This is a genomic window from Kitasatospora sp. NPDC048194 (assembly GCF_043202455.1).
Classification (GTDB): Bacteria; Actinomycetota; Actinomycetes; order Streptomycetales; family Streptomycetaceae; genus Kitasatospora.
The window spans coordinates 1-223,782 of record NZ_JBIDAK010000011.1 but is presented as its reverse complement, the minus strand read 5'-3'; the positions used below and the strand labels follow the sequence as shown (position 1 = coordinate 223,782).

The window sequence follows — 223,782 nt, the reverse complement described above, 5'->3', positions numbered from 1 at the left end:
GACGGTGACTTCTGGGTGCTGAACGGTGTGAAGCGGTGGATCACCAACGCGGGGGTGTCGGAGTTCTACACGGTGATGGCGGTGACGGATCCTTCGATGCGGTCGAAGGGGATCTCGGCGTTCGTGGTGGAGAAGGGCGACGAGGGGGTGTCGTTCGGTGCGCCGGAGAAGAAGCTGGGGATCAAGGGGTCGCCGACGCGTGAGGTGTACTTCGACAACGTGCGGATTCCGGCGGACCGGATGATCGGTGCGGAGGGGACGGGGTTCCAGACGGCGATGCGGACGTTGGACCACACGCGGGTGACGATCGCGGCGCAGGCGGTGGGGATCGCGCAGGGGGCGTTGGACTACGCGAAGGGTTATGTGCGCGAGCGCCGGCAGTTCGGGAAGGCGATCGCGGAGTTCCAGGGTGTGCAGTTCATGCTGGCGGACATGGCGATGAAGCTGGAGGCCGCGCGGCAGATGACGTACGTGGCGGCGGCGAAGTCGCAGCGCGGGGATGCGGATCTGACGTTCTTCGGTGCGGCGGCGAAGTGTTTCGCGTCGGACGTGGCGATGGAGGTGACCACGGACGCGGTGCAGTTGCTGGGTGGGTACGGCTACACGCGGGACTACCCGGTGGAGCGGATGATGCGGGACGCGAAGATCACCCAGATCTACGAGGGCACCAACCAGGTCCAGCGCATCGTGATGGCCCGCAACCTCCCGTAACGGCGCCACCGGCTCCGACGGCCGAGTCGCCCGGATCCAGCCCGGATCCCGGCCGGCATCCGGCCGTCGGGGCCGCCCCGCCGCCCCGATGCTAAGTTCCGGAGAATGAGTGAGAAGGAAGAGCAGGACGTGCCCCTGAACGACGGGCCCTCGAAGCCGGCGATGCGCGAGGCGCTGGTGGCCGCGGCCTTCGAGCTCTTCCTGGAACGCGGCTTCGAGCAGACGACGGTCGACGACATCGTCGCCCTCGCGGGTGTCGGCCGACGCTCCTTCTTCCGCTACTTCCCGGCCAAGGAGGACGTGGTCTTCCCCGACCACGAGCGCAGCCTCGCCGAGATGACCGAGTTCCTGGACTCCGGCACCGGCGAGGAGGACCCGGTCAAGCACGCCTGCGACGCCGCCCGCCTGGTCCTGCGGATGTACGCCGAGCAGCCCTCCTTCTCCGTCCAGCGCTACCGCCTCACCCGCAAGGTGCCCGGTCTGCGGGCGTACGAGCTCTCGGTGGTCTGGCGCTACGAGCACACCCTCGCCGCCTACCTGCGGAGCCGCTTCGCCGACCGCCCGGACGGCCCGCTGCGCGCCGACGTGATCGCCGCAGCGGTGGTCGCCGCGCACAACCACGCCCTGCGCACCTGGCTGCGCTCGGGCGGCGAGAGCGACTGGGTCGCCGAGGTGGACGCGGCGATGGCCTTCGTCACCAGCACCTGGAGCGACCGCCCCGCGGAGACCGCCCCGGACGGCGAGGGCCCGGCCGACGACGTGGTGGTCCTGGTGGCCAGCCGCCGTGCCCCGCTGTGGCGGATGGTCCAGGGCATCGAGAGCGCCCTGGGCGAGGACACCCGCCGGGGCTGACGCTCCCCGCCGACGGGCCGGTCCGTGGCGGTGGAGCGGAGCGCCCCACAACAGTTCCCATGCGACCGATCCTTGTATCGGCCCGTTCGAATGACGTCGGCGGGCGTCACGACGGCGTCGGGCCGGACGGCTCCGAGCGACCGGCGCGGACCGGTCCGGGCACCCGGGTGTCCCGGGCGTGCTCCGGCCGACTGATCCTGGCGACGATCATCCGATCCGCGTTTCTGCTGGTGGTCGCGGCGATTCTGACGGAACGTGAGGCCGCTCCGGGCGTGCCGCCGGTTGCGAGGCGTTGCGGAGCGTGGCTGTCTGAATCGCGGCGGGGCCGACCGGCGCCGCCACCTCGACACCGAACTCCGTGGAGGAGAATCTCATGCGTGCTCTCAAGCGTGTCCTGGCCGTCAGTGCCCTCACCGCCCCGCTCGTGATCGGCTGTGCCGGCCTGGCCTCGGCCCAGGAAGGCTTGGACGCGGACTGGGGCAAGGGCCAGTTCGTCGCGAACCAGAACGGCGCCGGCGTCGCGGGCGCCGAGTCCCACGTCGGCTCGGACGGCATCTCGCACGCCGACTTCTGGCTCTGGGCGGACGACAACGGCGTCTCCGGCTCCTTCGCGGGTTCGGGCGCCTCCTGGAACAACGGCTGACCTTGCCCGTACTGCCGAGGGCGTGACACCGCCCCGGAGGTGGCTCCCCGAGCCCACCGTTACCGAGAAGGAGGGCCCCGCCGCCCGGCGGCTACCCCCTCCTGATGAAACGCGAAGGGCCCCTGATGATCAGGGGCCCTTCTGCTGGTGTCCGAGGGGGGACTTGAACCCCCACGCCCGATAAAGGGCACTAGCACCTCAAGCTAGCGCGTCTGCCATTCCGCCACCCGGACCGGGTGTCGTCCTCGCGGCTTCCGATCTCTCGTCCGTCGCGCTGACAGGTGTAACTGTAGCAAAGATCGGCTTGAGCTCCCAAAACGGCTCCGGCCCCGGGAGCGCGGTGGGCGGCGGGGGCAAGGGGCGGTCTGTGGCGGCGGCGTGACCAGGGGGTTTCGGGGCCGTGCGGGGGGTGGATCGCGATGGGGGGCTGGGAGAGGATGGGCGGACGTGCTCGTACGGCCCGGGTGCAGGTCCTGGGGGTGGCGCGCTGGTGCGTCGGTGCGGGCCCAAGACGAGGAGTGACCGTGAGCGAGCGGAGCGAGTCGACGGCGCCGAAGGTGACGGCTGAGTCGGAGGTCGCCGGGATCTGTCGCGATCTGATCCGGATCGACACCAGCAACTACGGGGACGGTTCGGGCCCGGGGGAGCGCAAGGCGGCCGAGTACGTGGCCGAGCAGCTCGCGGAGTTCGGGGTCGAGCCGCAGATCTTCGAGTCGGCCAAGGGCCGGGCCTCCACCGTCGTCCGCATCGAGGGCGAGGACCGGTCCCGCCCGGGCCTGCTGATCCACGGCCACACCGACGTGGTGCCCGCGAACGCGGCGGACTGGACGTACGACCCCTTCGGCGGCGAGATCGCGGACGGCTGCGTCTGGGGCCGCGGTGCGGTCGACATGAAGGACATGGACGCGATGACCCTCGCGGTCATCCGCGACCGGCTGCGCACCGGCCGCAAGCCCCCGCGCGACATCGTGCTGGCCTTCCTGGCCGACGAGGAGGCGGGCGGCACCTACGGAGCCCGCTTCCTGGTGGACCGGCACCCGGAGCTGTTCGAGGGCGTGACCGAGGGCATCGGCGAGGTCGGCGGCTTCTCCTTCACGGTCAACGACCAGGTGCGGCTCTACCTGGTGGAGACGGCCGAGAAGGGCATGCACTGGATGCGCCTGACGGTCGAGGGCCGGGCCGGCCACGGCTCGATGGAGAACGACGACAACGCGATCACCGAGCTGTGCGAGGCGGTCGCCCGGCTCGGCCGGCACACCTTCCCGCTGCGGATCACCAAGACCGTCCGGGCCTTCCTGGACGAGCTGTCCGACGCGCTCGGGGTCGAGCTCGACCCGGAGAACATGGACGAGACGCTGCGCGTCCTCGGCGGCATCGCCAAGATGATCGGCACCACGCTGCGCAACACCGCCCAGCCGACCATGCTCGGCGCGGGCTACAAGGTGAACGTGATCCCCGGTCAGGCCACCGCACACGTGGACGGGCGCTTCCTGCCCGGCTACGAGGAGGAGTTCCTGGCCGAGCTGGACAGCGTGCTCGGTCCGCGGGTGAAGCGGGAGAGCCTGCACTCGGACCGGGCGATCGAGACCGGCTTCGACGGCGCGCTGGTCGAGGCGATGCAGACGGCGCTGCGCGCCGAGGACCCGATCGCCCGGGCGGTGCCGTACTGCCTGTCGGGCGGTACGGACGCCAAGTCCTTCCAGGACCTCGGCATCCGCTGCTTCGGCTTCGCACCGCTGCAGCTGCCGCCCGAGCTGGACTTCGCCGGGATGTTCCACGGCGTGGACGAGCGGGTGCCGGTGGACGGGCTGAAGTTCGGCGTCCGCGTGCTGGACCGCTTCATCGACGCCTGCTGACCGCGCGCCTGCCGGCCGCGAGCCCGGTCGTGCGCAGCTGATCACGCGACTCGGTCGGCCCGCTCCCGAAGCCTCGGGGGCGGGCCGACCGCATTGTCCGAGCGCATGATTGTGGGATGGGTTTCTGGAGATCAACAGAAACGATTCAGCTATGCGGTTGCGTGCCGATTGTCTGTGCGAACCCTCACCGTTGAGAGTGAATGGGAAATCTGTTCCGTACCCCGTTTGCCGCAGCGTCGTTCATCCCTGTGCAGCCCGCCGAACGGGTTGCGTTGTCCGTACAGGAGGAATGATGAAGGTCAAGAAGATCGCCGCCGTCGCCGCCGCCACCGGTGGCCTGGTGCTCGCCGCCGCCGGTGTCGCGTCCGCTCACGGCGGCGCCGCTGCCGACGGTGTGGCCGCGGGCTCCCCGGGCGTCGTCTCTGGCAACCAGGTCCAGGTTCCGGTCCACATCCCGGTGAACGTGTGCGGCAACACCGTCAGCGTGATCGGCGTGCTGAACCCGGCGTTCGGCAACCACTGCGCCAACTTCTGAGTCGACCTCCGGGCTGCTGAGGCCCGTTGAGCCGATTCCCACCACGGCCCCCGGGCGGCGGACGCGCCGCACCGGGGGCCGTCGCGTGTCAGGGGTTTCTGTCGGGGGCTTCGCCTACCGGATCCGGGGGCTCCGCCGCCGGTGGATCGGCAACGCTCGAGGGCCATCATCGCTCGATCGGGTGAAGCGGGTTCGTTTGGCTCAACCTCGCCGTTGGCTTCTCGTTAACTCCTGTGCAGTCGAAGACCTTGGGTGATTTCCGGCTATACAGAAATTCCGACTTTCATAAGGTTCACGTCAAGGTCGCCATGTCGTCTCGAAAACGTCAGGGGAAAACATGAGGAATGTAGCCAAGAAGGGGATCCTCACTGCCGTGGCCACCGGCAGTGTGCTGGCCTCGACCGCCGGCTACGCCTATGCGGGCGCCGAGGCGCAGGGAGGTGCGGCGGGCTCGCCGGGCGTCGCCTCGGGCAACTCGGTCCAGGTGCCCGTCGAGGTACCGATCAATGCCTGCGGCAACACGGTCGATGTGATCGGCGTACTGAACCCCGCCTTCGGCAACCGCTGTGCCAATGCCAGTACCAGTCGCCACGCGGCCCCGCCGCCCGTGCACGTCTCCCAGCCCGGTGGCGCGGGCACTGGTGGCGCCGGTGCCGGCGGCTCCCACTCCGGTGGCTCCCACATCGACGGGCCGTCCACCGACGCGCACCGGGGGCCCACCGCCTCGGGTGCTTCCGCCAGCGGTGGCGCGGTGGGCTCGCCCGGCGTGATCTCCGGCAACAGCGTCCAGGCCCCGGTGCACGTCCCGGTCAACGCCTGCGGCAACTCGGTGAACGTGGTGGGTGCCGCGAACCCGGCCTTCGGCAACTCCTGCGGCAACGGGGCCCAGCCCGCGCCGAAGCCGACCGACGACTGCCCCGAGGACCACACCCCCGCCACCCCGCCGGCCGGCAGCGGTGAGTCCGGCCAGGGTGGCGGGCGCAACGGCGGTTCGTCCACCGGCAGCACCCCCGTCACCGCCCCGGCGACGGGCGGCGTCACCCAGGCCGCCGCACGGACCAGCACTCCGGTCACCCCCGTCGCGCAGGCCGCCGCGAGCAACCAGCTGGCCTCCACCGGCGCCGGCGGCGCCGAGGTGTACGGCGCCGCCGGGCTCGCGCTGCTGATCGGCGGCGGCGTGCTCTACCGCCGCGCCCGCGCCGGCGCCCGCTGAGCGGCAGAGCGCTCAGCGCCGCCGCCGACCGGGCGGCGTGCCCGTGGCAGTCCCTCCCGCGGGGCGCTCACGGGCACGCCGCCCGGTCGCGCACGTTCCCCCGGCCCGCGCGGCCGGGGGCCTTCCGTCACCAGCTCCGGACCTGCCGGATGATCCGCCGCTTCAGCCGGACCGTCCGGCTGCCGTCGGGGAACAACCTCAGCCGGTCGAGCTCCCAGTGCCCGTACTCGGCGTGCTCGGTGAGTAGTTGGCGTGCCGCGTTGCGCGTGGTGCCGCGCGGCATGCGAAGCGACTGGTACTCGTACTCCGGCTGCCGGACCGGCTTCGGTGGGGTCAAAACGCTCCTCCTGGGAATCATCTGCGGGCAAGCCTACGGCGTGCCCCGGACACTCGGCCCGGGTATTTCCGGCCGACCTCCCGTGCGGAAGCGGCGGTTCGGCGGCTCGCTACCGGGGTGCTCACCTGACAGTCCATCAGTTCTGTTGTCCGTGGGGAGGGGATACCCGGATACCGGCGCGAGAAGCCGCACCCGGACGGCCCCGTCGGGCCGCTCGCGCGCCCTCCGCGCCCCTTCCGCGCCGGTCCCGTGAGGGGACAGAACGGGCGAGATCGGACATCGAGGCGGAAGTTGCGGTGAAATCGCGGGTGTAGACGACAACCGCTGTGCGTACCGGCACCGCGGGGAGATAGCGTCTGCACCATGTCTGATGCCGCGCAGCCCACCATTGCCGAGGTACGCGCCGCCGCTGAGGCGGTCAAGGCCGCCATCGACCGTCATCTGGAAGCGGTGTCAAGCCCGAACGCAGCGGATGATCCCGCCGTCTCCGCCGCCTACGAGCAGCTCGCGACGGCGGCCATCGCCTACGACCAGCTCCTGTACGAGGTCTACGACGAGGTCACCCCCTTCGAGATCCCCGGGGACGAGGGCCCGGGCGGCTACCACGGCCCGGAACAGCCCGAGGCGATCAGCGTGCTGATCCGCCGCGACTACCACGTGGCCGACCCCAAGCGACTGCGTGCCCAGGCCGAGCGGCTCGACGATTCGCTCACTCCCGGCGGGGTGGGCGGGGTGAACGCCGCGATCGGCGTGCTGTTCGGCGAGTACGAGCCGGACGAGATCGCCGCCCGCAGCGAGGAGTTCGGCCTGGAGGAGGCGGACTCCACGCTCTGGGTCGCGGCCGCCGAACCGACCGAGCCGGGCGAGTGGCTGCCGGAGCCCTTCGAACACGCCGATCCTCGGCTGCTGATCTGCCGGTTCGACGTGAGCGAGGTCTACGACGACGAGGACCTCGACGACTGACGCGCCCCGCAGGCGACGGAAGGGCGGGCCCGGTCGTTCCGGGCCCGCCCTTCCGTCGCCCGGGGAACCCGCCCGGTCAGTACGCCGAGGCCGCGTTCTCCGCGAGGAGCGCCCGCAGCCGGGTGGTGCGCGGCTGCGCCGGGCGCTCGGCGACGGCCTGGACGAGCGCCGGGCCCGCCGCGTGCACCACCGACAGGTGCCGCTCGCCGCGCCCGAAGGCGGTGTAGACCCACTGCCGGGTGAGCGTCGGCCCGGCGTCCTCGGGGAGCACCACCACGACCCCGGGCCAGCGGCGGCCGAGTGCCTGGTGGACCGTCAGCGCCCAGCCGTGCCGCAGCCGCCCGGCCTCCGCGGGCGGGACGGTCCGGCGGGAGCCGTCCGGATACTCCAGGTGGAGACCGGTGGCGTCGCCGTCCAGCACCCGGGCCGGGCGGGTGATCCCGGGCGCCGGGGACTCCACCACCCGGTCACCCGGGTCGAAACCGCCGAACCGCCCGGGGCCGGGGTTCAGCCGGGCCTTGGCGGCGGCGTTCAGCGCCCGCGTACCGGCCGGACCGCCGTGGCCCGGGGTCAGCAGCACGACCTGCTCGGCGGGGATGCCGAGCGCCCGCGGGATCGAGTCGGTGAGCAGTTGGACGGCGCGGTGGACGGCCTCGCCGCCGTCCTTGGCGGTCAGGATGACCACCTCCTTGTCCGGCGCCTCGACCGGCTGCAACTCGCCGATGCCGACGCCGGAGACCAACTCGCCGATCGGGCCGAAGTCCGGGGTGCGGGAGGCGACCGCCGGGCAGACCTTGGCGGCCAGCAGGTCGGCGAAGAACCGGCCGGGGCCGGCCGACCAGAGCTGGCCCGGGTCGCCGCTGAGCACCAGCCGGGTGCCGTCCGCGAGCGACTCCACCAGGGTGGCGGCCAGTTCGACGTCCAGCAGCGGGGCGTCCAGCACGACCAGGAGGTCCAGGGCGAGCGAGCCGTCGGGGGAGCGGCCGGGGCCGGCCGTCCCGGCCAGCAGCTCGGCGAGGGTGGCGACCTGGGGCCGGGCCTGAGCCCCGGCGAGCGCGGCGAAGGACTCCCGGCCCTGGTCGGTCCAGGTGGCGGCCCAGGCCCGCAGCCCGAGGCTCCGGGCGGCGGCGAGCAGCGCGGCGGGTTCGGCGCGGGCGGCCTCGCCGCCGGTGTGCAGCACCAGGGCCGCGTCGGCGACGGCCTGGATCAGCGCGGTCGCGGAGGCGGACGGCGCGGCCTCGGCGGCGGCCGCCCAGGCGGCGGGGCCGGGGTCGGCGGGCACGTGGTCGGCGTGGTCGGGCGCCTCCTCCGCAGCCGGCTCGGCGGCCTCGGCGGCATCCCCGCCCGCCTCCGCCGGCTCGGCGGCCTCGGCGGCCTCGGCGGCCTCGCCGTGTCCGGTGTCCGCACCCTCGACGTCCTCGGCGGCCTCGCCGTCCTGGTCGTCCGCCACGTCGTGGGTGTCTTCGGCGTCCTCGCCCGGCACGAAGGTGGCCATGAGCTGCAGCAGCCCCTCGGCGAGGCTGTCCTCCGCCATCGCCAGCCGCTCCAGCGCGAGCAGCGTCCGGGTCGGCGGCTCGTCGTCCTCGCCGCCCGCGGCCTGCGCCTCCGGCCCGCTCAGCTCCTCCTGGAAGGGCAGCACCCGCCCGTCCTCGACGGCGGCCTGGATCGCGGCGGCCGCCTCCGGCATCCGCAGCCGCTCCAGCCCGGCCGTCACCTCGGCCAGCTCGAGCGCCGAGTGCCCGCGCAGGGCTGCCTGCTCCAGCAGCCACAGCACCAGCGCCTGGGCGCGGCGCGGGTCGTCGGGCCGGGCCCCGGGGCCGAGCAGCTCACGGGCGAAGCCGTCCGCGTGCTCGGGGCGGACGCCGGGCAGGCCCAGCACCGCCCACGGGTCGGCGCGCAGCCGTTCGGCCGCGTCCTCGCCGAACTCGGCCACGGCGGCGGGCGCCAGGTCGGCCGGGGCGCCGCCGGCGGTCAGCACCCGGGCGGCTTCCTGGAGCGCGTCGCCGCGCGGGCCGTCGGGCTCCCCGGCAGCCGCAGTGGCGGCGGCCGTGGCCGGCGCGCCCTCGCCGGGCACCCCCGACCCGCCCGGCGCTCCCGACCCGCCCGGTCCGCCCGCTACCTGCGCGCCGGGAGCCTCCGGGGCCCCGGCCGAGCCCGACACCGGCGAGCCCCCCGGGCCACCGGGCCCGGAGGCGCCGGGCCCCGACCCTGCCGGCCCACCGCCCTGCGGCCCGATGCTGCGGATCCGCTCCGCCAGCTCCGCGATCGCCGCGGCCTTGTCGGCCGGTGAGGCCGCCGTCTCCTCCGGAGCGCCGTTCCCCGTGTCACTCATCGTCGTCCGCTCCAAAGGTCACTCCACTGCACGTTCTGCCGACAACCCGGACCACGGCCCGGACCGGCCGTCAGAGCTCGGTCCACCCCTGGTCGGGGTAGCGGTGCACCGGCGACGAGATGTCGTCCAGCGCGCCGCGGATCTCATCCGGAAGCGTAAGCGCCTCCACCGACAGCGCCGCCTGCAGCTGTGCCACCGTCCGTGCCCCGACCAGCGCGCTCGCCACCCCGGGCCGGTCCCTGACCCAGGCCAGCGCGACCGCGAGCGGGCTGCTGGCCAGCCCGTCGGCGGCGGTGGCGACGGCGTCCACGATCCGCCGCGAGCGCTCCCCGAGGTAGGGCTGGACGAACCCGGACAGGTACGTCGAGGCGCCGCGCGAGTCCTGGGGGACGCCGTGGCGGTACTTGCCGGTGAGCACCCCGCGGCCGAGCGGGGACCCGGCGAGGATCCCGATCCCGGCGTCCAGCGCCGCGGGCAGCGCCTCCCGCTCGATGCCGCGCTGCAGCAGCGAGTACTCCAGCTGCGCCCCGGCCAGCGGCATCCGGTCGTGGGCGCGCTGCCAGGTGGCGGCCTTGGCGAGCTGCCAGCCGCTGAAGTCGCAGACCCCGGCGTACCGGGCGCGGCCGGAGGAGACGGCGATGTCGAGGGCGCTGAGCGTCTCCTCGACCGGGGTCATCGGGTCGAAGGCGTGCACCTGCCACAGGTCGACGTGGTCGGTGCCGAGCCGCTGCAACGAGGCGTCGAGGGCGGCGAGCAGGTGGCCGCGCGAGCCGTCGAAGCGCCGGGCGGCCTCGGGGACGCTGCCCGCCTTGGTGGCGATGACGAGTTCGGAGCGGGGGACGAGGCCCTCGGTGAGGCGGGAGATCAGGTACTCGGCGCCGCCGTCCGCGTACACGTCGGCGGTGTCGATCAGGTTGCCGCCGGCGTCGACGAACTCCTTGAGCTGCTCGGCGGCCTCGTGCTCGTCGGTGTCCCGGCCCCACGTCATGGTGCCGAGACCGAGGCGGGAGACCTGCAGGCCGGTACGGCCGAGGCGACGCATTTCCATCGGACGGGCCCTCCACTGGCCAATGGCCCCGGGAGCCCCCGAAGCCCTTCAAACGCGCAGGTGGGGTGCGGACTACCCACGTCGGCTGAGCGTAGCGGCCGGGTCGCGGGCAGGGGCGCAGACCCGCAGAACGATCAACGCCGACGGTGTGACCCAGCCCACCCCTACCCGTCGGTAGCCCGTCCCGCGCGTACGCGGCTACGCTCGCCACCAAGGCCCCCGACTGGAAGGTTCGGCACATGCGACTCGGCATCAACCTCGGCTACTGGGGACTCGGCATGGACGCCGACAACATCGCGGTGGCCCAGGAGGCGGACCGGCTCGGCTACTCGGTCTGCTGGGCCGCGGAGGCGTACGGCTCGGACGCCGCGACGGTGCTGAGCTTCGTCGCCGCGAGGACCGAGCGGATCGACGTCGGCTCCGCCATCTTCCAGATCCCGGCCCGCACCCCCGCCATGACCGCGATGACCGCCGCGACCCTGGACACCCTCTCCGGCGGCCGGTTCCGCCTCGGCCTCGGCGTCTCCGGCCCGCAGGTCTCCGAGGGCTGGTACGGCGTGAAGTTCGACAAGCCGCTGGCCCGCACCCGCGAGTACGTGGAGATCATCCGCAAGGCGATGTCCCGCGAGCGCCTGGTGCACGAGGGCGCGCACTGGACCCTGCCGCTGCCGGGCGGCCCGGGCAAGCCGATCAAGCTCACCGTGCACCCGGTGCGCGAGCACATCCCGCTGTACATCGCCGCGATCGGCCCGAAGAACCTGGAGCAGACCGGCGAGATCGCCGACGGCTGGCTCGGCATCTTCTTCGCCCCCGAGCACGCCGCGCTCTCCCTGGACCCGCTGCGGGCCGGGCGCGCCAAGGCCGGCCGGACGCTCGAGGGCTTCGACCTCTGCCCCACCGTCACCATCGCCGTCGGCGAGGACATCAAGGCCGGCGTCGACTCCCAGCGCTCCTACGCCGCGCTCTACATCGGCGGCATGGGCAGCAAGGAGAAGAACTTCTACAACCAGCTCGCCCGGCGGATGGGCTACGAGCGCGAGGCCGACGAGATCCAGGAGAGGTACCTGGCCAAGGACTACGCGGGCGCCGCGGCCGCCGTCCCGCACGACCTGATCGACGCCACCTCGCTGGTCGGCGACACCGCCCGGATCGCCGACCGGATGCAGGCCTACGCGGACGCGGGCGTCACCACGCTCACCCTGGCCCCGTCCGGTCTGACCCTGGACGAGCGGGTCCGGGCGCTGCGCACCGGCGTCGAGGCGCTGGAGCGGGCCGGCCTGGCCTGACCGGGTCCGGGCGTTCGAGCGGCACACCGGGCGGCGCGGGAGGGAACCCGCCGGTACGAGGCGGCACCGGCGGTTCCGGGGCGCACGCCCGGCCTCACAGCCAGTCGTGCCGCTTGAACACCCGGTGCAGCACCACGCAGACCACGGCCATCAGCGCCAGCACCGCCGGGTAGCCCCACCGCTGGTGCAGCTCGGGCATGTGGTCGAAGTTCATCCCGTAGATGCCCGCGATCATGGTCGGTACGGCGGCCAGCGCCGCCCAGGCCGAGATCTTGCGCATGTCGTTGTTCTGCTGCACGCTCACCTGCGCCAGGTTGGCGTTGAGGATGTCGGTCAGCAGCCGGTCCATGCCCTCCACCTGGTCGTTCACCCGGGCCAGGTGGTCGGCGACGTCCCGCAGGTAGGGCGCCGTCTCCGGCTGGACGAACGGGGCGCCGCGCTCCAGGCGCAGCATCGGCTCCATCAGCGGGGCGGCGGCGCGGCGCACGGCCATCACCTGGCGCTTGCAGCCGTAGATCCGCCCGGCGACGTCCCGGCCGACCCGGCCGGCGGCGAAGACGTCCGCCTCCAGTTCGTCCAGGTCGGCCTGCAGGGCGGTGGCCACCTCGACGTAGCCGTCCACCACGGCGTCGCACACCGAGTGCAGCACTGAGCTGGGCCCGTACCGCAGCAGCTCGGGCTGCTGCTCCAGCCGGGCCCGCAGCCCGCTGAGCGGGGTGTCCTCGCCGTGCCGCACGGTCATCACGAAGTCCGGGCCGAGGAAGACCATCACCTCGCCGCTGGTGACGGCGTGCGCGCCGGGGTGGTAGCCGAGGGTCTTCAGGGCGACGAACAGCGAGCCCTGGTAGGCCTCCACCTTGGGGCGCTGGTGGGCGCTGACGGCGTCCTCGACGGCCAGCGGGTGCAGCGCGAACTCCCTGCCGACCCGGTCGAGTTCCTCGACGGTCGGCTCGAAGAGGCCTATCCAGACGAAGGCGCCCGGGCCGGCCGCGCGGGCGGCGGTGAGCGCGTCGTTCGGGTCCTCGGAGACCCCGATCCGGTGGCCGTCCTGATATGCGGCGCAGTGGACGATCATGCGTGCCATTGTTCCCCGAAGTGCCCGGTCGACACAGCGCCGCGACGCCCGGCCCGCCCGGGGCGGCGCACCCCGTCCGTACGGCGCCGCGCACCCCGTCCGTACGGCGCCGCGCACCCCGTCCGTACGGCGCCGCGGCGCCCGGTCGGCACCGGGCCGGGGCGGCCCGCCGCCGGGGCCGAGGCGCGGACCCCGCCCCACGACGGCGCCCGGAGGCCGTAGGCTGAGCCCCATGCCCACCCTGCTGCTCGTCCGCCACGGCCGCTCGACCGCGAACACCGCCGGGATCCTGGCCGGTTGGACCCCCGGCGTGGACCTGGACGACACCGGCCGCGCCCAGGCCGCCGCGCTGGCCGGGCGGCTGGCCGCGATCCCGCTGGCGCAGGCCGTCAGCAGCCCGTTGGAGCGCTGCCGGCAGACCCTGGAACCGCTGGTCGCCGTCCGGCCCGAGCTGGCTCCGCCGGCCGAGGACGAGCGGCTCGGGGAGTGCCACTACGGCGAGTGGACCGGCCGCCCGCTGGCCGAGCTCGCCAAGGAGCCGCTCTGGCGCACCGTGCAGGACCACGCCGCCGCGGCGGCCTTCCCCGGCGGCGAGTCGCTGCGCGAGCTGAGCCACCGGACGGTCAGCGCGGTCCGCGAGTGGAACGCCAAGATCGCCGCCGAGCACGGCGAGGACGCGGTCTGGGTCGCCTGCTCGCACGGGGACGTGATCAAGGCGGTGGTGGCCGACGCGCTCGGCCTGCACCTGGACCACTTCCAGCGGATCAGCGTCGAGCCCTGCTCGGTCACCGCGATCCGGTACACCCCCAAGCGCCCCTTCGTGCTGAGAATGGGTGACACCGGCGACCTCTCCTCGCTGGCCCCCAAGCCCCACGCCGATCCGGCCGGCCCGGCCACCCCGGCCGGGGACGCGGTGGTCGGCGGCACCGCCTGAGCGGCTCTCCCCGCGGCGGCCGCGCGGCGCCCCACCAGCGGCGGCACCACCCGGAACCGCCGGTGCCACCCCGTCCCCGGTCGCCGGCCGGCCTCCCGCTCGGCTCCCCGGTCGGTGCCCGGAGGTCGTAGGGTGACTGGAGAGTGATCCATCCGTCCGACAACCCGCGATCCCCCACGGCGGATCCGCACCGAACCGACACGATCCGGAGCGAGAGCGTGCCCCGTCAGGTCTTCTTCTACGACCAGCCCGAACGGTTCGTGGCCGGCACCGTCGGCCAGCCCGGCGCCCGGGCGTTCTACCTGCAGGCCAGTGCCCGGGGCCGGGTCACCAGCGTGCTGCTGGAGAAGACCCAGGTCGCCGCGCTCGCCGAGCGGATCGAGGAGGTCCTCGACGAGGCGCTGCGGCGCAGCGGCGGCGACGCCTCCATCCCGGCCACCGCGCCCAAGGACCTGCTCGACACCGCCCCGCTGGACCTGCCGCTGGAGCAGGAGTTCCGGGTCGGCACCATGGCCCTGGCCTGGGACAGCGTGGACGGCTGCCTGGTGGTCGAGGCGCAGGCCCTGGTCGAGGACGAGGAGGACGAGGGCGAGGAGGCGGTCTTCCGGGACGACGAGAACGGCCCGGACATGCTGCGGGTGCGGCTGACCGGCGCGATGGCCAGGGTGTTCGCCAAGCGCGCGCTGGACCTGGTCGCGGCCGGCCGCAAGCCCTGCCCGTTCTGCAACCTGCCGCTGGATCCGGAGGGCCACCTGTGCCCGCGCGCGAACGGCTACCGGCGCTGAACACCGAGACCCCGCCGCAGGCCGACCCGGCGGTCGCCGCCGCCCTCGCCGCGGACGTGCCCACCGCCCTGGCCCTGCTGCGCCAGGGCGAACTGACCGTGCACGGCCGCCTGACCGAGGCCTCCAACGCCGCGCTGTACTGCACGGTCGCGCACGGCTCGTTGAGCGCGCAGGCCGTCTACAAGCCGGTGGCCGGCGAGCGCCCGCTCTGGGACTTCCCGGACGGCACGCTGGCCGGCCGGGAGGTCGCCGCGTACGAGCTGTCCGCCGCGACAGGCTGGGCGCTGATCCCGCCCACGGTGCTGCGGGAGGGGCCGCACGGGCCGGGCATGGTGCAGCTGTGGGTCGAGCCGGATCCGCAGGCCGAGCCGCTGCTGGCGCTCCAGGACCCGGACGGTCCGGAGGAGGGCTGGCTGCCAGTCGTGCACGCCGAGGTGGAGGGCGGCCGACCGGCGCTGCTGGTGCACCACGACGACCGGCGGCTGCGCCGGCTGGCCGTGCTGGACGCGGTGCTCAACAACGCCGACCGCAAGGGCGGCCATCTGATCCCCGCCGCCGACGGCCGGCTCTACGGCATCGACCACGGCGTCACGTTCAACACCGAGGACAAGCTGCGCACCCTGCTCTGGGGCTGGGCGGGCGATCCGCTGCCCGGCGAGGCGCTGGAGGTGCTGGCCCGGCTGGCCGAGCAGCTGGACGGCGAGCTGGCCGAGCGCCTGGCCCCGCACCTGACCGCCGCCGAGCTGGACGCCACCCGGGCCCGGGTCGCCGCGCTGCGCGGCTCCGGCACCCATCCGCTGCCCTCCCGGGACTGGCCCGCGATCCCCTGGCCGCCGGTGTAGCGGCGGCGCGCCGGGCCGTACGGCGGGGGAGAGCGGCGGGCGCCGACGGATGGTCTGGACCTGTTACCGGAACAGGTCGCACACTGCTCCGATGGACGTGCGACGGACACCCACCACCCGAACCGCACCGGACCTGCCGTTGCACCGACTGCAGGTCCCGCTGCCCCACCTGCTCCCCTTCGCCATCGGCGGCTTCGACGCGATCGGCCCGCTCTCCCGTGCCAACTTCCCCCACCGCCACTCCTTCTACGAGATCGTCCAGGTCACCGGCGGGCGCGGCGCCCACGTCCTGGACCTGGACCACCGGCCGCTGGCGCCGCCCCAGTTGTGCGTGATCACGCCGGGCCAGGTGCACCACTGGGCGGACGCCGAGGAACTCACCGGCCGGGTCGTCCTGTTCAACGAGGACTTCCTGCTCGGCCACCCGCAGGACCTGGCCGCACTGCGCGCCCTGGCCGCCCGTCCGGCCCTCGGCCTCGGTGAACAGGCCGGTGCGATCGGCGCGTTGCTCGCCGACATGGAGCAGGAGTACCTGACCAGGGCGCCCGGCTACCAGGGCGTGCTGCGGGCGAGCCTGCACATCCTGCTGGTCCGGGCGCTGCGCGCCTCGGCGCCGGCCGGCCGCCCCGCCCCGCCCGGCCGTCCGGCCGAACTGGCGGCGGCCTTCGCGAGGCTGATCGCCCGGCCGGGCGGGGTGCGGCACTCGGTGGCCTCCATCGCCCAGGAACTCGGCGTCTCCCCGGGGCACTTGCAGACCCTGGTCAAGCAGGCCACCGGCCGGACCCCGGGCGGGCTGATCCGGCACCAGCAGACCCTGGAGGCCAAGCGGCTGCTGGCCTGCACGGACCTGACCATCCGGCAGGTCGCCCAGGACGCGGGTTTCGCGGATCCGGCGTACTTCTGCCGCTTCTTCCGCCGGGAGACCGGCATGACGCCGGGGGAGTTCCGGGCCCGCGTCGACGGAAATCACCACGATCCCCGGATCATGTCCATCGCGGTCGCGCCGGACGGTCCGTAGCGTTGCTGGTGGCCACCGGCGGCCGGTCCGGCGCGCGCGGGCGGGCGGCCGGTCAGGCCCTTGTCATGCCCCCACCATGGCAAGGGCCGCCCCCGCTTCCGCCACCCCGCTCCCGCAGACCCCCACGCTCCCGCCACCCACCGCACGCCCGACTCCACGGGAAGGAGACGGCTCATGCCCATGCCCGACGGCATGATCAGCCGCAAGACCGTCCTGAAGGCCGCCGCCGCGCTCGGGGCCGCGCCCCTGCTGATCGGCAGCGGCGCCGCGCTGGCCCGCGAGCAGGCCGGCAACGGCCGGGCCCCCGGCCTCACCCCCGAGTGCCACGACGGCGACGACCCCACCGTCGAGCAGATCGAGGGGCCGTACTTCAAACCCGACTCCCCGCTGCGCACCTCGATGGTCGGCGACGGCCCCGGCACCCGGCTGACCGTCAGCGGATACGTCTTCGGGCGCGCCTGCCGGCCCGTCCCCGGCGTGCTGCTGGACTTCTGGCAGGCCGACGACAGCGGCGCCTACGACAACGCCGGCTACACCTTCCGCGGCCACCAGTTCACCGACGCCGGCGGCGCGTACCGGCTGGACACCGTCGTCCCGGGCCTCTACCCGGGCCGCACCCGGCACCTGCACGTCAAGCTCCAGGCGCCGGGCCGCCCCGTCCTGACCACCCAGCTCTACTTCCCGGGCGAGCCGCGCAACGGCACCGACGGCATCTTCGACGCCCGGCTGCTGATGACCGTCCGACAGAACGGTCCGGTCCGCGAGGCGAGTTACGACTTCGTGCTGGACGTGCCGCAGAGCCCGGGCACGCCCACGCCCACGCCGACCCCGACCACCACTCCGACCGGTGGCCCCACCACGCCGCCGGGCGGCGGCTGGACCCCGGGCGCGGCGTACCGCGCGGGCGACCGCGTCACCTACTCCGGCGCCTCCTACGTCTGCCTCCAGGCGCACACCGCCATGGTGGGCTGGGAGCCGCCGAACGTGCCGGCCCTCTGGCAGCGGTCGTAGCGGCTCCGCCCGCGCCCCCGAGGAGCCGGGCGCCCGGTCGGCGGCAGGGCCGACCGGGCGCTCATCCGCGCCCGGATCCGGGCAGGCGGAACGTGCCGTACCAGTCAGGAAGCGCTCAGGCAACGACAGGAAGCGAATCCAGTCGATCTTTGTTACTGGTTAGGCTTTCAAATGTTCTCAAGGTTAAAGTCGATCCCATGCATGCCTGGCCCGCCTCCGAGGTTCCCGCCCTGCCTGGTCAGGGGCTCCCTCTCCGTATCTTCGACACCGCAGCGGGCAAGGTCCGGGAGGTCGTGCCGCAGGACGGCACCGCCCGGATCTACGTCTGCGGCATCACCCCCTACGACGCGACCCACATGGGACACGCCGCCACCTACAACGCGTTCGACCTGGTGCAGCGCGTCTGGAAGGACGCCGGCCACGACGTCCTGTACATCCAGAACGTGACCGACGTGGACGACCCGCTGCTCCAGCGCGCGGTCGAGACCGGCCAGGACTGGGTGGCCCTGGCCGAGCGCGAGACGGCCCTGTTCCGCGAGGACATGACCGCCCTGCGACTCCTCCCGCCGGCCCACTACGTCGGTGCCGTCGAGTCGATCCCGTGGATCGTCCCGTTCGTCCAGAAGCTGCTGGCCTCCGGCGCCGCCTACAAGGTGGACGAGGACATCTACTTCTCCGTCGACGCCGACCCGCACTTCGGCGAGGTCTCCGGTCTCACCCGGGACGCCATGCGCCCGGTCTTCGCCGAGCGCGGCGGCGACCCGGACCGCCCCGGCAAGCGCAACCCGCTGGACGCCCTGCTCTGGCTGGCCGCCCGCCCGGGCGAGCCGGCCTGGGACACCGAGCTCGGCCGCGGCCGCCCCGGCTGGCACATCGAGTGCGTGGCGATCGCGCTGCAGTACCTGGGCATGACCTTCGACATCCAGGGCGGCGGCAGCGACCTCTCCTTCCCGCACCACGAGATGGGCGCCTCGCACGCCCAGGTCGCCACCGGCGCCCACCCGTACGCCAAGGCGTACGTGCACGCCGGCATGGTCGCCCTGGACGGCAAGAAGATGTCCAAGTCCCGCGGCAACCTGGTCTTCGTCTCCGCCCTGCGGCGCGAGGGCGTCGACCCGGCGGCGATCCGCCTGGCGCTGCTCTCGCACCACTACCGCGAGGACTGGGAGTGGACCAAGGGCACCCTGGACGAGGCCGTGGAGCGCCTCGCCCGCTGGCGCGCCGCGGTCTCGCGGCCGGACGGCCCGTCGGCCGAGCAGCTGCTCGCCGAGGTCCGCGCGGCGCTCGCCGACGACCTGGACGCCCCCGCCGCCCTGGCCGCGGTGGACCGCTGGGCCGCCCGGCAGGAGGGCGAGGGCGGCACCGACACCGGCGCGCCCGGCCTGGTGACCCGCACCGTGGACGCCCTGCTCGGCGTCGCGCTCTGAAAGACGCGAAGGGGCGTCAGGACCAAGCGTCCTGACGCCCCTTCCGCGTTCCTCCGCCGCCGCGGACTACTCCTCCTCGGGCCCGTCCTGGCTCTCGCGGGCCGGCCCCGGCGCGTCCGGCTCGGCCGGCCGCTCGGCCGTCGCGTGCCCGGAGACCGGCTTCTCGCCCGTCGGCCCGACGTTCTCCCGGCGACGCAGGTAGCGCTCGAACTCGCGCGCGATGGCGTCCCCGGAGGCCTCCGGCAGCTCGGCGGTGTCCTGCGCCTCCTCCAGCTGCTGGACGTACTCCGCGACCTCGCTGTCCTCCGAGGCCAGCTGGTCCACGCCCAGCTGCCAGGCCCGGGCGTCCTCGCCGAGCTCGCCCGGCGGGATGCGCAGGTCCAGCAGGTCCTCCAGCTTGTTGATCAGCGCCAGGGTGGCCTTGGGGTTGGGCGGCTGCGCGACGTAGTGCGGCACCGCCGCCCAGAGCGTCACGGCCGGCACCCCGGCGTGGGTGCAGGCCTCCTGGAGCACCCCGACGATCCCGGTCGGGCCCTCGTACCGGCTCTCCTCCAGGTCCAGCCGGCGGGCCAGCTCCGGGTCGGAGGTCACTCCGCTGACCGGGACCGGACGGCTGTGCGGGGTGTCGCCGAGCAGCGCGCCCAGGATCACCACCAGCTCGACGCCCAGCTCGTGCGCGAAGCCGAGCACCTCGTTGCAGAACGAGCGCCAGCGCATGCTCGGCTCGATGCCGCGGACCAGCACGACGTCCCGGGTCACCGGCTCGGTCACCCGGATCACCGAGAGCCGGGTGGTCGGCCAGGTGATCCGGCGGATGCCGCCGTCCATCCAGACCGTGGGCCGGTTGACCTGGAAGTCGTAGTAGTCCTCCGCGTCCAGGGCGGCGAACACCTTGCCGCCCCAGGTCTCGTCCAGATGCGCCAGAGCCGCGGAGGCGGCGTCGCCCGCGTCGTTCCACCCCTCGAAGGCGCAGACCATCACCGGGTCGATCAGTTCGGGAACATCTTCCAGCTCGATCACCCAGCGTCTCCCTCCGGTCGGCGCTCGGACCGGCGCCGCTCCGGCTGGCCTGCCGGAGCGCCGACGGGCCGGCTGCCGCCTGTCGAACCTCTCGTCTCCCATGGAACGTCTCGCTCCATGGTCCCTACCTGCCCAGCCTACGGGCTTTGAAGCGCACGGCGGCCGGGCACCGGGACAGTCTGGGGGACGGGACGGCCGCGATCCAGCGGATATCCGGACGGCTCGAGCTGACGTCACGTCAGGCGGGGGCGTGCGGGCGGATCGTGTCCGAACGGCGACTGCGGGTGACATTCTTGCGACGCAATGTGACGCAGTGCGACGGAGTGCCCGGCGCACGCGGCGGCGGGATGATGAGGAGAGGGCAGTCGGACGGAAGGGGCCGGACCGATGAACCGAGGGCTGTGGGTCGGCGCGGCCGCCATGGCGCTGGCCGGCGCGGCGCTGCTGGCGGCGGACCGGGCCGGGCGCCGGCTACCGGTGGAACACGTCACCGAGGGCGGCCTGGAGCTCGCCCAGGCGCCCGGCGCGGTCTGGGACGTGCTGACCGACATCGACCTCTACCCCGCCTGGCGCCCGGGCCTCACCCACGTCGAACGGCTGCCCGCCGGGGCCGGCGGCCGGCCGCGCTGGCGCGAGTACGACCGGCACGGCCACACCACCTACGAGGTGGTGGCCAGCGAGGCCCCGCACCGCCTGGTGACCGGCATCGCGGATCCGGACCTGCCCTACGGCGGCACCTGGACGTACGTGCTGACCCCGGCCGGGCCGGGCTGCTCGCTGACCGTCACCGAGCGCGGCGAGGTCCGCAAGCCGCTGTACCGGGCCGTCGCGCACTACGTGACCGGCGAGGACGCCACCCTCCACCGCTACCTCGGAGCCCTGGCCCACCGCATGGCGGCCTGAGCGGGGCTACGACCCGACGTCCACCCAGCCGCTCCGGTACGCCGCCCAGTTCTCGGGCGTCGCGGCGAAGTCCACGTACAGCGCGACCCCGAAGGCCGCCCGGCCCGGATCCTGGCGGCCCAGGCCGAGCCGGACGCCCCGGATCGCCGCCGGGACGGTCTCGGCGCGGCCCCAGTGGCCCCACTTGTCGTCCCAGAAGAACGGCAGGCCCATCAGCAGGTCGACGTCCGGCGGGGTGGCCTCCAGGGCCAGCTCGGTCTGGAGCGCGGCGTAGCCGCCGAACAGCGGCTCGGTGGGCATCGAGGTGTCGTAGGTCATCACCGCGATCTGGTCGACCCGGCGGGCGGTCTCCCGGAAGTACGCCTCGTCCCACCACTTGCCGTGGTCGGTGAGCAGGATGCCCGCGGTGTGCAGCCCGGGGACGGGGTCGATCTGCGGGGCCGCCACCGAGAGCGCGGCGCCGCGCGCCGCGGTGACCGGGCGGACCTGGTCCAGCAGCGCCAGCCAGCCGGGCGTTCCCGGGCGGATCGGCTCCATGTCGAAGTGCACCCCGTCGAAGCCCTGGTCCAGCACCTGGGCGGCTGAGGCGGTGATCCGGTCCCGGGTGGGGGCGTCGTCCAGGTCCAGCCCGTCCCGCTCCGGCTCGACCTCGTCGCCCAGCCAGCCCTGCAGGCGGATGCCCGGCAGCATCCGGTGGGCGGTGTCGGTGAACCAGCGGGCCCGCGGGTGGACGGACGCCGGCAGCGAGCCGTCGTGCTCCAGCGGCCCGGTGTGCACGTACAGGTCGCGGACGCCGGTGCCGGCCAGCAGGTGGGCCAGCGCCTCGACATCGGCGTCGGTCCTGCGGCCGTCCACCCAGGAGTGGCCGAGCCAGAGCGCGTCCCGCCCGCGGGTGCGGGCTTCGGCGGACGGTTCACCCGAGTAGTGCAGCCGGATCGCGACGAACGCGGACCCCAGCGCGGCGACCGGTACCGCCACCGCCAGTCCCAGCACCAGCAGCGCCCGGCGCCGGCGCGACCAGCGCCTCCACCGCTCGCGCAGTGCCCGGAACGGGGCCGCCAGGGCCCGGCCCGATCGTGCCACCGCGGTTCGGAACCTGGTCACGCGCTTGATCCCCCCTCGAGCCGAGCGCTCAGGATACGGAATGGGCCCGCAGCGCAAGCCGCCGGGCGGATACGCTGGCCACGTGCGGGTCCGACCAAGCGGACGCGCAAAGCCGACAGCCGTCGCACCAGGGAGAAGCCCCATGGCCACTGCAGCCGAACCGTCCATCACCCAGCAGAGCCGCGCGAACGCGCTGCGTGAAGCGCTGGCCACCCGGGTGGTGGTCGCCGACGGTGCGATGGGCACCATGCTCCAGGCACAGGACCCGTCCCTGGAGGACTTCCAGAACCTCGAAGGCTGCAACGAGGTCCTCAACATCACCCGCCCCGACATCGTCCGCTCCGTCCACGAGGCCTACTTCGCCGTGGGCGTGGACTGCGTCGAGACCAACACCTTCGGCGCCAACTTCGCCGCACTGGGCGAGTACGACATCTCCGACCGCATCTTCGAGCTGTCCGAGGCCGGTGCCCGGATCGCCCGCGAGGTGGCCGACGCCCACGCCGCCGACGGCCGCACCCGCTGGGTGCTCGGCTCGATCGGCCCCGGCACCAAGCTGCCGACCCTCGGCCACGCCCCCTACGAGACGCTGCGCGACGGCTTCCAGCAGAACGCGGCCGGCCTGATCGCCGGCGGCGTCGACGCCCTCCTGGTCGAGACCAGCCAGGACCTGCTGCAGACCAAGGCCGCGGTCCTCGGCTCCAAGCGCGCCCTCGCCGAAGCCGGGATCGACCTGCCGGTGCTGGTCCAGGTGACCGTGGAGACCACCGGCACGATGCTGCTGGGCTCCGAGATCGGCGCCGCGCTCACCGCGCTGGAGCCGCTCGGCGTCGACTACATCGGCCTGAACTGCGCCACCGGCCCGGCCGAGATGAGCGAGCACCTGCGCTACCTGGCGAAGAACGCCCGGATCGGCCTGTCCTGCATGCCGAACGCGGGCCTGCCGGTACTCGGCAAGGACGGCGCCCACTACCCGCTGACCCCGGCCGAGCTGGCCGAGGCGCACGACCTGTTCACCCGCGAGTACGGCCTCTCGCTGGTCGGCGGCTGCTGCGGCACCACCCCCGAGCACCTGCGCCAGGTGGTCGAGCGGGTCCAGGGCCGTCCGATCGCCCCGCGCGACCCGCGGCCGGAGCCCTCGGCGGCCTCGCTCTACCAGGCGGTGCCGTTCCGCCAGGACACGTCCTACCTGGCGATCGGCGAGCGCACCAACGCCAACGGCTCGAAGAAGTTCCGCGAGTCGATGCTGGCCGGCGACTGGCAGGCCTGCGTGGAGATCGCCCGCGACCAGATCCGGGACGGCTCCCACCTGCTGGACCTGTGCGTGGACTACGTCGGCCGCGACGGCGTCGCCGACATGAAGGAGATCGCCGGCCGGCTGGCCACCGCCTCGACCCTGCCGATCGTGCTGGACTCCACCGAGCCGCCCGTGCTGCGGGCCGGCCTGGAGGCGCTCGGCGGCCGGGCGGTGCTCAACTCGGTCAACTACGAGGACGGCAACGCCCCGGACTCGCGCTTCGGCAGGATCGCCTCGCTGGCCCGCGAGCACGGTGCCGGTCTGATCGCGCTGACCATCGACGAGCAGGGCCAGGCCCGGACCGCCGAGAAGAAGGTGGAGATCGCCGAGCGGCTGATCGCCGAGCTGACCACCGACTACGGCATCGACGAGGGCTCGATCCTGGTCGACTGCCTCACCTTCACCCTGGCCACCGGCCAGGAGGAGTCCCGCCGGGACGGCATCGAGACCATCGAGGCGATCCGCGAGCTCAAGCGCCGCCACCCGAACGTGCAGACCACCCTCGGCCTGTCGAACATCTCCTTCGGCCTCAACCCGGCCGCCCGCGTGGTGCTCAACTCGGTCTTCCTGCACGAGTGCGTGGAGGCGGGCCTGGACTCGGCGATCGTCCACGCCTCCAAGATCCTGCCGATCTCCCGGATCCCCGAGGACCAGCGCGAGGCCGCCCTCGACCTGGTCTACGACCGCCGCCGGGACGGCTACGACCCGTTGCAGCGCCTGCTGGAGCTGTTCGAGAACGTCTCCGCCGCCTCGGTCAAGGCCTCCAAGGCCGAGGAGCTGGCCGCCCTCCCGCTGGAGGAGCGGCTGCAGCGCCGGATCATCGACGGCGAGCGGGGCGGCCTGGAGGCCGACCTCGACGAGGCGCTGACCGCGCGCCCGGCGCTGGAGATCATCAACGACACCCTGCTGGCGGGCATGAAGGTGGTCGGCGAGCTCTTCGGCTCCGGCCAGATGCAGCTGCCGTTCGTGCTCCAGTCCGCCGAGGTGATGAAGACCGCGGTGGCGCACCTGGAGCCGCACATGGAGAAGTCCGACAGCGAGGGCAAGGGCACCATCGTGCTGGCCACCGTGAAGGGCGACGTCCACGACATCGGCAAGAACCTGGTCGACATCATCCTGTCCAACAACGGCTACAACGTGGTCAACCTGGGCATCAAGCAGCCGGTCTCGGCGATCCTGGACGCCGCGCAGGAGCACAACGCGGACGTCATCGGCATGTCCGGCCTGCTGGTGAAGTCCACGGTGATCATGAAGGAGAACCTGGAGGAGCTGAACCAGCGCAAGCTGGCCGCGTCCTACCCGGTGATCCTCGGCGGCGCCGCCCTGACCCGCGCCTACGTCGAGCAGGACCTGCACGAGATCTACGAGGGCGAGGTCCGCTACGCCCGGGACGCCTTCGAGGGCCTGCGGCTGATGGACGCGCTGATCGCGGTCAAGCGCGGCGTGCCCGGTGCGAAGCTGCCGGAGCTCAAGCAGCGCCGGCACGCCCGGGTCGAGGTGGCGGAGCCGGAGCCCGAGGTGAACCTCGGCCAGATCCGCTCGGACGTCGCCGTCGACAACACCGTGCCAACCCCGCCGTTCTGGGGCGACCGGATCGTCAAGGGCATCCCGTTCGCCGACTACGCGTCCTGGCTGGACGAGGACGCGCTGTTCAAGGGCCAGTGGGGGCTGAAGGCGGCGCGCACCGGCGATGGGCCGTCCTACGAGGAGCTGGTGGAGACCGAGGGCCGCCCGCGGCTGCGGGCCTGGCTGGACCGCCTGCAGACCGAGGGCTGGCTGGAGGCGGCCGTGGTCTACGGCTACTACCCGGCCAACTCCAAGGGCGACGACCTGATCGTCTACCACGAGGACGGCACCGAGCGGACCCGCTTCACCTTCCCCCGCCAGCGCCGCGGGCGCCGGCTCTGCCTCGCGGACTTCTTCCGCCCGGAGGAGTCCGGCGAGCGCGACGTGGTCGGCCTCCAGGTGGTCACCATGGGCAACCGGATCTCGGAGGCGGCCAACGAGCTGTTCGCCGGGAACTCCTACCGCGACTACCTGGAGCTGCACGGCCTCTCGGTGCAGCTGGCCGAGGCGCTCGCCGAGTTCTGGCACGCCCGGGTCCGCTACGAGCTGGGCTTCGGCGGGGAGGACCCGCAGGACGTCAAGGACATGTTCGCGCTCAAGTACCGGGGCGCCCGTTTCTCCCTCGGCTACGGGGCCTGCCCCGAGCTGGAGGACCGCGCCAAGATCGCCGAGCTGCTGAAGCCCGAGCGGATCGGCGTGGTGCTCTCCGAGGAGTTCCAGCTGCACCCCGAGCAGTCCACCGACGCGATCGTGATCCACCACCCGGAGGCGAAGTACTTCAACGCGCGGTAACCACCACGTCCTTCTCCGTTCGCTCTTTTCCGGCGAACCGGGCGTATCCTTGATGATCCTGAACGGGCCGGTCCGCTCACCAGCGGGCCGGCCTGTGCCATCCCCGGGGAACGTCCGAGGGCGTGCCGCGGGTACCGACGGAAGGGCCCACCATGACCACCAGCTCCACCGCCGCCCTGGCGCTCGACCACGGAGACGACCGCGGCCTGCAGGCGGTGCTGCTGGACATGGACGGCACCCTGGTGGACACCGAGGACTTCTGGTGGCAGGCCGAGGTCACGCTCTTCGCCGAGCTGGGCCACCAGCTGGACGAGGCGGACCGGGCCCACGTGGTGGGCGGTCCGATGACCAGGGTGATGGACTACCTGGTCGCCCGGACCGGCGTGGACATCGCCCCGGCCGACCTGGGCGTGCTGGTCAACCAGCGCTTCGTGGACCTGCTGGCGGGCGGCGTGCCGCTGATGCCCGGCGCCGAGCGGCTGCTCAACACCCTGGCCGCGCACGGCGTCCCGGCCGCGCTGGTGTCCGCCTCGCACCGGCACGTGATCGACATCGTGCTGCGCTCGCTGGGCGCCGAGCGCTTCGCCTTCACCATCGGCGGGGACGAGGTGGCGCGCACCAAGCCCTTCCCGGACCCGTACCTGGAGGCGGCCCGCCGACTGGGCGCGGAGCCGGCCCGCTGCGTGGTGGTCGAGGACACCCCGACCGGGGTGCGCGCGGGCGAGGCGGCCGGCTGCCCGGTGGTCGCGGTGCCCTCGGTGGCGCCGATCGAGCCGGCTCCGGGGCGGCTGGTGGTGCCGTCGCTGGAGCAGGTGGACCTCGAGCTGCTGCGCTCGCTGGTCGTCTCCCGGGTGTGACGGCCGTGACGGCACGACGGCCGTGAGGGGCTGACGGCCGTGACGGGCGCGAGGCCAGCCGACCTGAGCATCACTTGAGTGTGATTGTCGTCTCATTGCACCCCGGTGCTACTCGCAGGTAGGCCACCCCGCGGTGCCGCCGCCGTTCCCGCTCCGGGGAGAAAACGGGCATTGGCTGACAACTCGTCTGGCGCGCCGTGATGCCCCCAACGACCGTTTCCCAAACGTCATCTGCGCGGGTATCGGTCGTGCGTGTTCGATATGGCACGCTACTCGGGTTCGTGCCACCCAGAAGGACGCACTCTTGAAGACTTCAGCTGAACGCCTGGCAGCACTCGGCTGCGCCGGTCTGGTCGCCGTCTCGGTGGCCGGCTGCGGATCGGTCACCGACGCCGTCAAGGGGGACAGCGGCGCCAAGTCCATCACCATGGGCACCGCCCAGCTGACCGGCGTCCTGGACCCGGCCGCCGCCTACGACTCCGGTGCCTGGCTGCTGCTGCGCAACACCTTCCAGTCGCTGCTGACCTTCCAGGCGGCCTCCAGTGCGCCCTCCCCGGACGCCGCGCAGTCCTGCGAGTTCACCGCCGGCGAGGCCACCGAGTACCACTGCACCCTGCGGCCCGGCCTGAAGTTCTCCAACGGTCACCCGATGACCGCCGAGGACGTGAAGTTCTCGATCGACCGCAGCAAGAAGATCAACGACAAGAACGGTCCGTCCGCGCTGCTGTCCTCGATCAAGAGCGTGGACGTCAAGGGCGACACCGAGGTGGTCTTCCACCTGACCGCGCCCGACGCGACCCTGCCGGCCAAGCTGGCCAGCCCGGCCGGCGCCATCGTCGACCACCAGGTCTACCCGGCCGACCAGCTGCTGCCCAACGACAAGCAGGTCGGCTCCGGCCCGTACCGCATCGACTCGGTCGAGACCATGAGCGGCGAGGGCGCGGGCAAGCAGCTCGCCAAGGCCGTGCTGGTGCCGAACGACAAGTACACCGGTGACGCCAAGCCGCGCAACGACAAGTTCACCGTGCGGTACTTCGACAAGGCCACCGACCTCAAGGCCGCGCTGGACAAGGGCGACGTCGACCTCACCGACAACAGCCTGGAGCCGAACACCGCCGCCCAGGTCCTCGCCGACCAGCAGAGCGGCAAGACCGACCTCCAGGTGGTCCAGGGCGACAGCAACGACACCCGCTCGCTGGTCTTCAACACCAAGGACCCGGTCATGAGCAACGTCGGCGTCCGCCAGGCCGCCGCCGCGCTGCTCGACCGCAAGGCGCTCGCCCGCGACGTCTTCGCCCGGACCGTCCAGCCGCTGTACGCCATGGTCCCGGCCGGCGTCACCGGCCACACCACCGCCTTCTTCGACCGCTGGGGCGACCAGGACGTCGCCAAGGCCAAGAAGGCCCTCGCCGACAACAAGGTCCAGACCCCGGTCAAACTGACCCTCACCTGGTCCCGCTCGCGAGCCGGCAGCGCCGAGGCCGACACCCTCAAGAGGCAACTGGAGACCGGCGGCCTCTTCCAGGTGACGGTCCAGCAGGAGCCGGACTGGGACGCCTTCAAGAAGGGCTGGGCCGAGGGCAAGTACCAGGCGTACACCATCGGCTGGTTCGCCGACTACCCGGACCCGGACGACTACATCGCCCCGCTGCTGGTGGACGGCGGTGTCTACCACCACGGCTGGGACGACCCGCGGATCAGCCAGAAGCTGGTGCCGGAGGGCCTCAAGCAGGCCGACCGAAGCGCCGCCGCGGCCGGCTACGCGCAGATCCAGCAGATCGTCGCCGAGAACGTGCCGCTCATCCCGCTGTACCAGAACAAGGCCTTCTACGCGGCCCGTTCGTACGTCACCGGCGTCGAGTCCACCGTCGACACCACCGGCTACTTCCGGTTCTGGGAGATCGGCCGCAACAGCAAGTAGCGGCGCCCGCACGAACGGCGGCCCGCTCGCCTCCCGCACCGGGGGAGCGAGCGGGCCGCCGCCGTGTTCCGCGGGCCGCCGCCGGCCGCTACAGGGTGCCGGGCCGCACCAGCCCGCTCTCGTAGGCGTACACCGCCGCCTGCACCCGGTCGCGCAGCTGGAGCTTGGTCAGCACGTGGCCGACGTGGGTCTTCACGGTGGTCTCGCTGACGAACAGCTCGGCCGCGATCTCCGCGTTCGACAGTCCGCGCGCCACCAGCTTCAGCACCTCCAGCTCCCGCTCGGTCAGCGCGTTCAGCGCCTGCGGCGGCGCCTCGTCGCCCGAGGGCAGCTTGGTGGCGTACATGTCCAGCAGCCGGCGGGTGATGCTCGGAGCCAGCATCGCCGCGCCGTCCGCGACCACCCGGATCGCCTGCACCAGCTCCTCCGCCGGCACGTCCTTCAGCAGGAAGCCGCTGGCGCCCGCCCGCAGCGCCTCCACCACGTACTCGTCCAGGTCGAAGGTGGTCAGCACCAGCACCTTGGCCGGGCCGTCCCGCCCGGGGCCGGCGATCCGGCGGGTCGCCTCGACGCCGTCCATCCGCGGCATCCGGATGTCCATCAGCACCACGTCGGGCTGCAGCGCCCGCACCTGGTCCAGCGCCTGCTGACCGTCGCCGGCCTCCCCGACCACCACCAGGTCGGACTCGGCCTCCAGGATCATCCGGAAACCGGTGCGCAGCAGCGGCTGGTCGTCGACCAGCAGCACTCGGATCGTCACTAGGACTCCTTGCTCATCGGATCCCCCGTGGGATCGCTCTCATCCGATGTACGGGCCAGCGGCAACGGGTACGGCGGCGGGGTGCCGCCGAACTCCGGGCAGCTGGCCCGGTGGTCGCACCAGTCGCAGAGGCGGTTGCGGGTGGCCGGGAAGTCCCCGGTGGCCACCGCGTGGCTGATCCGCTCCCACAGCGCCTGCAGCTTGCGCTCCACCGCGAGCAGGTCGGCCTCGTCCGGGTCGTAGCTGACCACGTCCCCGCCGCCGCCCAGGTAGACCAGCTGGAGGCGCTTGGGGATCACACCCTTCCACCGCCACACCACCAGCGCGTAGAACTTCATCTGGAACATCGCCTTGCCCTCGAAGTCCCGCGAGGGCGCCCGGCCGGTCTTGTAGTCCACCAGCCGGACCTCACCGGTCGGGGCGACGTCCACGCGGTCGATGTAGCCGCGCAGCAGCAGCCCCGACTCCAGCGCCGTCTCCACGTAGAGCTCGCGCTCCACCGGGTGCAGCCGGGTCGGGTCCTCCAGCCGGAACCACTGGCCGACCAGCTTCTCGGCGTCCGCCAGCCAGCGGGTGAGCGCCGCGCCGTCCGGATCGTCCGGGAACAGCCCGCCCAGCTCCGGGCGCTCGCCCAGCAGCCGCTCCCACTGCGGGCGCAGCAGGCCGAGCGCCCGCTCCGGCGTCCGCTCGGCCGCCGGGCTGTCGAACAGCCGCTCCAGCACCGCGTGCACCAGCGTGCCCCTGGTCGCCGCCGGGCTCGGCGGCTCGGGCAGCCGGTCGATCACCCGCAGCCGGTACAGCAGGGGACAGGTGAGGAAGTCCCCCGCGCGGGACGGGGACAGCCCGGTCGGGGGCGCCGCCGGGCGCGCCGGGGCGTCGACGGCGCTGCTGGTGTCGGTCTGCTGCATGCCCAAGACCCTATTGCCCTTCGCTGTCATCCCGCTGCCACCGTGCTGGCACACCCGTCGGTCCCGGCCCGGTCCGGGCGCCGTCCAGTGGGTATGAGGGGTGACAGAGGGGCGCGCGGCGCCGCAGGGCCGCGATCACGTAGCGTGGGCGCACCGGGGGCACGACGGTGGCACGACCGAAGGGATCACGGTGAGCGACACCAGGGGGCAGCAGACCTCCGACCAGCCGCCGAAGGACGGTGGGCGCCCGGGCGGGCGGCCGCCGGAGCGCGGCGGCGGCCTCCTGATGGGGCGTCCCTTCGGGGTGCCGGTCTACGTCACCCCGTCCTGGTTCGTCATCGCCGCCCTGATCACCTGGGTGTTCGGCGGGCAGCTCGGCGACGTCCTGCCCGAGCTGGGCGGCACCCGCTACCTGGTCGCGTTCTTCTTCGCCGTCGCCTTCTACGCCTCCGTCCTGGTGCACGAGCTGGCCCACACCCTGGTCGCGCTGCGTTACAAGCTCGGGGTGCGGCGGATCCAGCTGCAGTTCTTCGGCGGCGTCTCCGAGATCGAGAACGAGGCCGAGACCCCGTGGCGCGAGTTCTGGCTGGCCTTCGTCGGCCCGCTGCTCTCCCTCGTCCTCGGCGGGATCTGCTACCTGGCGCTGCGCGCCGTGGAGCTGTCCACCGTGCCCGGGGTGCTGCTCACCGGTCTGATGGTCTCCAACCTGGTCGTCGCCGCCTTCAACCTGCTGCCGGGCCTGCCGCTGGACGGCGGCCGGATGCTGCGCGCCCTGGTCTGGGCGGTCAGCGGGCGGGCGATGACCGGCACGGTCGCCGCCGCCTGGGTCGGCCGGGCGCTGGCGGTCGTGGTGCTGTTCGGCCTGCCGCTGGTCAGCGCCTCCCGCGGGGTCGAGCGCGGCACCACCGACACCCTGGTGGACGCGGTGCTCGCCGCCGTCCTCGCCGCGGTCATCTGGAACGGCGCCACCGGCAGCCTGCGCAACGCCCGGCTCAAGGAGGTGCTGCCCGGGCTGCGGCTGCGCGACTTCGCCCGCCGGGCCGTCGAGGTCACCGCCGACACCCCGCTCGGCGAGGCGATGCGCCGGGCCCGCGAGGCCCAGGCCGGCGCGGTCGTCGTGGTGGACGGCCGGGGCGAGCCGATCGCCATCGTGCGCGAGTCCGCCGTCCGGGCCGTGCCCGAGCACCGCCGCCCCTGGGTGGCCGTCGGCCCGCTCGCCCGGGACCTCGAACCCGGCCTGCGGCTGGACGCGGAGCTGAGCGGCGAGGCGCTGCTGCGGGCCATCCAGACCACCCCGGCGGGGGAGTACCTGGTGGTCGAGGCGGACGGCCGGATGTACGGCGTGGCCGCGCTCACCGACATCGAGCAGCGGTTGACCGCGGCGGTCGCCGGCCGGTGACCCGGGGGCGGCCGCGGCGGCGCCGCTCCGGGCGTGGTCGGGCGGCGGGCCGCGGTCCCTTAGGATTGGCCGCATGTCCGAACCGACCGGTGCCGCCCGCCGACGCGGGCCCTTCCAGGTCGGGGACCAGGTCCAGCTGACCGACCCCAAGGGTCGCCACTACACGTTCACGCTCCAGGCCGGGAACCAGTTCCACACCCACAAGGGTGCGTTCCCCCACGACGAGCTGATCGGCGCCCCCGAGGGCACGGTCGTGCGCACCACGGGGAACGTCCCGTACCTCGCGCTGCGTCCCCTGCTCCCCGACTACGTCCTGTCCATGCCGCGCGGCGCCGCCGTGATCTACCCCAAGGACGCGGGGCAGATCCTCGCGATGGCCGACATCTTCGCGGGCGCCCGCGTCGTCGAGGCCGGCGTCGGCTCCGGCGCGCTCAGCACGTACCTGCTGCGTGCCGTCGGCGAGCAGGGCATGCTGGCCTCCTACGAGCGCCGCCAGGACTTCGCGGACATCGCCCGGGGCAACGTCGAGCGCTACTTCGGCGGCCCGCACCCGGCGTGGAAGCTCACCGTCGGCGACCTCCAGGACAACCTGGTCGAGACCGACGTCGACCGGATCATCCTGGACATGCTGGCCCCCTGGGAGTGCCTGGACGTCGCCTCCAAGGCGCTCGTCCCCGGCGGCCTCATCTGCTGCTACGTGGCCACCACCACGCAGATGTCGCGGACCGTCGAGGCGCTGCGCGAGCACGGCACCTTCACCGAGCCGCAGGCCTGGGAGACCATGGTCCGCACCTGGCACCTCGAGGGCCTGGCCGTCCGCCCGGACCACCGGATGATCGGCCACACCGGCTTCCTGCTCACCGCCCGCCGCCTGGCGGACGGCGTCGAGCCGCCGCTGCGCCGCCGCCGCCCGGCCAAGGGCGCGTACGGCGAGGACTACGACAGCGGGGCGCCCGAGCCCACCCTCCAGGAGCGCGCCGCGGCCCGCAAGGCCGCCCGCGCCGACGAGGGCCGGCAGCCCGACCTGGGCTGAGCCCACACCCTCGGAGAAGGGGTGGTGCGAGCGTGGAGCTCGCGCCACCCCTTCCTTCTTGCCGCCCGCGCGCCCGGCTCCCCGGCGGACGGCCCCCGGGCACGGTGTGGGACGATGCTCGCGCACGCAGACCAGCTCCTGGAGCTCTGGAGGGGACGCCTGGTGGAGACCGCGGTCGGAACGACGGCGACGGCTGGACAGCAGACATCCCGGGGCCGCACCCGGCCCGGGCACGCGCGAACCGCTCCCTGGCACTGGGCCGTCGCCCTGGCCGGCTGCGGCGCGGTGGTGGCCGCCGCCCTCGCCGCCTCCCCGGCGACCGGCAGCCCCGTGCCGGCCCGCGGCAAAGCCCCTGAGACCCTCGCCGCGACCGCCGCCCCCGATCCGGCCAAGGCCCAACTGCCGCTGGACTGCGGCCCGTTCCCGGTCAAGGTCCTCAGCGTGTCCGCCCGGCTCGCTGACGGACAGCCGGGCACGGTCGTCGTCGCGCACTGCGCCACCGACACCGGCACCCCGCCGGACTCCGTCTACCTGCTCGGCTTCGGCACCGACCAGCGGCCCGCGGTGGTCGCCACCCTGCTGACCGAGCGCGAGAACCTCACCCTGAGCCGGCTCGCGGTGCGCTCCGACGGTGCCATCACCGGGCGCGCGCAGGGGTATTCGAGCGAGGACGTGCCGCGCTTCCGCCCCGACGTCTCACTGGACCTCACCTGGACACGCAAGGGCGGCGGCTGGGAACGCTCCCAGACCGCCGCCCCGGCCGGCCAGGCCTGAGGCCCGGCCGCTCAACTCACCGCGCTCACTCGGCGTCCGGACCGTACACCTCGACCCGGTCGACGACCCGGCGCACGTGGATGCAGTCGCCGGGGCACTCCTTCGCCGAGTCCACGACGTCCTGAAGGAGCGTCAGCGGCACCGGGGCGGTCTGCCCGGGCTGCTGGCGCAACTCGTCGTCCGGGCCCTTCACGTACGCCAGTCCGTCGATGTCCAGCTCGAAGACCTCGGGGGCGTACTGCGCGCAGATGCCGTCGCCGGTGCACAGATCCTGGTCGATCCACACCTCCAGCTCCTCGGTCGCCGCCGCGGTCTGCTCGGTCACCGACATGGTCCCCTGCCGTTTCTGTCCCGGGTCGCCCGCTTTCCTGGGGCAATCCCGCCATTCGTACAACGATCGCACCCCGCACGGGGGTCGCGATCGGATATCACTTCGCCCGACGATACATCCGGTCCGCTTTGGGAGGTGTGCGGTGGGTATCCCCTTAGCAGAGGGGAAGCACGCTGGGGCGAAGATCGGACACGCCCGTTCCATCTTTCTTGATCTAGGGGTTTACGGACCCCTGGTCCCAGGTAGGGTCTGGAAGCGTCCAGCTCCCCGGAGGAGGTGAGGACCGTGGCAGCCCACGATGACGACTACAACCGCAGCACCGGCAGGCCCGCTCGTGGTTCCGACGAGGCCGCTCAGGTCTCGTACCTTGAGCAGGAGATCGCCGTGCTGCGCCGCAAGCTCGCCGACTCGCCGCGCAATTCGAGAGTCCTCGAAGAGCGCATCGTCGAGCTCCAGACCAACCTGGCCGGCGTGACCGCCCAGAACGAACGGCTCGCCTCCACCCTGCGCGAGGCCCGCGACCAGATCGTGGCTCTCAAGGAGGAAGTGGACCGGCTGGCACAGCCCCCGGCCGGCTTCGGCACCTTCCTCGAAGCGAACGAGGACGGCACCGCCGACATCTTCACCGGCGGGCGCAAGCTCCGTGTCAACGTCAGCCCGAACGTCGCCCTGGACGAGCTGCGGCGCGGCCAGGAAGTGATGCTCAACGAGGCCCTCAACATCGTGGACGCGATGGCCTTCGAGAACATCGGCGAGATCGTCACCCTCAAGGAGATCCTGGAGGACGGCGAGCGGGCCCTGGTCCTCGGCCACACCGACGAGGAGCGGGTGGTGCGCCTCGCCGAACCGCTGCGCGGGGCCACCGTCCGGGCGGGGGACGCCCTGCTGCTGGAGCCCCGCTCCGGCTACGTGTACGAGGTCGTGCCGAAGGCCGAGGTCGAGGAGCTGGTCCTCGAGGAGGTCCCGGACATCGACTACCGCCAGATCGGCGGACTGAGCAACCAGATCGAGCTGATCCGCGACGCGGTCGAGCTGCCCTACCTGCACGCCGACCTCTTCAAGGAGTACGAGCTGCGCCCGCCGAAGGGCGTCCTGCTCTACGGCCCGCCCGGCTGCGGCAAGACGCTGATCGCCAAGGCCGTCGCCAACTCGCTGGCCAAGAAGGTCGCCGAGGTCACCGGCCGCCCCCAGGGGAAGAGCTACTTCCTCAACATCAAGGGCCCCGAGCTGCTCAACAAGTACGTGGGCGAGACCGAGCGGCAGATCCGCCTGGTCTTCCAGCGGGCCCGGGAGAAGGCGAGCGAGGGCACGCCCGTCATCGTCTTCTTCGACGAGATGGAGTCGCTGTTCCGCACCCGCGGTTCCGGCGTCAGCTCGGACGTGGAGAACACCATCGTCCCGCAGCTGCTCGCCGAGATCGACGGCGTGGAGGGCCTGGAGAACGTCATCGTCATCGGCGCCTCGAACCGCGAGGACATGATCGACCCGGCGATCCTGCGGCCCGGCCGCCTGGACGTCAAGATCAAGATCGAGCGCCCGGACGCCGAGGCGGCCAAGGACATCTTCTCCAAGTACCTCAAGGACTCGCTGCCGTTCCACCCGGACGACCTCAAGGAGCACGACGGCTCCGTCGAGGCCACGGTGGCCGCGATGATCCAGTCGGTGGTGGAGCGGATGTACTCCGAGACGGAGGAGAACCGCTTCCTGGAGGTCACCTACGCCAACGGTGACAAGGAGGTCCTGTACTTCAAGGACTTCAACTCCGGGGCGATGATCCAGAACATCGTCGACCGCGCGAAGAAGATGGCCATCAAGGACTACCTGGACCACGGCCAGCGCGGCCTGCGCGTCTCCCACCTGCTCGCCGCCTGCGTGGACGAGTTCAAGGAGAACGAGGACCTGCCCAACACCACCAACCCGGACGACTGGGCCCGCATCTCCGGCAAGAAGGGCGAGCGGATCGTCTTCATCCGCACCCTGGTCACCGGCAAGCAGGGCGCCGAGTCCGGCCGCTCCATCGACACTGTCGCCAACACGGGGCAGTACCTGTAAGCACGCGGTTACCCGGGCCGGCAGCGGTCCCCGGAGCTGTACGCACACCGTCCGGCTGTGGCGCCTCGCGGCCCCGCAGCCGGACGGCGCGTCTCGGGGCCGGCCGGTCGGCGCCGGGTTCTAGGCTCGATCCACCGCCGCGGGCAGATCGCCGGCGTCGGTGTTGTTCAGCGGTACGTCAGTGTGTTCCGCCCGCCGGGGGCGGCGCACCGGGCAAGGAGGGCCGCATGACCGTACGGCGCGTGATGGGCATCGAGACCGAGTACGGGATCTCCGTGCCCGGCCACCCCAACGCCAACGCCATGCTCACCTCGTCCCAGATCGTCAACGCCTACGCGGCGGCGATGCACCGGGCGCGGCGGGCCCGCTGGGACTTCGAGGAGGAGAACCCGCTGCGTGACGCGCGGGGCTTCGACCTCGCGCGCGAGGTGGCCGACGCGAGCCAGCTGACCGACGAGGACATCGGCCTGGCCAACGTGATCCTCACCAACGGGGCCCGGTTCTACGTGGACCACGCCCACCCCGAGTACAGCTCGCCCGAGGTGACCAACCCGCGCGACGCCGTGCTGTGGGACAAGGCGGGCGAGCGGATCATGGCGGCCGCCGCGCAACGCGCGCTGGAACTGCCCAACGGGCAGACCATCCACCTCTACAAGAACAACACCGACAACAAGGGCGCCTCCTACGGCACCCACGAGAACTACCTGATGAAGCGGGCGACGCCGTTCGCCGACATCGTCCGCCACCTCACCCCCTTCTTCGTCTCCCGCCAGGTGGTCACCGGCGCCGGCCGGGTCGGCATCGGCCAGGACGGCTCGGCGCACGGCTTCCAGATCAGCCAGCGGGCGGACTACTTCGAGGTCGAGGTCGGCCTGGAGACCACCCTCAAGCGGCCGATCATCAACACCCGCGACGAGCCGCACGCCGACGCCGAGAAGTACCGCCGGCTGCACGTGATCATCGGGGACGCCAACCTCTCCGAGATCTCCACCTACCTCAAGCTGGGCACCACCTCACTGGTCCTGTCGATGATCGAGGACGCCTTCATCGCCTCCGACCTGGCCGTCGACCAGCCGGTGCGCACCCTGCACCGGGTCTCCCACGACCCCTCCCTCAAGCACCTGATCACCCTGCGCAACGGCCGCAAGCTCACCGCCGTCCAGCTCCAGCTGGAGTACTTCGAGCTGGCCCGCAAGTACGTGGAGGACCGCTTCGGCACCGACGCCGACGAGCAGACCGTGGACGTGCTGGCGCGCTGGGAGGACGTGCTCGGGAAGCTGGAGCGCGATCCGATGTCGCTCTCCCGGCAGCTCGACTGGATCGCCAAGCGGGAGATCCTGGAGGGCTACCGCAGCCGGGACGCCCTGGAGTGGGACAACCCCCGGCTGCACCTGGTCGACCTCCAGTACAGCGACGTCCGACCCGAGAAGGGCCTCTACAACCGCCTGGTGGCCCGCGGCCGGTTCGAGCGGCTGCTGACCGAGGAGGAGGTCGAACGGGCCGTCTCCAAGCCGCCGGAGGACACCAGGGCGTACTTCCGGGGGCGCTGCCTGGAGCAGTACGCCGACCACGTCGCGGCGGCCTCCTGGGATTCGGTGATCTTCGACCTGCCGGGCCGTGACTCGCTGCAGCGGGTACCGACGCTGGAGCCGCTGCGCGGCACCCGCAACCACGTCAAGGAACTGCTGGACCGCTGCCGGACGGCCGAGGACCTGCTTCGTGTACTGTCCGGCGGGTAACTTTTCGATCACCACGGGTGAACGTCCGCCGAATGGGAATCATCCGGGGTGGCAGCGGGTGTTGGACAGGAGGCGCCACCGGCAAACCGGGAGCGGCAGTCGCACCTTGTGTATAGGGTCGGTGCCAACGGGCAACGACCGACCGACCAAACCGTGCCAGACGAATCGAGCGGGGTGAGGGAAATGGCGAGCAAGGACACCGGTGGCGGCCAGCAGCGGGCAAACCGCTCCTCCGAGGAGGTCTCGGAGGAGGTCGCGGAAACTCAGGATTCCGACGACCTCAAGGAGCGCCAGGAAAAGCTGAGCGACGACGTCGACGCGGTACTGGACGAAATCGACGAGGTCCTCGAATCCAACGCCGAGGATTTCGTGCGGGGATTCGTCCAGAAGGGCGGGCAATAGCCCTTCCCCGGTAATCGGCAATTTCACGGTCGCGACCGTCCCGGGCGGTCGGGCGGCGTCGGCCGCCCGGCCCCCCGGCACCGGCCCCTCCACGCGTGGACAGTGATCGTCGGCGGGTAGGGTGCGGGCATTGCGCGCTTCAAGCTACCTGGAAGGAATCGTGTGGAAGCCAACACTCGTGGCACCGGGCGTCTACCGGCTGCCTTCCTGACCCCGGGGTCCTCGTCGTTCCTCGACTTCCTCGCCGAGCACAAGCCGGAGCTGGTCCCCAGCCACCGGGGGCTGCCCGAGGGAGCCGCGGTCGAGGCCCCGCACGGGACCACGATCGTGGCCGCGGTCTTCGACGGCGGCGTGGTGATCGCGGGTGACCGCCGGGCGACCATGGGCAACGTCATCGCCCAGCGCGACATAGAGAAGGTCTTCCCGGCCGACGAGTACAGCGCGGTCGGCATCGCCGGCACCGCGGGCCTCGCGGTCGAGATGGTCCGGTTGTTCCAGCTGGAGCTGGAGCACTACGAGAAGATCGAGGGCACCACGCTTTCCCTGGAGGGCAAGGCCAACCGGCTGACCACCATGATCCGGGGCAACCTGGGCATGGCGATGCAGGGCCTGGCGGTCGTGCCGATCTTCGCCGGTTACGACCTGGAGCTCGGCCGTGGCCGGATCTTCAACTACGACGTCACCGGCGGCCGCTCCGAGGAACGCGGATTCGCCGCCACCGGCTCGGGCTCGGTGTTCGCCCGCGGCTCGATGAAGAAGCTCTACCGCGACGACCTCACCGCCGACCAGGCCGTCACCCTGGTCGTCCAGGCGCTCTACGACGCCGCGGACGACGACTCCGCGACCGGCGGCCCGGACCTCGCCCGGAAGATCTTCCCGATCGTCTCGCTGATCACCGAGGACGGCTTCCGCCGCCTCACCGAGGCGGAGGTCACCCAGGTCGCCGTCGCCATCACCGACGAGCGCCTGACCCGCCCGAACGGTCCGCAGGCCCCGCTGATCTAGCCATCACCTCACAGGAAAGGGACGACCGCCGGTGTCGACACCGTTCTACGTCTCGCCCCAGCAGGCCATGGCGGACCGCGCGGAGTACGCCCGCAAGGGCATCGCGCGCGGCCGCAGCGTGGTCGTGCTCACCTACGCCGACGGCATCGTCTTCGTCGCGGAGAACACCTCCCGAGCGCTCCACAAGGTCTCCGAGATCTACGACAAGATCGCCTTCGCGGCGGTCGGCCGCTACAACGAGTTCGAGAACCTGCGCATCGGCGGCGTCCGCTACGCCGACCTGCGCGGCTACTCCTACGACCGGGCCGACGTCACCGCCCGGGGGCTGGCCAACGTGTACGCCCAGACCCTGGGCACCATCTTCTCCTCGGTCGGGGAGAAGCCGTACGAGGTCGAGCTGATCGTGGCCGAGGTGGGCCGCACCGCCGACCACGACCAGATCTACCGGCTCACCCCGGACGGCTCGGTCGTCGACGAGAAGAACTACGTGGTGGTCGGCGGCAACGCCGACTCGATCGGCAACTACCTGGGCCAGCGCCACCGCGCCGGCCTGAGCCTGACCGAGGCCGTCAAGGTGGCCGTGGACTCGCTCGCCCGCGACCCCAACGGCGGCAGCCCGCGCACCCTCACCCCGGAACAACTGGAGGTCGCGGTCCTCGACCGCCAGCGGTTCCAGCAGCGCAAGTTCAAGCGGATCCTCGGCAACCAGCTCAGCCGGCTGCTCGACGGCGACCAGTCCGCCGAGGCGGACGACGAGGAGAACCCGGCGGACACCACGCCGGAGTAGCAGTGCCTGCGGAGTCCCGTACGGCGGCCGGACCGCCGTCGTACGGGACTCCGGTGCCCCTGCGGCGGCCCAGTCGTCGTGGAGGCGGTTTCGGACAGCTCCGACCAGAATGGAGTGCTCATGGACCGCCGGATTTTCGGGCTGGAGAACGAGTACGGCGTGACCTGCACGTTCCGCGGGCAGCGGCGGCTGTCGCCGGACGAGGTGGCGCGGTACCTGTTCCGCCGGGTCGTCTCCTGGGGCCGCAGCAGCAACGTCTTCCTGCGCAACGGCGCCCGCCTCTACCTCGACGTCGGCTCCCACCCCGAGTACGCCACCCCCGAGTGCGACGACGTGGTCGAGCTGGTGACGCACGACAAGGCCGGCGAGCGCATCCTCGAAGGGCTCCTGGTGGACGCCGAGCGGCGGCTCCACGAGGAGGGCATCGCGGGGGACGTCTACCTCTTCAAGAACAACACCGACTCGGCCGGCAACTCCTACGGCTGCCACGAGAACTACCTGGTGGCACGGCACGGCGAGTTCTCCCGGCTGGCCGACGTGCTCATCCCGTTCCTGGTGACCCGGCAGCTCATCTGCGGCGCCGGCAAGGTGCTGCAGACCCCGCGCGGGGCGGTGTACTGCGTCAGCCAGCGGGCCGAGCACATCTGGGAGGGCGTCAGCTCGGCGACCACCCGCTCCCGTCCGATCATCAACACCCGGGACGAGCCGCACGCGGACGCCGAACGCTACCGCCGGCTGCACGTGATCGTCGGCGACTCCAACATGTCCGAGACCACCACGCTGCTCAAGGTCGGCGCCACGGACCTGGTGCTGCGGCTGATCGAGGCGGGCGTGGTGATGCGCGACCTCACCCTGGAGAACCCGATCCGGGCGATCCGCGAGGTCAGCCACGACCTCACCGGCACCCACCAGGTGCGCCTGGCCAACGGCCGGGAGGCCAGCGCGCTGGACATCCAGGAGGAGTACTACTCCAAGGCCCTGGAGTTCGCCGACCGCAAGGGCATCAACACCGGCACCGTCGCCCGGGTGCTCGACCTGTGGGGCCGCACCCTGGAGGCCGTGCGCACCGAGCAGCTGGACGGCGTGGCCACCGAGATCGACTGGATCATGAAGTACAAGCTCATCGAGCGCTACCGCGAGAAGCACCAGATGAGCATGTCCAACCCGCGGGTCGCCCAGATCGACCTCGCCTACCACGACATCCACCGCCGCCGCGGCCTGTTCTACCTGCTCCAGGGCAAGGGCCAGGCGCAGCGGGTGACGACCGACCTCAAGACCTTCGAGGCCAAGTCGATCCCGCCGCAGACCACCCGGGCCCGGCTGCGCGGGGACTTCATCCGGCGGGCGCAGGAGCAGCGCCGGGACTTCACGGTGGACTGGGTGCACCTGAAGCTGAACGACCAGGCGCAGCGCACGGTGCTGTGCAAGGACCCGTTCCGCTCGGTCGACGAGCGGGTGGAGAAGCTCATCGCGGGGATGTAGGGCCCGTGATCGGGGCGCCGTGATCACGCGCCGTCCGGCCCCGGTGGTGTCTACCGGGGCCGGACGCATGCTCGGCATACGCTGTCCGTCGAGTCAGGAGAGCCGACTTCGATCGACAGTTAGGACCACCGTGCGCCGCACCGCCGGTTTGCTTCTCGCCCTGCCGCTGCTGTTCGCGGTCGCCTGCAGCAGTTCGTCCAAGCCGGCCGGCCAGGCGACGCCGTCCGCCGCGACCGCCGCTCCGACGGTGCCCTCGCCCGTCAGCGAGGCCTCGCCGATGCCCACGGTGTCGGGTGGCGGTTTCGGCAGCAAACCCACCATCAACCTGCCCGAGGGGCAGCCGAGCGGCCAGTTCGTGGTGAACACGGTGGTCGACGGCGAGCGGTCGACGGTCAACAAGGGCGACTGGGTGACCGTCAACTACACGGCGAAGGACTGGAGCACCGGCAAGGACCTGGCCAGCTCGTACGACCAGAACGGCAAGCCGCAGCTCTACCAGGCCGGCAGCGGGCAGTTGGTGCCGGCGCTGGACCAGAGCGTGATCGGCAAGAAGGTGGGCAGCCGGCTGCTGGTGGTGGCCCCGCCGGCGGCGGCCTTCGCGGACAAGGGCTCCGGCCAGCTCGGCGTGGGCCCGGGGGACACCGTGGTGTTCGTGCTGGACATCATGGAGAGCCTGCCGCCGGACTCCACCCTGACCGGCACCATGACCGAGCCCCCCGCGACGCTGCCGCAGGTCAAGGACAACGGCAAGGCGCCGGTGACGATCACCATCCCGGAGGGGCAGGCCGCGCCCGCCGAGCTCCAGCAGGCGGTGCTGATCAAGGGCGAGGGCAAGCAGGTCAAGAGCGGGCAGACCCTGATCGTCCAGTACACCGGCGTGCTGTGGAGCAACGGGCAGCAGTTCGACGCCTCCTGGTCGCACGGAGGCGCGCAGGCGGTGCAGATCGGCACCGGGAGCGTGATCGAGGGCTGGGACAAGGGCCTGGTCGGGCAGAACGTGGGCAGCAGGGTGCTGCTGGTGGTCCCGCCGGCGCTCGGCTACAAGGACCAGCCGCAGGGGGCGGTGCCGGCGAACTCCACGCTGGTGTTCGTGATCGACATCCTGGAGGCGGTCTAGCCGTTCGGCGGTCCAGCGGTCCAGCGGTCCAGCGGTCCAGCGGTCCAGCGGGCGCTCCGGGGTCCGTCCGACGGTACGCGCCGGACGCCCGGCGGGAATTGTCGGGCACGCGCTAGGAAGTGACCCGGAGGATTCCGTACGCTTGGGCGGACGCTCGTACAACGAAGCGTCCGCCCTCATCCTGAGCTGTCATACTGCCCCTCGCACTGTGGCAGGCGCCGCCCGGCGCCGAGGTCCGGGCGGGCGGTGCGGCGGCAGGCCGGCGGTCACCACGCCGGGCGCAGACCTGGAAGACCTCGTGGCGAGATGGATGGGGAGTCATGACTGAGAAGACGCCGAGCCCGGGCGGGGCCGGCACCGCGGCGAACGACAGCTCTGCGGGTGACCCGGCCGCCTCTCGTCCCGGCGGGCCGGTCGCGGGGGATCGCGAATCGATCGTCGTCCCCCCGTCGATCCTGGCGCACCAGGCGGGCTGGGTGCAGCCCGGCGAGAAGCCGCGCGTCGCGGGCGGCAGCTCGTCGGACGACGCCCCGCAGATCTTCGCCAGCAGCGTGCGCAAGGCCGAGACCTCCGAGGCCGGGTACGACGAGAACCCGCCGGGCGTGGGCAAGCTCGGCGTGATCCTCGGCACGGTGCTCGCCGTCCTGCTGGTCGGCAGCGGCGTCACGCTGTACATGGTGAACAAGGACGACTCCAAGGACAGCACCTCGGCCGCCAAGCCGGACGCGGCCACGACCGCGCCGCCCACGCCGAGCGCCGAACCGGTGCCGCCGATCAAGGACAGCGCCAAGGTGCTGCCGACCGTCGCCGGTGACTTCGGCAAGAAGGCCGACATCCAGGTGCCGGGCGACAAGTCCGACGGCTCCTTCGTGGTGAAGGTGCTGTCCGAGGGCAGCGGCGCCAAGGTCGAGAAGAACTCCTGGACCTCGGTGGACTACACCGCCAAGGACTGGAACACCGGCAAGGACATCCCGAGCTCGTACGACGACAAGGGCAAGCCGCAGATCTTCCAGGCCGGCACCGACTCGCTGATCCCGGCGCTGGACCAGGCCGTGGTGGGGAAGAAGGCCGGCAGCCGGCTGCTGGTGGTGGCCCCGCCGGCCGCCGCCTTCGGCGCGCAGGGCAAGCCGGACATGTCGATCGGCGCCAAGGACGACCTGATCTTCGTGATCGACATCCGCAACACCAACGCGCCCGACGCCGTGGTGAGCGGTACCGTCACCCCGCCGCCGGCGGACTTCCCGCAGGTCAAGGACAACGGCAAGAAGCCGGCCGACATCACGCCGGTGGCCGGGGCCAAGGACCCGACCGAGCTGAAGACCCACGTCCTGATCAAGGGCAGCGGGCCGGCGGTGGAGAAGGGCGAGAAGGTCGTCGTCCAGTACACCGGTGCGCTGTTCAAGGACGGCAAGGTCTTCGACTCCTCGCTCAGCAAGGGCCAGGCGTTCTCCTTCCCGGTCGGTGGCGGCCAGGTCATCCAGGGCTGGGACCAGGGCCTGGTGGGCCAGACCGTCGGCAGCCGGGTCGAGCTGGTGATCCCGGCCTCGCTGGGCTACGGGGACAAGGGCCAGGGCGACATCCCGCCCGGCGCGACCCTGGTGTTCGTGGTCGACATCCTCGACGCCGGTCAGGGCTGATCCACTTTCGGGTGACAATGGTCGACGTGTGACCTCGGGGTGCGGCCGCGTGGCCGGTGCCCCACGGGCGGCGGGCGCCCGTACCGTGGTCCGGAACGGACCGCGATGCGGGCGCCCGCCGCTTGGTCGTGTAGGGAAATTGCGAACGTGAGAAGAGGAACTGTGAGCGTCAACCTCAACGAGAAGCCCGAGATCGACTTCCCGGTCGGCGACGCCCCGACGGAGCTGCAGATCCGCGACCTCGTGGTGGGCGACGGCGCCGAGGCCAAGCCGGGCCAGGTCGTCACCGTGCGCTACGTCGGCGTGACCTTCGAGACGGGCGAGGAGTTCGACGCCAGCTGGAACCGGAGCCCCAACGAGTTCCGCTTCCCGCTGGGCGCCGGCCGCGTCATCAAGGGCTGGGACCAGGGTGTCGTCGGCATGAAGGTCGGCGGCCGCCGCGAGCTGACCATCCCCTCGCACCTCGCCTACGGTGCCCAGTCGCCGACCCAGGCCATCCCGCCGCACTCGACCCTGATCTTCGTGGTCGACCTGCTGGGCGTCTGAGCCTGCTCCACCCTCGGGCCGGACCCCTCCGGGGCCCGGCCCGAGGCCGTCTCCGGGCCCGGTGGGCGCGCGGGGACGACCAGGCGTGGGACGCGGCTTTTGCAGTGCGTACCGCTACCGGTACGGTCGGTCCCGCCGGGCGGGGATCGCCCGGTTGGCGCACCCCGCGCGCGGCGCGGCACACCGGAAGGGTCAGCGATGGCGATCGCCAAGGCAGAGCGGCTGATGAATCTCGCCCTGTGCCTGATGAACACCAGACGGCCGCTCTCCAAGAAGGAGCTGCGGGAATCCATCGAGGCGTACCGCGAGGCCTGGCAGAACAGCAGCGAGGACGCCTTCAACCGGATGTTCGAGCGGGACAAGGACGACCTGCGCGAGCTCGGCCTGGTGATCGACGTCGACGAGAGCGCCCTGGACGGGGAGCTCGGCTACCTGGCCCGCGCCGACCGCAACCGGCTGCCGGAGATCGCGCTGGACGCCGAGGAGGCCGCCGCGCTGACCCTGGCCGCCCGGGTCTGGCAGCAGGCCAAGATGTCCGGCGCGGCCAGCGGCGCGCTGCAGAAGCTGCGCGCCGCGGGGGTGCCGTTCGGCGAGGCCGAGGGCCGCACCGCCCTGGAGCCGCGCATCCCGGCCCGGGAGGCCGCGTTCGAGCCGCTGCTCACCGCCGCCCGGGACCGCCGCCCGGTCACCTTCGAGTACCGCAAGGCCGGGGCCGCCGCCGTCGAGCAGCGCAGCGTCGAGCCGTGGGCACTGGAGTGCTGGCGCGGCCACTGGTACCTGGCCGGGTACGACCGGGACCGCGGCGACGCCCGCGTGTTCCGGCTCAGCCGGATCACCGGCAAGGTGAAGGCCAAGGCCGGGGCCTTCCTCGGGACGGTGCCCGAGCACGTGGACGTCCGGGCCACCGTGGCCAAGTTCGCCGGCGAGGGCGCCACCGCCACCGCCACCGTCCGGGTCCGCCGCGGCGCGGGCTTCCCGCTGCGCACCAAGGCGCTGAGCTGCACGCGGGTGGACGAGGGCTGGGACGAGCTGGAGATCCCGTACGGCAACGGGCTGGGCGCCGACCTCGCGGAGTTCGGGCCGGACGTGCTGGTGCTCGGGCCGGAGGAGCTGCGGGCGGATGTGGTCGACCGGCTGCGGGCGGTCGCTGGGCTGGACTCGGAGGACGTACGGGCATGAGCAATGCGATCGACCAGACGCGACGGATGCTGTCGCTGGTCACCTACCTGCGCGAGCGGCCGGGGGCCGAGGTCGCCGAGGTGGCCCGGGCCTTCGGGATCAGCGAGCGCGAGCTGATCGGGGACCTCAACGTGCTGCCGATGTGCGGCACCAGCTTCCGCGGCGGCGACCTGCTCGACATCGACACCGACGGCGAGCGGATCTGGTGGCACAACGTGGACGACGTGGCCCAGCCGCTGCGGCTGGCCGCCGACGAGGCCACCGCGCTGCTGGTGGCCGCCCGCGCGGTGGCCGGACTGCCGGGCCTGCGGGCCGGGGACCGGGAGGCGCTCACCCGGGCGGTCGCCAAGATCGAGAACGCCGCGGGGGAGAGCGCCGAGGGCAGCGCCCGGGTCGGGGTGACCTTCGAGGCGGAGAGCCACGTCTTCGCCGACATCGACCGCGCGCTCAGCGAGGGCCGCCGGCTCTGGCTGCGCTACTACTCGCACGGGCGCGGCGGGATGACCGAGCGCGAGGTCGATCCGATCCGGCTGCTCACCGAGGGCCACACCTACCTCGAGGCGTGGTGCCGCACCTCCGAGGACCACCGGATGTTCCGGCTGGACCGGGTCGCCGAGATCCGCGTCCTGGACGTCCCGGCCGACCCGCCCCGGCGCGAGCCGCGCGACCTGAGCGGCGGGCTGGTCAACCCGGCGGCGGACGACCCCGAGGTGGTGGTGCAGGTCTCCTCCGGCGGGCGCTGGGTGGCCGAGTACTACACCCACGACCGTGCCGAGGAACTGCCCGACGGCGGGCTGCGGATCACCCTGCGCAGTGCCGACCCCTCCCAGCTGCGCCCGCTGGCGCTGCGGCTGGGCCGGGACGGCCGGATCGTCTCGCCGCCCGAGCTGACCGAGCAGGCGCGCTCGGCCGCGCGGGCGGCGCTGGCCGCCTACGGGGAGGGGCAGGTCTGAGCGGTGGAGCCCGGGACCAGATTCAAGGTGTACTGCTCGCAGTGCCGGGAGAAGGTGGAACTCCCGGCGGAGGAGTTCCGGCTCACCCTCGGACGGACGCCGGCCCAGGCGCACTACAGCTTCGGCTGCCCGCTCTGCGGGGCGGCGGTGCGCAAGCCGGCCGGCGAGAAGATCGTCGAGGCGCTCACCGGGGCGGGGGTCCGCACCATGCGGCTCGTCCCCGCGGAGGGGTGACCGCCAGCCGGCGGTAGGGTGGGCCGCATGTCCTGGATGCTCGTCGCCGCCGTCCTGCTCGCCACCGCGGGCCTACTGGTCCTCGGGATCCTCGCGATCCGGCTCTGGGCGGACGTGCGGGCGCTGGCCAAGGGGGTCGACGCGGCCTCGCGGGCGCTGGCCGAGGCGGCGGGGGACCTGGCCTCGGCGGTGCCCGGCCGGTAGCCCGGGCGGAGCCCGCCCGGGGCCGTCGGCGGTACGGGGGCTGCTGCGCGGAGGTGAGGGCGGGTTACGCTCTCAGGTGGCTCCTGAACTGCGAACCGGGGGCCGCTGTCCTGTTCGGGCGGCCGTCGTCGGGGCGTCATCCGCAGCGGTTACCATCCGTGGCGGGCGGCCCGTCGGCCCGCCGTGAGTGAAGGTGGTCGCGCGTGCGCATCTCGATGACCGGGATCGTGGTGATCGTGGTTCTCGCCATCGTGCTGTTCGGTGCCAAGAGGCTCCCCGAGCTGGCGCGTTCGCTGGGGCAGTCGATGCGGATCCTGAAGAGCGAGGCGAAGGCGATGCGCTCGGACGGAGAGTCGGGCGCGAAGGTGCCGGCGGCGGCGCCGCCGGTCGACGGTCCGGCGCGGTCGTCGGCCAGGACCATCCAGGCGGCCCCCGGGGCGTCGGCCACGGCCCGTCCGGTGGCCGGGCCCGACGGCGACCGGCCGCACTGAGCGCGGCGCACGGAATGCCTGTGACCCACGCGACGCACGCGACGCGCGCGGCCCGCGGGAGGGACGCGGGGCGGGCGGCGCAGCTGAGCCGCGCGCTGCACGCGACCAGGGAGGCCCGTCGACCGGCGGGCCTCGACGCACGAGTTGAGGACCGGGGTTGAGCAAGCTCTCCAAGGTGTCGCAGAAGGCGCCCAAGGATCCTGAGGGGCGGATGGCCCTAGCCGACCACCTGCGGGAACTGCGCAACCGCGTGGTCAAGTCGGTCCTGGCGATCGTGCTGTTCGCCGCCGTCGCGGCGGTCTACCACAAGCAGATCGAGCACTTCCTGCTCCAGCCGCTGCCCCAGTGCGACCGGGCGAACTCGGGGGACTACCACGGGCGCTGCGCCCAGGTGTCCAACATCGGCCTCACCGCCGGCTTCAACTGGATGCTGAAGGTCGCGCTGACCGCGGGCGTGGTGGCGGCCGTCCCGGTCTGGCTGTACCAGGTGTGGGCCTTCGTGGCTCCGGGCCTGCACAAGCACGAGAAGAAGTACGCGATCGTCTTCATGGCCTGCGGTGCCCCGCTGTTCCTGGCGGGTGTGGCCTGCGCCATCATGGTGATGCCGACCATGGTCGAGATGCTGATCTCGTTCACCCCGAGCGAGACGGTGCCGATCCTGCCGCCCGAGGACTACTTCGACATCGCCACCCGGATGGTGCTGGTCTTCGGCTTCGCCTTCGAGTTCCCGCTGCTGCTGGTGATGCTCAACATGGTCGGCATCGTGACCGGCAGGCGGCTGCTCAGCTGGTGGCGCGGGATGGTCATGGCGATCACGGTGTTCGCCGCGTTCGCCACCCCGGGCGCCGACCCGGTCAGCATGCTGCTGCTGTCGGCCCCGATCTGGGCGCTGTACTTCCTGGCGGTGGCCGTCGCGCTGCTCAACGACCGGCGCAAGCGGCGCAACAACCCGGACGCCGACCTGGACGACGAGGAGGCCTCGCACCTGGACCTCTCGGTGCAGGAGGTCGAGGGCGCCGAGTCGGTGACCGCCTCGGCGGCGCCGACGGCCGGTGCGGCTCCGGTCCCGGCCGCGCGGCACGAGCAGATGGACGACATCACCTGAGCCGACGGGCCTCTGAGCCCCGGTCCGCCGCTTCCGTGGTGGGCCGGGGCTTTCCGCGTACGGGGGCTTCGCCCGCCGGGCGGCTGCTGAGGGCTTCGCCCGCCGGGGGCTTCCGCGACCTTTACGTAGCGAGGGCTTTGCGTGCTCTTGGCAGAGTGGATGGCATGTGACATATTACTGGCGTGCTGAACACCCGGAGACCTCCCCTGGACGCCGTCGTGGTCGGCGCCGGAGTCGTCGGCGCCGCCTGCGCCTACTACGCCGCCCTCGCCGGGCTCGCCGTCGCCGTCGTCGACCGCGGGCCGGTGGCCGGCGGCACCACCGGGGCGGGCGAGGGCAACGTGCTCGTCTCCGACAAGGAGCCCGGCCCCGAGCTCGACCTCGCGCTGCTCAGCAGCCGGCTGTGGCGCCGGCTCGCCGAGGACCTCGGCCCGGCCGTCGAGTACGAGCCCAAGGGCGGAGTGGTGGTCGCCTCGACGGCGGCCGGGCAGCAGGCGCTGCGCGCCTTCGCCGCCGGGCAGGCCGCGGCCGGGGTGGCCGCCGAGGAGGTGCCGGCCGAGCGGCTGCGCGAACTGGAGCCCCACCTCGCCCCCGGGCTCGCCGGGGGCTTCCACTACCCGCAGGACGCCCAGGTCCAGCCCGCCCTGGCCGCCGCCCACCTGCTGCGCGAGGCGCGCCGGATGGGCGCCGAGCTGATCACCGGGGAGAACGTGACGGCGCTGGACCGCGGCCCGGACGGCGCGGTGCGCGGCGTGCGGACCGACCGGCGCCGGCTGCTCGCCCCGGCGGTGGTCAACGCGGCCGGCACCTGGGGCGGCGAACTGGCCGCGCTGGCCGGAGTGCACCTGCCGGTGCTGCCCCGGCGCGGCTTCGTGCTGGTCACCGAGCCGCTGCCGCGGATCGTGCGGCACAAGGTGTACGCCGCCGACTACGTCGCCGACGTCGCCAGCGGCTCGGCCGAACTGCAGACCTCCGCCGTGGTCGAGGGCACGCCCGGCGGGCCGGTGCTGATCGGCGCCAGCCGGGAGCGCGTCGGCTTCGACCGCACCCTCTCCCAGGAGGTGCTGCGCCGCCTCGCCGGGCAGGCCGCCGCGCTGTTCCCGGTGCTCGCGGACGTCGCCGTGATGCGCGTCTACCGGGGCTTCCGCCCGTACCTGCCGGACCACCTGCCCGCCGTCGGGGCGGATCCCCGGGTGCCGGGGCTCTACCACGCCTGCGGGCACGAGGGGGCCGGGATCGGGCTGGCCCCGGCCACCGGGCTGCTGATCAGCGAGCAGCTGACCGGGAAACGGCCGGAGCTGGACCTCGCGCCGTTCCGTGCGGACCGGTTCCCGGGCGCACCAGATTCCTCGGAGGAGCCGTGATGCGTCGTCGCACCCCCGCCGCCCTGGTCGAGGCCCGGCCGGGGCCCGTCCATCACATCGAGTTCGACGGGCGGCCCGTCCCCGCCCTGCCCGGGCAGTCGATCGCCGCCGCGCTCTGGGCCGACGGCGTGCTGGCCTGGCGCACCACGCGGGTCGGCGGGCGGCCGCGCGGGGCGTTCTGCGGGATCGGCGCCTGCTTCGACTGCCTGGCCACCGTCGACGGCCGGCCCAACCAGCGCACCTGCCTGGTGCCCGCCGAGCCGGGCACCGTCGTCACCACCCAGGAGGGCCACGGCCGTGCCGACCTCGCAGTCTGACCCGCTGTACGACCTCGCGGTGGTCGGGGCCGGCCCGGCCGGGCTGGCCGCCGCCGTCACCGGCGCCGACCTCGGGCTGCGCGGCGTCCTGCTGGACGGCGGACCGGCCACCGGCGGGCAGTACTACCGGCACCCGGCGCCAGGCCTGGGCGCCGCCCGTCCGGACCGGCTGCACCACCGGTGGTCGGCCTACACCGCGCTCGCCGGGCGGCTCGAGGCCGCCGCCGAGCGGGCCGAGTTCCGGGGCGGCCACCAGGTCTGGGCGCTGGAGCGCACCGGCGAGGGCTTCGCGGTGCACGTCAGCCGCGGGCCGGGGGCCGCCGACCGGGCCACCCTCCGGGCCCGGTCGGTGCTGCTCGCCACCGGGGCGTACGAGCGGCAGCTGCCCTTCCCGGGCTGGACCCTGCCCGGGGTGGTCACCGCCGGCGGAGCCCAGGCGATGCTCAAGGCCGGGCTGGTGCTGCCCGGGCGGCGGATCGTGGTGGCCGGCAGCGGCCCGCTGCTGCTCGCCGCGGCCTCCTCGCTGGTCAGCGCCGGGGCGCAGGTCCCGGCCGTGGTCGAGGCGGGCGACTACCTCGGGTACGCCCGCCGCCCGGGCGTGCTGGCGGCCGTCCCCGGCAAGCTGGTCGAGGGCGCCGGGCACGGCACGGCGCTGCTGCGCCACCGGGTCCGGCTGCGCCGGCGCAGCGCCGTCGTGGAGGTGCACGGGACGGAACGGGTCACCGGGGTCACGGTGGCCCGGCTGGACGCCGACTGGCGGCCGCGGCCCGGCACCGAGCGGCGGATCGACTGCGACGCCCTGGCCGTCGGGCACGGGCTGCTGCCGCAGATCGACCTGGCCACCGAGCTGGGCGCCGACACCCTGACCGGGCCGGACGGGGCGGTCGCCCTGCGGGTGGACGACGGGCTGCGCACCTCCGTGCCGGGCCTGTGGTCCGCGGGGGAGACCAACGGGGTCGGCGGCGCGGACCTCGCGCTGGTCGAGGGGGAGCTGGCCGCGTACGCGGTCGCCGGGGCGGCGCCGAAGCCCGGGCTGCTGCGCCGCCGGGCGCGGCTGCGGGCCTTCGCGGAGCTGATGGCGGGTGCCCACCGGCCGGGGGCCGGCTGGACGGGGTGGCTGCGGCCGGACACCGACGTGTGCCGGTGCGAGGAGGTGCCGGCGGCGCGGATCCGGGAGGCCGTGGAGGAACTGGGCGCGGGCGACCCCCGGACCGTCAAGCTGCTCACCCGGGCGGGGATGGGCTGGTGCCAGGGGCGGATGTGCGGCCCGGCGGTGGCCCGGCTGTCCGGCGGCGCGGGGTCGGGGCCCGACCGGCGGCCGCTGGCCTGCCCGGTGCCGCTGTCCCAGCTGGCGGCGGGGGCCGGTCCGGAGCCGGCTGACGGGCCGGTGCGGGCCTCGGGCGGATAGCCGGCCGGTCGGCCGCCCCGGCGGCAGGGGTGCCGGCCGGGGCCGGTCGACCGTGGAACACGCGGGTGGAGGGCTCTTGTCCCGAACCCGTCCCCGCTTATAAAATGTCACACCTCACCAAGGAGTCCAACGTGTCCATCACCCCCCGTGACACCACCCGCCCCTGGCGCGGCATCATGGTCGCCACCACGATCCCGCTGCGCCCGGACCTCTCCGTCGACTACGACGCCTACGCCGAGCACGTCCGCTGGCTGATCGACTCCGGCTGCGACGGCGTCGTCCCCAACGGCTCGCTGGGCGAGTACCAGACGCTCACCGCCGAGGAGCGCGTCCGCGTCGTCGAGGTCGCGGTCGAGGCGGCCGGCGACGGCTCCCGGGTGATGCCCGGGGTCGCCGCGTACGGCAGCGCCGAGTCCCGCCGCTGGGCCGAGCAGGCCGCCGAGGCCGGAGCGGGCTCCGTCCTGCTGTTGCCCCCGAACGCCTACCGGGCCGACGACGACTCGGTGAGCGCGCACTACGCGGAGGTCGCCAAGGCCGGGCTGCCGATCGTTGCCTACAACAACCCGATCGACACCAAGGTCGACCTGGTGCCCGCGCTGCTGGCCCGGCTGCACGCCGAGGGGTCGATCGTGGCGGTCAAGGAGTTCAGCGGGGACGTCCGCCGGGCGTACGAGCTGGCCGAGCTGGCCCCCGGGCTGGACCTGCTGATCGGCGCCGACGACGTGCTGCTGGAGCTGGCGCTGGCCGGCGCGGTCGGCTGGATCGCCGGCTACCCCAACGCCCTGCCGGAGGCCTCGGTCGCGCTCTACGACGCGGCCGTCCAGCACGACCTCGGCACGGCGCTCCCGCTCTACAAGTCGCTGCACCCGCTGCTGCGGTGGGACTCCAAGACCGAGTTCGTCCAGGCCATCAAGCTGTCCATGGACCTCGCCGGCCGCCCCGGCGGCCCCGTCCGGGCGCCGCGCCGGCCGCTGCCGCCGGAGACCGAGGCCGCCGTGCGCGCGGCCACCGAGAAGGCGCTCGCCGAGGGACTCGCCTGACCTTCGAGCGCCCGGCCGTCCGGCCGGCTGCGGCGGCAGCCGGCCCCCAACCCTCACTCCACGGGAGTTGTCTGCCATGCGCAGCCGTCACGTGTTCCACGCCGTCGACTCGCACACCGAGGGCATGCCGACCCGGGTGATCACCGGCGGTTTCGGTGTCATCCCCGGGGCCACCATGGCCGAGCGCCGGGTGCACTTCCAGCAGCACCTGGACCACTTCCGGACGCTGCTGATGTACGAACCGCGCGGGCACGCCGCGATGAGCGGCGCCGTCCTCCAGCCGCCGACCAGGCCGGACGCCGACTTCGGGGTGCTCTACATCGAGGTCTCGGGACTGCTGCCGATGTGCGGGCACGGCACCATCGGGGTGGCCACCGTCCTGGTCGAGACCGGGATGGTGCCGGTGGTCGAGCCGGTCACCACCGTGCGGCTGGACACGCCCGCGGGGCTGGTCGTCGCCGAGGTGCGGGTCGAGAACGGCGCCGCCAAGGCGGTGACCATCCGCAACGTGGCCTCCTACGCGGTGGCGCTGGACCGCAAGATCGAGGTGCCCGGGTACGGCACGATCGGCTACGACCTCGCGTACGGCGGCAACTTCTACGCCATCCTGCCGCTCGCCGAGTTCGGACTGCCCTTCGAACGCGGGCGCAAGCAGGACATCCTCGAGGCCGGCCTCGCGCTGATGGCCGCCGTCAACGCCGGCCCCGACCGGCCGGTGCACCCGGAGGACCCGTCCATCCACGGCTGCCACCACGTCCAGCTGCTCGCCCCCGGCTCCACCGCCGAGCACTCCCGGCACGCGATGGCCATCCACCCCGGCTGGTTCGACCGCTCGCCCTGCGGCACCGGCACCTCGGCGCGGATGGCACAGCTGCACGCGCGCGGCGAACTGCCGCTGGGGCGCGACTTCCGCAACGACTCCTTCATCGGGACGACCTTCACCGGGCGGCTGGTCGAGGAGACCGAGGTGGCCGGGCGGCCCGCCGTGGTGCCCACCGTCACCGGGCGGGCCTGGATCACCGGCACCGCCCAGTACTTCCTCGACCCGGAGGACCCGTTCCCGGCGGGCTTCCTGCTCTGACCCACCTCGCACGTGAACTCGCACTGAAGGGCTGGTAGTCGTGACCGTCTCCTCGTACAACCCCGCCGATCCGGACGACCTGGTGGTGGCCGTCGAGGCCCCCGGTGCCGAGGCCGTGCGGGCCGCCGTCGGGCGCGCCCGGGCCGCACAGCCCGGCTGGCTCGGCGCCGGGGCGGGCGCCCGGTCGGCCGCGCTGGGGCGGATCGCCGAGGCGGTCGAGGCGAACGCGGAGGAACTGGCCGCGCTGATCGTGCGCGAGGTGGGCAAGCCGCTCGCCGAGGCGCGCGGCGAGGTCGCCCGCACGGCCGCGATCTGGCGGTACTACGCGCAGGCGCCGTACGACCCATCCGGGGCGGTGCACGAGACCGCCGCCGGGCCCGGGCTGCTGCTCACCCGGCGCCGCCCGTACGGGGTGGCCGGGCTGATCGCGCCGTGGAACTTCCCGCTGGCGATCCCCAGTTGGAAGGCCGCGCCGGCCCTGGCGGTCGGCAACACCGCCGTCCTGAAGCCTGCGCCGGAAGCGACGGCCTGCGCGCTGCGGCTGGCGGAGCTGGCCGGGCTGCCCGCCGACGTGTTCACCGTGCTGCCCGGCGGCGCGGAGGAGGGCGCGGCCCTGGTCGACGCGGCGGACGTGGTGTCCTTCACCGGATCGACCGGCGTCGGCCGGGCGGTGGTGCGCGCGGCCACCGGGCGCGGCGTGCCGGTGCAGGCCGAACTCGGCGGCCTGAACGCCGCGTTGGTGCTGCCGGACGCGGACATCGAGTCGGCCGCCGCCCACATCGCGGCCGCCGTCGCCGGCTACGCCGGGCAGAAGTGCACCGCCACCAGCCGGGTGATCGCGGTGGGCGCGGCGCACGAGCCGTTGCGCGAGGCGCTGGTCAAGGCGCTGGCGGCGGTGGACGACGCGGTCTGCGGGCCGGTGATCAGCGCCGCCGCGCGGGACCGGGTGACCGAGGCGGTCTCCTCCGCCGTGGCGGCGGGGGCGAGCGTGCTCACCGGTGGGCGGGTGCCCGAGCGGACCGGCTGGTACCTCGAGCCGACCCTGCTCGCCGACGTGCCCGCCGAACACCCGCTGGCGCGCGAGGAGTTCTTCGGGCCGGTCGCGGTGCTGCACGCGGCGGCCGACCTGGACGAGGCGATCGCGCTCGCGAACGACACCCCGCACAGCCTCGCCACCTCGGTGCACACCCGCAGCCTCGACGTGGCGCTGGCCGCCGCCGACCGGCTGGACGCGGGCATGATCCGGGTCAACGCGCCGTCCAGCGGCGTCGACTTCCACCTGCCCTTCGGCGGGACGAAGGGCGCGAGCCACGGGGACCGCGAACAGGGCCGGGCCGCACTGGACTTCTACACGGTGAGCCGGACGGTCAGCGTGCTGCCCGGCGGCGGCGCCTGATGGACGTCCGCACCGTCGACTACCACGCGGCCGGCGAGCCGTTCCGGATCGTGCTGGACGGCGCGCCGCCCGTGCCCGGCGACAGCGTCGCCGAGCGCCGGGCCGTCGCGCTCGGCGCGGGCGGCGGCGCCACCGCGCCCCGGCCCAGTGCGCTGGACGCCGTCCGGCAGCTGCTCGTCCGGGAGCCGCGCGGGCACGCCGGGATGTACGGCGGGTTCCTGGTGCCGCCGGACGACGACGGGGCGCACCTGGGCGTGCTGTTCTGGCACAAGGACGGCTACTCGACGGCCTGCGGACACGGCACCATCGCGCTCGGCGCCTGGGCGGTGGACACCGGGCTGGTCCCGGCTCCCGACGACGGTGTGGCGCAGGTGCGGATCGACGTGCCCTCCGGGCGGGTCACCGCCCTGGTGCACCGGACCGGCGGCCGGACCACCGGGGTGACCTTCCGCAACGTGCCCAGCCGGGTCAGCGCCCTGAAGCTGCCGGTGGCCACCTCGCGCGGGGTGGTGGAGGTCGCGGTGGCACACGCCGGGGCCTGCTACGCCTCGGTGCCGGCGGCGGCCCTCGGGCTCTCGGTGGAGCCCGGCCTGCTGCCCGAACTCGTCGCCGCGGGGCGGGAGATCAGGGCTCTGCTGGCCGGGCTGGACGCGGTGGCGCACCCCACGGACCGGCGGTTGTCCGGCGTCTACGGGGTGGTGCTGTACGACGAACTGCCGTCGGAGGGCGGGGGACCGGCCCAGCGCAACGTCACCGTCTTCGCGGACGGGCAGGTCGACCGCTCGCCCTGCGGCTCCGGCACCTCCGCCCGGCTCGCCGTCCTCGCGGCCGAAGGGCGGATCGCGCCGGGGCAGGAGCTGCGGCACGAGTCGGTCGTCGGCACGGTCTTCACCGGGCGGGTGCTCGCCGGGGGCGACCCGCTGGGGGCGGGCGTCGTCACCGAGGTCGGCGGGACGGCCTACCGGACCGGTGAGCACCGGTTCGTGCTGGAGCCCGGGGACGAGCTGGGGACGGGGTTCCTGCTGTGACCGCCGGCGACGTGACCGGTGGGGAGTCCGCCCGGCCCGAGCTGCCCGGCGCGGTGACTGAGCCGCTCCAGTACACCGTGCGGGGCACCGGCGGGGTCGGGCCCGCCGGGGCGGTGGGGGCGATCGAGCGGGTGCTGCTCGAGGGGTACGACCCCGAGGCGGCACCCGCCCGGTCGGCCGTCCCGGTGCCGGCCGGGGAACTGCTGCTGATGCCGGCCGCCGCCGGGCCGTACGCCGGCGTGAAGATCGCCGGGGTGGCGCCGGGCAACCCGGCCCGCGGCCTCCCCCGGATCACCGGCAGCTACCTGCTGCTGGACGGGCCGACCCTGCAGCCGCTGGCGGTGCTCGACGGCGCCGCCCTCACGGCTCTGCGCACGCCCGCCGTGACGGCGGCGGCGCTGGCGCGGCTCGCGGTGCCGGAGGCCGGACACCTGGTCGTGTTCGGCTCCGGCCCGCAGGCGTACGGGCACCTGGACGCCCTGCTGGCCGTCCGGCCGCTGCGGCGGGTGACGGTGGTGGCGCGCGATCCCGGGCGGGCCGAGGCGCTGGCGGCGTACGGGCGCGGGCTCGGGCTGTCGGCCGCCGTCGGCGGGCCCGAGGAGGTCGGGCGGGCGGACCTCGTGGTCTGCTGCACCACCGCGCGCACGCCGCTGTTCGACGGCGCGCTGGTGCCCGAGCACGCCGTCGTGGCGGCGGTCGGCTCGCACGAGCCGGACGCCAGGGAGGTGGACGACGTGCTCGTCCGGCGGGCCGAACTGTACGTGGAGGCCCGCGCCGTCGCGGGGCGCGAGGCCGGGGACCTGGTGATGGCCGGGGTGGTCGGCCGCCAGCTGTGGAACCTGGCCGAGCTGGTGCGCGGCGACGCCCTGGTGCCGAGCGGGCGGCCGCGCTTCTTCAAGAGCGTCGGGATGGCCTGGGAGGACCTGGCCGTGGCGGCGGAGGTGTACCGGGCGGCGGGCCGCCGGTCAGCCTAGCGGGCCGGCCGACCGCCGGGTCGGGGCGTCGGAGCCGGAGCCGGCGCGGTGGGAAGGGATCCCCCACCGCGCCGGCTCCTTCTGCTACGCGCTCGGGCGGTAGGTGGCGAGCAGTCGGGCCAGGTGGCGGCCGGCGGTGTGCAGCGGGTCCTCGCTGCGGGCGACCTGGGCGGAGAGTTCGGCGCCCTCCAGGGTGTTGATGACGGTGCCGGCCAGTTCGCGGGCGTCCTCGCCGCCGATGCCGGCGGCGCGCAGGCGTTCCTCCACGATGGCCCGCCAGTGGGCGAAGGCCTCGGCCACCGCCTGCTCGATCACCGGGGCGCGGCCGACCGTCTCCAGGGCGGTGGTGGTGATGGGGCAGCCGTCCTGCCAGTCGGAGGCGCGCAGTTCGCGGGCGAGCAGCGTGGTGCAGGTGGTGACGGCCTCGGCCAGGTCCTCGGAGGAGCCGAGCCCGGCGCGCAGGATCACGGCGAACTCCTGGTCGCCGTGCCGGATCGCCTCGGCCGCCAACTCCTGCTTCCCGCCCGGGAAGAAGTGGTAGACGGAGCCGAGGGTGGCCTCGGCCTCGCGGGAGATCTGTTTGATCCCGGTGCCCTCGTAGCCCTGGCGCTGCAGCAGCCGTGAGGTGGCCCGGACGATGCGCTCGCGGGTGCCGACGCTGCTGGACTTCTCGGCGGTGCTCTGGGCGGTCTTCACGGGGCCAGCCTAGCCGATGCGCTGAATAGAGCGTTCGTTCCAGAGCTGTGCTAGCGTCGTCGCCCGGCGCTGGATAGAGCGTTCGTTCTAGAGGAGGGGTATCCGTATGTCCGTCGAGCTTTCCGCGGTGCAGCAGGGCAAGGCGTCCGTGACGGTGATCGGGCTCGGCCCGATGGGGCAGGCCATGGCCGGGGCGTTCCTGGACGCCGGCCACGCCGTCACGGTGTGGAACCGGACGGCCGCGCGGGCGGACGAACTCGTCGCCCGGGGAGCCGAGTCGGCGCCCAGCGCGGAGGCCGCGGTGGCGGCCAACGAGCTGGTGGTGCTCAGCCTCACCGACTACGATGCGGTGTTCGCCGTGCTGGAGTCGGTGGAGCGGGTGGTGGCCGGGAAGGTGATCGTCAACCTCAGCTCGGACACCCCCGAGCGGGCCCGCGAGGCGGCGCGCTGGCTCGCCGAGCGCGGGGCCGGGCACCTGACCGGCGGGGTGCAGACGCCGCCGTCCGGCATCGGCAGCCCGGAGTCGTCTACCTTCTACAGCGGGCCGGTCGAGCTGTTCCAGCGGCACCGGGCCGCGCTGGAGGTGCTGACCGGAGCCGACTACCGGGGCGACGACCCGGGGCTGGCGCAGCTCTACTACCAGATCCAGATGGACCTGTTCTGGACCTCCATGGTCGGCTACCTGCACGCCACCGCGATCGCCGAGGCCAACGGCATCCCGGCCGAGGCGTTCCTGCCCTACCTGTCCTCGACGGCCGCCTCGATGCCGGGTTTCCAGGCGTTCTACGCGCCGCGGATCGCGGCCGGGAACCACGCCGGAGACGTCGACCGGCTGACGATGGCCCTCGCCAGCATCGAGCACGTCCGGCACACCGCCGAGGCCTCCGGGGTGGACGGCGCGCTCCCCGCCGTCCTCGCGGAGGCGTTCCGGCGCGGCGTCGAGGCCGGTGACGGCGCGGCGAGCCTGACCGCACTGGTGGGGCGGTTCCGCCGGGCGTAGGGCGGGACAGCTCGTGGATCGGACGCCGCCGGCCGTTGTCACGGCCGGCGGCCGCTGCCACCATGACTCGGAGGGGCCCGGCGGGACGTTCGGTTGCCGGACTGTTGCACACTCAACGTAACGTGACATTGTACGCTGGTGTTCTGCACCCACCCGGAGGAACACCATGGCCGACCTGAAATCCCGCACCCTGATCTCCGTGCAGGAGCGGCTCCGCGACCAGGTCGCCCACGCGCTCCGGGCCGCCCTGATCTCCGGTGAACTGCGCCCCGGCGTCGTCTACTCCGCTCCCGCCCTCGCCGCCGACTTCGGCGTCTCCGCCACCCCGGTCCGCGAGGCCATGCTCGACCTCGCCCGGGAGGGGCTGGTCGAGGCCGTCCGCAACAAGGGCTTCCGGGTCACCGAACTCACCGAGCGTGACCTCGACGACTACACCGAGATCCGCGCCCTGATCGAGGTCCCCACCGTCGGCCGGGTCACCCGCACCGCGGGCAAGGACCAGCTGGAGCGACTGCGCCCGCAGGCCGAGGCGATCGTCGCGGCCGCCCGCAAGCACGACCTGATCGGCTACCTGGAGGCGGACCGGCAGTTCCACCTCGACCTGCTGGGGCTGGCGGGCAACGCCCGGCTGGTCGACGTCGTCGGCGACCTGCGCAAGCGCTCGCGGCTCTACGGGCTGACCAGGCTGGACGAGAAGGGCGAGCTGGTCTCCTCGGCCCAGGAGCACCTGGAGCTGCTGGACCTGATGATCTCCGGTGACGCGGAGGCCGCCGAGGCCTGCATGACCCGGCACCTCAGCCATGTCCGCTCGCTGTGGGCGGGCCAGGACGAGGCGACGGAGCCCGAGCGGCCGGCGCTGCAGCTGCGGGCCCGGTAGGCGCGGAACCACTGGTTCGGGTGAGGACGGACGATCGGGCCCCGGGGGACGCCCGAGTCCTACGATGATGCTCTCGACATCGGCAGCCAGGAGGAAACCCATGTCCGCCGCAGCAGTGGAAGAGCCCATGGAGCAGCCCACGCTGCTCGAGGCCGCCGAACTGATCTCACACCAGTTCGCCGGGCACCGGGTCGAGATCGTCGGGAGCCAGATCACCGTGACACCGCCGCCGAACGCCTCGCACGGCAAGTCCCTGAGCCGCCTCATGCGCGCGCTCTTCGCGGCGGGCCTTGACGGCGATGAGGTGGACGTCGTCCAGAACATCGGCATCTGGCTGCCGGACGGTCCCTCGGATTACGCGGTCCCCGACCTTTCGATCGTCGACGCCGACGTCGACGACCATCTGATCGAGTACAACTGCTACGACCCGGCGGCGTTCCGCCTCGTACTGGAGGTGACCTCCTCCAACCTCAGCGACGACTTGAAGAAGAAGCCGTTCGCCTACGCCGGCGCAGGGCTGCCCGTCTACGTCATCGTCGATCGGACGAACCAGCGGGTGATGGTGCTGACCGACCCGCAGGACGGCGAGTACCGGGTGCACGCCGTCCACCACCCGGGGCAGTCCTTCACCCTGCCGGAGTCGATCGGGGCGTCGGTGACGCTGTCGGTGGACGACGTGCTCGCCGTCAAGAAGTAGCGCGGGCCGCCGTCGGCGCCACCAGTCGCCCGTCGCGGACCTCGGCGACCTGGTCGACGGCCGTCAGGTGGGTGCGGTCGTGGGTGACCAGCACGGTGGCCGTCGCGCGGCGGTGGGTGAGCTCGGTGATCAGGTCGAGCACGGCCGCGCCCCGTTCGTGGTCGAGGGCGCTGGTGGGTTCGTCCACCAGCAGCACCGTGGGGTCGTTCATCAGGGCGCGGGCGATGTTGATCCGTTGGCGCTGTCCGCCGGACAGCTGGTGCGGACGGCGCTGCGCGTGATCGCGGAGCCCCACGGCGTCCAGCAGCTCCAGGGCGCGGGGGAGGGCGGAACGCGGGGAACGGCCGTCGAGGTGGGCCATCACCTGGAGCTGTTCCACGGCGGTGAGCGAGGCCAGCAGGTTGGCCTGCTGGAAGACGATGCCGATCCTGGTGCGGCGCAGTGCGGTGAGTTCGGCGCGGCCGAGGCCCGTGGTGTCCGTGCCGTCCACGACGACCCGGCCGGAGTCCGGGGTGATCAGGGTGGCCGCCACGGCCAGCAGGCTGGACTTGCCGGAGCCGGAGGGGCCGACCACGGCGGTGACCGAGCCCTCGGGGACGGTCAGCGAGACGTCGTCCAGGGCGGTCAGCCGACCGTCGCCGTCCGGGTAGGTGAGGGTGATGCGGTCGAGTTCCAGGCTCATCGGGCGCTCCCCAGGGCGGTCAGCGGGTCGACGGAGGTGATCCGGCGGATGGACAGGGCCGCGCCGACCGCGCCGAGGGCGATCATCACGGCGGCGGGCAGCAGCAGGGTCGGCGCGTCCAGGACGAAGGGGACGGCGGAGCCGATCAGTGAACCGGCGCCGAGGGCGAGCGCGGTGCCGGTCGCCGTGCCGAGCACCAGCAGCAGCACGGCCTGGCCGAGGGCGTCGCGCAGCAGGTAGCGGGTGGAGGCGCCGAGCGCCTTGAGGACGGCGACGTCGCCGCTGCGCTGGATCGTCCAGACGGTGAAGAAGGCGCCGATCACCAGCGCCGAGATGGCGAACAGGAAGCCCCGCATCAGCTGGAGGGAGCCGTTCTCCGAGGTGTACGAGCCGATCGCGGCCAGGGCGCCGTCCCGGCTGCGGGTCTCGGTGCCGTGCCGGCCGTCGGCGGCGGCGAGGTCGGCGCCCCCGGTGGTGCCGAGGGCGATGACGGTGGCGTGGCCGGCGCCGCTGGGGGCGTACTGCTGCCAGTCGGTGAGGCTGGTCCAGATCACCGGGGTGTGGCTGTACGCGGCGTCGCCGTCGACGGCGGCGACCTGCAGCCGGTGGCCGGCGAGGGTGAGCTCGGCGCCGGGGCCGAGGCCGCCCAGGTTCTCGGCGGCGGTCCGGGAGAGTACGGCGTGGCCGGGGGCGATCCGGTCGCCCTGCGGGGCCAGGCCGGAGCCGTCCGGGACGCCGAAGGCGGAGAGCGCGGCGGTGCGCTGCCCGGCGGTGGCCTTGGTGGTGGTGATGCCGAGCGGCTGGGCGGAGGCGACACCGGGCTCGTGGGCCCACCCCTGCCATTGCTCGGGGCCGACCTGGGAGTCGGTGAAGGAGAGCTTCTGCCCGTCGGCGGGCTTCCCGAAGGCCAGGTGGTCGGCGGGCAGGCCGGTGATCGCGGAGGTGTTCTGCCGGCCGAGCCCGGCGGTGAGTCCGGACAGCAGGCCGACCAGCACGGTGATCAGCACGATGACGGTTCCCATCAGGGCGAACCGCCCCTTGGCGAACCTCAGGTCCCTCCAGGCGACGAACACGGCGGGCCTTTCCTCGAACGGCGGGTTTCTTCCCTCGTCACGATCGGCCGTGAGGGCCCCTCGCGGCATCGCGCCGGGGTTTGCTTCCTGAGCATCGAAAGGCAGAAACGGAGTTCAACCTTTTGATTGATGCCGGGCTCCGGGTGTCGAACTTAGGCTGGGAGGATGGCGACCGAACGATCCAGACCCACTCCCGTCGCCCGCGTCCTGCGGACCTGCCTGCACCTGCTCGTGGCGGGCCTGCTGGTGCTCGTCGTCGCCCGCTCCGCGTTCGCCGACCGGGGCGGTGATCCGGCCGCCGTCGCCGCCGCGGCCTCCGCGATGGCCGCCGGCTACGCCGGCGGGCCGCGGCTCGCCGCCGTCCGCACCTCCCGGCGGGCCGCCGCGCTCTGGCTGGCGCTGCTCGCGGCGACCTGGACAGGGCTGCTGGTCGCCACCCAGGACGGGGTGTGGCTGGCGTTCCCGCTGTACTTCCTGGAACTGCACCTGCTCGGGCGGCGCGGCGGGCCGGTGGCCGTCGGGCTGACCGCCGTCGCGGCGATCGCCGCCTGGTCCTGGCACCAGCAGAGCTTCAGCCTCGCCGCCTCGATCGGCCCCCTGCTCGGCGCGGCCGTCGCCACCGCCACCGTGCTGGGCTACCAGGCGCTGTACCGGGAGAGCGAGGAGCGGCGCCGGCTGATCGACGAGCTCACCGCCGCCCGCGCCGACCTCGCCGCCGCCCACCACACCGCGGGGGTGCTGGCCGAGCGCGAGCGGCTGGCCCGGGAGATCCACGACACGCTGGCACAGAGCCTCAGCTCCATCCAACTGCTGCTGCGGGCCGCCCAGCGGGCGCTGCCCGAGCGCACCGAGGCCGCCGCCGGGTACGTCGAGCAGGCGCGGCAGGCGGCGCAGGACAACCTGGACGAGGCCCGGCGCTTCGTCCGGGCACTCACCCCGCCGGCGCTCGACGGCGACCAGCTGCCGGTCGCACTGGAGCGCCTGTGCGCGACCACCACGGCGCACAGCGGGCTGCCCGTCCACCTGCACCTCTCGGGGAGCCCGGTCCGGCTGCCGGCCGCGCAGGAGGTGGCGCTGCTGCGGATCGCGCAGTCGGCGCTCGGCAACACCGTGCGGCACGCGAAGGCCTCGCGGGCCGAGGTGACACTCAGCTACATGGAGGGCGAGGTGGCGTTGGACGTGTACGACGACGGGGCCGGCTTCGATCCGGCGGCGGTCGCCGGCCGCAGCGGCGGGGACGCCGGGGGCGGCGGATTCGGCCTGCCCACGATGCGGGCACGGGCCCGGGCGCTCGGCGGCAGCTTCACGGTGGAGTCGGCGCCGGGGGAGGGCACGGCGCTCGCGGTGCAGCTGCCGGTGACCGCGGAGGCCGGCGCGTGATCCGGCTGCTGATCGCCGACGACCATCCGGTGGTGCGGGCCGGGCTGCGGGCGGTGCTGGAGAGCGAACCCGACTTCGCCATCGTGGCGGAGGCCGCCACCGCGGAGCGGGCCGTCGAGCTGGCGGCCGAGCCGGGCGTGGACGTGGTGCTGATGGACCTGCAGTTCGGACCGGGCTCGGCGATGAACGGCGCCCGGGCCACCGCCGAGATCACCGCCCGGCCGGGCGCGCCGCGCGTGCTGGTGGTCACCACCTACGACAGCGACGCGGACACCCTGCCCGCGCTGGAGGCCGGAGCGACCGGATACCTGCTGAAGGACGCGCCCCCCGAGGAGCTCGCCCAGGCGGTCCGGGCCGCCGCGGCCGGACGCAGCGCGCTGGCGCCGAGCGTGGCGGACCGGCTGCTGGAGCGGATGCGCTCGCCCGCTGCGGCGCTCAGCGCGCGGGAGACCGAGGTGCTCGGGCTGGTCGCGGACGGGCTGACCAACCAGCGGATCAGCCAGCGGCTGCACCTGAGCCAGGCCACCGTGAAGTCCCACCTGGTGCACATCTACACCAAGTTGGGGGTCGACTCGCGTACGGCGGCGGTGCGCGAGGCGCGCGGTCGGGGGCTGATCCGCTGAAGGCGGGTGGGGCCGATCCGCCGGGCGTAGCGTGGGAGCGGTCCGTGCCCGTGGCAAGAGGAGTGCGTGATGCCCTTCCGACTCGATGAGCTCGCCGTCCCGGTGATCGGCGCCCCGATGGCGGGCGGCCCCTCGACGCCCGCACTGGCGGCGGCGGTGAACCGGGCCGGAGGACTGGGGTTCCTGGCGGCGGGCTACCGGAGCGCCGACGCGATGGCCGACCAGATCGCCGAGCTGAGGAAGTCGACCGACCGGCCGTACGGGGTCAACCTCTTCGTACCGGGCCCGCCCGGGGACCGGGCGGCCGTCGCGGGCTACCGGGAGCGGCTGCGGCCGGAGGCCGAGCGGTGGGGCGTGGCCCTGCCCGAGGAGATCGGGCCGGACCGGGACGACTGGGAGGCCAAGCTCGCCGCGCTGCTCGCGGATCCGGTGCCGGTGGTCTCCTACACCTTCGGGCTGCCGACGGCGGCGGAGGCGGCCGCGCTGCGGGCGGCGGGGACGCTGCAGGTCGGCACCGTGACCACGCCCGAGGAGGCGCTGGCGGCGGAGGCCGCCGGGATGGACGCCCTGTGCGTGCAGGGTCCGGAGGCCGGCGGGCACCGCGGCACCCACCGCATCTCGGACACCCCCGGCGAGCTGCCACTGCTGCACCTGCTCCCCGCCGTCCGGGCGGTGACGGCACTGCCGCTGATCGCCGCGGGCGGGCTGGGCGACGGCCCGGCCATCGCGGCGGCGCTGCGGGCCGGGGCCGCGGCCGTGCAGCTGGGCACGGCCCTGCTGCGCGCCGACGAGTCCGGCACCTCGGCGGCCCACCGGGCCGCGCTCACCGAACGGCCGGAGACGGTCGTCACCCGCGCCTTCACCGGCCGCCCGGCCCGCGGCCTGCGCAACGCCTTCATCGACCGCCACGGCCCGTACGCCCCGCCCGCCTACCCCGAGGTCCACCACCTCACCGCTCCTTTGCGCGCCGCCGCCGCCCGCCGGGGCGACACCGACGCCATGCACCTCTGGGCCGGCACCGCCCACCGCTTGGCCCGCCCGGGCGCGGCGGAGCGCATCATCGCGGAGCTGTGGGGGAGCGCGCGGGGGTAGTGCGCCCAGCGCGCGCTGGGCGCGGCGTGTTGTCGCTCGCAAGGGTGGATTGGGCGGCAGACTGCGGGGTAGCCTATAAGTCACAACTTACTGTGGCGGTATGTGGGAGATCACACTTCTGGCGCCGGTTGAGGAGTGGTACTTGCAGGTCTGCGAGGACGATCCGAAAACGGCGGAGTGCATTCTTGAGGCGCTGGACCTGCTGGCGGACGAGGGCCCTACCCTGGGGCGGCCGGTGGTGGACCGGATCCATCGCAGTCGTCTGCACAACCTCAAGGAGCTCCGGCCGGGATCATCCGGCGCCAGCGAGGTGCGGATGTTGTTCGTCTTCGACCAGGAACGCGAAGCCGTCATCCTCGTGGCGGGTGACAAGTCCGGTCGTTGGTCGGAGTGGTACGACGAGTCGATTCCTCTTGCGGAGAAGCGCTACGCGATCTACGTCGAGGAGCAACGGAACGGAGCGCGCCGGTGAAGGGGCGTAGTTGGACCGAGGTTCGAGCCGAGGTCATGGAGCGGTTTCCGGAGTTGGCGACGCCGGAGGCGGAAGCGAGGCGGGCGCGGATCCGTCAGGAGACCCTGGCTCGGATCCGGGGGCACGAGCTGGCCGAGCTGCGGCGCAAGGCTGGGCTCACTCAGAAGCACGTGGCTGAGCTGCTCGGTGTGACTCAGGCGCGGGTGTCGCAGATCGAGCACGGGCAGGTGGACAGCCTGGACAACCTGCGGGCGTACGCCGCCGCGATCGGTGGCGAGGTCGAGGTGACCGTCCGGCAGGGGGAGCGGACGGTCAAGGTGGCCTGACCGTCCGCCGCCGCAGGTTCGTTCAGCTCAGCAGGTCCGCCATCCAGGACTCGACGGCTTCGGCCGTCCTCGGCAGGGCGCCGGAGAGCAGGTGGGCGCCCTCCGAGGTGATCACGAGGTCGTCCTCGATGCGGATGCCGATGCCGCGGAGTTCGAGGGGGAGGGTCTCGTCGTCGGGCTGGAGGTAGAGGCCGGGTTCGACGGTGAGGACCATGCCCTCCTCGAGGGTGGCGTCGAGGTAGCGGTCGGCGCGGGCCTGGGCGCAGTCGTGGTAGTCGAGGCCGAGCATGTGGCCGCTGCCGCAGAGGGTGTAGCGGCGGTGGAGGCCGCTGTCCTCGGCGAGGGCCTGCTCGGCGGGGATGCGCAGGACGCCCCAGTCGGCGAGGCCTTCGGCGATGACGCGCATCGCGGCGTGGTGGAAGTCGCGGAAGCGGGCGCCGGGGCGCAGGGCGGCGATGCCGGCCGTCTGGGCGGCGAGGACGAGGTCGTAGGCCTGGCGCTGGACGCGGCTGAAGGTGCCGCTGAGCGGCAGGGTGCGGGTGATGTCGGCGGCGTAGAGGGTGTCGGTCTCGACGCCGGCGTCCAGCAGGAGGAGTGAACCCGGGTCGAGGGCGCCGTCGTTGCGGATCCAGTGCAGCACGCAGGCGTGGGCGCCGGAGGCGGCGATGGTGGTGTAGCTGGTGCCGTTGCCCTCGGCGCGGGCGCGCAGGTCGAAGACGCCCTCGATCCAGCGTTCGCCGCGGGGGTGGCGCAGTGCGGTGGGCAGGGCGCGGACGACGTCCTGGAACCCGGTGACGGTGTGGTTCACGGCGAGCTGCAGCTGTCCGATCTCCCACTCGTCCTTGATCAGCCGCAACTCGGCGAGGACGGCGGCGAGTTCGCCGTCGCGCCGGTCGGCGCGGGGCCGCCCGGTGGCCGCGTCGACCAGGGCGTCGGTGCCGGCCAGGACCCGGGTGGGCGGCTGCGGTCCGGTGAGCACCTTGCCGAGGTCGTCGAGGTGTTCGGTGCGCAGTCCGGTGAGGGCCGCGGCCTCGGCGAGGTCGGGGCGGCGGCCGACCCAGAACTCGCCGTAGCGGCGGTCGCGGTAGAACTCGCCGCCGCTGCGCGGTGAGCGCGGGCGCAGGTAGAGCACCGGCTCGTGGCCTTCGGGCCCGGTGGGTTCGAGGACGAGGACGTGGTCGGCCTGGTCCTCGCCGGTGAGCCCGGTGAGCCAGGCGTAGGCGCTGTGCGGACGGAAGCGGTGGTCCAGGTCGTTGCAGCGGACCTTGAGCCGTCCGGCCGGGACGATCAGCCGGTCGCCGGGGAAGGCGGCGGAGAGCCGGGCCCGTCGTCCGGGGAAGCGGTCGTAGCCGGGGACGCGCTGGTCGGCGGGGAGCGGGGTGGCGGCCCAGTGGGTGCCCATGAAGGCGTCCAGGGCGGGGGAGACCGGGAGGTCGTGGCTCCCGGTGTTGAGGCCGGTCCGGGCGTGGGTCACCGGTAACTCCTAGGCGCGGCTGGGGAGGCGGGGGTGCACGGACACAGCTGGGTAACGGAGGGCGTCACCTCTTGTGCAGTGCAATTTCACATTACTATGTTACGGGTCACACAGCGGCGCGGCCAGAGCACGGCCCCCCACAGCGGAGTTGCACATGACCAGGCGCACCCATGCCCTCCTCGCGGCGGCCCTCGCGGCGACCCTCACCCTCGGCCTCGGGGCCTGCAAGAACGACAAGAGCGACAGCGGCGACGGCGCCACGGCCGGCAGCACCAAGGCGCCCGGCGCCGCGTCCGGCACGATCGTCGGGGGCACCCCGGTCAAGGGCGGCACCCTGACGGTGCTGTCCAACCAGGACTTCGCCCACCTCGACCCGGCCCGCAACTGGACCATGCCGAACATGGACTTCGGCATCCGGCTGCTCTACCGCACCCTGGTCACCTTCAAGGCCGAGCCCGGCGCCGCCGGCAGCGAGATCGTCCCCGACCTCGCCACCGACCTCGGCCGGCCCACGGACGGCGGCAGGACCTGGACGTTCACCCTCAAGGAGGGCCTCAAGTACGAGGACGGCACGCCGATCAGGTCCGCCGACGTCAAGTACAACGTCGAGCGCTCCTTCGCGCCGGACCTCACCGGCGGCCCCGACTACGCCCAGCAGTACCTGGCCGGCGGCGAGAACTACCGGGGCCCGCTGAACGGCGAGCACCTGCCGAGCATCGAGACCCCCGACGACCGGACGATCGTCTTCCACCTCAAGCGCCCCGTCGCCGAGTTCTCGTACACCGCGACCCTGCCGACCTTCGCCCCGGTGCCGCAGTCCCAGGACAAGGGCACCCAGTACGACCTGCGGCCGTTCTCCTCCGGCCCGTACAAGATCGAGACCTACGACCGCGGCAAGCAGCTCGTCCTGGTCCGCAACGGCAACTGGGACCCGTCCACCGACCCGGTCCGCAAGGCCTACCCGGACCGGATCGTGGTCACCGAGGGCCTGAAGGGCGGTCAGGTCGACGACCGGATCATCGCGAGCGAGGGCGCGGACGCGTCCGCGATCGAGTGGATGAACCTGCGGCCCGAGTCCGTCGCCAAGGTGCTGCCCAAGCCGGACGTGAAGTCCCGGCTGATCGCCGAGCAGCAGGGTTGCACCGACATGCTCTACCCCAACACCTCCAAGGCGCCGTTCGACGACCCCAAGGTCCGCGAGGCCCTGATGTACGCGGTGGACCGGGACGCCCAGGTCACCGCGAACGGCGGGCCGGCCATGGCGGACGTCGCCACCTCCTACCTGCCGCCCGCGCTGTCCGGCGGGACGAAGCAGGACCCGCTGAAGATCCCGGCCACCGGCGACCCGGAGAAGGCCAAGCAGCTGCTCAAGGAGGCCGGCAAGTCCGACCTCAAGGTGTCGCTGACCGTCTCCTCCGGGGACAAGACCCGGGCGGAGGCGTTGCAGCAGTCGCTCGCCAAGGTGGGCATCCAGGTCACCATCACCACCGCCGACCCGTCCGTCTACTACGACACCATCGGTGACACCAAGAACGCGCCCGACCTGGCCATCCTCGGCTGGTGTCCCGACTACCCCTCCGGTGCCACCTTCCTGCCCCTGGTCTTCGACGGCCGCACCATCAAGGAGAAGGGCAACCAGGGCAACGTCGAGCAGTTCCGCGACCAGGCCACCTCGGACCGGATCGACCAGATCAACGCGATGACCGACGTCACCGAGGCCGACAAGGCGTGGCTGCAGCTCAACGAGGACCTGATGAAGAAGGCGCCCACGGTGCCGATGCTGTGGCAGCGCCGCCCGCTGCTGGCGGGGACGAACGTGGCCGGGGCCTTCGGCCACCCGGTGTGGACCGGTCAGTGGGACTTCGCCACGATCGGCCTCAAGGACCCCGCCAAGGGCCAGGGCTGAGGGCCGGTCCGATGAGTACCACCACGGAGCCCGTCCCGGCCGGGGCGGGCGGAGCAGGCGGGCCGGGCGGAACGAGCGGCCCGGGCGGAACGGGCAAGGCGGACGGCGCAATGAGAGCGGGCCTGGAGAAACGTTCCGGCAACGGCCCCTGGCAGCTGGTCCGGGCGCAGCTGTGGGCCAGGGCCTCGGCCCGGTTCGGCCTGGTCACCGTCGCCGTGCTGGTCCTGCTCGCCGCACTCGCCGGGCCGCTGAGCGCGCTCGGCGGCTGGACCCCGGAGGAGTTCGACAAGCGCGCCGTCGACCCCTACCTGGGCGGACAGCCGATCGGCGCCTTCGGCGGGATCGGCACCCGGCACTGGCTGGGCGTCGAACCCGCCACCGGGCGCGACCTCTTCGCCCGGGTGCTGCACGGCGGGCAGGTCTCGCTGCTGATCGCCTTCACCGCCACCGCGCTGGTCGTGGTGACCGGCACCCTGGTCGGCATCGCGGCCGGCTACTTCGGCGGGCGGACGGACGCCGTGCTGTCCCGGCTGATGGACCTCACCATGTCCTTCCCCTCGCTGATCTTCATGATCTCGATGATGTCGGTGGCCAAGGACGTCAACCGGGTCCTGCTGATCACCCTGGTGATCGGGCTGTTCACCTGGCCCGGCATCGCCCGGGTCGTCCGCGGCCAGACCCTCTCGCTCAAGCACAGCGAGTACGTCGAGGCCGCCAAGGTCGGCGGCGCCCGCTCCTGGCGCATCCTCACCCGCGAGATCCTGCCCAACGTCTCCGGCCCGATCATCGCCTACACCACCCTGCTGGTCCCCGGCATGATCGCCACCGAGGCCGCGCTCAGCTACCTCGGCGTGGGGGTGCGCCCGCCGACGCCCTCCTGGGGCCAGATGATCGCCGAGAGCATCAGCTTCTACGAGACCGACCCGACGTACTTCCTCATCCCCACGGCCTTCCTGTTCCTGGCCGTGCTCGCCTTCACGCTGCTCGGCGACGCCCTGCGCGACATCCTCGACCCGCGGGGAGGCCGGTCGTGATCCTCTACCTCGGCCGCCGGGTGCTCGGCGCCCTCGGCATCCTGCTGGCGATCTGCGCGATCACCTTCACCATCTTCTACCTGCTGCCCTCCGACCCGGCGGTGGCCGCCTGCGGCAAGACCTGCAGCCCGGAGCGGATCGCCGAGGTCAAGACGGCGATGGGCCTCGACAAACCGGTCTGGGAGCAGTTCGCCACCTACGTGACCGGCATCTTCGCCGGTCGCGACTACGGCAGCGGGCCCAGCGCCACCCACTGCGGCTTCCCCTGCCTCGGCTACTCCTACGAGTACTCGCTGCCGGTCTGGAACCTGCTCACCGACCGGCTGCCGGTCTCCGTCTCGCTGGCCGTCGGCTCCGCCCTGCTCTGGCTGGTCCTCGGCCTGGGCGCGGGCGTCACCTCGGCGCTGCGCAAGGGGCGGCCCGTCGACAGGGCGCTGATGGTGCTCTCGGTCGGGGCCGCGTCGCTGCCCGTCTACTTCACCTCGATCATGCTGATCTGGGGCGTCGTCAGGTCGGCCGGGCTGCTGCCCTACCCGTCCTACCACGCGTTCACCGAGAACCCCGTCGCCTGGGCCTCCAACCTGCTGCTGCCGTGGACCGCCCTGGCCCTGCTCTACGCGGCCATGTACGCCCGGCAGAGCCGCACCTCGATGATCGAGGCGATGGCCGAGCCGTACATCCGCACCGCCCGGGCCAAGGGCCTGCCGGCCAGGACCGTCGCGGTCAAGCACGGGCTGCGCTCCGGGATGACGCCGATCCTGACCATCTTCGGGATGGACCTCGGCGGGCTGCTGGCCGGGGCCGTCATCACCGAGTCGATCTTCGGACTGCCCGGGGTCGGGCGGCTCTTCTACGACGCGCTGGTCCGCTCCGACCAGCCCGTCATCCTCGGTGTCACCCTGCTCGCGGCCGCCTTCATCGTCGCCGCGAACCTGCTGGTCGACCTGCTCTACGCGTACGTCGACCCGAGAGTGAGGTACTGATGTCCCCTGGTCTGCTGGAGGTCGAGGACCTCGGGGTGTCCTTCGCCACCCCGCGCGGCACCGTGCGGGCCGTCGACGGCATCTCCTTCACCGTCGCTGCCGGGCGCACCCTCGGCCTGGTCGGCGAGTCCGGCAGCGGCAAGTCCGTCACCTCGCTCGCCGTCATGGGCCTGCACCGCGGCGCCGCCGTCACCGGCTCGATCCGGCTCGACGGGCGGGAGTTGAACGGCCTGGGGGAGCGGGAGTGGGGGACCGTCCGGGGCCGGCGGATCGCGATGGTCTTCCAGGACCCGCTGTCCAGCCTGCACCCCTTCTACACCGTCGGCGAGCAGATCGCCGAGCACTACCGGCTGCACTTCAAGGCCGGCCGCAAGGCGGGGCGGGCCCGGGCCGTCGAGATGCTGGCGGAGGTCGGCATCCCGGAGCCGGCCCGCCGGGTCGACGAGTACCCGCACCAGTTCTCCGGCGGCATGCGGCAGCGCGTCATGATCGCCATGGCGCTCGCCTGCGAGCCCGAGCTGCTGATCGCCGACGAGCCGACCACGGCCCTCGACGTCACCGTCCAGGCCCAGATCCTCGACCTGATCGCCCGGATCCAGCAGGACCGCGGGCTCGGCGTGGTGATGATCACCCACGACCTCGGCGTGGTCGCCCGGGTCGCCCACGAGGTGCTCGTCATGTACGGCGGCCGGGCGGCCGAACAGGCGCCCGTGGAAACGCTGTTCGCGCGCCCCGCGCACCCCTACACCCGAGGGCTGCTGGACTCGCTGCCACGCCTGGACGACACCGACGACGCCCCGCTGCGGGCCATCCCCGGCAGCCCGCCGTCGCTGATCTCCCCCGCCCCCGGCTGCTCCTTCGCCCCGCGCTGCGCCCGCACCACCGCCGCGCCCGCCGAGGAGCACGCCCGCTGCCTGTCCGAGCGCCCGACGCTCGGCCCGCTCGCCCCCGGCCACCAGGCCGCCTGCCACCTGCCGCTGGTGCCGGAGGGAGTGCTGTGACCGCACAACCACTGCTGTCGGTACGGGACTTGGTCAAGACCTTCCCGGGGCGGCGGAGCCGCACCGGGCGGGCCGGAGCACCGGTCCGGGCCGTCGACGGGGTCAGCTTCGACCTCGCCGCGGGCGAGACCCTCGGTCTGGTCGGCGAGTCCGGCTGCGGCAAGTCCACCACCGGGCGGATGATCGTCCGGCTGCTCGACCCGACCTCGGGCACCGTCACCCTCGACGGCGTCCCGATCGGCGAGCTCTCCCAGGCCCGACTGCGGCCGCACCGGCGGCACGTGCAGATGGTCTTCCAGGACCCGTACTCCTCGCTCAACCCCCGCCAGACGGTGGCCCGGATCATCTCCGAACCGCTGCTGGTCCAGGGCACGGGCGCCGTCGAGGCCCGCAGGCGGGCCGCCGAGCTGATGGAACTGGTCGGGCTGATCCCCGAACACCTGGACCGCTACCCGCACGAGTTCTCCGGCGGACAGGCCCAGCGGATCGGCATCGCCCGCTCGCTGGCCACCTCGCCGAAACTGGTGATCGCCGACGAACCGGTGTCCGCGCTGGACGTCTCCATCCAGGCCCAGGTGGTCAACCTGATGGAGCGGTTGCAGCGCGAACTCGGCCTGGCGTACGTGTTCATCGCGCACGACCTCTCGGTGGTCAAGCGGGTCTGCGACCGGGTCGCGGTGATGTACCTGGGCCGGATCGTCGAGATCGGCGACAAGGCCGAGGTGTACGGCAACCCGGCGCACCCGTACACCAGGGCGCTGCTGTCCGCCGTACCGCTGCCCGACCCGGCGGCGGAGCGGGCCAGGGAACGGATCGTGCTGCTCGGCGACCCCCCGAGCCCGGCCGACCCGCCGGCCGGCTGCGGCTTCCACCCGCGCTGCCCGAAGGCGCAGGAGCTGTGCCGGACGGAACGGCCGCTGCTGAAGGCGGTCGGAACCGGCGGGCGCGAGGCGGCCTGCCACTTCCCGGAGGCCTGAGGGGCCACAGACCCCCGGTCGGACGCGGCGGGGAACCTCACGAGGGCCGCGTCCGACCGGGTTCCACTCCGGGAGAGCCGTCCGGCGTCCCGCGCACCCCGTCCGGGGGTGCGCCGGGCGCCGGCGCCCGGTGGTCGTCGTTCGGCAGCAGCAGGCGCGGGCCCGGGCCCTCGGTGGCCAGCTCGTCGCCCGGGTTGAGCACCCGGCAGCGGCGCAGTGACACGCAGCCGCAGCCGATGCAGCCGGTCAGCTCCTCCTCCAGCCGCTCCAGCTCCGTGCGGCGGGCCCGCAGCTGCTCGGCCCAGCGCCGGGAGATCCGCTCCCAGTCGCGCTTGCCGGGCATCCGGTCCTCGGGCAGCCCGGTGAAGACCTCGGCGACCTCGGCGAGCGGGATGCCGAGCCGCTTGGCGACCAGGATGAGCGAGATCCGGCGCAGCACGTGCCGCCGGTAGCGGCGCTGGTTGCCCGGTGAGCGCTCGGAGGAGATCAGCCCCTGGTCCTCGTAGAAGCGCACCGCCGAGGTGGCGATCCCGGCCCGCCGGGCCACCTCGCCGACGCTCAGCAGGTCGACCGGTGCCGTACCCATGCGACCACCGCCTCGTCCGTCGCGCCCATCGGCTGCTTTTTCGACTTCAAGTCCTGTTGAAGTCGGGGTCGAGCTTCCAGCTTAGGGCCGTCCGGACCGGCGCCGCGGCGGGCGTCGGCGCGTGCCGTACTCCACGGCCACGCTCACCGGCACCAGCACCGCGTACACCACGGCCAGGGCGGTCCACCCGGTCGCGTGCAGGGCGAGTGCCCCGGTGAGCAGGACCAGCGGCTTGAGCGCGATCTCCGCGGCGAGCGGGAGACGGAACCTCGGCCCGCCCGCGGCCAGGAACAGGCCCCAGACGGTGGCCGCCAGGGCCGGCGCGCCGATGCCCAGCAGCAGCCGGGCGGCCAGGTCGGGGCCGGTCTCGAACCCCCAGGCGCAGAGCGCTGCCAGCAGGGCGAGTTCGAGCCCGAAGGCGAGGCCGGCGTTGGCGGCCGTCAGTGGCGTCCACCGGCGCCCGCCGGCCGGGCCGGGTCCCTCGGTCCTCATCCGCGCTCTCCCCGTCCTCCGGTGCCGCCGTCCGGGTGGGGCGGCGGTCGTCCGGAGTGTCCCAGCCCGGCCGGGCGGACTCAATGGATCAGCCCAAAGACGCCCGGAGGAAGGCCAGTTCGGCCAGCGCGAGCTGCTCGTTCAGCCCGCCCGGGGTCATGTGGGTGACGCCCGGCAGCGGCAGCACGCTGTGCGGGCGCCCCGCCCTGGTGAGCGCCTGGGAGAGCAGCAGGGTGTGCGCGGGGTGGACGTTGTCGTCGGCGAGCCCGTGGATCAGCAGCAGCGGCCTGGTCAGGCCGGGGGCGTCGGTGATCAGGCAGTCGGCGGCGTAGCCCTCCGGGTCGTCCTGCGGCAGGCCCAGGTAGCGCTCGGTGTACGCGGTGTCGTAGAGCCGGAAGTCGGTGGGCGGGGCGCCGGCGCAGGCGGCGTGGAAGACGTCGGGGCGCCGGAGCACCGCGAGCGCGGCGAGGTAGCCGCCGTACGACCAGCCGCGCACCCCGACCCGTCCGAGGTCGAGGTCCGGGTGGTGCGAGGCGAGCGCCCGCAAGGCGTCCACCTGGTCGTCCAGGGCCACGCCGGAGAAGCGGCGGAAGATCGCCCGGGTGAAGTCGGGGGACACGAAGGGCGTGCCGCGGTTGTCGGTGGTGACCACGGCGAAGCCCTGGTCGGCCCACCACTGGCGGAGCTGCCAGCGGCGCGGCTCGGCGGCCACGGCCTGGTACCCGGGGCCGCCGTAGACGTCCAGCAGGACGGGCAGCCGACGGCCGGGGACGTGGTCGCGCGGGTAGACCACGGCGGTGGGCAGGGCGCGGTCGGTGACCCGGGCGAGCCGGGGGCGGACGGCGTACGGCAGGGCGGCGCTCAGGTCGGTGAGCGGCAGTTCGCGGCCGCCGCGGCGGACCACCCGGCGGATGCCGCCGGCGTCGGCGGAGGTCAGCAGCAGGGTGTCGGCGGCGGCGAGCGCGGAGTGCACGCCGCCGCCGGTGCTGAGGAGTTCGGGCGCGCCGCCGTCCGGGTCGACCAGGTGGACGTACTGGTCGGCCGGGTCGCCCTGGCCGGTCTCGCAGAGCAGCCGTCCGTCGTACCGCCCGACCACCCGGCGGATCTGCAGCCCGGAGGTGTCCAGCGGCTTGCCGTCCAGGGCGAGGCCGCGGGCCCCCGGGGTGTCGTGGGCGGTGAGCAGGCGGCCGTCGGGCAGCCGGGCGGGGGTGCCGGGCAGCTCGTCCACCCAGAACGCGTCGGTGGTGCGGGAGAGTTCGCGGGTCTCGCCGGTGGCCGGGTCGGCGGAGAGCAGCAGGACGTTCTGCTGGAGCCGGTCGGCGACGGTGAGCAGCACTTCGTCGTCGGAGGCCCAGGAGGCGGCGCACAGGTACGGGAACTCCGCCGCGTCCCAGCGCAGTTCGACCCGGCCGCCGTCGAGGCCGAGCACCCAGAGCCGGACGTCCGCGTTGGGCCCGCCGGCCTGCGGGTAGGCGAAGTCCTCGGCGGGCTCGGCGGGGCGGGCCGGGTCGGCGAAGTGGCGTCGGGGGAGGGCGGATTCGTCCACCCGGGTGGCCAGCAGCGCGCCGCCGTCCGGGCGCCACCAGTGGCCCCGGGTGCGGCCGAGCTCCTCGGCGGCGGCGAACTCGGCCACGCCCCAGCGGGCGCCGTCGCGGGGGGAGAGCGGCGTCGACCCGGGTGCGACGTAGAGGGCGTCGTCGGCGACGTAGGCGACGCGCCGGCCCTCGGCGTCCGGCCTGGGGTCGAACGCGGGCCCGGCGGTGGGCAGTTCGACGCTCGTGCCGGTGGCGGTGTCGGTGCGGAACAGCCGGCCGTCCAGGGTGAGGACGGCGGTGGCGAGGTCGGGGGTGGCCGCGTAGCTGCCGATCCCGGCGGCGACCAGTCGGGTGCGCTCGCGCAACCTCCGCTCGGCGGTGGGCAGTTCGTCGCGGTCGCCGCTGCGGCCCGGGACCAGCGCCGCCGGGTCGGCGACCAGGCGTTCGACGCCGGTGGTGACGTCGAGCAGGTGGAGGCGCTCGACCGGATCCTCCGGACCGGTCGAGCGGAGCAGCAGCAGCCGGGTGCCGTCCTCGGCGAGGGTGTACGCGCGCGGGGCGCCGTGGCCGAACCGGCCGGTGCGGGCGCTGAGGGCGAGGAAGGGGTCGGTGAGGGTCACGGCCCGATGGTGGTCGTGCGGGCGCGCCCCGACCAGTAGTCTGTCATGTGAAATGTCACACATCACGCCTGGGAGATCCCCGTGGTCGATGACCTCAGCACCCTCGAACCCCCGGCCCCGCTGCCCGTCGCCGACGGCCTGTTCAGCCTGGCACCGGAGGCCGCGCACCTGAACCACGGCTCGTACGGCGCCGTGCCCGTCCCGGTGCAGCGGGTGCAGGAACGGCTGCGCGTCGAACACGAGCTGGACCCGGACGGCTTCTTCGCCGACCTGCCCGACCGGATCGCCGGGGCCCGGACCCGGATCGCCGCCGAACTGGGCACCGACCCGGGCCGCCTGGCCCTGGTCGCCAACGTCACCGAGGCGGTCGCGATCGCCCTGGACACCGTCCCGCTCGCCCCCGGCGACCGGATCCTGGTCACCGACCACGGCTACGGCGCGGTCAACCAGGCCGCCGCCCGCAAGGCCGCCGAGACCGGCGCCGAGCTGGTGGTGGCCCCGGTGCCGCTGGACGCCCCCGACGAGGAATCGGTGCGCGAGGCGGTGCTCGCCGCCGTCGACGGGCGCACCGCGGTGGCGGTCCTGGACCGGATCAGCTCGCTCACCGCCCGTACGGTGGCCGCCCCGCGGCTCGTCGCCGAGCTGCGCGAACGCGGCGTGACCACGGTGGTGGACGGCGCCCACGCGCCCGGCATGCTGCCCGCCCCGGTCGACCCGAGCGCCGACTTCTGGTTCGGCAACCTGCACAAGTGGGCGTTCGCCCCGCGCGCCACCGGCGTGCTCGCCGTCAGCCCCGAGTGGACCGCGCGGGTCCGCCCGCTCGCGCTGTCCTGGGAGCACCACCGGGGCTTCCCCGCCTGCGTCGAGTGGCGCGGCACCTGCGACTACACGCCGTGGCTGGCCGCCCCGGCCGGCTTCGAGCTGCTGCGCGGGCTCGGGCAGGAGGCGGTGGCCGGGCACAACGCCGCCCTCGCCGGGTACGGCCAGCGGGTGCTCGTCGAACGGGCGGGGCTGCGGCCGCTGCCCGCCTCGCCCGGGGTGTGGATGCGCACCGTGCGGCTGCCGGCCGGCCGGTCCGACACGGAGGCGCAGACCCGGGCACTGCTGGCCGAGCTCTGGCGGCGGTACGCCATCCGCGCCACCGGCCGGCCGGGACCGGACGGCGGCGGGCTGCTGCGGGTGAGCGCCCAGCTGTACAACCGGGCCGCGGAGTACGAGCGGCTCGCGGACGCGCTGGTGGAGCTGTTCAAGGAGTAGCCGGGCGCGGTGGCGGGGGCCCTTCGCCGTGAACCGTCCGCCGTCACCCGGTGTCCGAGCCGCCGACCGCGTCCGGCAGCGGCTGTTCGCTGCCCGCCGCCCGTAGCTCCGCCAGCAGCAGGTTCCGGTCGGCGAGCAGCCCGGTGAGGATCCGCCGGGCCGCCCGCAACAGGTCGGTGACGTCGCCCCCGGCCAGCGCGTAGACCACGGTGCTGCCCTCCCGGGTGGCGGTGACGATGCCCGAGCGGCGCAGCACCGCGAGCTGCTGCGACAGGCTGGAGGGCTCGACCCCCAGCTCGGCGAGCAGGCCGCGGACCGGCGTCGGCCCGTCCTGGAGCAGTTCCAGGACCCGGATCCGGACGGGATGGCCGAGCATCCGGAAGAACTCGGCCTTGACCTGGTAGAGCTCCCCCAGCCTCCGGCCGGGAGGTGCCTCCATCGTCACGTGGCCCCCCTTCCCTGGTGTCGACGGGCTCAGATCTCCAGCGCGACTTCGATCCGCTTGAGCTGGTGGCGGGCCATCGCGAGGTTGGCGCGGCTGCGGTTGAGCGCCAGGAAGAGGAACAGGCCGCGGCCGCCGGGCGTCGTGATCGGCCGGACCATGTGGTACTGGTGGGTCAGCGAGATCAGGATGTCCTCGATCTCGTTGTCGTGCAGGTTGAGCATCTCCATCGCGCGCATCTTGGCGCGGACCACGTCGGTGTTGCCGGCCGCGGCGACGTTGAGGTCCAGCTCGCCGCCGTCGCCGAGGCTGCCGAGGGCCATGCCGCTGCCGTAGTCGACCAGCGCGACGCCGATCGCGCCGTCGATGGCCATGGCCTCTTTGAGGGACGTCTCCAGGTTCGCCATCGTGGCTGTCCTCCCGTGCGTTGGTGGCTGTGGCTCACGAAGGTAGGCAGTGACCGGCGGACTCCACCGCGAATGACCGGAGACGTTCGAACCTGGCTCTCTCCGGATCACTTGAAGACATTTGCAACTATGGATCTGAGAGGGAAGTGATCCCGGAGGTCAGGTACGTGCCCGGAAAACGGTGCTATCGATGTCGGTCCACCCGGGTAACCTCTCGCTGAGATGCGAGATCACACCAATCACACCCGGACGGCGATGAACACCCCCGATCCCGAGCCCCAGGACGACCGGGAGCTCAGCCCCGCCGAGGCGTACGCGGCCAGCCGTCGCCGGGCCAAGGAGCAGGCCAGCGCGCTCCACGGCTTCCAGCAGCTGTACGACTTCCCGCTGGACGACTTCCAGCTGGAGGCCTGCGAGACGCTGGAGGCCGGATCGGGCGTCCTGGTCGCCGCCCCGACCGGCTCCGGGAAGACCATCGTCGGCGAGTTCGCCGTGCACCTCGCCCTCCAGGCGGGCCGCAAGTGCTTCTACACCACGCCGATCAAGGCGCTGTCCAACCAGAAGTACGGCGACCTGGTCAAGCGCTACGGCGCCGCCAAGGTCGGCCTGCTCACCGGGGACAACACCGTCAACGGCGACGCCCCCGTGGTGGTGATGACCACCGAGGTGCTGCGCAACATGCTCTACGCGGGCTCCAGCACCCTCGACGGCCTCGGCTACGTCGTCATGGACGAGGTGCACTACCTCGCCGACCGCTTCCGCGGCGCCGTCTGGGAGGAGGTCATCATCCACCTCCCCGAGTCGGTCACCCTCGTCTCGCTCTCCGCGACCGTCTCGAACGCCGAGGAGTTCGGCGACTGGCTGGACACCGTCCGCGGCGGCACCAAGGTGATCGTCTCCGAGACCCGCCCGGTGCCGCTGTGGCAGCACGTGATGGCCGGCAACCGGATGTACGACCTGTTCGCCGACCCGGACCGCGACGGCCGCCCCAAGCACCACCTGAAGAACCCCGGCAAGGCCGTCAACCCCGAGCTGGTCCGGCTCGCCCGCTCCGAGCTCGACCGCAACCCGCGTGACCGCTTCGGCCGCGGCCGGGGCCGCTCCATGCCCAACGGCCGCCCGGGCCGGGTCTGGACCCCGGGCCGGGTCGACGTCATCGACCGGCTCGACGCCGAGGGCCTGCTGCCCGCGATCACCTTCATCTTCAGCCGGGCCGGCTGCGAGGCCGCCGTCCAGCAGTGCCTCAGCTCCGGCCTGCGGCTCAACAAGGACGCCGAGCGCGCCCAGGTCCGGGCGATCGTCGAGGAGCGCTGCGCCGACATCCCCGACGAGGACCTGCACGTCCTCGGCTACTTCGAGTGGCTGGACGGGCTGGAGCGCGGCATCGCCGCCCACCACGCCGGGATGCTGCCGCGGTTCAAGGAGGTCGTCGAGGAGCTCTTCGTGAAGGGCCTGGTCAAGGCCGTCTTCGCGACCGAGACCCTGGCGCTCGGCATCAACATGCCCGCCCGCTCGGTGGTCATGGAGAAGCTGGTCAAGTGGAACGGCGAGACCCACGCCGACATCACCCCCGGCGAGTACACCCAGCTCACCGGCCGGGCCGGGCGGCGCGGCATCGACATCGAGGGCCACGCCGTGGTGCTCTGGCAGCGCGGCCTCGACCCCGAGGCGCTGGCCGGCCTGGCGGGCACCCGCACCTACCCGCTCAAGTCCTCGTTCCGGCCCTCCTACAACATGGCGGTCAACCTCGTCGCCCAGTTCGGCCGGCACCGCTCCCGGGAACTGCTGGAGACCTCCTTCGCCCAGTTCCAGGCCGACCGCTCGGTGGTCGGCCTCGCCCGTCAGGTCCAGCGCAACGAGGAGGGCCTGGAGGGCTACCGCGAGTCGATGACCTGCCACCTCGGCGACTTCGACGAGTACATGGAACTGCGCCGCCGGCTCAAGGACCGCGAGAACGAACTCGCCCGCGAGGGCACCAGCCAGCGCCGCGCGGCCGCCATCGAGTCGATCGAGCAGCTCAAGCCGGGCGACGTCATCCACGTCCCCACCGGCAAGTTCGCCGGCCTCGCCCTGGTCCTCGACCCGGGGCTGCCGCCGGTCAGCCGCTCCGGCCGGGGCGGCCCCCGCCACCCCGACTTCCAGGATGGTCCGCGCCCGGTGGTGCTCACCGCCGAGCGGCAGGTCAAGCGGCTCGCGATGATCGACTTCCCCCACCCGGTCGCCGCGATCGAACGGGTGCGCATCCCCAAGTCCTTCAACCCGCGCAGCCCGCAGTCCCGGCGCGACCTGGCCTCCGCACTGCGCACCAAGGCCGGCCACCTGGAGCCCGAGCGGTTCCGGCGCGGCCGCGCCGCCGCCGCCGACGATCCGGAGATCACCCGGCTGCGCACCGAACTGCGCCAGCACCCCTGCCACGGCTGCTCCGACCGCGAGGACCACGCCCGCTGGGCCGAGCGCTACCACCGGCTCCACCGCGACACCGAGCTGCTGGAACGCCGGATGCGTTCGCGCACCCACACCATCGCCCGCACCTTCGACCGGGTCTGCGCCCTCCTCACCGACCTCGGCTACCTGCGCGGCGACACCGTCACCGACGACGGCAAGCGGCTCGGCCGCCTCTACGGCGAACTCGACCTGCTCGCCTCCGAGTGCATCCGCGAGGGCGTCTGGAAGGGCCTGGCCGCCGCCGAACTCGCCGCCTGCGCCTCGGCGCTGGTGTACGAGGCGCGCCAGTCCGACGACGCCGGCGCCCCCCGGGTGCCGGAGGGCGCGGCCAAGGAGGCGCTCGGCAAGATGGTCCGGATCTGGGGCCACCTCGACGCCCTGGAGGAGCAGCACCGGATCAACACCGCCGAGGGCGTCGGCCAGCGCGAGCCCGACCTCGGCTTCGCCTGGGTCGCCTACCGCTGGGCACTCGGCCACAACCTCGACCAGGTCCTGCGCGACGCCGACATGCCGGCCGGCGACTTCGTCCGCTGGACCAAGCAACTGATCGACGTCCTCGGCCAGATCCAGGACGCCGCCGGCGAGGACGCCGAGCTCCGGAAGACGGCCCGCAAGGCCGTCGACGGCCTCCGCCGCGGCATCATCGCCTACTCCTCGGTGGGCTAGCCGGACCGAGCCGAAGGGGCCCCGCACGAGACGACTCGTGCGGGGCCCCTTCCGCATCGCGCAGCGGAGTCGCCGTCGTGGTCGCGGAGCACCTCCGTCCGCGTTGCTCAGCGGGCGGCGAGGGCTTCGAGGACGCGCTCCAGCGAGGTGCCGAGGCCCCAGCGGGTGGAGAGGTGCTCCAGCGTCATCGGGTCGAGGGGCTCGTGGGGGAGGGCCGGGTCGAAGTCGGGGAGCGGGGCGTCGGTGGCGACGCGGACGACGGTGGGGGCGACGTCGAGGTAGCCGGCGCCCTCGAGGATGTTCTTGCGGCGGGCGGGCGTCAGCTTGGAGAAGGGATCGGCGGCGGCGGCCCGGATGGCGGCGAGGTCGCCGTACTCGTTGATCAGTTGGGCGGCGGTCTTCTCGCCGACGCCCTTGACCCCGGGCAGGCCGTCGGACGGGTCCCCGCGCAGGGCGGCCAGGTCGGCGTACCGGGCGCCGCGCACGCCGTACTTCTCCAGCAGCACCGCGTCGTCGGTGACCTGGAGGTTGCCCATGCCCTTGACCGGGTAGAGCACGGTGATCTGCCGGGCGTCGTCCACGAGTTGGAAGAGGTCGCGGTCGCCGGTGACGATCTGCACCGGGCCGTCGGCGCGGGCGGTGAGGGTGCCGATGACGTCGTCCGCCTCGTAGCCGGGGGAGCCGACCCGGGCGATGCCGAGGGCGTCGAGCACCTGCTCGATCACCGGGACCTGCGGGGCCAGCGTGTCCGGCACCTCCTCCTCGCCGTCCTCGGCGTCCTCGGCGAGCCGGTGGGTCTTGTACGAGGGGACGAGGTCCACCCGCCACTGCGGGCGCCAGTCGGCGTCCATGCAGGCCACCAGCCGGTCGGGGCGGTGGTCCTGGACCAGCCGGGCGATGAAGTCCAGCAGGCCCCGGACGGCGTTCACCGGCTCGCCCTGCGGTGAGCGCAGGGTGTCCGGGACACCGAAGTAGGCGCGGAAGTACAGGCTGGCGGAGTCGAGCAGCATCAGTCGCGGTGCGGTCACGCCTCAGATCATGCCGCACCGCGCTGACGAAGACCCGGTTCTCAGTGCTCGTGCGGTCCGGCGCGGTGCACCGGGCCGTGGGCGTCGGCGCAGTGCTCGGCGGTCGGGTCGCCCGGGGCGGCGATCTGCAGCAGCGCGCCCGCCTCGTCCTCGCCGACGTGGTCGACCTGGAGGGTGCTGTGGGTGATCCCGTACTCGTCGGCCAGTCGGCGCTGGAGCTGGCGCCGGACCGCGTGGCAGTCGCCGCCGGGGGTGACCAGGATGTGCGCGGACAGGGCCGGCTGGTTGGAGGTGATCTCCCAGATGTGCAGGTCGTGGATCTCCTCGACCAGCGGTTCGGCGACCAGCCGGTCGGCCACCGCGTCCGGGTCGATCCCGGCGGGGGCGGCCTCCAGGAAGATCCGGCCGGAGTCGCGGACCAGCCCGATGCCGGCCTTGAGCATCAGCACGACGACGATCAGCGAGGCGATCGCGTCGGCCCGGGCGAAGCCGGTGGTCAGCACGACCAGGCCGGCGACGGCGGTGGCGATGAAGGCGTACAGGTCGGTGAGCACGTGCTGGAAGGCGCCCTCGACGTTCAGCGAGCTGCGGTTGGCCTTCGACATGCACCAGGTGGCGGCGAGGTTGACGACGATCCCGACCAGCGCGGTGACCAGCACCAGTGAGCCGGTGACCTCGGGCGGCTCGATCAGCCGGAACACCGCCTCGTAGCCCAGCCACGCGGACAGCACCAGCAGCGTCACGCCGTTGGCCTGGGCGGAGAGGATCTCGGCGCGCTTGAGCCCGTAGGTGTAGCCGCCGCGGGCGGGCCGGGCGGCGAGCCGCATCGCGACCAGTGCCAGCACGATGGAGGCGGCGTCCGTCAGCATGTGCGCCGCGTCGGAGATCAGGGCCAGCGACTGGGCGGCGAAGCCGACGGCGACCTCGCCGGCCATGAAGACGACGATCAGGGCGAGGGCGCTGAGCAGCCAGCGGCGGTCGGCGTCCGCGGCGACGCCGTGCGAGTGGCCGCCGTGGCCTCCGTGGCCGTGCGCGTGGCCCTTCCCGTGGTCATGCCCGTGGCGCTGCGAGTGGTGGTCATGCGCATGATCATCTTGCGAATGCTCGTGCCTGGCCATCGACGTCCTCTCCGGGCGCACGGGGTGCGATCGCGGGGCGCGATCGCCCCGCACTCGAAGTGAACCGCAGAATCGACAAAGATCCAAAGGCTGTACTGGTGACCGTTGTCGTTGCCGTTCGAACCGGCCGGGCGGCCGAGGCGGTGGCGCCCGGCCCCGGCTCGGCGGCGCCGCCCGGCGGCCGCGGCCCGAAGGCGTTCGGCCGCCGGCCCGGCCGCTCAGCCCACCGCGTCCAGCGCCGCCGCGGTGGCGGCCCGGACGAGCGCCGACATCACCCGCAGGTCGTCCCCCTGCTCCGGGTGCCACTGCACGCCCAGCGTGAAGCCCGGCCCCTCCACCGCCTCCACCGTGCCGTCCGGCGCGAGCGCGCTCACCCGCAGGCCCGACCCCAGCCGGCCCACCGCCTGGTGGTGGAAGGACGGCACCTCGAGTTCGGTCTCCGGCAGCAGCCCGCCCAGCAGCGTCCCGGGCACCGGCCGCACCACGTGGGCGCCGTAGACCCCGGGCGAGCCCGCGTGCACGTCCACGTCCAGCACGTCCGGCAGGTGCTGCAGCAGCGTGCCGCCGCAGACCACGTTGAGCACCTGCATCCCCCGGCAGATCCCCAGCACCGGCATCCCCGCCGCCATCGCCCCCCGGAGCAGCGCGACCTCCCAGACGTCGCGTTCCGGCGAGTCCACCGCCGTCAGCGGGTGCGCCGGTTCGCCGTAGTACGCCGGGTCGATGTCCGGGCCGCCGGCGACGACCAGGGCGTCCAGCCGGGCGAGCACCTCGGAGGCGCGTTCGGGGGCGTCGGGCGGCAGGAGCACGGCGATGCCGCCGGAGTTCTGGACGTACGCCGTGTACCGCTCCGGCAGGAGGGCGACCCGGCGTCCCCGCCAGTCGTTCCAACTCGCGTCCACCAGGTAGGTGCTGACACCGATCAAAGGCCTGCGATCCATGGCGCGCATTCTCCTCCCGTACCGTCTGATCCCTCGTCAACCACGCATATCGGCGCGCCACACCCGCCCGCCCTCTTCCGCGCCGTGAGCCGCAGGCCGTACGGTTCGCTGTGACCGGTTGAACTCGAAGAGTGATCGAGGAGGAGGGTGCCGTCATGCCCGAGAACGCCGCCGCGGGCTCACCGCCCCGGCCGCCGCTGACCCTGGACGAGCTGCGCACCCTGGTGGACGCCGGCGAGGTGCACACCGTCGCGCTGTCGTTCACCGACATGCAGGGGCGTCTGCAGGGCAAACGGTTCGCCGCCCGGTTCTTCCTCGACGAGGTCGCCGAGACGGGCGCCGAGGCCTGCGACTACCTGCTGGCCGTGGACGTGGACATGAACACCGTGGACGGCTACGCCTTCTCGTCCTGGGCCACCGGCTACGGCGACTTCGCGATGCGCCCCGACCTCGGCACCCTGCGGCTCGTGCCGTGGCAGCCCGGCACCGCGCAGGTCACCGCCGACCTGGCCCGGCACGGCGGGCACCCGGTGGACGCCGCGCCGCGCCAGCTGCTGCGCCGGCAGATCGCCCGGCTCGCCGAGTACGGGCTGGCCGCCGACATCGGCACCGAACTGGAGTTCCTGGTCTTCCGCGACACCTACGAACAGGCCTGGCTCGGCGGCTACCGCGGCCTGACCCCGGCCAACCTCTACAACGTGGACTACTCGATGCTGGGCACCGCCCGGATCGAGCCGCTGCTGTCCCGGATCCGCAACGAGATGGCCGGTGCCGGGCTGACCGTCGAGTCCGCCAAGGGCGAGTGCAACCTCGGCCAGCACGAGATCGCCTTCCGGTACGCCGACGCCCTCACCACCTGCGACCAGCACAGCGTCTACAAGACCGGAGCCAAGGAGATCGCCGCCCAGCAGGGTTGCGCGCTCACCTTCATGGCCAAGTACGACGAGCGCGAGGGCAACAGCTGCCACATCCACCTGTCGCTGCGCGACGCGGTGGGCGCCCCGGCCTTCGCCGACCGGGACGGCCGGATGACCGACACCATGCGGCACTTCCTGGCCGGTCAGCTCGTCGCCCTGCGGGAGTTCAGCCTGCTGTACGCGCCCAACATCAACTCCTACAAGCGCTACCGCCCCGGCTCCTTCGCCCCGACCGCCGTCGCCTGGGGCCGGGACAACCGCACCTGCGCCTACCGGGTGGTCGGCCACGGCCCGGGACTGCGGATGGAGAACCGGGTGCCCGGCGGCGACGTCAACCCGTACCTGGCGGTGGCCGGGATGATCGCGGCCGGCCTGCACGGCCTCCAGCGCAAGCTGGACCTGCCCGCGCCCTGCCTGGGCAACGCCTACGCGGTGGAGGAGTACGCCCGGGTGCCCGGGTCCCTGCGCGAGGCGGCGGGGCTGTGGGCCGAGAGCGAACTGGCCCGGGAGGCCTTCGGGGACGACGTGGTCGAGCACTACCTGAACATGGCCCGGGTCGAGCAGGCCGCCTACGACGGGGCCGTCACCGACTGGGAGCGCTACCGGTCCTTCGAACGGATGTGAGCGCTCGGCCGCACGCGCCGCGCCACTGAGCACGAGAAGTCCAGGCACACGTCCGTGTCCGCGTCCACAGCGAGGAGCAGCACCCGATGACCGAGAAGCCCGGGAAGGACGAGGCGGTCTGCCGCCGCCTGGTCGGCCGCACTGCCGTGGTCACCGGCGCGGGCAGCGGCATCGGGCTGGCGGCCGCGCGCCGGCTCGCCTCCGAGGGCGCGAGGGTGGTCTGCGCGGACCTGGACGAGGAGACCGGGCGGGCGGCCGCCAGGGAGGTCGGCGGGCTGTTCGTGCACACCGACGTCACCGACCCGTACATGGTCGAGGCGCTGTTCGACGAGGCGTACGAGACCTGCGGCAGTGTGGACGTCGCCTTCAACAACGCGGGCATCTCGCCGCCGGAGGACGACTCGATCCTGACCACCGGCCTGGACGCCTGGCGCAGGGTCCAGGAGGTCAACCTGACCTCGGTCTACCTGTGCTGCAGGGCCGCGCTGCCGTACATGCGCCGGCACGGGCGGGGTTCGATCATCAACACCGCGAGCTTCGTGGCCCGGATGGGCGCGGCGACCTCGCAGATCTCGTACACCGCCTCCAAGGGCGGGGTGCTGGCGATGTCCCGCGAGCTGGGCGTGCAGTTCGCCCGGGAGGGGATCCGGGTGAACGCGCTCTCGCCCGGGCCGGTGGATACCCCGCTGCTGCGCGAGCTGTTCGCCCGGGATCCGCAACGGGCGGCCCGCCGGCTGGTGCACATCCCGCTCGGCCGCTTCGCGCGGGCCGAGGAGATCGCCGCCGCGGTGGCCTTCCTGGCGAGCGACGACTCCTCGTTCATCACCGCGAGCGAGTTCCTGGTGGACGGCGGCATCTCCGGGGCGTACGTCACGCCGCTGTAGGACCGGCGGGAAGTGCGGGAGGTGCCGGAACCCGCGGGCAGCCCGGGCGCCGGGGCCGCCGGTGCTTCTCACCGTAATCTCATCGAAAACCGCGGGAATTCGCGGCTGCGCTGATTTCGCGTTTATCCGGCTGCCTTTACATTCTCTGGTGTGAGCGAGCAGATTCCAGCCGGGTGGTACCCGGACCCGAAGGACACCACCAGCGACCCGAGACCGCAGCGGTGGTGGGACGGCAGGGGCTGGACGGCCGACACCCGGCCCGCACCCTCGGACGCGCCGCAGCCGGAGGCCCCGGCCGCCGCGGCTCCGGGGCCGGGCGCGGCCGAGCGGCCCACGGTGCTGGAGGGCGAGGTCCTGGAGAGCGGCCCGACGGTCCGCTACCCGGAGCCCCCGCCCTTCGGCACCGGCTACGGTGCCGTCGGCGAGCCCGCGAAGGCGCCGCGCCGGGCCTGGCGCAAGCCCTCAAGGCTGGTGGTGGCGACGGCCGTCGCCGCCCTGCTCGGTCTGGGAGCCGGCTCGGGCATCACCTACCTGGCGATGGACGGCCACGGCAAGGACCGCAGCCAGCGCAGCGCCCGGCAGCTGCCGGCGCCCGACGGCGGCGGCCCGTTCGGCGGCCTCCCCGGCTTCGGCGGCGGCAGTGGCAATGGCAATGGCAATGGCAACGGCGGCAGCGGAGGCGGGGGCAACGGCGGCGGCAAGTCCCGGCCGGGCGCCGGCAAGGCGCTCGACCTGGTGAACAAGCTCACCCTGCCCGTCCCCGCCGGCTGGCAGGCCGACCAGACCCCCGACGGCTACGCGGCGATCACCATCGGCTCGTACACCTGCCCGGACGGCACCGGCCAGTGCACTCTCGGCGGGGTGACCACCGGCCGGATCGACGGCGGCGGCACCGACGTCCAGGCGGCGGCCAAGGCGGACATCGAGAAGGCCGCCAAGGAGGCGTACGGGGACAGCACCGGGCACCAGGAGCTCAAGTCCGAGGCCGTCAAGGTCGACGGGCAGGACGGCTACCTGGTCCGCTGGAAGGTGAACGCGGCGAAGGGCAACAGCGGCTACGTGCAGACCGTGGTCTTCCCGTCCTCGGACGGCAAGTCGCTGGTCTCGGTGCACTTCGGCTTCGACATCGCCGACAAGGCGCCGGACGTCGCCGTGATGGACACCATCGTCAAGGGCATCGCCGACTACAAGGGCAAGCTGCCGACCGTCCCCGGCATCCCCGGCATCCCCGGCCTCCCGGGGATGCCGGGCGGCGGCTCGGGCGGCTCGGGCGGCTCGGGCGGCGCGGGCAGCCCCGACGGTTCGGGGACCGAGACCACCTGAGCCCCCGCTCCTCACGCCGCGAGCGGCCCACCCGGGAGCACCCCCTCCCGGGTGGGCCGCCGTCGTTCGGCCCCTCGCGTCGACGCGGCCACGGGACCGGACCGGACGGGGGTGGACCGGCCCGGCCCCGCCTTCCGGCGTCAGGAGTCGCGTCGAACAGCCTCGACGCGACGGCGCCGGAGCACCATGCCCGCCCAGCCGACGCCGAGCGCCGCGGCGCCGGCCAGCAGCAGCGGACCGGTGGCCGAGGTGCCGGCCACGGCCGCCGAGGTGGTCGGCAGCGGCTGGCCGGCGGGGGCGTTCGGGTCACCGCCGTGGCCGTGGTGGGCGACCGTGGACCTGGGCGCGTCGGCGGCGATCTGCGCGTCGCTGGGCGCGGCCGGGGCGGCGAGCGAGGAGACGGCCGGGGCCCCGGCGGCCTTGGGCGTGCCGAAGTCGACGTCCGAGCAGCTGTAGAACGCCTCGGGGCTGTCACTGCGCTGCCAGATCATGTAGAGCAGTTGGCGCCCGGTGCGCTGCGGCAGGGTGCCGGAGTAGGTGTAGTAGCCGTTGGCGGCGGTGCGGTCGACCTGCACCCGGGCCACCGGGGTCGGGTCGAGGTCCGACCACTTCAGCGGCTTGGTCGGGTCGTACCCCGCCTTGGTGATGTAGACGGTCTGGCTGCCGACGTGCGGTGCGGTGGTGCGGAACTGGAAGGCGAAGGCGCCCGCGCTGACCGGGGTGGCCGGCCAGTCGGTGCGCGGCCAGTCCAGCGCCGCGTACTTGTCGCGGTTGGCGGAGCAGAGCTTCCCGTCCGGGATCAGGGCCTGGTGGTTGCCGGCCGCGTTCGCGATGTTGACCTCGTTCCAGTCGTACAGCGGCTGGGTGCCGCTCGCGGCGACGAGGTCCTTGCAGACCTGCGAGACCGGGTGCTCGGGGCCCTCGGCGTAGCAGGCGGCGATCCGGCTGACGGGGTTGGTCATCGTGCCGTGGGCGTGGGCGGTGCCGGCGGTGGTCGCGGCCACCGCGAGCACCGCGGCACCGACCACGCCGGCGGACAGGACACTGCGCTTGATGGACATGGGGTGGGGCTCCTCGGCCGTCGTTCCGGGCGGGTGTGGGGGAGAGCGGACACGCCTGCCCGTCCGGGGACCGCCGGCCCGGACCGCGGGCCCCGGCCAGAGCGTAGGATTGGTCTGGACCAGATGGCAATAGCCGTGCGTGACACGCTCGTTGACGGATCGTAGGGCGCCGGGCAGCGCACAGGCCCGAGGGGACACCGGAATTAGGTGTCCCCTCGGGCCCGCTTAAGGCTGCCGAAAGACCGGCTGGCACCCGGAGGCCCGGAACCGGTCAGAGGAAGGTCTTCCCCTCGCCCCGGTAGGTCGGCACCGTCCGGACGATCCGGTCCCCCTCGATCAGGTGCAACTCCGCGAAGCGCTCGCACAGTTCGCCCGCCTTCGCGTGCCGGAACCAGACCCGGTCGCCGATCAGCAGGTCGTCCGCCGCGGAGCCGAGCAGTGGGGTCTGCACCTCGCCCGCGCCCTCCATCGGGTCGTAGCGCAGCCCCGGCGGCAGGTACGGCACCGGCGAGCGGTCCGGGCCGGCCGCGCCGGACGCCGGGTAGCCCCCGCCGAGCACCGTCACCACGCCGACCCCCGGGCGGCGCACCACCGGCTGGCCGAACAGCGCGGCCGGACGGCCCCGGAAGACGCGGTAGTTGTCGAACAGCTGCGGCTGGTACAGCCCCGAGCCGGCCGCCACCTCGGTGACGGCCCGCTCGGCCGCGGTGGACTCCACGCTGCCGGTGCCCCCGCCGTTCACGAACTCCAACTCGGCGACCTGCCGCAACCGGCGGACCACCGCCGCGCGCCGCTCGACCAGCTCCGCCCGGGCCCGGTCCTGCATCAGCCGGATCAGCCGGGAGCGCACCGGCCGGCCCGGCACCCGGTCCCCCACCCCGGCGATGTGCCCCTCGTACGCCATCAGTCCGATCACCCGGAAGCCCGGGCGGCGCTGGACGAGCTCGGCGAAGGCGCCGAGGTCCTCCGGGGTGCGCAGGGGTGAGCGCCGCGCGCCCACCCGCACCCGCCCGCCGAGCAGGTGCAGGGCGGTGTCGAGTTCCAGGCAGACCCGCACCTCGGCGTCGCCGGAGCGGGCCTTGTCGATCAGCTCCAGCTGGGCCGGGTCGTCCAGCACGACGGTGATCCCGCGGGCCAGCTCCGGGTCGGCGGTCAGCTCGGCGTAGCCGTCCCGGTCGGCGGAGGGGTAGGCGAGCAGGATGTCGCGCACGCCGGTGCGGGCCAGCCAGAGCGACTCGTCGAGGGTGAAGGTCATCACCCCGAGGAACCCGTCCACGGCCAGCGCCCGTTCCAGCAGGGCCCGGCAGCGCAGCGACTTGCTGGCGACCCGGATCGGCTTCCCGCCGGCCCGGCGCACCAGGTCGGCGGCGTTGGCGTCGAAGGCGGCGAGGTCCACCACGGCCACCGGCCCGTCCAGGTGGGCGGTGGCCCGGTCGTACCGGTGGCGGTCGGAGACCGGGGCGGGAGCGGGAGCGTCGAGCATCACCATGGCCGCAGGGTGTCACAGCGCGCTACCGGTGGGTAGGGGTGCGAGCGCACCGGAACCGCGCGGGCCGGGGCGCGGAGCGCGGTCGGGTGCCGCGGCGGGGAGCGCGGCCGGGTGCCGGGGTGGTGCCGCGGCGGGGAGCGCGGCCGGGCGCCGGGGCCGTGCAGCGGAATGCGGCCGCGGGCCCGCGGTGGCATAGGGTCGGCCAGGTGGACCGCGAAGACTTCCCCAACCCGGCGTTCGTCGGCAAGAGCATCCCGAATCCCGGCTTCTCCGACGACGACGGCACGGCGGACCCGGCGCTGACCGCGGCCCTCGCCCGCTGGTCGCAGGACCGCACGGCCGAGCCCGAGGTGCTGGCGGCGCTGACCCCGACCCGCTTGATGGTCCCGATCGTGGCCCTGCTCGGCGAGGTCGAGGTGGACGAGCACGGACACCGGCACGACAAGAGCAGCGACATGGCCGTCCCGGTCCTGGAGGCCCCGGACGGGCGCCGCGCGCTGCCGGCCTTCACCTCGCTGGAGACGCTCGCCCGCTGGCGCGCCGACGCCCGCCCGGCGCCGACGGCCGCCCCGCAGGCCGCCATGGTGGCCTTCTCGGAACGCGCCGACACCCTGCTGGTCGACCCCGCCGGGCCGGTGCCCTTCCTGCTGACCGGTGCCCGGCTGCGGGCGCTCGCGGAGAACCGCCCGTACCTGCCGCCGGTGGCGGACCCGGAGGTGCGCGAGGCGGTCCGGGCGCTGCTGGCGGCCGAGCCGCAGGTGGTCAGCGGGCTGCTGGCGCCCTCGGAGGACTCGGACGGGGTGCTCGCCGTGGTGTTCGACCCGGCGCTGGACCAGACGGGGCTGCAGGAGGCCGCGCAGCGCCTCGGCCGGGCGGTGGCGGGGGATCCGGTGCTGCGGGTGCGGCTGGACCGGGGGCTGGACCTCGCGGTGCTCCCGGCGAGCGCGCAACTGCCGGGGGAGGCGCTGTACCGGCGGTAGAGCCGAGGTGCCCGGCGAAAAGGGCCGCCCACCGGTGGGCGGCCCTTCGGACCGGTCTCAGGAGTAGACGGGCCCGGTGAACTTCTCGCCCGGCCCCGCGCCCGGCGCGTCCGGGACGAGCGAGGCCTCGCGGAAGGCCAGTTGGAGCGAGCGCAGGCCGTCCCGCAGCGGGGCCGCGTGGAAGTTGCTGATCTCGGGGGCGCCGGCGGTGACCAGCCCGGCGAGCGCGGTGATCAGCTTGCGGGCCTCGTCCAGGTCCTTGTCCTTCTCGCCGCCCTCGGCGAGGCCGCACTTGACCGCGGCCGCGCTCATCAGGTGGACGGCGACGGTGGTGATCACCTCGACGGCCGGGACCTCGGCGATGTCGCGGGTGAGGTCGTCGAAGCCGATCGCGTCGTCGTCCGCGCCGGGGTGCTGAGTGGGCTCGCTGCTCAAGAGGGGCTCGTTCCTTCGTGCCGAGTGGGTACAGGTGGAGCGTACAAGGGGCCCATCAGGTACGGAGCGGGCACCGTTGTGGGGCCCCGTGACGCGCGGAGCGGGCACCGTGGCGGGGCGGAATAGCGTTCGACCTCCCGGCGCTGTATGCTTCGAGACTGACCGGCCGGGATCCCGCATGGGCCCCCGGCCAGCAAGTGGAGGCTCCACTGCAAGGAGGCCCGAGAGGGCAACCGCGAAAGTCTCCCACCTGATCGGCCTCGCGGTCGACGGGTCCGGTCCGCGACGGGCGCCACGGCGCCGAGTCGCCCGCAGCGCCCCTCACCGGGCGCAGCCCCCGGTTGTGTGGAGCCCCGCTTGTACCGAGCGGGGCTTTTTTCGTGTCGCGGTGCAGGTGCCGGAAGGCGCCGGGCAGCGCAGCTCGAATGAAGCCCCGCCCAGTGGTCGAGTCCACTACGTGCGACCGCCGTCCGACGGCCGCATCGCAGAAGGTGCAACCGAGGAGGCCCCATCAGCACCGAGCCCCGCATCAACGACCGGATTCGCGTTCCGGAGGTGCGACTCGTCGGTCCCAGCGGCGAGCAGGTCGGCATCGTGCCGCTTGCCAAGGCGCTGGAGCTCGCGCAGGAGTACGACCTCGACCTGGTCGAGGTCGCGGCGACCGCCCGGCCGCCGGTGTGCAAGCTCATGGACTACGGCAAGTTCAAGTACGAGTCGGCCATGAAGGCCCGTGAGGCGCGCAAGAACCAGGCGCACACGGTCATCAAGGAGATGAAGCTCCGGCCGAAGATCGACCCGCACGACTATGACACCAAGAAGGGTCACGTCGTCCGGTTCCTCAAGCAGGGCGACAAGGTCAAGATCACGATCATGTTCCGCGGTCGTGAGCAGTCCCGCCCCGAGCTGGGCTTCCGTCTGCTGCAGCGGCTCGCCGACGACGTCCAGGACCTGGGCTTCGTCGAGTCCTCGCCGAAGCAGGACGGCCGAAACATGATCATGGTTCTTGGCCCGCACAAGAAGAAGACCGAGGCGATGGCCGAGGCCCGCGCCCTCGCGGACGCCCGCAAGGCCGAGCGGCAGGGCCGGACCTCCGGCTCCGACGCCGCCGCCGCGGACGAGGACGCCGCGACCGAGGTGCAGGACGCCCCGGCCGAGGCCCAGGCCCCCGAGGCCGAGGCTCCGGCCGAGCAGCCGGCCGCCCCCCAGGGCGCCTGAGCCGCGAGGCTCACGGCAGTCCGGGGTTCGGCCCCCGAGTGACAGGGCGTCCCGCCCGGTCACGAAGATCCATCCAGTTCACGCCCGCGCGGCCCAGGTCGCGCGGGTGTGGACGGGACCGACGAGGAGATACGGCGAAATGCCGAAGCAGAAGACGCACAGTGGCGCCAGCAAGCGCTTCAAGATCAGTGGCTCTGGCAAGGTGCTGCGCGAGCGCGCCGGTCGCCGCCACCTCCTGGAGCACAAGCCCTCGACGCTGACCCGCAAGCTGGCCGGCACCGTCGAGATGGCCCCCGCTGACGCCAAGAAGATCAAGAAGCTTCTCGGCAAGTGATCGCCCTCCCGCCCGGCGCGAGCCGGCGCGGGCAGCTGATCCTTCCCGACCCATTCGAATGACGGACCACGTGAAGTAGTCCGTGGTCCAACCCAAGGAGTAATCAAGTGGCACGCGTCAAGCGGGCAGTCAACGCCCACAAGAAGCGCCGGGTCATCCTGGAGCGCGCCAGCGGCTACCGCGGCCAGCGCTCGCGCCTGTACCGCAAGGCCAAGGAGCAGGTCACCCACTCGCTGGTCTACAACTTCAACGACCGCAAGAAGCGCAAGGGCGACTTCCGTCAGCTGTGGATCCAGCGCATCAACGCTGCGGCCCGTGCCAACGGCATCACCTACAACCGCTTCGTGCAGGGCCTGAAGGCCGCCAGCGTCGAGATCGACCGCAAGATGCTGGCCGACCTGGCCGTCAACGACCCGGGTGCGTTCGCCTCCCTGGTCGAGGTCGCCCAGAAGGCGCTGCCGGCCGACGTGAACGCCCCGAAGGCCGCCGCGGACGCCGCCTGATCTTCCGAGATCGGTTGAGCTCTGACCGGACCCGCAGGCTCTCCTGCGGGTCCGGTTCTGCGTTTCCCGCCCGCGCCTCCGCGTTTCCGCCTGCGCCGCCGCCCCGGTTCCCCGTCCCGCACGCAGCGCACCCCGCCACAGAGAACGAGACCATGCCGAGCACCGACACCCCCCTGCTCACCTCCCTGCGCTCGCCGCGCGTCGTCGCCGCCCGTCGGCTGGCCAAGCGCAACCAGCGCACCAAGGAGCGCCGCTTCCTGGCCGAGGGCCCGCAGGCCGTGCGGGAGGCCGTCGCCTTCGGCCGGCTCCCGGGGACGGCCGAGCACGCGGTGGTCGAGGTGTACGTGGGCCTGGAGGCCGCCGAGCGGCATGCCGACATCGTCGACGCAGCCCTCGCCGAAGGGCTGCCGGTGCTGACCGCCACCGACGAGGTGATCGCCGGGATCTGCGACACGGTGACCCCGCAGGGCATCGTGGCGCTCTGCCGCTTCATCGACACCCCGTTCGCCGAGGTGCTCGGAGCCCGGCCCAAGCTGGTGGCGATCCTCGCCCACGTGCGCGATCCCGGGAACGCCGGCACGGTGCTGCGCACCGCCGACGCGGCCGGCGCGGACGCCGTGGTGCTCACCGACGCCTCGGTGGACCTCTACAACCCGAAGGCCGTCCGGGCCTCCGTCGGCAGCCTGTTCCACCTGCCGGTGGCCGTCGGCGTGCCGGTCGAGGAGGCGGTCGGGAAGCTGCGCGAGGCCGGGATCCGGGTGCTCGCCGCGGACGGCGCGGGCGACCGCGACCTGGACCAGGAGCTCGACGAGGGCACCCTGGGCGCCCCCGGCGCGTGGGTGTTCGGCAACGAGGCGTGGGGGCTCCCGGAGGAGACCCGCGCGCTCACCGACGAGGTCGTGCGCGTCCCGATCCACGGGCATGCCGAGAGCCTCAACCTGGCCACCGCGGCGGCCGTCTGCCTGTACGCCTCGGCCCGGGCGCAGCGCTCGCCCGGCGGCTGCCGCTCGAACAGCTGACACCCGCCCCGGGGCACGCCCGGATCACCACGCTGCAAGCCCTACTGCGTGGGCCTGCGAGGCGCTATGGTCTGCCTCGGTGGGGGGAACGGCACGGTGGGTAATCGGGGAGGCAACCCATGGTCGGCAGCGGGCCAGAGCTCGACCCGGACGACCTGCCGGACGGCCTGGTGGTCGCCGACGCGCTGGGCCGGGTGGTCTGCTTCAACCGGGCCGCGGCCCGGCTCACCGGCGTGCTCCCGGAGGCCGCGCTCGGCAGCGCCCTGGAGGACGCCCTGCCGCTGGAGGACCTGGACGGCCGCCGCTGGTGGCAGCTGACCGACCCGTACGGCGGCCTGGCCACCCGCACCCGCCAGCCGGAGCGCAACCTGCTGCTGCCCGGCGGCCGCGAGGTGCTGGTCTCCGCCCGGTACGTCCGCGCCGCGCCGTGCGGGCCGCTGCAGCGGCTGGTGATCGCCCTGCGCGGCACCGAGGCCCGGCGCCGTACCGAGCGCAGCCACGCCGAGCTGATCGCCACCGTCGCGCACGAGCTGCGCTCCCCGCTGACCAGCGTCAAGGGCTTCACCGCCACCCTGCTGGCCAAGTGGGAGCGGTTCACCGACGGCCAGAAGCGCCTGATGCTCGAGACGGTGGACGCCGACGCCGACCGGGTCACCCGGCTGATCGCCGAGCTGCTGGACATCTCCCGGATCGACTCCGGTCGGCTGGAGCTGCGCAAGCAGGTGGTGGACCTCGCGGCCGCGGTGCGCCAGCACGTCGAGCGGAAGGTCGCCACCGGCATCCCCGAGGAGCGGTTCGACGTCCGGATCGGCGAGCCGCTGACCGTGCTCTGGGCCGATCCGGACAAGGTCGACCAGGTGCTGGCCAACCTGCTGGAAAACGCGGTGCGCCACGGCGAGGGAACTGTCACGATCGAGGTGGCACCGGCCAAGGAGGTCGTCGAGGCGCCCGTCTGGGAGCGCTCCGGCACCCCGCCCCGCATCGTGGAAGGCACAGCGGTCACCGTGAGCGACGAAGGAAGCGGCATCCCCGAGGAGTCGATGCCGCGCGTCTTCACCCGCTTCTGGCGGGGCTCCAAGCGCGGTGGCACCGGCCTGGGCCTCTACATCGTCAAGGGCATCGTGGAGGCCCACGGCGGCTCGATCAGGGTCGACCGCGCGCCCGGCGGCGGCGCCCGGTTCCGATTTATCCTGCCCGCCGGGGTGCCCGACTTCATGCTCTGACGGAGCACGAGCCACCAGCAGGGCCTGCTGGAAGTCGGTCCCGGACGGGCTTGACGGCAGCCGCGCTACGCGCTGCGACTACACTCGACCTTTGGCGTTGCGCAACGCCCTGTGCGGCTGTGCCGCGGACACCTCTCCCCGTTGACACGGAGATCGGCTGTGCCCGCGCCCCGGCCCCGCCGGGCGTGACGCGAAGGCGAGCCCACACACCTGAGCACGGACGAGCAGGAGCACGGGAAAGATAGAGATGTCGGCACCCAACAAGTCGTACGACCCGGTCGAGGTCGAGGCCCTCAAGCCCGAGGTGGTGGAGCAGGCGCGGGACGAGGCGATCGCCGCCTTCGCCGCCGCCGGCACCCTGGACGAGCTGAAGCAGGCCAAGGTCGCCCACACCGGCGACCGCTCCGCGCTCTCGCTCGCCAACCGCGAGATCGGCGCCCTTCCGCCGCACGCCAAGGCAGCCGCCGGCAAGCTGATCGGCCAGGCCCGCGGCGCCGTCAACCAGGCGCTCGCCAAGCGGCAGGCCGAGCTGGAGGCGGAGCGGGACGCCCGCGTGCTGGTCGAGGAGGCGGTGGACGTCACGCTGCCGTACGACCGCGCCCCGCGCGGTGCCCGGCACCCGCTGACCACGCTGGCCGAGCGCATCGAGGACACCTTCGTCGCGATGGGTTACCAGGTCGCGGAGGGTCCCGAGGTCGAGGCCGAGTGGCTCAACTTCGACGCCCTCAACCTGGGCCCGGACCACCCGGCCCGCTCCATGCAGGACACCTTCTTCGTCCAGGCCCCGGACGGCTCCGCGGACTCCGGCGTCGTGCTGCGCACCCAGACCTCGCCGGTCCAGGCCCGCACCATGCTCGACCGCGAGCCTCCCATCTACGTCGTCTGCCCCGGCCGGGTCTACCGGACCGACGAGCTGGACGCCACCCACACCCCGGTGTTCCGCCAGGTCGAGGGCCTCGCCGTCGACGAGGGCATCACCTTCGCCGACCTCAAGGGCACCATCGAGGTGCTGGTCGAGAAGCTGATCGGCGGCGGCCTGGAGCTGCGCTGGCGCCCGTCGTACTTCCCGTTCACCGAGCCGAGCGCCGAGATCGACCTGCAGTGCTTCGTGTGCCGCGGCGAGAGCGTCGGCAACCCGGACCGCCCGTGCCGCACCTGCTCCTCCGAGGGCTGGATCGAGCTCGGCGGCTGCGGCGTCGTCAACCCGCGGGTGCTGGTCGCCTGCGGCGTGGACCCGAACCGCTACAGCGGGTTCGCCTTCGGCCTGGGTCTGGAGCGGATCCTGATGAATCGTCACAACGTCGCGGACATGCGCGACATGGTCGAGGGTGACGTGCGCTTCACCCTCCCGTTCGGGATGGAGATCTGATGCGCGTCCCGCTTTCCTGGCTGCGCGAGTACGTCGATCTGCCGGCCGGCGAGACCGGCCGTGACGTGGCCGAGCGCCTGGTCCGGGCCGGCCTGGAGGTCGAGACCGTCGAGCAGCTCGGCGCCGACCTCAAGGGCCCCCTGGTGGTCGGCGAGGTGCTCTCCATCGAGGAGCTGTCCGGCTTCAAGAAGCCGATCCGGCACTGCTTCGTCAACGTCGGCGACGCAAACGGCACCGGTGAGCCGCAGGAGATCGTCTGCGGCGCGACCAACTTCGCCGTCGGCGACAAGGTCGTGGTCGTGCTCCCGGGCGCGGTGCTGCCCGGCCCGTTCCCGATCTCGGCCCGCAAGACCTACGGCCACACCTCGGCCGGCATGATCTGCTCCGCCCGCGAGCTGGGCATGGGCGACGACCACAACGGCATCATCGTGCTCCCGCCCGAGTACGAGCCCGGCACCGACGCCATCGAGCTGCTGCAGCTGGTCGACGAGGTGCTGGACATCGCCGTCACCCCGGACCGCGGCTACTGCCTGTCCATGCGCGGCGTGGCCCGTGAGGCCGCCACCGCGTACGGGCTTCCGCTGGCCGACCCGGCGCTGCTCGACGTGCCGCCGGCCAACTCCTTCGGCTACCTGGTCAAGGTCAACGACCCGGCCGGCTGCGACCGATTCGTGGCCCGGACGGTCGTCGGCGTCGACCCGAACGCGAAGTCCCCGATCTGGCTGCAGCGCCGCCTGCAGAAGGCGGGCATCCGTCCGATCTCGCTGACCGTCGACATCACCAACTACGTGATGCTCGAGGTCGGCCAGCCGCTGCACGCCTACGACAAGCAGCGCGTGGACGGCCCGATCTCGGTCCGCCGGGCGGAGCAGGGCGAGACCCTCACCACCCTGGACGGCGTGGAGCGCGAGCTCGCCGCCGAGGACCTGCTGATCTGCGACAACAGCGGCCCGATCGGGCTGGCCGGCGTCATGGGCGGCGCCTCCACCGAGATCCTCGACCCGGCCGCGGGCCCGGGCACCACCGAGGTGATCATCGAGGCGGCGCACTTCGACCCGGTGTCCATCGCCCGCACCGCCAAGCGGCACAAGCTGCCCTCCGAGGCGTCCAAGCGCTTCGAGCGCGGCGTCGACCCGGAGGCCGCCCGCGCCGCCGCGCAGCGCGCCGTCGACCTGCTGGTGCTGATCGCCGGCGGCACCGCCGAGGCCGGGGTCACCGACATCGCCGCCCCGCACCCGGTGCGCACCATCACCATCGCCGCCGACCTGCCCGACCGGGTCGCCGGCACCGAGTACGGTCGCGAGACCGTCACCCGGCGCCTCCAGGAGATCGGCTGCTCCGTCTCGGGCGCCGACGTCCTCGAGGTCACCCCGCCCACCTGGCGGCCCGACCTCACCGACCCGTACGACCTCGCCGAGGAGGTCATCCGGCTGGAGGGCTACGACAACGTCCCCGCCCGGATGCCCAACGTGCCGCCGGGCAAGGGCCTGACCGAGGCGCAGCGCGTCCACCGCCGGATCGGCGTGGCGCTGGCCGGAGCGGGCTACGTCGAGGTCAACAACTACCCGTTCCTCGGCGAGGCCGCCTTCGAGGCGCTCGGCCTGGAGCCGGACGACCGGCGCCGCCGCACGGTGAAGCTGGTCAACCCGCTCAACGACGAGGAGCCGGCGCTGCGCACCACGCTGCTGCCGGGCCTGCTCGGCGCGCTGCGGCGCAACGTCGGCCGGGGCAACACCGACCTGGCGGTCTTCGAGACCGGCACCGTCTTCCTGCCCAAGGACGAGCTGACCGTGGCCCCGCGCCCGGCCGTCGACCACCGGCCCAGCGACGAGGAGCTGGCCGCGCTGGACGCCGCGCTGCCGGACCAGCCGCGCCGGGTCGCCGTCGCCCTCGCGGGCGAGCGGCTGCCCTCCGGCTGGTGGGGCAACGGTGCCCAGGCCTCCTGGGCGGACGCGGTCGAGGCCGCCCGTACGGTGGCCCGCGCGGCCGGCGTGGAGCTGACCGTCCGCCAGGACCAGCACGCACCCTGGCACCCGGGCCGCTGCGCGGCCCTGGTCGTGGCCGGCACCGACCGGCTGGTCGGGCACGCGGGCGAGCTGCACCCGCGGGTGATCAAGGCGCTCGGGCTGCCGGCCCGCACCGCGGCCATGGAGCTCGACATCGACCTGCTGACCGCGGACGGCGTCCGCAAGGTCGACGGCCCGGTGGTCTCCGGCTTCCCGGTGGCCACCCAGGACGTCGCGCTGGTCGTCGACGCCGCCGTGCCGGCCGCCGAGGTGGAGGCCGCGCTGCGCGCGGGCGCGGGCGAACTGCTGGAGGCCATCCGGCTGTTCGACGTGTTCACCGGTGAGCAGATCGGCGAGGGCAAGAAGTCGCTGGCCTACGCGCTGCGCTTCCGCGCCACCGACCGCACGCTGACCGCCGACGAGGCCACCGCCGCCCGTGAGGCGGCCGTCGCCGAGGCCGTCAGCCGCACCGGCGCCGTGCTGCGCGGCGCCTGACGCCGGCACACCGCTGGGCCCGAGGGGCCCCGTCCGGACCACCTGGTCCGGGCGGGGCCCCTCGCGCTGTCCGGGGCGGCGAGCGTCCGGTGGATGGGGCGTCGCGCCGCCGGTCCCCGGTGTCGCGCCGCTGCTCCCCGGCCTCGCGTCGCCGCTTCCGGCCTCGCGCCGCTGCTCCCCGGCCTCGCGTCGCCTGACCTGGGCCGTTCACATCCGCTTGAAGTGAATGGGTCAAAGCCCTTGCGGGGCACGGGGCGAAGGGAGTTTCCTACTCGTTAGGAAGGTTTCCTAACCCACTCAGGAAACGGAGCACTCATGCGTCCGCAGCCCCGTCGTGCCCTCCGCATCGCCCTCGCCGCCGCCCTGGTGGCCGCACCGCTGACGGTCGCGGCCACCTCGGCCGCCGAGGCCGCGCCCGCCGCCGCGACGTCCGTCCGGCTCGGCGGTGTCGGCCTGGACGACCCGCACAAGAAGGACATCGCCATGCAGCTGGTGTCCAGCGCGGAGAACTCGTCGCTGGACTGGAAGGCCCAGTACAAGTACATCGAGGACATCGGCGACGGCCGCGGCTACACCGCCGGCATCATCGGCTTCTGCTCCGGCACCGGGGACATGCTGGAGCTGGTGCAGCACTACACCGACATCAAGCCCGGCAACATCCTCGCCAAGTACCTGCCCGCGCTGAAGAAGGTCAACGGCAGCGACTCGCACGCCGGCCTCGGCAGCCCGTTCGTCAAGGACTGGGCCACCGCCGCCAAGGACCCGGCCTTCCAGCAGGCCCAGAACGACGAGCGCGACCGGGTGTACTTCAACCCCGCCGTCAACCAGGCCAAGGCCGACGGCCTGCGCGCGCTCGGCCAGTTCATCTACTACGACGCCATCGTGATGCACGGCCCCGGCACCGACTCCGACAGCTTCGGCGGCATCCGCGCGGCCGCCATGAAGAAGGCCAGGACGCCCGCCCAGGGCGGCGACGAGGCCACCTACCTCAAGGCCTTCCTGGACGTCCGCAAGGTGGTCATGAAGAAGGAGGAGGCGCACTCGGACACCAGCCGGGTCGACACCGAGCAGTCGGTGTTCCTCAACGCCAGGAACTTCGACCTCAACCCGCCGCTGAAGTGGAAGGTCTACGGCGACAGCTACAGCATCGACAGCTGAGCCCCGGTCCGGCCGGCGGCGGGAGGCCGTTCTCCCCCCCCATGGGGTCTCCCGCCGCCCCGGCGCTCCGCCCCCCCACGAAAGTCCAAAGGGGATGTGAAAGTCCTGTTCATCCCGTAACGAATCGAGCAGGCGGATAACGAAGGGTTCCTCCCTCGTTGACGCGTTCCCCCGGTGGCGCTTGACTCCCTCCCCTGCCGCAGTGTTGCGGCGCAGTACAGGAGGCACCACCGATCATGATCAGACCCATGCGTCTCGCGGCCGCGGGCACGGCCGCCGTGTCGCTCGCGCTCACCCTCACGGCCTGCGGGCAGACCGCGGCGCCCCAGACGCCGGCGGCCGGCGGCGGCGGCGAGGGCATCGGTCTGCTGCTGCCGGAGAGCGCGTCCTCCACCCGCTACGACGCGTTCGACAAGCCGCTGATCGAGCAGACGGTGACCAGCCTCTGCACCAAGTGCACCCTCAGCTACGCCAACGCGGGCGGCGACGCGACGCTCCAGAAGAAGCAGTTCGACGACCTGCTCGCCAAGGGCGTCAAGGTCATCCTGCTCGACCCGGTCGACGCCAAGCTCACCGCTCCCTGGGTCGACGCCGCCAACGCCAAGGGCGTGAAGGTCGTCGCGTACGACCGGCTGGCCCAGGGCAAGGTCGCCGCGTACGTCTCCTTCGACAACCAGCGCACCGGCCAGCTCCAGGGCCAGTCCCTGCTCGACGCGCTCGGCTCCAAGGCCTCCTCGGCCAACGTCGTGATGATCAACGGCGCCGAGTCCGACCCCAACGCGGCGCAGTTCAAGGCGGGCGCGCACGAGGCGCTGGACGGCAAGGTCAAGAAGATCGCTTACGAGGAGTCCGGCGAGTGGAAGCCGGAGGTGGCCACCGCGAAGATGAACGCGGCCATCCAGAGCCTCGGGAAGGACGGCATCCAGGCCGTCTACGCCGCGAACGACGGCATGGCCGCCGCGGTCATCGACGCCCTGAAGGCCGCGGGCATCAAGAACGTGCCGGTCGGCGGCCAGGACGCCTCCATCGACGCGGTCCGCCGGGTGCTCACCGGCGAGCAGGCGTACACCATCTACAAGCCGTACAAGCCGGAGACGGACGCCGCGGGCAACATCGCCGTCCAGCTGGCCGAGGGCCTGGACATCAGCACCACCGCCACCTCCGTCACCGACAGCGGGACGCTGCACATCCCCTCGCTGCTGCTCACCCCGATCGTGGTGACCAAGGCGAAGGTGCAGGCCACGGTCGTCGGCGGCGGGCTCTACAAGGCGGCCGACATCTGCACCCAGCCGTACGCGCAGGCCTGCGCGGAGGCCGGGGTCAAGTAGCGCACCCCGCCGGAAGGCAGCGAGGGCGCGGCCGCACGTTCGGTGCAGCCGCGCCCTGCCGCCGTCGGTCAGGCGCTCGCGGTGTAGTCGTAGAAGCCGCGACCGGACTTGCGGCCCAGCAGGCCCGCGTCGACCATCCGGGACAGCAGCGGCGGAGCGGCGTACAGCGGCTCCTTGTACTCGTCGTACATCGACTCGGCGATCGAGACGATGGTGTCCAGACCGATCAGGTCGCACAGCCGCAGCGGGCCCATCGGGTGGGCGCAGCCGGCCTCCATGCCCTTGTCGATGTCGGAGGCGGTGGCCACGCCCGACTCGAACATCCGCACCGCGGAGAGCAGGTACGGCACGAGCAGCGCGTTGACCACGAAGCCGGCCCGGTCACGGGCACGGATCGGCTCCTTGGCGAGCACCTGGGAGGCGAAGGCCTCGACCCGCTCGGTGGTGGTCGCCGAGGTGGTCAGCGTGGGGATGACCTCGACCAGCTTCTGCACCGGCGCCGGGTTGAAGAAGTGCAGGCCGATCACCTGCTCCGGGCGGGAGGTGGCGGCGGCCAGCTTCACGATCGGGATCGAGGAGGTGTTGGAGGCCAGGATCGCGTCACGCCGCTCGATCACCCGGTCCAGCGTCTCGAAGATCCTGACCTTGATGTCCTCGCGTTCGGCGACCGCCTCGACCACCAGGTCGCGGTCGGCGAAGTCGGACAGCTCCACCGTGAAGGACAGCCGTGCCAGCGCCTCGTCCCGCTGCTCGGGGCTCAGCTTCCCGCGCTTGACCGCCGTCTCCAGGGAGTTGGTCAGCCGGGTGCGGCCGAGCTCCAGCGCCTCGCCGCTGGCCTCCGACACCAGGACGTCCAGCCCCGCCCGGGCGAAGACCTCCGCGATGCCCGACCCCATCAGTCCGCAGCCGACTACTCCGACGCGCGCGATGTCACTCACTCAGTTGCCCTTCGGTGGTGCTGGGGGTCGCCCAGCGAACTGGTGGCCCAGCGAGCTGCTGGTCAACGGGTCGGTGAACCGGAATGGGTGCACCGGTCACCGCCCCGACGACGTTACTACTCCGTACCGGCCAGTAGGTCACCCCCTCCCCGGCGCGGTGCCACGTCCACGGTTGCTCCGAACGGGTGGGGACGCACCGCCCGGGCGTGTGGCCGCGCCCGGCGCCGCCTGGCGGCCGACAGAATGCCGCGACAGCAGGCCGCGGGTCTCGGCGGAACGCCCGGGACGGCGGCGGGCGGACGGTGGACGGGGCCGGGAAGGGAACACGCGGTGTCGACGGGATCGCTCACGGGGCGGGTCGCCCTGGTCACCGGGGCCGGCCGGGGCATCGGCCGGGAGATCGCCATCGGCCTGGCCGCCGAGGGCATGGCCGTCGGCCTCGTCGGCCGCACCCACGGCACGCTGAGCGACACCCTCAAGGAGTGCGTCAAGCGCGGCTCGCGCGGGGTCGCGGTCACGGCCGACGTGTGCCGCCCCGGTTCGGTGCGCGAGGCCGTCCGGCTGGTCGAGCGCGACCTCGGCCCGATCGACCTGCTGGTGAACAACGCCGGCCAGGTCGACGCCGCCGAGGTGCCGGTCTGGGAGACCGACCCCACCCAGTGGTGGCGGGTCGTCGAGACCAACCTGCGCGGCCCCTACAACCTGCTGCGCTGCGTGCTCCCCGGCATGGTGGCCCGCCGGAGCGGCCGGGTGCTCAACCTCAACTCCGGCTTCGCGGTGCGCCCCGACGGCCACTACACCGCGTACGCCACCTCCAAGGGCGCGCTGCTCCAGCTCTCCGACAACATCGCGGACTCGCTGGCCCGGTACGGGGTGGTGGTCCTGGACATCAGCCCCGGCGCGGTGGCCACCGACATGACCGCCGGGATGCCGATGTTCCGGGACAACAGGACCTGGGCCTCGATCCCGTACATGGTGGCGGTCACCGTGGACGTCGCCCGCGGCCGCTTCGACGGCCTGCACGGGCGCTTCGTCCACGCCGAGCGGGACGACCTGGCGGAGCTGGTCGAGCAGGCCGAGGAGATCCGGCGGACGGACGCCCGCACGCTGCGGCTGCGGCCGTACAAGGACGACGACCCGATGGTCTGACCGCTGCCCGCCGGCTGCCCGGCCGGCCCGTCCTGCGCCGACCCGGCCTGCGCCGGCCCTGCGGTCCGTCCTGCGCCGGTCGGGCCGCCGGGCCGGCCGCGCGCACGGGTCGCCGGTCCGGCCGCCCCGGCTACGCGCAGAGCTGGCTGGCCGTCACCGGCTTGAGCCCCGCCTTGGCGAGGCCGTCCAGGATCGCCGGCAGCGCGTCGACGGTGCACTGGTGGCCCATGTGCAGGGCCACCACCGAGCCGCCGCGCACCGAGTTCAGCACCCGGCGCTGCAGTTCGGCGGCGCTCGGGTCGTTGTAGTCGCGCGGGTCGACGTCGAAGGACAGCACGTGCTCGTAGCCGACGGCCTTGGCCTGCTCGCGCACCATCGAGGTGGCGTACTGGGCGGCGGAGGGGCGGAACCAGCGGCCGATCGTGCCGGTCAGCTTCTGCAGCCGGTCGGCGCACTGGGCGATCTCGGCGCGCGCCTGGTCCGGCGTCATCGCGGAGATGTTGAGGTGGTTCTGGGTGTGGTTGCCGAGCTCGTGGCCGCCGTCCAGGATCCGTCGGGCCATCTGCGGCTGCTGGTCCAGCCAGCTGCCGACCACCATGACGGTCAGTTTGGCGCCGCGCTGCTCGGCGGCCTCCAGCAGGGCGGTGGCGAGCTTGGGGTCGCCGCTGCCGTGGAAGGTGAGGGCCACGTTCTTGCCGGTACGCGGCCCGTACACCACCTCGAACGGGGTGCCCGCCGCGAGCGGCGCCAGCGTCGGCGGGGTCGGCGGGGCGGTGGTGGCGGCCGCGGCGGCGCTCGGCTCGCCACCGGGCTGCGGGTCGGCCGGCGTGGTCGGGGCGGGGGACTCCGGGCCCTCCCCGCCGTTCCAGGCGGGGTCGGTGGTGTGCTGCGGGTCGACGGCGCCGGGGTGCGCGGCGAGCGCCCCGGTGTCGGCCCGGCGGGGCTTACCGCCGGCGCAACCGGTGACGAGTCCGCCGGCGGCGGTCAGGGCGGCCAGCTGGGCGGCGGTGCGCAGTACGGTGCGGCGGTCGGCAGTCATCGGCAGCCAGCATAGAGAGCGCGGCGCGGCCCGGCGATCCGCCACCGGCGTGTCCGCCCACCTTTTGACGTGCACACACTCCAATCTACGGGTGTTGCGTAAACCTGAACTCCGCCTGTTTCCACGGCGTGTCCTTGGATACGATCACGGCGCGCCGCTGTGTTACGGGGCGGTAGCGAATTCCGGCATGGCGCATTGGGGGCGGAAGATGACGCACGAGGACACCGCGGCCGTCGGCCACGGCACGAGCACCGACTGGCAATGGGCCAGGGCCGAGGACTGGCAGCCGCCGAGCGAACTGGACACCGGCGTACCGCACACCGCGCGGATGTACGACTACTACCTGGGCGGCAAGGACAACTTCGAGGCGGACCGCAAGGCCGCCCAGGCCGCGATCGCCGCCTACCCGGCCCTGCCGCTGCTGGCCCGCACCAACCGGCAGTTCCTCGGCCGGGCCGTCGAGTTCGCGGCGGGCCGGGGGATCCGCCAGTTCGTCGACATCGGCACCGGCATCCCGGCCGTCGGCTCCACCAGCGAGGTCGCCCGGCGGGTCGCCCCGGACGCCCGGGTGGTCTACGTGGACAACGACCCGATCGTCGCCACCCACGCCCGCGCCCTGCTGGCCGGCCGCCCGGTCGGGCGCACCTCGGTGATCGAGGCGGACCTGCGCGATCCGCAGTCCATCCTCGGCCACCCCGCGCTGGCCGCCGCCGTCGACCTCTCCCGGCCGGTCGCGCTGATGCTGGTCGCCGTCCTGCACTTCATCCGCGACGAGGACGGCGCGCAGCAGATCGTGCGCACCCTGCGCGAGGCGCTCGCGCCGGGCAGTGCGCTGATCCTCTCGCACGGCAGTCCTGACTTCGCCTCCCAGGAGAGCGCCGCCGAGGGCACCCGGATCTACCGGAGCGCCAGTGCCCCGCTCGTCCTGCGCCCGCGCGCGGAGGTCGAGCCCTTCTTCGGGGACTTCGACTTCGTCGGCCCCGGCCTCGTCCAACTCCCGCTCTGGCGCCCGACTCCCGGCCACGTCCGCACCGCCGACCTCCCCGAGGGCTGGCAGGACGTCTCCGCCTACGCGGGCGTCGCCATCAAACCCTGAGTCCCTCGCGACGGCCCGGCCCCCGGTCCCGGCGCCTCCCTCCGGTGCCGGGCTCGGTCGTCGAAGCCTGCGGGGGCGAGGGGGTACCCGCAAGCCCTCACCGCAGGACGGACCATCGGTGCGTACCGGGAGAAAATGGCGCGACACGGCCGTGCGGGCGGTGTTAGCTTCCGCGCCATGGAACCCCTGAGCGACTCCGAGATCCGCGCGTCCTTCGTCAACTGCTCCAAGGGCGAGGCCCGTCGGCTCAACCTGCCCCGGGGCCTGGCCGAACTCCCCTGGGAGGACCTGGACTTCCTCGGCTGGCGGGATCCGGGCGCGCCCGACCGGGCGTACCTGGTGGCACCGTACGGCGGCGAGGTGGTCGGGGTGACGCTGCGGTCGCCGGTGATCCGGCGCAGCCTCACCAAGACCAACGTCTGCTCGCTGTGCATCACCGCGCACGCCGGGTCGGGCGTCGCGCTGCTGGCCGCCCGCCGGGCGGGCGCGGCCGGTCGGGAGGGCAACACCGTCGGCACGTACATCTGCGCCGACCTGGCCTGCTCGCTCTACGTGCGCGGGCTGAAGAAGTCCACGCTGGTCACCCGGCCCAACGAGTCGGTGCCGGTGGAGGACCAGATCGCAGCCACGGTGCTCAACCTCGAGGCCTTCCTGGCCCGGGTGCTCACCGACACGGCCGCCGCGTAGGGGGCTACCGTCCGCGCAGCTGGTCCAGTTCGCGGCGCTCCCGCTTGGTCGGCCGCCCGGCGCCCCGGTCGCGTTCGAAGGCCGGGGCGACGAACTCGCGCGGCGGCCGCGGCGGGCTGTTGTCGATCAGGCACTCCGCGGCGGCCGCGGCACCCACCCGCTTGCGGATCAACTGCCGCACCACGACGACCCGCTCGTACCCCTCCTGGCGGACCCGCACCTCGTCACCCGGCTTGAGCGACTGCGCCGGCTTGGCCCGTTCGCCGTTCACCCGGACGTGTCCCGCCTTGCAGGCGGCGGCCGCCAGCGCCCGGGTCTTGGCCAGCCGGACCGACCAGATCCAGACGTCCACCCGCACGTTTCCCTCGTGTTCAGCCATTCTCGGAGCCTACCCAAGCCTCCGGTGACGGACGGTGGCCCCCGGGTGACGGACGGCCTCGGGCGACGGACAGCGGCGCCAGGGTGACGGACGGCCCGGGCGACGGATGGTGACCCTAGGCGACGGACGGCGCCTCCTGGACGGCCCAGCCGTTGCCGTCAGGGTCGTTGAAGAAGACGAAGTTGTTCCAGGCCTCGCCGTGCCCGTCCACCCGGGAGCCCGCGACGAAGTGCTGGACGGGGCTGACCGCGACGCCGCGCGCGGCGAGTTCCGCGTGTGCCTTCTCGATGTCCGGCACCACCAGTTGGAGCCCCTTGACCGATCCGGGCGCCGAGTCGATCACCCCGGTGCCCACCACGATCGAGCAGGACGACCCCGGGGGAGTCAACTGGACCACCCTGATCCCGTCCCGCAGCCGGGTGTCGTGGTCGACCGTGAAGCCGGCCTGCTCCTCGTAGAACAGCTTGGCGCGGTCCACGTCCGCCACCGGGACGACCACGACTTCGAGCTTCCAGTCCATCACCCTCACCCCTCTCGGTCGGGCTCTTCCAGTATCCGTCCGGTCGGATCCGCACGAAACCGTTCCCCGTCGGGCCGTCGGATAGCCTGAGAACACGATGAATCCGCAGACCACGCCCGCCGCGACCGCGCCGCAGACCCCGCTGGCCACCCCCTGGGGCAGCTTCGACCTCACCCGCTTCCCGGCGGACCCGCGCGAGCGGCTGCGGGCCTGGGACGCGGCCGACGAGTACCTGCTGCGCCACCTCGCCGGCGAGACGGACAGCGCCGCCGGCGCCGCGACCGAGCTGGCCGGTCGGCGGATCGTCGTCCTCGGCGACCGCTGGGGCGCGCTGACGACGGCGCTGACCGCCGCGTCGGGCTCGGCCCCCTCCGGCGCGCCCGCCGCCGCGCCCTCCGGGGAGCCGTCCGCCGCCCCGGCGCCGTACGGGCCGGTCCAGATCACCGACTCCCACCTCGGCCGCCGGGCCACCCGGGAAAACCTCGCCCGGGCCGGCGTCCCCGTGGACGACTCCCGGCTGCTCACCACCCGGGACACCCCGCCGGAGCGGATCGACGTCCTGCTGGTGCGCATCCCCAAGAGCCTGGCGCTGCTGGAGGACCAGCTGCACCGGCTCGCCCCGGCGATCCACTCCGGCACGGTGGTGATCGGCACCGGCATGGTCACCGAGATCCACACCTCCACCCTGCGGCTGTTCGAGAGGATCCTCGGCCCGACCCGCACCTCGCTCGCGGTGCGCAAGGCCCGGCTGGTCTTCTGCACCCCCGATCCGGCGCTCGACCCCGGCCCCAACCCGTGGCCGCACCGCTACGCACTGCCGCCGGACATCGGCCCCGCCTCCGGCCGTACGGTCGTCAACCACGCCGGCACCTTCTGCGCCGAACGGCTCGACATCGGCACCCGCTTCTTCCTGGCCCACCTGCCGACCCCGGCCCCGGGCGCCCGGGTGGTCGACCTCGGCTGCGGCAACGGCGTGGTCGGTACGGCCGCCGCGCTGGCCGGGCCGGGCGCGGAGCTGGTGTTCGTGGACGAGTCGCACCAGGCCGTCGCCTCCGCCGAGGAGACCTTCCGCACGAACCTGGGCCCGGACGCCCCGGCGGAGTTCCTCACCGCGGACGCGCTCGACCCGGCCCTGTTCGCCCCGGGCTCGGTGGACCTGGTGCTCAACAACCCGCCGTTCCACTCCCACCAGGCCACCACCGACGCCACCGCGTGGCGGATGTTCACCGGCTCCCGGCGGGCGCTCAGGCCCGGCGGCGAACTCTGGGTGGTCGGCAACCGCCACCTCGGTTACCACGTCAAGCTGCGCAAGCTGTTCGGCAACTGCCGACTCGTCGCCGGGAACCCGAAGTTCGTGGTGCTGCGGGCGGTCAAGCGCTGACGGGGCGGCGATCGCCCGCCGCGGGCCCCGACCTTGTGAGCCCTTCTCCGCCCCCTCGGCCGCACCTCTGGCCCAGGGGCGCGTTCCCGGAGCGGTCTTGCATGGATTTTCCCTCGCGCGTATATTCATGCCACGACCAAGGAGGAACGCCATGGCATTGCGAGTCGCCGTCGCCGGCGCGAGCGGGTACGCGGGCGGCGAGGTGCTGCGCCTGCTGCTCGGCCACCCGGAGGTGGAGATCGGGGCGCTGACCGGCGGCTCGAACGCGGGCACCCGGCTGGGCGCGCTGCAGCCGCACCTGATCCCGCTGGCCGACCGCGTCCTCGAACCCACCACCCCCGAGGTGCTGGCCGACCACGACGTGGTGTTCCTCGCGCTGCCGCACGGCCAGTCCGCCGCCGTCGCCGAGGCACTCGGACCGAACGTCCTCGTGGTCGACTGCGGCGCCGACTTCCGGCTCAAGGCCGCCGCCGACTGGGAGCAGTTCTACGGCTCCGCGCACGCCGGCACCTGGCCCTACGGCCTGCCCGAACTCCCCGGCCACCGCGCCGCGTTGAAGGGCAGCAACCGGATCGCCGTGCCCGGCTGCTACCCGACGGCCGTCTCCCTCGCGCTCTTCCCGGCCTACGCGGCCGGGCTCGCCGAGCCGGAGGCCGTGGTGGTCGCCGCCTCCGGCACCTCCGGCGCCGGCAAGGCCGCCAAGCCCCACCTGCTGGGCAGCGAGGTCATGGGCAGCGTCAGCCCGTACGGCGTCGGCGGCGTGCACCGGCACACCCCGGAGATGGTGCAGAACCTCACCCCGCTCGCGGGCGAGCCGGTCACCGTCTCCTTCACCCCCACCCTCGTCCCGATGCCGCGCGGGATCCTCGCGACCTGCTCCGCCAAGGCCAGGCCGGGCGTGAGCGCCGAGAGCCTGCGCGCTGCCTACGCCGAGGCGTTCGCGGACGAGGCCTTCGTCCACCTGCTGCCCGAGGGGCAGTGGCCGCAGACCAGCAGCGTCTACGGCGCCAACACCGCCCTGGTCCAGGTGGCCCTGGACCAAACCGCCGGGCGGATCATCGCGATCAGCGCGATCGACAACCTGGTCAAGGGCACCGCCGGCGGCGCGGTGCAGAGCATGAACATCGCCCTCGGCCTGCCCGAGGAGCTGGGCCTTCCCGTGAACGGAGTCGCACCGTGACCACCCCGAACACCGGCGTCACCGCCGCCAAGGGCTTCCGCGCCGCCGGCGTGACCGCCGGCCTCAAGGCCTCCGGTGCCCCGGACCTCGCCCTGGTGGTCAACGACGGCCCCTCCCTCGCCGCCGCCGGCGTCTTCACCCGCAACCGCGTCAAGGCCGCCCCGGTGCTCTGGTCCGAGCAGGTGCTCAAGGGCGGCCAGGTCTCCGCCGTCGTCCTCAACTCCGGTGGCGCCAACGCCTGCACCGGCCCGCTCGGCTTCCAGGACACCCACGCCACCGCGGAGCGGGTCGCCGCGGAACTCGGCCTCAACGCCGGCGAGGTCGCGGTCGCCTCCACCGGCCTGATCGGCGTCCGGCTGCCGATGGACCTCCTGCTGCCGGGCGTCACCCTGGCCGCCCGGGAGCTGAGCGACACCGGCGGCGAGGCCGCCGCGATCGCCATCAAGACCACCGACACCGTGCACAAGACCGCACAGTTCACCAGCCCGGCCGGCTGGACGGTCGGCGGCATGGCCAAGGGTGCGGGCATGCTCGCCCCCAGCCTCGCCACCATGCTGGTCGTCCTCACCACCGACGCCGACCTCGACAGCGCGGCCCTGGACACCGCGCTGCGCGAGGCCACCCGCACCACCTTCGACCGGATCGACTCCGACGGCTGCATGTCGACCAACGACACCGTGCTGCTGCTCGCGTCCGGCGCCTCCGGCACCACCCCCGACCGGGCCGAGTTCGCCGAGGCCGTCCGCGCCGTCAGCGCCGACCTGGCCCGTCAGCTGATCGGCGACGCCGAGGGCGCCGGCAAGGACATCCGGATCGACGTCACCGGCGCCGCCACCGAGGACGAGGCCGTCGAGGTCGCCCGGACGATCAGCCGCAACAACCTGCTCAAGTGCGCCATCCACGGCGAGGACCCGAACTGGGGCCGGGTGCTGGCCGCGATCGGCACCACGGACGCCGCCTTCGACCCGAACCGGCTGGACGTGGCGATCAACGGCGTCTGGGTGTGCAAGGACGGCGGCGTCGGCGAGGACCGCGACCTGGTGGACATGAAGGGCCGCGAGGTCGTCATCACCGCGGACCTCAACGCCGGTACGGCGAGTGCCTCGCTGTGGACCAACGACCTGACCGCCGACTACGTCCACGAGAACAGCGCCTACTCCACCTGAGCCGGCCTGAGCCGCGCCGGCCGAGCCGCCACCGAGCCGCCACCGAGCCGCCACCGAGTCGCCCGCCCGAGCCGCGCCGGCCGAGCCGCGCGCCTGCCCGCGCACCGACGGGCGCACTGATCCTGAGAAGGACACCGCTACCGTGCAGATCGCACCCAAGGGCGAACAGGCCCGCAACAACACGGCGTTGCCCAAGGCCATGACGCTGATCGAGGCGCTGCCGTGGCTGGAGCGCTTCCACGGCAAGACCGTCGTGATCAAGTTCGGCGGCAACGCCATGGTGGACGACAGCCTCAAGGCGGCCTTCGCCCAGGACGTCGTCTTCCTCCGCTACGCCGGACTGCACCCCGTCGTGGTGCACGGCGGCGGCCCGCAGATCAGCGCCCAACTCGACAAGCTCGGGCTGGAGTCCAACTTCACCAACGGCCTGCGCGTCACCACCCCCGAGACCATGGACGTGGTGCGCATGGTGCTGGCCGGCCAGGTCCAGCGCGAGCTGGTCGGCCTGCTCAACGGGCACGGCCCGTTCGCCGTCGGCATGACCGGCGAGGACGCGCACACCATGACCGCCGTCAAGCGGTACGCGGTGGTGGACGGCGAGCAGGTCGACATCGGCCTGGTCGGCGACATCGTCAACATCGAGGCCGGCGCGGTGAAGGCGCTGATCGCCGACGGCCGGATCCCGGTCATCTCCTCGATCGCCCGCGGCGCCGACGGCCACGTCTACAACATCAACGCCGACACCGCCGCCTCCGCCCTCGCGGTCGCCCTCGGTGCCGAGATGCTGGTGGTGCTCACCGACGTCGAGGGCCTCTACAAGGACTGGCCGAACTCCGACGACGTGATCAGCCAGCTCACCGCGAGCGAGCTGGAGGACCTGCTGCCGGGCCTGGCCAGCGGCATGCTCCCCAAGATGGAGGGCTGCCTGCGCGCCGTGCGCTCCGGCGTGGGCACCGCCCGCGTGCTGGACGGCCGGGTGCAGCACAGCCTGCTGCTGGAGATCTTCACCGACGAGGGCATCGGCACGATGGTCGTGCCGGACGACGAACCGACCGTGACCGGGGGACTGGCATGACCCACAACGAGCAGCTCACCGACCGGTGGCAGCACGCGTTCACCGCCAACTACGGCACCCCGCGCATCCCGCTGGTGCGCGGCGCGGGCGCCAAGCTCTGGGACGCGGACGGCAAGGAGTACACCGACCTGCTCGGCGGCATCGCCGTCAACGCGCTGGGCACCGCCCACCCGGCCGTCGTCGAGGCGGTCAGCCGTCAGATCGCCACCCTGGGCCACGTCTCCAACCTGTTCATGGCCGAGCCCACCATCGCCCTGGCCGAGCGGCTGCTGCGGCTGGACGGCCGCGAGGGCGGCCGGGTGTTCTTCTGCAACTCCGGCGCCGAGGCCAACGAAGCCGCCTTCAAGATCAGCCGGCGCACCGGCCGCACCCACCTGGTCGCCCTCGAGGGCGGCTTCCACGGCCGGACGATGGGCGCTCTCGCGCTCACCGGCCAGCCCGCCAAGCAGGACCCGTTCCGCCCGCTGCCCGGCGACGTCACCCACGTCCCGTTCGGCGACGTCGCGGCGCTGCGCGCGGCCGTCACCACCGAGACCGCGGCCGTCTTCCTGGAGCCGGTCCAGGGCGAGAACGGCGCGATCCCGCTGCCCGACGGCTACCTCCGGGCGGCCCGCGAGATCACCCGGGCGACCGGCACCCTGCTCGTCCTGGACGAGATCCAGACCGGCATCGGCCGCACCGGCCACTGGTACGCCCACCAGGCCTTCGAGGGCGTCGAGCCGGACGTGGTCACCCTGGCGAAGGCGCTCGGCGGCGGTCTGCCGATGGGCGCGGTGCTGGCCTTCGGCCGGGCGGCCGAGCTGCTCACCCCGGGTCAGCACGGCACCACCTTCGGCGGGAACCCGGTGGCCGCCGCGGCCGGGCTCGCGGTGCTGGACACCATCGAGTCCGAGGGCCTGCTGGAGCACGTCCGCAAGACCGGCGAGCGGCTGCGGCAGGGCGTCGAGGCGATCGGCGACCCGCTGGTCTCGCACGTGCGCGGGGCCGGTCTGCTGCTCGGGATCGTGCTCACCCGGCCGGTCTCGGCCCTGGTCCAGGCAGCCGCGCAGGAGGCGGGCTTCCTGGTCAACGCGGCCGTGCCGGACGCCGTACGGCTGGCGCCGCCGCTGGTGCTGACCGAGCAGGAGGCGGACGCCTTCCTGGCGGCGCTGCCGGGCATCCTCCGGACGGTGCGCGAGGGCGCCCCGGCCGATGCGAGTTGACCGTCGTCCGGGAGAATAATCACATGACCGATTCCCGTTCCGGCTCCTCCGCCGCCGGCCCGACGCCGCAGGTCCCGCAGACCCGCACCGCGCGCCACCGGCGGATCGTGGACCTGCTCACCCGCCAGCCCGTGCGTTCGCAGAGCCAGCTCGCCAAGCTGCTCGCCGACGACGGACTCGTGGTCACCCAGGCCACCCTCTCCCGGGACCTGGACGAGCTGGGCGCGGTCAAGATCCGCAACCGGGACGGCGCGCTCATCTACGCCGTCCCGGCCGAGGGCGGCGACCGCACGCCGCGCGCGCCGATGGGGGAGTCGGCCAGCGAGGGCCGGATGGCCCGGCTGGCCGGTGAGCTGATGGTCTCCGCGACGGCCTCCGGGAACCTGGTGGTGCTGCGGACCCCGCCCGGGGCCGCGCAGTTCCTGGCCTCGGCGATCGACCAGGCGGAGGTGTTCGAGATCATCGGCACCATCGCCGGCGACGACACCGTGCTGCTGATCAGCCGCGACCCCGCCGGCGGGCAGGCGCTCGCCGACCACCTCATGCAACTCGCCCAGGCGAAGGCCCAGTAGCGCTTCCACCTTGCGAAACCCCGGCCTGCGGACCAGCTCCGGCCGGGGTTTTGTGTTTCATACGGCGTCGTGCATACTTATGCCATCCGCTGCACATGTGTGCCACCACCGCATCCGTGCGACCCCGCGTAAGGAGCCACCGCGATGACCGCCCAGCAGTCCTCCGACGTCCGCCTCTGGGGCGCGCGCTTCGCCGACGGCCCGTCCGAGGCTCTGGCCAGGCTCTCCGCCTCGGTCCACTTCGACTGGCGCCTCGCCCCGTACGACATCGCCGGCTCCAAGGCCCACGCCCGGGTGCTGCACAAGGCCGGGCTGCTCTCCGACGAGGAGCTCGCCGCGATGCTGGCCGGCCTCGACCGGCTGCTCGCCGACGTCGAGGCCGGCGCCTTCACCGGCACCGTCGCCGACGAGGACGTCCACACCGCCCTGGAGCGCGGCCTGCTGGAGCGCCTCGGCGCCGAGCTGGGCGGCAAGCTGCGGGCCGGGCGCTCGCGCAACGACCAGATCGCCACCCTGTTCCGGATGTACCTGCGGGACCACGCGAAGACCATCGGCGGCCTGCTGCTCGACCTCCAGCACGCCCTGGTCGGCCTGGCCGAGGCCCACCCCGACACCGCCATGCCGGGCCGCACCCACCTGCAGCACGCCCAGCCTGTCCTCTTCGCCCACCACGTCCTCGCGCACGTGCAGGCCCTCGGCCGGGACGCCGAGCGGCTGCGCCAGTGGGACGCCCGCACCGCCGTCTCGCCGTACGGCTCCGGCGCGCTGGCCGGCTCCTCGCTCGGCCTCGACCCGCAGGCGGTCGCCGCCGACCTCGGCTTCGAGGGCGGCTCGGTCGGCAACTCCATCGACGGCACCGCCGCGCGGGACTTCGTCGCCGAGTTCGCCTTCGTGACCGCGATGATCGGCGTCAACCTCTCCCGGATCGCGGAGGAGGTGATCATCTGGAACACCAAGGAGTTCGGCTTCATCACGCTGCACGACGCCTTCTCCACCGGCTCCTCGATCATGCCGCAGAAGAAGAACCCGGACATCGCCGAGCTGGCCCGTGGCAAGTCCGGCCGGCTGATCGGCAACCTGACCGGCCTGCTGGCCACCCTCAAGGCGCTGCCGCTCGCCTACAACCGGGACCTCCAGGAGGACAAGGAGCCGGTCTTCGACTCCTGCGACACCCTGGAGGTGCTGCTGCCCGCGTTCACCGGGATGATGGCCACCCTCACCGTGCACCGGGAGCGGCTGGAGGAGCTGGCCCCGGCCGGCTTCTCGCTCGCCACCGACATCGCCGAGTGGCTGGTCAAGCAGGGTGTCCCGTTCCGGGTCGCGCACGAGGTGGCCGGCGCCTGCGTCAAGGTCTGCGAGGCCCGGGGCATCGAGCTGTCCGACCTGACGGACGAGCAGTTCGCCTCGATCTCCGAGCACCTGACCCCCGAGGTCCGGTCGGTGCTCAGCGTGCACGGGGCCATCGCCGCCCGCAGCGGGCGCGGTGGCACCGCCCCCTCGGCCGTCGCGGTCCAGCTCGCCGAGGTGAAGGCGGACCTGGCGCGGCAGCAGGAGTGGCTCCAGGGCTGATCCCCGGCGGGGCGGGGGAGGGGCGCGGCGGTCCGACCGGCGCGCCCCTCCCGCGTGCGTGCCCCGGCCCGGGCGTAACCGGCTCCGGCCGGGCCCGTCATCCACGGTGTGTGCACCACCCTTCCGCCCGTGCCCTCCGCCGAGGACGTCTACCTCGCCGAACGCCGCCGCCGCGTGGTCCGCGAGGTCGTCGCCGCCCTGCCCGGCCGCTGCCCGCAACTGGTCGCCGCCCTCGCCGAGGATCCGCCGCCGACCTACCGCGAGCTCTCCGAGCGCCTCGACATGCCGCGCGGCTCCATCGGCCCCACCCGCTCCCGCTGCCTGGCCTGCCTGCGGCTGCTGCTGCACGCGGAGCGGTACCTCTGAACGATGGCGAGGCCCGACTCCGAGCGACCGCGAGGCGGACCTCCCCGCGACCACCACCGGTACCCCTGAGCGATCGCGATCGGTTCCCCTGAGTGGTCGCGACCGGCACGCCTGGGCGGTCATGACGGCCCCGCCGCCCCTCCCGGCCGGGCGTGATGCTCGCCACTGTCGGTGCCCGCGAAGGTTGAGGGCAGCTGACACCCGGGTAGAGCGCTGGCGAACGTCAACTCTTGACGGGGACGCGATCGCTCGGATACTGAGCGTGAGCGCGTCACCCTCTGCGCGCCGGGCACGACGACTGGGGAGGCCCCTCCACATGGGCATGAGCGTGATCATCTCGGCCGGCACGGCCGACGATGCCGAGCAGATCCTCAAGCTCCAGTACCTGGGTTACCAGCCCGAGGCGGAGCTCTACGGCGACTGGGCGATCGAGCCCCTGACCGAGACCCTGGAGCAGCTGCGCGCCGAGCTGGCCGAGCGGCACGTCCTGGTCGCCCGCCTCGGCGACGAGGTGGTCGGCACCGTCCGCGGCCACGTCGACGCCGAGGGCATCGGCCGGATAGGGCGTCTGGTGGTCCACCCCCGGATGCAGCGGCACGGCCTGGGCGGACGGCTGCTGGCTGCCCTGGAGCGCAGCCTGGCCGAGGGCGGCCGCCCGGTGACCGCCTACCGGCTGTCCACCGGCCACCGCAGCCTCGGGAACCTGCGCCTCTACGCCCGCCAGGGTTACCGGCAGACCGGCGTCGAGCAGGTCAGCAGCCGGCTGAGCTTGGTGCACTTCGAGAAGCCGGTCGCCGCCCCGCTCGCCGCGACCGCCTGACCCCCGCCCGCACGGCCCTCCTCGGCGCCGCCACCATCCGGACAGGGTGGTGGCGGCGCCGAGCCGTTATCAGGCCTGGTCACAGGGGTCGATGTCCGCAATGCGGACAGCGGCGCAGAACAATTGGGCGCTGTCCGACTGATCTGTTTTACTGGCTCACATGACTGCGACGACGAACTGGACCCCCACCGGCACGCTGCCGGCAGGTGAGCGTGCCATGTGCCGTCGAATGTGTCACTGCTGAGGGCCACCGCCCCAGGGCACCTACTGACGGTGCCTCCCCTCGCGCCCCGAAGCGAGACCCCGGCGCCGCTCCCGTCCGTGCGAGCGCGCCCATCCTCCCGGAACCCCTCCCTCCGGCGTGCCCGCCCACCTGCGGCCGCCGGTGACTCGTCAGGGCCACGCCCTCGCGCGGCCCGGCCGGCCAACGGCCACGATCAAGGGGTGGCAGCTCCGGATCCCCCTGGTGAGGCGTGGTGGACGCCGCCGACCGCGAACCGGTCGGACGGTCCACACCGCCGCCCGCCCCCGACCCACGGAAGCAGCTGTGATCACCACCACGGACCTCACGAAGGTCTACCGCTCCCGAGGCCGCGAGGTCACCGCCCTCGCCGGCGTCGACCTGCACGTCCGCCCGGGCGAGGTCTACGGAGTCGTCGGCACCAGCGGTGCCGGCAAGTCCACCCTCATCCGCTGCGTGAACATGCTGGAGCGCCCGACCTCCGGCACCGTCACCGTGGACGGGGTCGAGCTCACCGCGCTGTCCGGCGGCGAGAACCGGGCCGGCCGGGAGCTGCGCGAGGCGCGCCGCCGGATCGGCATGGTCTTCCAGCACTTCAACCTGCTGTCCTCGCGCACCGTCCAGCAGAACGTCGAACTCCCGCTGGAGATCATCGGCCTGGACCGCACCCAGCGCCGCCGCAAGGCCGGCGAACTCCTGGAGCTCGTCGGCCTCGGCGACAAGGCGCGCAGCTACCCCAACCAGCTCTCCGGCGGCCAGAAGCAGCGCGTCGGCATCGCCCGCGCGCTGGCCGGCGACCCCAAGGTGCTGCTCTCCGACGAGGCCACCTCGGCCCTCGACCCGGAGACCACCCGCTCGATCCTCAAGCTGCTGCGCGACCTCAACCAGCAACTGGGCCTGACCGTCCTGCTGATCACCCACGAGATGGACGTCATCAAGTCCGTCTGCGACTCCGCCGCCCTGATGCGCGGCGGTCGGGTGGTCGAGTCCGGCGAGCTCAGCGACCTGCTGGCAGAGCCCGGCTCGGAGCTGGCCCGCGAGCTCTTCCCGCTCAGCGAGTTCGGCACCGGGCAGCCCGGCTCCACCGTGCTGGAGATCACCTTCCAGGGCGACACCTCGGCCCAGCCGTTCGTCTCCCAGCTCGCCCGCACCTACCAGATCGACATCAACATCCTCGGCGCCGCCGTCGAGACCATCGCCGGCCGGATGGTCGGCCGGATGCGGGTCGAACTCTCCGGCGGCCACCAGGACAACGTGGTGCCGATCGGCTACCTGCGCGAGCAGGGCCTGCAGGTGGACGTGATTGGCGCGGCGAACGGAGCGGTGGCATGACCTGGGACCAGATGCAGGAACTGATGTGGCCCGCCACCCAGGAGACCTTCCAGATGGTCGGGGTGGCCGCCGTCCTCACCGTGCTGCTCGGCCTGCCGCTCGGCGTGCTGCTGGTGCTCACCGACAAGGACGGCCTGCTCGCCAACCGGGCCGTCAACAAGGCCATCGGCTTCGTGGTGAACATCGCCCGCTCGGTGCCGTTCATCATCCTGATGATCGCGCTGATCTCCTTCACCCGCTGGCTGGTCGGCACCTCGATCGGCTGGCAGGCCGCGACCGTACCGCTCACCATCGGCGCCGTCCCGTTCTTCGCCCGCCTGGTCGAGACCTCCGTGCGCGAGGTCGACCGCGGTCTGGTCGAGGCCGTCCAGTCGATGGGCGGCAGCACCTGGACGATCGTCCGCAAGACCCTGCTGCCCGAGGCGCTGCCCGGCATCGTGGCCTCGATCACGACCACGGTCATCGCCCTGATCGGCTACTCCGCGATGGCCGGCACCGTCGGCGGCGGCGGACTCGGCACGCTCGCCGTCAACTACGGCTACCAGCGCTTCGAGACGGCCTTCATGTGGGTCATCGTGGCCGAGCTGGTGATCATCGTCACGGCCGTCCAGCTGATCGGCGACTTCGCCGTCCAGCGCCTGTCCCACCGCGGCCGCGCCGGCGGCCGGACCCGGCTGCTCGGCCGCACCCCGACCGATCCCGACAAGGACCTCGTCGCCTCCTAGACCTCCCCCGTCCGATCCCGGACGCGGCTCCCCGCACCACGCAGAAAGGCACTTTTCGTGCGCAACGCCCTGAAGTTCACCAGTGTCCTCGCCACCGCCGGCCTCGCCCTCTCGCTGGCCGCCTGCGGCAGCTCCGGGTCCTCCTCCTCGGACCCGAACGCGCCGCTCAAGGTCGTCGCCAGCCCCACCCCGCACGGGCAGATCCTCAAGTACGTCAAGGACAACCTCGCGGACAAGGCCGGCCTCAAGCTCGACATCAAGGAGGTCACCGACTACGTGACCCCCAACACGGCGGTGCAGGACGGTTCGGCCGACGCCAACTACTTCCAGCACGTCCCGTACCTGGAGGACTTCAACAAGAAGCACGGCACCGACATCGTCTCGGTCGGGACCGTGCACCTGGAGCCGCTCGGCCTCTACTCCAAGAAAGTCAAGGCGATCACCGACCTGCCGGCGGGCGCCACCATCGGCCTGCCCAACGACGCCACCAACGAGGGCCGCGCGCTCAAGCTGCTCGCCGACAACAAGCTCATCACCCTCAAGGACGGCGCCGGGACCACCGCCACCCCGGCCGACGTCACCGGCAACCCGAAGAACTTCAAGTGGAAGGAGCTGGAGGCCGCCCAGCTGCCCCGCTCCGTCTCCGACCTCGACGCCGCCGTCATCAACGGCAACTACGCGCTCGACTCCGGCCTGAAGCCGGCCACCGACGCGCTGGTGCTGGAGAAGGCCGAGGGCAACCCGTACGCCAACATCCTCGCCGTCAAGAAGGGCAAGGAGAACGACCCGCGGGTGAAGAAGCTCGCCGAGCTGCTGCACTCCGACGAGGTCAAGAAGTACATCAACGACACCTTCCAGGGCTCGGTCATCCCGGCCTCCTGACCGGACGCCGCGCGCCGCGCCGCACCGCCCGACCGGGCCCCCGCCGCACCTCGGCGGGGGCCCGGTCGGGCAGTATGCCCCAGGGACGGCCCCGGACCGACGGTGTTCTGACGTACCGTCGTGCGCGCGGCGCACCTCGTGGTACCCGGAGTGCGCCGGAGGCGTACGGTGTTGTGTTCACGACCCGGCGAGGAGAGACGGCATGGCAGCGAGCTTCCCCGAGACCGCCATCAGCACCGATCGGCTGCTGCTGCGTCCCCTTGCGGAGGACGACGCCCCCGGCCTGGCCGCCATGATGGCCGACGACCTCGTGCTGGCCTGGACGGACCTCCCCCACCCCTTCACCGAGGCGTACGCGGCCGAGCTCGCCCGCACCCTCGCCCCCGCCCACCGGGCCGCCGGGCGGGGCATCGTCCTCGCCGTCACCGAACACCTCACCCAGCGCCTGGTCGGTCTCGTCGAACTGCGCAACACCGACTGGCGGCTGCGCAGCACCGAGATCTCCTACGTCACCGCCGCCTGGGCGCGCGGCGAGGGCTACGCCCCGGAGGCCGTCCTCGGCGTCGCCCAGTGGCTGTTCGAGGACCGCGGCTTCCTGCGCCTGGAGATGCGCACCGCCGCCGGGAACACCGCCGCCCAGCAGGTCGCCCAGCGGATCGGTGCCATCAGCGAGGGCGTGCTGCGCAGCGCCTGGATAGTGCGCGGTGAGTCCGGCGAGGTCGCCGTGGAGAGCCGCAGCGACCTCATCCTGTGGAGCCTGCTGCCCGAGGACCTGGAATCGCCCGGTCCGCACCGGGACGGCTGGCACGGCGACCACCGCTACGTGCTGCGCGACTGACCCGCAGCCCGGGAGTCCCGCAGCCGCTGAGCCCCGCTGCCGCCGTGCCCCGCAGTCCCGGAGCCCCGGCGCTTCCGCACCCCGCGGCCCCGGCGCCGAGGCCGCGTCCGATCCGGCCCGGCGCAAGGCCCCGCTCCTCCCCGGCGGAACCGCCCGGCCACCCGATCGGCACGGACATGTGTACGAGATGTCGGACCACGGGGGACCACACCCGGTAGCCTCTGCACCGGCGCCGCACAGCCGGCGCGACGAGCCGGGCATCGAGTCGAGGGAGAACGGCCGCAGATGGCTGACCGGATCACGGTCATCGGGTGGGACGGAACGCCGCTGACCGAGGCCGCCGGTGCGGCCCTCGCCGCAGCGACCCTGGTGGCCGGCGCCCCCTACCAACTGGGTGCCCTCCCCGTACCGGACACCGCCGAGCGGATCACCCTCGGCAACATCCAGCAGGCCGCCAGGAGGATCGCCGAGCACCGCGGCGCCGCCGTCGTGGTCGCCGAGGGCGATCCGGGCTTCTTCGGCGTGGTGCGCACGCTGCGCCGCCCCGAGTACGGCCTGGAACTCGAGGTGCTGCCCGCGGTCTCCTCCGTCGCCGCCGCCTTCGCCCGGGCCGGCATGCCCTGGGAGGACGCCCAGGTGGTCAGCGCCCACGGCGGCCGGCTGCGCCGGGCGGCCAACATCTGCCGGGCCCACCCCAAGGTCGCGGTGCTGACCGCCCCGGGCGCCGGTCCGGGCGAACTCGCCCTGATGCTGCGCGGAGTGCACCGGACCTTCGTGGTCTGCGAGGCCCTCGGCACCCCGGAGGAGGACGTCACCGTCCTGACCTCCGACCGGATCGCCGACCACGTCTGGCGCGACCCCAACGTGGTGCTGGTGATCGGCGGCACCGCCCAGGTCGCGGCGGTGGACGAGGCGGCCGGCTGGCTGGCCGGGCGCCCGGTCGGCTACCCCGGCGCGGACCGCGGCTGGGCGCTCCCTGCCGACGCCTACGCGGGCGCCGGGCGCGCGGAGGACGGGGCGGGCGCGTCGGAAGCGCTCCCCGCGCACGTCCGCGCGCTGGTGCTGGCCCGTCTGGGTGCACGTCCGGGGGACCTGGTCTGGTCGGTCGGCGCCGGCAGCGGCGCCCTCGCGGTGGAGGCGGCCCGGTTCGGCGCCGCCGTGGTCGCGGTCGAGGCCTCCAGTTCGGCCTGCGCCCGACTCGCCGTCAACGCCCGCCGGTACGGGGTCGAGGTCGAGATCGTGCACGGGCACGGCCCCGAGGTGCTGGGCGGGCTGCCGGAGCCGGACGCGGCGGTGGTGGAGTCGGGCGGGCCCGAGGTGGTGCGCGCGGTGCTGGCCCGCAAGCCCGAGCGCTTCGTCGCACTGCCCCGCACCTTCGCCGAGGCGGAGGAGGTCCGCCGGGCCATCACCGAGGCCGGCTACCGGGCGGACGGCGCGCTGCTGCAGTCCACCCCGCTGCTGACCGCGGGGGAGGGCGGCGGCCTGGAGCTCGGCACGGACACGGGTGGCGCGCTGCTGCTCTGGGGTGAGCAGATCGTGTGAAGGCCTCGGGTGCGTGCCGGAGCCGCCGCGTGGGCTCGGCGGTGATCCAGGTCGCATCCGGACACTGATTCGAGAGGTCACCGCGCCGGGCCGGTAGTGTGGCGTTCCAGGCGGCTTCAGCCGTTGGCAACCCATCCGATTCGGTCGGTTTGTCACCTTTTTGACGTGGTGCAACCCGCTTCCGCTCGGAGTGTGGGCAATTCGACGGGCCGCGTGCCGGACCTGGAGAATGCCGTAGGGTCCGGTGCGGTCGTACCGGTTGCTCCGGGTTGTCGTTGTTTCAGATGGTGCGCCGTCCTCGCGGGCGGCGCCCGGGCCGGGGTGCCGCAGCGCGCCGGAAGGACGAAGGACTTCGGCCGCAGCGCCTCGGCGCGGCGGCCGCGTGTGGTTGAGGGGCGGGTCGGTTCAGGCCCGGCCCGTGCGGATGGGCGCTGCGGTCGGTGATCGCGTCGCCAAGGGGCGCGGCAGCGGCCTGGAAGGAGCTTTGACAATGACCGATGGCGGCCACGTCCCCGGCGAGGGACTGCCGGAGCACCTGCACGCCGGGCCCGACCCGCTCGGCGGACCGGAGGGCGTCGCGGGCGTTGCACCCCTGCACGGTGTCGCGACGGACGGCGGGATGATCCCCGGCCCGGCGACGCCGGTCGGCGGCCTGCCCGGCGCGGTGCCCCCCGGCTCCGTGCCCCCCGGTTCCGTGTCCCCCGGCGCGGGCGTCATCCCGCAGCAGGGCCAGCCGAACTACACCGTCCCCGGCATGCCGTCCCCGGCCGTCCCGGGCGAGGGCTGGGCCGTCGACCAGGGCGCCGCGCGCCCGGCCTTCCACTTCGTCGACCAGCCGGACGGGCTGGACGACGAGGACGACGTGCTGCTGATGCCCGGCCCGCAGGGCTCCTGGGGCGAGCCGGTGGTGCCCGTCCCGGCCGAGCAGGTGCCGGCGGCACCGCAGCCCGACGGCACCCCGGTCGAGCCGTCCTGGCCGCCGGTGGACCCGCCGGTGCTCGGTGCCGAGCACGGCCAGCAGGTGCACGTCCAGGGCGCTCCGGCGCAGGCGTACGCCCAGCAGCCGGTGACCCAGGCTCAGGCCCAGGCGCCGCGGCGTCCGCTGCACGCCGGTCCGCCGATCCCGGACCCGTCGCTGATGACCGGTCAGGTTCCGGTCCGTTCGCTGGCCGACCGCGGCCCCTCGCAGGGCGGCACGCCCGCGCACGGCATCCCGGTCGTCGGCCGGCCGCCGATGGGCGAGGCCCCGGGGGCCGTCCCCGGCGCCGTGCCGCAGGCCGTGCAGGAGATGCAGCAGGTACAGCAGGCGCAGCAGCAGGCCCAGGTGCCCCAGGCCCAGGGCTTCCAGCAGGTGCCACTGGCCGGGCAGCCGATCGAGAGCCTGATGACCGTCGAGACGGTCGGGGCGATCGAGGTGGTCGAGGTGGTCGAGACGCCGGAGGCCGTCCAGGCCGCCGCCCCGGCCGTCCCGGCCGCACCCGCCGCGCCGGCGTCCGAGGCCGACCAGGCGGCGGTGCACCCGGAGGCCGCGCAGGCCCAGGCCGTCGTGGCCGAGCCCGTCCCCGCGGAGGGCGCCGTCCAGCCGGTGGCCGAAGCGGTGGCCGCCGAGGCCGTTGCTGCGGACCAGGTCGCCGGGGAGCAGGCTTCCGGGGAGCAGGCCGACGTCGAGAACGTTGCGGTGGAGAACGTCGCGGCCGAGAACCCGGTAGGGGAGAACGGCGCCGTCGAGGCGGTCGCCGTCGCGGGCGGGGCCGCCGGGACGGTGCCGGTCGAAGGTGCCGCCGAGGCCGTCGCGACCGTCGGGCAGCCCGAGGCCGCCGCCCCGGCCGGCGGCCAGCCGCGCCGGATCTCCGCCTTCCTCGCCGCGCCCACCCCGCACGGCCTGCCTACGGTCGAGGCCGTCCAGCAGACCCCGGTCGCCGAGGCGGCGGTCCAGGAGCAGTCCACTCCCATAGTGGCCGCCGACGCGCCGCAGGCCGTCGAGGTCGTCCAGGACGCCCAGGCGGCCGAGCAGCCGGGCGAGGCCGCGCCGCAGCCCGCCGCCGAGCAGCCGGCCGCCGAGCAGCCTGCCGAGGCCCGGGCCGCCGAGCCCGTCGCCGAGACCGCGGCCGGCACCGGGGAGATGCCCTCCGGCCAGGCCGTCGAGCAGTCCGCGGCGCAGCCCGCCGAGCAGCCCACCGAGCCGGTCGCCGCCGAGGGCGGGCAGCCTCAGCCGGGGGCCGCCCCGGCGGAGCAGCCCGGCGAGGCCCCGGGCGAGCCGGTCGCCGCCCTGGCCGAGCAGCCCGTCGAGGCCCCGGCTGAGCCGGTCGCCCAGCAGGCCGTCGAGCAGACCGGCGAGGCCGTCGCTCCGGAGGCCCCGGAGCAGGTCGCCGACCAGGTCGTCGCCGAGCAGCCCGCGGAGGCGCCGGCCGCCGACGCCGCAGCCGCCGGGGGACCGGCCGTCGAGGAGCCGCAGGCGGAGCAGCCCGCCGCCGAGCAGCCGGCCGAGGCCGCCGGGGAGAACGCCGCGGTCGCCGAACCGGTGGCGGAGCCGGTCGCGGAGCAGGCCGTCGAGGCCCAGCCCGCCGAGCCTGCCGCCGAGCAGCCCGCCGAGCCCGCCGCCGAAGGCCGACCCGCCGAGGAGCCGCAGGCGGAGCAGCCCGAGCAGTCCGCCGAGGACGCGGGTCAGCCCGGGCAGTCCGCCGAGGACGCGGAGCTCGCCGAGCCCGCGGAGGCCGCCGAGCCCGCCGAGCCGCGCGGCCCCGCCGCCCCCGGTTACGACGAGGCCGGCCGCGAGGCCGTCCACCAGGTGATCCGCGAGCGCCGCGACATCCGCAACGGCTTCCGCCCGGACCCGATCCCGCACGAGGTGCTGATCCGCGTCCTGGAGGCCGCCCACACCGCGCCCAGCGTCGGCTACTCGCAGCCCTGGGACTTCGTCGTGATCCGCTCGGCCAAGACCCGCCGACGGATGCACGCCCTGGCCGAGCGCCAGCGCGAGGCGTACGCGGACTCGCTGCCCAAGGGCCGCGCCAAGCAGTTCCGCGAGATCAAGATCGAGGCGATCCTCGAGACCCCGGTGAACATCGTGGTCACCGCCGACCGCACCCGCGGCGGCCGGCACACCCTGGGCCGGCACACCCAGCCGCAGATGGCCCCGTACTCGGCCGCCCTGGCCGTCGAGAACCTCTGGCTGGCCGCCCGCGCCGAGGGACTGGGCGTCGGCTGGGTGAGTTTCTTCGACGACGAGGAGCTGGTCCGGGAGCTCGGCCTGCCCGAGCACCTGGAGGTCGTCGCCTACCTGTGCGTCGGCTTCGTCGACTCCTTCCCGGGCGAACCCGAGCTGGAGCAGCAGGGCTGGGCCAAGAAGCGCCCGCTGGCCTGGGTGGTCCACGAGGAGCAGTACGGCAACCGCGCGCTGCCCGGCGAGGAGCCGCAGGACCTGCTGGCCGAGACCCTGCGCGGGATCCGCCCGCTGGACGCCAAGGCGCTCGGCGAGGCCTGGGACCGCCAGAAGCGGATGACCAAGCCGGCCGGTTCGCTCGGCATGCTGGAGATCATCTCCGCCCAGCTGTGCGGCCTGTCCCGCAAGTGCCCGCCGCCGATCCCGGAGCCCGCCTGCGTGGCGATCTTCGCGGCCGACCACGGCGTGCACGCCCAGGGCGTCAGCCCGTGGCCGCAGGAGGTGACCGCCCAGATGGTCGGCAACTTCCTGGCCGGGGGAGCGGTGATCAACTCCTTCGCCAAGCAGATCGGCACCGAGGTCTGCGTGGTGGACGTCGGCGTGGCCGCCGAGCTGCCGGACGCCGTCCAGCAGGGCCGCGCCACCGGTCTGCTGCCGCGCAAGGTCCGGCCCGGCACCGGCGACATGACCCAGGGCCCGGCGATGACCCGCGAGGAGGTCCTGAAGGCGATCGAGGTCGGCATCGAGACCGCCCGCGACCTGGTCGCGGCGGGCAACCGGGCACTGGTCACCGGCGACATGGGCATCGCCAACACCACCGCCTCGGCCGCCCTGATCTCGGTGTTCACCGGCCTGGACCCGGCCGAGGTCACCGGCCGCGGCACCGGGATCGACGACGAGACCCACACCCGCAAGATCGAGGTCGTCCGCGCCGCGCTGGCCCTGCACCAGCCCGACCCGAACGACCCGATCGGCGTCCTCGCCGCCGTCGGCGGCCTGGAGCACGCGGCCATCGCGGGCTTCCTGCTGGGCGCCGCCTCGCTGCGCACCCCGGTGGTGCTGGACGGCGTCATCGCCGGTTCGGCCGCGCTGGCCGCCAAGGCGATCGCCCCCGAGGTGCTGGCCGCCTGCATCGCGGGCCACCGCTCCGCCGAGCCGGGCCACCAGGCCGCGCTGGCCAAGCTGGGCCTGCGTCCGCTGATCGACCTCGACCTGCGGCTCGGCGAGGGCACCGGTGCCCTGCTGGCGCTGCCGCTGGTGCAGAGTGCGGCCCGCGCGATGCACGATGTAGCCACCTTCGACTCCGCCGGGGTCACCGAGAAGGCCTGACGACAGCCGTCGACACCTCCGCGGACCGGCCCGAGGGCGCGCCGGTCCGCGGAGCGGCGTACCGCCGCAGCAGCGCCGTACCGCCTCAGCAGCGCCGTGGCGCGCTACCGCCGTGGCGCCGTACCGTTTCCCGACCCTCACCCCGATCAGGAGCACCGCCGATGACCGCGCCCACCCCGCACCCCAGCACCGAGGGCCGTACCCCCTACCCGGTCGGTCTGCTGCTGGCCGGCCGTCGCGTCGTGGTGGTCGGCGGCGGCCAGGTCGCGCAGCGGCGGCTGCCCGCGCTGATCGCCTCCGGGGCCGAGCTGCACCTGATATCCCCGTCGACCACCCCGGCCGTCCAGGCGATGGCCGACGCGGGCGAGCTGACCTGGCACGCCCGCCCGTACCGGGACGGCGACCTGGCCGACACCTGGTACGTCCTGGTCGCCACCGACGACCCGGCGGTCAACGCGGCGGTCAGCGCCGAGGCCGAGCGCGAGCGGGTGTTCTGCTCGCGCAGCGACGACGCCTCGGCCGCGACCGCCTGGACCCCGGCCAGCGGCCGCGACGCGGGCGCGACCGTCGCCGTCCTCACCGGCGACCCCCGCCACTCGGCGGCCCTGCGCGACGCCATCGTCGGCGGCCTGCGGGACGGCTCGCTGGCCTCCCGCCAGTACCGCTCGCACGGCGCCGGCGTCGCCCTGGTCGGCGGCGGCCCCGGCGACCCGGACCTGATCACGGTGCGCGGCCGCCGCCTGCTCGCGGACGCCGACGTGGTGGTCGCCGACCGCCTCGCCCCGCGCGAGCTGCTGGCCGAGCTGCCGGAGCACGTCGAGGTGATCGACGCCTCGAAGATCCCGTACGGCCGTCAGATGGCCCAGGAGGCGATCAACCGGGCACTGATCGAGCACGCCCGGGCCGGGAAGTTCGTGGTCCGGCTCAAGGGCGGCGACCCGTACGTGTTCGGCCGCGGCGGCGAGGAGCTGCTGGCCTGCGCCGAGGCGGGCATCCCGGTGACCGTGGTGCCGGGGATCTCCAGCTCGATCAGCGTCCCGGAGACGGCGGGCATCCCGGTCACCCACCGCGGACTGACCCAGGAGTTCACCGTGATCTCCGGCCACGTCGGTCCGGACGATCCGCGCTCGGTCACCAACTGGCAGGCCGTCGCGGGGATGAGCGGCACCCTGGTGCTGCTGATGGCCGTGGACAAGATCGGTGCGATCGCCGCCGAACTGGTCGCGCACGGCCGCCCGGCCGACACCCCGGTCGCCATCGTCCAGGAGGGCACCACCGCCGCCCAGCGCCGGGTGGACGCCACCCTGGGCACCGTCGCCGCGGTGGTCGAGGCCGAGGGGGTCAAGCCCCCGGCGGTGATCGTCGTCGGGGACGTGGTGAACGTCCTCGCCGCCGCGTTCCGGGACTCGTCCGGGGACTGAGGCGGGCGGTACGGCGCAGTGGGAAGTCGGCCGGTCCGACTTCCTACTCCAACGGCTGCTCCGTCCAGATGACCTTCCCGGTCGCCGTGTAGCGCGTGCCCCACCGCTCCGCGAACTGCGCCACCAGGAACAGCCCGCGCCCGCCCTCGTCCTCGGTCGCCGCGTACCGCAGGTGCGGCGAGGTGCTGCTGCCGTCCGACACCTCGCAGATCAGCGTCCGGTCACGCAGCAGCCGCACCCTGATCGGCGCGGAGCCGTACCGGATCGCGTTGGTCACCAGCTCGCTCAGGATCAGCTCGGTGACGAACGCGGCCTCGTCCAGCCCCCATTCCGACAGCCGCGCCGCCACCTGCGCCCGCACCGTCCGTACGGCCGCCGGGTCGGCGGGCACGTCCCACTCGGCGACCTGGTCCGGCGCCAGCACCCTGGTCTGCGCCACCAGCAGGGCGATGTCGTCCTGGGGGTGCGCCGGCAGCATCGCCCCGAGCACGTCCGCACAGGTCTGCTCGGGCGTGCGCGGCGGCCCTCCGAGCGCCGCCCGCAGCTGCGCCAGCCCCTCGTCGACGTCCCGCTCGCGGTCCTCCACCAGCCCGTCCGTGTACAGCACCAGCCGACTGCCCTCGGCCAGCTCCAGCTCGACGGTCTCGAAGGGCAGCACCGCCAGCCCCAGCGGCGGCCCGGTCGGCAGCTCGGGGAACACCACGCCGCCCTGCGGATCCACCACGGCCGGCGGCGGGTGCCCGGCGCTGGCCAGCGTGCACCGCCGGGCGACCGGGTCGTAGATCGCGTACAGGCAGGTCGCCCCGGCCAGCCCCGAACCCTCGCTGAACGCCGCCTCGTCCTGGTCGATCCGGCTCACCAGCTCGTCCAGGTGCCCCAGCAGCTCGTCCGGCGGCAGGTCCAGGGTCGAGAAGTTGTGGATCGCGGTGCGCAGCCGTCCCATGGTGGCCGCCGCGTGCAGCCCGTGGCCCACCACGTCGCCGACCACCAGCGCCACCCGCGTACCCGGCAGCGGGATCACGTCGAACCAGTCCCCGCCCACCCCGGCCTGGGCCGGCAGGTAGCGGTGCGCCACCTCCAGGGCGTTCTGCGGCGGCAGGCTGCGCGGCAGCAGACTGTGCTGCAGGGTCACCGCCATCGCGTGCTCGCGGGTGTAGCGGCGGGCGTTGTCGATGCACACCGCCGCGTGCGCCACCAACTCCTCCGCCAGCACCAGGTCCTCCGGCTCGAACGGCTCCGACCCCTCCGACCGCCAGAACCGGGCCACCCCCAGCAGCACCCCGCGGGCCCGCAGCGGCACCCGCAGGAGCGAGTGCACGCCGTACGCCAGCACCAGCTCCGAGCGCTCCGGATCCTGCTCCCGCCAGCCGTGCGCCTCGGCCAGCCGGGGCTCCAGACCGGGCGCCCCGCTGTGCAGCGCCCCGGCCAGCGGAGCGGTGGGCACCACGTCCAGCACGGTGCCCACCGGGTAGAACGGCGCCTCGGTGCTGATCCCGGCGAGGGCCGCCCGGCGCATCCGGCCCAGCGAGACGCCCGGCTGCGGTTCCTCACCGAGGTGCACCTGCTCGCCGAGGTCCACCGTGACGAAGTCGGCGAACCGCGGCACCGAGACCTGGGCCAACTCCTCCGCGGTCCGGGTCACGTCCAGCGAGCTGCCCACCGTCACCCCGGCGTCGTACAGCAGCCGCAGTCGCCGCTGCGCGCCCTCGGCCCGGCCGGTGAGCGCCAGCAGCTCGGTGGAGTCGCGGAGCGTGGCGACGCAGCCGGGCGGGCCGCCCGCCTGGTCGGTCAGCCGTACGTTCACGGCGAGCAGGCGCTCACCGGCCAGCACCACCTCGTCGGTCACCCGGCGGTTGGCGGTCAGCAGTTCCAGCGGGGCGGGCTCCAGCCCGAGCTCCGTCACGGGGCGGCCCTCGGCGTCCGGCGGCAGGTCCAGCAGCCGGCGCGCCTCGTCGTTGCAGAGCAGCAGCTCCCCGTCCCCGCCGACGATCATGACGCCCTCGCGCACCGCGTGCAGCACGGCCGCGTGGTGCTCGTACATCCGCGTCATCTCCGCCGGGCCCAGCCCGTGGGTCTGCCGCCGCAGCCGCCGGCTGATCAGCGCCGTGCCCAGGGTGGCCAACCCGATCGCGCCGGCCGCCGAGCCCAGCACCACCGGCAACTGGCGCTCGCTCGCGGTGGAGACGTTGCTCAGCGTGACGCCTGCCGAGACCAGCCCCACCACCGAGCCGTCCGGCGCGTACACCGGGACGACCGCCTGGACGAGGGGTCCGAGCGTGCCGGTGAGGTGCTGGGTCACCACCTGCCCGTGCAGGGCGGGCTCGTAGATACCGACGAACTTCTGGCCGATCCGGGCCGGGTTGGGGTGGGTGTAGCGGATGCCCTGGTTGTTCAGCACCACGATGAAGTCCACGCCCGAGGAGACCCGCGCCGACTGCGCCTTCGGCTGGAGGACCGCGGTGGGATCGGGGGAGAGCAGCGCGTCCACCATGCCCGGCGAGTTGGCGAAGGCCTGCGCGACCGCCACCGAGCGGTTGCGGGCCTCGCGGTCGGCGTCGTTGTGCGACTGCACCACCAGCGCCGCCACGGCCGCCCCCACCAGCAGCAGCACGATGAGGACCTGCAGCGCGAACACCTGTCCGGCCACCGACCGGTGCCGTACCGGTCGCGACCCCTTCGCGCGCGGAAGCTCTTGCCGACCGTGTGGGCGCCCACCGGAGGAGCCGGCGTCGCCGGTGGCACCAGAGGCCGACGGAGCCCAGGATCGGCCCGGGTTTCGGGCCATACGGTCATATTTACACTCCGAGTAGCCCGGGACCACCCCGTACCATCGGCCGTTTGGCCTTCCCCGTCCCGGCTTGGCAAGATCGCAGGGTGTCCGAACCCCGCACCATCACCGACCCGGCCGACCCCCGCCTCGCCGACTACACCGGCCTGACCGACGTCGAACTGCGCCGCCGCCGCGAACCCGCCGAGGGCCTGTTCATCGCCGAGGGGGAGAAGGTCATCCGCCGAGCCCTCACGGCCGGCTACCGGATGCGGTCGATGCTGCTCACCGCCAAGTGGCTGGACGTCATGGCCGACGTCATCGCCGAGGCCGACGCCCCCGTCCACCTGGTCGAGCCCGCGCTCGCCGAAGCCGTCACCGGCTACCACGTCCACCGCGGCGCACTCGCCTCGATGGAGCGCAAACCGCTCCCGGACGCCGCCGACCTGCTCGCCGGCGCCCGCCGGGTCGCCGTCCTCGAAGGCCTGGTCGACCACACCAACCTCGGCGCCATCTTCCGCAGCGCCGCCGCCCTCGGCATGGACGCCGTCCTGCTCTCGCCCGACTGCGCGGATCCGCTCTACCGCCGCGCCGTCAAGGTCTCCATGGGCGCCGTCTTCGCGGTCCCGTACGCCCGCCTCGACCCCTGGCCGGCCGCCCTCACCACCGTCCGCGAGGCCGGCTTCACCCTCCTCGCCCTCACCCCCGCCGACTCGGCCGTCGACCTCGCCGCCCTCGCGCCCCACACCCTCCCCAAGGCCGCCCTCCTGCTCGGCGCCGAAGGCGACGGCCTCACCCCCCACGCCATCGCCGCCGCCCACCACCCCGTCCGCATCCCCATGTCCCACGGCATCGACTCCCTCAACGTCGGCGCCGCCGCCGCCGTAGCCTTCTACGCCGTCACCACCACCCCGTAACCCACCCCCCCCGCGCCGACGCCCGCCCGACTTCCTAAGCCCGCCCCGACCGACAGGCACTTACTGTCCCACACCCACCCCGAGCGACTTCGCCAGCAGAGTCGCGGGGCCGACTTCCCGTGCGCATCAGCCTGCCGGGGAGGTGGGGGGTGGTGGGGCGGCCGCCGGGGGTGGGGTGGTGGGGCCGGAGGAGCCGGCGCCGGGCCAGGACTCGTCGAGGGTGCCGTCCGCGCGGACGGTGTAGCGGGTGGAGGTGACCGAGCCGGTGGCGGCCACGCGTTCCTCCCGGACGACCGCGCTGCCGTCCAGGCGCCAGGTGGCGGTGGCCTGCGGGTCGGCCGTCGAGGTGCGGGAGGCAGTGGCGACGGGGCTGTCCCCGGCGAAGGTGTAGAGCTGGACGAGGTCGACCGGCGCCGAGCCGTCCGCCCGTCGCAGGACGATCACCGTGGCCGGTTGTCCCTTGTACCGGGCCGGCAGCACCGCGCTCAACGCGACTTGCGGCCCGCTCCCGACGGAGCGTCCGTTCTTCAGCGTGATGGAGGCGCCGCCGGCGCCGTCGGGGTAGCTGCGGTTGGGCCAGTCCACCACCGGACCGGGCCCCTGGGCGGGTGCCAGCGTGCCGTCCCCGGCGCCGCCCCGGGCCGTCGCCGGGAGCGGCGTCGTCGAGGCCTGCGGTGCGACGTCCACCGACGTGCCGGGCACCGCCTGTTCCCCGCCGTGGCCACCGGCGCCCGCCGTCGCCGTCTGCCCGACGGGTGGCCGCGCGCCCTGGTTGCTCCGGTTCTCGCAGCCCTGTGCCGCCGCGATGGCCAGCGCCACGCCGATGGTGACGGTGACGAAGACCACCAGGCGCTGCCGCAGCAGGCGCTGCCGTGCCGTGCCGGGCCGACCGCCGGGTGCGGGGGTGTGCTGCCGGTCCCGGGGCCGGGGGCGCCCGGGCGCTGGAGTCTGCGGACGGTCCCGCAGCGGCCGGGTCACCGGCGTGACCTCCGGCCGCTGGACGGGCGCGGCCGCGCGTCGCGCCGGGGCCCCGGCCGCCTGCCCGCCGCGGCCGGCCGTCGCGGCCCTGAGCCGCGAAGGAGCGGCGGGTTCGGGCTGACGCCCCGGCACCGGAACACCCTGCCGGGCACCTTCCGCCGCCGAGTGCGACGCGTGCGCCGGATGCGCCCCGCGCGCGGACTGCGCGCCGGGCGCGCCGTGCCCCCCGTACGGGCCGTGCAGCCCCTGAGCGCCCACCGGGGGAGCAACCGGAGCGCCTCGCCGAGGCCCGCGCCCGCCGCCGCCAGTACCGCCGCCGCCGGCGCCGCCGCTCTCCGTCTCCGCCGCGGTCGCCCCGCGTGCGGCCAACTCGCTGAGCCGGTCGTGCAGTGCGGCCGCGCCGGGCCGCTCGGCGGGCTCCTTGGCCAGGCAGGCCCGGATCAGCGGCGCGAGCTGCGGCGGAACGGCCGACAGGTCGGGCTCCTCGTGGACGACCCGGTAGAGCATCACCTCGGAGGACGCCCCGGACCCGAACGGCGTGTCCCCGGTGAGCGCGTAAGCGAGCGTTGCCCCGAAGGCGAAGACGTCGGTGGCCGGCGTGACGGCCGCGCCGCGCACCTGCTCGGGTGCGAGGAAGCCGGGGGAGCCGACGGCCGTGCCGACGTGGGTGAGGGTGCTGGCGCCGCGGGACCAGGCGATGCCGAAGTCGATGATCCGCGGCCCGCGGGGGGAGAGCAGGATGTTGGAGGGCTTGAGGTCCCGGTGGACGACCCCGGCCTCATGCACCTTGACCAGCCCGTCGGCGAGCGCCGCCCCGATCCGGGCGGCCTCGGGCCAGCTGAGCGGCCCCTCGTCGCCGACCCGCTTGTAGAGCGAGGGCCCGGGTACGTACGCGGTGGCGAGCCAGGGCCGGTCGGCCTCGATGTCCGAACCGACGACCCGGGCGGTGCAGCCGCCGCGGATCCGGGAGGCGGCGGCGATCTCGCGCGCGAAGCGGGTGCGGAACTCCAGGTCCTCGGCGAGTTCGGCGCGGATCAGTTTGAGTGCGACGCGCTGTCCCCGGCGGTCGGAGCCGAGGTAGACCACGCCCATGCCGCCGGCGCCCAGTCGCCGGTGCAGGCGGTACGGCCCGACGATGCGGGGGTCCTCACGCCTCAACCGCATCATCGCCATGTTTCGTTCCCCGTCAGCCCGTGGGTGAGGCCCCGTCGGTTGGGGCATCGTCAGTTCCTGTCTGGCACAGCTTACGGACTGGCCGCTGCGGTGTGCTGATACGCAACACCACAAGCCGCCGTGCGATTGTCGGATCGTGAGCTGAGCTGCAGGTCACAGGGCTGCCGAATCGTTTCTCGGGGTTGCCCCTCAGGGTTCCCCCGGGGACGGGGAAACGCCGCCCTCCCCCTGCGGTAGTAGGCCTTGAGTCTGAGGCTCATCCTCCGGAATGCCCGAGGAACAGTACGACGGCATGACGTCCGCAAGGCCCACCGCGCCATAGCGTTGTCCCCAGCGGTGGACGGGGAGCTCGTCCCCCGAGGTAAGCCGTCCACCGCGCCGACTCGACCGGATCAGGAGCAGGGCCATGGCGATGCAGCAGACGGGAACTCCCCGCCGGCGGCGGCCGGCCTTCATCCAGCCCCAGTCCGCCGAGCAGCCCACCCGGCACCCCGCCGTGGCGCTGGCCATCGCGCTGCCGTGCGCCGTGCTCCTGGTGCTGCTGTTCGGCGGGTGGGACCAGATGGTCAGCCAGGCGGAGGCCGTGGCCGATCTGCTCGGCCGCTGAGGGAGGAGCACCAGGAACGGGCACTGATCCCCTGGGGACGGGGAGCGGTGCCGCCGGGGAGGCCGCGACCGTGATGAGACGCGGACGGGCGAGGAGCGGTGCGCAGAGCACCCCGGCAGGCGGAGACGCCGCGTACGGACGTCGGTGAGGGCGACCGTACGCGGCTCTTCTGCTCTCCTCGCCGCTTCTCACCCTGTCGCGCCGACACTCCTCGTCCCGGCAGTCCTCGTCCCGGCAGTCCTCGCCTTCCCGCCCCGGCACGGCGGCCCCCGCCACCACCGGAACGACGAAAACGGCCGGGGCCGCGAACCCTGCGGTTCGCGGCCCCGGCCGTTACTGTGCGCGATACTGGGATTGAACCAGTGACCCCTACCGTGTCAAGGTAGTGCTCTCCCGCTGAGCTAATCGCGCCTGGTGTGGCGGTCCTGCAGCAGACCCCGAAGGACCCGACGTGCGCGATACTGGGATTGAACCAGTGACCCCTACCGTGTCAAGGTAGTGCTCTCCCGCTGAGCTAATCGCGCGGGGAGGTCTCCCGGTGGAACCGGGGGATCCTCTTGGAGGTGGAGACGGGATTTGAACCCGTGTACACGGCTTTGCAGGCCGTTGCCTCGCCTCTCGGCCACTCCACCAGGCAACACACGAAGAACGATCTTACACTGTTCTCCATCGAGCGGACGACGAGATTCGAACTCGCGACCCTCACCTTGGCAAGGTGATGCTCTACCAACTGAGCCACGTCCGCCTGTCTCCCGGGATCTTCACCGCTTTTCTTCGGCTGCGCTCCCTGGCGACGTGTTGAACTCTAGCGGATTCCCGGGCCAGCTAAAAATCCGTTCCCGCAGCATGCCGAAGGCCTGCCCTCCGGTGTCGCCGCCGCGGCCGCCCGGCGAGGTCACCAGCCGCCACCTGCAGCGCTTCCGGACGGTCATTCGGAGGCCACCCGGCGCACACCCGCGCGACGTGCAGCGCTGCCCGCCCGCCCCCGCACGCCGGGGCGCGAGCCCGGCGGGCCCACGCCCCCCGACCTACACTTCAGGCACCGCCGCCCCCAGCACCACCGCGCAGGAGAACCGTGTCCGGCCACCCCGACCCCCGCACCCCGCTCGCCCGCTTCGGAGGCCGCGTGGCCACCGGACTGCGGGACGTCACCTCGGACCCGGCCGCGCTCGACTCCTCCGGCTACTGGGCCGTCGCCTACGACTTCGAGGGCCGCTTGACCTGCGCCCGCTTCGACGAGGTCCGCCCCGCCCCCGCCCCGCCCTCCGGCGCGGGCTGGCGCGGCCCGGACGCCGGCAGCTGGCACAGCTCGCTGGACCGCGCCGCCTACACGGCGGGGGTCCGCCGCATCCGCGAGCACATAGCCGCCGGGGAGGTGTACCAGGCCAACCTCTGCCGGGTGCTGTCCGCGCCGCTGCCCGACCCCGACCGCAGCGACATCGACGCCCTCACCGGCCTGCTCGCCCACGGCAACCCGGCCCCGTACGCCGGCACCATCCGGCTGCCGGAGCACGGCGTCGAGATCGCCACCGCCTCGCCGGAGCTCTATCTGCGTCGCACCGGCCGCACCGTCTCCTCCGGCCCGATCAAGGGCACCGGCCGCACCGAGCACGACCTCCTGGAGAAGGACCACGCCGAGAACGTGATGATCGTCGACCTGGTCCGCAACGACCTCGGCCGGGTCTGCGAGACCGGTACGGTCACCGTCCCCGACCTGTGCGCCGTGGAGAAGCACCCCGGGCTGGTCCACCTGGTCTCCACCGTCGAGGGCACCCTGCGCGAGGACGAGGGCTGGCCCGGACTCCTCGCCGCCACCTTCCCGCCCGGCTCGGTCACCGGTGCCCCGAAGTCCAGTGCCCTGCGGATCATCGAAGCCCTGGAGACCGCCCCGCGCGGCCCCTACTGCGGCGCCGTCGGCTGGGTCGACGCCGACCGCGGCGAGGGGGAGCTCGCCGTCGGCATCCGCACCTTCTGGCTCGACCGGCGGGATCCGGGGGCGCCCGTCCTGCGCTTCGGCACCGGCGCCGGCATCACCTGGGGCTCCGACCCCGAGCGCGAGTGGGACGAAACCGAACTGAAGGCCGCCCGCCTGGTCGCGATAGCGTCGGGCAGCGCAACCGACCACGAGCCGCACCTCGCCTAGGAGCAGCCCTCCATGCACAACCGCACCACGAGCTGGGTCAACGGGACGCTCGTCGACTCCGCCGACGCCGCCGTGTCCGTCCTCGACCACGGGCTCACCACCGGCGACGGCGTCTTCGAGACCATGAAGACCGTCGACGGCAAGGCCTTCGCGGTCACCCGCCACCTCGACCGGCTCACCCGCTCCGCCCGTGGCCTGGGCCTGCCCGACCCGGACCACGACCTGGTCCGCGAGGCCTGTGCCCGGGTCCTCGAGGCCAATCCCGCCCCGCTCGGCCGCTTGCGGGTCACCTACACCGGCGGGACCTCCCCGCTCGGCTCCGAGCGCGGCACGGCCGGTCCGACCCTGGTGGTCGCCCTCGGCGCCATCGACCGCCGCCCCGACGAGACCGCCGTCGCCGTCGTCCCCTGGCGCCGCAACGAGCACAGCGCCGTCGCGGGCCTCAAGACCACCTCGTACGCCGAGAACGTGGTCGCCCTGGCCGCCGCCCACCGAGTGGGCGCCTCCGAGGCGCTGTTCGCCAACACCGCCGGCCGGCTCTGCGAGGGCACCGGCTCCAACGTCTTCGTGGTCATCGGCGGCCGTCTGCTGACCCCCGCGCTCGACTCGGGCTGTCTGGCCGGCATCACCCGGCAGCTGGTCGTCGACTGGTGCGAGGCCGAGGAGGCCGACCTCCCGCTGAGCGCCCTCCAGGAGGCCGAGGAGGTCTTCCTGACCTCCACCACCCGGGACGTCCAGGCCGTCACCCGCATCGACGACCGCGTGCTGCCCGGCATCGGCCCGGTCACCGCCAAGGCCATGGCCGTCTTCACCGAGCGCAGCGGCGACGACCTCGACCCGTGACCCCTTCGCGGGGGCGGGCGGCCGGGCACCCGGAGGGTGCCACGGGCCGTACGCCGGGCCGGTGCGCCCGGAGGCGACGGGCGGCGACGGGCGGCGCGGATAACCGTCCCGGCGAGGGGAAGGGACCACCACATGACCACCACGCTGCGCCCCGAGGGCCCCGAGACACCCACCGCGGCCGGCGGTCGCACCAGACGCTGGCGGATCCTGGCGAACGGCCGCCCGGTCGGCGCGCTGCGCACCACCTCGACCCGACACGGCAGCCAGTTCTGGGGCGAGATATCGGAGTTGGAGGTCTTCGAGGGGTGCGGCCGCGGGCGCGGCACCTTCGGCGCGCTGGCCGCGGAGGAGGTGCTGCGCGGCTGGGACTGCACCCGGGTGGACGTCAACGTCCCCGAGTGGGCCCCGGTCGCCCGCAGCCTCGCCGCGACCCTCGGCTACACCGAGCGGATGCGGAACCTCAGCAAGAGCCTCACCACCGCGCCCGCGCTGCCCGCCGGCGTCACCGCCCGCCCGATCGACGCCGCGGAGCTCCCGGCCTGGCTCGACCGGGCGGCCGAGGGCTACGTCGTCTCGCTCATGGGCTCCGGCCTCAGCGAGGAGCAGGCCCGTGCCAAGTCGCTGTCGGACCACCGGAACGTGCTCCCGAACGGCGTCGACAGCCCCGGGGTGGCCCTCCGCCGGCTGTACGGCGCCGACGGCGGGCCGGAGCCGCTCGGCTCGCTCTGGGTGGACCTCCACCTGCGTGACCTGCCGGACGGCGCACCGCTCGCCTGGGTCATGGTCGTGGAGGTGTCCCCGGCCCACCGGGGCCGGGGACACGGCCGCACCCTGATGCTGCTCGCCGAACGCGAGTGCCTGGCCGCCGGGGTTCGCGAGCTCGGCCTGAACGTCTTCTCCGGCAACGACGTCGCCGTCCGGCTGTACGACTCGCTCGGCTACCGCGTCACCAACCGCTGCTACGGCAAAGCGCTCTGATGGCTGACGGATCGTCAGGAAGCCTTGGCGGCCTCGATGACGGCGATGATCCGCTCGCGCAGGCCGTCCTGGCTCTGTCCGCCGTCCAGCCGCTCGCCGCCGATCACGTAGGTCGGCGTGCCCTTGACCCCGATCGCCTTGCCCTCGGCCTGGTCGGCGTCCACGGTCAGCATGTGCCGACCGTCGATGAGCGCGGTGTCGACCTCCTCGGCATCCGCCCCGACCTCCCGGGCCACCGCCAGCAGCACCTGCTGCCCGCGCGCGTCCAGCTCCTCGACCCGGGCCAGCAGAGCCTCCACGAACGGCCACCCCAGCCCCTGGGCGAACGCCTCCTCGGCCGCCTCCGCAGCGGCGTAGGCGTGCTTGTGCTTCTCCAGCGGGAAGTGCCGCAGCTGCACGGGCAGCGCGTCGCCGTACCGGGCGCGCAGCGCCCGCACGTCGTCCAGCGCGGTGCGGCAGTCGGGGCACTGGAGGTCGCACCAGAACTCAAGGCGGGGGAGGGAACCATCGATCATTCCCCCAGTGTTCCACTAGTGGGTGCCCACTCCCGCAGGCGGTGCGCCGCCGGCGGACCGACCGGGGAGGCAGCGATGACCAGGACCACCGCGAGCGAGGGGGCACGGTCGTGCTGACCGCGGCGATCAGTTTCCTCCTCACGGCAGCCGGAGTGGCCGTGGCCGGCCTGCGCGCCCGGCGGCGGCGTTTCCGCTCGGCGACGCGCTGGTTCGCGGTGGCCCTGCTGCCCGCGGGGCTCTACCTGACCGGACTCTTCCCGCTGGCCGCCACGATCGGCCGGGAGTTCGCCGACTGGGCGGCGAAGCTGGTCTTCGACCCCCGGGTGTGGACGGGCATCGCGCTGCTCGGCGCCTCCGCCGTCCTGCTGGTCGCCACCCGCTGGGTGGGCCGCCGCGGCGCCGTGGAGGGTGCCGCCGAGCGTCCGGCGGCGGCCGGCCCGGCCCCCGAGCGGCCGGCGGTGGCCCCGCCGCCCAGGACGCCGGGGAAACCGGGGAAGCCGGCCGCGGGTAAGCGGGACGACGGCCTCGGCGACTTCGCCGACATCGAGGAGATCCTCCGCAAACGCGGTATCTGACCGCGGCCGCGCAGTCGGGGCCGGTGCGCGCCGAACCCCACCGCCGGAGCGCGGCCGGGCAGGGTTCGTCAGGCGGAGGCCACGGCCTCCGCCGACCGCTGCCGCGCGCGGTAGGCGGCGACGTGCAGCCGGTTGCCGCAGGTGCGGCTGTCGCAGTAGCGCCGCGAGCGGTTCCGGGAGAGGTCCACGAAGACCCGGGCGCAGTCCGGAGCCTCGCACCGGCGCAGCCGCTCCCGCTCGCCGGCCATCAGGATGAACGCCAGCGCCATGCCCAGCTCGGCCGCGAGGTGGTCCCCGAGCGCGGCGTGCGGGGCGAAGTAGTGGATGTGCCAGTCGTGGTGGTCGTGGTTGACCAGCCGGGGCGTCGTACCGGCTGCCGCGACGATCGCGTTGACCAGCTCGGCGGCCTCCGCGGTGGACTCCGTGGCGAACACCTCGCGCAGCCTGGTGCGCAGCTCGTGCACCCGCCGCAGGTCGTCCTCGGTCAGTGAGTCGATCTCGCTGATCTCCTGGCGGACCACGAAGGCGTCCAGCGCGGCGACGTCCGGCAGCCGCTCGTCGCCGCACACCTCGGGTGCGGTGTTGAGCAGGTCGACGAGGATGCTCAGCGCGCACTCGGTGTCATGGGTGATCAGCACGTTGGGGGCTCCTCGCGCAGGGGGACTCCGGTACCCCGCGTCCACGGTTACCCCAGACCATACCGGCCCTTGCGGCAGAAGGGCGGTGCGTTCTTTCGAAGCCCCGTACGGATCCCGCTGGAGTGTCCTGAAACGTCTGGAACGGGCGGGGGGGGGGGGGGGGGGGGGGGGGGCGGGGGGGGGGGGGGGCGGGGGGGGGCCGCCCGCCCCCGCGGGGGGGGGGCCCCCCCCCCCCCCGCCGGGGCGCCTGCGGTGCTGTGGCCCGCTCCGGTGCGAGCGGGCCATCCACCGGCCCCGAGACCGCGTCGTGCGCGGCTGAGTACGCTGCCGTGCCCCCGAGTAGGACGGCTGCGATGACGGCAGGAGGTTCGGCCCCGCCGACAGCGGGGCTGGACCGCCTCCGGCGGGTCAGCTTTCGGCGAGGATGTGGGACAGCTCCCGGTCGAGGTCGAAGTGACGGTGTTCGGTGCCGGGGGGCACGGCGGCGTCCGTCCGCTTGAGGAACGACTCAAGCGCCCGGGCCGGGGCCTCCAGCAGGGCTTCTCCTTCCGGAGAGCTCAGTGCGATGCAGACCACCCCTTGCCCGTGGCTGCGCGACGGCCACACCCGGACGTCTCCGGTACCGGTGGGTCGGTGCAGCCCCTCCGCGAGGAGATCTCGGGCGAACACCCACTCCACGGTCTCGTCGGCGCCCGTGTGGAACGTGGCGTGTACGGCGTAGGGGTCGGCGGTGTCGTAGCGAAGGCCCGCGGGGACGGGCAGTGAGGACTCGCTGGACACGATGAGGCGCAGGTGCAGCTCGCAGCTGACCGTGGTGTTCATAAGCGCCATGGCCTTTCGCTCAGTGTGCGCTCGGGGAATCGCACGTCGGCGAACGGACCATCCCACCCCCACGACCGATGTAAACCCCTCTGTCCCGATTCCGACGCGAGTCGTACCCCTTACGGCGCATTGCGGAATCGCCCCGGTGTACCCGGCCGGGGCATTACCGGCGGTTCTTCTCGGAGGGGTTTCCCGCGCGGCGTGCAGTCGGCCTGTCCGGGGGCCCCGGGCGGGGCCGGGAACAGGGGAGCGGGTGATGTGGTCATGTCCGACGAGTCGGCTGTGCGGTCGGGGGCCGGCGGCGGCCCGGTCCCGGGCCGGGCCCGTGCCCCGGCCGGGTGTACGGCGCCCGGAGCCCCGGGCCCGGGTCCGGCCCCGGGAGGGTGTTCGGAGCACCCTCCCGGATGCGGTAATGTTTTCCCTGCACCCGGGCGATTAGCTCAGCGGGAGAGCACTTCGTTCACACCGAAGGGGTCACTGGTTCGATCCCAGTATCGCCCACCGGAATGCATTGTGATATGTGAGGCCCAGCCGATTTTCGGCTGGGCCTCACATGTATTTCCGGATTCCCACCCGAAGCGCCGTCAGTAATGCGGCTGAGGGCCAGTCACCTTCCGTGCGGAGTACGAGTTCTGCGGATGAGCCGTCCGCACCCCCGCTGGAGCGAGTTGTACGACCGCCCCCGACCGGTGCTACAGTTCTTCTCGTTGCCCGGGCGATTAGCTCAGCGGGAGAGCACTTCGTTCACACCGAAGGGGTCACTGGTTCGATCCCAGTATCGCCCACCGGACAGCACGCAGGCCCTGACCAGGAAACCGGTCGGGGCCTGCGGCGCGTTCGGGGGGAACCGCCGCTACGCCGCCGCCTCGCAGCCGTGGTCGGGCTCCAGCCGGCGCCCGCAGCCGCACCGGGCCGGCCGCAGCGGCCAGGACAGGTCCACCCGCTCCTGGGCCCCCGAGCGGTCGAACCAGCTCTGCAGCCCCCGCGCCTGTGCCGCGTGCCACACCGCCTGCCGCAGGTGGAGCTCCGCCGCCGTCAGCCCGCCCAGGGCCGCCGGGTAGCGGGCGCCTATGCGCCGGGTCAGCGAGAGCGCGGCCGTCGCGTCCGCCGCGGCGTCGTGCGCCCCGGCCAGGTCGACCCCGTAGTGGGCGCACAGGTCGGTCAGCGTCCGGCGGCCCCTGCGGTAGCGGTCCACGTGCTTGTCCAGCACCCGCGGATCCAGCACCACCAGCGCGGCGCCGTCCAGGCCGCCGGTCAGCGTCAGCCCGTGGTGACGGCGCAACTCCCGGTCCAGCAGCGTCAGATCGTAGGGCGCGTTCATCACCACCACCGGGAGCCCGGCCCGCGCCTGGGCCGCCAGGGCGCGGGTCACCTCGGCCACCACCGCGCCGGCCGGCCGGCCGTGCACCCGGACCTGCTCGTCGGAGATGCCGTGCACCGCGCGGGCGCCGTCCGGGATCGGCACGCCCGGATCGGCGAGCCAGGTGGTGGTCCGCACCGGTGCGCCCGGGGCGAGTTGGACGACGAGCGCGGCCGAGACGATCCGATCGGTCTCGACGTCCACGCCGGTGGTCTCGGTGTCGAAGGAGGCGAGCGGGCCGGTGTACCAGTGCTGCTGCATGACTGCCCCTCAGGCGTGCGTTCCGCGCCGGGGTGATACCCGTTCCTGACGCCCCCTCAACCCGTTTGGCCCAGCTCGGACCGGGGATCCTGCCCACGGGCGTCCCGTCCGGTACCGGGCGGGCCCGGAGCCTGGGGAGGGCGCGGGCGATGGCACTGACACAGCCGCAGCCCGAGGAGGCGGCCGCCGTGCTGCGGGGCAACCTCGCGGTCACCGCGTGCATGGAGACGCTGCAGGTCGGCTACCTGCACGCGGTCGCCGCGGCGGCCGGCTGCTCGCTGTCCCAGCCGTTCCCGGACAACGGCATCGACTGGCAGGTCAGCCACGGCTCGCGGGCGCACGAGGTGGACGACGAGGTCACCATCAAGATCCAGCTGAAGGCCACCCAGCAGGTCGCCCCGGATCCGGCCGGGCCGTTCTTCAGCTTCACCCTGGACAACGACCACCTGCGCAAGCTCGCCCGCGCCAGGGTCGCCGTCCCGCGGATCCTGGTCGTGATGCTGCTGCCCCGGCGGGTCGACCACTGGTTGCGGGCCCGCCCGGACGCCCTGGAGCTGCGGCACTGCTGCTACTGGGTCAACCTGGCCGGCCACCCCGTCACCGGGCAGCGGCGCACCAACGTCCGGGTGCCCACCGACAAGGTCTTCGACGACCGCGCGCTCTGCGAGATCATGGCCCGGGTCGGCGCGGGCGCGCGCCCGTGACGGCCCGGCCCCGGCAGCGAGGAAGTGGACCAATGACACTGCCGCACGGACCGGAGGACCCGTGGGCCCTGCCCGACCCGGCCACCGTCGACCCCGCGGTGCTGACCACCCTGCTCGCCCGGCACGGCTGGGTCCGACGCGGCGGCCCCGCCGCCCGGTACGGGCGCTGGACCCCGCCGGACGGCGAACCCGGCACCAGCCTCCTCGTGCCCGCCGGGGACGGCTTCGACGACGCGGTCGACCTCCTCGCCGACGCCGTCACCGCCCTCTCCCGCTCCCGCACCCCCTCCGCCCGCCCGATCCTGCTCGCCCTCGCCGTCCCCGGGGACGAACTGCGCTGGCGCCGCGAGCTGCCCGGCCCCGCCGACGCCACCCCCTGGGACGACGCCGAGCGGCTCCAGCGGGCGGCCCGCGCGATGCTCGCCGCCGGGGCCAAGGCGGACCGCGCCACCGCCGCCTACTTCGGCGCCCGGCTGGACGGTCCCGCCGGGGAGTTCCTCGACCGCGTCCTGGTCATCGAGCAGGGGGCCGTCGAGCAGGGCGCCGCCCTGACCGCCTACACCCCGGCCCCGGAGGGGCGGGCCGTCGTCACCACCCTGGTGCGCGCCCTGGAGGCGCTGCGCGACGCCGTGGACTACCGCCGGGTCAGCGGCGGGCCCGAAGCCTTCGAGAACGCCGTCCGGTCCGGGGTCAGTCGCGAACTGGTCCGGTCCGTCGAGGACCTGGTGCGCGGCGCGACCGCCGCCCGGCTCACCGTCGCCTGGTCGCCGGCCGCCGGGACCCCGGGCGGCTTCGGCGACCGCCGGATCGACCTCGACTTCTCGCCCGGCGACCTGCCCGCCCTGGCCGAGGCCGCCGAGTTGCTGGAGCGGATCGAGCCCGCCGTCGACGTCACCGTGGTGGGTGTGGTCGTCCGCCTCAAGCGCGCCGACCCGGCCGGGCCCGGCGCGGTACGGCTGCGGGTGCTCGGCGGGGCCGACGTCCGCGAACTCAAGCTCCGCCTCCCCGACCCCGACTACCGGCTCGCCGCCGAGGCCCACCTGTCCGGCGTCCCGGTCAGGGTCTCCGGCCGGCTGGAGCGCCGCGACGGCTTCCGGCGGCTGACCCGGCCGCGCGGCCTCGAGCTGTGCGGCTGGGACCAGGGCGACCGCGAGCAACTGCTGAAGGGGCTGGAGGACGGCGGGGACAGGTCCTGAGTGCACGGTGCGGGTGGCGCTCTCGGTACCATCGTCACGCGCAGCGCAGTGTTGCGCCCTCTGAATCCAGCACGTCAGGAGAGACCGGTGACGGACGTCCGGGTAATCATCAGCCGCGAACCCGATCGGGAAGAGCGCGTGGTGACCACGGGCACTACGGCCGCCGAGCTCTTCGCCGACGACCGCTCGATCATCGCCGCCCGCGTCGGCGGCCAGCTCAAGGACCTCTCCTACGTCGTCCAGGACGGCGAGGAGGTCGAGCCGGTCGCGATCGGCAGCAAGGACGGCCTCGACATCCTGCGCCACTCCACCGCGCACGTCATGGCCCAGGCCGTGCAGCAGCTCTACCCGGAGGCCAAGCTCGGCATCGGCCCGCCGGTCAAGGACGGCTTCTACTACGACTTCGACGTCGAGAAGCCGTTCCACCCCGATGACCTCAAGGCCATCGAGAAGAAGATGCAGGAGATCATCAAGCGCGGGCAGAAGTTCTCCCGCCGCGTGGTCACCGACGAGTCCGCCCGCGAGGAACTGGCCGCCGAGCCGTACAAGCTCGAGCTGATCGGCCTCAAGGGCTCCGCCGCCACCGCCGGCGAGGGTGCCGACGTCGAGGTCGGTGCCGGTGAACTCACCATCTACGACAACCTGGACGCCAAGACCGGCGAGCAGTGCTGGGGCGACCTCTGCCGCGGCCCGCACCTGCCCAGCACCCGGCACATCCCGGCGTTCAAGCTGATGCGCAACGCCGCCGCGTACTGGCGCGGCAGCGAGAAGAACCCGATGCTCCAGCGGATCTACGGCACCGCCTGGCCGACCAAGGACGAGCTGAAGGCCCACCTCGACTTCCTCGCCGAGGCCGAGAAGCGCGACCACCGCAAGCTCGGCAGCGAGCTCGACCTCTTCTCCATCCCCGAGGAGATCGGCTCCGGCCTCGCCGTCTTCCACCCCAAGGGCGGCATCATCCGCCGCGCCATGGAGGACTACTCGCGCCGCCGGCACGAGGAGGAGGGCTACGAGTTCGTCTACACCCCGCACGCCACCAAGGGGAAGCTCTTCGAGAAGAGCGGCCACCTGGACTGGTACGCGGACGGCATGTACCCGCCCATGCAGCTCGACGAGGGCGTGGACTACTACCTCAAGCCGATGAACTGCCCGATGCACAACCTGATCTTCGACGCGCGCGGCCGCTCGTACCGTGAACTGCCGCTGCGCCTCTTCGAGTTCGGGACGGTGTACCGGTACGAGAAGTCCGGCGTGGTGCACGGCCTGACCCGGGCCCGCGGCTTCACCCAGGACGACGCCCACATCTACTGCACCCGCGAGCAGATGGCGGAGGAGCTCGACTCCACCCTGACCTTCGTGCTCAACCTGCTCCGCGACTACGGCCTGACCGACTTCTACCTGGAGCTGTCGACCAAGGACCCGGAGAAGTTCGTCGGGACGGACGAGGCCTGGGAGGAGGCCACCGCCGTCCTCGCCAGCGTGGCCGAGAAGCAGGGCCTGCCGCTGGTGCCGGACCCGGGCGGCGCGGCCTTCTACGGCCCGAAGATCTCGGTGCAGGCCAAGGACGCCATCGGCCGCACCTGGCAGATGTCGACCATCCAGCTCGACTTCAACCTGCCCGAGCGCTTCGACCTGGAGTACACCGCGGCGGACGGCTCCCGCCAGCGGCCGGTCATGATCCACCGCGCGCTGTTCGGCTCGATCGAGCGCTTCTTCGCGGTGCTGCTGGAGCACTACGCGGGCGCCATGCCGCCGTGGCTCGCCCCCGTCACCGTGACCGGCATCCCGATCACTGACGAGCACGTGCCGTACCTGCTGGAGGTGGCGGCGGAGCTCAGGAAGCACGGGATCCGCGTCGAGGTGGACACCTCGGACGACCGGATGCAGAAGAAGATCCGCAACGCCCAGAAGAGCAAGGTCCCGTACATGCTCATCGCGGGCAACGACGACGTCGAGGCGGGTGCCGTCTCCTTCCGCTACCGCAACGGCGAGCAGAAGAACGGCGTGCCGGTCGCGGACGCCGTCCAGGAGATCGTGGACGCGGTGAAGAACCGGATCCAGGTCTGACGCCGTCGTCGGACGGTCGTGCGCGGGGCGGGCTCTCAACGAGTCCGCCCCGCGCTGCTTCGCAACCACGGCCGGGCGAATATGCTGATCAGCATGACGACTGAGCCGGAACTGCAGCGGGGCGTCGGTGAGCCGGACGGCTTCCGCCGCCTGTGGACGCCCCATCGGATGGCGTACATCCAGGGTGAGAACAAGCCCACCGGTCCGGCTCCGGACGACGGTTGCCCGTTCTGCTCGATCCCCGCGCTGAGCGACGAGGACGGGCTGGTCATCGCCCGGGGGAGCGCCGTGTTCGCGGTGCTGAACCTCTACCCGTACAACGGCGGGCACCTGATGGTGGTCCCCTACCGGCACGTGGCCGACTACACCGACCTGGACGAGGCGGAGACGGCCGAGCTGGCCGACTTCACCAAGAAGGCGATGACCGCACTGCGGGCGGCCTCCGGGGCGCACGGGTTCAACATCGGGATGAACCAGGGCGCGGCCGCCGGTGCCGGGATCGCGGCGCACCTGCACCAGCACGTGGTGCCGCGCTGGGGCGGGGACACCAACTTCATGCCGGTGGTCGGCCACACCAAGGTGCTGCCGCAGCTGCTGGCGGACACCCGGAAGATGCTGGCCGAGGTCTGGCCGCAGGGCTGAGCCGGACACGCGCACGAAGACGGGCCTGCCACCGAGGAGTTCGGTGGCAGGCCCGCGGTGTCGCTCGGATCAGCCGGCGTCGAACCGGTCGACCTGGTACGGGCGGCTGCCCTGCGCCTCGGACTTGATGATCGAGGTGCGGTTCTTGAAGAAGCGGTCCGCGTCCAGGTCGTGCTCCCGGAGGAACTCCAGCGTGGCGCTGTGCACCGCGTTGAGCACCGGGACGGACGCGTTGAGCGCGTTGTCGACCATGGAGCGGTTGTTCCACGCGGTGGCGACCCAGGCGTGCCGCAGGCCGAACGGCTCGGGCAGGCCGAGGCCGCCGCCCAGCCAGCCGAGCAGCCCGGGCATCCGGTGGAACGGGGCGCGGACGGCCTGGCGGACCACCTCGTCGTTGTCGATCAGCGGCAGCTTGACGGTGCGCTCCTCCCAGAACCTCACCGTCTTCGCGACCGACTTCTCCTTGTCCTTGGGCTTGTCGAAGAAGACGCCCTTGACCGGCCCGAGCGCGTAGCCGGCCACCGAGATGCTCAGGACGTCGGCCAGCAGGGTCACCGTCACGGTGAAGGTGATGACCAGCTTGCCGTCGTGGGTGATGAACTGGGTGGCCAGGTAGTGCCGGGGGCCGCCGGGAAAGGTCTGCCGGTCGGCGATGCTCTGCACGGCGAAGTCGCGCATCCGGTCGCCGTCCATGTCGGCGCCGCCCGGGCGGCTGATCTCGTCGGCGCCCTCGCTGATGTCGAAGACCACCCACTGCTTCACGGCGACGTCCGGAATGCCGCTGTTGGCGACGTGGCTGACGCCGAGGCCCTTGAGGTGGGCGGAGATCCGGCGGACCAGGTCCCAGGGGTGGAAGGCGCGGAAGTCGACGTGGCCCTCGGCGGGGTGCAGGGTGTCGGCCAGGCGCCACTCGCCCCAGCGGCGGCCGGCGCCGAGGATGCCCTTCGGCCCGGCGTAGTGGTGGACGTTGGTCTCCTGCTCCGCGTCCAGGCGGCCGAGCTTGTCGCGCAGCTCGTTGGCCTTCTTGTCCAGGTCGTCGCGCGGGACGGCCTTGGCCACGGTGGCGGCGACGGCGTTGCCCTCGACCAGGTCCTGCCAGCGGGTGCGCAGGTCCCTGGCGGAGCGTTCGACGATCCGGCGGGCCAGGTACCAGCCGATCACCGGGGCGAGCACGGTGATCCGCAGGTAGACGCCGAGGACGCCGGCCGCCGGCGGGCGCACGGCGAGCAGGACGGCGAGGGCGCCGACCGCGACGAGTGCGAGGCCGCCGAAGACGTCGGCGCCGCGGCTCCTGTCCCGCTTGAGCCAGGCGCGCAGTTGGAAGGCACCGAGCCAGAGCAGGGTGCCGGGGAGGAAGAGCAGGCCGGTGACGACCGTGACGGTGCTGAGCTGCCGGTCGCGGGCGTTGCGCAGTTCCTCGGCGGCCAGGCAGTGCTCGACGACCTGGCGGGTGTTGACGCCGAAGGAGGGGACGAGGGGCTTGCGGTCGCCGCCGAGGGCGCGGGAGATCAGCGCCTTGCTGAAGGCCTCGCCGATGTTGGGGCGGAAGAGGGCGAAGCGGCCCTTCTTCACCGTGGCGTCGGTGACGTCCTGGACGAACGTGCCGATCTCGCCGTCCCGGTACGCGGCCGAGGAGAGCGCCTGGGTGACGGCGGTCTGCGGGCCGGCGTCGGTCCGGGGTATCTGCGCTCCCGGAGTCATGTCGAGCGTGGTCACGGTGGCGTCCCCTCCTCCCCTTGTCAGCGGCAGGTTACCGTGCCGTGGCACCCCCGCGCGGATGATCGTCTGAAGTGCCGTCACGAACCGTCACGATCGGGCCACACCCGGCCTGAGGGGCATGATGCCCAGCTTCCGGCAGGTCGATACCCGCCCGGACCGGCCGGGCGGGGGCGGAGGAGGATGGACGGTGACGGAATGGCGAAGGGGGCTGTGATGAAGGATCCGGTGCTGGTCTTCGACGGGGACTGCGCGTTCTGCTCGTCCTGCGCGCGGTGGGCGGAGCGGTACCTGCGGCAGACGCTGGCCTCGGGGGGCTGGGAGGCGGTGCCGTTCCAGTTCGCCGGGCTGGCGGAGCTGGACGCGCTCGCGGGCGGCCGGGGCGAGGTGTCGGCCGAGCGGGCCGAGCGCGAGGTGCTGTGGGTGACGCCGGCGGGCCGGGTGTACGGGGGCGCGCAGGCGGTGGCGCGGCTGCTGATGCGCTCCGGGGGCGCATGGGCGTACCTCGGGGCGGTGCTGACCCTGGCGCCGGTGCGGCCGGTGGCGGCGCTGGTGTACCGGTGGGTGGCGCGCAACCGGCACCGGATGCCGGGGGGCACGGCGGCGTGCGCGCTGCCCCGGCGTGCCGGGGCCACTCAGTCGGTGTAGCGCCCGGCCAGCGCGGTGGGCATGGGCTCGTGGCGCAGGTAGGCCCGGGAGAACTCGGCCGTGCCGTGGGTGAGCGAGCGCAGGTCCAGCGGGTACCGGACGAGTTCGAGTTCGGGGACCTCGGCACGCAGCAGGGTGAGGCCCGTCCCGCCCGTCTCGGTGCCGAGGACCCTGCCCCGGCGGGCGGAGAGGTCGCCGAGCACGGCGCCGAGGTACTCGTCCGGCAGCAGGACGCTGACGGCCGCGACGGGTTCGAGCAGCCGGATGACGGCGTGCTCGGCGGCGTCGCGCAGGGCGAGCGCGGCGGCGTTCTGGAAGGCGGCGTCGGAGGAGTCGACGGAGTGCGCCTTGCCGTCGGTGAGGGTGACCCGGACGTCGACCAGCGGGTGGCCGGTGGCGACGCCCTTGGCGAGCTGGGCGCGGACGCCCTTCTCGACGGACGGGATGAAGTGCTTGGGGACGGCGCCGCCGACGACGTGTTCCTGGAACTCGAAGCCGGAGCCGGCGGGCAGGGGTTCGACCTCGAGGTCGCAGATGGCGTACTGGCCGTGGCCGCCGGACTGCTTGACCAGGCGGCCGTGGCCGGCGGCGGCGGTGCCGAAGGTCTCGCGCAGGGCGACCTTGGGCTCGACGGTGTCGACGTGGACGCCGTGGCGGGTGCGCAGCCGGTCGAGGACGACGTCGGCGTGGGCCTCGCCGGTGCACCAGAGGACGAGCTGGTGGGTGTCGGGGTTCTGTTCCAGGCGCAGGGCCGGGTCCTCGGCGGTGAGCCGGGTGAGGGCCTGGGAGAGCTTGTCGTCGTCGGCCTTGCTGTGGGCTTCGACGGCGATCGGCAGCAGGGACTCGGGGAGGGTCCAGCCGTCGAGTTCGACGGGGTGGCCGGGCTCGTGGACGGTGTCGCCGGCCCGGGCGCTGGTGAGTTTGGCGGCGCAGACGAGGTCGCCGGCGACGGCGTGCGGGACGGGGCGCTGGAGCTTGCCGAAGGGGCTGCTGAGTGCGGTGACGCGTTCGTCGCCGTTCTGGTCCGCGGCGTGGGCGGGGCCGACCAGGTGGATCTTGGTGTCGGGGCGCAGGGTGCCGGCGTACACGCGCAGCAGGCTGATCCGGCCCACGTAGGCGTCGCCGGTGACGCGGACGACCTGGGCGGCGAGCGGGGCGTCGGGGTCGCAGGCGGGGGCGGGGCGGGTGCGTTCGGTGGGGTCGGGGAAGGTGTGGGCGACGAGGTCGAGGAGTTCGGCGGCGCCGAGGCCGTTCTCGCTGGTGGGGACGGCCGGGTGGAGGGCGCAGGCGAGGACCTCGCGGCGCATGCCCGCTTCCAGGGAGTCGGTGTCGAGGGGCTCGCCGGCGAGGTAGCGCTCCATGAGGGCGTCGTCCTGGCCGGAGATGGCCTCGACGAGGCTGTCGTGGGCCGGGCCGGTGTCGGGGAGCGGGGTGGCGTGGCCGTAGGTGTCGCCGGTGAGCAGGTCGACGCTGCCGTCGGGGTGTCCGTCGTGGAGGACGGGCAGGAACAGCGGGCGGAGGGTGTCCGGGCCGAGCTCGAAGGCGTCGTGGCAGGCGGTGAGGATGTCGGCGAAGCTGCTGCGGGCAAGGTCGAGTTTGGCGACGGCGATGGCGCGCGGGATGCCCTCGGCGGCGCACTCGCGCCAGAGGGCGCGGGTGGGGGCGGTGACCGGGTCGGTGGCGGAGACGACGAAGACGGCCGCGTCGGCGGCGTGCAGGGCGGCCCGCAGGTCGGCGGTGAAGTCGGGGTGGCCGGGCGGGTCGAGCAGGTTGATCTTGACGCCCTTCCACTCGAGCGGGAGCAGCGAGAGCTGGACGGAGCGCTGCTGCTGGTGCTCGATCTCCTCGTGGTCGGAGACGGTGGTGCCGTCGGCGACCCGGCCGGCGCGGCCGACGGCGCCGGCGGCGAGGGCGAGGGATTCGGCGAGGGTGGTCTTGCCCACACCGCTGGAGCCGATCAGGACGACGTTGCGCAGGTCCCGGGGGCCGTTGACGGCGGGTGCCTGGCCGGCTCGTACCGTGCTGCGGTCGGGCATCGGGGTCTCCTCCCGTGGCGCCGAGGCTTGTCCATCGCAGTCTAGGGTCGGGTGTCGTTCCCCGCGCGTGTTCTGCGGCGCCATGGTGACCGCCCGTGTGCGGGCGGTGGCCCAGGTCCCGTACGGCGGTGCGTGCGACGGAGGGTGTCCCCGGCGTGGCTACGATGGGTGCGCCGGACGGGCTCATCCGTCCGGCCGTCTGCAGCGCGTGTTGCGCCAGGCGGGTACCGGGCAGATCGGAGCGGCTGGGAAGGCCATGCTCAACAAATACGCGCGTGCCTTCTTCACACGTGTCCTCACCCCGTTCGCCGCGTTCCTGATCCGCCTGGGCGTGAGCCCGGACGCCGTGACGCTGGTCGGCACCGCCGGTTCGGTGGCCGGTGCGCTGGTGTTCTTCCCGCGCGGCGAGTTCTTCTGGGGCACCATCACGATCACGCTCTTCATCTTCTCGGACCTGGTGGACGGCAACATGGCCCGCCAGCTGGGCCGGAGCACCCGGTGGGGGGCCTTCCTGGACTCCACGCTGGACCGGGTCGCGGACGCGGCGATCTTCGGCGGCCTGGCGATGTGGTACGCGGGCAAGGGCGACGACAACCTGCTGTGCGCGGTGGCGATCTTCTGCCTGGCGAGCGGCCTGGTGGTGTCGTACACCAAGGCGCGGGCGGAGAGCCAGGGCCTGCCGTGCGACGTGTCGGGACTGGTGGAGCGGGCCGAGCGGCTGGTGGCCAGCCTGGTGGCGGCCGGGGTCGCGGGTCTGCACGAGTTCGGGGTGCCGTACGTGGAGTGGCTGCTGCCGGTGGCGCTGTGGCTGGTGGCGGCGGGCAGCCTGGTGACGGTGTTCCAGCGGATGCTGACGGTGCGCCGGGAGGCGTTCGAGGCCGACCGAGCGGCGGCCGGGAGCTGATGGGGGGCGTCCTGCGGTGACGGACCGACTGGTGTACTGGGCGTACGCGCTGGGGTGGGCGGTGCTGAAGCACCTGCCGGAGCCGGTGGCGCGGGGGCTGTTCGACCGGCTGGCGGACTACGCGTGGCGCCGGCGCGGCAAGCGGGTGCTCCAGCTGGAGGCGAATCTGCGCCGGGTCCGTCCGGAGCTGGACGAGGCCGCGCTGCGCTCCCTGTCGCGCGCCGGGATGCGCTCGTACCTGCGGTACTGGATGGAGTCCTTCCGGCTGCCGGTGTGGAGCCGGGCGAGGGTGGCCCGGGACGTCCGGGTGGAGGGCTTCGAGAACCTGCGGGAGCCGATGGAGGCCGGGCGGGGCGCGGTGATAGCGCTGCCGCACATGGGCAACTGGGACCTGGCGGGCACCTGGGTCGCGCAGCAGGGCTACCCGTTCACCACGGTCGCGGAGCGGCTGAAGCCGGAGCGGCTGTTCGACCGCTTCGTGGCGTTCCGGGAGGGCCAGGGCATGGAGGTCCTGGCGCTGACCGGGGGTTCGGTGAACGTGATCGGCACGCTGGCGCGGCGGCTGCGGGAGGGCCGGCTGGTCTGCCTGGTGGGGGACCGGGACCTGTCGGAGGCGGGGCTGGAGGTGTCCTTCTTCGGTGAGGCGACCCGGATGCCGGCCGGGCCGGCCGCGCTGTGCCAGCGGACCGGGGCGGCGCTGCTGCCGGTGACGCTCTGGTACGACGGCCCGGTGATGCGGGCGCGGATCCACCCCGAGGTGGTGGCGCCCGAGGAGGGCGGCCGCAAGGAGCGGACCCAGGCGATGACCCAGGCGATGGCGCGGGTGTGGGAGCGGGGCATCCGCGAGCACCCCCAGGACTGGCACATGCTGCAGCGGTTCTGGCTGGCCGACCTGCCGGTCCGTGAGGCCGTGGGCGCCGCGCCCGCGGTGCGCGCGCAGTCGGCGGCCGAGCCGGCCGTGGAGTCCGCGGCCGAGGCCTCCGGGTCCTGAGCCCGCCCGTACGACCCGTCCGAAGGAGCTTGAGGAACCCGTGAAGATCGGCATCGTCTGCCCGTACGACTGGGACGTCCCCGGCGGGGTGCAGTTCCACATCCGGGACCTGGCCGAGCACCTGATCGCCCTGGGGCACCAGGTGTCGGTGCTGGCGCCGGCCGAGGACGACGAGGCGCTGCCGCCGTACGTGGTCTCGGCCGGGCGGGCGGTGGCGGTGCCGTACAACGGGTCGGTGGCGCGGCTGAGCTTCGGCATCCTGTCGGCGGCGCGGGTGCGGCGGTGGCTGCGCGAGGGGCGCTTCGACATCCTGCACGTGCACGAGCCGGCCTCGCCGAGCCTGTCGATGCTGGCCGCCTGGTCGGCGACCGGGCCGATGGTGGGCACCTTCCACACCTCGAACCCGCGCTCGCGGGCGATGATCGCGGCCTCGCCGATCCTCCAGCCGGGGCTGGAGAAGATGCGGGCCCGGATCGCGGTGTCGGAGTACGCCCGGCGCACCCTGGTGGAGCACCTGGGCGGGGACGCGGTGGTGATCCCGAACGGCGTGGACGTCGGCTTCTTCGCGGACGCCGAGCCGGACCCCCGGTGGACCGGCAACGCGGCCGGGGGCGAGCCCGGCACGATCGGCTTCATCGGCCGCATCAACGAACCGCGCAAGGGACTGCCGACGCTGCTGGCCGCGCTGCCGGCGATCCTGGCCGAGCGGCCGGGCGTGCGGCTGCTGGTGGCCGGCAAGGGCGACGAGGAGGAGGCCGTCGCCGGTCTGGCGCCCGAGGTCCGCGCGCAGGTGGAGTTCCTCGGGATGGTGTCCGACCGGGAGAAGGCCCGGCTGCTGCGCAGCGTGGACCTCTACGTGGCGCCGAACACCGGTGGCGAGAGCTTCGGGATCATCCTGGTCGAGGCGATGTCGGCGGGTGCGCCGGTGCTGGCGAGCGACCTGGACGCGTTCAAGCAGGTGCTGGACGGCGGGGACGCCGGGGAGCTGTTCCCGGTGGAGGACGCGGACGCGCTGGCCCGTACGGCGCTGCGGCTGCTGGGCGACCCGCGGCGGCTGGAGCAGCTGCGCGAGGCGGCCTCGCGGCACGTGCGGAGGTTCGACTGGTCGACGGTGGGCGCGGACATCCTGGCGGTGTACGAGACGGTGACGGCCGGGGAGGCGGCGGTGGTCGAGGAGGACGTCCGCAGCGGGCGGCGCGGCCGGTTCGGGCTGGCCCGGGACTGACCCGGGGCCGGTCCGGGACTGAGCCGGGGGCCGGTCCGGGACTGAGCCGAGGGCCGGTCCGGGACTGAGCCGAGGGCCGGTCGGCTACGGGTCGCGCCCCGGGAGCCGCGGACGGAGGGCCCGTGGGCCGGCCGGGTGTCCGCGGCGTTAGGGTCGGTCCACCGCACCACCGCGACCCATGGGGGCAACGATGCCGCAGATCTCCGTCGACTACTCGTCCAGCCTGGCCGGCACCTTCGACCCGGCGGCGCTCGGCCGGGCGATCAACCGGCTCGCGGAGGAGACCATCGACGCGAAGCCGGAGTCGTGCAAGACGGTGTTCCGGCAGGGCGAGCTGCTCGTCGTGGGGACGACCGGCACCGCGGCGGACGCGCAGGTCCTCGTCGAGTTCCGGATCTTCCCCGGTCGCACGCCGGAGGCGAAGGCGGCGCTCAGCGAGGGCGTCCTGGCGCTGCTGGCCGAGCACGTGAAGCCGGGGCCCGGGGTGCGGCTGTTCACCGCCGTGGACGTCGCGGACATCGACCGGGAGAGCTACCGCAGCGCGACCGCCCAGGGGTGACCCGTGACACCCGGTAACGTAGCGGCCCGTGACTACCTGGATCTGGGCCGGCGTGGCCGTGGTGCTGTTCGGCATGTACCTGAGTTGGACGGCCGGGCGCCTGGACCGGCTGCACGCCAGGATCGACGCGGCGCGGGCGGCGCTGGACGCGCAGCTGGTGCGGCGCGCCTCGGTGGCGATGGAGCTGGCGACGTCCTCCTTGCTGGACCCGGCGGCCTCGCTGCTGCTGCTGGACGCGGCGCACGCGGCCCGGCAGGCCGAGGACGAGCACCGCGAGGTGGCGGAGAGCCAGCTGAGCCTGGCACTGCGGGCGGTGTTCGAGGAGCCGGAGCAGGTGGCGGCGCTGGTGGCCGAGCCGGGGGGCGAGGAGGCCGTCCGTGATCTGACGGCCGCGGTGCGGCGGGTGCCGATGGCCCGGCGCTTCCACAACGACGCGGTCCGGGCGGCGCGGGCGGTGCGGGAGCACCGGCTGGTCCGCTACTTCCGGCTGGCGGGGAAGGCGCCGTTCCCCCTGGCCTTCGAGATGGACGACGCCCCGCCGCCCGCCCTCACCCCCGAGGGAGCGCCTGCTTAGGCTGGTCCCCGGATACGGCCCGTTTGTCGCATCCCGTCGTCCTGGCTGGACTTGGTGGCACATGGAGGGGTCACTCGGTCCGCCTACCATAGGGCGATAGCACTGGTTCATTCTCGAGTGAGGTCTCACGTGTCCACCACCCCCACCACCGCAGACCAGCCGCAGATCGGTACCGCCCGGGTCAAGCGCGGTATGGCCGAGCAGCTCAAGGGCGGTGTGATCATGGACGTGGTCAACGCCGAGCAGGCGAAGATCGCCGAGGACGCCGGCGCGGTGGCCGTCATGGCCCTGGAGCGGGTTCCGGCCGACATCCGCAAGGACGGCGGCGTGGCCCGCATGTCGGACCCGAACATGATCGAGGAGATCATCGGCGCCGTCTCCATCCCGGTGATGGCCAAGTCCCGCATCGGCCACTTCGTCGAGGCCCAGGTCCTGCAGTCGCTCGGTGTCGACTACATCGACGAGTCCGAGGTGCTGACCCCGGCCGACGAGGTCAACCACTCCGACAAGTGGGCCTTCACCACCCCCTTCGTCTGCGGTGCCACCAACCTGGGCGAGGCCCTGCGCCGCATCGCCGAGGGCGCCGCCATGATCCGCTCGAAGGGTGAGGCCGGCACCGGCAACGTCGTCGAGGCCGTCCGCCACCTGCGCCAGATCAAGAACGAGATCGGCCACCTGCGCGCCCTCGACCACAATGAGCTGTACGCCGCCGCCAAGGAGCTGCGCGCCCCGTACGAGCTGGTCAAGGAGGTCGCCGAGCTGGGCAAGCTGCCGGTCGTGCTGTTCTCCGCCGGTGGCGTGGCCACCCCGGCCGACGCCGCGCTGATGCGCCAGCTCGGCGCCGAGGGCGTCTTCGTCGGCTCCGGCATCTTCAAGTCGGGCGACCCGGCCAAGCGCGCCGCCGCCATCGTGAAGGCCACCACCTTCTACGACGACCCGAAGATCATCGCGGACGCCTCCCGCAACCTCGGCGAGGCCATGGTCGGCATCAACTGCGACACCCTGCCGGAGACCGAGCGCTACGCCAACCGCGGCTGGTAGTCGCCCGCCGCCCGTAGACCGGCACCCCGGCACACCTGGCCCGCCGTCGCGCCCGAGCGCGCGGCGGGCCGTGCCGCGCATTCCCGTAGCAACGATCGATAGAGGTTGAAGACCGTGAGCACTCCAGTCATCGGCGTCCTCGCCCTCCAGGGCGACGTCCGCGAGCACCTGGTGGCGCTGGCCGAGGCCGACGCGCTCGCCCGTCCGGTGCGCCGTGCCGAGGAGCTGGCCGAGGTCGACGCGCTGGTGATCCCCGGCGGGGAGTCCACCACCATGTCCAAGCTGGCGCTGCTGTTCGGCGTGATGGACCCGGTGCGCGAGCGGGTCGCCGCCGGGATGCCGGTGTACGGCACCTGCGCGGGCATGATCATGCTGGCCGACAAGATCCTCGACGGCCGGGAGGACCAGGAGAGCGTCGGCGGCATCGACATGACGGTGCGCCGCAACGCCTTCGGGCGCCAGAACGAGTCCTTCGAGTCCGGGATCGCCTTCAAGGGCCTGGACGACGCGCCGGTGCACGGCGTCTTCATCCGCGCCCCCTGGGTCGAGGCGGTCGGCGCGGGCGTCGAGGTGCTGGCCGAGCTGCCCGCGGCGGACGGCCCGGAGAGCCGGATCGTGGCCGTGCGTCAGGGCAACCTGCTGGCCACCTCGTTCCACCCGGAGCTCACCGGCGACCACCGCGTGCACGCCTACTTCGTGCGGATGGTCGAGGAGCACCTGGCCGCCCGGTAGGGAGTCGGTGGCCGTGTGCGTCTTACCGGTGACGACACCGGTAAGATCTCATCTGTTTCATTTCCCTTTGGCGACGTAAAGGAGCTGGCGATGTCCGGCCACTCTAAGTGGGCTACCACCAAGCACAAGAAGGCCGTGATCGACGCCAAGCGCGGCAAGCTCTTCGCCAAGATGATCAAGAACATCGAGGTGGCGGCGCGCACCGGCGGTCCCGACCCGGCGGGCAACCCGACCCTCTACGACGCCATCCAGAAGGCGAAGAAGAGCTCCGTCCCGATCGACAACATCAACCGCGCCGTCAAGCGCGGTGGCGGTCTCGAGGCCGGCGGCGCCGACTACCAGACCATCATGTACGAGGGCTACGGCCCGAACGGCGTCGCCGTCCTGATCGAGTGCCTCACGGACAACCGCAACCGCGCCGCCTCCGACGTGCGCGTCGCGATGACCCGCAACGGCGGCTCGATGGCCGACCCGGGCTCGGTGTCGTACCTCTTCACCCGCAAGGGCGTCGTGATCGTGCCCAAGGCCGACGGCGTGGACGAGGACAAGCTGTTCGAGATCGTCCTCGACCAGGACCCGGAGGAGATCAACGACCTCGGCGACTCGTTCGAGATCATCTCCGAGGCCTCCAAGATGGTCGACGTGCGCAGCGCGCTGGTCGACGCCGGCATCGACTACGACTCGGCGGAGGCCAACTTCCTCCCCAGCATGCAGGTCGAGCTGGACGTGGACGGTGCCCGCAAGATCCTCAAGCTGATCGACGCGCTCGAGGACAGCGACGACGTGCAGAACGTCTTCGCCAACTTCGACATCCCCGACGAGGTCGGTGCGCAGCTCGACGCCGAGTGACGGCGCCGATCGACCGTTCTCACAGCCCGGCCCGGTGGTCCCAGGACCGCCGGGCCGGTGTCGTCGGCGGCGTCGCCGGACCCGGATGTCGGACCCGGGCGGTAGCCTGCGGAGGTCCTTCGCCGCGCACCGGATTTGGAGCGCCGGAGGCCGACGGCGGGTGAGCGGAGAGGCGGGGCGCGACGTGCGGGTGCTGGGTGTGGACCCGGGGCTGACCAGGTGCGGGGTCGGCGTGGTCGAGGGGGCGCCGGGCCGGCCGCTGCGGATGGCCGGGGTGGGCGTGGTGCGCACGCCCGCCGAGGCCGAGATCGGAGAGCGGCTGCTGCTGGTCGAGCAGGGGATCGAGGGCTGGCTGGACGAGCACCGGCCGGACCTCGTCGCGGTCGAGCGGGTCTTCGCCCAGCACAACGTGCGGACGGTGATGGGCACCGCCCAGGCCAGCGCGGTCGCGATGCTCTGCGCCACCCGGCGCGGCATCCCCGTCACCCTGCACACCCCGAGCGAGGTCAAGGCCGCCGTCACCGGCTCCGGCCGGGCGGACAAGGCGCAGGTCACGGCCATGGTCCAGCGGCTGCTGCGGCTGGACGCCCCGCCCAAGCCCGCCGACGCCGCCGACGCGCTGGCCCTGGCCATCTGCCACATCTGGCGCGGCGGGGCGACCAACCGCCTGGAGGCCGCCGTCCGGGCCGCCCGCTCGACCTCCCGCTCCACGCCCCTGAAAGGAACCTTCCGGTGATCGCCTTCGTGCAAGGCCCTGTGGCGGCCATCTCCTCCGGTGTCGCGGTGGTCGAGGTCGGCGGGGTCGGCATGGCCGTGCAGTGCACCCCGAACACCCTGGCCGGACTGCGGCTGGGCGAGCCGGCCCGGCTGGCCACCTCGCTCGTGGTCCGGGAGGACTCGCTGACCCTGTTCGGCTTCGCCGACGACGACGAGCGCGCGGTGTTCGAGATCCTCCAGGCCGCGCCGGGCGTCGGCCCCAAGCTGGCGCAGGCGATCCTCGGGGTGCACAGCCCCGACGCGCTGCGCGCCGCGGTCGCGGGCGGGGACGAGAAGGCGCTGGTCGCCGTGCCGGGCATCGGCAAGGCGAAGGCGGCCAAGCTGCTGCTGGAGTACAAGGACAAGCTGGGCGCCCCGCACGGCGCGGTGCCCGCGCAGAAGCCGGTCGCCGTCGGCCCGGCGCCGTGGAGCGAGCAGCTGCACTCCGCGCTGACCGGCCTCGGCTACGCCCCCCGCGAGGCGGACGAGGCGGTCGCGGCGGTCACCCCGGAGGCCGAGGCCCAGCAGACGCCGGACGTCGGGGCCCTGCTCCGGCTGGCGCTGCGCGGCCTCAACCGCGCCCGCTGAGCCACCGCCGATCCCCGACGCCCCCTGACGATCTGTCTGTTTGTCGACACCGCACACTTTGGAGCCCCCGAGGATGTACGACCCGGAACCTGCGGACCGGCTGGTGACGGCGGCCGCCGACGGCGAGGACCAGGCGGTGGAGGCGGCGCTGCGCCCCAAGCTGCTGGAGGAGTTCATCGGCCAGGAGCGGGTGCGCGAGCAGCTGTCCCTGGTGCTCCAGGCCGCCCGCAAGCGCGGCAGCGCACCCGACCACGTGCTGCTGAGCGGGCCGCCCGGACTCGGCAAGACCACCCTGTCCATGATCATCGCCGCTGAGCTGGGCGCCCCGATCCGGATCACCTCCGGCCCGGCGATCCAGCACGCGGGAGACCTCGCGGCGATCCTCTCCTCGCTCACCGAGGGCGAGGTGCTCTTCCTCGACGAGATCCACCGGATGTCCCGGCCGGCCGAGGAGATGCTCTACATGGCGATGGAGGACTTCCGGGTCGACGTGATCGTCGGCAAGGGGCCGGGCGCCACCGCCATCCCCCTGGAGCTGCCGCCCTTCACCCTGGTCGGCGCCACCACCCGGGCGGGGCTGCTGCCCCCGCCGCTGCGGGACCGCTTCGGCTTCACCGGGCACATGGAGTTCTACGCCCCGCACGAGCTGGAGCGGGTGGTGCACCGCTCGGCCGCCCTGCTGGACGTCGAGATGGACCCGGCCGGTGCCGCCGAGATCGCCGGGCGCTCGCGCGGCACCCCGCGCATCGCCAACCGGCTGCTGCGCCGGGTCCGCGACTACGCCCAGGTCCGGCACGACGGCGTGGTCACCGCCCGGATCGCCGCCCAGGCGCTGGACGTCTACGAGGTCGACGCCCGGGGACTGGACCGGCTGGACCGCGCCGTGCTGGGCGCGCTGCTGCGGCTGTTCGGCGGCGGTCCGGTGGGTCTGTCGACGCTCGCGGTCGCCGTGGGGGAGGAGGCCGAGACGGTCGAGGAGGTGGCCGAGCCCTTCCTGGTCCGCGAGGGCCTGCTCGCCCGCACCCCGCGCGGCCGGGTCGCCACCGCCGCCGCCTGGCAGCACCTCGGCCTGACCCCGCCGGTACGGACCCCGCCGGTCCAGACCGGTCGCGGCGGGCCGACGGCCCAGCCGGAGCTGTTCCCCGCGGACGGAAGTTGACCGGCCCGGGGCCGAACGGGTGAGAGGTGTCCACCGTTCCCGGGCCGGGGCGCCGCCGCACCGAGGGGAGGAGCCGCGGGAGAAAGTCGGGGAAACCGTGCAGACGGAGGGTCGCCACTTTCGGCGGCAGGATGCGATGCTTGGCGTTGTCCGATCAGTTCGGGGTCGCCTAGACTCCGCCGGACCGCCCCTCTCACCTGACGGGCCGACTCATACCACACAGGCCGCCGGGCGGCGGCCCGTAAAGGACCCTGGCTGCAGTGAACCTCATCATCCTTCTCCTCCCGATCATCGCGATCGTGCTCATGTTCCGGTCGCAGAAGAAGCGCCAGTCGCAGATGCAGCAGATGCAGACGGCGCTGGAGCCCGGGGCGGGGGTGCGCACCATCGGCGGCCTGTATGCCCAGGTGAAGGCGGTCAACGACGAGACCGTCGAGCTGGAGATCGCTCCCGGCGTGGTCACCCACTTCACCAAGAGCGCGGTCGCGGCCGTCCTGGACCCCCAGGAGTACGACGCGATCATCAACGGTCGCCCCGCCGATGACGAGCTGCCCGAGCCGGAGGCCGAGGACGCGGACGCCGCACCGGCCGAGGACAAGCCGCTGTCGCTCACCAAGGACAGCGCCGAGAAGGGCGATGCCGAGGGCGGGGCTCCCGCGAGCAAGTAAGTACGGCCGGGCAACCGCCAGGCCGCGCGGCACCGTGCCGCGAGCCCACAGGACCTCAGGGCCGCAGAACCGCCATGCCCCGTCCCGCCACGAGCCGGACGGGGGTCCGGTCGGGGATGTGGCATGGACAGGGAGAAACGAGCAAGGTGGCAACACCCAAGTCGCGCCCGCGCGACGGCTACCCAGGGCGGGCGCTGGCCCTCATCCTGGTCGTCACCGTCGGACTGGTCGCCCTCATGTTCGGGACGGGCAACACCAAGCCCCGGCTCGGAATCGACCTCGCCGGTGGCACCAGCATCACGCTGACCGCGAAGTCGACCGACCCCAAGGCGGTCAACAAGTCCAACATGGACATCGCCGTCGGGATCATCGAGCGCCGCGTCAACGGCATGGGTGTCTCCGAGGCGGAGGTCCAGACCCAGGGCGACAGCACGATCATCGTGAACATCCCCAAGGGCGGCGACCGGCAGAACGCGGCCGACCAGGTCGGCACCACCGCGAAGCTGTACTTCCGTCCGGTCCTGGCCGTGGCGCCGAGCGGCGTCACCCCGCCCGCGCCGACCGGGACGCCGTCCGCCGGCGCCTCCGGCACCCCGAGCGCCGCGCCGTCCGGCAGCGCCGCCCCGACCGCCTCGGCAGGTGCGAGCTCCTCCACCAGCCACGCCCCGACGGCCTCCCCGAGCGCCACCAAGCAGGGCCGTGCCGTCGGTGAGGCGCTGGCCGCCGAGGCCGCCAGCCCGTCGGCCGCCGCCACCGGGACGAGCACCGCCCCGTCCGCCACCGGCTCCGCGGCGCCCTCCGCCACCGGCACCCCGAGCGCCCCGGCCACCCCGCCGAGCGCCGCCGACCTGAGCGCCGCGATGACCCAGGGCACCGTCCCGCCGGAGCTGTCCGCCGCCTTCGCCGCCCTCGACTGCTCCAAGCCCGAGATGCGCACCGCCCAGACCAGCACCGAGGACAAGGCCATGGTGGCCTGCTCCCAGAAGGCCGAGAACGGCTACTACGAGAAGCTGGCCCTCGGCCCCGTCGCCGTGAAGGGCTCGGACGTCTCCAAGGCCCAGGCCAGCCTCGACACCCAGACCGGGGCCGGCTGGCAGGTCCAGCTGCAGTTCAACGGCGCCGGCACCGACGCCTTCTCCAAGGTCACCGGCCAGCTGGCCACCCAGACCCCGCCGACCAACCAGTTCGCCATCGTGCTGGACAACCAGGTCGTCTCGCACCCGCAGGTCAACGGCGCGATCCCGGGCGGCAGCGCGGTCATCACCGGCCGCTTCACCCAGGCCGAGGCGCAGGACCTCGCCAACGTGCTGAGCTACGGCGCCCTGCCGCTGGAGTTCGCCCAGAGCGACATCACCACCGTCTCCCCGGCGCTGGGCAGCGACCAGCTCGAGGCCGGCCTGATCGCCGGCGCGATCGGCATGCTGCTGGTGGTCGCCTACTCGCTGGTCTACTACCGCGGCCTCGGCCTGGTCTCGATCGCCGGTCTGATCGTCTCGGCGATCCTGACCTACTCGATCATGAGCCTGCTCGGCGGCGGGATCGGCTTCGCGCTGAACCTGCCGGCGGTCTGCGGCGCGATCGTCGCGATCGGCATCACCGCCGACTCCTTCATCGTGTACTTCGAGCGCATCCGCGACGAGGTCCGCGAGGGCGCCCCGCTGCGCCCGGCGGTCCAGCGGGCCTGGCCGCGCGCCCGCCGCACCATCCTGGTGTCGGACTTCGTGTCCTTCCTCTGTGCCGCGGTGCTCTACGTGGTCTCGGTCGGCAAGGTCCAGGGCTTCGCCTTCACCCTGGGGCTGACCACCGCGCTCGACGTCGTGGTGATCTTCCTCTTCACCAAGCCCCTGATCACGCTGCTGGCCCGGCGCAAGTTCTTCGCCGACGGCCACCCGTGGTCCGGCCTGGACCCGAAGCGGCTGGGCGCCCGCCCGCCGCTGCGCAGCAGCCGTCGTCGTAGCCCCTCCTCTGCCGCCGTGAAGGAGGCCTGACACCGTGTCGCGCTTCTCCAATCTGGGCCACCGGCTCTACCAGGGCGAGGTCAGCTTCGACTTCGTCGGGCGCCGCAAGCTCTGGTACTCGATCTCCGGTGCGATCGTGCTCATCGCGGCGATCGGCCTGGCCATGGGCCTGCACCTGGGCATCGAGTTCAAGGGCGGCTCGGTCTACACCGTGTCCAAGCCGGGCCTGACCGTCTCGCAGGCGCAGGAGAAGGCCGACCAGGTCGTCTCCTCGCACCCGCTGGTGCAGTCGACCGACAACGGCAAGATCCGCATCCAGGTCAGCACCGAGGAGACCAAGAGCGCCGACGAGGTCCGCTCGCAGCTCGCCGAGAAGGTCGGCGTGCCGCTGGACACCGTCGAGGCCCAGGTCATCGGCCCCAGCTGGGGCAAGCAGATCTCCCAGAAGGCCCTCACCGGCCTGATCATCTTCATGATCCTGGTGACGGCCTACCTGGCGATCGCCTTCGAGTGGCGGATGGCGGTGGCCGCCCTGGTCGCCCTGATCCACGACCTGCTGATCACCATCGGTGTGTACGCCCTAGTGGGCTTCGAGGTCACCCCCGGTACGGTGATCGGGTTCCTCACGATCCTCGGGTACTCGCTCTACGACACGGTCGTCGTCTTCGACACCGTGAAGGAGAACACCAAGGACATCACCAAGCAGAACAAGCTCACCTACAGCGAGGCGGCCAACGCGGGCCTCAACCAGACCCTGGTGCGTTCGCTCAACACCACCGTCGTGGCGCTCCTCCCGGTCGCGGCACTGCTGTTCATCGGCGGCGGCATCCTGGGCGCCGGCACCCTGAACGACATCTCGCTCGCGCTGTTCATCGGCCTCGCGGCCGGTGCCTACTCCTCGATCTGCGTCGCCACCCCGCTGCTGGCGCAGCTCAAGGAGGAGCAGCCGCAGCTGAAGGCCCTGCGCAAGCGGGTCCTGCAGCACCGGGCCGCGGCCGCCGCCAAGGCCGCCGAGGCCGCGGCGCCGTCGGACGAGGGTGCGGACGAGGACCAGCCCGCGGGTATGGTCGGTCAGCGCGGTCGGGCGGCCGGTGCCGCGCGGGCCAAGGGCCGTCCGTCCACCAAGCGCTGATTCCGACCACACCTAAGGACACACCGTGACCACCGCCGACACCGCCCTGGCCGAGCTGCTGAACAGCCGGATCCGGGACGTCCCGGACTACCCCAAGCCCGGCGTGCTGTTCAAGGACATCGCGCCGCTGCTCGCCGACGCCGAGGCGTTCGGCGCCCTGACCCGGGCGCTGGCCGGCCGGGCGGGGGAGCTCGGGGCGACCAAGGTGGTGGGCCTGGAGGCGCGCGGCTTCGTGCTGGCGGCTCCGGCGGCCTTCGCGGCCGGGCTGGGCTTCGTGCCGATCCGCAAGGCGGGCAAGCTGCCCGGCGAGGTGTTCCGGCGTTCGTACGAGCTGGAGTACGGCTCGGCGACGCTGGAGGTGCAGTGCGACGCCTTCGCGCCCGGTGAGAAGGTGCTGGTGGTGGACGACGTGCTGGCCACCGGCGGCACCATCGGCGCCTCGCTGGACCTGGTGAAGGAGGCCGGCGCCGAGCTGGTGGGCGTCGTGGTGCTGATGGAGCTGGGCTTCCTGGACGGCCGCGAGCGGCTGGCCGGGCACCTGGACGGCGCCCCGCTGGAGACGCTGGTCACGGTCTGAGGCGCGGCCTCGGGGACGAGTTCGAAGGACGGCGGTCGGATCATCCGACCGCCGTCTTCCGTTTCCGCGCCCGGCCGGATGAACACCGGGCCGCCCGGCTCGGTACCATGAAGATTCATCCCCTCCCGGTTGTGCCCCGGACGTCACGGGCCCGGCAGGGGTCGGCCCCGGTGCCCCGAGGAGTGTCCTTGCCCGACGAGGTTGTGCCCACGGCCGCAGCGGCCGCCCCCGACAACCGTCCCACGCCCTCGGGGGCCACCCCGGCACGCCCGGCGCCGACCTCCTCCCGCCAGACCGCCCCCGTCGGCCGCGGCTCCGGCACCGGTGGCGTGCGCGCCCGCCTGGCCCGTCTCGGCGGCCAGCGCTCCACCGTGCTCAACCCCGTCCTGGAGCCGCTGTTCCGCTCGATCCGGGCGAACGACCCCAAGGCCGACCCGGCGCTGCTGCGCGACATCGAGCGCGCCTACGCCGTCGCGGAGAAGTGGCACCGCGGGCAGAAGCGCAAGAGCGGCGACCCGTACATCACCCACCCGCTGGCCGTCGCCACCATCCTCGCCGAACTCGGCATGGACGCCCCGACCCTGATGGCGGGGCTGCTGCACGACACCGTCGAGGACACCGACTACGGCCTGGAGACCCTGCGCAAGGACTTCGGCGACTCGGTGGCCCTGCTCGTCGACGGCGTCACCAAGCTGGACCGGGTCAAGTTCGGCGAGGCCGCGCAGGCCGAGACCGTCCGCAAGATGGTCGTCGCGATGGCCAAGGACCCGCGCGTCCTGGTGATCAAGCTGGCCGACCGCCTGCACAACATGCGCACGATGCGCTACCTCAAGCGGGAGAAGCAGGAGAAGAAGGCCCGCGAGACGCTGGAGATCTACGCCCCGCTGGCGCACCGGCTGGGCATGAACACCATCAAGTGGGAGCTGGAGGACCTCGCCTTCGCGATCCTCTACCCCAAGATGTACGACGAGATCGTCCGGCTGGTCGCCGAGCGCGCCCCCAAGCGGGACGAGTACCTGGCGACCGTCATCGACCAGGTCCAGGCCGACCTGCGCGGCGCCCGGATCACCGCCTCCGTCACCGGCCGGCCGAAGCACTACTACTCGGTCTACCAGAAGATGATCGTCCGCGGCCGGGACTTCGCGGAGATCTACGACCTGGTGGGCATCCGGGTCCTGGTCGACACCGTCCGCGACTGCTACGCGGCGCTGGGCACCATCCACGCGCGGTGGAACCCGGTGCCGGGGCGGTTCAAGGACTACATCGCGATGCCCAAGTTCAACATGTACCAGTCGCTGCACACCACGGTGATCGGTCCCGGCGGCAAGCCCGTCGAACTCCAGATCCGCACCTTCGACATGCACCGGCGGGCCGAGTACGGCATCGCCGCGCACTGGAAGTACAAGCAGCGGGCCGTCGCCGGGGCCTCCAAGGTCCGCACCGACACCCCGACCCAGGTCCGCAAGGACGACAAGGCCGGCGCCGTCAACGAGATGGCCTGGCTGCGGCAGCTGCTGGACTGGCAGAAGGAGACCGCCGACCCGGGCGAGTTCCTGGAGTCGCTCCGCTTCGACCTGGCCAGCAACGAGGTCTTCGTCTTCACCCCCAAGGGCGACGTGATAGCCCTGCCCGCCGGGGCGACCCCGGTCGACTTCGCCTTCGCCGTCCACACCGAGGTCGGCTACCGGACGATAGGGGCCCGGGTCAACGGCCGCCTGGTGCCGCTGGAGTCGACCCTGGAGAACGGCGACACCGTCGAGGTGTTCACCTCCAAGGCGGAGAACGCCGGCCCCTCCCGGGACTGGCTGGGCTTCGTCAAGTCTCCGCGCGCCCGCAACAAGATCCGCGCCTGGTTCTCCAAGGAGCGCCGCGAGGAGGCGATCGAGCACGGCAAGGAGGCGATCGTCCGGGCGATGCGCAAGCAGGGCCTGCCGATCCAGCGGATCCTGACCGGAGACTCGCTGGTCACCCTGGCCCACGAGATGCGCTACCCCGACATCTCCTCGCTCTACGCCGCGATCGGCGAGGGCCACGTCGCCGCGCAGAACATCGTCCAGAAGCTGGTCCAGGCGCTCGGCGGCGAGGAGGGCGCGACCGAGGACCTGGCCGAGACGGCGACCCCGACCCACGACACCCGCCGGGCGGCCCGCCGCCGGGCCAAGGGCGATCCGGGCGTGATCGTCAAGGGCGTTGAGGACGTCTGGGTGAAGCTCTCCCGCTGCTGCACCCCGGTGCCGGGAGACCCGATCGTCGGCTTCGTCACCCGCGGCAACGGCGTCTCGGTGCACCGCGCCGACTGCGTCAACGTCGAGTCACTCAGCCAGCAGCCCGAGCGGATGATCGACGTCGAGTGGGCCGCCACCCAGTCCTCGGTCTTCCTGGTGGCGATCCAGGTCGAGGCGCTGGACCGCTCCCGGCTGCTCTCGGACGTCACCCGGGTGCTGTCCGACCAGCACGTCAACATCCTCTCGGCGGCCGTCCAGACCTCCCGGGACCGGGTGGCGATGAGCCGCTTCACCTTCGAGATGGGCGACCCGAAGCACCTGGGCCACGTCCTCAAGGCGGTGCGCGGGGTCGAGGGCGTGTACGACGTCTACCGCGTCACCTCCGCCCGGAAGTAGCACCGGGACGAGCGGACACGCGAAGGGGCCCCGGGTGCTCGACCCGGGGCCCCTTCGGCGTTCCTACGGCTGACGGATCAGCCGCTGAACTCCTCCTGGCTCTTGTGCGCCTGCTCCAGCAGGGTCCGCACGCCCGCCAGCTCGGACTCCAGCTTGGCGGCCCTGGAGCTGTTGCCCGCCGCGCGGGCCTTGTCCAGGTCGGCCTGGAGCTTGTCGGCCTTCGCCTGGAACAGGCCCACCATGCCGGCCGCACGGGCCTTGGCCTCCGGGTTGGAGCGCTTCCACTCGGCCTCCTCGGCCTCGCGGATCGCCCGCTCCACCGCGTTCAGCCGGCCGTCCAGCTTCGGACGGACGTCGCGCGGCACGTGCCCGATCGCCTCCCAGCGCTCGTTGACATCGCGCAGCGCGGCCTTGGCGGCCTTCAGGTCGGTGATCGGCAGGATCGCCTCGGCCTCGGCCGCCAGCGCCTCCTTGAGCTTCTGGTTGGCCACCTGCTCGGCGTCCCGCTCGCTGAACACCGCCGAACGGGCCTGGAAGAAGACGTCCTGAGCGCCGCGGAACCGCGCCCACAGCTCGTCCTCGACGTCGCGTTGCGCCCGGCCGGCGGCCTTCCAGCGCGCCATCAGGTCGCGGTAGGCGGCGGCGGTGGTGCCCCAGTCGGTGGACGAGGACAGCGCCTCGGCCTCGGCGACCAGCGCCTCCTTGGTCTGCCGGGCCTGCTCGCGCTCGGCGTCCAGGGTGGCGAAGTGCGCCTTGCGGTGCTTGGAGAAGACCGAGCGGGCGTGCGAGAAGCGGTGCCACAGCTCGTCGTCGCTCTTGCGGTCCAGCCGGGGCAGGCCCTTCCAGGTCTCCACCAGGGCGCGCAGCCGGTCCCCGGCCTCCCGCCACTGGGTCGACTCGGCGAGCTGCTCGGCCTCCGAGACCAGGGCCTCCTTGGCGGCGCGGGTCTCGTCCTGGGCCTTGGCGCGAGCGGCCTTGCGCTGCTCGCGCCGGCTCTCGATCTCACCGGCGAGCGTGTCCAGCCGCTTGGCCAGCGCGTCCAGGTCACCCACCGCGTGCCCCTCGGTCACCTGCGCGCGGAGGTGCTCCAGCGCGGTCTGGGCGTCCTTGGCCGCCAGGTCGGTGGTGCGCACCCGCTTCTCCAGCAGGCCGATCTCCACCTCGATGCCCTGGTACTTGCGCTCGAAGTAGGCGAGGGCCTCCTCGGGCGAGCCGGCCTGCCAGGAACCCACGGCCCGTTCGCCGTCGGCCGTCCTGACGTACACCGTGCCCTGCTCGTCCACACGGCCCCACGGGTCGCTGCTCATAGCGCGTCCTCCACATGACGTCGCGCCCGCGCCGGGGCGGCGCGCGTCCGTCGTCCACAGTTGATGTGCGGCGGACCGATGAGTCCGCCGTCCCCGTCCGCCGTGCCTTGCTGCCGCGGGTGACGGCTGGGCGGGTCCGGGCACCCTATACAACGCCAACATAGGCGACCAGGCCCGGTGCTGTCCGCATCCGGGCCGGGCGATTTCGGCCCGGGGCCGGGCGGCGCCGCGATGGGCGCCGCCGGGAGTGGCCCCGGGGTCGGTCAACCCTTCGCCACGGTAACCGAGTTGAAGGTGACGTCGGCCATCGGGCGGCCGTCCGGGGACCCGTCCAGGGTGCCCGCGGCGGCGATCTTCTGGACCACGTCCAGACCGCCGGTGATCTTGCCGAACGGGGTGTAGTTCGGCGGCAGCTGGGTGTCCTTGTAGACCAGGAAGAACTGGCTGCCGTTGGTGCCCGGGCCGGAGTTGGCCATCGCCACGGTGCCCGCCGGGTAGGTCGCGCCGGTCAGGTTCTCGTCCGCGAACTTGTAGCCGGGGCCGCCCGTGCCGCCGGGGACGGTCGCGCTGGCGGTCGGGTCGCCGCACTGGAGCACGAAGATCCCGTCGGTGGTGAGGCGGTGGCACTTGGTGTGGTCGAAGTACTGCTCACCGGCCAGGAAGGCGAAGGAGTTCACCGTGTGCGGGGCCTTGGCCGCGTCCAGGGCGACCGTCACCTTGCCGCAGTTGGTGTCCAGCGCCATGGTGTACGACGCGCTCGCGTCGATCGACATCGCCGGCTCCGCCTTGAACTGCTTGCCGTTGGGCGCACCCGGCGCCGGGGCGGCGCAGCCCTCGACCGGCTTGCGGGTCGGCGTGGTCGGCTGGGTGGGCGCGGCCTGGGGGCTGGAGGCGGCCGAAACGCCCTTGTCCTTGTCCGAGTCGAACGCACCGGTCGCGAACAGCGTGCCGCCGCCGGCCAGCACCACGACGGCGAGCGAGGCGCCCAGGATCGTGTTGCGGCGCTTGCGCGCGGCCGCCGCCTCGGCGCGGCGCTGCATCTGGCGCTCGTACTTCTCGCGGGCGAGCTGCCGCCGCCGCTGTTCGCTGCTGACCACCGGCCGTGTCTCCTGATGATGTGCGGGAAGGGTGGATGGTTTCCGTAGCGGATCATCGCATCCATCGGCGGCCAAGTGTAGGGACCGGGCCCGTAAGGACGTGGTGAACCCGTCACTCGGGCGTCCGGCGGCCCGCCCCGCCGCCGGTATCTGGTTCGCAACCGGACCCGGCCCGCCGGTAGGCTGCCCTTACACATCACTACTGGTAGCCATCGCAGCTGGTCGCCGCACACCCGAAGGACGCGCGTGTTCATCGCCGGATTCCCCGCTGGAGCCTGGGGCACCAACTGCTACCTGGTCGCGCCGGCGGCGGGCGAGGAGTGCGTCATCGTCGACCCGGGCCACCAGGCCGCCCGCGGCGTCGAGGAGCTCGTCCGCGAGCACCGGCTCAAGCCCGTCGCCGTGCTGCTCACCCACGGCCACATCGACCACGTCGCCTCGGTGGTCCCGGTCTGCGGCGCCCGCGGTGTCCCGGCCTGGATCCACCCCGAGGACCGGTACATGATGTCCGACCCGGAGAAGGCCCTCGGCCGCTCCCTCGGCACCCAGCTGCTGGGCGAGCTCACCGTCGGCGAGCCCGACGACGTGCGCGAGCTCACCGACGGCAGCGTGCTGGAGCTGGCCGGCCTGAAGCTCACCGTGGACCACGCCCCGGGCCATACCGGGGGGTCGGTGACCTTCCGGACGCCCGGTGCCGAGGACCTCCCCCCGGTGCTGTTCTCGGGCGACCTGCTGTTCGCCGGCTCCATCGGGCGTACCGACCTCCCGGGCGGGGACAGCGCGGCGATCATGCGCTCGCTGGCCCGGGTGTGCCTGCCCCTCGACGATTCCACCGTGGTCCTCTCCGGCCACGGCGGACAGACGACCATCGGCCACGAGCGCGCCACCAACCCCTACCTCCGACAGGCAGCAGGGGCGGCCGGCGCCCCGGCTTTCCCGCGACGAGGAATGTGACGGAAGAGAAGTTGAGCACCTTCACCGCCCCCAAGGGCACCTACGACCTGCTGCCCCCCAGCTCCGCGACCTTCCTGGCGATCCGCGAGCGCATCGCCGCGCCCGCCCGCCGGGCCGGTTACGGCTACGTCGAGACCCCGGTCTTCGAGGACGTGAAGCTGTTCTCGCGCGGTGTCGGCGAGTCCACCGACATCGTCACCAAGGAGATGTACACCCTCACCACCAAGGGCGGCGACGAGCTCGCGCTGCGCCCGGAGGGCACCGCCTCGGTGCTGCGCGCCGCGCTCCAGGCGAACCTGCACAAGCAGGGCAACCTGCCGGTCAAGCTCTGGTACTCCGGCTCGTACTACCGCTACGAGCGCGCGCAGAAGGGCCGTTACCGCCAGTTCTCCCAGGTCGGCGCCGAGGCGATCGGCGCGGAGGACCCGGCGCTGGACGCCGAGCTGATCATCCTGGCCGACGACGCCTTCCGCTCGCTCGGCCTGAGCGACTACTCGCTGCTGCTCAACAGCCTCGGCGACAAGCAGTGCCGCCCGGTCTACCGCGCCGCGCTGATCGAGTTCCTGGCCGGCCTGGACCTGGACGAGGACACCCGCCGCCGCGCCGAGATCAACCCGCTGCGCGTGCTGGACGACAAGCGCGAGTCGGTGCAGGCCCAGCTCGTCGACGCGCCGATGCTGCGCGACTTCCTCTGCGAGGACTGCAAGGCGTACGACGAGAAGGTCCGCGAGCTGCTCACCGCGGCCGGCGTGGCCTTCGTGGACGACCCCAAGCTCGTGCGCGGGCTGGACTACTACACCCGCACCACCTTCGAGTTCGTGCACAACGGCCTCGGCGCCCAGTCCGCGATCGGCGGCGGCGGCCGCTACGACGGCCTGTCCGAGATGATCGGCGGCCCGGCGCTGCCGTCCGTCGGCTGGGCCCTCGGCGTGGACCGCACCTACCTGGCGCTGGAGGCCGAGGGCGTCTCCCTCGAGCTGCCCGCCGCCACCGAGGTGTACGCCGTCGCGCTCGGCGAGGAGGCCAAGAACGTCCTGTTCGCCAAGGTGATCGAGCTGCGCCGGGCCGGCGTCGCCACCGACCTCGCCTTCGGCGTGAAGAGCATCAAGAACGCCATGAAGTCCGCCGACCGGTCCGGCGCCCGCTTCGCCCTGATCGCTGGGGACCGGGACCTCGCCGAGGGCGTCGTCCAGCTCAAGGACATGAGCACCGGCGAGCAGACCCCCGTCGCCCTCGACGCACTCGTCACCACCCTGAAGGAGAAGCAGCTGTGATCCGCACGCACGACGCGGGCACGCTCCGCCCGGAGCACGCAGGCACCACCGTCACCCTGGCCGGCTGGGTCGCCCGCCGCCGCGACCACGGCGGCGTGGCCTTCATCGACCTGCGCGACGCCTCCGGCACCGTGCAGATCGTGGTCCGCGACCTGGACTCGGTGCACGGCCTGCGCGCCGAGTACTGCGTCAAGGTCGTCGGTGACGTCAGGGTCCGCCCCGAGGGCAACGAGAACCCCGAGATCCCGACCGGCGCCGTCGAGGTCGTGGTCAGCGAGATCGAGGTGCTCTCCGAGGCCGCCCCGCTGCCCTTCCCGGTCGCCGAGTACGAGCCGGGCACGGTCAACGAGGAGGTCCGGCTGCGCTACCGCTACCTGGACCTGCGCCGCGAGGGCCCGGCCAAGGGCCTGCGGCTGCGCTCGAAGGTCAACAACATCATCCGCCGGGTGATGGAGGAGAACGACTTCCTCGACATCGAGACGCCGTACCTCACCCGCTCCACCCCCGAGGGCGCCCGCGACTTCCTCGTCCCGGTCCGCCTGCAGCCCGGCCACTGGTACGCGCTGCCGCAGTCGCCCCAGCTGTTCAAGCAGCTGCTGATGGTGGCCGGCATGGAGCGCTACTACCAGATCGCCCGCTGCTTCCGCGACGAGGACTTCCGCGCCGACCGCCAGCCGGAGTTCACCCAGCTCGACATCGAGGCCTCCTTCGTCGACCAGGAGGACATCCTGGCCCTCGGCGAGAAGATCATCGGTGCCATCTGGCGCGAGGTGCACGGCTACGAGATCCCGAACCCGCTGCCGCGGATGACCTACGCGGAGGCCATGGGCCGGTACGGCTCCGACAAGCCGGACGTCCGCTTCGGCCAGGAACTCACCGACCTCACCGAGTACTTCAAGGGCACCGAGTTCCGCGTCTTCCAGGCCCCGTACGTCGGCGCCGTGGTCATGCCGGGCGGTGCCTCCCAGCCGCGCAAGCAGCTGGACGCCTGGCAGGACTGGGCCAAGGCGCGCGGCGCCAAGGGCCTGGCCTACGTGCTGATCGACGCCGAGACCGGCGAGCTGCGCGGGCCCGTCGCCAAGAACCTGTCCGAGGAGCACCTGGCCGGCCTGGCCGCCGCCGCCGGCGCCAAGAACGGCGACGCGGTCTTCTTCGCGGCCGGCAAGGAGCGCGCCTCGCAGGAGCTGCTCGGCGCCGCCCGTCTGGAGATCGGCCGCCGCTGCGGGCTGATCGACGAGTCCACGTGGGCCTTCCTCTGGGTCGTCGACTTCCCGATGTTCGAGCCGATCGAGGACGACAAGGGCCAGTTCCAGGGCTGGCACGCGGTGCACCACCCGTTCACCGCCCCGACCAAGGAGTCGCTGGACACCTTCGACACCGACCCGGGCTCGGCCCTGTCCAACGCCTACGACCTGGTCCTCAACGGCTCGGAGCTGGGCGGCGGTTCGATCCGTATCCACCAGCGGGACGTCCAGAAGCGGGCGTTCGACGCGATCGGGCTGTCCGAGGAGGAGGCCGCCTCGCAGTTCGGCTTCCTGCTGGACGCCTTCAACTACGGCCCGCCGCCGCACGGTGGCGTCGCCTTCGGCCTCGACCGCATCGTGACCCTGCTGGGCGGTTACGACACCATCCGCGACGTCATCGCCTTCCCGAAGACGTCCACCGGTGGCGACCCGCTGACCGGCGCCCCGACGCCGATCACCCCGGCGCAGCGCCGCGAGGCCGGCGTCGACGCTCAGCCGAAGGTCCGCGAGGACGCCAAGGACGCCAAGTCCGAGGCGTAGCCAGCAGGCTGACGTCGCGTCATCCGCTAACCTTCAACGGCCCCGGACGGTCCACCCACCGTCCGGGGCCGGTCCACAACGGTGTGGGACACACGGAGGGTCGACTCATGCAGGTCACGAACGTCACCACGAGGATCGAACGTCCGGAGGACGCCCCCGCGACCAGACGCGTCCACATGGCCGCCTTCCCCGGGCCGGACGAGGCGGACCTGGTGGACGCGCTGCGCCGCGACCCCGCCTGGCTGCCCGGGCTGTCGGTGGTCGCGGTCGACGAGGCCGGGCTGGTGGTCGGGCACGCGCTGCTCACCCGGCTGTGGGTCGGGGACGGCGACGCCGTGGCGCTCGCGCCGGTCGCCGTGGCGCCCGAGTGGCAGCGCAGGGGCGTCGGGGAACTCGTCGTCCGGGCCGCGCTGTCGGCGGCCGAGGCGGCGGGGGAGAAGCTGGTGGTCGTCCTCGGCGACCCGGGCTACTACGGCCGGTTCGGCTTCGCCCCGGCCGGACGGCACGAGGTCAGCGGCCCGTTCGAGGTGCCGGAGGCGTACTTCCAGGCGCTGCCGCTCGCGGCGTACGACGGCGGCCCGCGCGGGCTCTGCCGCTATCCGGAGCCCTTCGTCGCGGTCTGATCACACCCTCCCGGCCCCGGTCGACCTGCGGATCCGCCGTTGCGCGCCTACGGTGAAGGGTCATCGGCAGCAGTCGGACGGAGGACCCGAGGGTGACCAGCGGGCAGCGGGCCGGGAAACCGGAGCGACTGGCGAGGAAGCCGTACGAGCGGGAGCTGCTGCGGCTGCAGCAGGAGCTGGTGAAGCTCCAGGAGTGGGTGCGGGTCGAGGGGGCCCGCCTGGTGGTGGTCTTCGAGGGGCGCGACGCGGCCGGCAAGGGCGGCGCCATCAAACGGGTGACGGAGTTCCTGAACCCGCGCATCGCCAGGGTCGTGGCGCTTCCCACCCCGACCGAGCGGCAGCGGACCCAGTGGTACTTCCAGCGCTACGTCGAACACCTGCCGGCGGCCGGGGAGATCGTGCTGTTCGACCGGAGCTGGTACAACCGCGCCGGGGTCGAGCGGGTGATGGGCTTCTGCACCGACGAGGAGTACTGGCAGTTCCTGCACCAGTGCCCGGCCTTCGAGCAGATGCTGATCGAGGCGGGCATCCTGCTGCGCAAGTACTGGTTCTCGGTCAGCGACACCGAGCAGGAGCGGCGCTTCCGGGACCGGCTGGAGGACCCGATGAGGCGCTGGAAGCTCTCCCCGATGGACGTCGAGTCGATCAACCACTGGGAGGACTACTCGCAGGCCAAGGACGCGATGTTCGTCCACACCGACACCCCGCTGTCGCCCTGGCACGTGGTGGAGAGCGACGACAAGCGCCGGGCCCGGATCAACATGATCGCCCACCTGCTCTCCACCGTGCCGTACCGCGAGATCACCCCGCCGCGGATCGAGCTGCCGCCGCGCCCGGACTCGCGCGGCTACCAGCGGCCGCCGCGGGATCTCCAGAAGTACGTCCCGGACCACGCTGCCACACTGGAGTAGACGGGGCCCTCCGGGCGCTGCTTCCGAGAAGACGGCCCCGCGTGGCGCCCGGGCGTCCTCAGGAGGCGCGCTCATGTTCGTCCGTACCGTCTACGCGACCGGTCACCCGGACCGGATCGAGCAGACCCTCGACCGGCTCCGCACCGAGGCTCCCGCGCTGCTCGGCGACCGGCCCGGGTACCGCGGCTACGGCCTGTTCGCCGACCGGGCCCTCGGCAAGATCACGATGGGCTCCTGGTGGGAGTCCGCCCAGGACGAGCGCGACAGCGACGCGGCGCTGGGCGAACGCCGCCGCGAGCTGCTGGCGCCGCTGGGCGGCACCGTGGCCACCGACGTCTGGGAGGCCGCGGTGACGGCCCCGCCGGGTGCCGCCGGGCCGGGTGCCGGGTTCCGCCTGGTGCGCGGCAGGATCGGTCCGGACGGGGTGGACCGGTTGGCCGAGGTCTTCCGGGACCGCGCGCTGCCGAACCTGGAGAAGCTGGACGGCTTCGTCACCGGCGCGCTGCTGGTGGACCGGGCGAACGGCCGCACCTCGGTGGGCGCGATCTTCGCCGACCGGGCGAGCTTCACGGACTCGCGCGGCCCGATGGCCGACATCCGGGCGCAGGCGACCGCCGCGGCCGGTCTGACCGTGTGGTCGCTGGAGGAGTTCGACGTCGTGCTGCTGGACCGCCCGCCGCAGGACTGACGGCTCCGACCGAGGGGTGTCGGTGCCCTCGCATAGGCTTCCGGTGTGGACGAACCGGACCTCTTCACCGCCGCAGCCGAGGAACGCCAGAGCAAGGAGCCCGGCCGGGCGCCGCTGGCCGTGCGGATGCGCCCGCGCACCCTGGACGAGGTGGCCGGGCAGCGGCAGCTGCTGAAGCCCGGCTCCCCGCTGCGGCGGCTGGTCGCGGGCTCGCGCGGCCCGGCGGCCACCAGCTCGGTGATCCTCTGGGGGCCGCCCGGCACCGGCAAGACCACCCTCGCGCACGTGATCAGCCAGGCCGTGGAGGGCCGCTTCGTCGAGCTGTCCGCGATCACCGCCGGGGTGAAGGAGGTCCGGGCGGTGATCGACGGCGCGCGGCGGGCCGTCGGCATGTCCGGCCGGGAGACGGTGCTCTTCCTGGACGAGATCCACCGCTTCTCCAAGGCCCAGCAGGACTCGCTGCTGCCCGCCGTGGAGAACCGCTGGGTCACGCTGATCGCGGCGACCACCGAGAACCCGTACTTCTCGGTGATCTCGCCGCTGCTGTCGCGCTCGCTGCTGCTGACCCTGGAGTCGCTCACCGACGACGACATCCGGGCGCTGCTGCGCCGCGCGGTGGCCGACGAGCGCGGCCTGGCGGGCGCGGTGGAGCTGACCGCCGAGGCCGAGGACCACCTGGTGCGGCTGGCCGGCGGGGACGCCCGGCGGGCGCTGACCACGCTGGAGGCGGCGGCCGGGGCGGCGCTGGAGAAGGGCGAGGCCGCCGTCACGCTGGCCACCACCGAGACGGCCGTCAACCAGGCGGCGGTGCGCTACGACAAGGACGGCGACCAGCACTACGACGTCGCGAGCGCGCTGATCAAGTCGATCCGCGGCAGCGACGTGGACGCCACCCTGCACTACCTGGCCCGGATGATCGAGGCGGGGGAGGACCCGCGGTTCATTGCCCGGCGGCTGATGATCTCGGCCAGCGAGGACGTCGGCCTGGCGGACCCGACGGCGCTGCAGACGGCGGTGGCGGCGGCCCAGGCGGTGGCCCTGATCGGCTTCCCGGAGGCCCGGATCATCCTCTCCCAGGCGGCGATCGCGCTGGCGCTGGCGCCGAAGTCCAACTCGGCGTACCTGGCGATCGACGCCGCGCTGGCGGACGTCCGGCAGGGCCTGGCGGGCGCGGTGCCGCCGCACCTGCGGGACTCCCACTACGGCGGCGCGGGCAGGCTCGGCCACGGCACGGGCTACCAGTACCCGCACGACCTGCCGGAGGGCATCGCGGCCCAGCAGTACGCGCCGGACGCGGTGCACGGCAAGGAGTACTACCGGCCGAACCGGCGCGGCGGGGAGGTCCGGTACGCGGACACCGTGGAGTGGACGCGGGGCCGGCTGCGCGGCGAGCGCCGGGCGGAGCGGAAGGCGGAGGAGCCCGGGGAAAACGGCGGGTGATCCGCCGGTATACTCGGTCGGAGTGCCATGTCCCGGGACGGCGGCGGGGGAGACCCCACCGACCGGCCGCACCAGCGGGGCACCGGCCGTAGGCCTCCCCCGGGAGGCCCGCAACAGGAGCGTCGCGCACCGTTTCGGTGTCGCGGACGGCCCGGTTCCCGGGCCCTTCGTGTGACCAGCACTTCCGTGCCCGGCTCCGGAGAGCGGCTGACCCCCCGTGCAGACGGGCGGGTTTTCTCCGGGTCGCGACATGCGACCTCCGTCAACACCTGGTGAAAGCCGTATTCATAAGCAAGGAAGGTTTGGTTCATGGCGAACCAGAAGCGTCCCAAGGTCAAGATCGCGCGTGCCCTGGGCGTGCCGCTGACCCCGAAGTCCGTCAAGTACTTCGAGGCCCGCCCGTACCCGCCCGGCCAGCACGGCCGTGGCCGCAAGCAGAACTCGGACTACAAGGTCCGTCTGCTCGAGAAGCAGCGTCTTCGCGCCCAGTACGACCTGAGCGAGAAGCAGCTGTCGCGTGCGTTCGACCGCGCGAAGAAGGCCGAGGGCAAGACCGGTGAGGCGCTCGTCGCCGAGCTGGAGACCCGTCTGGACTCGCTGGTGCTGCGTTCGGGCATCGCCCGCACCATCTACCAGGCCCGTCAGATGGTCGTCCACGGCCACATCGAGGTCAACGGCAGCAAGGTCAACAAGCCGTCGTTCCAGATGAAGCCGGGCTACGTGGTCACCGTCCGCGAGCGCAGCAAGGAGAAGGTCCCCTTCCAGGTCGCCCGTGAGGGTGGCTACGCGGGCGAGGGCCAGACCCCGAAGTACCTCGAGGTCAACCTGAAGGCCCTGGCCTTCCGCCTGGACCGTGCGCCGCAGCGCAAGGAGGTCCCGGTGATCTGTGACGAGCAGCTGGTCGTCGAGTACTACTCGCGCTGACCCGCGCTCGGTCCGCAGTCCGCGAGACCGCAGCGAGCCCCCGTCGCCTTCCGAGGCGGCGGGGGCTCGCCGTCTTCCCGGCCCGCCGCGCCGCGGGCCCGGTGCGGTGTCAGACGGCCTCGCCGGTCATCGCGGCGGCCAGCCGCAGGTGCGGGCGGGCCTCCTCGGCGCGGCCCCGGCGCTCCAGGGTGCGGCCGAGCATCAGCCGGGCGTAGTCCTCGGCCGGGTCGAGGTCGAGGATCCGGCGCAGCTCGGCCTCGGCGCGGCCGAGCTGGGCGGAGTGGTAGTAGCTGCGGGCCAGCAGCAGCCGGACGGAGAGGTTGGCCGGCTCCTCGGCCAGCACGCCCTCCAGCATGCGGGCGGCGTCGGCGTACGCCTTGGACTCGAAGTAGAAGTTCGCGAGGCGGTACTCGTCGTGGACGGCCATGGTGCTCCTTCCGGGTCGTTCCTTGCCTCCTCAAGCAATGGACAAGTTTCAACTATTCCGCGCCGGCGCGGGTGCCGGTGCGGGCGGCACCGGGCACGGTCCGGGGCGCGGGTCGCGCCCGTCCGCCGGGCCGCCGTCGCCGAGCGCCCGGGAGACCGCGGCGTCCAGGTCCAGCCGGGTGCCCGCCCGGTAGTACTCCTCGTACTCCTGCTCGGTCAGCCCGGCGCGGGCCCGCTCGGCGCACTCCTGGTGGGTGCCGAAGAAGGAGCGCGAGCCCAGGAAGGGGTTGCCGACGGTGCGCCAGATCCGGTGCGCGGCGCCCTGCAGCACCCGGGCCTCGCGCAGGTCGGCCGCCTCGCCCGGGCCGTCCGGCTCGGTCTCCAGCAGCGCCAGCAGGTCGATCCCGAGGACGACGCCGAGCAGGTCGTGGAAGACGTGGTTCAGCCGCACGCACTCGCGGGCCAGGGACCGGGCGGCCTGGATCGCGCCGTCCAGGTAGTGGGAGTACGCCGTCGCGTAGAGCACGTAGGCGTACGCCCACTGCTCGCCGTGCTCCTCGCACACCTCGCGGGCCTGGCCGAACCAGAGCTCGCCGCCGTCGAGGTCGCCCTGGAACAGGCAGGCCAGGCCCAGTTCGATCATGGCCATCACGACGTTGCTGTTGAGCTCGCCGATCGTGCGGTAGTGCCAGAGCGCCTCGTCGAACAGCTCGGCGGCGCGCTCCGGGTCGTCGCCGATCAGGGCCGCGCAACCCTGGCGGTGCACGGCGTAGGCGAGGGCCCGGGCGTCACCGGTGTCCAGGGCCTGGCGGCGGCACTCCTCCAGCGCCGGACGGGCGGCCCCGAGGTCGCCCTGCAGGGTGGCCATGTAACCGGTGACCCAGAGGGCCTTGGCGCGGGCCTCGGTGGGTTCGCGGTCCAGGGCGAGCGCGCGGTCCAGCCAGTGCCTGCCCTCGCCGAGGTGGCCGCAGCCGACCCAGTAGAACCACAGGGTGCCGGCCAGCAGCAGGGCGATCTGCTCCTCGCCGGGCTCGGCGAGGCAGAACTCCAGGGCGGCCCGCAGGTTGGTGTGGGCGAGCTGGGTGCGCTCGGCGGTCTCCGCCTGGCGCGGGCCGAACCACTCGACCTCGCCCCAGGTGGCGACGCCCAGGTACCAGTCCCGGTGCCGGCGCAGCAGCCGCTGCTCCTCGCCGGTCGCGCGCAGCCAGTGGCCGCCGTACTCGCGCAGGGTGTCGAGCAGGCGGAAGCGGACGCCGTAGGCGCTGTCCTCGCGCAGCAGCACGGACTTGGCGACGAGTTCGTCGAGCAGGTCCAGCACGTCCTCGGGTTCGATGCCGTCGCCGGCGCAGACGTACTCGGCGGCCTCCAGGTCGAAACCGCCGGCGAAGACCGACAGGCGGGCCCAGAGTAAACGTTCCTGCACCGTGCACAGCTCATGGCTCCAGCCGATCGTGGTGCGCAGCGTCTGGTGCCTGGGCAGCGCCGTGCGGCAGCCGCCGGTGAGCAGCCGGAAGCGGTCGTCCAGCCGGGCCGTGATCTGCTCCACCGACAGCGCCCGCAACCGCCCGGCGGCCAGCTCCACGGCCAGCGGGATGCCGTCCAGCCGGCGGCAGAGCAGAGCCACCGCCTCCGCGTTGGCCTCCGTCACCTCGAAGGACGGCAGCACCGCCCGGGCCCGGTCGGCGAACAGCCGCACCGCGTCCGGCAGCACGCCCGCCGGCCCGTTCGGCAGCGGCCCGACCGGCAGCGGGGCCAGGGTCAGCAGGTGCTCGCCCGAGGCCCGCAGCGCGGAGCGGCTGGTGGCCAGCACCCGCAGCCCGGGCAGCATCCGCAGCAGTGCGTCGGCCAGCTCGGCGCACGGCCCGACCAGGTGCTCGCAGCCGTCCAGCACCAGCAGCAGGCGGCGCCCGGCCAGCCGTTCGCCGAGGACGTCCAGCGGCGGGCGGGCGGTGCCGTCGGTCAGCTGCAGCGCCTCCAGGACGGCGTGGCCGAGCAGCAGCGGGTCCTGCACCGGGGCCACGTCCACCAGCCAGGTGCCGTCCGGGAAGGCGCCGGCCGCCCGGGCCGCGGCGCGCAGCGCCAGCCGGCTCTTGCCCACCCCGCCCGGGCCCGTCACCGTCACCAGCCGGACACCGGCCAGCAGGGCCGCCAGCTCGGCCAGTTCCCGCTGCCGCCCGACGAAACCGGTCACCTCGGCGGGGAGCCGGCCGGGCGCCGGCTCGCGCGGCCACGCCTCGGGCTGTGCTGTCCAGTCGCCGGCCACGCGCCGCTCCCCGTCGTTCCGGGCCCGGACCACCGCGGTCCGGACGTGCGTCGGGCCGTACGGGCGACGGCCCGCCTGGCAGAACGAGGTGACCGGCCGGTAGGTTACGCGCGCGCCTCGCACACCCGGACGAGGTCGCGGGCGACAACCCGGTCCGGAAACGGGCTGCGGGCGCGATAGGGTCAGACCCTGAGGAGAACAGCAAGGCGAGGGAGCGCGCAGAAGTGTCCGTGGGAGAGCTGGCCGGGTTGCTCGTCGCCGTGTTCTGGGCGGTCCTGGTCACCCTGCTCGCCGTGGTCCTGGTCCGCCTCTCGCGCGTGCTGAAGGAGGCCGCCGTCCTGGTCTCCGCGGTCACCGAACAGGCCGTGCCGCTGCTGACGGAGGCCGGCGCCGCGGTGCGCAGCGCCAACGAGCAGCTGGAGCGGGTGGACGAGATCACCGCCAACGTGCAGGACGCCGCCGCCAACGCCAACGCGCTCTCCTCCACCGTGGCCGCCACGCTGGGCGGCCCGCTGGTGAAGGTCGCGGCCTTCAGCTACGGCGTCCGCAAGGCCGTCGCCAAGCAGCAGGGCGGCCTGCCGAACGTGCCGGTGCAGGCCGCCGAGCGCGACGAGCTCGCCCGGCTGATCCGGGCCGAGGTGCGCGCCGCGACCGCGCCCAGGCACGGCCTGCTCTCCAGGGTCCGGCGCGCGGTGAAGGGCTGACGTCATGGCACGCATCTTCTGGATGGCGGTCGGCGCCGGCGCCACCGTCTGGGCCATGCGGAAGGCCAACGAGGCCGTCCACCGGCTCACCCCCGACAGCCTCTCCGGCACCGCCGCGCGCGGAGCGCTGCACCTGGGCGACCTCGCCAAGCAGTTCGCCCAGGACGTGCGGGCCGGCATGGCCGAGCGCGAGGAGCAGCTGAAGGACGACCTCGGACTGCACGGCACCGCCGTCGTCGAGCCCCGGACCGCCCGCCGGGTCCTGCGCGGCGAGCCGCAGTACCGAGCTATCTCGGCGGCGCCCGGCAGCCCGGCCGCCGCCCTGCCTCCGTCCCGCGCGCTCGCCCCCGGTGGCGGCCGCACCGCACCCCAGACCATTGAAGAAACGCCCCGCCGCGCGCTGCCGCCGCGGGGCGGCACCCCGAACCGGAAGGACCACTAATGGAGTCGGCTGAGATCCGCCGCCGCTGGCTGCGCTTCTTCGAGGAGCGCGGCCACACCGTCGTTCCGTCGGCGTCCCTGGTCGCCGACGACCCCACCCTGCTGCTCGTCAACGCCGGCATGGTGCCGTTCAAGCCCTACTTCCTGGGCGAGGTCAAGCCGCAGTTCTCGCGCGCCACCAGCGTCCAGAAGTGCGTGCGCACCCTGGACATCGAGGAGGTCGGGAAGACCACCCGGCACGGCTCCTTCTTCCAGATGTGCGGCAACTTCTCCTTCGGCGACTACTTCAAGGAAGGCGCCATCAAGTTCGCGTGGGAGCTGCTCACCACTCCCGTCGCGGACGGCGGCTACGGCCTGGAGAAGGAGAAGCTCTGGATCACCGTCTACAAGGACGACGACGAGGCCGAGCAGATCTGGCGTGACGTCATCGGCGTCCCCGCCGAGCGGATCCAGCGCCTCGGCATGAAGGACAACTTCTGGTCGATGGGCGTCCCCGGCCCGTGCGGCCCGTGCTCGGAGATCAACTACGACCGCGGCCCCGCGTACGGCGAGGAGGGCGGCCCGGCGGTCAACGGCGAGCGCTACCTGGAGATCTGGAACCTGGTCTTCATGCAGTACGAGCGCGGCCACGGCGACGGCAAGGACGGTTTCGAGATCCTCGGCGACCTGCCGAGCAAGAACATCGACACCGGCCTGGGCCTGGAGCGCCTCGCCGCCATCCTGCAGGGCGTCGACAATCTCTTCGAGATCGACACCAGCCGGATGATCCTCGACCGCGCCGCCGAGCTCACCGGACACGCCTACGGCGCCGACCACAAGTCGGACGTCTCGCTGCGCGTGGTCACCGACCACATCCGCACCGCGCTGATGCTGGTCGGCGACGGCGTCACCCCGGGCAACGAGGGCCGCGGCTACGTGCTGCGCCGCATCCTGCGCCGCGCCATCCGCAACATGCGCCTGCTGGGCGCGACCGAGCCGGTGGCCAAGGAGCTCATCGACATCGCCATCAAGGCGATGGCCCCGCAGTACCCGGAGCTGGAGACCGACCGCAAGCGCATCGAGACGGTCGTCGTGGGCGAGGAGGCCGCCTTCCTCCAGACCCTGAAGGCCGGCACCAACCTGCTGGACGCCGCCGTCACCGAGACCCGGCAGGCCGGCGGCGCGGTGCTCTCCGGCGAGCAGGCGTTCAAGCTGCACGACACCTACGGCTTCCCGATCGACCTCACCCTGGAGATGGCCGAGGAGCAGGGCCTCCAGGTGGACGAGGCCGGCTTCCGCCGGCTGATGCAGGAGCAGCGGGACCGCGCCAAGGCGGACGCCAAGGCGAAGAAGATGGGCCACGCCGACGTCGCCGCGTACCGCGAGGTCGCCGACACGTCCGGCGCCAGCGTCTTCACCGGCTACACCCTCACCGAGGGCGAGGCCACCGTGGTCGGGCTGCTGGTGGACGGCGTGCCGTCGCCGGCCGCCTCCGAGGGCGACGAGGTCGAGATCATCCTCGACCGCACCCCGTTCTACGCCGAGGGCGGCGGCCAGCTCGCCGACCACGGCCGGATCCGGCTGGAGTCCGGCGCGGTGGTGGAGATCCGCGACGTGCAGCAGCCCGTCCCGGGCGTCATCGTGCACTCCGGCGGCGTGCTGTTCGGCGAGGTCGTGCTGGGCGCCTCGGCGTACGCCACGATCGACGTGGACCGCCGCCGGGCGATCGCCCGTGCCCACTCGGCCACCCACCTGACCCACCAGGCGCTGCGCGACGCGCTCGGCCCGACGGCCGCCCAGGCCGGCTCCGAGAACGCCCCGGGCCGCTTCCGCTTCGACTTCGGCTCGCCCGCCGCCGTTCCGGGCAGCGTGCTGGTGGACGTCGAGCAGAAGATCAACGACGTGCTGGGCCGCGAGCTGGACGTCACCGCCGAGGTCATGACGATGGACCAGGCCCGCAAGGCCGGCGCCATCGCGATGTTCGGCGAGAAGTACGGCGACGAGGTGCGCGTCGTCACCATCGGCGACTTCTCCAAGGAGCTGTGCGGTGGCACCCACGTCGGCAACACCGCCCAGCTGGGCCTGGTGAAGCTGCTCGGCGAGTCCTCGATCGGCTCGGGCGTGCGCCGCGTCGAGGCGCTGGTCGGCGTCGACGCGTACAAGTTCCTGGCCCGCGAGCACACCGTGGTCTCCCAGCTCACCGAGCTGGTCAAGGGCCGCCCGGAGGAGCTGCCGGAGAAGATCTCGGGCATGCTCGCCAAGCTCAAGGACGCCGAGAAGGAGATCGAGCGCTTCCGCGCGGAGAAGGTACTGGCCGCCGCGGCGGGCCTGGCCGACTCGGCCGAGGACGTGCACGGCATCGCGGTGGTCGCGGCTCAGGTCGCCGACGGCGTCGGTGCCGACGAGCTGCGCAAGCTGGTCCTGGACGTGCGCGGCCGCCTGGGCTCGCGCCCGGCCGTGGTCGCCGCGTTCACCGTGGCGAACGACCGCCCGCTGACCGTGATCGCCACCAACGAGGACGCCCGCGGCCGCGGCATCAAGGCCGGCGAGCTGGTCCGCACCGCCGCCAAGACCCTCGGCGGCGGCGGTGGCGGCAAGGACGACGTCGCCCAGGGCGGCGGCTCCAACCCGGCCGCGGTCGGCGAGGCCATCGCCGCGGTGCGCGGCCTGGTCGCGGAGCGCGCCAGCTGATGGAGCAGGAGGAGAGGCCCTTCCGGCGTGGGCGGCGGATCGCCGTCGACGTCGGGGACGCCCGGATCGGGGTCGCGTCCTGCGACCCCGACGGGGTGCTCGCCACGCCGGTGGAGACCGTCCCGGCCGGGGTGAAGTCGCAGGCCCGGATCGCGGCGATCGTCGAGGAGTACGACGCCATCGAGGTGGTCGTCGGGCTGCCGCGCTCGCTCAGCGGCAAGGAGGGCCCGGCGGCGGAGAAGGTCCGCGCGTACGCCCTCCGGCTGGCCAACCGGCTCTACCCGGTGCCCGTCCGGCTGGTGGACGAGCGGATGTCGACCGTCACCGCGACCCACGGGCTGCGGGCCTCGGGGGTCAAGGCGAAGAAGGGCCGCTCGGTGGTCGACCAGGCCGCCGCGGTGGTGATCCTCCAGACCGCCCTTGAGTCCGAACGGGTGAGCGGACGCCCGCCCGGTGAGAGCGTCGAGGCGGTCGGCTGACCGGCCTGATCTAACGTCCCGAAGAGGGGTCCGTGCGGACACATCCGCGCGGACCCCTTTTTCGTTCGATTCCGTGTCCGTTTTATGTCGGTAAGAGTCGATGAAGATCGACTTGCCCGACTTGGAATGGTTCGTGCAGTTCGGATTGATCCGGACCGGCCCGGGCCGGTCCGGACCGGAGCGATTCGGGACGCCGAGGGAGCGTGAGCCATGACCGACCAGGACTTCCACCCGGGGCTCACCCCCGGCCACCTGGGCGCACCGGTGCTGGAGCCGGAGGGGCGCCCGCCGGTCGCGCCCCGACCGCGCCCCGATGCGCCGGATCCGCACCGGCGGCGCAACGGACTCGCCTGCGGGCTCACCGCGCTCGCGCTGATCGCGGTGTTCGGCGGGATCGGACTGACCGGCTACACCTGGTTCCAGGGGCAGCGCAAACCCGCCGCTGCCGCCGACTACAAGGGGCAGGGCAGCGGCAGCGTCCAGGTCTCCGTGCCGGAGGGCGCCGGCCTGTCCCAGATCGCCTCCGCGCTGGTCCGCAACGGGGTGGTGGCCAGTTCGCTCGCCTTCACCCGGGCGGCCAAGGGCAGCGCGGCGGCCGCCGGACGGATCCAGCCCGGGACGTACACGCTCAGGCTGAAGATGTCGGCCGCCGCCGCCCTGGCCATCCTGATCGACCCGGCCAACGCCAACGGCCTCACCATTCCCGAGGGTTGGCGCGGCTACCAGATCTACTCGGCGATCGACAAGAAGCTCAACCTCCCCGACGGCACCACCCGGCGGACCGCCCAGGAGCAGGCCGCCGAACTGGGCCTGCCGGACTTCGCCAACGGCAGCCCGGAGGGCTACCTGTTCCCGGCCACGTACAGCGTCACCGACGCGACCACCCCGCTGGAGCTGCTGAAGCAGATGGTCGAGCGGGCCGGCAAGGAGTACAGCCGGGACGACGCCACGGTGGTGGCGCAGACGCTCGGGCAGAGCCTGTACGGGCTGGTCACCGTGGCGAGCATGGTGCAGGGCGAGGCCGACAACACCGAGGACATGGGCAAGGTGGCCCGGGTCATCTACAACCGGCTGGCCAAGGGCATGCCGCTCCAGCTCGACTCCACGATCAACTACGCGCTCGGCCGCTCGACGCTCAACACCACGGTCACCGACACCAAGCTGAACTCCCCGTACAACACCTACCTGCACCCGGGGCTGCCGCCGTCGCCGATCTCCAACCCGGGCCGGCAGGCGATCATGGCGGCGCTGGACCCGACGCCGGGGGACTGGCTGTACTTCGTGACCGTTAAGCCCGGGGACACCCGCTTCACCGACAGCTACGAGGTGCACCAGCGCAACGTGGCGGAGTTCAACGCCGCCCGGGCCGCGAAGCCGAGCACCTCGCCCAGCGGCTCGGCGGCCGCCACGCCGCCGGCGACGCCGTGACCGGGTCGCCGGCCCCGGACGGGGTCGATCACTGACGGTATGTCCGTCCGGGCGGGTGCCAGGCTGCGGTACGGTAACGTCTCCTCCCAGGCGCTGCGCTAGCACGCCGGTTCGAGAATCAGCCGGGACGGCCTCGTCCCGGACGGCCGGTCCGATCCTCCGGTCGTCACCGTCGGTTAAGGGGATCAATGACCGATCTGGGTCGGGGCTACGGCCCCCAGGGCGAGCCGTGGCACCCCGGTGATCCCGGGTACGGCGGCCAGCAGCCGGTCCCCGGCCAGCAGGACGGCCAGTGGCAGCAGTACCCGCAGCAGGGCCAGCAGGTCCAGCAGCCGTACGAGGACGTGCAGCAGGGGTACCAGCAGCAGATGCCGGGCCACCCCCAGCAGATGACGGCAGCGCAGGGGTACCCCCAGCAGATGCCCGAGCAGGGCTACGCCCAGCAGCCGATGCCGCAGCAGGGGTACCCGTACCCGCAGCAGCAGATGCCCCAGCAGGGCTATCCCCAGCAGCAGATGCCGATGCAGCCCGGCATGCAGCAGCCCGGTACCCAGCACCAGGGCATGCAGCAGGGCGTGCCGCAGCAGTTCCAGCAGCAGTACCAACAGCAGTACCAGCAGCCGCCCGCCCAGCAGCAGGCCCCGCAGCAGCGGGCCCCGCAGCAGGGCGCCGCCCAGGCCGCGCCCGCCGCCGGCCCCGGCCCGGACGGGATCGACTGGGAGGCCGAGGCCGCCGCGCTGGAGGCGGGCGCCGACCCGGTCGGCGCGGCGCAGGAGCCCGCCGTCGAGGAGTGGGAGGACCGCGAGGACGGCCACCGCGAGGACGACGGCTACCTCGACGAGCACGCCGAGGCCCCGGAGTCCGGCTTCCTCGGCGCGCAGGACGACTCCCGCGAGGCCCAGAAGAAGCGCAAGGAGAAGGGCAAGAAGGCCGGCCGCCGCAACGGCGGCGCCTGCCTGCTGGTCGCGCTGGTGCTGCTCGGCGCCATGGGCGGCGCCAGCTGGTGGGGCTACGGCTTCTACCAGGACCACTTCGGGCCGCCGCCGGACTTCACCGGTGAGGGCTCCGGCTCCGTCCAGGTCGAGGTCAAGCAGGGCGCGGGCGGCGGGCAGATCGGCCTCGTGCTGAAGAACGCCGGTGTGGTCAAGAGCGTCGACGCGTTCACCAAGGCCTGCAACGCCGAGCCCAAGTGCGGCACCATCCAGTACGGCTACTACGGCATGAAGAAGGAGATGTCGGCGGCCGCCGCGCTGAAGGAACTGCTGGACCAGGCGGGCGGCGCGGCCCTGGTGGTCCCGGAGGGCAAGAACTCCTCCGAGATCTACGCGATGATCGACGCCAAGCTGAAGCTCCAGAAGGGCACCACGGCGAACGTCGCCAAGGCGCAGATCAACGACCTCGGCCTGCCCGGCTACGCCCAGGGCAACGTCGAGGGCTTCCTCTGGCCGACCCGCTACAACATCGCCGACGGCATGAAGCCCGAGGACCTGCTCAAGCAGATGGTGAAGAACGCCACCGAGAAGTACGCCGCGCTGGACGGGCAGGCCGCCTCGGTCGGCCTGAAGAACGCCTACGAGGTGATCACCGAGGCGAGCATCCTGCAGCGCGAGGGCAACAACACCGCGGACTTCGCCAAGATGGCCAAGACCATCCAGAACCGCCTGGCCAACGAGCCCGAGACCCACCACCGCCTGGGCATGGACACCACGCTGCAGTACTCGCTGGGCCGCAAGGACCTCACCAAGAAGGACATGGACGACGCGTCCAACAAGTACAACACCTACCTCAACCCGGGCCTGCCGCCCACGCCGATCTCCAATCCGGGCGACGACGCGATCAACGCGGTGCTGCACCCGGCGGACGGCAAGTGGCTGTACTTCATCGCGATGTCCCCGACCGAGACGCGCTTCGCCGAGACGAGCAAGGAGCACTACGCCAACGTCAAGGAGTACTGCCAGGCGGCCGGCCAGGGCTTCGACGAGGCCCGCGGCCACTGCACCAGCAAGTAGTCCGCACCGGTAACCGGCCCATGGAGGGGCAGCGTTGACCAGCAAGCACCGGGCGGCCGTCCTCGGCTCGCCGATCGCCCATTCGCTCTCGCCGGACCTGCACCGGGCCGCGTTCGCCGCGCTCGGGCTGGAGGGCTGGCGCTACGACCGCTTCGAGGTCGACGAGGCGGCCCTGCCGGGCTTCGTCGCCGGGCTGAACGAGGCCGAGTGGGCCGGGCTGTCGCTGACCATGCCGCTCAAGCGGGCGGTCATCCCGCTGCTGGACGAGGTCAGCGCCACGGCCCGCTCGGTGGACGCGGTCAACACCGTCGTGTTCACTCCCGACGGCCGGCGGACCGGGGACAACACCGACGTCCCCGGTCTGGTCGCCGCGCTGCGCGAGCGCGGCATCACCGAGGTGCCGGCCGCCGCCGTGCTGGGCGCCGGAGCCACCGCCTCCTCGGCGCTGGCGGCGCTCGCCCGGATCTGCACCGGCGAGGTGACGGTCTACGTGCGCAGCGCCGAGCGGGCCCGGGAGATGGCCGAGCTCGGCGAGCGGCTCGGCGTCGCCGTGCGGACCGCCGACTGGGAGCGCGGCGCCGAGGCGCTGGAGCGGCCGCTGACCGTCTCGACCACGCCGGTCGGGGCGACCGACGCCTTCGCCGACTCGCTGACGGCGGCCCCCGGCGCGCTGTTCGACGTGCTGTACCACCCGTGGCCGACGCCGCTGGCCGCCGCCTGCGCCGAGCGCGGGGCGACCGTCCTGGGCGGCCTGGACCTGCTGGTGCACCAGGCCGTGCTGCAGAGCGAGGCCTTCACCGGGCGCACGCCCGGGCCGCTGGCGGCGATGCGCGAGGCGGGCGAGAAGGCGCTCGCCGAGCGCTAGCGTGCCCCGGGCAGCAGCTTGCGGTCACTCCACGGCCGGATGGTGACCGGTTGCTGTCCGTCACGCGGACTGTGACCCCGGGTGCCGCTGGGGCATGAAAGGATTCAGGCACAAGGCACGTCCGGGGCGGGCCGCGGCGGTGCCGTGGACCGGTCCGCTGATGAAGGAGCTCCGTTGGGTACGTTGCGCTGGCTGACGGCGGGGGAGTCGCACGGCCCCGCACTCGTCGCGACGCTGGAAGGCCTGCCCGCCGGTGTACCGGTCACCACCGCCGTGGTGGCCGACGCGCTGGCGCGCCGCCGGCTCGGTTACGGCCGCGGGGCGCGGATGAAGTTCGAGCAGGACGAGGTGACCTTCCTCGGCGGCGTCCGGCACGGCCTGACCATGGGCAGCCCGGTGGCGATCATGGTCGGCAACACCGAGTGGCCGAAGTGGGAGCAGGTCATGTCGGCCGACCCGGTCGACCCGGAGGTGCTCGCCGGACTGGCCCGCAACGAGGCGCTGACCCGCCCCCGGCCCGGCCACGCCGACCTGGCCGGGATGCAGAAGTACTCGATCGACGAGGCCCGGCCGATCCTGGAGCGCGCCAGCGCCCGGGAGACGGCCGCCCGGGTCGCGCTGGGCGCCGTCGCCCGCGCGTACCTGAAGGAGACCTGCGGGATCGAGATCGTCAGCCACGTGGTCGAGCTGGCCGCCGCCAAGGCGCCGGCCGGCGTGCTGCCGCTGCCCTCGGACGAGGCCCGGCTGGACGCCGACCCGGTGCGCTGCCTGGACGCGGACGCCTCGAAGGCGATGGTCGCCGAGATCGACCAGGCCCACAAGGACGGCGACACCCTCGGCGGCGTGGTCGAGGTCCTCGCGTACGGCGTGCCGGTGGGCCTCGGCTCGCACGTGCACTGGGACCGCCGCCTGGACGCGCGGCTGGCCGCCGCGCTGATGGGCATCCAGGCGATCAAGGGCGTCGAGGTCGGCGACGGCTTCGAGCTGGCCCGGGTGCCGGGCTCGAAGGCGCACGACGAGATCGTCCCCACCCTCGAGGGCGTCAAGCGCACCTCCGGCCGCTCCGGCGGCACCGAGGGCGGCCTGTCCACCGGCGAGGTGCTGCGGGTGCGCGCCGCGATGAAGCCGATCGCCACCGTGCCGCGGGCGCTGCAGACCCTGGACGTGCGCACCGGTGAGCCGGCCAAGGCGCACCACCAGCGCTCGGACGTCTGCGCGGTGCCGGCGGCCGGCATCGTCGCCGAGGCGATGGTCGCGCTGGTGCTGGCCGACGCGGTGAACGAGAAGTTCGGCGGCGACCACGTGTCGGAGACCCGTCGCAACGTGCAGAACTACCTCGAGCACCTGATCGTCCGATGACCGCCCCCGTCGTGGTCCTGGTCGGGCCGCCCGGCAGTGGCAAGTCCACGGTCGGGCGGGCCCTGGCCGAGCGTCTGGGCGTCGGCTTCCGGGACACCGACGCCGACGTCGAGGCGCTGGCCGGCAAGCCCATCCCGGAGATCTTCATCGACGAGGGCGAGCCGCACTTCCGCGAGCTGGAGGTGGCGGCCGTACGGGCCGCCGCCACCGGGCACGGCGGGGTGCTGGCGCTCGGCGGCGGCGCGGTGATGGCCGGGACCACCCGGGAGCTGCTGCGCGAGCTGCCGGTGGTCTTCCTGGAGGTGCCGCTGGCCGACGCGGTCAAGCGGGTCGGCCTGGACGCCCCGCGCCCGCTGCTGGCGGTCAACCCGCGGGCCCGCTGGCGCGAGCTGATGGAGGCCCGCCGCCCCCTCTACCTCGAGGTGGCCACCGCCGTGGTCGACACCGCCGGCCGCACTCCCGCGCAGGTCGCGGACGCCGTACTGGAAGCACTGGAGCTGAAGACCCCCCATGACTGACAACACCGTCAGGATCCACGTCGGCGGGAGCGCCGGCCACGACCCGTACGACGTGCTGATCGGGCACCAGCTGCTCGGTGAGCTGGCGCCGCTGATCGGCACCCGTGCCAAGCGGGTCGCGATCATCCACCCGGAGGCGCTGTCCGCCACCGCCGACGCGATCCGCGAGGACCTGCTCGGCGAGGGGTACGAGGCGATCGCGCTCCAGGTGCCGAACGCCGAGGAGGCGAAGAGCGCCGAGGTGGCCGCGTACTGCTGGTCGGTGCTCGGGCAGACCGGCTTCACCCGCAGCGACGTCGTCGTCGGCCTCGGCGGCGGAGCCACCACCGACCTGGCCGGGTTCGTCGCGGCGACCTGGCTGCGCGGGGTGCGCTGGATCTCGATGCCCACCACGCTGCTGGGCATGGTCGACGCGGCCGTCGGCGGCAAGACCGGCATCAACATCGCCGAGGGCAAGAACATGGTCGGCGCCTTCCACCCGCCGGTGGGCGTGCTGGCCGACCTCGGCACCCTGGAGACCGTGCCCAGGCACGACTACGTCTCCGGCCTCGCCGAGGTCATCAAGTGCGGCTTCATCGCCGACCCGGTCATCCTCGACCTGATCGAGGCCGACCCGGAGGGCGCCAGGACCCCGGCCGGCCCGCACACCGTCGAGCTGATCCGCCGGGCGATCCAGGTCAAGGCCGACGTCGTCTCCGGGGACCTCAAGGAGTCCGGCCGGCGGGAGATCCTCAACTACGGCCACACCCTCGGCCACGCCATCGAGCGCAACGAGCGCTACAAGTGGCGGCACGGCGCGGCGATCTCCATCGGCATGGTCTTCGCCGCCGAACTCGGCCGCCTGGCCGGGCGGTTGGACGACGAGACGGCCGACCGGCACCGCACCGTCCTGGCCTCGGTCGGCCTGCCGCTGAGCTACCGGGCGGACGCCTGGCCGAAGCTGCTGGACGCGATGAAGATCGACAAGAAGTCGCGCGGCGACCTGATCCGCTTCATCGTCCTGGACGGCCTCGGCAAGACCTCCGTGCTGGAGGGCCCGGACCCGTCCCTGCTGGTCGCCGCGTACGCGGAGGTCTCGGCGTGACCAGGGTGATGGTGCTCAACGGGCCCAACCTGGGCCGGCTGGGCAGCCGGGAGCCGGACGTCTACGGCGCCACCTCCTACGCCGGGCTGGTCGAGCGCTGCACCGCGCTGGGCGAGGAGTTCGGCTTCGAGGTCGAGGTGCACGAGACCAACTCCGAGCAGCAGATGGTGGAGTGGCTGCACGAGGCGGCCGACGGGAAGGTGCCCGTGGTGATCAACCCGGGCGCGTTCACCCACTACTCGTACGCGATGCGGGACGCCGCCGCGCAGCGCACCGCGCCGCTGATCGAGGTGCACATCTCCAACCCGTACGCCCGGGAGTCCTTCCGGCACAACTCCGTGATCGCCGCGGTCGCCTCCGGCACCATCGCCGGGTTCGGGATCGGCTCGTACGAGCTGGCGCTGCGCGCCTTGGCGGAGCAGCTCGCCGCGCGGTGAGCAGGACGGGCCGGCGGCCCGGTGGCGGACTGTGCCCGCCGCCGGGCCGCCGTGTAGTGTCCCCGCTGAAAGGGTGTCGGGAGGTGCCGTGACGCAGTACGCCGGAGGTGGGCAGGTCCCGCCGCGTCCCGCCGCTCCGCCGGTGCCACCGGGGGGCGGTACGGGGGTGTCCCCGTCGGGGGCGCCCGTCCCGCCGCCTACTCCGCCGCCTCCGACGGTCCGGCCGTCGGCCGGACCCGGGCCGGCTCCTGCCCCGGCTCCGGTCACGCCCGCTGCACCGGCTCCTGCACCGGCTCCGGTCGCGCCCGCTGCACCGGCTCCTGCACCGGCTCCGGTCGCGCCTGCGCCCGTCCCGGCCGCCGCTCCCGGCCCTGGCCCCGCGCCCGCGCCGAGCGCGCCGGTTCCGGCCGGTGGCACCGGGCACTTCGTGCTGCCCGCCGGCACGCCCGTCCAGCTCCCGACCCACTCCCCGCAGCGGCACGCGCCCGCCGGGCCGATCGCCGTCCTGCTGATCGGCCCCGCCGGGGCGGGCAAGACCACCGTCGCCCGGTACTGGGCCGAGCACCGCGCCACCCCGACCGCGCACATCAGCCTGGACGACGTCCGCGAGTGGGTGCAGTCCGGCTTCGCCAACCCGCAGTCCGGCTGGAACAACGCCTCCGAGGCCCAGTACCGGCTGGCCCGCCGCACCTGCGGCTTCGCCTGCCGCAACTACCTGGCCAACGGGATCTCCTGCATCATCGACGACGCCGTCTTCCCGGACCGCCCGGCGATCGGCCTCGGCGGCTGGAAGCGGCACATCGGCCCCGGCATGATCCCGGTCGTCCTGCTGCCCAGCCTGGATTCGGTGCTGCGCCGCAACGCCCGCCGCAGCGGCAACCGGCGGCTCGGTGACGAGGAGGTGGCGCGCATCCACGGGCGGATGGCCGGCTGGTACAACTCCGGGCTGCCGATCATCGACAACTCCTACCTGGACGTCGCCGGTACGGCCGCCGAGCTGGACCGGGTCATCCTGGCCCGGCTGATGGGCATGCCGGTCCGCTGACCAGCGGCGCCCGCCCGGCCTGTCGGTGGCGGCTGCGATGATGGACCCCGTCCTGACGTCCTACACCAGGGGGAGCTGACGCCCGTGCCGGAGGGCCACATCATCCACCGCCTCGCCGTCCAGAGCCGTACGGCCTTCGGTGGCCGTCCCGTGCGGGTCTCCAGCCCGCAGGGCCGGTTCGCCGACGAGGCCAAGGTGCTCGACGGGCAGCTGCTCACCGGCGCGGAGGCCACCGGCAAGCACCTCTTCCTCGGCTTCGAGGAGGGTGCCTGGGTGCACGTCCACCTCGGCCTCTACGGCGGCTTCACCTTCGGCACCGGCCCGGCGCCCGATCCGGTCGGCCTGGTCCGGCTGCGGCTGGCCAACGACGACGGCTACGCCGACCTGCGCGGCCCCAACACCTGCAAGCTGGTCACCGGCGCCGAGAAGGCCGCCGTGGCCGCCCGGCTCGGTCCGGACCCGCTGCGCGCCGACGCCGACCCGGAGGCCGCCTGGCGCCGGATATCGGGCAGCCGTACGACCGTCGCCGCGCTGCTGATGGACCAGAAGGTGCTGGCCGGGGTGGGCAACGTCTACCGCGCCGAGGTGCTGTTCCGCCACCGCGTCAACCCGCACCGGGCGGGCCGCGACCTCACCCGCGGCGAGTGGGACGCGATCTGGGCCGACCTGGTCGCCCTGATGCGCGAGGGCGTCGCCGCCGGGCGCATCGACACCGTCCGGCCCGAACACACCCCCGAGGCCATGGGCCGACCGCCGCGGGTGGACGACCACGGCGGCGAGGTCTACGTCTACCGCCGCGCCGCGATGCCCTGCCTGGTGTGCGGCACGGAGGTGCGGACCGAGGAGCACGCCGCCCGCAACCTCTTCTGGTGCCCGACCTGCCAGGTGGCCTGAGCGGCCGGTCCGGGCGCCCAGTCCGTGGGCCGGGTCGACCGGCCGGGGGAGTCCGGCAAAGGGATCCGCGTGCGCCGGCGAACACCGTGTCAGGCGCCGCGCGGGGCAGGCCGATCCGGCCGGTCAGCCCGCGGCGGCGGTCGGCTCGTGGTGCTCGGCGGCGGCGCACTCGTCGAGGAGGGGGCGCATGCCTTCGTCGACGAGCCGGTAGCGCACCACACGTCCGTCCTTGTCCCCGGTGACCACGCCGGCCGTGCGGAGCAGCCGCAGGGCCTGGGAGACGGCGGGGTCGCGCATGCCGGTGGCGACCGCGAGGTCGCTGACGGCGAGCGGGCCGGCCCGGTGCAGGGCGAGCAGCAGGGCGAGCCGTCCCGGGTCGGCGAGCAGGGAGAACCGCTCGGCCCAGGACCGGACGTGCGCGGTGTCGCCGATCGCGGCGATGGCCTCGCAGACCCGGTGCCCGTCGATGGTGCGGTGGCCCGCGCGGTCGGCCGGTACGAGATGCATGCCCACATTCTCGCAGGCGGTGACCTGTGATCCTGCACACCTGCACAGGTGCGCAACCTTGCGAGGGTGAAGCACGAGCCCTACGGTGTAGCCCGCCGTGGTGCTCGGGAAGACCGGTGACGGACCCTCAGGGGTCCCAGTCCGGAGCGGCCCTCGCCACTGTGATCGGGGGACAGTCGTCCGTACCCATGTGCCACTGGGCGCCTCGTGCGCCTGGGAAGGCGGGTGCGGAAGCCCCGTAAGCCAGGAGACCGGCCACGGCATCTCACGAAGTCATTCCACGAGGTGCTGGAGCGTGATCCGACGATGACCCTGCCCGAAACCGCCGTCCCGACCGAGGCGGCCCCCTCCGTCCTGCCCACGTTCAGATGGAAGCGCGAGGACACCGTCCGCACGGCCGGGTTGATGGCGGTGATCCTGGCCATGCACGTGGTGGCCTTCGGGACGCTGGTCTTCCTGGTCGCGCCCCACGAGTACGCGGTCGGCACCCAGGTCTTCGGGGTGGGCCTGGGCATCACCGCGTACACCCTCGGCATGCGGCACGCCTTCGACGCCGACCACATCGCGGTGATCGACAACACCACCCGCAAGCTGATGGCGGACGGCAAGCGGCCGGTCTCGGTCGGGTTCTGGTTCGCGCTCGGCCACTCCTCGATGGTGGTCATCATGGCCGCCCTGGTGGCCGGCGGCGCCCAGCTGGCGAACACGCTGATGGACGACGAGTCGGCCACCCACAAGTGGCTCGGGCTGGTCGGCACGACGGCCTCCGGCGCCTTTCTCTACCTGATCGGCGCGCTCAACCTGGCGGCGCTGGTCGGCATCCTCAAGGTGTTCCGCTCGATGCGGGCCGGCCGGTACGACGAGGCGGAACTGGAGGAGCACCTCAACTCGCGCGGCTTCATGGCCCGGGTGCTGAACCGCGCGACCCGCTCCATCACCCGGCCGGGGCAGATGTTCCCGGTGGGCATGGTGCTGGGGCTGGGCTTCGACACCGCCACCGAGGTGACCCTGATGGTGATGGCCGGCTCGGGCGCGGCGGCCGGGCTGCCCTGGTACGCGATCGTCTGCCTGCCGCTGCTGTTCGCGGCCGGGATGAGCCTGTTCGACACCCTGGACGGGACGTTCATGAACTTCGCGTACCAGTGGGCGTTCTCCAACCCGGTGCGCAAGGTGTACTACAACCTGACCATCACCGGACTGTCGATCGCCGTGGCGTTCATCATCGGCACCATCGAGCTGGTCGGGGTGCTGCACGAGAAGCTCGACCTGACCGACCCGGTCACCGGCTTCATCGCGGACATCTCGCTGGACAACGTCGGGTACGCGATCGCCGGGCTGTTCGTGGTGGTGTGGGCCGCGGCGATCGCCTACTGGAAGCTGGCGGGCGTCGAGAAGCGCTGGACGCCCGAACGTCCCTGAGCCGTCGCCGCGGAGCCGTCGCGGGCCGAGGTCCTGGGCCGCGGTCGTGGGCCGCGGCCCGGCTCAGGGGGACGCGAGCAGGAGGGTGCCCGCCACGGCGAGGCCGGCGCCCACCACCTGCACCGGGCGCAGCCGCTCCTTCAGCACCCCGCGCGCCAGCAGCGCGGTGACCACCGGGTACAGCGAGGCGAGCACCGCGGCCACCGCTGCCGAACCGCCGTGCGAGGCCGCCGCGTACGCCGCGTTCGCGGCGACGTCGGCCAGCCCGACCCCGGTGAGCAGGGGCAGCCGGGAGCGCAGCTCCGGCAGCAGCGCGGAGGTGTCGGTGCCGCGCAGGCTCACCACCAGCGCGGCGCCGCCGACGGCGATGTTGACGAGGCGTTGGGCGCACAGTGCGAGCAGCAGCCCGCCGCCGGCCGAGGCCTGGGAGAGCAGGGCCATGTTGGCGCCGAAGCCGAACGCGGCGGCCAGGGTCAGCACCAGGGCGGTGCGGGCGGCGGACGGTCCGCCGCGCTCGGGGCCGCCGGCCAGCACCACGCCGGCCAGTGCGACCACGATCCCGGCCAGCTGGACCGGCCCCGGCCGTTCGCCGAGCGCCAGTCCGACGCCGACCGGCACGGCGACGCCGACGGTGGCCAGCGGGGAGACCACCCCCATCGGGCCGAGCGCGAGCGCCCGGTAGAAGGCGAGCATCGCGAACGGGCCGATCGCGCCGGCGGCCACCGCGTACCAGAGCGCGGGGGAGAGGTCGGCCCAGCCGCCAGTGGCCGGCAGCGCGAGGAGCAGGGCGACCGTCGCCGCGGTCTGGGAGGCGACCACGACGGCCAGTGCGGGGAGCCGCCGGGTGAGGACGCCGCCGCCGAAGTCGCCCAGGCCGCAGAGCAGGCTGGCGGACAGGGCGAGCAGGACGGTCACCGGAGGCGCCCGGGAGAGGAGGACAGCACAATGCACTCCGAAGTACAGTCGGATGGACTCGTTGCCGGATCGGCAGCGTAGTTCACTGAACTGAGCTTCGCAGAGCAATATCCTGAACTTTTCGGGATGTGGACACCGGAGGACTGTCAAGCGTGCCGGACCCCGACCTCGTCGCCCAGGCCCTCGCCCGCAACCTCAAGCGGCTGCGCACCGGACGCGGCCACACGCTGGACGCCCTCGCCGCCCGCTCGGGGGTGAGCCGCGGCATGGTCGTCCAGATCGAGCAGGGGCGCACCAACCCCAGCGTGGCCACCGTGGTGCGGCTCGGCGACGCCCTGGGCGTCTCGATCGCCACCCTGCTCGACTACGAGGAGGGCCCGGACGTGCGGATCGTCCCCGGTGACCAGGCCGTCCCGCTCTGGACCGGCGCGAGCGGCGGGACCGGCACCCTGCTGCACGGCATCGAGGCGCCCGGGCCGCTCGAGCTGTGGGAGTGGCGGATGGAGCCGGGCGAGGAGTACGCCGCGGAGCCGCACCCGGCCGGGACGGTGGAGATCATCCGGGTCGACGAGGGGGAGCTGACCCTGGTGCACGACGGGACGGAGCACCCGGTGCCGGCCGGCAGCACGGTCTCCTTCGACGCCTCCTACGCCCACGTCTACCGCAACGCGGGCGGGCGGCTGCTGCGGCTGACCATGGTGGTGTCCGTCCCGCCGCCGCGCTGAGGGCGGCCGTGCCGCGACGGCCCCTCCCCGGATCGGGGGAGGGGCCGTCGCGGTCGCCCGGTCAGTGCCGGTCGCCGTAGCGGCGGCGGAACTGCTCGACCCGGCCCGCGGTGTCGAGCACCCGGGACTGGCCGGTGTAGAAGGGGTGGCTCGCCGAGGAGATCTCCACGTCGACCACCGGGTAGGTGGTGCCGTCCTCCCACTCCACCGTGCTCGCGCCGGTGGCCGTGGAGCGGGTGAGGAAGGCGAGCCCGCCGACCTTGTCGCGGAAGACGACCGGACGGTAGCTCGGGTGGATTCCGGACTTCATTGGGAAGCTCCTGTCTGGTGGGAGGGGGTTCGAGGGGGGTGTGCTCAGCGCTCCTCGCGGAAGTCGACGTGCCGCCCGGCGGCGGGGTCGTACTTGCGCAGGACCATCCGGTCCGGGTCGTTCCGCCGGCTCTTGCGGGTCACGTAGGTGTAGCCGGTGCCAGCGGTGGAGCGGAGCCTGATCACGGGGCGCAGTTCGCTGCGGGCCATCGGGTCCTCCTTCGTCTGCGGCGCCGGACCGGGACGCCGGGCCGGGCCTTCGCTGAAACGGATGTCGTTTTCAGTGGACACAACACGGCCACCGCCCCACCCATTCCCGCACCCGCGGGGGCGCTCGGCGGGCGGTTCGGGCCCGGGGTTCGTAGGCTCGACGCATGGCGGATGCGTACGCGGGGCGGCGGGAGCGGGTGCGGGAGCACTGCAGTGCGGCCGGGGCCGACGCGGCGCTGGTCACCCGGGCGGCGAACGTCCGGTACCTGACGGGCTGCGCGCCCTGCGGGGCCACGCTGCTGCTCACCCCGGACCGGGCCCTGCTGGCCCTGCCGGACGACCTGCCGCCGGACGACTCCGGGGAGCACCTGATCGCCGCCGACGTCGTCCAGGTGCCGGTGTCGGCCGGGTCGGACACCGCGCTGGCCGCCGCGGCCGCCGCCGCCCGGCTGGGGGTGCGGGCCCTGGCGGTGGAGGAGCACGACCTGACCGTCACCCGGCACCGGGCGGTGGGGAGCCTGGTGGAGGGGGCCCGGCTGGCGGACCTCGACCGGGTCGTCGAGCGGCTGCGGGTGGTCAAGGACGAGCACGAGATCGCCGACCTGCGGATCGCCGCCGAGATCGCCGACCAGGCGCTCGGCGAACTGCTGGAGTCGATCCTGGTCGGCCGCACCGAGCGGCACCTGGCCATGGAGCTGGAGCGCCGGATGATCGACCACGGCGCCGACCGGGCCGCGTTCCCGGTCTCGGTGGGCACCGGCAGCCACTCCGGCCAGCCCGCCCACCAGCCGACCGACCGCCGAGTGGAGGAGGGGGACTTCCTCACCGTGGTGATGGGCGCCCAGTACCGCGGCTACGGCGTCTCGACCGCCCGGACCTTCGTGATCGGCGCCGCCCCCGCTCCCTGGCAGGTGGAGTTGCACCGGCTGGTCTTCCGGGCCCAGCGCGCCGCCCGGGAGGCCCTCGGCCCGGGCGTGGAGCAGTGCGTGCCCGACCGGGCCGCCCGGCAGCTCCTGGAGGCGGCGGGCCACACCGAGGCCTCCCCGCACCCGGTGGGCCACGGCATCGGGCTGGAGATCCGGGAGGCGCCGCGCCTCGGTCCCTCGGACATGGGTAAACTGGACAGTCGCGTGCCGGTCACCGTCGGCCCTGGGGTGCACCTCCCGGGCAAGGGCGGGGTCCGGATCGAGGACACGCTCGTCGTGCGTCCCTTCGAGGAGGGCGGGCCCGAGCTGCTCACCATCACCACCAAGGAGCTCCTCGCCCTGTGACGGCGGCCCCCCGGGGCGGTCGGCGGCAGGACGCAACCCCTTGGTTCCTTGACAGCTATATCCAGGAGTAAGTGCGCCCGTGGCTTCCACGAACGATCTCAAGAACGGCATGGTCCTCAAGCTGGAGGGCGGCAAGCTCTGGTCCGTCGTCGAGTTCCAGCACGTCAAGCCCGGTAAGGGCCCGGCCTTCGTTCGGACCAAGCTCAAGGAGGTCCTGACGGGCAAGGTCGTCGACAAGACCTTCAACGCCGGCACCAAGGTCGAGACCGCCAACGTCGACAAGCGCGGCATGCAGTTCTCGTACAAGGACGGCGAGAACTTCGTGTTCATGGACATGGACACCTACGACCAGCTGACCGTCGAGCCGGCCGTCGTGGGCGACGCCGCCAAGTACCTGCTCGAGGGCTTCGAGGCCCTGGTCGCCACCAACGAGGGCGCGGTGCTGTACATCGAGCTCCCGGCGGCCGTCGAGCTGGAGATCGCCGAGACCGAGCCGGGCGTCCAGGGCGACCGCTCCACCGGCGGCACCAAGCCGGCCACCCTGGAGACCGGCGCCGAGATCCAGGTGCCGCTCTTCATCACCACCGGTGAGAAGGTCAAGGTCGACACCCGCGACGGCAGCTACCTCGGCCGGGTGAAGTAAGTCCGTGTCGGCCGCACGCAGTAAGGCCCGTACCCGGGCCTTCCAGATCCTCTTCGAGGCCGACCACCGCGGGGTCGACCCGCAGCAGGTCCTCGCCGACTGGGTGGCCCGCGCCCGCGAGCCCAAGCCCGACGAGGGCACCCCGCAGGTCGGCGAGTACACCATGGAGCTGATCGAGGGATACGTCCAGCACGCCCGTCGCATCGACGAGCTGATCGAGCAGTACGCGGTCGGCTGGACCCTCGACCGGATGCCGATCGTGGACCGCAACGTCCTGCGCCTCGGCGCGTACGAGCTGATCTGGGAGGACGGCGTCCCGGACGCGGTCGTCCTGGACGAGTCCGTCGAGATCGCCAAGGAGTTCTCCACGGACGACTCGCCGGCCTTCGTGAACGGCCTGCTCGCCCGCTTCCTGGAGCTGAAGCCGAGCATCCGCCGGTAACCGGTCGCGCCCCGCGAACGGCCGCCGCACCCGACCCCGGGCGCGGCGGCCGTTCCGCGTTTCACCCGGCAGGCGTAGTGTGGTGCCCTACTCGCCAGTAACTTGAAGGGCAGGCCGACCCATGACCACCGTGATCCGCAGCGAGTTCGACGAGGGCATCGCCCTCACCGGACACCCGGAGGAGCCCGGCCGCTACCGGGCCGAGCTCGGGGCCGGCTGGCAGATCGGCGGCGGGATCAACGGAGGGCTGCTGCTCGCCGTGGCCGGACACGCGCTGTCGCTGGAGCACGACGAGCACCCCGACCCGGTCTCGATCAGCGGTTACTACCTGTCCGCCGCCACCCCCGGCCCGGCCACCGTCCGCACCGAGGTGCTGCGCACCGGCCGCGGCCTGTCCACCGGCACCGCCTCGCTCAGCCAGGACGGCGTCGAGCGGCTGCGGGTGGTGGCCAGCCACGGTGACCTCGCCGCCGTCGAGGGCGAGGTGCGCACCACCGCCGTGCCGCCCCAGCTGCCGCCGCCGGACCAGTGCATCGGCGTCGAACACGCGCCGCCGCAGCTGATCGAGCAGGCCGCCCTGCTGGAGCGCTTCGACCTGCGGCTCGACCCGGCGACCGTCGGCTGGGCGCTCGGGCAGCCCTCCGGCAACGGCCGGATCCAGGGCTGGTTCCGGCTGCGCGACGGCCGGCAGCCCGACCCGCTGCTGCTCCTGCTGGTCGCCGACGCGCTGCCGCCGGTCACCTTCGACCTCGGCCTGCCCGGCTGGGCGCCGACCGTCGAACTGACCGTCCACCTGCGGGCCAAGCCGGCGCCCGGCTGGCTGCGCGTCACCCACGCCACCCGCAACCTGGCCGGCGGCTACTTCGAGGAGGACGCCGAGGTCTGGGACGAGGCCGGTCGGCTCGTCGCCCAGTCCCGGCAGCTGGCGCGGGTGCCGCGCTCCGCCTGAGGTGTCCGGCGGGAGGCGGCGGTCCGACCGCCGGTATTACCGGTGGTTACATTCCTGTGACACGCCGTACGTGTGTGGCGCCCGGAACTGGGGAGTAACACGGTCAGCGGCGAGCCCCGCCGCTGACCGTCACCGCCGACGGTCGCCCGCCGACGCCAGGAGCCTCGATGACCAGCCGCAAGGGCCGCGCCCGCCGTAACCCCGACTGCACCGCCGGCGGCCTGCGGCCCGCGCTGCGGGCGCCGCACCACCCGCGGCGGGTCGAGGGCGCCGACCAGGCGTTCGTCATCGGAGTGCTCACCAACGCCGCGGACTTCCAGCGGGCCCGCGCCTGGGGCGTGTGCGACGCCCCCGACTACGAGCACTACCTCGCGGACACCGCCGACCTGCTGGCCGACGCACTGGAGCGGTTCGAGACGGTGCGGGCCCGGATGTTCCACCCGCAGGACTTCGAGGAGTTCTGCCTGCTGCACCGGCTGGACCCGGCGGAGCCCTCCGCGCGCGAGCGCTACCTCGTCAACCCGCCGCTGCGCACCCAGCTGCTGGCCTATCAGGGCGAGGAGCTGGCCGGGGACTTCGTGCCCCGCCTGGTCCGCGCCCGGGAGAACGGCCTGACGCTGCGCCACGCCGACCTGCTGCTCGACGGCGGCCTGTACGGGGGCGCGGGCGAGGACGACGAGGACCACGGCCGCTGGGTGCGCGCCGCCCACCAGCGCGGGGCCGAGGTCTTCCGCCGGATGCTGGTCGGCGCCGGCGCCGGGGTGTACGAGCTGCGACTGCGGGTCGACGCCCCGGACGGGAAGCTGGCCGCCGCGGCCCGGGTCCTGCAGTGGGAGGACGGCGTGGTGCGGATCAACGACGAGGACCTCGAGCTGGTCTGCGCGGTGCTGTGCGCCGGGCTGGCGCTGGAACTGCCGGGCGTCGCGGTGCTGCACGGCTCGCAGGGCTCGGCCGCCGGCTGCGGCGAGTACCTGCCGGCCGCCTGGGCCTGGTCCAGCGGCGGCCCGGACTGGGCGCCGGCCGCCCGCCCGGTGCGGCTGGACGGCGTGGCGGCGCGGCCCGGTTACAGCCTGGGTACGGTCTGCTGACCGGCGGCGCCCGAAACGCCGCGGCGCGGCCCCCGTTCCGGGGACCGCGCCGTGACGTTTCTGCTTGGTAATCGGTATTCCCGGCCCCATGGGGAGCCGCGATCAGGAGCAGAGGTGGAGCGGGTCGTGCAACAGATCGCCTGCGGAGGCGGCGAGCGTCAGCTCGCGTCCTCCTCGCGCACCGCGCGGCGCGCGTCGGGGTTGAGCACGCCCCAGGAGATCAGCTGCTCGGTGAGGATCGACGGCGACTGGTCGTAGATCACGGCCAGCGTGCGCAGGTCGTCCTGGCGGATCGAGAGGACCTTGCCGTTGTAGTCGCCGCGCTGGCTCTGGATGGTCGCCGCGTAGCGCTGCAGCGGACCTGCCTTCTCGGACGGGACCTGGGTCAGTCTCTCCAGGTCGAGGACCAGGCGCGGCGGCGGCTCGGCCGCGCCGCCGGGGGTGCCGCCGGGCAGCAGCTCCTGCACCGGAACGCCGTAGAACTCGGCCAGCTCGGCCAGCCGCTGCACGGTGACCGCACGGTCGCCGCGCTCGTACGAGCCGACGACGACCGCCTTCCAGCGCCCCTGGGACTTCTCCTCGACACCGTGCAGGGAGAGCCCCTGCTGAGTGCGGATCGCTCGGAGCTTGCCTCCGAGCTGCTTCGCGTAGTCGCTGGACATTGATCTCCCCGGACGAGATTGCTTCGCGTTCAGTGGTGGGTCACGGGCTTGGCCGGCGTCGTTACCGGTGGGTTCGACACCCGTCTCGTAACTCACTGTGAGGTTACGTAGAGTAAGGTGTTGCGTCAAGCCGAATGGGGCAGTCGTGCGAATGGCCCGCATCCTGGGCGCATCCGGGGCGTGAACCCGGCGAAGCGGAACGGTGGACGTCCGTTTGCCTCCCGCGGCGCTGATAGGATGACCCGAAGCCCGCGCCCGGTTCGGCGCGGGCGGATCCCAGGCATCCTTTAAGGCCCGTCCCGTGAGGCGGGGAAGGAGGTCCGCTTCGGCATGACCGCACACCACGAACCGACGCCGCGGCCGCCGCACCAGGTGCTGGACGGCTCGGACATCGCCCGGGTCGTCACCCGGATAGCGCACGAGATCGTCGAGCGCGCCAAGGGCGCGGAGGACGTCGTGCTGCTCGGCATCCACACCAGGGGCGTCCATCTCGCCCGCCGCCTGCACGGCCGGCTGGCCCAGATCACCGGCAGCGACATCCCGCTGGGCACCCTGGACATCACCATGTACCGGGACGACCTGCGGCTGAAGCCCGCCCGCGCCCTGGAGCACACCGAGATCCCGCCCGGCGGCATCGACGGCAAGCTGGTGATCCTGGTCGACGACGTGCTGTTCTCCGGCCGCACCATCCGCGCCGCGCTCGACGCGCTGAACGACATCGGCCGCCCGCGGGCCGTCCAGCTCGCCGTCCTGGTCGACCGCGGCCACCGCGAGCTGCCGATCCGGGCCGACTACGTGGGCAAGAACCTCCCCACCTCGTTGCGCGAGGCCGTGCAGGTGCGCCTGGCCGACACCGACGGCGTGGACGCCGTCCTGGTCGGCGACCGCGACCACGCCGCGCGCAGCTCGCAGGCCCTGGCCTTCCAGCCCACCGAACCGCACCTCCCGGAGTAGCCGCGTGAAGCGCCACCTCGTCTCCGCCGCCGATCTCAGCCGCGACGACGCGCTGCTGATCCTGGACACCGCCGAGGAGCTGGCCCAGCTCTCCGGGCGGGCCGTCAAGAAGCTGCCCACGCTGCGCGGCCGCACCGTCGTCAACCTCTTCTTCGAGGACTCCACCCGCACCAAGACCTCCTTCGAGGTCGCCGAGAAGCGGCTCTCCGCCGACGTCATCAACTTCTCCGCCAAGGGCTCCTCGGTCTCCAAGGGCGAGAGCCTCAAGGACACCGCCCTGACCCTCCAGGCGATGGGCGCCGACGCGGTCGTCATCCGGCACCACGCCTCCGGCGCGCCGGCCCGGCTGGCCCAGTCCGACTGGCTGCACGGCAGCGTCATCAACGCCGGTGACGGCACCCACGAGCACCCCACCCAGGCGCTGCTCGACGCCTTCACCATGCGCCGCCACCTCAACCGGGGCGCCGGCAACGACCTCGCCGGGCGCCGGGTGACCATCGTCGGCGACGTCCTGCACAGCCGCGTCGCCCGCTCCAACGTGCACCTGCTGACCACCCTCGGTGCCCAGGTCACCTTCGTCGCCCCGCCGACCCTGCTGCCCATCGGCATCGAGAACTGGCCCTGCGAGATCAGCTACGACCTCGACAGCGTGCTGCCCAAGACCGACGCGCTGATGATGCTGCGGGTGCAGCGCGAGCGGATGAACGCCGCGTTCTTCCCGACCGAGCGCGAGTACAGCCGCCGCTACGGCATGAACGGCATCCGGATGGCCCAGCTGCCCGAGCACGCCATCGTGATGCACCCCGGCCCGATGGTCCGCGGCATGGAGATCACCGCCGAGGTCGCCGACTCGCCGCGCTGCACCGTGGTCGAGCAGGTCGCCAACGGCGTCTCCGTCCGGATGGCCGTCCTCTACCTGCTGCTCGGCGGCGCCGTCTTCGCCGACGGCTCCGGCGAGCCCGCCCGCACCGACTCCGTGGAGACCGCTCAGTGACCAGCTACCTGATCCGCAACGCCAAGGTCCTGGGCGGCGCCCCGCAGGACCTCCACCTCGCCGACGGCGTCATCCAGGCGGTCGGCACCGGCCTGGCCGTCGAGGCGGACATCGAGATCGACGCCACCGGCATGGTCGTCCTGCCCGGCCTGGTCGACCTGCACACCCACCTGCGGGAGCCCGGCCGCGAGGACGCCGAGACCGTGCTCACCGGCACCCGGGCCGCCGCGATGGGCGGCTTCACCGCCGTGCACGCGATGGCCAACACGACCCCGGTGGCCGACACCGCCGGCGTGGTCGAGCAGGTCTGGCGGCTCGGCCAGGAGGCCGGCTACTGCGACGTCCAGCCGGTCGGCGCCGTCACCGTCGGCCTGGAGGGCAAGAAGCTCGCCGAACTCGGCGCGATGCACGAGTCCGCCGCGAACGTCCGGGTCTTCTCGGACGACGGCAAGTGCGTGGACGACGCGGTGCTGATGCGCCGCGCCCTGGAGTACGTCAAGGCCTTCGACGGCGTCGTCGCCCAGCACGCCCAGGAGCCGCGGCTGACCGAGGGCGCCCAGATGAACGAGGGCCAGGTCTCCGGCGAGCTCGGGCTCGGCGGCTGGCCGGCCGTCGCCGAGGAGTCGATCATCGCCCGCGACGTGCTGCTGGCCGCGCACGTCGGCTCCCGGCTGCACGTCTGCCACGTCTCCACGGCCGGCTCCGTCGAGATCATCCGCTGGGCCAAGGCCAAGGGCTGGGACGTCACCGCCGAGGTCACCCCGCACCACCTGCTGCTCACCGACGAACTCGTCCGCTCCTACGACCCGGTGTACAAGGTGAACCCGCCGCTGCGCACCGCCGAGGACGTCCAGGCGCTGCGCAAGGCCCTCGCCGACGGCACCATCGACGCCGTCGCCACCGACCACGCGCCGCACCCGGCCGAGGACAAGGACTGCGAGTGGGCCGTGGCCGCGATGGGCATGGTCGGCCTGGAGACCGCGCTGTCGGTCGTCCAGCAGACCATGGTCGACACCGGCCTGCTGAACTGGGAGGGCGTCGCCGACCGGATGTCGCACCGCCCGGCCCGGATCGGCCGTCTCACCGGGCACGGCCGGCCGATCTCGGCTGGTGAGCCCGCCAACCTGGTGCTGTTCGATCCCGCGTACCGTGGTGCCGTGAATCCGGACAGCTTCGCCACCCGCAGCCGCAACACCCCCTACAAGGGCATGGACCTGCCCGGACGGGTGCACGCCACCTTCCTGCGCGGCCGCGCCACCGTGCTGGCCGGTGAGCCGACCGAGCAGGGCGGCCCGGCATGACCGGGACCGCCGCGGGGGCGCTCGGTCCGGCGGCCCACGCCCTGCTCGCCAAGGAGCAGGCGAAGGTCACCAACTGGCCCGGCTACATCGGCTGGTCCGTCGGACTGGTGATCGTCATCGGCCTGGTCTACTGGCTGATGCGCCAGGGCTGGAACTGGCGGCGCACCCTGCAGTCCGGCATCCCGCCGCTGCCCGCCGTGCCGGCCGGCGCCGGCCGGACCATCCTGGAGACCAGCGGCCGGTACCACGGCACCACCACCGCCGGGGACTGGCTCGACCGGGTCGTCGCCCACGGCCTGGGCACCCGCAGCCGCGCCGACCTCACCCTCGGCGAGGACGGCCTGCTGGTGCGGCGCCCCGGCGACGTGGACTTCTGGATCCCGGCCGAGCACCTGAAGGGCGCCCGGACGGACTCCGCCATCGCGGGCAAGGTCGTCCCGTCCGGACTGCTCGTCGTCACCTGGACGCTCCCCCAGCCCTCGGCCGGGGGGACCTCCACGGAGACCGAACTGGAGTCCGGCTTCCGGGCCGACCACCCCGATGAGCACACCGCCTGGGTCGAGGCGATCGCCCAGCTCGCAACACGTACGAAGACGAAGACGGAAGAGGCCGCGCAATGACCGCACCTGCCCCCACCACGCAGCGCCAACGGCGGGACCGGGTCCCTGCCGTGCTCGTCCTGGAGGACGGCCGGACCTTCCGCGGCCAGGCCTACGGCGCGATCGGCGAGACCTTCGGCGAGGCGGTCTTCAACACCGGCATGTCCGGCTACCAGGAGACCCTGACCGACCCGTCGTACCACCGCCAGGTGGTCGTGATGACCGCCCCGCAGATCGGCAACACCGGCTGGAACGACGAGGACGACGAGTCCAAGCAGATCTGGGTCGCCGGCTACGTCGTCCGCGACCCCGCCCGGGTGGCGTCCAACTGGCGCTCCCGCCGCTCGCTGGACGAGGAGCTGGCCCGCCAGGGCGTCGTCGGCATCAGCGGCATCGACACCCGCGCGCTGACCCGCCACCTGCGCGAGCGCGGCGCCATGCGCTGCGGCATCTTCTCCGGCGAGGCGGTGGCCGACGAGGCCGCCCTGCTCACCCGGGTGCAGCAGTCGCCGGAGATGAAGGGCGCCGACCTGTGCGCCGAGGTGGCCACCACCGAGCCGTACGTGGTGCCCGCCGTCGGTGAGAAGAGGTTCACCGTCGCCGCGCTGGACCTCGGCATCAAGGCGATGACCCCGCAGCGGATGGCCGAGCGCGGCATCGAGGTGCACGTGCTGCCGGCCGACTCCAGCCTCGAGGACGTCTACGCGGTCTCCCCGGACGGCGTGTTCTTCTCCAACGGCCCGGGCGACCCGGCCACCGCCGACCACCAGGTCGCCGTCGCGCAGGGCGTCCTGGAGCGGGGCACCCCGTTCTTCGGCATCTGCTTCGGCAACCAGATCCTCGGCCGCGCCCTGGGCTTCGGCACCTACAAGCTCAAGTACGGCCACCGCGGCATCAACCAGCCGGTGCAGGACCGCACCACCGGCAAGGTCGAGGTGACCGCCCACAACCACGGCTTCGCCGTGGACGCGCCGCTGGACCGGGTGAGCGACACCCCCTACGGGCGGGTCGAGGTCTCCCACGTCTGCCTCAACGACGACGTGGTCGAGGGCCTGCAGGCGCTCGACGTGCCCGCCTTCAGCGTGCAGTACCACCCCGAAGCGGCCGCCGGCCCGCACGACGCCGCCTACCTGTTCGACCGCTTCGTGAAGCTCATGGAGGGCCAGCGTGCCTAAGCGCACTGACATCAAGTCCGTCCTGGTGATCGGCTCCGGCCCGATCGTCATCGGCCAGGCCGCCGAGTTCGACTACTCGGGCACCCAGGCCTGCCGCGTCCTCAAGGCCGAGGGCCTGCGGGTCGTGCTGGTCAACTCCAATCCGGCCACGATCATGACCGACCCGGAGATCGCCGACGCCACCTACGTCGAGCCGATCACCCCGGAGTTCGTCGAGAAGATCATCGCCAAGGAGCGCCCCGACGCGCTGCTGCCGACCCTGGGCGGCCAGACCGCGCTGAACACCGCGATCTCGCTGCACAAGGCGGGCACGCTGGAGAAGTACGGCGTCGAGCTGATCGGCGCCGACGTCGAGGCGATCAACAAGGGCGAGGACCGCGACCTGTTCAAGGGCGTCGTCGAGGCCGTCAAGGCCAAGATCGGCCACGGTGAGTCCGCCCGCTCGGTCATCTGCCACAGCATGGACGAGGTGCTGGCCGGGGTCGACACCCTCGGCGGCTACCCGGTCGTGGTCCGTCCCTCCTTCACCATGGGCGGCGCCGGCTCCGGCTTCGCCCACAACGAGGAGGACCTGCGCCGCATCGCCGGCCAGGGCCTGGCGCTCTCGCCGACCACCGAGGTGCTCCTGGAGGAGTCCATCCTCGGCTGGAAGGAGTACGAGCTGGAGCTGATGCGCGACAAGAACGACAACGTCGTGGTCGTCTGCTCCATCGAGAACTTCGACCCGATGGGCGTCCACACCGGTGACTCGATCACCGTCGCCCCGGCGATGACGCTCACCGACCGCGAGTACCAGATCCTGCGCGACGTCGGCATCGCCGTCATCCGCGAGGTCGGCGTCGACACCGGCGGCTGCAACATCCAGTTCGCCGTCAACCCCGTCGACGGCCGGGTCATCGTCATCGAGATGAACCCGCGCGTCTCCCGCTCCTCGGCGCTCGCCTCCAAGGCCACCGGCTTCCCGATCGCCAAGATCGCCGCCAAGCTGGCCGTCGGCTACACCCTGGACGAGATCCCCAACGACATCACCGCCGAGACCCCGGCCTCCTTCGAGCCGACCCTCGACTACGTCGTCGTCAAGGTGCCGCGGTTCGCGTTCGAGAAGTTCCCGAGCGCCGACGCCACGCTGACCACCACCATGAAGTCCGTCGGCGAGGCCATGGCGCTGGGCCGCAACTTCCCCGAGGCGCTCCAGAAGGCGCTGCGCTCGCTGGAGAAGAAGGGCTCCCAGTTCAGCTGGACCACTCCGCTGGGCGACAAGTCCGAGCTGCTGGGCAAGGCCGCCGTGCCGACCGACGGCCGGATCAACACCGTGATGGACGCCATCCGGGCCGGGGCCACCCCGGAGGAGGTGTTCGACGCGACCAAGATCGACCCGTGGTTCGTCGACCAGCTCTTCCTGCTCGACGAGATCGCCGGCGAGCTGGCCGAGGCCGCCGAGCTCACCCCCGAGCTGCTGCGCCACGCCAAGCGGCACGGCTTCTCCGACCAGCAGATCGGCGAGATCCGCGGCCTGCGCCCCGACGTGGTGCGCGAGGTGCGCCACGCGCTCGGCATCCGCCCGGTGTTCAAGACCGTCGACACCTGCGCCGCCGAGTTCGCCGCCAAGACCCCGTACTTCTACTCGTCCTACGACGAGGAGAGCGAGGTCGCCCCGCGCACCAAGCCGGCCGTGATCATCCTCGGCTCCGGCCCGAACCGCATCGGCCAGGGCATCGAGTTCGACTACTCCTGCGTCCACGCCTCCTTCGCGCTGGCCGACGCCGGGTACGAGACCGTCATGGTCAACTGCAACCCGGAGACCGTCTCCACCGACTACGACACCTCCGACCGGCTCTACTTCGAGCCGCTCACCCTGGAGGACGTGCTGGAGATCGTCCACGCCGAGCGGCAGGCCGGCCCGCTGGCCGGCGTGATCGTCCAGCTCGGCGGCCAGACCCCGCTCGGCCTGGCCCAGGCCCTCAAGGACAACGGCGTGCCGATCGTCGGCACCCAGCCCGAGGCGATCGACCTCGCCGAGGAGCGCGGCGCCTTCGGCCGCGTGCTGCGCGACGCCGGCCTGCCCGCCCCCAAGCACGGCACCGCCTTCTCCTTCGAGGAGGCCAAGGCGATCGCCGACGAGATCGGCTACCCCGTCCTCGCCCGCCCGTCCTACGTGCTCGGCGGCCGCGGCATGGAGATCGTCTACGACGAGGCGTCGCTCGCCTCCTACCTGGAGCGGCACGCCGGTCTGATCTCCGAGCACCCGGTGCTGATCGACCGCTTCCTGGACGACGCGGTGGAGATCGACGTCGACGCGCTCTACGACGGCACCGAGCTCTACCTCGGCGGCGTCATGGAGCACATCGAGGAGGCCGGCATCCACTCCGGTGACTCCGCCTGCGCGCTGCCCCCGATCACCCTCGGCGGCTACGACATCAAGCGGCTGCGTACCTCCACCGAGGCCATCGCGCGCGGTGTCGGCGTCCGCGGCCTGATCAACATCCAGTTCGCGCTGGCCGGGGACATCCTCTACGTGCTGGAGGCCAACCCGCGCGCCTCCCGCACCGTCCCCTTCACCTCCAAGGCGACCGCGGTGCCGCTGGCCAAGGCCGCCGCCCGGATCTCGCTCGGCGCCACCATCGCCGACCTGCGCGCCGAGGGCCTGCTCCCGGCCGAGGGCGACGGCGGCACCCTGCCCGCCGACGCGCCGATCGCGGTCAAGGAGGCCGTGATGCCGTGGAGCCGCTTCCGCGACATCCACGGCCGCGGCGTGGACACCGTCCTCGGCCCGGAGATGCGCTCGACCGGTGAGGTCATGGGCATCGACAAGGTCTTCGGCACCGCCTACGCCAAGGCCCAGTCCGGCGCGTACGGCGCGCTGCCGACCAAGGGCAAGGTCTTCGTCTCCGTCGCCAACCGCGACAAGCGCAACCTGGTCTTCCCGGCCCGGGCGCTGGTCGGCCTCGGCTTCGAGGTGCTCGCCACCGCCGGCACCGCCGAGGTGCTCCACCGCGGCGGCATCCCGTCCACGCTGGTGCGCAAGCACAGCGAGGGCGAGGGCCCGAACGGCGAGAAGACCATCGTCCAGCTGATCCACGACGGCGAGGTCGACCTCATCATCAACACGCCGTACGGCACCGGCGGGCGCCTCGACGGCTACGAGATCCGTACCGCGGCCGTCTCGCGCGGTGTCCCGTGCCTGACCACCGTGCAGGCGATGGGCGCGGCCGTCCAGGGCATGGACGCGCAGCTGCGCGACGAGGTCGGGGTGATGTCACTCCAGGAGCACGCCGAGCTGATCAACGCCGGCCGCAAGTAGCGCCACCGCAGTGGGGGGCACCGGAGCCAGTTGGGTGCCCCCCACTTCCATGCTCGAAACCGGCCCGCGACCCTGGAGTTGACCCCTTGTACAAGCTTCTGTTCGACCTCGTCTTCAAGCGGATGGACCCGGAGAGGGCCCACCACCTCGCGTTCTTCTGGATCCGGCTGGCCTCCTCGGCGCCCGGCCTGCGCACCCTGGTGCGGCTCGTCCTCGCGCCGCGCGACCGGGCGCTGCGCACCAGGGCCCTCGGCCTCGACCTCCCCGGCCCGTTCGGGCTGGCGGCCGGCTTCGACAAGAACGGCGTCGGCATCGACGGCCTGGCGATGCTCGGCTTCGACTACGTCGAGATCGGCACCATCACCGGCGAACCCCAGCCGGGCAACCCCGCGCCCCGGCTGTTCCGCCTGGTCGAGGACCGCGCGTTGATCAACCGGATGGGCTTCAACAACCAGGGCTCGGCCCGGGTCGCGGCCCGGCTGGCGGCCCGCCCCCACACCAGCTCCACCCCGGTGATCGGCGTCAACATCGGCAAGACCAAGGTGGTGGAGGAGGCCGACGCCGTCGCCGACTACGTCAAGTCCACCGAGCGGCTGGCCAGGTACGCCGACTACCTGGTGGTCAACGTCAGCTCGCCGAACACCCCCGGGCTGCGCAACCTGCAGGCCGTGGACCACCTGCGCCCGCTGCTGGCCGCCGTCCGCGAGGCCGCCGACCGCACCACCGCGCACCACGTGCCGCTGCTGGTCAAGATCGCCCCCGACCTGGCCGACGAGGACGTCGACGCGGTCGCCGACCTCGCCCTGGAGCTGGGCCTGGACGGGATCATCGCCACCAACACCACGATCGGCCGCGAGGGCCTGCGGGCCGACGCGCGGCGGATCGAGGAGATCGGCATGGGTGGCCTGTCCGGCGCCCCGCTGAAGGCCCGCGCCCTGGAGGTGCTCCAGCGGCTGCGCGCCCGCACCGAGGGCCGGCTGGTGCTGGTCTCGGTCGGCGGCGTGGAGACCGCCGAGGACGCTTGGCAGCGGATCATCCACGGCGCCGACCTCGTCCAGGGCTACAGCGCCTTCATCTACGAGGGGCCCTTCTGGTGCCGCCGGATCCACAAGGGCCTCTCCGCGCGGATCCGCGCGGCGGGCTTCCGCGACCTCGCGGCGGCCGTCGGCAGCGCCGTCCGCAGTTCGTGACCTCCCCGATCGGCTCCGGGAACCCTGGAAAGCCGGAAACCCTGGAAAGGACGACATGACCCTCGCCCCGTTCGGAGCCCGGCTGCGCCAGGCCCTCGACACCCGCGGCCAGCTCTGCGTCGGCATCGACCCGCACGCCTCCCTGCTCGCCGCCTGGGGGCTCGGTGACGACCTCGCCGGGCTGGAGACCTTCAGCCGGACCGTGGTCGAGGCGCTGGCCGACCGGGTGGCCGTGCTCAAGCCGCAGGCCGCCTTCTTCGAGCGCTTCGGCAGCCGGGGCGTCGCCGTGCTGGAGAAGACCGTCGAGGAGGCCCGGTCGGCCGGTGCGCTGGTCCTGATGGACGCCAAGCGCGGCGACATCGGCTCCACCATGGCCGCCTACGCGGAGGCCTTCCTGTCACCGGCGAGCCCGCTGTTCTCGGACGCCGTGACGGTCAGCCCGTACCTGGGCTTCGGCTCGCTGCGCCCGGCCCTGGACCTGGCCCGGGAGCAGGGCTGCGGGGTGTTCGCGCTGGCGCTCACCTCCAACCCGGAGGGCGCCGAGGTGCAGCGTGCGGTCGGTGCGGACGGCGAGCCGGTCGCGGCGGCGGTGCTTCGTCACCTGGCGGCCGAGAACGCGGGCGCGGCGCCGCTGGGCTCCTTCGGGGCGGTGGTCGGTGCGACGCTGGCCGACGCGGGTGTGGAGCTGGCGATCAACGGCCCGCTGCTGGCCCCCGGGATCGGCGCCCAGGGCGCGACCATGGCGGACCTGCCGCGGGTGTTCGGCGCCTCGGTGATCAACGTGGTGCCGAGCGTCAGCCGGGACGTGCTCAGGCACGGGCCGTCGGCGGCCGCGCTGCGGGAGGCGGCGGACCGCTTCGCCGGCGGGTTCGCGGACGCGATCGGGTAGCGGAGGGTCGTCGGCCGGTAACCGTCCGGTGACCCTGCGCAGTGTGCCCAGCACCGGGCGGCTCCGCAGCGCTTGACGTGAGCGCCGTCACACCGGGGCCGCCAAAGTCTCGCAATCGCGGTCATTTTGCCCTGGAAAGTCCTGGTCGGCCTTGGCTGACCAGGACTTTTCGTGTTCTTTTCCTGACGTGGCGCCGCAATCCGGGTAGTGTCCGGCGATAGGTCGTCGAAGAGCCGCGAATCCCGTAGCTCCCGCAGGTCAGGGCCTTGTGGTTCCACTTGCGGAGGCGGCCTGAGAACCAAACAGTCATAGCTCAATCCCTTCCTTCCAGACCCTGAGGTGAACGGCGTGGCTCTTCCGCCCCTTACCCCTGAACAGCGCACCGCCGCGCTCGCCAAGGCCGCCGAGGCTCGCCGGGAGCGCGCCGAGGTGAAGAACCGGCTCAAGCACTCCGGCGCCTCCCTGCACGAGGTGATCAAGGCCGGCAAGAACGACAACGACGTCATCGGCAAGATGAAGGTCTCGGCGCTGCTCGAGTCCCTTCCGGGCGTGGGCAAGGTCCGCGCCAAGCAGATCATGGAGCGCCTCGGCATCAGCGAGAGCCGGCGCGTCCGTGGCCTCGGCACGAACCAGATCGCCTCCCTGGAGCGGGAGTTCGGCGGTGGCGCCGCCTGACCGTGCCCCCGTGGTCCCGGGAACGCCCGCGATCCGGGATAATCGGTGCATGAGTGAGCGTCCGCGGCTGACCGTGCTCTCCGGCCCCTCGGGGGTCGGCAAGAGCACGGTCGTCGCTCATATGAGGAAGATGCACCCCGAGGTCTGGCTCTCGGTGTCGGCGACGACCCGCCACCCGAGACCGGGCGAGAAGAACGGGGTCCAGTACCACTTCGTCGACAACGACGAGTTCGACAAGCTGATCGCCAACGGCGAGCTGCTGGAGTGGGCCGAGTTCGCCGGGAACCGCTACGGGACCCCGCGCGCGGCGGTGCTGGAGAAGCTGGAGCGCGGCGAGCCCGTGCTGCTGGAGATCGATCTGCAGGGCGCCCGTCAGGTGCGCGCGTCGATGCCGGAGGCGCAGCTGGTCTTCCTGGCCCCGCCGAGCTGGGACGAGCTGGTCCGCCGGCTCACCGGCCGGGGCACCGAGCCGCAGGACGTGATCGAGAAGCGTCTGGAGGCCGCCAAGGTCGAGCTGGCCGCCGAGCCGGAGTTCGACACGACCCTTGTCAACACCTCCGTCGAGCAGGTAGCGGCCGAACTGCTAGCCTTGCTCGGTGTAGCCTGACCTGTCTGTCTTTTCCACCCTTTCGGAAGGTTTTCGCGTGTCCTCTTCCATGACCGCGCCCGAGGGCATCATCAACCCGCCGATCGACGAGCTGCTCGAGGCCACCGACTCCAAGTACAGCCTCGTGATCTACGCCGCCAAGCGCGCGCGCCAGATCAACGCGTACTACTCCCAGCTCGGTGAGGGCCTGCTGGAGTACGTCGGCCCGCTGGTCGACACCCACGTGCACGAGAAGCCGCTGTCGATCGCGCTGCGCGAGATCAACGCGGGCATGCTGACCGCCGAGGCGGTCGAGGGCGCCGTCTGAGGCACCCCCGTACGTTTCCCGAAGGGCCCGGCGGAATCGTTTTCGCCGGGCCCTTCGGCGTTCCCGCCGGGGGTGGGGCACCGTGCGGGCGCCGGCTGAGGGGTCGTAGGGTGGGCGGGTTCCCGATGGAGGAGAAAGGTCGGTACCGGCAGATGAGCGCGCAAGCGGAGGCTCCCCGCGTCGTCCTCGGCGTCAGCGGCGGGATCGCCGCCTACAAGGCCTGCGAGCTGCTGCGCCGGTTCACCGAGTCCGGCCACCAGGTCACCGTGGTGCCGACGGCCGCGGCGCTGCACTTCGTCGGCGAGGCCACCTGGGCCGCGCTGTCCGGCCGCCCGGCGGCCACCGAGACCTGGGAGAGCGTGCACGAGGTGCCGCACGTGCGGATCGGCCAGCAGGCCGACCTGGTGGTCGTCGCCCCCGCCACCGCCGACCTCATCGCCAAGGCCGCCCACGGGCTCGCCGACGACCTGCTGACCAACACCCTGCTCACCGCCCGCTGCCCGGTCGTCGTGGCGCCCGCCATGCACACCGAGATGTGGGAGCACCCGGCCACCCGCCACAACGTGGCCACCCTGCGCAGCCGGGGCGTGATCGTGCTGGAGCCGGCCGTCGGGCGGCTGACCGGCAAGGACACCGGCAAGGGTCGGCTGCCCGAGCCCTCCGCGATCTTCGACGCCTGCCGGGCCGTGCTGCGCCGCGGCGGGGCGGTGCCGACCGACCTGGCCGGACGGCACGTGGTGGTCTCGGCCGGCGGCACCCGGGAGCCGCTGGACCCGGTGCGCTACCTGGGCAACCGCTCCTCCGGCAAGCAGGGCTACGCGCTCGCCGTGACGGCCGCGGCGCGCGGCGCCCGGGTGACGTTGGTCTCGGCCAACGCGGAGCTGCCCGACCCGGCCGGGGTGGACGTGGTGCACGTCGGGACGGCCCTGGAGCTGCGCGAGGCGGCGTTGAAGGCGGCCGAGGACGCGGACGCGGTGGTGATGGCCGCGGCGGTGGCGGACTTCCGGCCGGCCGAGTACGCCACCGGCAAGATCAAGAAGGTCGAGGGGGTCGAACCGGCGCCCGTCGCGCTGGTCCGCAACCCGGACGTCCTGGCCGAGCTGTCGGCCCATCGCCCCCGTTCGGGCCAACTGGTCGTGGGTTTCGCGGCGGAGACCGACGACGTGCTCGCCAACGGCCGGGCCAAGCTCGCCCGCAAGGGCTGCGACCTGCTCGTCGTCAACGAGGTGGGCAACGGCAAGGCCTTCGGCACGGACGTCAACGAGGCCGTCGTTCTGGGCTCGGACGGCAGTGAGACCCCGATCCCGGTGGGCCCCAAGGAGGCCCTCGCGGACGTCGTCTGGGATCTGGTCGCAGAGCGTCTCGAACCGGTCGACAAGTGATCGAGCCCTGGTCAAGGGCGGTCGCCATTTTTGGAACTGGGTGACGTTCGACGGAATCAGCCCGTTACACTCCAGGAATCAAGTCTTTCCGGATGTCCCCGGTCCGCCGGGGGCCTTCAGTCAGCAGCCGCTGCAACCCCAGGGAGCGCTGTGTCTCGCCGCCTGTTCACCTCGGAGTCCGTGACCGAGGGTCACCCCGACAAGATCGCTGACCAGATCAGCGACACCATCCTTGACGCTCTCCTGCGGGAGGACCCGACCTCCCGGGTCGCCGTGGAGACGCTCATCACCACCGGCCAGGTGCACGTGGCCGGCGAGGTGACCACCAAGGCGTACGCGCCGATCGCCCAGCTCGTCCGGGACAAGATCCTGGAGATCGGCTACGACAGCTCCAAGAAGGGCTTCGACGGCGCCTCCTGCGGCGTGTCGGTGTCCATCGGTGCGCAGTCGCCCGACATCGCGCAGGGCGTCGACACCGCGTACGAGGCCCGGGTCGAGGGTGACGACGACGACCTGGACAAGCAGGGGGCCGGCGACCAGGGCCTGATGTTCGGCTACGCGTCCGACGAGACGCCCGAGCTGATGCCGCTGCCGATCACCCTGGCGCACCGGCTCTCCCGCCGCCTGACCGAGGTCCGCAAGAACGGGACGATCCCGTACCTGCGCCCCGACGGCAAGACCCAGGTGACCATCGAGTACGACGGCGACAAGGCCGTCCGCCTGGACACCGTGGTCGTCTCGACCCAGCACGCCAGTGACATCGACCTGGAGTCGCTGCTCACCCCGGACATCCGCGAGTTCGTCGTCGAGCCGGAGCTGAAGGCGCTGGCCGACCAGGGCATCAAGCTGGTCACCGACGGCTACCGGCTGCTGGTCAACCCGACCGGCCGCTTCGAGATCGGCGGCCCGATGGGCGACGCCGGCCTCACCGGCCGCAAGATCATCATCGACACCTACGGCGGCATGGCCCGCCACGGCGGCGGCGCCTTCTCCGGCAAGGACCCGTCCAAGGTCGACCGCTCGGCCGCCTACGCGATGCGCTGGGTCGCCAAGAACATCGTCGCCGCCGGCCTGGCCAGCCGTGCCGAGGTGCAGGTCGCGTACGCGATCGGCAAGGCCGAGCCGGTCGGCCTGTTCGTGGAGACCTTCGGCACCGAGACCGTCCCGGTGCTGGCCATCCAGAAGGCCGTCTCCGAGGTCTTCGACCTGCGCCCGGCCGCGATCATCCGCGACCTGGACCTGCTGCGCCCGATCTACGCCCAGACCGCCGCGTACGGCCACTTCGGCCGCGAGCTGCCGGACTTCACCTGGGAGCGCACCGACCGGGTCGAGCAGCTGAAGGCCGCCGTCCAGGACTGACGCCCCCGGTTCCGCAGCGGCGGCCCCCCCCCCCCCGGGGGGGGGCCCCCGGCGGGGGCGCGGGGGGGGGGGGGGGGCGGGGGTGGGGGGGGGGGGGAGGGGACCCCCCCGGGGGCGCCCCCCGCCGGGGGGGGGGGCGGGGGCGCCCCGCCCCCCCCCCCCCCCCCGCGGGGGCCGGCGGCCCCCCCCCCCCGGGGGGGGGGGGCCCCCCGCTGCCGTTTCCGCGGAGTGTCCGTGTGACCTGGTAGTACTGGGGAGCGATGAGCAGCACAGGGGAGAACGGGGCCGAGCCGGAGCAGCTGGCGTTCATCCGGGAGACGGTCAAGCGGGCCAGACCCCGGACGTGGAAGGGCGCCAAGCGCGCCGAGCACCTGCCGGTGGCCCGGGTCGTGGTGGACAAGGGCGTGCTCACCATCGACAAGTTGTTCGACTACGAGGTGCCGGCCACCATGGCCGAGGAGGCCCGGCCGGGCGTCCGGGTGCGGGTGCGGTTCGGGGCGCGGGTGGTCAAGGGCCAGCGCGAGGGCGGGGAGCTGCACGACGGGTTCATCGTCGCCCGCCTGGAGAAGAGCGACTTCCCCGGCCCGCTGGCGCCGCTCGCCCAGGTGCTCTCGCCCGAGCCGGTGCTCTCCCCCCAGCTGCTGCGACTGTGCCGCACCGTCGCCGACCGCTACGCCGGGACACTGGCCGACGTGCTCCAGCTGGCCGTGCCGCCCCGGCACGCCAAGGCCGAGGCCGAGCCCTCGCCGCCGCCGCTGCCGCGCCCGGGGCCCCCGGCGCCGGGCGGCTGGCAGCGCTACCCGGCCGGGCCGGACTTCCTCGCCGCGCTGGCCGCCGGCGGCTCGCCGCGCGCGGTGTGGGCGGCGCTGCCGGGGCCCGGCTGGCCGTACGAGATCGCGCGGGCGGTGGCGGCCACGCTGGCGAGCGGCCGCGGCGCACTGGTGGTGCTGCCGGACCGGCGGGCGGTGGCGCGGGTGGACCAGGCGCTCACCGAGCTGCTCGGACCGGGGCTGCACACGGCGCTCGAGGCCGAGCTCGGCCCGCGCGAGCGCTACCGGCGCTGGCTCGCGGTCAGCCGCGGCTCCGTGCACGCCGCGATCGGCACCCGGGCCACCATGTTCGCGCCGGTGCGCGACCTCGGGCTGGTCGTGGTCTGGTCGGACGGCGACGGCAGCCACAGCGATCCGCGCGCCCCGCACCCCCACGTGCGCGAGGTCGCGCTGCTGCGGGCGGCCGAGGAGGGCGCGGCGGTGCTGCTCGGCGGGCACGCGGTGACCGTGGAGGGCGCGCAGCTGGTCAGCACCGGATGGGCGCGGCCGCTGGTCGCCGACCGCGAGACGGTGCGGCAGGTCGCGCCGAGGGTGCGCACCGTCACCGACCAGGACCAGCACCGGGACGCCGCCGCGCAGGCCGCCCGGCTGCCCTCGGTGGCCTGGGAGGCCGCCCGGGAGTCGCTCGCGGCCGGGCACCCGGTGCTCATCCAGGTGCCCCGCCGTGGTTACGTGCCCCGGCTGGCCTGCGGTCGCTGCCGTACTCCGACCCGCTGCCGGCGCTGCGAGGGGCCGTTGCAGGCGACCGCGGCGGACGCGCGGCTGACCTGCGGGTGGTGCGGCGAGGAGGAGCACGACTGGCACTGCCCCGAGTGCGGCTCGTTCCGGCTGCGGGCGCAGGTGGTCGGGGCCCGGCGCACGGCCGAGGAACTGGGCAAGGCCTTCCCGCGGATCCCGGTGCGGACCTCGGGCCGGGAGGCGGTGCTGGCCACCGTGCCGGACGAGCCCTCGCTGGTGATCTCGACGCCCGGTGCGGAGCCGGTGGTCGAGGGCGGCTCCGGGTACGGGGCCGCGCTGCTGCTGGACGGCTGGGCGCTGCTGAGCCGACCGGACCTGCGGGCCGGGGAGGAGGCACTGCGGCTCTGGCTGGCGGCCGCCGCACTGGTCCGGCCGTCGACCGAGGGCGGGACGGTGGTGGTGGTCGCCGAGCCGTCGGCCCGGCCGGTGCAGGCGCTGGTGCGCTGGGACCCGCTCGGGCACGCCGGGATGGAGCGGGACGAGCGGGCGCAGCTGCACTTCCCGCCGGTGTCGCGGATGGCCTCGGTGAGCGGGAGCCCGGCGGCGGTCGCGGACCTGCTGAACCTCATCCGGCTGCCGGAGGGGGCGGACGTGCTGGGACCGGTGCCGGTGGCCGCCCTGCGGGGCGAGGAGCAGGAGCGGGCGCTGCTGAGGGTGGCGCCCGGACAGGGCGCCGCGCTGGCGGCGGCGCTCAAGGCGGCGCAGATCGCTCGGATCGCGCTGCGGACGGCGGAGCCTGTGCGGGTGCGGATGGACCCGACGGACATCGGCTAGACGAGTAGTTCCGAAGTCGGTCAGTGGTCGTAGGCGATCAGTGAGCGGGTCACGGGCTGGTCTGTGGTCCGGTTGTGCCAGATCGCGCAGGTCATCGCCAGTAGCCGCTGGCCGATGCGGGCGCCTACGCCCTCGATGGTGCGGCCG

Annotated in this window: 204 protein-coding genes, 7 tRNA genes, 1 pseudogene and 1 riboswitch; of the genes and pseudogenes, 162 read left to right on the top strand and 50 right to left on the bottom strand. The window is 73.2% G+C overall.

What is annotated here, in order from left to right:
• The 3 genes from ACGF07_RS16675 to ACGF07_RS16665 all read left to right on the top strand — a co-directional run.
• Positions 1–711 (top strand): acyl-CoA dehydrogenase family protein (locus tag ACGF07_RS16675; RefSeq protein ID WP_392899302.1); only part of this gene is annotated, 711 nt, incomplete at its 5' end.
• 162 nt (positions 712–873) lie between these two features.
• On the top strand, positions 874–1,563 hold the full coding sequence (locus ACGF07_RS16670; RefSeq protein ID WP_392899326.1) for a TetR family transcriptional regulator: 690 nt from the start codon (positions 874–876) through the stop codon (positions 1,561–1,563).
• A 373-nt stretch (positions 1,564–1,936) separates the two neighbouring features.
• The gene (locus ACGF07_RS16665) at positions 1,937–2,206 is read left to right on the top strand and encodes a hypothetical protein (protein WP_350749989.1); all 270 of its coding nucleotides are present in this window, start codon (positions 1,937–1,939) and stop codon (positions 2,204–2,206) included.
• Positions 2,207–2,351: 145 nt separating this feature from the next.
• On the opposite strand, the gene ACGF07_RS16660 is transcribed toward ACGF07_RS16665, so the two are convergent.
• Positions 2,352–2,439: transfer RNA gene (locus tag ACGF07_RS16660), tRNA-Leu, on the bottom strand.
• Between the two features lie 291 nt (positions 2,440–2,730).
• Here ACGF07_RS16660 and ACGF07_RS16655 point away from each other — a divergent pair.
• The 3 genes from ACGF07_RS16655 to ACGF07_RS16645 all read left to right on the top strand — a co-directional run bounded on the left by ACGF07_RS16655 (position 2,731) and on the right by ACGF07_RS16645 (position 5,810).
• A complete protein-coding gene (locus tag ACGF07_RS16655) occupies positions 2,731–4,062 on the top strand; it encodes a M20/M25/M40 family metallo-hydrolase (protein WP_350749992.1) in 1,332 nt (443 codons plus the stop codon).
• A gap of 292 nt (positions 4,063–4,354) precedes the next feature.
• Positions 4,355–4,597 (top strand): chaplin, encoded by a 243-nt coding sequence (locus tag ACGF07_RS16650; protein WP_392899297.1) that lies wholly within the window; start codon positions 4,355–4,357, stop codon positions 4,595–4,597.
• Between the two features lie 373 nt (positions 4,598–4,970).
• A complete protein-coding gene (locus tag ACGF07_RS16645; protein WP_392899295.1) occupies positions 4,971–5,810 on the top strand; it encodes a chaplin family protein in 840 nt (279 codons plus the stop codon).
• Positions 5,811–5,937: 127 nt separating this feature from the next.
• Here the strand turns inward: ACGF07_RS16645 and ACGF07_RS16640 are convergent, their stop codons facing one another.
• Positions 5,938–6,147: a DUF5703 family protein gene (locus ACGF07_RS16640; RefSeq protein ID WP_033350848.1), complete on the bottom strand. Its 210-nt coding sequence runs from the start codon at positions 6,145–6,147 to the stop codon at positions 5,938–5,940.
• 363 nt (positions 6,148–6,510) lie between these two features.
• Here ACGF07_RS16640 and ACGF07_RS16635 point away from each other — a divergent pair, with 363 nt between their 5' ends.
• Positions 6,511–7,110, top strand: a complete 600-nt coding sequence (locus ACGF07_RS16635) for a hypothetical protein (protein ID WP_350750378.1) — start codon at positions 6,511–6,513, stop codon at positions 7,108–7,110.
• A 76-nt stretch (positions 7,111–7,186) separates the two neighbouring features.
• Here ACGF07_RS16635 and ACGF07_RS16630 read toward each other — a convergent pair whose 3' ends face one another.
• Both ACGF07_RS16630 and ACGF07_RS16625 read right to left on the bottom strand, forming a co-directional pair.
• Positions 7,187–9,442: a helix-hairpin-helix domain-containing protein gene (locus ACGF07_RS16630; RefSeq protein ID WP_392899293.1), complete on the bottom strand. Its 2,256-nt coding sequence runs from the start codon at positions 9,440–9,442 to the stop codon at positions 7,187–7,189.
• A 70-nt stretch (positions 9,443–9,512) separates the two neighbouring features.
• On the bottom strand, positions 9,513–10,490 hold the full coding sequence (locus ACGF07_RS16625) for an aldo/keto reductase (protein WP_350747610.1): 978 nt from the start codon (positions 10,488–10,490) through the stop codon (positions 9,513–9,515).
• Positions 10,491–10,729: 239 nt separating this feature from the next.
• Here ACGF07_RS16625 and ACGF07_RS16620 point away from each other — a divergent pair, with 239 nt between their 5' ends.
• Entirely contained in the window at positions 10,730–11,776 is a 1,047-nt protein-coding gene (locus ACGF07_RS16620) for an LLM class F420-dependent oxidoreductase (RefSeq protein ID WP_350747607.1), read from the top strand.
• Positions 11,777–11,870: 94 nt separating this feature from the next.
• On the opposite strand, the gene ACGF07_RS16615 is transcribed toward ACGF07_RS16620, so the two are convergent.
• A complete protein-coding gene (locus ACGF07_RS16615; RefSeq protein WP_392899289.1) occupies positions 11,871–12,851 on the bottom strand; it encodes a magnesium and cobalt transport protein CorA in 981 nt (326 codons plus the stop codon).
• A gap of 232 nt (positions 12,852–13,083) precedes the next feature.
• Here ACGF07_RS16615 and ACGF07_RS16610 point away from each other — a divergent pair, with 232 nt between their 5' ends.
• From ACGF07_RS16610 to mshC, 6 genes are all read left to right on the top strand, one after another.
• Entirely contained in the window at positions 13,084–13,785 is a 702-nt protein-coding gene (locus tag ACGF07_RS16610; RefSeq protein ID WP_350747601.1) for a histidine phosphatase family protein, read from the top strand.
• A 218-nt stretch (positions 13,786–14,003) separates the two neighbouring features.
• A complete protein-coding gene (locus tag ACGF07_RS16605) occupies positions 14,004–14,570 on the top strand; it encodes a DUF3090 domain-containing protein (RefSeq protein WP_350747598.1) in 567 nt (188 codons plus the stop codon).
• Complete coding sequence (locus ACGF07_RS16600; RefSeq protein ID WP_392899285.1) at positions 14,540–15,412, top strand: SCO1664 family protein; 873 nt, start codon at positions 14,540–14,542, stop codon at positions 15,410–15,412. The genes ACGF07_RS16605 and ACGF07_RS16600 overlap by 31 nt, the downstream gene beginning before the upstream one ends.
• A 91-nt stretch (positions 15,413–15,503) precedes the next feature.
• Complete coding sequence (locus ACGF07_RS16595; RefSeq protein WP_350747595.1) at positions 15,504–16,430, top strand: AraC family transcriptional regulator; 927 nt, start codon at positions 15,504–15,506, stop codon at positions 16,428–16,430.
• 174 nt (positions 16,431–16,604) lie between these two features.
• On the top strand, positions 16,605–17,441 hold the full coding sequence (locus ACGF07_RS16590) for a carbohydrate-binding protein (protein ID WP_392899281.1): 837 nt from the start codon (positions 16,605–16,607) through the stop codon (positions 17,439–17,441).
• A 197-nt stretch (positions 17,442–17,638) separates the two neighbouring features.
• Positions 17,639–18,868, top strand: a complete 1,230-nt coding sequence (mshC, locus tag ACGF07_RS16585; RefSeq protein ID WP_392899278.1) for a cysteine--1-D-myo-inosityl 2-amino-2-deoxy-alpha-D-glucopyranoside ligase — start codon at positions 17,639–17,641, stop codon at positions 18,866–18,868.
• Positions 18,869–18,934: 66 nt separating this feature from the next.
• Here mshC and ACGF07_RS16580 read toward each other — a convergent pair whose 3' ends face one another.
• On the bottom strand, positions 18,935–19,888 hold the full coding sequence (locus tag ACGF07_RS16580; RefSeq protein WP_392899275.1) for a PAC2 family protein: 954 nt from the start codon (positions 19,886–19,888) through the stop codon (positions 18,935–18,937).
• Between the two features lie 387 nt (positions 19,889–20,275).
• Here ACGF07_RS16580 and ACGF07_RS16575 point away from each other — a divergent pair, with 387 nt between their 5' ends.
• Positions 20,276–20,791: an SRPBCC family protein gene (locus ACGF07_RS16575; protein ID WP_392899272.1), complete on the top strand. Its 516-nt coding sequence runs from the start codon at positions 20,276–20,278 to the stop codon at positions 20,789–20,791.
• Between the two features lie 6 nt (positions 20,792–20,797).
• Here the strand turns inward: ACGF07_RS16575 and ACGF07_RS16570 are convergent, their stop codons facing one another.
• A complete protein-coding gene (locus tag ACGF07_RS16570) occupies positions 20,798–21,895 on the bottom strand; it encodes a hypothetical protein (RefSeq protein WP_392899269.1) in 1,098 nt (365 codons plus the stop codon).
• 142 nt (positions 21,896–22,037) lie between these two features.
• Between ACGF07_RS16570 and metH the strand changes: the two genes are divergently transcribed.
• The 3 genes from metH (at position 22,038) to ACGF07_RS16555 (ending at position 28,325) form a co-directional block, all read left to right on the top strand.
• On the top strand, positions 22,038–25,547 hold the full coding sequence (metH, locus tag ACGF07_RS16565) for a methionine synthase (RefSeq protein WP_392899266.1): 3,510 nt from the start codon (positions 22,038–22,040) through the stop codon (positions 25,545–25,547).
• A 152-nt stretch (positions 25,548–25,699) separates the two neighbouring features.
• Positions 25,700–26,404: an HAD family phosphatase gene (locus ACGF07_RS16560; protein ID WP_350747324.1), complete on the top strand. Its 705-nt coding sequence runs from the start codon at positions 25,700–25,702 to the stop codon at positions 26,402–26,404.
• 304 nt (positions 26,405–26,708) lie between these two features.
• A complete protein-coding gene (locus ACGF07_RS16555) occupies positions 26,709–28,325 on the top strand; it encodes an ABC transporter substrate-binding protein (protein ID WP_392899264.1) in 1,617 nt (538 codons plus the stop codon).
• Between the two features lie 88 nt (positions 28,326–28,413).
• Here the strand turns inward: ACGF07_RS16555 and ACGF07_RS16550 are convergent, their stop codons facing one another.
• Positions 28,414–29,085: a response regulator transcription factor gene (locus tag ACGF07_RS16550; RefSeq protein WP_238739925.1), complete on the bottom strand. Its 672-nt coding sequence runs from the start codon at positions 29,083–29,085 to the stop codon at positions 28,414–28,416.
• Positions 29,085–29,993: a RecB family exonuclease gene (locus ACGF07_RS16545; protein ID WP_392899260.1), complete on the bottom strand. Its 909-nt coding sequence runs from the start codon at positions 29,991–29,993 to the stop codon at positions 29,085–29,087. The genes ACGF07_RS16550 and ACGF07_RS16545 overlap by 1 nt, the downstream gene beginning before the upstream one ends.
• Before the next feature lie 190 nt (positions 29,994–30,183).
• Here ACGF07_RS16545 and ACGF07_RS16540 point away from each other — a divergent pair, with 190 nt between their 5' ends.
• From ACGF07_RS16540 to ACGF07_RS16530, 3 genes are all read left to right on the top strand, one after another.
• The gene (locus tag ACGF07_RS16540; protein ID WP_392899258.1) at positions 30,184–31,392 is read left to right on the top strand and encodes a site-2 protease family protein; all 1,209 of its coding nucleotides are present in this window, start codon (positions 30,184–30,186) and stop codon (positions 31,390–31,392) included.
• Between the two features lie 73 nt (positions 31,393–31,465).
• Complete coding sequence (locus ACGF07_RS16535) at positions 31,466–32,425, top strand: tRNA (adenine-N1)-methyltransferase (RefSeq protein ID WP_392899256.1); 960 nt, start codon at positions 31,466–31,468, stop codon at positions 32,423–32,425.
• A 114-nt stretch (positions 32,426–32,539) separates the two neighbouring features.
• Positions 32,540–33,199, top strand: a complete 660-nt coding sequence (locus ACGF07_RS16530; RefSeq protein WP_392899253.1) for a hypothetical protein — start codon at positions 32,540–32,542, stop codon at positions 33,197–33,199.
• Positions 33,200–33,224: 25 nt separating this feature from the next.
• On the opposite strand, the gene ACGF07_RS16525 is transcribed toward ACGF07_RS16530, so the two are convergent.
• The gene (locus ACGF07_RS16525) at positions 33,225–33,530 is read right to left on the bottom strand and encodes a ferredoxin (RefSeq protein WP_392899250.1); all 306 of its coding nucleotides are present in this window, start codon (positions 33,528–33,530) and stop codon (positions 33,225–33,227) included.
• A 285-nt stretch (positions 33,531–33,815) separates the two neighbouring features.
• On the opposite strand from ACGF07_RS16525, the gene arc reads away from it, so the two are divergent.
• The 23 genes from arc to ACGF07_RS16410 all read left to right on the top strand — a co-directional run bounded on the left by arc (position 33,816) and on the right by ACGF07_RS16410 (position 57,071).
• A complete protein-coding gene (gene arc, locus ACGF07_RS16520; protein WP_350738581.1) occupies positions 33,816–35,582 on the top strand; it encodes a proteasome ATPase in 1,767 nt (588 codons plus the stop codon).
• A gap of 227 nt (positions 35,583–35,809) precedes the next feature.
• On the top strand, positions 35,810–37,321 hold the full coding sequence (gene dop / locus ACGF07_RS16515) for a depupylase/deamidase Dop (protein WP_392899247.1): 1,512 nt from the start codon (positions 35,810–35,812) through the stop codon (positions 37,319–37,321).
• Between the two features lie 183 nt (positions 37,322–37,504).
• On the top strand, positions 37,505–37,723 hold the full coding sequence (locus tag ACGF07_RS16510; RefSeq protein ID WP_350738587.1) for a ubiquitin-like protein Pup: 219 nt from the start codon (positions 37,505–37,507) through the stop codon (positions 37,721–37,723).
• A 162-nt stretch (positions 37,724–37,885) separates the two neighbouring features.
• Entirely contained in the window at positions 37,886–38,728 is an 843-nt protein-coding gene (prcB, locus tag ACGF07_RS16505) for a proteasome subunit beta (RefSeq protein WP_350738589.1), read from the top strand.
• 31 nt (positions 38,729–38,759) lie between these two features.
• A complete protein-coding gene (gene prcA / locus ACGF07_RS16500; protein ID WP_350738592.1) occupies positions 38,760–39,515 on the top strand; it encodes a proteasome subunit alpha in 756 nt (251 codons plus the stop codon).
• Between the two features lie 120 nt (positions 39,516–39,635).
• Positions 39,636–40,997, top strand: a complete 1,362-nt coding sequence (pafA, locus tag ACGF07_RS16495) for a Pup--protein ligase (RefSeq protein WP_350738595.1) — start codon at positions 39,636–39,638, stop codon at positions 40,995–40,997.
• A 130-nt stretch (positions 40,998–41,127) separates the two neighbouring features.
• Positions 41,128–42,114 carry an FKBP-type peptidyl-prolyl cis-trans isomerase gene (locus tag ACGF07_RS16490; RefSeq protein WP_350738598.1) on the top strand — a complete coding sequence of 329 codons (987 nt, stop codon included), beginning with the start codon at positions 41,128–41,130 and terminating at the stop codon, positions 42,112–42,114.
• A 320-nt stretch (positions 42,115–42,434) separates the two neighbouring features.
• Positions 42,435–43,751: an FKBP-type peptidyl-prolyl cis-trans isomerase gene (locus ACGF07_RS16485; RefSeq protein ID WP_392899242.1), complete on the top strand. Its 1,317-nt coding sequence runs from the start codon at positions 42,435–42,437 to the stop codon at positions 43,749–43,751.
• Positions 43,752–43,898: 147 nt separating this feature from the next.
• On the top strand, positions 43,899–44,297 hold the full coding sequence (locus ACGF07_RS16480; RefSeq protein WP_392899239.1) for an FKBP-type peptidyl-prolyl cis-trans isomerase: 399 nt from the start codon (positions 43,899–43,901) through the stop codon (positions 44,295–44,297).
• A gap of 198 nt (positions 44,298–44,495) precedes the next feature.
• Positions 44,496–45,476: a helix-turn-helix transcriptional regulator gene (locus ACGF07_RS16475; protein ID WP_392899236.1), complete on the top strand. Its 981-nt coding sequence runs from the start codon at positions 44,496–44,498 to the stop codon at positions 45,474–45,476.
• Positions 45,473–46,429, top strand: coding sequence for a helix-turn-helix transcriptional regulator (locus ACGF07_RS16470; protein WP_392899234.1), 957 nt, complete (start codon positions 45,473–45,475; stop codon positions 46,427–46,429). Before ACGF07_RS16475 ends, ACGF07_RS16470 begins: the two co-directional genes overlap by 4 nt.
• Before the next feature lie 3 nt (positions 46,430–46,432).
• Positions 46,433–46,663 (top strand): hypothetical protein, encoded by a 231-nt coding sequence (locus ACGF07_RS16465; protein ID WP_350738612.1) that lies wholly within the window; start codon positions 46,433–46,435, stop codon positions 46,661–46,663.
• A gap of 27 nt (positions 46,664–46,690) precedes the next feature.
• Entirely contained in the window at positions 46,691–46,867 is a 177-nt protein-coding gene (locus ACGF07_RS16460; RefSeq protein WP_350738614.1) for a hypothetical protein, read from the top strand.
• Between the two features lie 215 nt (positions 46,868–47,082).
• Positions 47,083–47,358, top strand: a complete 276-nt coding sequence (gene tatA, locus ACGF07_RS16455) for a Sec-independent protein translocase subunit TatA (protein ID WP_350738677.1) — start codon at positions 47,083–47,085, stop codon at positions 47,356–47,358.
• Positions 47,359–47,569: 211 nt separating this feature from the next.
• Entirely contained in the window at positions 47,570–48,463 is an 894-nt protein-coding gene (gene tatC, locus ACGF07_RS16450) for a twin-arginine translocase subunit TatC (RefSeq protein ID WP_392899323.1), read from the top strand.
• Between the two features lie 185 nt (positions 48,464–48,648).
• Positions 48,649–49,827, top strand: a complete 1,179-nt coding sequence (locus tag ACGF07_RS16445; RefSeq protein ID WP_392899320.1) for an NAD(P)/FAD-dependent oxidoreductase — start codon at positions 48,649–48,651, stop codon at positions 49,825–49,827.
• Positions 49,827–50,144, top strand: coding sequence for a (2Fe-2S)-binding protein (locus tag ACGF07_RS16440; protein WP_350738620.1), 318 nt, complete (start codon positions 49,827–49,829; stop codon positions 50,142–50,144). Before ACGF07_RS16445 ends, ACGF07_RS16440 begins: the two co-directional genes overlap by 1 nt.
• Positions 50,125–51,552 carry an FAD-dependent oxidoreductase gene (locus tag ACGF07_RS16435; RefSeq protein WP_392899230.1) on the top strand — a complete coding sequence of 476 codons (1,428 nt, stop codon included), beginning with the start codon at positions 50,125–50,127 and terminating at the stop codon, positions 51,550–51,552. Before ACGF07_RS16440 ends, ACGF07_RS16435 begins: the two co-directional genes overlap by 20 nt.
• Before the next feature lie 176 nt (positions 51,553–51,728).
• On the top strand, positions 51,729–52,592 hold the full coding sequence (locus tag ACGF07_RS16430; RefSeq protein ID WP_392899318.1) for a dihydrodipicolinate synthase family protein: 864 nt from the start codon (positions 51,729–51,731) through the stop codon (positions 52,590–52,592).
• 76 nt (positions 52,593–52,668) lie between these two features.
• Positions 52,669–53,673: a proline racemase family protein gene (locus ACGF07_RS16425; RefSeq protein WP_350738628.1), complete on the top strand. Its 1,005-nt coding sequence runs from the start codon at positions 52,669–52,671 to the stop codon at positions 53,671–53,673.
• A 40-nt stretch (positions 53,674–53,713) separates the two neighbouring features.
• Positions 53,714–55,069, top strand: coding sequence for an aldehyde dehydrogenase family protein (locus tag ACGF07_RS16420; protein ID WP_392899227.1), 1,356 nt, complete (start codon positions 53,714–53,716; stop codon positions 55,067–55,069).
• The gene (locus tag ACGF07_RS16415) at positions 55,069–56,097 is read left to right on the top strand and encodes a proline racemase family protein (protein ID WP_350738633.1); all 1,029 of its coding nucleotides are present in this window, start codon (positions 55,069–55,071) and stop codon (positions 56,095–56,097) included. Before ACGF07_RS16420 ends, ACGF07_RS16415 begins: the two co-directional genes overlap by 1 nt.
• Positions 56,094–57,071, top strand: a complete 978-nt coding sequence (locus ACGF07_RS16410; RefSeq protein WP_392899224.1) for an ornithine cyclodeaminase family protein — start codon at positions 56,094–56,096, stop codon at positions 57,069–57,071. The genes ACGF07_RS16415 and ACGF07_RS16410 overlap by 4 nt, the downstream gene beginning before the upstream one ends.
• 84 nt (positions 57,072–57,155) lie before the next feature.
• Here the strand turns inward: ACGF07_RS16410 and ACGF07_RS16405 are convergent, their stop codons facing one another.
• Positions 57,156–57,767 (bottom strand): TetR/AcrR family transcriptional regulator, encoded by a 612-nt coding sequence (locus tag ACGF07_RS16405; protein ID WP_350738636.1) that lies wholly within the window; start codon positions 57,765–57,767, stop codon positions 57,156–57,158.
• 106 nt (positions 57,768–57,873) lie between these two features.
• Between ACGF07_RS16405 and ACGF07_RS16400 the strand changes: the two genes are divergently transcribed.
• The 3 genes from ACGF07_RS16400 to ACGF07_RS16390 all read left to right on the top strand — a co-directional run bounded on the left by ACGF07_RS16400 (position 57,874) and on the right by ACGF07_RS16390 (position 60,341).
• Positions 57,874–58,767, top strand: a complete 894-nt coding sequence (locus ACGF07_RS16400) for an NAD(P)-dependent oxidoreductase (RefSeq protein ID WP_392899222.1) — start codon at positions 57,874–57,876, stop codon at positions 58,765–58,767.
• Between the two features lie 166 nt (positions 58,768–58,933).
• On the top strand, positions 58,934–59,644 hold the full coding sequence (locus ACGF07_RS16395; protein ID WP_350738642.1) for a GntR family transcriptional regulator: 711 nt from the start codon (positions 58,934–58,936) through the stop codon (positions 59,642–59,644).
• A gap of 100 nt (positions 59,645–59,744) precedes the next feature.
• On the top strand, positions 59,745–60,341 hold the full coding sequence (locus ACGF07_RS16390) for a Uma2 family endonuclease (protein ID WP_392899219.1): 597 nt from the start codon (positions 59,745–59,747) through the stop codon (positions 60,339–60,341).
• Here the strand turns inward: ACGF07_RS16390 and ACGF07_RS16385 are convergent.
• Both ACGF07_RS16385 and ACGF07_RS16380 read right to left on the bottom strand, forming a co-directional pair.
• Positions 60,331–61,023, bottom strand: a complete 693-nt coding sequence (locus tag ACGF07_RS16385) for an ABC transporter ATP-binding protein (protein ID WP_350738646.1) — start codon at positions 61,021–61,023, stop codon at positions 60,331–60,333. The genes ACGF07_RS16390 and ACGF07_RS16385 overlap by 11 nt on opposite strands.
• Positions 61,020–62,096: an ABC transporter permease gene (locus tag ACGF07_RS16380; protein ID WP_392899216.1), complete on the bottom strand. Its 1,077-nt coding sequence runs from the start codon at positions 62,094–62,096 to the stop codon at positions 61,020–61,022. The genes ACGF07_RS16385 and ACGF07_RS16380 overlap by 4 nt, the downstream gene beginning before the upstream one ends.
• A 165-nt stretch (positions 62,097–62,261) precedes the next feature.
• On the opposite strand from ACGF07_RS16380, the gene ACGF07_RS16375 reads away from it, so the two are divergent.
• The 5 genes from ACGF07_RS16375 (at position 62,262) to ACGF07_RS16355 (ending at position 65,989) form a co-directional block, all read left to right on the top strand.
• On the top strand, positions 62,262–63,476 hold the full coding sequence (locus tag ACGF07_RS16375) for a sensor histidine kinase (RefSeq protein ID WP_392899214.1): 1,215 nt from the start codon (positions 62,262–62,264) through the stop codon (positions 63,474–63,476).
• Positions 63,473–64,099, top strand: coding sequence for a response regulator transcription factor (locus ACGF07_RS16370; protein ID WP_350738654.1), 627 nt, complete (start codon positions 63,473–63,475; stop codon positions 64,097–64,099). Before ACGF07_RS16375 ends, ACGF07_RS16370 begins: the two co-directional genes overlap by 4 nt.
• A 69-nt stretch (positions 64,100–64,168) precedes the next feature.
• Entirely contained in the window at positions 64,169–65,191 is a 1,023-nt protein-coding gene (locus tag ACGF07_RS16365; protein WP_350738656.1) for a nitronate monooxygenase, read from the top strand.
• Positions 65,192–65,291: 100 nt separating this feature from the next.
• Positions 65,292–65,663, top strand: coding sequence for a type II toxin-antitoxin system RelE/ParE family toxin (locus tag ACGF07_RS16360; protein ID WP_392899211.1), 372 nt, complete (start codon positions 65,292–65,294; stop codon positions 65,661–65,663).
• 35 nt (positions 65,664–65,698) lie between these two features.
• The gene (locus tag ACGF07_RS16355) at positions 65,699–65,989 is read left to right on the top strand and encodes an XRE family transcriptional regulator (RefSeq protein WP_392899208.1); all 291 of its coding nucleotides are present in this window, start codon (positions 65,699–65,701) and stop codon (positions 65,987–65,989) included.
• A gap of 22 nt (positions 65,990–66,011) precedes the next feature.
• Here ACGF07_RS16355 and ACGF07_RS16350 read toward each other — a convergent pair whose 3' ends face one another.
• On the bottom strand, positions 66,012–67,463 hold the full coding sequence (locus ACGF07_RS16350) for an aminopeptidase P family protein (RefSeq protein ID WP_392899205.1): 1,452 nt from the start codon (positions 67,461–67,463) through the stop codon (positions 66,012–66,014).
• Between the two features lie 154 nt (positions 67,464–67,617).
• Here ACGF07_RS16350 and ACGF07_RS16345 point away from each other — a divergent pair, with 154 nt between their 5' ends.
• From ACGF07_RS16345 to ACGF07_RS16325, 5 genes are all read left to right on the top strand, one after another.
• Positions 67,618–69,369: an ABC transporter substrate-binding protein gene (locus ACGF07_RS16345; RefSeq protein ID WP_392899203.1), complete on the top strand. Its 1,752-nt coding sequence runs from the start codon at positions 67,618–67,620 to the stop codon at positions 69,367–69,369.
• Between the two features lie 110 nt (positions 69,370–69,479).
• Complete coding sequence (locus tag ACGF07_RS16340; protein ID WP_392899315.1) at positions 69,480–70,403, top strand: ABC transporter permease; 924 nt, start codon at positions 69,480–69,482, stop codon at positions 70,401–70,403.
• Positions 70,400–71,386 carry an ABC transporter permease gene (locus tag ACGF07_RS16335; RefSeq protein WP_392899200.1) on the top strand — a complete coding sequence of 329 codons (987 nt, stop codon included), beginning with the start codon at positions 70,400–70,402 and terminating at the stop codon, positions 71,384–71,386. The genes ACGF07_RS16340 and ACGF07_RS16335 overlap by 4 nt, the downstream gene beginning before the upstream one ends.
• Positions 71,386–72,387: an ABC transporter ATP-binding protein gene (locus ACGF07_RS16330; RefSeq protein ID WP_392899198.1), complete on the top strand. Its 1,002-nt coding sequence runs from the start codon at positions 71,386–71,388 to the stop codon at positions 72,385–72,387. Before ACGF07_RS16335 ends, ACGF07_RS16330 begins: the two co-directional genes overlap by 1 nt.
• Positions 72,351–73,364, top strand: a complete 1,014-nt coding sequence (locus ACGF07_RS16325; protein WP_392899312.1) for an ABC transporter ATP-binding protein — start codon at positions 72,351–72,353, stop codon at positions 73,362–73,364. Before ACGF07_RS16330 ends, ACGF07_RS16325 begins: the two co-directional genes overlap by 37 nt.
• A 37-nt stretch (positions 73,365–73,401) precedes the next feature.
• Here ACGF07_RS16325 and soxR read toward each other — a convergent pair whose 3' ends face one another.
• The 3 genes from soxR to ACGF07_RS16310 form a co-directional block, all read right to left on the bottom strand.
• Positions 73,402–73,950: a redox-sensitive transcriptional activator SoxR gene (soxR, locus tag ACGF07_RS16320; RefSeq protein WP_392899195.1), complete on the bottom strand. Its 549-nt coding sequence runs from the start codon at positions 73,948–73,950 to the stop codon at positions 73,402–73,404.
• 81 nt (positions 73,951–74,031) lie between these two features.
• Positions 74,032–74,442, bottom strand: coding sequence for a YrdB family protein (locus ACGF07_RS16315; RefSeq protein ID WP_392899192.1), 411 nt, complete (start codon positions 74,440–74,442; stop codon positions 74,032–74,034).
• An 88-nt stretch (positions 74,443–74,530) separates the two neighbouring features.
• Complete coding sequence (locus ACGF07_RS16310; protein WP_392899189.1) at positions 74,531–76,597, bottom strand: prolyl oligopeptidase family serine peptidase; 2,067 nt, start codon at positions 76,595–76,597, stop codon at positions 74,531–74,533.
• 81 nt (positions 76,598–76,678) lie between these two features.
• Between ACGF07_RS16310 and ACGF07_RS16305 the strand changes: the two genes are divergently transcribed.
• The gene (locus ACGF07_RS16305; RefSeq protein WP_392899187.1) at positions 76,679–77,854 is read left to right on the top strand and encodes an aminotransferase class V-fold PLP-dependent enzyme; all 1,176 of its coding nucleotides are present in this window, start codon (positions 76,679–76,681) and stop codon (positions 77,852–77,854) included.
• Between the two features lie 43 nt (positions 77,855–77,897).
• On the opposite strand, the gene ACGF07_RS16300 is transcribed toward ACGF07_RS16305, so the two are convergent.
• Both ACGF07_RS16300 and ACGF07_RS16295 read right to left on the bottom strand, forming a co-directional pair.
• Positions 77,898–78,293 carry an ArsR/SmtB family transcription factor gene (locus tag ACGF07_RS16300; protein WP_392899310.1) on the bottom strand — a complete coding sequence of 132 codons (396 nt, stop codon included), beginning with the start codon at positions 78,291–78,293 and terminating at the stop codon, positions 77,898–77,900.
• Positions 78,294–78,328: 35 nt separating this feature from the next.
• Complete coding sequence (locus ACGF07_RS16295; protein WP_350743725.1) at positions 78,329–78,703, bottom strand: hypothetical protein; 375 nt, start codon at positions 78,701–78,703, stop codon at positions 78,329–78,331.
• Between the two features lie 255 nt (positions 78,704–78,958).
• On the opposite strand from ACGF07_RS16295, the gene ACGF07_RS16290 reads away from it, so the two are divergent.
• A complete protein-coding gene (locus tag ACGF07_RS16290) occupies positions 78,959–81,814 on the top strand; it encodes a DEAD/DEAH box helicase (protein ID WP_350743726.1) in 2,856 nt (951 codons plus the stop codon).
• A gap of 107 nt (positions 81,815–81,921) precedes the next feature.
• On the opposite strand, the gene ACGF07_RS16285 is transcribed toward ACGF07_RS16290, so the two are convergent.
• From ACGF07_RS16285 to ACGF07_RS16275, 3 genes are all read right to left on the bottom strand, one after another.
• The gene (locus ACGF07_RS16285) at positions 81,922–82,824 is read right to left on the bottom strand and encodes a 5'-3' exonuclease H3TH domain-containing protein (RefSeq protein ID WP_392899308.1); all 903 of its coding nucleotides are present in this window, start codon (positions 82,822–82,824) and stop codon (positions 81,922–81,924) included.
• A 59-nt stretch (positions 82,825–82,883) separates the two neighbouring features.
• Positions 82,884–83,960 carry a cation diffusion facilitator family transporter gene (locus ACGF07_RS16280; RefSeq protein WP_392899184.1) on the bottom strand — a complete coding sequence of 359 codons (1,077 nt, stop codon included), beginning with the start codon at positions 83,958–83,960 and terminating at the stop codon, positions 82,884–82,886.
• 218 nt (positions 83,961–84,178) lie between these two features.
• On the bottom strand, positions 84,179–84,901 hold the full coding sequence (locus ACGF07_RS16275) for a gamma-glutamyl-gamma-aminobutyrate hydrolase family protein (protein WP_350744467.1): 723 nt from the start codon (positions 84,899–84,901) through the stop codon (positions 84,179–84,181).
• A 155-nt stretch (positions 84,902–85,056) separates the two neighbouring features.
• Between ACGF07_RS16275 and ACGF07_RS16270 the strand changes: the two genes are divergently transcribed.
• The 3 genes from ACGF07_RS16270 (at position 85,057) to ACGF07_RS16260 (ending at position 88,649) form a co-directional block, all read left to right on the top strand.
• Positions 85,057–86,442: a glutamine synthetase family protein gene (locus ACGF07_RS16270; RefSeq protein ID WP_350744465.1), complete on the top strand. Its 1,386-nt coding sequence runs from the start codon at positions 85,057–85,059 to the stop codon at positions 86,440–86,442.
• A gap of 86 nt (positions 86,443–86,528) precedes the next feature.
• A complete protein-coding gene (locus ACGF07_RS16265) occupies positions 86,529–87,326 on the top strand; it encodes a 3-oxoacyl-ACP reductase (RefSeq protein WP_392899180.1) in 798 nt (265 codons plus the stop codon).
• A 150-nt stretch (positions 87,327–87,476) separates the two neighbouring features.
• The gene (locus ACGF07_RS16260; protein WP_392899177.1) at positions 87,477–88,649 is read left to right on the top strand and encodes a DUF2510 domain-containing protein; all 1,173 of its coding nucleotides are present in this window, start codon (positions 87,477–87,479) and stop codon (positions 88,647–88,649) included.
• Positions 88,650–88,789: 140 nt separating this feature from the next.
• Here ACGF07_RS16260 and ACGF07_RS16255 read toward each other — a convergent pair whose 3' ends face one another.
• Both ACGF07_RS16255 and ACGF07_RS16250 read right to left on the bottom strand, forming a co-directional pair.
• The gene (locus tag ACGF07_RS16255) at positions 88,790–89,710 is read right to left on the bottom strand and encodes a lytic polysaccharide monooxygenase (RefSeq protein WP_392899174.1); all 921 of its coding nucleotides are present in this window, start codon (positions 89,708–89,710) and stop codon (positions 88,790–88,792) included.
• 271 nt (positions 89,711–89,981) lie between these two features.
• Positions 89,982–91,199 (bottom strand): alanine racemase, encoded by a 1,218-nt coding sequence (locus ACGF07_RS16250; protein ID WP_392899171.1) that lies wholly within the window; start codon positions 91,197–91,199, stop codon positions 89,982–89,984.
• Between the two features lie 206 nt (positions 91,200–91,405).
• On the opposite strand from ACGF07_RS16250, the gene ACGF07_RS16245 reads away from it, so the two are divergent.
• Positions 91,406–92,179, top strand: coding sequence for an SseB family protein (locus ACGF07_RS16245; protein ID WP_392899168.1), 774 nt, complete (start codon positions 91,406–91,408; stop codon positions 92,177–92,179).
• Positions 92,180–92,236: 57 nt separating this feature from the next.
• Here ACGF07_RS16245 and ACGF07_RS16240 read toward each other — a convergent pair whose 3' ends face one another.
• Complete coding sequence (locus ACGF07_RS16240; protein WP_350744453.1) at positions 92,237–92,614, bottom strand: DUF1844 domain-containing protein; 378 nt, start codon at positions 92,612–92,614, stop codon at positions 92,237–92,239.
• 510 nt (positions 92,615–93,124) lie between these two features.
• On the opposite strand from ACGF07_RS16240, the gene infC reads away from it, so the two are divergent.
• The 9 genes from infC to ACGF07_RS16195 all read left to right on the top strand — a co-directional run bounded on the left by infC (position 93,125) and on the right by ACGF07_RS16195 (position 103,264).
• Positions 93,125–93,829 (top strand): translation initiation factor IF-3, encoded by a 705-nt coding sequence (infC, locus tag ACGF07_RS16235; RefSeq protein WP_350744471.1) that lies wholly within the window; start codon positions 93,125–93,127, stop codon positions 93,827–93,829.
• Between the two features lie 139 nt (positions 93,830–93,968).
• The gene (gene rpmI, locus ACGF07_RS16230) at positions 93,969–94,163 is read left to right on the top strand and encodes a 50S ribosomal protein L35 (protein ID WP_030286227.1); all 195 of its coding nucleotides are present in this window, start codon (positions 93,969–93,971) and stop codon (positions 94,161–94,163) included.
• A gap of 107 nt (positions 94,164–94,270) precedes the next feature.
• A complete protein-coding gene (gene rplT / locus ACGF07_RS16225) occupies positions 94,271–94,666 on the top strand; it encodes a 50S ribosomal protein L20 (RefSeq protein WP_030055649.1) in 396 nt (131 codons plus the stop codon).
• Positions 94,667–94,818: 152 nt separating this feature from the next.
• The gene (locus tag ACGF07_RS16220; RefSeq protein WP_392899164.1) at positions 94,819–95,685 is read left to right on the top strand and encodes a TrmH family RNA methyltransferase; all 867 of its coding nucleotides are present in this window, start codon (positions 94,819–94,821) and stop codon (positions 95,683–95,685) included.
• 119 nt (positions 95,686–95,804) lie between these two features.
• The gene (locus ACGF07_RS16215) at positions 95,805–96,908 is read left to right on the top strand and encodes an ATP-binding protein (protein ID WP_392899161.1); all 1,104 of its coding nucleotides are present in this window, start codon (positions 95,805–95,807) and stop codon (positions 96,906–96,908) included.
• Positions 96,909–97,155: 247 nt separating this feature from the next.
• The gene (gene pheS / locus ACGF07_RS16210) at positions 97,156–98,277 is read left to right on the top strand and encodes a phenylalanine--tRNA ligase subunit alpha (protein WP_392899158.1); all 1,122 of its coding nucleotides are present in this window, start codon (positions 97,156–97,158) and stop codon (positions 98,275–98,277) included.
• On the top strand, positions 98,277–100,778 hold the full coding sequence (gene pheT, locus ACGF07_RS16205; protein ID WP_392899155.1) for a phenylalanine--tRNA ligase subunit beta: 2,502 nt from the start codon (positions 98,277–98,279) through the stop codon (positions 100,776–100,778). Before pheS ends, pheT begins: the two co-directional genes overlap by 1 nt.
• 315 nt (positions 100,779–101,093) lie before the next feature.
• Positions 101,094–101,936, top strand: a complete 843-nt coding sequence (locus ACGF07_RS16200; protein WP_392899153.1) for a chitosanase — start codon at positions 101,094–101,096, stop codon at positions 101,934–101,936.
• A gap of 248 nt (positions 101,937–102,184) precedes the next feature.
• Complete coding sequence (locus tag ACGF07_RS16195) at positions 102,185–103,264, top strand: substrate-binding domain-containing protein (protein ID WP_350750225.1); 1,080 nt, start codon at positions 102,185–102,187, stop codon at positions 103,262–103,264.
• Between the two features lie 68 nt (positions 103,265–103,332).
• On the opposite strand, the gene ACGF07_RS16190 is transcribed toward ACGF07_RS16195, so the two are convergent.
• A complete protein-coding gene (locus tag ACGF07_RS16190) occupies positions 103,333–104,202 on the bottom strand; it encodes a 3-hydroxybutyryl-CoA dehydrogenase (RefSeq protein WP_350741554.1) in 870 nt (289 codons plus the stop codon).
• Positions 104,203–104,532: 330 nt separating this feature from the next.
• On the opposite strand from ACGF07_RS16190, the gene ACGF07_RS16185 reads away from it, so the two are divergent.
• Positions 104,533–105,351: an SDR family NAD(P)-dependent oxidoreductase gene (locus ACGF07_RS16185; RefSeq protein ID WP_392899150.1), complete on the top strand. Its 819-nt coding sequence runs from the start codon at positions 104,533–104,535 to the stop codon at positions 105,349–105,351.
• Between the two features lie 130 nt (positions 105,352–105,481).
• Here the strand turns inward: ACGF07_RS16185 and ACGF07_RS16180 are convergent, their stop codons facing one another.
• Positions 105,482–106,390 (bottom strand): polysaccharide deacetylase family protein, encoded by a 909-nt coding sequence (locus ACGF07_RS16180; RefSeq protein ID WP_392899147.1) that lies wholly within the window; start codon positions 106,388–106,390, stop codon positions 105,482–105,484.
• 208 nt (positions 106,391–106,598) lie between these two features.
• Here ACGF07_RS16180 and ACGF07_RS16175 point away from each other — a divergent pair, with 208 nt between their 5' ends.
• Together ACGF07_RS16175 and ACGF07_RS16170 are read left to right on the top strand one after the other, a co-directional pair.
• Positions 106,599–107,486, top strand: coding sequence for an SAM-dependent methyltransferase (locus ACGF07_RS16175; protein WP_392899144.1), 888 nt, complete (start codon positions 106,599–106,601; stop codon positions 107,484–107,486).
• A 177-nt stretch (positions 107,487–107,663) separates the two neighbouring features.
• Positions 107,664–108,173 (top strand): FBP domain-containing protein, encoded by a 510-nt coding sequence (locus tag ACGF07_RS16170; protein WP_392899141.1) that lies wholly within the window; start codon positions 107,664–107,666, stop codon positions 108,171–108,173.
• Between the two features lie 4 nt (positions 108,174–108,177).
• On the opposite strand, the gene ACGF07_RS16165 is transcribed toward ACGF07_RS16170, so the two are convergent.
• Both ACGF07_RS16165 and ACGF07_RS16160 read right to left on the bottom strand, forming a co-directional pair.
• Entirely contained in the window at positions 108,178–108,552 is a 375-nt protein-coding gene (locus ACGF07_RS16165) for a S4 domain-containing protein (RefSeq protein ID WP_350741544.1), read from the bottom strand.
• A gap of 115 nt (positions 108,553–108,667) precedes the next feature.
• Positions 108,668–109,072 carry a VOC family protein gene (locus tag ACGF07_RS16160; RefSeq protein WP_350741542.1) on the bottom strand — a complete coding sequence of 135 codons (405 nt, stop codon included), beginning with the start codon at positions 109,070–109,072 and terminating at the stop codon, positions 108,668–108,670.
• 97 nt (positions 109,073–109,169) lie between these two features.
• Between ACGF07_RS16160 and ACGF07_RS16155 the strand changes: the two genes are divergently transcribed.
• The 16 genes from ACGF07_RS16155 to cobA all read left to right on the top strand — a co-directional run bounded on the left by ACGF07_RS16155 (position 109,170) and on the right by cobA (position 129,876).
• Positions 109,170–110,453, top strand: coding sequence for a methyltransferase (locus ACGF07_RS16155; protein ID WP_392899137.1), 1,284 nt, complete (start codon positions 109,170–109,172; stop codon positions 110,451–110,453).
• Positions 110,454–110,604: 151 nt separating this feature from the next.
• A complete protein-coding gene (gene argC / locus ACGF07_RS16150) occupies positions 110,605–111,633 on the top strand; it encodes an N-acetyl-gamma-glutamyl-phosphate reductase (protein WP_392899135.1) in 1,029 nt (342 codons plus the stop codon).
• Positions 111,630–112,799 carry a bifunctional glutamate N-acetyltransferase/amino-acid acetyltransferase ArgJ gene (argJ, locus tag ACGF07_RS16145; RefSeq protein ID WP_350741536.1) on the top strand — a complete coding sequence of 390 codons (1,170 nt, stop codon included), beginning with the start codon at positions 111,630–111,632 and terminating at the stop codon, positions 112,797–112,799. Before argC ends, argJ begins: the two co-directional genes overlap by 4 nt.
• A 199-nt stretch (positions 112,800–112,998) precedes the next feature.
• The gene (gene argB, locus ACGF07_RS16140) at positions 112,999–113,874 is read left to right on the top strand and encodes an acetylglutamate kinase (RefSeq protein ID WP_350741556.1); all 876 of its coding nucleotides are present in this window, start codon (positions 112,999–113,001) and stop codon (positions 113,872–113,874) included.
• A complete protein-coding gene (locus ACGF07_RS16135; protein ID WP_392899133.1) occupies positions 113,871–115,076 on the top strand; it encodes an acetylornithine transaminase in 1,206 nt (401 codons plus the stop codon). Before argB ends, ACGF07_RS16135 begins: the two co-directional genes overlap by 4 nt.
• A 23-nt stretch (positions 115,077–115,099) precedes the next feature.
• Complete coding sequence (locus tag ACGF07_RS16130) at positions 115,100–115,648, top strand: arginine repressor (RefSeq protein WP_350741532.1); 549 nt, start codon at positions 115,100–115,102, stop codon at positions 115,646–115,648.
• Between the two features lie 144 nt (positions 115,649–115,792).
• Positions 115,793–117,217: an argininosuccinate lyase gene (argH, locus tag ACGF07_RS16125; protein ID WP_392899130.1), complete on the top strand. Its 1,425-nt coding sequence runs from the start codon at positions 115,793–115,795 to the stop codon at positions 117,215–117,217.
• Between the two features lie 129 nt (positions 117,218–117,346).
• Positions 117,347–117,583, top strand: coding sequence for a hypothetical protein (locus tag ACGF07_RS16120; protein ID WP_350741528.1), 237 nt, complete (start codon positions 117,347–117,349; stop codon positions 117,581–117,583).
• Between the two features lie 316 nt (positions 117,584–117,899).
• The gene (locus ACGF07_RS16115; protein ID WP_392899128.1) at positions 117,900–118,403 is read left to right on the top strand and encodes a GNAT family N-acetyltransferase; all 504 of its coding nucleotides are present in this window, start codon (positions 117,900–117,902) and stop codon (positions 118,401–118,403) included.
• Positions 118,404–118,950: 547 nt separating this feature from the next.
• Complete coding sequence (locus ACGF07_RS16110; RefSeq protein ID WP_350741524.1) at positions 118,951–119,976, top strand: ATP-binding cassette domain-containing protein; 1,026 nt, start codon at positions 118,951–118,953, stop codon at positions 119,974–119,976.
• Complete coding sequence (locus ACGF07_RS16105; RefSeq protein WP_350741522.1) at positions 119,973–120,701, top strand: methionine ABC transporter permease; 729 nt, start codon at positions 119,973–119,975, stop codon at positions 120,699–120,701. Before ACGF07_RS16110 ends, ACGF07_RS16105 begins: the two co-directional genes overlap by 4 nt.
• Positions 120,702–120,758: 57 nt before the next feature.
• Positions 120,759–121,583 carry a MetQ/NlpA family ABC transporter substrate-binding protein gene (locus ACGF07_RS16100; RefSeq protein WP_392899124.1) on the top strand — a complete coding sequence of 275 codons (825 nt, stop codon included), beginning with the start codon at positions 120,759–120,761 and terminating at the stop codon, positions 121,581–121,583.
• 202 nt (positions 121,584–121,785) lie between these two features.
• Positions 121,786–122,421: a GNAT family N-acetyltransferase gene (locus ACGF07_RS16095; protein WP_392899121.1), complete on the top strand. Its 636-nt coding sequence runs from the start codon at positions 121,786–121,788 to the stop codon at positions 122,419–122,421.
• Between the two features lie 285 nt (positions 122,422–122,706).
• On the top strand, positions 122,707–123,963 hold the full coding sequence (cbiE, locus tag ACGF07_RS16090) for a precorrin-6y C5,15-methyltransferase (decarboxylating) subunit CbiE (RefSeq protein ID WP_392899118.1): 1,257 nt from the start codon (positions 122,707–122,709) through the stop codon (positions 123,961–123,963).
• Between the two features lie 490 nt (positions 123,964–124,453).
• Positions 124,454–128,455, top strand: coding sequence for a nicotinate-nucleotide--dimethylbenzimidazole phosphoribosyltransferase (cobT, locus tag ACGF07_RS16085; RefSeq protein WP_392899115.1), 4,002 nt, complete (start codon positions 124,454–124,456; stop codon positions 128,453–128,455).
• Positions 128,456–128,616: 161 nt separating this feature from the next.
• Complete coding sequence (gene cobA, locus ACGF07_RS16080; RefSeq protein WP_350741512.1) at positions 128,617–129,876, top strand: uroporphyrinogen-III C-methyltransferase; 1,260 nt, start codon at positions 128,617–128,619, stop codon at positions 129,874–129,876.
• A gap of 43 nt (positions 129,877–129,919) precedes the next feature.
• On the opposite strand, the gene ACGF07_RS16075 is transcribed toward cobA, so the two are convergent.
• Positions 129,920–132,661, bottom strand: coding sequence for a SpoIIE family protein phosphatase (locus ACGF07_RS16075; RefSeq protein ID WP_392899111.1), 2,742 nt, complete (start codon positions 132,659–132,661; stop codon positions 129,920–129,922).
• 89 nt (positions 132,662–132,750) lie between these two features.
• Between ACGF07_RS16075 and ACGF07_RS16070 the strand changes: the two genes are divergently transcribed.
• The gene (locus ACGF07_RS16070; RefSeq protein WP_392899108.1) at positions 132,751–133,560 is read left to right on the top strand and encodes a TrmH family RNA methyltransferase; all 810 of its coding nucleotides are present in this window, start codon (positions 132,751–132,753) and stop codon (positions 133,558–133,560) included.
• A gap of 711 nt (positions 133,561–134,271) precedes the next feature.
• Here the strand turns inward: ACGF07_RS16070 and ACGF07_RS16065 are convergent.
• A pseudogene (locus tag ACGF07_RS16065) lies at positions 134,272–135,711 on the bottom strand (protein kinase); the annotation flags it as partial.
• Between the two features lie 406 nt (positions 135,712–136,117).
• Between ACGF07_RS16065 and ACGF07_RS16060 the strand changes: the two are divergent.
• A complete protein-coding gene (locus ACGF07_RS16060) occupies positions 136,118–136,318 on the top strand; it encodes a hypothetical protein (RefSeq protein WP_350750171.1) in 201 nt (66 codons plus the stop codon).
• Between the two features lie 339 nt (positions 136,319–136,657).
• Here the strand turns inward: ACGF07_RS16060 and ACGF07_RS16055 are convergent.
• The 4 genes from ACGF07_RS16055 to ACGF07_RS16040 form a co-directional block, all read right to left on the bottom strand.
• Positions 136,658–136,729: transfer RNA gene (locus ACGF07_RS16055), tRNA-Val, on the bottom strand.
• A gap of 41 nt (positions 136,730–136,770) precedes the next feature.
• Positions 136,771–136,842 (bottom strand) — tRNA-Val (locus ACGF07_RS16050).
• Positions 136,843–136,876: 34 nt separating this feature from the next.
• A tRNA-Cys gene (locus ACGF07_RS16045) sits at positions 136,877–136,950 on the bottom strand.
• Between the two features lie 40 nt (positions 136,951–136,990).
• Positions 136,991–137,063: transfer RNA gene (locus ACGF07_RS16040), tRNA-Gly, on the bottom strand.
• A gap of 330 nt (positions 137,064–137,393) precedes the next feature.
• On the opposite strand from ACGF07_RS16040, the gene ACGF07_RS16035 reads away from it, so the two are divergent.
• The 3 genes from ACGF07_RS16035 (at position 137,394) to ACGF07_RS16025 (ending at position 140,282) form a co-directional block, all read left to right on the top strand.
• On the top strand, positions 137,394–138,461 hold the full coding sequence (locus ACGF07_RS16035; RefSeq protein WP_392899104.1) for a chorismate-binding protein: 1,068 nt from the start codon (positions 137,394–137,396) through the stop codon (positions 138,459–138,461).
• 12 nt (positions 138,462–138,473) lie between these two features.
• On the top strand, positions 138,474–139,304 hold the full coding sequence (locus tag ACGF07_RS16030) for an aminodeoxychorismate lyase (RefSeq protein WP_350749435.1): 831 nt from the start codon (positions 138,474–138,476) through the stop codon (positions 139,302–139,304).
• A 132-nt stretch (positions 139,305–139,436) separates the two neighbouring features.
• Complete coding sequence (locus ACGF07_RS16025; protein ID WP_392899101.1) at positions 139,437–140,282, top strand: GNAT family N-acetyltransferase; 846 nt, start codon at positions 139,437–139,439, stop codon at positions 140,280–140,282.
• A 14-nt stretch (positions 140,283–140,296) separates the two neighbouring features.
• Here ACGF07_RS16025 and ACGF07_RS16020 read toward each other — a convergent pair whose 3' ends face one another.
• Entirely contained in the window at positions 140,297–140,797 is a 501-nt protein-coding gene (locus ACGF07_RS16020; protein WP_350749441.1) for a DsbA family protein, read from the bottom strand.
• A 110-nt stretch (positions 140,798–140,907) separates the two neighbouring features.
• Here ACGF07_RS16020 and ACGF07_RS16015 point away from each other — a divergent pair, with 110 nt between their 5' ends.
• Positions 140,908–141,372 carry a hypothetical protein gene (locus ACGF07_RS16015; RefSeq protein ID WP_392899099.1) on the top strand — a complete coding sequence of 155 codons (465 nt, stop codon included), beginning with the start codon at positions 140,908–140,910 and terminating at the stop codon, positions 141,370–141,372.
• A gap of 68 nt (positions 141,373–141,440) precedes the next feature.
• On the opposite strand, the gene ACGF07_RS16010 is transcribed toward ACGF07_RS16015, so the two are convergent.
• Both ACGF07_RS16010 and ACGF07_RS16005 read right to left on the bottom strand, forming a co-directional pair.
• Positions 141,441–142,010, bottom strand: coding sequence for a CGNR zinc finger domain-containing protein (locus ACGF07_RS16010; protein WP_392899096.1), 570 nt, complete (start codon positions 142,008–142,010; stop codon positions 141,441–141,443).
• Between the two features lie 408 nt (positions 142,011–142,418).
• A complete protein-coding gene (locus ACGF07_RS16005) occupies positions 142,419–142,832 on the bottom strand; it encodes an SsgA family sporulation/cell division regulator (RefSeq protein WP_030056266.1) in 414 nt (137 codons plus the stop codon).
• 429 nt (positions 142,833–143,261) lie between these two features.
• Between ACGF07_RS16005 and ACGF07_RS16000 the strand changes: the two genes are divergently transcribed.
• Both ACGF07_RS16000 and ACGF07_RS15995 read left to right on the top strand, forming a co-directional pair.
• Positions 143,262–143,333, top strand: a tRNA-Val gene (locus tag ACGF07_RS16000).
• A 212-nt stretch (positions 143,334–143,545) separates the two neighbouring features.
• A tRNA-Val gene (locus ACGF07_RS15995) sits at positions 143,546–143,617 on the top strand.
• A 68-nt stretch (positions 143,618–143,685) separates the two neighbouring features.
• Here ACGF07_RS15995 and ACGF07_RS15990 read toward each other — a convergent pair.
• Positions 143,686–144,453: an exonuclease domain-containing protein gene (locus tag ACGF07_RS15990; RefSeq protein ID WP_350736938.1), complete on the bottom strand. Its 768-nt coding sequence runs from the start codon at positions 144,451–144,453 to the stop codon at positions 143,686–143,688.
• Positions 144,454–144,602: 149 nt separating this feature from the next.
• Here ACGF07_RS15990 and ACGF07_RS15985 point away from each other — a divergent pair, with 149 nt between their 5' ends.
• From ACGF07_RS15985 to ACGF07_RS15970, 4 genes are all read left to right on the top strand, one after another.
• Positions 144,603–145,157 carry a DUF4365 domain-containing protein gene (locus tag ACGF07_RS15985; RefSeq protein WP_392899093.1) on the top strand — a complete coding sequence of 185 codons (555 nt, stop codon included), beginning with the start codon at positions 144,603–144,605 and terminating at the stop codon, positions 145,155–145,157.
• Between the two features lie 32 nt (positions 145,158–145,189).
• On the top strand, positions 145,190–146,353 hold the full coding sequence (locus ACGF07_RS15980; protein WP_392899091.1) for a hypothetical protein: 1,164 nt from the start codon (positions 145,190–145,192) through the stop codon (positions 146,351–146,353).
• A gap of 87 nt (positions 146,354–146,440) precedes the next feature.
• The gene (gene thrS, locus ACGF07_RS15975; RefSeq protein ID WP_392899088.1) at positions 146,441–148,420 is read left to right on the top strand and encodes a threonine--tRNA ligase; all 1,980 of its coding nucleotides are present in this window, start codon (positions 146,441–146,443) and stop codon (positions 148,418–148,420) included.
• A gap of 81 nt (positions 148,421–148,501) precedes the next feature.
• Positions 148,502–149,062 carry an HIT domain-containing protein gene (locus ACGF07_RS15970; RefSeq protein WP_350736925.1) on the top strand — a complete coding sequence of 187 codons (561 nt, stop codon included), beginning with the start codon at positions 148,502–148,504 and terminating at the stop codon, positions 149,060–149,062.
• 69 nt (positions 149,063–149,131) lie between these two features.
• Here the strand turns inward: ACGF07_RS15970 and ACGF07_RS15965 are convergent, their stop codons facing one another.
• Complete coding sequence (locus ACGF07_RS15965) at positions 149,132–150,778, bottom strand: hypothetical protein (protein ID WP_392899085.1); 1,647 nt, start codon at positions 150,776–150,778, stop codon at positions 149,132–149,134.
• A gap of 216 nt (positions 150,779–150,994) precedes the next feature.
• Here ACGF07_RS15965 and ACGF07_RS15960 point away from each other — a divergent pair, with 216 nt between their 5' ends.
• Positions 150,995–151,426 (top strand): thiol-disulfide oxidoreductase DCC family protein, encoded by a 432-nt coding sequence (locus tag ACGF07_RS15960; RefSeq protein WP_392899083.1) that lies wholly within the window; start codon positions 150,995–150,997, stop codon positions 151,424–151,426.
• Here ACGF07_RS15960 and ACGF07_RS15955 read toward each other — a convergent pair.
• Entirely contained in the window at positions 151,414–153,462 is a 2,049-nt protein-coding gene (locus tag ACGF07_RS15955) for an elongation factor G-like protein EF-G2 (protein ID WP_392899081.1), read from the bottom strand. The genes ACGF07_RS15960 and ACGF07_RS15955 overlap by 13 nt on opposite strands.
• A 256-nt stretch (positions 153,463–153,718) precedes the next feature.
• Between ACGF07_RS15955 and pgsA the strand changes: the two genes are divergently transcribed.
• The 16 genes from pgsA (at position 153,719) to ACGF07_RS15875 (ending at position 169,796) form a co-directional block, all read left to right on the top strand.
• A complete protein-coding gene (gene pgsA, locus ACGF07_RS15950) occupies positions 153,719–154,366 on the top strand; it encodes a phosphatidylinositol phosphate synthase (RefSeq protein ID WP_350736913.1) in 648 nt (215 codons plus the stop codon).
• 16 nt (positions 154,367–154,382) lie between these two features.
• Positions 154,383–155,357 carry a phosphatidylinositol mannoside acyltransferase gene (locus ACGF07_RS15945; protein ID WP_350736910.1) on the top strand — a complete coding sequence of 325 codons (975 nt, stop codon included), beginning with the start codon at positions 154,383–154,385 and terminating at the stop codon, positions 155,355–155,357.
• 40 nt (positions 155,358–155,397) lie between these two features.
• Positions 155,398–156,582: a glycosyltransferase family 4 protein gene (locus tag ACGF07_RS15940; RefSeq protein WP_350736906.1), complete on the top strand. Its 1,185-nt coding sequence runs from the start codon at positions 155,398–155,400 to the stop codon at positions 156,580–156,582.
• 190 nt (positions 156,583–156,772) lie between these two features.
• A complete protein-coding gene (locus ACGF07_RS15935; protein ID WP_350736904.1) occupies positions 156,773–157,141 on the top strand; it encodes an isomerase in 369 nt (122 codons plus the stop codon).
• Between the two features lie 73 nt (positions 157,142–157,214).
• Positions 157,215–157,715 (top strand): hypothetical protein, encoded by a 501-nt coding sequence (locus ACGF07_RS15930; protein WP_350736951.1) that lies wholly within the window; start codon positions 157,215–157,217, stop codon positions 157,713–157,715.
• A gap of 129 nt (positions 157,716–157,844) precedes the next feature.
• Positions 157,845–158,756 (top strand): pyridoxal 5'-phosphate synthase lyase subunit PdxS, encoded by a 912-nt coding sequence (gene pdxS, locus ACGF07_RS15925; RefSeq protein WP_350736901.1) that lies wholly within the window; start codon positions 157,845–157,847, stop codon positions 158,754–158,756.
• Between the two features lie 114 nt (positions 158,757–158,870).
• Complete coding sequence (pdxT, locus tag ACGF07_RS15920; RefSeq protein ID WP_350736898.1) at positions 158,871–159,488, top strand: pyridoxal 5'-phosphate synthase glutaminase subunit PdxT; 618 nt, start codon at positions 158,871–158,873, stop codon at positions 159,486–159,488.
• 90 nt (positions 159,489–159,578) lie between these two features.
• Positions 159,579–160,337 carry a YebC/PmpR family DNA-binding transcriptional regulator gene (locus tag ACGF07_RS15915; RefSeq protein ID WP_350736896.1) on the top strand — a complete coding sequence of 253 codons (759 nt, stop codon included), beginning with the start codon at positions 159,579–159,581 and terminating at the stop codon, positions 160,335–160,337.
• Between the two features lie 184 nt (positions 160,338–160,521).
• On the top strand, positions 160,522–161,073 hold the full coding sequence (gene ruvC, locus ACGF07_RS15910; protein ID WP_350736948.1) for a crossover junction endodeoxyribonuclease RuvC: 552 nt from the start codon (positions 160,522–160,524) through the stop codon (positions 161,071–161,073).
• Positions 161,070–161,681 carry a Holliday junction branch migration protein RuvA gene (ruvA, locus tag ACGF07_RS15905; RefSeq protein WP_392899074.1) on the top strand — a complete coding sequence of 204 codons (612 nt, stop codon included), beginning with the start codon at positions 161,070–161,072 and terminating at the stop codon, positions 161,679–161,681. Before ruvC ends, ruvA begins: the two co-directional genes overlap by 4 nt.
• Positions 161,682–161,754: 73 nt before the next feature.
• On the top strand, positions 161,755–162,840 hold the full coding sequence (ruvB, locus tag ACGF07_RS15900; RefSeq protein ID WP_392899072.1) for a Holliday junction branch migration DNA helicase RuvB: 1,086 nt from the start codon (positions 161,755–161,757) through the stop codon (positions 162,838–162,840).
• 260 nt (positions 162,841–163,100) lie between these two features.
• Positions 163,101–163,508, top strand: a complete 408-nt coding sequence (gene yajC / locus ACGF07_RS15895; RefSeq protein ID WP_350736887.1) for a preprotein translocase subunit YajC — start codon at positions 163,101–163,103, stop codon at positions 163,506–163,508.
• A gap of 146 nt (positions 163,509–163,654) precedes the next feature.
• A complete protein-coding gene (gene secD / locus ACGF07_RS15890) occupies positions 163,655–165,496 on the top strand; it encodes a protein translocase subunit SecD (RefSeq protein WP_392899069.1) in 1,842 nt (613 codons plus the stop codon).
• A gap of 4 nt (positions 165,497–165,500) precedes the next feature.
• Positions 165,501–166,598 (top strand): protein translocase subunit SecF, encoded by a 1,098-nt coding sequence (gene secF / locus ACGF07_RS15885; protein ID WP_392899067.1) that lies wholly within the window; start codon positions 165,501–165,503, stop codon positions 166,596–166,598.
• Between the two features lie 25 nt (positions 166,599–166,623).
• Complete coding sequence (locus ACGF07_RS15880) at positions 166,624–167,175, top strand: adenine phosphoribosyltransferase (RefSeq protein ID WP_392899064.1); 552 nt, start codon at positions 166,624–166,626, stop codon at positions 167,173–167,175.
• Positions 167,176–167,282: 107 nt separating this feature from the next.
• A complete protein-coding gene (locus ACGF07_RS15875; protein WP_392899061.1) occupies positions 167,283–169,796 on the top strand; it encodes a RelA/SpoT family protein in 2,514 nt (837 codons plus the stop codon).
• Between the two features lie 77 nt (positions 169,797–169,873).
• Here ACGF07_RS15875 and ACGF07_RS15870 read toward each other — a convergent pair whose 3' ends face one another.
• Together ACGF07_RS15870 and ACGF07_RS15865 are read right to left on the bottom strand one after the other, a co-directional pair.
• Entirely contained in the window at positions 169,874–171,103 is a 1,230-nt protein-coding gene (locus ACGF07_RS15870; protein WP_350736876.1) for a DUF349 domain-containing protein, read from the bottom strand.
• 263 nt (positions 171,104–171,366) lie between these two features.
• On the bottom strand, positions 171,367–172,200 hold the full coding sequence (locus ACGF07_RS15865; RefSeq protein ID WP_350736873.1) for a peptidylprolyl isomerase: 834 nt from the start codon (positions 172,198–172,200) through the stop codon (positions 171,367–171,369).
• Between the two features lie 246 nt (positions 172,201–172,446).
• Here ACGF07_RS15865 and ACGF07_RS15860 point away from each other — a divergent pair, with 246 nt between their 5' ends.
• From ACGF07_RS15860 to rpsD, 8 genes are all read left to right on the top strand, one after another.
• The gene (locus ACGF07_RS15860; RefSeq protein ID WP_392899057.1) at positions 172,447–173,154 is read left to right on the top strand and encodes an MBL fold metallo-hydrolase; all 708 of its coding nucleotides are present in this window, start codon (positions 172,447–172,449) and stop codon (positions 173,152–173,154) included.
• An 11-nt stretch (positions 173,155–173,165) separates the two neighbouring features.
• Positions 173,166–174,428 (top strand): histidine--tRNA ligase, encoded by a 1,263-nt coding sequence (gene hisS / locus ACGF07_RS15855; RefSeq protein ID WP_350736867.1) that lies wholly within the window; start codon positions 173,166–173,168, stop codon positions 174,426–174,428.
• On the top strand, positions 174,425–176,212 hold the full coding sequence (gene aspS, locus ACGF07_RS15850; protein WP_350736864.1) for an aspartate--tRNA ligase: 1,788 nt from the start codon (positions 174,425–174,427) through the stop codon (positions 176,210–176,212). The genes hisS and aspS overlap by 4 nt, the downstream gene beginning before the upstream one ends.
• Before the next feature lie 107 nt (positions 176,213–176,319).
• Positions 176,320–176,835, top strand: a complete 516-nt coding sequence (locus tag ACGF07_RS15845) for an N-acetyltransferase (protein ID WP_350736861.1) — start codon at positions 176,320–176,322, stop codon at positions 176,833–176,835.
• A gap of 92 nt (positions 176,836–176,927) precedes the next feature.
• Positions 176,928–177,746 carry a polyphosphate kinase 2 gene (ppk2, locus tag ACGF07_RS15840; RefSeq protein WP_392899053.1) on the top strand — a complete coding sequence of 273 codons (819 nt, stop codon included), beginning with the start codon at positions 176,928–176,930 and terminating at the stop codon, positions 177,744–177,746.
• Positions 177,747–177,819: 73 nt separating this feature from the next.
• The gene (locus ACGF07_RS15835; protein WP_392899050.1) at positions 177,820–178,434 is read left to right on the top strand and encodes an antibiotic biosynthesis monooxygenase; all 615 of its coding nucleotides are present in this window, start codon (positions 177,820–177,822) and stop codon (positions 178,432–178,434) included.
• A gap of 45 nt (positions 178,435–178,479) precedes the next feature.
• Complete coding sequence (locus ACGF07_RS15830) at positions 178,480–179,874, top strand: replication-associated recombination protein A (protein ID WP_392899048.1); 1,395 nt, start codon at positions 178,480–178,482, stop codon at positions 179,872–179,874.
• Positions 179,875–180,183: 309 nt separating this feature from the next.
• Positions 180,184–180,798 carry a 30S ribosomal protein S4 gene (gene rpsD / locus ACGF07_RS15825; RefSeq protein ID WP_350736850.1) on the top strand — a complete coding sequence of 205 codons (615 nt, stop codon included), beginning with the start codon at positions 180,184–180,186 and terminating at the stop codon, positions 180,796–180,798.
• A 109-nt stretch (positions 180,799–180,907) separates the two neighbouring features.
• Here rpsD and ACGF07_RS15820 read toward each other — a convergent pair whose 3' ends face one another.
• Positions 180,908–181,225 carry a tetratricopeptide repeat protein gene (locus ACGF07_RS15820; RefSeq protein WP_392899045.1) on the bottom strand — a complete coding sequence of 106 codons (318 nt, stop codon included), beginning with the start codon at positions 181,223–181,225 and terminating at the stop codon, positions 180,908–180,910.
• Positions 181,226–181,273: 48 nt separating this feature from the next.
• The gene (locus ACGF07_RS15815; RefSeq protein ID WP_392899042.1) at positions 181,274–183,487 is read right to left on the bottom strand and encodes an ATP-binding protein; all 2,214 of its coding nucleotides are present in this window, start codon (positions 183,485–183,487) and stop codon (positions 181,274–181,276) included.
• A gap of 224 nt (positions 183,488–183,711) precedes the next feature.
• Between ACGF07_RS15815 and ACGF07_RS15810 the strand changes: the two genes are divergently transcribed.
• From ACGF07_RS15810 to ACGF07_RS15750, 13 genes are all read left to right on the top strand, one after another.
• On the top strand, positions 183,712–184,191 hold the full coding sequence (locus ACGF07_RS15810) for a DUF948 domain-containing protein (RefSeq protein ID WP_392899039.1): 480 nt from the start codon (positions 183,712–183,714) through the stop codon (positions 184,189–184,191).
• Between the two features lie 4 nt (positions 184,192–184,195).
• On the top strand, positions 184,196–184,633 hold the full coding sequence (locus ACGF07_RS15805; RefSeq protein WP_350736837.1) for a DUF6167 family protein: 438 nt from the start codon (positions 184,196–184,198) through the stop codon (positions 184,631–184,633).
• Entirely contained in the window at positions 184,633–187,302 is a 2,670-nt protein-coding gene (alaS, locus tag ACGF07_RS15800) for an alanine--tRNA ligase (protein WP_350736834.1), read from the top strand. The genes ACGF07_RS15805 and alaS overlap by 1 nt, the downstream gene beginning before the upstream one ends.
• On the top strand, positions 187,302–187,781 hold the full coding sequence (gene ruvX, locus ACGF07_RS15795; RefSeq protein ID WP_350736831.1) for a Holliday junction resolvase RuvX: 480 nt from the start codon (positions 187,302–187,304) through the stop codon (positions 187,779–187,781). Before alaS ends, ruvX begins: the two co-directional genes overlap by 1 nt.
• Positions 187,782–187,991: 210 nt before the next feature.
• Positions 187,992–189,209 (top strand): endolytic transglycosylase MltG, encoded by a 1,218-nt coding sequence (mltG, locus tag ACGF07_RS15790; protein WP_350736828.1) that lies wholly within the window; start codon positions 187,992–187,994, stop codon positions 189,207–189,209.
• A 188-nt stretch (positions 189,210–189,397) separates the two neighbouring features.
• On the top strand, positions 189,398–191,218 hold the full coding sequence (gene mltG / locus ACGF07_RS15785) for an endolytic transglycosylase MltG (protein ID WP_392899034.1): 1,821 nt from the start codon (positions 189,398–189,400) through the stop codon (positions 191,216–191,218).
• 34 nt (positions 191,219–191,252) lie between these two features.
• A complete protein-coding gene (locus ACGF07_RS15780) occupies positions 191,253–192,083 on the top strand; it encodes a shikimate dehydrogenase (protein ID WP_392899031.1) in 831 nt (276 codons plus the stop codon).
• 174 nt (positions 192,084–192,257) lie between these two features.
• Positions 192,258–193,442, top strand: a complete 1,185-nt coding sequence (gene aroC / locus ACGF07_RS15775) for a chorismate synthase (RefSeq protein WP_392899028.1) — start codon at positions 192,258–192,260, stop codon at positions 193,440–193,442.
• Positions 193,439–193,960: a shikimate kinase gene (locus tag ACGF07_RS15770; RefSeq protein ID WP_392899025.1), complete on the top strand. Its 522-nt coding sequence runs from the start codon at positions 193,439–193,441 to the stop codon at positions 193,958–193,960. The genes aroC and ACGF07_RS15770 overlap by 4 nt, the downstream gene beginning before the upstream one ends.
• The gene (gene aroB, locus ACGF07_RS15765; RefSeq protein ID WP_392899022.1) at positions 193,953–195,044 is read left to right on the top strand and encodes a 3-dehydroquinate synthase; all 1,092 of its coding nucleotides are present in this window, start codon (positions 193,953–193,955) and stop codon (positions 195,042–195,044) included. The genes ACGF07_RS15770 and aroB overlap by 8 nt, the downstream gene beginning before the upstream one ends.
• A gap of 8 nt (positions 195,045–195,052) precedes the next feature.
• Positions 195,053–195,481 (top strand): type II 3-dehydroquinate dehydratase, encoded by a 429-nt coding sequence (gene aroQ, locus ACGF07_RS15760; protein WP_350736942.1) that lies wholly within the window; start codon positions 195,053–195,055, stop codon positions 195,479–195,481.
• A 142-nt stretch (positions 195,482–195,623) separates the two neighbouring features.
• Positions 195,624–196,526: an AAA family ATPase gene (locus ACGF07_RS15755; RefSeq protein WP_392899305.1), complete on the top strand. Its 903-nt coding sequence runs from the start codon at positions 195,624–195,626 to the stop codon at positions 196,524–196,526.
• Between the two features lie 84 nt (positions 196,527–196,610).
• On the top strand, positions 196,611–197,420 hold the full coding sequence (locus ACGF07_RS15750) for a DNA-formamidopyrimidine glycosylase family protein (protein WP_350736811.1): 810 nt from the start codon (positions 196,611–196,613) through the stop codon (positions 197,418–197,420).
• Between the two features lie 123 nt (positions 197,421–197,543).
• Here the strand turns inward: ACGF07_RS15750 and ACGF07_RS15745 are convergent, their stop codons facing one another.
• Positions 197,544–197,927 carry a metalloregulator ArsR/SmtB family transcription factor gene (locus ACGF07_RS15745; RefSeq protein ID WP_350736809.1) on the bottom strand — a complete coding sequence of 128 codons (384 nt, stop codon included), beginning with the start codon at positions 197,925–197,927 and terminating at the stop codon, positions 197,544–197,546.
• A gap of 81 nt (positions 197,928–198,008) precedes the next feature.
• Positions 198,009–198,202, top strand: a riboswitch (cobalamin riboswitch).
• Positions 198,203–198,233: 31 nt separating this feature from the next.
• On the opposite strand from ACGF07_RS15745, the gene ACGF07_RS15740 reads away from it, so the two are divergent.
• A complete protein-coding gene (locus ACGF07_RS15740) occupies positions 198,234–199,346 on the top strand; it encodes a HoxN/HupN/NixA family nickel/cobalt transporter (protein ID WP_392899018.1) in 1,113 nt (370 codons plus the stop codon).
• Positions 199,347–199,409: 63 nt separating this feature from the next.
• On the opposite strand, the gene ACGF07_RS15735 is transcribed toward ACGF07_RS15740, so the two are convergent.
• Positions 199,410–200,261 (bottom strand): DMT family transporter, encoded by an 852-nt coding sequence (locus tag ACGF07_RS15735; protein WP_350736803.1) that lies wholly within the window; start codon positions 200,259–200,261, stop codon positions 199,410–199,412.
• Positions 200,262–200,413: 152 nt separating this feature from the next.
• Between ACGF07_RS15735 and ACGF07_RS15730 the strand changes: the two genes are divergently transcribed.
• Positions 200,414–200,986, top strand: coding sequence for a helix-turn-helix domain-containing protein (locus ACGF07_RS15730; RefSeq protein ID WP_392899016.1), 573 nt, complete (start codon positions 200,414–200,416; stop codon positions 200,984–200,986).
• A gap of 61 nt (positions 200,987–201,047) precedes the next feature.
• Here the strand turns inward: ACGF07_RS15730 and ACGF07_RS15725 are convergent, their stop codons facing one another.
• Both ACGF07_RS15725 and rpmG read right to left on the bottom strand, forming a co-directional pair.
• Positions 201,048–201,296: a type B 50S ribosomal protein L31 gene (locus ACGF07_RS15725; protein WP_392899013.1), complete on the bottom strand. Its 249-nt coding sequence runs from the start codon at positions 201,294–201,296 to the stop codon at positions 201,048–201,050.
• 44 nt (positions 201,297–201,340) lie between these two features.
• A complete protein-coding gene (rpmG, locus tag ACGF07_RS15720) occupies positions 201,341–201,505 on the bottom strand; it encodes a 50S ribosomal protein L33 (protein ID WP_350736795.1) in 165 nt (54 codons plus the stop codon).
• 164 nt (positions 201,506–201,669) lie between these two features.
• Between rpmG and ACGF07_RS15715 the strand changes: the two genes are divergently transcribed.
• From ACGF07_RS15715 to ACGF07_RS15695, 5 genes are all read left to right on the top strand, one after another.
• Positions 201,670–202,776 (top strand): M24 family metallopeptidase, encoded by a 1,107-nt coding sequence (locus tag ACGF07_RS15715; protein WP_392899011.1) that lies wholly within the window; start codon positions 201,670–201,672, stop codon positions 202,774–202,776.
• A 79-nt stretch (positions 202,777–202,855) separates the two neighbouring features.
• A complete protein-coding gene (efp, locus tag ACGF07_RS15710) occupies positions 202,856–203,419 on the top strand; it encodes an elongation factor P (protein WP_350736790.1) in 564 nt (187 codons plus the stop codon).
• A 4-nt stretch (positions 203,420–203,423) separates the two neighbouring features.
• On the top strand, positions 203,424–203,861 hold the full coding sequence (gene nusB, locus ACGF07_RS15705; RefSeq protein WP_350736788.1) for a transcription antitermination factor NusB: 438 nt from the start codon (positions 203,424–203,426) through the stop codon (positions 203,859–203,861).
• 121 nt (positions 203,862–203,982) lie between these two features.
• Complete coding sequence (locus tag ACGF07_RS15700; protein ID WP_392899007.1) at positions 203,983–204,810, top strand: thioesterase family protein; 828 nt, start codon at positions 203,983–203,985, stop codon at positions 204,808–204,810.
• Between the two features lie 167 nt (positions 204,811–204,977).
• Entirely contained in the window at positions 204,978–205,898 is a 921-nt protein-coding gene (locus ACGF07_RS15695) for a hypothetical protein (protein ID WP_392899005.1), read from the top strand.
• A 158-nt stretch (positions 205,899–206,056) separates the two neighbouring features.
• Here the strand turns inward: ACGF07_RS15695 and ACGF07_RS15690 are convergent, their stop codons facing one another.
• The gene (locus ACGF07_RS15690) at positions 206,057–206,560 is read right to left on the bottom strand and encodes a transcriptional regulator (protein WP_030056198.1); all 504 of its coding nucleotides are present in this window, start codon (positions 206,558–206,560) and stop codon (positions 206,057–206,059) included.
• Positions 206,561–206,890: 330 nt separating this feature from the next.
• On the opposite strand from ACGF07_RS15690, the gene pyrR reads away from it, so the two are divergent.
• The 14 genes from pyrR to ACGF07_RS15620 all read left to right on the top strand — a co-directional run bounded on the left by pyrR (position 206,891) and on the right by ACGF07_RS15620 (position 223,635).
• Positions 206,891–207,514: a bifunctional pyr operon transcriptional regulator/uracil phosphoribosyltransferase PyrR gene (pyrR, locus tag ACGF07_RS15685; RefSeq protein ID WP_392899002.1), complete on the top strand. Its 624-nt coding sequence runs from the start codon at positions 206,891–206,893 to the stop codon at positions 207,512–207,514.
• Positions 207,515–207,518: 4 nt separating this feature from the next.
• On the top strand, positions 207,519–208,508 hold the full coding sequence (locus ACGF07_RS15680) for an aspartate carbamoyltransferase catalytic subunit (RefSeq protein WP_350736778.1): 990 nt from the start codon (positions 207,519–207,521) through the stop codon (positions 208,506–208,508).
• Positions 208,505–209,809, top strand: a complete 1,305-nt coding sequence (locus tag ACGF07_RS15675; RefSeq protein ID WP_350736775.1) for a dihydroorotase — start codon at positions 208,505–208,507, stop codon at positions 209,807–209,809. The genes ACGF07_RS15680 and ACGF07_RS15675 overlap by 4 nt, the downstream gene beginning before the upstream one ends.
• On the top strand, positions 209,806–210,429 hold the full coding sequence (locus ACGF07_RS15670; protein ID WP_392898999.1) for a hypothetical protein: 624 nt from the start codon (positions 209,806–209,808) through the stop codon (positions 210,427–210,429). Before ACGF07_RS15675 ends, ACGF07_RS15670 begins: the two co-directional genes overlap by 4 nt.
• Entirely contained in the window at positions 210,426–211,583 is a 1,158-nt protein-coding gene (gene carA, locus ACGF07_RS15665) for a glutamine-hydrolyzing carbamoyl-phosphate synthase small subunit (protein WP_392898997.1), read from the top strand. Before ACGF07_RS15670 ends, carA begins: the two co-directional genes overlap by 4 nt.
• The gene (gene carB, locus ACGF07_RS15660) at positions 211,576–214,884 is read left to right on the top strand and encodes a carbamoyl-phosphate synthase large subunit (RefSeq protein WP_392898994.1); all 3,309 of its coding nucleotides are present in this window, start codon (positions 211,576–211,578) and stop codon (positions 214,882–214,884) included. Before carA ends, carB begins: the two co-directional genes overlap by 8 nt.
• Before the next feature lie 86 nt (positions 214,885–214,970).
• Positions 214,971–216,074, top strand: coding sequence for a quinone-dependent dihydroorotate dehydrogenase (locus ACGF07_RS15655; RefSeq protein WP_392898991.1), 1,104 nt, complete (start codon positions 214,971–214,973; stop codon positions 216,072–216,074).
• Positions 216,075–216,129: 55 nt separating this feature from the next.
• On the top strand, positions 216,130–216,963 hold the full coding sequence (gene pyrF / locus ACGF07_RS15650) for an orotidine-5'-phosphate decarboxylase (protein WP_392898988.1): 834 nt from the start codon (positions 216,130–216,132) through the stop codon (positions 216,961–216,963).
• A gap of 348 nt (positions 216,964–217,311) precedes the next feature.
• On the top strand, positions 217,312–217,638 hold the full coding sequence (gene mihF, locus ACGF07_RS15645) for an integration host factor, actinobacterial type (RefSeq protein ID WP_030290269.1): 327 nt from the start codon (positions 217,312–217,314) through the stop codon (positions 217,636–217,638).
• A gap of 49 nt (positions 217,639–217,687) precedes the next feature.
• Positions 217,688–218,245 (top strand): guanylate kinase, encoded by a 558-nt coding sequence (gmk, locus tag ACGF07_RS15640; RefSeq protein ID WP_350736758.1) that lies wholly within the window; start codon positions 217,688–217,690, stop codon positions 218,243–218,245.
• Between the two features lie 37 nt (positions 218,246–218,282).
• Positions 218,283–218,552, top strand: a complete 270-nt coding sequence (gene rpoZ, locus ACGF07_RS15635; protein ID WP_350736755.1) for a DNA-directed RNA polymerase subunit omega — start codon at positions 218,283–218,285, stop codon at positions 218,550–218,552.
• 152 nt (positions 218,553–218,704) lie between these two features.
• Complete coding sequence (coaBC, locus tag ACGF07_RS15630) at positions 218,705–219,934, top strand: bifunctional phosphopantothenoylcysteine decarboxylase/phosphopantothenate--cysteine ligase CoaBC (protein ID WP_392898985.1); 1,230 nt, start codon at positions 218,705–218,707, stop codon at positions 219,932–219,934.
• A gap of 150 nt (positions 219,935–220,084) precedes the next feature.
• Positions 220,085–221,293 (top strand): methionine adenosyltransferase, encoded by a 1,209-nt coding sequence (gene metK, locus ACGF07_RS15625; protein ID WP_350736749.1) that lies wholly within the window; start codon positions 220,085–220,087, stop codon positions 221,291–221,293.
• A gap of 260 nt (positions 221,294–221,553) precedes the next feature.
• Complete coding sequence (locus ACGF07_RS15620; protein WP_392898982.1) at positions 221,554–223,635, top strand: primosomal protein N'; 2,082 nt, start codon at positions 221,554–221,556, stop codon at positions 223,633–223,635.
• The last annotated feature ends 147 nt before the right edge of the window (positions 223,636–223,782 follow it).

Coding starts and splice junctions, on each gene's coding strand:
- ACGF07_RS16440 (WP_350738620.1), top strand. CDS start 49,827: ATGCGTCGTCGCACCCCCGCCGCCCTGGTCGAGGCCCGGCCGGGGCCC.
- ACGF07_RS15985 (WP_392899093.1), top strand. CDS start 144,603: ATGGCACTGACACAGCCGCAGCCCGAGGAGGCGGCCGCCGTGCTGCGG.
- ACGF07_RS15745 (WP_350736809.1), bottom strand. CDS start 197,927: ATGCATCTCGTACCGGCCGACCGCGCGGGCCACCGCACCATCGACGGG.
- dop (WP_392899247.1), top strand. CDS start 35,810: ATGACCGTACGGCGCGTGATGGGCATCGAGACCGAGTACGGGATCTCC.
- tatC (WP_392899323.1), top strand. CDS start 47,570: ATGGCCCTAGCCGACCACCTGCGGGAACTGCGCAACCGCGTGGTCAAG.
- ACGF07_RS16430 (WP_392899318.1), top strand. CDS start 51,729: ATGGTCGCCACCACGATCCCGCTGCGCCCGGACCTCTCCGTCGACTAC.
- rpsD (WP_350736850.1), top strand. CDS start 180,184: ATGGCGAACCAGAAGCGTCCCAAGGTCAAGATCGCGCGTGCCCTGGGC.
- gmk (WP_350736758.1), top strand. CDS start 217,688: ATGAGTGAGCGTCCGCGGCTGACCGTGCTCTCCGGCCCCTCGGGGGTC.
- ACGF07_RS15935 (WP_350736904.1), top strand. CDS start 156,773: ATGCCGCAGATCTCCGTCGACTACTCGTCCAGCCTGGCCGGCACCTTC.
- ACGF07_RS16590 (WP_392899281.1), top strand. CDS start 16,605: ATGCCCATGCCCGACGGCATGATCAGCCGCAAGACCGTCCTGAAGGCC.
- ACGF07_RS16175 (WP_392899144.1), top strand. CDS start 106,599: ATGACGCACGAGGACACCGCGGCCGTCGGCCACGGCACGAGCACCGAC.
- argC (WP_392899135.1), top strand. CDS start 110,605: ATGGCATTGCGAGTCGCCGTCGCCGGCGCGAGCGGGTACGCGGGCGGC.
- ACGF07_RS16200 (WP_392899153.1), top strand. CDS start 101,094: ATGCGTCCGCAGCCCCGTCGTGCCCTCCGCATCGCCCTCGCCGCCGCC.
- pheS (WP_392899158.1), top strand. CDS start 97,156: ATGTCGGCACCCAACAAGTCGTACGACCCGGTCGAGGTCGAGGCCCTC.
- ACGF07_RS16160 (WP_350741542.1), bottom strand. CDS start 109,072: ATGGACTGGAAGCTCGAAGTCGTGGTCGTCCCGGTGGCGGACGTGGAC.
- ACGF07_RS16360 (WP_392899211.1), top strand. CDS start 65,292: ATGTGGGAGATCACACTTCTGGCGCCGGTTGAGGAGTGGTACTTGCAG.
- ACGF07_RS16650 (WP_392899297.1), top strand. CDS start 4,355: ATGAAGGTCAAGAAGATCGCCGCCGTCGCCGCCGCCACCGGTGGCCTG.
- ACGF07_RS16255 (WP_392899174.1), bottom strand. CDS start 89,710: ATGTCCATCAAGCGCAGTGTCCTGTCCGCCGGCGTGGTCGGTGCCGCG.
- ACGF07_RS16290 (WP_350743726.1), top strand. CDS start 78,959: ATGAACACCCCCGATCCCGAGCCCCAGGACGACCGGGAGCTCAGCCCC.
- ACGF07_RS16460 (WP_350738614.1), top strand. CDS start 46,691: ATGTCCTGGATGCTCGTCGCCGCCGTCCTGCTCGCCACCGCGGGCCTA.
- ACGF07_RS15715 (WP_392899011.1), top strand. CDS start 201,670: ATGGCGGATGCGTACGCGGGGCGGCGGGAGCGGGTGCGGGAGCACTGC.
- ACGF07_RS16165 (WP_350741544.1), bottom strand. CDS start 108,552: ATGGCTGAACACGAGGGAAACGTGCGGGTGGACGTCTGGATCTGGTCG.
- cobT (WP_392899115.1), top strand. CDS start 124,454: ATGACCGATGGCGGCCACGTCCCCGGCGAGGGACTGCCGGAGCACCTG.
- ACGF07_RS16525 (WP_392899250.1), bottom strand. CDS start 33,530: ATGTCGGTGACCGAGCAGACCGCGGCGGCGACCGAGGAGCTGGAGGTG.
- metH (WP_392899266.1), top strand. CDS start 22,038: ATGGCCACTGCAGCCGAACCGTCCATCACCCAGCAGAGCCGCGCGAAC.
- alaS (WP_350736834.1), top strand. CDS start 184,633: ATGGAGTCGGCTGAGATCCGCCGCCGCTGGCTGCGCTTCTTCGAGGAG.
- ruvB (WP_392899072.1), top strand. CDS start 161,755: ATGTACGACCCGGAACCTGCGGACCGGCTGGTGACGGCGGCCGCCGAC.
- cobA (WP_350741512.1), top strand. CDS start 128,617: ATGACCGCGCCCACCCCGCACCCCAGCACCGAGGGCCGTACCCCCTAC.
- ACGF07_RS15725 (WP_392899013.1), bottom strand. CDS start 201,296: ATGAAGTCCGGAATCCACCCGAGCTACCGTCCGGTCGTCTTCCGCGAC.
- ACGF07_RS16400 (WP_392899222.1), top strand. CDS start 57,874: ATGTCCGTCGAGCTTTCCGCGGTGCAGCAGGGCAAGGCGTCCGTGACG.
- ACGF07_RS16355 (WP_392899208.1), top strand. CDS start 65,699: ATGGAGCGGTTTCCGGAGTTGGCGACGCCGGAGGCGGAAGCGAGGCGG.
- ACGF07_RS16510 (WP_350738587.1), top strand. CDS start 37,505: ATGGCGAGCAAGGACACCGGTGGCGGCCAGCAGCGGGCAAACCGCTCC.
- ACGF07_RS15955 (WP_392899081.1), bottom strand. CDS start 153,462: ATGCCCGACCGCAGCACGGTACGAGCCGGCCAGGCACCCGCCGTCAAC.
- ACGF07_RS16375 (WP_392899214.1), top strand. CDS start 62,262: ATGGCGACCGAACGATCCAGACCCACTCCCGTCGCCCGCGTCCTGCGG.
- ACGF07_RS16575 (WP_392899272.1), top strand. CDS start 20,276: ATGAACCGAGGGCTGTGGGTCGGCGCGGCCGCCATGGCGCTGGCCGGC.
- ACGF07_RS16415 (WP_350738633.1), top strand. CDS start 55,069: ATGGACGTCCGCACCGTCGACTACCACGCGGCCGGCGAGCCGTTCCGG.
- tatA (WP_350738677.1), top strand. CDS start 47,083: ATGACCGGGATCGTGGTGATCGTGGTTCTCGCCATCGTGCTGTTCGGT.
- ACGF07_RS15670 (WP_392898999.1), top strand. CDS start 209,806: ATGACCGGGACCGCCGCGGGGGCGCTCGGTCCGGCGGCCCACGCCCTG.
- ACGF07_RS16635 (WP_350750378.1), top strand. CDS start 6,511: ATGTCTGATGCCGCGCAGCCCACCATTGCCGAGGTACGCGCCGCCGCT.
- ACGF07_RS16345 (WP_392899203.1), top strand. CDS start 67,618: ATGACCAGGCGCACCCATGCCCTCCTCGCGGCGGCCCTCGCGGCGACC.
- argB (WP_350741556.1), top strand. CDS start 112,999: ATGACGCTGATCGAGGCGCTGCCGTGGCTGGAGCGCTTCCACGGCAAG.
- ACGF07_RS16215 (WP_392899161.1), top strand. CDS start 95,805: ATGGTCGGCAGCGGGCCAGAGCTCGACCCGGACGACCTGCCGGACGGC.
- rpmG (WP_350736795.1), bottom strand. CDS start 201,505: ATGGCCCGCAGCGAACTGCGCCCCGTGATCAGGCTCCGCTCCACCGCT.
- ACGF07_RS16365 (WP_350738656.1), top strand. CDS start 64,169: ATGCCCTTCCGACTCGATGAGCTCGCCGTCCCGGTGATCGGCGCCCCG.
- ACGF07_RS16330 (WP_392899198.1), top strand. CDS start 71,386: ATGTCCCCTGGTCTGCTGGAGGTCGAGGACCTCGGGGTGTCCTTCGCC.
- ACGF07_RS16315 (WP_392899192.1), bottom strand. CDS start 74,442: ATGAGGACCGAGGGACCCGGCCCGGCCGGCGGGCGCCGGTGGACGCCA.
- pyrR (WP_392899002.1), top strand. CDS start 206,891: ATGACCGCACACCACGAACCGACGCCGCGGCCGCCGCACCAGGTGCTG.
- cbiE (WP_392899118.1), top strand. CDS start 122,707: ATGGCTGACCGGATCACGGTCATCGGGTGGGACGGAACGCCGCTGACC.
- ACGF07_RS16250 (WP_392899171.1), bottom strand. CDS start 91,199: ATGGTGATGCTCGACGCTCCCGCTCCCGCCCCGGTCTCCGACCGCCAC.
- ACGF07_RS16610 (WP_350747601.1), top strand. CDS start 13,084: ATGCCCACCCTGCTGCTCGTCCGCCACGGCCGCTCGACCGCGAACACC.
- coaBC (WP_392898985.1), top strand. CDS start 218,705: ATGAGCGCGCAAGCGGAGGCTCCCCGCGTCGTCCTCGGCGTCAGCGGC.
- ACGF07_RS16530 (WP_392899253.1), top strand. CDS start 32,540: ATGCTCGCGCACGCAGACCAGCTCCTGGAGCTCTGGAGGGGACGCCTG.
- ACGF07_RS16095 (WP_392899121.1), top strand. CDS start 121,786: ATGGCAGCGAGCTTCCCCGAGACCGCCATCAGCACCGATCGGCTGCTG.
- ACGF07_RS16195 (WP_350750225.1), top strand. CDS start 102,185: ATGCGTCTCGCGGCCGCGGGCACGGCCGCCGTGTCGCTCGCGCTCACC.
- ACGF07_RS16620 (WP_350747607.1), top strand. CDS start 10,730: ATGCGACTCGGCATCAACCTCGGCTACTGGGGACTCGGCATGGACGCC.
- ACGF07_RS15805 (WP_350736837.1), top strand. CDS start 184,196: ATGGCACGCATCTTCTGGATGGCGGTCGGCGCCGGCGCCACCGTCTGG.
- argH (WP_392899130.1), top strand. CDS start 115,793: ATGACCGCCCAGCAGTCCTCCGACGTCCGCCTCTGGGGCGCGCGCTTC.
- soxR (WP_392899195.1), bottom strand. CDS start 73,950: ATGGGTACGGCACCGGTCGACCTGCTGAGCGTCGGCGAGGTGGCCCGG.
- rpmI (WP_030286227.1), top strand. CDS start 93,969: ATGCCGAAGCAGAAGACGCACAGTGGCGCCAGCAAGCGCTTCAAGATC.
- ACGF07_RS16020 (WP_350749441.1), bottom strand. CDS start 140,797: ATGATCGATGGTTCCCTCCCCCGCCTTGAGTTCTGGTGCGACCTCCAG.
- ACGF07_RS16005 (WP_030056266.1), bottom strand. CDS start 142,832: ATGAACACCACGGTCAGCTGCGAGCTGCACCTGCGCCTCATCGTGTCC.
- ACGF07_RS16115 (WP_392899128.1), top strand. CDS start 117,900: ATGGGCATGAGCGTGATCATCTCGGCCGGCACGGCCGACGATGCCGAG.
- ACGF07_RS16385 (WP_350738646.1), bottom strand. CDS start 61,023: ATGAGCCTGGAACTCGACCGCATCACCCTCACCTACCCGGACGGCGAC.
- pgsA (WP_350736913.1), top strand. CDS start 153,719: ATGCTCAACAAATACGCGCGTGCCTTCTTCACACGTGTCCTCACCCCG.
- pyrF (WP_392898988.1), top strand. CDS start 216,130: ATGACCCTCGCCCCGTTCGGAGCCCGGCTGCGCCAGGCCCTCGACACC.
- ACGF07_RS16485 (WP_392899242.1), top strand. CDS start 42,435: ATGACTGAGAAGACGCCGAGCCCGGGCGGGGCCGGCACCGCGGCGAAC.
- ACGF07_RS16425 (WP_350738628.1), top strand. CDS start 52,669: ATGCGCAGCCGTCACGTGTTCCACGCCGTCGACTCGCACACCGAGGGC.
- ACGF07_RS15740 (WP_392899018.1), top strand. CDS start 198,234: ATGACCCTGCCCGAAACCGCCGTCCCGACCGAGGCGGCCCCCTCCGTC.
- ACGF07_RS15690 (WP_030056198.1), bottom strand. CDS start 206,560: ATGTCCAGCGACTACGCGAAGCAGCTCGGAGGCAAGCTCCGAGCGATC.
- ACGF07_RS16265 (WP_392899180.1), top strand. CDS start 86,529: ATGACCGAGAAGCCCGGGAAGGACGAGGCGGTCTGCCGCCGCCTGGTC.
- ACGF07_RS15620 (WP_392898982.1), top strand. CDS start 221,554: ATGAGCAGCACAGGGGAGAACGGGGCCGAGCCGGAGCAGCTGGCGTTC.
- ACGF07_RS16285 (WP_392899308.1), bottom strand. CDS start 82,824: ATGCTGCTCGACTCCGCCAGCCTGTACTTCCGCGCCTACTTCGGTGTC.
- ACGF07_RS15770 (WP_392899025.1), top strand. CDS start 193,439: ATGACCGCCCCCGTCGTGGTCCTGGTCGGGCCGCCCGGCAGTGGCAAG.
- ACGF07_RS16025 (WP_392899101.1), top strand. CDS start 139,437: ATGACCACCACGCTGCGCCCCGAGGGCCCCGAGACACCCACCGCGGCC.
- ACGF07_RS16615 (WP_392899289.1), bottom strand. CDS start 12,851: ATGATCGTCCACTGCGCCGCATATCAGGACGGCCACCGGATCGGGGTC.
- ACGF07_RS16180 (WP_392899147.1), bottom strand. CDS start 106,390: ATGACTGCCGACCGCCGCACCGTACTGCGCACCGCCGCCCAGCTGGCC.
- ACGF07_RS16395 (WP_350738642.1), top strand. CDS start 58,934: ATGGCCGACCTGAAATCCCGCACCCTGATCTCCGTGCAGGAGCGGCTC.
- ACGF07_RS16535 (WP_392899256.1), top strand. CDS start 31,466: ATGTCCGAACCGACCGGTGCCGCCCGCCGACGCGGGCCCTTCCAGGTC.
- pafA (WP_350738595.1), top strand. CDS start 39,636: ATGGACCGCCGGATTTTCGGGCTGGAGAACGAGTACGGCGTGACCTGC.
- ACGF07_RS16595 (WP_350747595.1), top strand. CDS start 15,504: ATGGACGTGCGACGGACACCCACCACCCGAACCGCACCGGACCTGCCG.
- mltG (WP_392899034.1), top strand. CDS start 189,398: ATGACCGATCTGGGTCGGGGCTACGGCCCCCAGGGCGAGCCGTGGCAC.
- ACGF07_RS16545 (WP_392899260.1), bottom strand. CDS start 29,993: ATGCAGCAGACCGACACCAGCAGCGCCGTCGACGCCCCGGCGCGCCCG.
- ACGF07_RS16105 (WP_350741522.1), top strand. CDS start 119,973: ATGACCTGGGACCAGATGCAGGAACTGATGTGGCCCGCCACCCAGGAG.
- ACGF07_RS15835 (WP_392899050.1), top strand. CDS start 177,820: ATGTTCGTCCGTACCGTCTACGCGACCGGTCACCCGGACCGGATCGAG.
- ACGF07_RS16630 (WP_392899293.1), bottom strand. CDS start 9,442: ATGAGTGACACGGGGAACGGCGCTCCGGAGGAGACGGCGGCCTCACCG.
- ACGF07_RS16130 (WP_350741532.1), top strand. CDS start 115,100: ATGACCGATTCCCGTTCCGGCTCCTCCGCCGCCGGCCCGACGCCGCAG.
- pheT (WP_392899155.1), top strand. CDS start 98,277: ATGCGCGTCCCGCTTTCCTGGCTGCGCGAGTACGTCGATCTGCCGGCC.
- ACGF07_RS16060 (WP_350750171.1), top strand. CDS start 136,118: ATGGCGATGCAGCAGACGGGAACTCCCCGCCGGCGGCGGCCGGCCTTC.
- ACGF07_RS15960 (WP_392899083.1), top strand. CDS start 150,995: ATGAAGGATCCGGTGCTGGTCTTCGACGGGGACTGCGCGTTCTGCTCG.
- ACGF07_RS16475 (WP_392899236.1), top strand. CDS start 44,496: ATGGCGATCGCCAAGGCAGAGCGGCTGATGAATCTCGCCCTGTGCCTG.
- ACGF07_RS16470 (WP_392899234.1), top strand. CDS start 45,473: ATGAGCAATGCGATCGACCAGACGCGACGGATGCTGTCGCTGGTCACC.
- ACGF07_RS16560 (WP_350747324.1), top strand. CDS start 25,700: ATGACCACCAGCTCCACCGCCGCCCTGGCGCTCGACCACGGAGACGAC.
- ACGF07_RS15820 (WP_392899045.1), bottom strand. CDS start 181,225: ATGGCCGTCCACGACGAGTACCGCCTCGCGAACTTCTACTTCGAGTCC.
- ACGF07_RS16280 (WP_392899184.1), bottom strand. CDS start 83,960: ATGGCCAGGCACGAGCATTCGCAAGATGATCATGCGCATGACCACCAC.
- ACGF07_RS16155 (WP_392899137.1), top strand. CDS start 109,170: ATGAATCCGCAGACCACGCCCGCCGCGACCGCGCCGCAGACCCCGCTG.
- ACGF07_RS15915 (WP_350736896.1), top strand. CDS start 159,579: ATGTCCGGCCACTCTAAGTGGGCTACCACCAAGCACAAGAAGGCCGTG.
- ACGF07_RS16030 (WP_350749435.1), top strand. CDS start 138,474: ATGCACAACCGCACCACGAGCTGGGTCAACGGGACGCTCGTCGACTCC.
- ruvX (WP_350736831.1), top strand. CDS start 187,302: ATGGAGCAGGAGGAGAGGCCCTTCCGGCGTGGGCGGCGGATCGCCGTC.
- aroQ (WP_350736942.1), top strand. CDS start 195,053: ATGGTGCTCAACGGGCCCAACCTGGGCCGGCTGGGCAGCCGGGAGCCG.
- ACGF07_RS15870 (WP_350736876.1), bottom strand. CDS start 171,103: ATGAGCAGCGACCCGTGGGGCCGTGTGGACGAGCAGGGCACGGTGTAC.
- ACGF07_RS16300 (WP_392899310.1), bottom strand. CDS start 78,293: ATGGAGGCACCTCCCGGCCGGAGGCTGGGGGAGCTCTACCAGGTCAAG.
- ACGF07_RS15990 (WP_350736938.1), bottom strand. CDS start 144,453: ATGCAGCAGCACTGGTACACCGGCCCGCTCGCCTCCTTCGACACCGAG.
- ACGF07_RS16170 (WP_392899141.1), top strand. CDS start 107,664: ATGGAACCCCTGAGCGACTCCGAGATCCGCGCGTCCTTCGTCAACTGC.
- ACGF07_RS16135 (WP_392899133.1), top strand. CDS start 113,871: ATGACCCACAACGAGCAGCTCACCGACCGGTGGCAGCACGCGTTCACC.
- mshC (WP_392899278.1), top strand. CDS start 17,639: ATGCATGCCTGGCCCGCCTCCGAGGTTCCCGCCCTGCCTGGTCAGGGG.
- ACGF07_RS16295 (WP_350743725.1), bottom strand. CDS start 78,703: ATGGCGAACCTGGAGACGTCCCTCAAAGAGGCCATGGCCATCGACGGC.
- mltG (WP_350736828.1), top strand. CDS start 187,992: ATGACCGACCAGGACTTCCACCCGGGGCTCACCCCCGGCCACCTGGGC.
- ACGF07_RS15980 (WP_392899091.1), top strand. CDS start 145,190: ATGACACTGCCGCACGGACCGGAGGACCCGTGGGCCCTGCCCGACCCG.
- ACGF07_RS16220 (WP_392899164.1), top strand. CDS start 94,819: ATGCCGAGCACCGACACCCCCCTGCTCACCTCCCTGCGCTCGCCGCGC.
- ACGF07_RS16270 (WP_350744465.1), top strand. CDS start 85,057: ATGCCCGAGAACGCCGCCGCGGGCTCACCGCCCCGGCCGCCGCTGACC.
- ACGF07_RS16275 (WP_350744467.1), bottom strand. CDS start 84,901: ATGGATCGCAGGCCTTTGATCGGTGTCAGCACCTACCTGGTGGACGCG.
- ACGF07_RS16340 (WP_392899315.1), top strand. CDS start 69,480: ATGAGAGCGGGCCTGGAGAAACGTTCCGGCAACGGCCCCTGGCAGCTG.
- ACGF07_RS16670 (WP_392899326.1), top strand. CDS start 874: ATGCGCGAGGCGCTGGTGGCCGCGGCCTTCGAGCTCTTCCTGGAACGC.
- ACGF07_RS16390 (WP_392899219.1), top strand. CDS start 59,745: ATGTCCGCCGCAGCAGTGGAAGAGCCCATGGAGCAGCCCACGCTGCTC.
- ACGF07_RS15875 (WP_392899061.1), top strand. CDS start 167,283: ATGAAGATTCATCCCCTCCCGGTTGTGCCCCGGACGTCACGGGCCCGG.
- ACGF07_RS16665 (WP_350749989.1), top strand. CDS start 1,937: ATGCGTGCTCTCAAGCGTGTCCTGGCCGTCAGTGCCCTCACCGCCCCG.
- carA (WP_392898997.1), top strand. CDS start 210,426: ATGACCGCACCTGCCCCCACCACGCAGCGCCAACGGCGGGACCGGGTC.
- ACGF07_RS16625 (WP_350747610.1), bottom strand. CDS start 10,490: ATGGAAATGCGTCGCCTCGGCCGTACCGGCCTGCAGGTCTCCCGCCTC.
- ACGF07_RS15930 (WP_350736951.1), top strand. CDS start 157,215: ATGTACCTGAGTTGGACGGCCGGGCGCCTGGACCGGCTGCACGCCAGG.
- ACGF07_RS15695 (WP_392899005.1), top strand. CDS start 204,978: ATGACCAGCCGCAAGGGCCGCGCCCGCCGTAACCCCGACTGCACCGCC.
- ACGF07_RS15970 (WP_350736925.1), top strand. CDS start 148,502: ATGCTGATCAGCATGACGACTGAGCCGGAACTGCAGCGGGGCGTCGGT.
- aroB (WP_392899022.1), top strand. CDS start 193,953: ATGACTGACAACACCGTCAGGATCCACGTCGGCGGGAGCGCCGGCCAC.
- ACGF07_RS16075 (WP_392899111.1), bottom strand. CDS start 132,661: ATGGCCCGAAACCCGGGCCGATCCTGGGCTCCGTCGGCCTCTGGTGCC.
- ACGF07_RS15700 (WP_392899007.1), top strand. CDS start 203,983: ATGACCACCGTGATCCGCAGCGAGTTCGACGAGGGCATCGCCCTCACC.
- ACGF07_RS15845 (WP_350736861.1), top strand. CDS start 176,320: ATGCAGGTCACGAACGTCACCACGAGGATCGAACGTCCGGAGGACGCC.